Below are 190,131 nucleotides of genomic sequence, written 5' to 3'. Positions count from 1 at the left end.
TGGTGGCTGAACCGGCCGAATGAGCTGGAGGGCTGAACCGGCTGGTGGGTTGGCCTGGCTGGACGGGCCGGACCGGCCGGACCGGCGGAATAAGTCTGTGGCCGCGTGCCGGACTTCGGTACTGCAGACCGGCCCCCGCCCCTCCAAGCTGATCGGTACCGACCTGAGGTGGTTTCGATATGAGGAAGCGCCACCCGATCCGCCGCGGAAGACCGCCGGCAGATACCCGTTGGCCGTGTGGTCCGGGGTCGGCTGCTCGACATAGGTGCTCGCCGGACTCCGGGGCGGAGCCGCCCTCGAACAGCCGGAATCTCGGTGATCCGCTCCCGGCAGGATCCGCGAGATACCACGAAGTGGGTTCAGGAGCCCGCGAAGAAGGCGGTCCGACTGCGTCTTCGTCTTCGAGTGCCTCATATCGCCGTCCCGGCAGGGCGCAGCTCGACATGCCGGAAACGAGTGTGTACGTGGACTCGTGCGCAGCGCGACGTTTACGCTGTCCAGCGGATCCGTTCAGCAGTGCCCGAAGGCGGATCGGGAGGTGAGCGTGCACACCGCTACCAGCGCGGACACTCGATGAGCCCGGTACCGGACGTGGCCGGGGAACCGGGCGCCGACGAGACACCTGAACCGGTAGGGGCGCCGATCGATTACCGGTTCACCCTCGCCAACGAGCGCACCTTCCTGTCATGGATTCGTACGGCACTCGGGTTGCTCGCCGGTGGTGTCGCCGTGCACACCGTGGTGGTGGAGCAGTGGCCCTCGGAATTCCGTTCGGCGCTGGCGGTGAGCTGCCTGCTGCTGTCGCTGGTGGTGGCGGTCGGTGCCTTCCTGCACTGGCGGCGCATCCGGTCGGCCATGGACGAGGGCCGGCCCTTGCCCGGCACGGTGCTCGTCCCGGTACTTTCCGCCGGTACGGCATTCGTGGCGGTCCTCGCCTGCGTAGCAATACTGCTGCACTGAGGTGCACTGATGCCCGATTCCACCGAGATCCGATTGGCTGCGGAACGCACCGCGCTGTCGTGGCGGCGAACCTGCCTGGGCACGCTGGCCGTTGCGCTGCTGCTGCTCCGCGCGGTGTTGCAGGCCGGCTGGGATACTGCCGCGCTGGCGCCCGGTATTGCCGGCTTGGTCCTGCTCGTCGTCGCCGGTGCGGGTTACCGCCGAAATCTCCGGCTGCACCGAGGTGCGGGCGGCTCCGGCTCGACGACCATCCGGTGGACGACTGTGGCAGTCGTGGTCGCTGTCGTCGTCACCGTCGGTTTCACGCTGGCCACCCCTGCGGCCGGCTAGCGAATCCGGCGAGTCAGCGCGGACCGAACCGCATTGCTTCCTACCCGGCCATGCCGAATCCGTCGATACGGCGCCCGCCGTGCCGGCAGCGGGCCGCGTGGGGGCTGCCGGGGCCGACGTCGCGGGAAAGACTCGCGAGGCTGCCGATGCAGTTTTCGTGACCGGTTACCCACCTGGGTGTACAGGTTTCAGACGGATAGGGGATAGACGCAGCAGGCCGAGCGGATCCAGATACTCCCGCTTCGCCCGGCCGCTCTGCTCGCGGCGCACGCCCCAATGCAGACAAGTCGTCGCACATCCCGCATGCCCCGCCTCGAGGACGCCGATTGCGGTATCGCGGGTGACCCGCCTGCCCACCGTGACCTTCGCCGTCACCGGTTCATAGGTCGTCCGCAGGTCTCCTTCGTGGCGTATCGATACCACCGGTCTCCCGGCCACGTCGCCGGCGAAGACAACCACTCCCGGGCCGGCCGCGTACACCGGCTGTCCCGATGTCCCGGCGAGATCGACACCGCGATGCCCGGGCAGCCAATCCTGCTCCGGTGGGTCGAAGGCTCGTTCGACGGTGGGTCGTGGCCGCAGGGGCCAGGTGAACGGTTTGTCCGGGCTCGCTGTGGCGATGCCGGAGGAGACCAGTGTTATCAGCAGAACCGAGAGCCCGGAGACCGGGCCCATACCGGGCCGGGCGTACCCCCTCCATACGCCCGGCCCGGCGGCGCTCCTATTTCCGGCCATTCGGGCACGGACAGGGCGGAGCGATCTTCGGCGCGAGCCGGATCAGGGTGCGGACCAGTTCACCCAACGCCGGAACGACTGTGCAAGCCGACCCGGAGGCAGAACCGGCCGCCGAGTCCGCGGATCCGGACCAGGGCATGGAACCGGAAGCGGATCCCGACGCGGCGCATGCGGCGACCGCAGCCGGTATGGCGGTGCTGTCGCCGGAGAAGGCCGGCGGTTTCGGTCTCTGCCCCGTCCGGTCGAGAGGTGGGTGAGTCGCCGACACGGTAGGTCTGCGCGGCGCCGCTGCCTCGTGAGAGACGGAGAGATCTCGAGCAACCACATCGACCACAACATCGGGTCCGTCTTCATCGGCTGATTCGGTGATCGGCGCCGTGCGTGCCGGCCCACCGTCTGCCGAGGAGCCCGGAGGCACCGAATTCGCACCCGGCGCCCCCGTCGAACCGCGGCCGTCGGCGGTATCACCGGTGTACGACTGGGCAAGCACCATCGGCCCGCCGGAATAGGCGGCGGCTGTGGCCCCCGGACCCAGCGGAAACGCGACGAGCACCGTGGTGAATGCGGCACCGAGCAGCACGTCCCACCGCCGGCGCCCCACTACGGAGCGCCGGTGCCGCGCCCGCACCGAAACCGAACGGGTGACCAGCTGTTTGTCTCCGACGGGCACGAACCGGATCACCGGACGTCGCCCGCCACCGCCCGATCGCGCACCCGGCGCAGGAAAATCCGCCACGGGAACTCGTCGTTGCGAAGCCTGCGGTATCGCCGAGTGGAATCGCGCATAGCCGGCCTTTCGCCATGCGTGGAACTGCGCCCCGCCGCAGATTGCGGGAGCGCGCCCCGTCGACGGGGGTTGCGGCGGCCTTGCGGTTATGCCCACTCCCCCCGGGCTTCGGTACCGGAACGATCGGCTCCGTATGCCGGTGTGGTCTTCCGGGGCGGCACGCCGGATCGGGTTCCGGACCGGAGCGCGCCGGTATCGCCGGCCGGGTGTGCTGCGTAACGGTGTTCCCGAGGGCAGCGGTGAGCCGTCCGGCGGTACCGCCGGGGACCGGCGCCCGGGATCTGCACGCTGTGATCCGGCGGTGTCGAGCAGGACGGGGACACGGTCGTGGTCCGTGGGACCGGCACAGTGGGCCATCCGGCGTTCGTATCGCCGGGCACGCCGTTCGATATCGCCGGGCCCCGTGGTGGCCGCCGAATTCCCGGCTCCGATCATCTGCGTCGCGGCGCCCCTCCCGGTGGCGGAGGCCGCGGGAACCACGCCCCTGACCGGACGATTCCGGCCGGACACCGTGGTTTCGCTCCCGCCACGATCATCGGACTGTCCGGCCCGAACAGCTCGTATTGCCGGTATGCCGCGGTGCCCTGCACGAACGCGTACCGGAACGAAAGGAGGCGCAGAGTGTGCAGTGGTACACGGCTCGGCCTCATATATCGGTCGCTCCGACCCACTACCGTTCATACCGGTGCCGGACAGCGTCGGCGCGACAACAAGCCGGTCGGCGTCCGCCGTCCGGTGGTTCTCGGCGCACCACAGATGGCGTGCACATCGCGGGCCGCGGCCGTGCCGGGTGCGCGCGGTGTGGCCGGGCACGCCGGTGCGGCGCCGCAGCTCCCCGCGCCGTCGGGTGCTCGCCGCCGGCGGTTCCTGCGATCTTCGTGGCCACGGTGACAACGGCTCGCCGCTGTGTGTGCCTCGTGCGGAGATCGGCTGATCACGTAGTGCGATATAAGGCCAGCTGCGCGGCGCGGGTGGGAGGCCGGCGGGTGAAGCAGAAGTGTGGTCGGCGGTGTCGTGACGGCTCATATGCTCAGCGTGCCCGCGGCGGGTTCGTGCCGGAACCCGCAATTCCGGTACCTGTGGATAACCTGCACCTGTGAACAAAATACGTTTCAAAAGGCCCGTCCGAATCTCCCCGCAGGTGCCCGTACGACCGGCCGATTTCCGATTCGCGCAGCGCACGCCGTAAACTGGCCGAGCGGTCTGTGTTCGCAGGTTTCTGTGTGGCACCGGCCGACTTCGCGCACCACCGTTCTTGTTCATCACGGCGCTGCCCACCACACGCTCCCCGGGAGCCGACGGCCGGCGGCGCGATTCCGGAACAGGGGACGTCTCGGCTGGTCCCGATCCACGATCGGGTCCGAGTGTTCTGTGGTGCCAGGGCAGCAGGCCGCCGGCTTGCTGCGACAACCGGCAACGAAAGAGAGATACGGGAGCAATGGCTGTCGTAACAATGAAGCAGCTGCTCGACAGCGGCGCGCATTTCGGGCACCAGACTCGTCGCTGGAACCCGAAGATGAAGCGGTTCATCTTCACCGACCGCAACGGCATCTACATCATCGATCTGCAGCAGACGCTGACCTACATCGACAAGGCCTACGAATTCGTCAAGGAGACCGTCGCTCACGGCGGTACCGTCCTGTTCGTCGGCACCAAGAAGCAGGCCCAGGAGTCCATCGCGGCCGAGGCCACCCGGGTCGGGATGCCCTATGTGAACCAGCGCTGGCTGGGCGGCATGCTCACCAACTTCTCCACCGTGCACAAGCGTCTGCAGCGCCTCAAGGAGCTCGAGGCCATGGAGCAGACCGGCGGCTTCGAGGGGCGCACCAAGAAGGAAATCCTCATGCTCACGCGTGAGATGAACAAGCTGGACCGCACCCTCGGCGGTATCCGCGATATGCAGAAGGTGCCCTCGGCCATCTGGGTCGTCGACACCAACAAGGAGCACATCGCCGTCGGCGAGGCCCGCAAGCTGAACATCCCGGTCATCGCGATCCTGGACACCAACTGCGATCCCGACCTCGTCGACTACCCGATCCCGGGTAACGATGACGCGATCCGTTCCGCCGCATTGCTCACCAAGGTCGTCGCCTCCGCGGTGGCCGAGGGAGTGCAGGCCCGGGCCGGCCGCTCCGGCGGCGACGACAAGCCCGAGGCCGGCGCGGAGCCGCTGCCGGAGTGGGAGCAGGAACTGCTGGCGCAGGCCGCGCCCGGCGCCGAGACCCCGGCGGAGGCCCCTGCGGCGCCCGCGGAGACTCCGGCCGAGGCCTGAGTCGTCACCTCGTCACCTCGTGTTCGGCCGGCGCTCACCGGCTACTGCTGAGATGAGCGCCGCCGGACCCGAATTTCCACAGCGGTGGTTACGGCTGGACCAGTCGTAACCACCGCTGACCGGTACCTGACTTTCTCGAAGGAGGCTCGCCCCCGATGGCGAACTACACCGCCGCTGACGTGAAGCGGCTGCGGGAGCTCACCGGCTCCGGAATGATGGACTGCAAGAACGCGCTGGTCGAAACCGATGGTGATTTCGACAAGGCCGTGGAATTGCTGCGCATCAAGGGCGCCAAGGATGTCGGCAAACGGGCCGAGCGCACCACCGCCGAAGGCCTGGTCATCGCCAAGGACGGCGTGATGGTCGAGATCAACTCCGAAACCGACTTCGTGGCCAAGAACGCGGAGTTCCAGGAGCTGGCCGATAAGATCGTCGCGGCTGCCGCGGCCGCCAAACCGGCCGATGTGGACGCTCTGAAGGCCGTGGCCCTCGACGGCTCGACCGTCGACGAGGCACTGCAGGCGCTGGCCGCCAAGATCGGCGAGAAGCTGGAGCTGCGTCGCGTCGTCTCGCTGGACGGCCCGGTCGCCACCTACCTGCACAAGCGGGCGTCGGACCTGCCGCCGGCCGTCGGCGTGCTCGTGGAGTACACCGGTTCCGGCGACGCTGCTGCGGAGGCCGCTCGCGGTGCCGCCATGCAGGTCGCCGCGCTCAAGGCCAAGTACGTCACCCGCGACGAGGTCCCCGCCGATCTCGTCGAGAACGAGCGCCGGATCGCGGAGCAGACCGCCCGTGAAGAAGGTAAGCCCGAGGCTGCGCTGCCCAAGATCACCGAGGGGCGCGTGAACGGTTTCTTCAAAGACGTCGTGTTGCTCGAGCAGCCGTCGGTCACCGATAACAAGAAGACCGTGAAGGCTCTGCTGGACGAAGCCGGCGTCACCGTCACCCGGTTCGCCCGGTTCGAGGTCGGCCAGGCCTGATCCGTTTCGCACGAACCCCCGTCGCATGCGCTGCGGCGGGGGTTTGCTGTGAGCGGGCACTTTCCGGCGGCGCCCGCCCCGTCGTACGGTCGCCCAGCGGCGTAGGGCAGGATAGAGGCCGCCCTGTGTTGGCCATTGCCACGTAGCCACGCGCCGCGCCCCGGGCCAGTCGGAAGCGGGCGGCACCGGTTCCCCGGCGGCCCCGCACCATGAACACCATCTACCGAGCACCGCCGATCGCCGAAGGAGACGCCAGCCGATGACGCACCCCGGGACCGACCGCCCAGGATATCGCCGGGTATTGCTGAAATTGGGTGGTGAGATGTTCGGTGGTGGCACGGTAGGGCTGGATCCCGATATGGTGCAGACCGTCGCGGAGCAGATCGCCGAGGTTGTTTCCACCGGGGTGCAGATGGCGGTGGTGATCGGCGGCGGGAACTTCTTCCGCGGCGCCGAACTCGAAGAGCGTGGTCTCGAACGCGCGCGTTCCGACTACATGGGCATGCTCGGCACGGTGATGAACAGTCTGGCGCTGCAGGATTTCCTGCAGAAGCAGGGCATCGACACCAGGGTGCAGACCGCCATCACCATGGGGCAGGTCGCCGAGCCCTATCTGCCGTTGCGTGCCAAGCGGCATCTGGAGAAGGGACGTGTGGTGATTTTCGGCGCCGGGATGGGGATGCCCTACTTCTCGACCGATACCACTGCCGCCCAGCGGGCGCTGGAGATCGGCGCCGAGGTGGTGCTGATGGCCAAGGCCGTCGACGGAGTCTTCGACGCCGATCCACGGCTGGATCCGGACGCCAGCATGTTCCACGAGATCACGCACAAGGAAGCCATCGAACGTGACCTGAAGGTCGCCGATTCTACGGCTTTCAGTTTGTGTATGGACAACCAGATGCCGATGCTGGTGTTCAATTTGTTGACCAAGGGCAATATTGCCAGGGCGGTGGCCGGTGAGAAGATCGGCACATTGGTTCGATCCTGATACCGCGGGCCCGCGGGTCATGACGATGACGACGCAGTGGAGGAACGGTCGTGATTGAAGAAGCGCTCTTCGACGCCGAGGAGAAGATGGAGAAGGCTGTCTCGGTGGCGAAGGACGATCTAGGCGGCATCCGGACCGGGCGCGCGAACCCGGGGATGTTCTCCCGGATCGTGGTCGACTACTACGGATCGCCGACCCCGATCACCCAGATGTCGAGTATCACTGTCCCGGAGCCGCGGATGGTGGTGGTGAAACCGTACGAGCAGGCGCAGCTGGGGCCGATCGAGACCGCGATCCGCAATTCCGATCTGGGCGTGAACCCGACCAACAACGGCGATATCCTGCGGATCTCGATCCCGCAGCTGACCGAGGAGCGGCGCCGCGAATTGGTCAAACAGGCCAAGCAGAAGGGCGAGGACGCCAAGGTCTCGATCCGGAACGTGCGTCGTAAGGCCATGGACGAACTGGGCCGGATCCAGAAGGACGGCGAGGCCGGTGAGGACGAGGTCGGCCGGGCCGAGAAGGAACTGGACAAGACCACGGCCAGATATGTCGGTCAGATCGACGAGTTGGTGAAACACAAGGAATCCGAACTGCTCGAGGTCTGATCCGGCGTTCTCGGTGTATTCCCCCCGCGGCGGTGGTGTAGTTTGCGCAGGCGTATCGGGTGACGTGGGTCGCGTACTGTCCCTGCCCGGCACGAGCGGTGGGTGACGTGCCCGAGCAGTGCGGTATCGGCGCCGCCACGGCGGGCCGATGGCCCGGGGATTGACGCACAATGAGAACAGCGGAGTGGCGACGCCTGCTTCGGGTGGGAACGAACGGAACGACGACGAGTTGAGCGACGGGACAATCGTGGCCGAGAAAGCCGCCGCGACCGGTGCGGCCCGACCGCAGCCGCCGGCCGAGGGCATATCCGAATCGACACCGGCGCCCGCCGGTGCGTCCGCAGACGCCCCGGCGGCCGGTGCGCCGTCAGGTGCCGTGGCCCCCGATATGCCTGCCGGTGGTGCCGTACCGGCTACCCCCGGAGGTTCCGGGTCGCCCGGTGCGTCGTCGGACGCTGGAACTACCGTGGCGCCTTCCGGTGCTGTCCCGGCAGGTGCACCTGCCGGGACCGGCGCCGCGGGCGGCGGCCCTGCAGACCCGGCACCGCGGCGATCCCGGGCCGGCCGCAATCTCCCGGCAGCGCTCGCCGTCGGTCTGACCCTCGGTATCTCGTGCATAGCGGTATTGCTGTTCGTCCCCAAGGCATTCATCGGCGTGGTCGGCGTCGCGGTCGGTATCGCCACCTGGGAGGTGGCCAAACGGCTCCGCGAAGCGGATGTGCTGGTACCGCGTACGCCGCTGATCGCCGGTGGTCAAGCGGTGTTCTGGCTCGGCTGGCCGTTCGGGGCGAGCGGTGTGGCCGGGGCCTTCGCGGCGACGGTTCTGATCTGTATGGTGTGGCGCCTGTTCGACCACGGCCTGAACACCGCGCCACGCAATTTCCTGCGCGATACCGCGATCACGGTGTTCACGCTGGCGTGGATTCCGCTGCTGGCCTCGTTCGCGGTCCTGCTGCTCCTGGAGGATCCCGCCGGCAATCTGCGGGTGCTGACCTTCATGATCCTGGTGGTGTGCTCCGACGTGGGCGGTTACGTGGCGGGCGTGCTGTTCGGCCGCCATCCCATGGTGCCCTCGATCAGTCCCAAGAAGTCCTGGGAGGGATTCTGCGGGTCGCTCGTGTTCGCCATCATCGGCGGTCTGCTCACCGTGACCCTGCTGCTGGAAGCCAACTCGATGATCGGGGTGGTGCTCGGTGTGGGTCTGGTGGTCGTCGCGACCCTGGGCGATCTGATCGAATCGCAGATCAAACGAGAACTGGGCATCAAGGATATGGGCACCATGCTGCCCGGGCACGGCGGAATCATGGACCGGCTCGATTCCATGTTGCCGTCGGCTTTCGTGTCCTGGCTGGTGCTCAGTACCCTGCTCTGAGGCCGCGCCGGCCGGTTACTTCTTGTGTACCGCGCGGCGCAACTGCATGATGCGGACGCCGCCCACCAGTGCCATCACCAGGGCGCCGGCGATCACCGAGAGCAGAATCGTCACGCCCAGCGGGAGCGAGAAATTCCAGAAGAGCATTTCGACATTCGCGCTCTCCGAATTCTGGATGATGAAGATGAGCAGGATGATGCCGAGGATCGCCGCGATGATCAGGGCGATCCAGGCATTGCCCACTCGGGAACTATCCGTGCTCTTGCGGCGGGAGGTCTTACCGGCGGACTTCCGGCCGGTGGTGGCCGGTGCCGTCTTACCGCCGAGGGGCTCGGTCATCCCGGGCGGAGGCTGCCCGCCGGGTACTGCGCCGGTCTCGGGAATTCGGTCGTCTGAGGTTGCCATATGTCGATGATTGCCGACAGCTATCGCCGACGCAGGGATTTCCGGTCGGTTGGTCGACCGTGCCGTATTGCGTCGGCCGGTACCCGGCGGCCACACCACGGGCCCCGTCCCTCCAAGGGCATCGGCCTCCGAGGGCGGCTTGTCGCTGGTCACATCGAGCGAGATGCCACACTGGTAGAACTATGACCGCCCCCTTGCCCTTGGTTTTCGACGCACCCCGCCGCGGGATGCCGCCCCGTCACCTCGCCGATCTCGACGCCGAGGGGCGCCGTGCCGCCATGGCGGAATTGGGTCTGCCGAAGTTCCGGGCCGACCAGATCGCCCGCCAGTACTACGGCCGGCTCCAAGCCGACCCCGCCGCCATGACGGACCTACCCGCCGCGGTGCGGGATACGATCGCCGGTGCGCTCTTCCCGCCGCTGCTGACCCCGGTCCGGCATATCACCTGCGACTCCGGGGAGACCCGTAAAACGCTGTGGCGCGCCGGTGACGGCACATTGCTGGAAAGTGTGCTCATGCGCTACCCGGACCGCGCCACCCTGTGTATTTCCAGCCAGGCCGGTTGCGGTATGGCCTGTCCGTTCTGTGCCACGGGCCAGGGTGGGCTGGATCGCAATCTGTCCACCGCCGAGATCGTCGACCAGGTCCGCTCCGCCGCGGCCGATCTGCGCGACGGCACGGTACCGGGCGGGGCCGGGCGCCTGTCCAATATCGTGTTCATGGGTATGGGGGAGCCGCTGGCGAACTACAAGCGGGTGGTGAACGCCGTCCGGCGGATCACCTCGCCCGCGCCGGACGGCCTCGGCATCTCGCAGCGCAACGTCGTGGTCTCGACGGTGGGCCTGGCCCCGGCGATCCGCAAACTCGCCGACGAGGGCCTCTCGGTGACGCTCGCCGTCTCCCTGCACACTCCCGACGACGAACTCCGTGACACCCTCGTTCCGGTGAACAACAGGTGGCCGGTGTCGGAGGTTCTCGATGCTGCCCGCTACTACGCCGACAAGACGGGCCGCCGTATATCGGTGGAGTACGCGCTGATCCGCGATATCAACGATCACCCCTGGCGGGCGGATATGCTCGGCGCGAAACTGCACAAGGCGCTCGGGTCGCGCGTGCATGTGAACGTCATCCCGCTCAACCCGACACCGGGCAGTAAATGGGATGCCAGCCCGAAACCGGTCGAACGCGAGTTCGTGCGCCGGGTCGAGGCGCAGGGCGTTCCGTGCACGGTGCGCGATACCCGCGGCCAGGAAATCGCCGCCGCCTGCGGGCAGCTGGCCGCCGAAGGCTGAGGACCGGGCGGTTGTCCCAGGTGGCCGAGCCCGGCGTTGTGGCGGTCCGGTCCGCCGCAGCCCTGCGTTCGGCCACCTGACGGACTTACGGGAACTGGGAGTACCTGGTATGGCCGACCGAATGGTCGTTGTGGTCGGTGCGGGGATTGTGGGTTTGGCGGTGGCCAGGGAAATCGGTCGCCGGCGCCCCGGGGACCGGGTTGTGGTGCTGGAGAAGGAAGACCGGGTGGCGGCACACCAGACCGGACACAACTCGGGGGTGGTGCACGCCGGGATCTACTACCAGCCGGGGAGTCTGAAGGCTGTACTGTGCGCACGGGGCCGGGCTATGCTGCGCGACTACTGTGCGGAGCGGGGGTTGCCGTACGAGGAATGCGGCAAGCTCGTCATCGCCGTGGATGACGCGGAACTGGCTCGCCTCGATGACCTGGAGGTGCGGGCAGGACATAACGCGGTGCCCGGGCTGCACCGCGTCGATGCCGCCGGTATTCGCGATATCGAGCCGTTCGCGGAGGGTATCGCGGCGCTGTATTCACCGCATACCGCGATCACCGATTTCCGCCGCGTGGCCGAGGCTTTCGCGACAGACATAGTGGCGGCCGGCGGCGAGGTCAGGACTTCCTGCCCGGTGGACCGCATCACCCGGACCTCTTCGGGTATCGAGGTCGCGGTGGGGGAGCAGGTGCTGCCGGCAGACCGGGTTGTTCTCTGTGCTGGATTGCAGGCGGATACGGTGGCTGCTCTGGCCGGTGCCGCCGCCGGCCCTCGCATTGTCCCTTTCCGGGGCGAGTACATGGAGGTGATGCCGGAAAAGCGGGATCTGGTGCGCGGACTCGTCTATCCGGTCCCGGATCCGCGGTATCCGTTTCTGGGCGTGCATTTCACGCGGCGCATATCAGGAACCGTCGAGGTCGGTCCGAACGCGGTCCTGGCCTTCGCGCGGGAGGGGTACCGGCGTACCCGGCTCGTCCCCCGGGATATGGCGAAAACGCTGGCTTGGCCGGGTTTCCGGCGGATGGTTCGGCAGCATTGGCGCACGGGGCTCGAAGAAATGTACGGCTCGGTCTCCATCGCCGCGTATATGCGTAAGGCACAGCGCTACATTCCCGCGATCGGGACCGCGGATGTGGTGCGCGCAGGAGCGGGTGTTCGCGCCCAGGCGCTCGATGCCGATGGCGCCCTCGTCGACGATTTCCGGATCGACCGTCTGGGCCCGGTCACCGCTGTCCGCAACGCGCCGTCGCCGGCTGCGACCTCGTCGCTGGCGATCGCCGAATACGTTGTGGACGTGATCGACGGGAAGGGCGAACACACACTGAGCTGATACGCAGCGCCGAACTGATATGCCACGGGCAAGGACGCGGCATTGCGTTGTGGTATGGATCTTGCCGGAGCGGACGCGCCTCGCGTGCGGAACGATCAGATGGCGGGAGCGGGGACGCTCACCGGTGGCCCCGCTCACTGTTCCTCGAGCAAGTACCGCAGATAGTGCTGCGGCCTGGCACGGAACTCGCGGGTGACGGCGACCGGGGCGGCCTGATCGAAATCAACGGTATCGATGGAACCGCCCTCGTCGTACTGGTAAATCGTCGCGCCCGGTACCGCCAGCAGAATTGGGGAGTGGGTCGCCACCACGAACTGGCATCCGCCGGACACCAATTCGGAAATCCGCGCCAGCACAGTCATACAGCCGCGGGCGGACAGCGCGGCTTCGGGTTCGTCCATGAGATAGAGGCCGCCGGGAAAGAAGCGATACCGGATGGCCGACCAGGAACGTCACCCCGGCGGCAGCGACAACCCGCCGGATCGTGCGAGATAGCGCACCGCGGGCAGATCGAACGGGTAGCCGGTCGCTTCGGCGGTGGAATCGAGCCGGACGGCCCGGAGGTAGTGCCCGGGCCCGGATGCAGGCCGCATGCGGCGATGCTAGCCGAGCCGCGGGGCCGAACCGGCGGTCAGGGGAAGAGGTTGATCGGGTTGATGATGTCGGCGGCCAGGGTGAGCAGCATGTATGCCCCACCGATGACGACGGCGACGTAGGTCAGTGGTAGCAGTTTCAGGTAGTCGACGGGAGCGCCGGGGGCGAGGCCCTTCCAGCCGCGGAAGGTGTTGCGGATCTTCTCGTACAACACCACCGCGATATGGCCGCCGTCGAGCGGTAGCAGCGGCAGGATGTTGAAGGCGCCGAGGAAGAAGTTCAGGCTCGCCAGGACGAGGATGAACATATTCCAGTAGCCGCGTTCGGCGGTTTCGCCGCCGATCTTGCTGGCGCCGTACACACTGACCGGGGTATCCGCATCGCGTTCTCCACCGGTCACCGCGTCCCACAGCGAGGCCACCTTCGCCGGCATCTGGGCCAGCGATTGGAAGGTACGGATGAACATATCCCCGGTGAACGCGGCCGACGCCGGAATCGCACCGAGAATGTCGTACTGGACCGGTTCGTAGAATTCCTGGCCGACCCCGACCACACCGACTTCCCGGCCCGGACCCCCCTCGCTGGGGTAGCGCATTGTCTGCTCGGGCACGACCTCGATTTCCATCGTCTGCCCGCCGCGCTCGAGGGTGTAGGTGAACGGGCCGTCCTGTTGCTGGGTGAGGGTCTGGAATTCTTTCCACGTGTCGACGGGTTCGCCGTCGACCGCGGTCACCACATCGCCGCGTTGCAGGCCGGCGCGCTGGGCGGGGCCCTCGCCGGTACAGGTGCCGACGGTGCCGTCGGGGTTCTGCGGCGCGACGCAGCTCATATCACCCAGGGCGGTTTCGGGCGGCTGGTTCAGGTTGGGCAGTCCCCAGCCGACCGCGAGCACCACGATGAGGATGAACCCGAGCAGGAAGTTCATCGCGATTCCGCCGGACATCACGACGAGGCGTTTCCACGCGGGCTGCCGGTACATGGCCCGCTCGACTTCCTCGGGTTCGAGCTCGTCGAGCGCGGTCATTCCGGCGATATCACAGAAACCGCCGAGCGGAAGCCATTTGACCCCGTATTCGGTTTCCCCGCGCCGGAAGGAGAATATTTTCGGACCGAAACCGATGTAATACCGGCGGACCTTCATACCGGTCGCCTGCGCGGTCCACATATGCCCGCATTCGTGCAATGCGATCGAAATCGTGATGCCGAGGGCGAACAGCACGAACCCCAACACGAACAGCATGTGGTCTACAGCCCTCCTGCAGTGCGCAGATCATTTCTCCCGGCCCGCACGGAGACCGGAGCGGCCGCGAGCACGTGTCCACAGTAACCGCCCGCGTGCCGGGCCTCGACCATCTGGGACATGGATTACCGGTGTACCAGTGTGCGGGCGCGGTCACGAGCCCATTCGTCGGCCGCCAGGACCTCGGCGAGTTCGCTCGGTTCGGCGCGCCACTGTCCGGCATCGCCGACCACCCGAGCCACGGTGCGCACAATATCCGGGAACCGGATCAGCCCGTCGAGGAATGCCTGTACCGCGACCTCGTTGGCCGCGTTGTAGACCGCGGTGACGCAACCGCCGGCGGTCCCGGCTTCGCGGGCCAGTTCCACGGCCGGGAACACCGCATCGTCGACGGGTTCGAACGTCCAGGTGGCGGCCGTACCGAAATCGCAAGCGGTAGCCGCGCCGGGGACCCGGTCCGGCCAGCCCAGCGCCAGCGCGATGGGCAGTTTCATATCCGGTGGGCTGGCCTGAGCCAGGGTGGACCCGTCGGTGAAGGTGACCATGGAATGCACGATCGACTGCGGGTGCACGGTGACCTCGATCCGGTCGTAGGGGACCCCGAACAGCAGATGCGTTTCGATCAACTCCAGGCCCTTGTTCACCAGTGAGGCCGAGTTCAACGTGTTCATCGGGCCCATGGACCAGGTGGGATGGGTTTTTGCCTCGGCAGGGTTCACGCCGTCCAGCATTTCGGTGGTCCAGCCCCGGAACGGGCCACCGGAGGCGGTGAGCACCAATTTGTCGACTTCTTCGGCGCGTCCGCCGCGCAGGCACTGGGCCAGTGCGGAATGCTCCGAATCGACCGGCACGATCTGGCCGGGCCGGGCCGCGCGGGTAACCAGCGAGCCGCCTGCCACCAGCGATTCTTTGTTCGCCAGCGCGAGCGTGGCCCCCGATTCCAGCGTCGCCAGGGTCGGTCCCAGGCCGAGTGAACCGACCAGCGCGTTGAGTACGACATCGGCCTCGGTGCTGCGGACGAGTTCGGTCGCCGCCGCCGCGCCCGCGAAGGGCACCCCGAGCCGGTCTGCGGCCGCCGGGTCGGCGACGGCCACATTGGTGGTGCCGGTGGCGGCCATCTGCGCGGCCAGCAGTTCGGTGTTCCCGCCGCCCGCGGCCAGGCCGACGATTTCGAATCTGCCGGGGTTGGCGGCGATCACCTCGAGCGCCTGGGTACCGATGGAGCCGGTGCTGCCGAGCAGGAGAACTCTGCGGAGATCTGACACCCGCCCATTGTCACCGACCCGGCCCCTGCTGGCTACGACGGGCAGTCGTATGCCACGATAGCGGGCAGTATCCGTTCTCTCGAGGAGGAGCGATCGTGGCCGCCACGGACGTCGAACTCACCACAGACCAGCACGTCACCACGGTGGACCCTGCTGAGGTTCCGTCGGCGGCATTCGGTTGGAGCGGCGAATCGCGCACCACCTTCCGGGTGGCCGCGGTGGTCGTGATCATCATCCTGCTCGGCATGCTGATCGGCAATCACTCGGGTCAGGTCGAGAACCTGTACCTGGTCGGCTTCGCGGCCGCGTTGGCCGGGATTCTCATCTATGACGTGATCTATCGCCGCAAACCGCGCTGAACTGCGGTTTCGCCTACGCCATCGACTGTGCCGAGTGTCGCCTCGGTGACATCCGGGTGACGCCGCGGTGCCGGTTGCCGGTGTAGTCCATGTCTCGGCGGCGTGCCCCCGCGGCGAGACTAGACTCGGCACCGACCGGCCGGACCAGGACGAAAGTAGGCAGCCGAAAGTGACCAGCACAGTCGGATTGGGGATGCCGACCGCACCGGTAGCGGTGCTCGCGCCGCGGCGCAAGACCCGTCAGCTCATGGTGGGTGGTGTCGGTGTGGGCAGTGACCACCCGATCTCCGTGCAGTCGATGACGACGACCAAAACGCACGATGTGAACGCGACCTTGCAGCAGATCGCCGAACTCACGGCATCGGGCTGCGATATCGTGCGGGTGGCGTGCCCGCGGCAGGAAGATGCCGACGCACTGCCCATCATCGCGAAGAAATCCCAGATCCCGGTGATCGCCGATATCCACTTCCAGCCGCGCTATATCTTCGCCGCGATCGATGCGGGGTGCGCGGCGGTAAGGGTGAACCCGGGCAACATCAAGGAATTCGACGGGCGCGTCAAAGAGGTCGCCAAAGCGGCCGGGGATGCGGGTATCCCGATCCGTATCGGTGTGAACGCCGGATCTCTCGACAAGCGGATGATGGACAAATACGGCAAGGCCACCCCGGAGGCGCTGGTGGAGTCGGCGCTGTGGGAAGCGGGCCTGTTCGAGGAGTACGGGTTCGGCGATATCAAGATCTCGGTCAAGCACAACGATCCCGTGGTGATGGTCGAGGCCTACCGGCAGCTGGCCGCGCAGAGCGATTATCCGCTGCATCTCGGTGTCACCGAGGCGGGCCCGGCCTTCCAGGGCACCGTGAAATCCGCTGTCGCGTTCGGCGCGCTGCTGAGCGAGGGGATCGGCGACACCATCCGGGTCTCGCTGTCCGCGCCACCGGCCGAGGAGGTCAAGGTCGGCGGGCAGATCCTGCAATCGCTGAACCTGCGCCCCCGCAAACTGGAGATCGTGTCCTGCCCGTCGTGTGGGCGCGCGCAGGTCGACGTGTACACCCTCGCCAACGAGGTCACCGCCGGACTCGACGGCCTGGAGGTCCCGCTGCGGGTCGCGGTCATGGGCTGTGTGGTCAACGGTCCCGGCGAGGCCCGGGAAGCCGACCTGGGCGTGGCCTCGGGTAACGGTAAGGGGCAGATCTTCGTCAAGGGTGAGGTCATCAAGACCGTGCCCGAGGCACAGATCGTCGAAACCCTCATCGAGGAGGCCATGCGGATCGCCGAGGAGATGGGTGCGGACGCCGGCACCGGTGAACCGGTCGTCAGCGTGGGCTGATCTGCCCGCTGTCCCGGCTCGCCGGCCTGGCGAGCCGGGACGTGCTGCCCTGTCGGCACCGCTACGGCGCGCGCTTTCGAGATATCCGTATCGCATCGCGGCACTTCATGGCAGGCTGTACTAGGTGCGGAGTCTGCTGGAGCCGGCCCGGCGCGCGAAGTATGTTCCCGCGCGTCAGCTCGCCGAGCGGGACCTGGGACAGGTACTCAGGGTGCTCGACGAGGACCCGGTGGCGGCCTGTATGGTCGCCGCCCGGCTACAGGAATACGGTCTGGACAACCGGTACGGTCAGGGCGAATTGTGGAGCCACGGCGGACCGGCGGAATCGCTGTGTTTCTCCGGCGTCAACCTGGTGCCGTTACGTGGTGACCGCGCCGCCCTCCGCGCCTTCGCCGACCGCGCCCTGCGCTGGCCCCGAATGTGTTCTTCGGTGGTGGGGCGCCGGGAACTCGCGCTACCACTGTGGGAGATGCTCGCCGATCACTGGGGTCCCGCGCGGGAGCTGCGTGCCGACCAGCCGCTACTCGCGCTCACCGGCACCGCACTTGCGTCCGCCGACCCGGAGGTCCGGCAGGTACGCCCCGACGAACTGGACCGCTATCTGGCGGCCGCCATCGCCATGTTCATCGAAGAGGTGGGGGTGGACCCACGGGCCGGTGACGGCGGCCGCGGCTACCGGCGCCGGGTCGCCGGGCTGATCGCGGCCGGCCGGGCCTGGGCCCGGTTCGTCGACGGCGAGGTCGCCTACAAGGCCGAGGTGGGGGCGATGTCCCGGCGTACCGGGCAGATCCAGGGCGTATGGGTCCATCCGGAGCACCGCGGGCAGGGGCTCGGTACGGCCGGAACGGCGGCAGTGGCGAATGCGGTGGTCGCCACCGGCCGGACGGCGAGCCTGTATGTCAACGACTACAACGAGATCGCCCGCCGGGCCTATCGCGCGGTCGGGTTCCGGCAGATCGCGACCTTCGCCACGGTGCTGCTGGACTGAGCCCGGACAGGATCCGGTGCGCCGCAAGTGAACACCGGGCCCGGGTCGCTACGATCGGGTTCGATGACGATCCGTCCGGTACTCGTATTCGCGGTCGCGGTGCTCGCTTTCGCCACGACCGCCTGCCTCGGGGGGTCCTCGGGACCGATCACCGCGGCCGACGGTTTCCTGGAGGCCTTCGCGGCTCAGGACCTCGACGAAGCCGCCGCGCGCACGACCCGGCCTGAGAAAGCCGGGCCCGCACTCGTTTCCGCCTGGGAGGAACTGGGTGCCGAGGAACTGTATGCCCGGTCCGGCGCGGCCCGGATCTCCGGTGATACCGCCACCGTCGACTACATCTACGAGTGGCGGCTGGCCGGTGGCCGCAGCTGGTCCTATACCGGGCAGCTTCCGCTGGTGCGTAGTGGTGGCGGCTGGACGGTGCGGTGGAGTGGTTCTGCCTTGCACCCCCGGCTCGGTGACACTCAGACCATGGCGTTGTCGGTGCGCCAGGCGCCGGGCGCCCGGGTGAACGAGCAGTCCGGAAGCGATGTGCTGATACCGGGCACGGTTTCACGAGTGACCTTCGACGCCGCCGAAAGCGCCGAACCGCAGAAGGCGGCGGCGGCGGTCTCCCGGGCGCTGATCGATATCGACGACCGGCTGACCCCGCAGCGCATCCTGGATTCCGCCCGCGCTGCCGACGGCGTCTACACGGTGATCGTGTTGAACGAAACCGAGTTCGGCCGGGCCGGGCCGCGGCTCATCGGCCTGCCCGGGGTGCGGGTCACCCAGGAATGGGACCTGACTCCGGCCGATCGGAAGTTCGCTCCGGACCTGATGACACAGGTCCGGCAGGCGGTGATCGACGATGTGCACGGCCGGGCCGGTTGGCGCGTGGTGGCCCGGAACGAGGGCGGTGCGGAAACCGGCGTGTTGCACGAGGTGGCGGCGCAGCCGGTGCCGTCGTTCACGTTGAGCGTGGACCGGCGGGTGCAGAACGCCGCCCAGCGGGCGGTCGACGGGCGGCGGGAACAGACCATGATGGTGGTGATCGAACCCTCCACCGGTGGCATCCTCGCAGTTGCGCAGAACGCTGCCGCCGATCGGGACGGCCCGGTGGCCACCATCGGTCAGTATCCGCCCGGGTCGGTGTTCAAAACCGTGACCGCCGCGGCCGCGATCTCCGGTGGCCTGGCCACTCCGGATACCGTTGTGGCGTGCCCGAGTGCAATCACCATCGGTGAGCGCCTGATTCCGAACTACAACGGTTTCACGGTCGGTAATGTCGCATTGTCGACCGCATATGCGCGCTCCTGCAATACATCGTTCGCGAAATTGGCCAGTGAATTGCCTGCCGCCGCGCTTTCGGAGGCAGCGGCAACTTTCGGGATCGGCCCGGATTACGTGATTCCCGGATTGCCGACCTATTCCGGTTCTGTACCCGTTTCCGAAGACCGCACACAGCGCACCGAGGACGGAATCGGTCAGGGCCGGGTGGTGGTCAGTCCTTTCGGTATGGCGATGCTGGCCGCGACGATCGCCCACGGCAGCGCGCAGACCCCGTATCTGATCGCCGGCCGTGAGACCGTCGTCGACGGGCCGCGGCCGGTACCGGATCCGGCGGTCGTGCGCGGTCTGCGGGAAATGATGCGTGAGGTGGTCCTGACCGGGACCGCAGACCGGATAGCCGACCAGGGCGAGGTGTTCGGCAAAACCGGTGAAGCGGAGGTGGCCGGCGGTTCACATTCGTGGTTCGTCGGTTACCGCGGTGACCTCGCGTTCGCGACGTTGCTGGTCAAGGGTGGTAGTTCCGATAACGCCGTCGGGGTGACCCGCGATATGCTGGCGGCCCTCCCCGGCGGCTACCGATGAGCCGGCCTGACCCGATCACGGCCCGGTGGCGACGGCGCCGGTGCCGGTTGCGTAACGGTGACCGGTATCGGTATCGACCGGATCGCTGACCCGTGCGGGCGCGACAACCGAAACGGCCCGGTCGGAGACCGGGGCCGACGCGGCGGTATCGGTGCCGAGGATTTCGACCACCCCGGTGCCGCCGAGAATCAGTCCGGCGGTAATGAGAGCAACGGTGGAACGCTTCATAATCCGGCTCCCTCCGATTCAGAGGTTCGACTGCTGGCGAGCTCGGGTGTGCCTACGCGACCCAGCCCCGCATAAGAGTTTTCTGAAGATTTGCTGCTCCGGTCAACCTAAGCCGCAATGCCGCATCGAGACAAGATGGAAAGCTGCGGAAAATCGGCGATGGGCAAATCGTGACCCCCGGCCGGAAATCCGTGACGTTTTCGTTATGCCCAGGTCAGATCTTCTGCAAACTCGCGGCGAGATGATCCTGTAGAGGAAGACCCACCGCGCCCATCTGCAAGGTGTAGTCGATGACACCGCCGTGCATATGTATGGTCCGGCTCAGTGCGGTCACCGATTTCGCGGTACTGCTCAGGCCGATCGCGGTCGACTCGAGCTCCAGGCGGATCTCCGCGTCGGCAAGGGTGAGCTTGCCCTCGCAGATCTCGGTGATACCGGTGGGGTGCGAGAGGATGAGTTCCACCCGGTCCGGGCCCGGACAGCGCAGGTAGCCGGTCTCCACATGAAGGGGGCGGTTGTCGTCGGCATGCCGGGTGCGCTGCCGAAAGGTCAGGAAGGGGCGGCCGAGATGGCCGAAGGTGATCTCCTCCAGATAGCCGAACGGCTCGATGGTGGGATAGTCACCCTGTCCGGAGCCGCGCCAGGTCCCGAGGAGGCCGGCCAGCGGCGCAATTGCGGGATGCGGGGCGGCGGGTGTCTGCGGTTCGGCCACGGCGCACAAGAATAGACCCTCGCCGTCCGATCGGATACATCCGACCGGCTCCTGCGCGTGCCGCGCTTAAGTTGCGCGGGTCGGCGTTACTTGCTCTTGCGTCGGCCGAAGGGCCAGAACGAGCGGGTGCGGCGCCTCGGCAGCGCCGCGTAGACCATGGTCATCTCGGCGAATACGCCCGCCTCCCGTTCCCGGTCGTCGCCGAAATCGTCGCGGCCGAGGATCTGGGTGATCGATCCGGGGGCAATGGTCGCCAGCGCGTCCAGCAATGCCGGGTTGAGGGCGCTGATCGAGATGCGGGTGATGTCGGCGTCCTCGGAGCCCGGACCGCCGTGGCCGAGCAGCATATGGCCGATGGCGTGCAGCACGATATGGTCGGCATTGCGGCCGGACGCCGAGGCGTCGTAGACGATGATGTCGTCGTGTTTACGCGCGATCCACAGCCCGTTGCCGTTGCACCCCAGTTCGGCCAGCGCCGAGCGGTGTGCCGGCTGCAACGAGATCGGCCGCTTGCGATATGCGGCCACATCGGCGAGGTAGGTGTTGAGATCCCACGGGCTGGGGAGGGGCACCGACCCAGCCGCATCGCCGAATCTGGCGTCCATGCTTGTCATCGGCGAATACGTTACCGATCGCACGCGCGCTCGTCACTTCAGCGATTTCCGGCCGCTATTGCCTCGCCCGCCGGGAGAGGTTACCGGATATCGACCTCTGGCCCCACGGGTTTCACGTTGTGCGGTTTGTTCCACAACGCGGTCAGTGCCCAGAGCACCACACCCACCGCCAGCAGGATCCCGGCGATCACATACTGCTGAGGATTGCGATCGGTGAACGGCGTGGCCAGATAGGCGCAGCAGACCGCGCCGAGCACCGGTAGCGGCGTCGGAGTGCGGAAATGCCGGTGGCCTACCCGGTCGCGGCGCAGCACCAGGACCGCGACGTTGACGATGGTGAAGACCACCAGCAACAGCAGCGCGGTGGTACCGCCGAGTTCCGGTACTTCGCCGACGAACAGCAGCAGCCCGAGTGCCACCAGGGTGGTGAAGACGATCGCGATATGGGGAGTCCGTCGGGTCGGATGCACCCGGCCCAGCGAGCGGGGTACGACCTTGTGCTTGGCCATGCCGTAGAGCAAGCGGCTGGCCATGAGCATGTTGATCAGAGCCGAATTGGCGACGGCGAACATGGTGATGAAGGCGAAGATCTGGGTGGGGAATCCGGGGGCACCGATCTCCACCACCTGCAGCAGCGGCGTATTGCCTTCGGCGAGTTTGTCGGGCGGTACCAGGGCCACCGCGGTGATCGAAACCAGTACGTAGATGGCGCCGGTGATCAACAGGCCGGTGAGCAGGATCTTCGGGAAGATCCGGCTGGGCTCCTCGGTCTCCTCGGCCATATTGACCGAATCCTCGAAGCCGACCATGGCGTAGAAGGCGAGGGTCGTCGCGGCGATCACCCCACCGAACGCGGAGCGGTCACCGGTGTCGAATTCGACGATCCGCCCGAAGTCGCCGTTGCCGAACCCGAGTGCCCACAGTCCGATGCAGATCACGATCAGCAGCCCCGAGAGCTCCACACAGGTGAGCAGGACATTGGCCTTCACGCTCTCGCCGACCCCGCGCAGGTTGATCGCCGCGACCAGGGCCATGAAGGCGAGCGCGATGAGGGTGAGGACCAGACCGTCCGCGGTGTCGAATTCGAAGGCCTCGGCGAAATTCGCCGCGAACGCCTTGGCCGCGGTGGCAGCCGACGTGATACCGGAACTCATCACGGCGAAGGTCACCATGAAGGTCAGGAAATGGATGCCGAACGCCTTGTGCGTATACAGCGCGGCGCCCGCGGCCTGCGGATACTTGGTGACGAGTTCCAGATAACTGAATCCGGTGATCATGGCGACCCCGAAGGCGACCAGGAACGGTACCCAGACCGCGCCGCCGACCTCGCCGGCGACGCGGCCGGTCAGGGCATAGATACCGGTGCCGAGAATATCGCCCACAATGAACAGCAACAGCAGCCACGGGCCGATGACACGCTTCAGTTCGGGCTGCTGCTCCGGATCGGATCGGGCGGTGACGTCTGCCAAGGTCGCCTCGCTCCCCGCAGTGACCGGTAGGCACCGGTGATCGGACAGGTGCGCTTTGTATACCCGCTCACCCGGCTCGCGATGCCCGTACCGCGCCGATTCGCCCGAAAAGTCCGTTCAGCTCATGGATTCGGCGGCCTCGGCGATCAGTACCGCGGAATCCCGGGGGCTCAGTGCCATCGCGCGCAGTTGGTCGAACATGACGCCGAAGCGGCGGATCTCGGAATGGCCTTCGATCAGCTCGTCACCGGAAATGCGCTCGACATAGACCAATTCGGGGTCGGTGGGGTCCGGGAAATCGAGGATCGTGAAGGATCCGGCCATACCCGGGTGTGCACCCGCATCGAACGGCAGGATCTGCAGGATCACGTTCTTGCGTTTGGTCGCCTCGGAGAGCCGGCTGGTTCGTCCTTGGCCAGCACCGCTGCCCGGTCCATCCGGGCTCGCGCCCGGCGTTCCAGGTCGGAGGCCTCCAGTTTCGGCATGTAGGTATCGATCACCGCCATGGCGTACTGCTCGGTCTGTAGCAGTCCGGGGATGAACGAGGTCTGGTAATGCCGGGCCGACAGCGCCACCGATTCGAAATTGATGTAGGCGGCATAGACCTCGGAGAGGCTGGCCTCGTATGGCCGCGACATTCCCGGCTTCTGTGCGTCGGAGAGTAGTTCCAGTGCGTCCTGGCGCCGCTCTGCGTCGATACCGTAGAGGTCCAGCATCGTCATCAGTGTGCGGCGTTGCGGGCGGGCCTGGGCGGTTTCGATCCGGTACAGGGTGGTCACGTTGATCCCGGTGCGGGCGCTGACCTCCTCCTTGCTGAGTTCGGCGTCTTCGCGCATCTCCAGCAACAGCACCGAGAGCCGGCGCAACCCCGCCGTGAGTACGGTGCGTTTGCCTGCCATGTCATCCCTTTCGACCAGCGCCATATGCCATGGGCGGTGCCCCCGGTTCGCGGCGGCCGTATGCCCGGTGCTGCCACCATAACGAGCCGCCGGAACCGATGTGATCGGCAGTGCCCGACGGCGGGTGGGCCGGGCTCTTCACCGGCCGCTTTCGATTTGTGGTCACCGCCGGCCGGGGCCGGACCTGTTCGGCGGCCGACCGGTTGGTGGCGGTGGTTCGGCGGGGACGGTACCGGATGGCGGAATCCTACGAGAGCGGACAGCTTCCGGTGGATATGGCAAATATGTGGCAATTACCCATCCGGGTGTGCCGGTATCGCCGCGCGACTCGCCAACGCCGGACTGTGTATGCGTGAATCCGTCTGGGGCTGCTTGCGGTTCGCGAAGTCGTGTCGGCGGATGCCGCCGCTCGATGCCTGCTCGCGGGCACCATGAGAATGCGTATGGTGCCGGGAATGTGGGGCGGATAGGTATCGGCACGGTTGCGATGTGGTCGCGTAACGCGTTGTCCCGGCTGGTATCGCGGTGTCGGCGGGTATTGTTCGGCGCGCCGGAGAATCGCGCCTCCGGCGGGAACGAGCTTGGCGGGTAAGCGTTTTCGGTGGGACCGCGGTGAACTTCCGTGGAGAGGATCGTTAGGCTTGCGCACAACGCTGTTCGCAACATTGCATACCGAAGTCTTGTGTTCTTGCATCTGTAAGAGCATGATCCAGCTAGCCTTGTTGTGAACAACGATCCGATGTCCGGGAAAACCGAATCGAGAGTCGATCATGTTGGTACAGAGTGTGATGGTGCCGGGTGAGTCCCAGGGGTGCAGATGAGTGCGCCCACACTGGGGACCCTGCCGACAGCGCCACAGTTGCTGTGCGCCTTTCAAGGGCGGCGGGCCCAGGATCGGGTGCTGCTACGTTTCGCACATGCGCTGGTCGAACTACACAAGCGTCGGGCGCATGTCCGGGATCTGGCCGAAATCGCCGAAATCGACGGTCGCCGAGGCGAACTCGTGAACGATATCAACGACTGGATCGTCCGCAAGATGCCGCAGCATCGTCACGGCGCCTCGTTGCACACCGAAAGCCTGGGTGCGGTGATCGATCGCATGGCGCACAGCTGGGTCGCGGCGAATCAGGCCATCGAAGCCGACGGCGTGCGCAGTGACCGCACCCACCGGCACTGGTACCACCTGGCCGAACTCGTGGACGGGTACACGGATTTGATCGCCGAGGTGGCCGGTGGCCGCCGTCGGTTACCAGTGCAGTAGCAAGGCGCCGCGGACCGCCCGGCTGTCCAGTCCGATGAACGCGAAACCCCCTCGCGGTGGGTCCGGGAACCACCGCGAAATGTCGAATGGCCTAGACCCAACGGTGAGTCGGTGGCGAACACTCGGTTAACCGGGTGGTGTAGGTCAATTGGAGGTAGGTTCTGCCATGATTCACACGGAGGGCGTCGCAACCGTATCGGCGCCGGAAGACCTGCGTACCGAGGTGCGGATGCCCGGCGGCGTGGCACTGTCGAAGGTCTATCGGGTGCGCGCCGAAATCGACACGATGCTCGACGAGCTACGCCCCGGTGACCGGGTGCCCGCCGAACGCGAACTGGCGGGACGGTTCGGTGTCGCGCGCGAAACCGTCCGGCACGCTCTGCGCGACCTTGCCGTCGAAGGCCGTATCCGCAGGCAGGGGCGCGGAACGGTGCTGGCCCGGCCGAAGGTCGTCCGGCCGCTGGCCCCCGAAACCGCCGGTGAAGAGGCCGCCGGAGTGGTGCGCCGGTTGCTGTCGTGGGAGGACGGTGTCGCCGACGCCGAGGTCGCACGTGACCTCGACCTGGCGCCGCAGACCCCGATCATGACCCTCGAACGTCTCCTTTTCGCCGACGGCGACCCGATCGCGCTCGAACGTATCGATCTGTCGCTGGACCGGTTCGGCTGGTTGCGCGCGGCGTTCGACCCGTTGAGTTCGCTTGCGACGACCATCGGAGATTCGGGCGTGGAATACGCGGGCGCCACCGAGCGGATCGAAACGGTCCTCGCCGCGCCGCGGGAGGCCGGGTTGCTCCGGTGCCGGCCGGCGGTGCCGCTGTTCCGGGTGGTCCGGCGCGGTATCGACACCCAAGGCCGGCCGATCGAACGGGTGGCCGCGCTCTACCGCGGTGACCGGGTCGCCTTCGAGGTTCGTACGGGCGGCCGGGGGCGCTGAACCGAGGCTTCCGCGGCGGCGGTGCACGGCCGGGACCGTTCCCGGCGACCCGCCGCCCGGCGCCTACTACTCTTGAACCATGTCCGTGCGTACCCGACAGCCGCTGCTCCCCGGAACCCCCACCTCGATCCGCGAGGTTCCCCGCGCCATAGAACGGCCGGAGTACGTGTGGAAAGAAACGGCCCGCGAAGGCTCCGAACCGTGGGTGCAGACGCCCGAGACCATCGAGAAGATGCGTATCGCCGGCAAGATCGCGGCCCAGGCCCTGGCCGAGGCCGGTAAAGCGGTCGCGCCGGGGGTCACCACCGACGAACTGGACCGGATCGCACACGAGTACATGTGCGATCACGGGGCCTATCCCTCCACGCTCGGCTACAAGGGGTTCCCCAAATCGTGCTGCACCTCGCTCAACGAGGTGATCTGCCACGGAATCCCCGACAGCACCGTCGTCGAGGACGGCGATATCGTCAATATCGATGTCACTGCCTACATCCACGGCGTACACGGCGACACCAATGCGACCTTCCTCGCCGGCGATGTGGACGAGGAGGTGAAACTCCTGGTGGCGCGCACGGAAGAGGCCACGATGCGGGCGATCAAGGCGGTGCGGCCGGGCCGGGCGCTCAATGTGATCGGCCGGGTGATCGAGTCCTACGCCAACCGTTTCGGCTACGGCGTGGTCCGCGATTTCACCGGGCACGGGGTCGGTCCCACCTTCCACAGTGGGTTGGTGATCCTGCACTACGACCAGCCCGCCGTCGACTCCGTCATCGAACCCGGGATGACCTTCACCATCGAACCGATGATCAACCTGGGCGGTATCGACTACGATATCTGGGACGACGGCTGGACCGTCGTCACCAAGGACCGTAAATGGACGGCCCAGTTCGAGCACACACTCGTCGTCACCGATACCGGGGCCGAAATCCTGACGCTGCCGTGAGCGCCCACGGCGGGGCGCTGCTGGTCGCCGGGACCACTTCCGATGCCGGTAAGAGCGTGCTGGTCGCCGGAATCTGCCGGATGTTGCGGCGCCGCGGGGTGCGGGTGGCGCCGTTCAAGGCCCAGAACATGTCGAACAATTCCGTCGTCACCCTGGACGGCGGCGAGATCGGCCGGGCCCAGGCGCTACAGGCGCAGGCCTGCGGTCTCGAACCGAGCGTGCGGTTCAATCCGGTCCTGCTGAAACCCGGAAGCGACCGGCGGTCGCAACTGGTGGTACGCGGACAGGTCACCGATACCGTGAGTGCCGCCGACTACATCACCCATCGCGCCCGGCTGCGTGCGGTTGTGGCCGCCGAGCTCGCGGCGTTGCGCGCGGAGTTCGATGTAGTGATCTGCGAAGGAGCGGGGTCGCCGGCCGAGATCAATCTGCGGGCCACCGATCTGGCGAATATGGGTCTGGCGCGGGCGGGTGAGCTGCCGGTGCTGGTCGTCGGCGATATCGACCGCGGCGGGGTGCTGGCGCATCTGTTCGGAACCCTGGCCGTCCTCGATCCCGAGGATCAGCGGCTGATCGCCGGTTTCGTGATCAACAAGTTCCGCGGCGACGTGGATCTGCTGCGGCCCGGTCTGGACCAGTTGACCGCCCTGACCGGCCGGCCCACCTTCGGTGTGCTGCCGTATCGGGAGGATCTCTGGCTCGATGCCGAGGATTCGCTGGGCAGCGTCTCCGGGGCACAGATCGGTCGTCCCGGGCCGGCGGTCGGCAGTGAATGGCTCAGTGTGGCCGCAGTCCGGCTGCCCCGGATCTCCAACTCGACCGATGTGGAAGCACTGGCCTGCGAACCGGGAGTCGCGGTCCGCTGGGTGACCGACGTATCGCAGATCGTGGCCGCCGACCTGGTAGTAGTCCCCGGAAGCAAGGCCACCGTCGATGATCTGGACTGGTTGCGGCGCACCGGGATCGCCGAGGAACTGCGGCGGCGTGCGGCCGCCGGGCGTCCGGTACTCGGCATCTGCGGCGGATATCAGATGCTCGGGCACCGCATCATCGATCCGGTGGAATCCGGGGCGGGCCCGGTCACCGGGCTGGGGCTGCTCGATATGGAGATCGAGTTCGCGCCGGCAAAAGTACTGTGCCGGACCGCCGCGGTGGGTGCGCCGGTGCGACGAGAGGGGGAACCGGCCGGTACGGCAGGGCTGGCCGCGACCGGTTATGAGATCCATCACGGCCGTATCCGGCATACCGCCGAGACCCCGTGGCTGCACGTCACAGGCCGGACCGCCCCCGGCGACGCGGGCACCGAGCTCGCCGGCGAGCCGTCGGCCGAGGGCGCCGTGCGTGGCGCGGTATGGGGTACCCATCTGCACGGTCTCCTCGAATCCGACGAGTTCCGCCGGGACTGGCTGACCCAGGTCGCGCGGGCGGCCGGCCGTACCGGTTTCATCGTCGCGCCGGGAACGCGGGTGGCGGCGGTACGGGCCGCGCAGCTGGACCTCCTCGCCGACCTCGTCGCCGAGAACCTGGAGGTCTCCCGGCTGGAGCGACTCCTGGCCGAGGGGGTGCCGGCCGGTTTGCCGGTCGTCGAATCCACCGTGGGCGCGCTTTCGCGAATCGGCTGATTCCGGCCGGTATACGGCCCGAGGTCGCGGTGCGGTCACGCGTCACGATCCTCGCGCTCTTTGCGGGGAGTACTCCATCGGCGCCGGGCGGCGGTGTAGCGTCAAGCGTCATGGAATCTCGGCGCATCGCGGTCGGTGACCGGGAGTGGACGGTGCGGGTGGACGGCCCGGTGACCCAGCACAGTGTGCTGCTGTTTCCCGACTCCGGCGATCCGCCGGAAGTCTTCGACCGGGTGTGCGCCCGGCTGCACAGTTCCGATCTGCGGACCATCGTGTTCGAAACCGCCACCGGCCTGGACCTCACCGGCGTCTACGCGGTGCTGGACGAACTCGGGGTGCCCTGGGCGAATGTCGCAGGGCGCGGGGCGGGCGCCAGTGTGGCGTGGCAGGTCTGCGCGAAGGGCTTCGGACGGTTCGTGAGCCTGATCGTTGCCGATCGTGGACATCCGGCCGTACCGGACGAGTCCGGCGCGGTACTGGAGTCCGGGTGCCCGGCCGTCGAACTGCCGACCACCGTCCTGGTGACCAAAGGGCTACCGCGCTCGGTCGCCGACAGTTCCGGCCGCCACGTGTACGGTGAGTTCCGAGTGGTGGATCTCGATGTCGACAATGTGGCTGCCGAAGCGGACCAGGAATTCGCCACCGAGATCGTGCTGCGCACCAGTATGTGGTGAGGCCGGCGGGCGCTGATTTCCCCGGCAGCCCCGGACCGTCCTGATATCGGGCTGCGGGCTCTCGTGGTGCGGGCTCCCGGAGTTTCTACCGATACCGTCGCACCGCCGGAACCCGGCCGTCCCCTCGTGGTGAGGTCGATGTCCGCGGTGGTCGCGACGCGGATCGAGACGTGTGGTCACCCGTTCCGGGGACTCTCCGAGACCAGGGGCGTGCGGCGGGCGTACGGCAGCTACGCGGATGCGCCCGGGCGGTAGGTTGCGAGCCAGTCCAGCCAGCTGTCGAGTTCGCGGAAAGCCTCCGTACGCGGCGCTTCGGCGGACAGGAAGACATCGTGACGAGCCCCGTCGATCGGGACGATGGTGGTGCGATCACCCAGGCAGCCGGCCCACCGCTGGATCTGGGCCACGTCCAGCACCGCGTCGGCCACATCGACAGCGGGTCCGTATTCGCGGGCGAACTGCGTGAGCTTGGACCGCAACAGCAGGGCGGGCACCCCGATATCCAGGCCCCGGTGCAGCCGAGCCTGTCCCAGCCGGATCGCGCGTAACCAACCGGCCCGCACCGGAAAACCCTGCCGCGGCTTCCAGTCCAGGTCGTAGTCCCATTCACCGGCGATGCTGTGGTGCAGGCTGTCGCCGTAGGCACTGGATTTGCTCAGCGGCAGCGCCGACTTCGCCCGGAACCGGCCCACGGTATTGATGAGCTGTGTACCGACGGTGCGTACGTAGGCCGGTCCCTGCAGATCGAACCAGGGACTGTTCAGGACGAGTCCGCTGATTCCGGCCGCCGCCGTGCCGCCCGCGCGCTGTAGCCGATCCAGCCACAGCGCCGCCACCAAGCCGCCGGTCGAATGTCCCATGACCAGGACTTCGCCCTGCGTTTCCGCGGCGATCAGACGGAGCGATTCGTTCAGTTCGCGATCGTAGAGCGCGAGATCGCCGATGAAGTGCGGGGTCTGGTTCGTGCGCAGGGAGCGACCGCATTTGCGCAGATCCAGCGCGTAGAACCGGTGGCCGCGTGCGGTCAGATGCTCGGCTACATGGCGCTGGAAGAAGTAGTCTGTGAACCCGTGCAGGTACAGCACAGCCGCGGCCGTGCCGGTGGTGCCGGAATCGGCAGCGCCGGAGGTACCGGGCTCCGGCAGATGCCGTACCAGGGTGGCGACGACCTCGCCCTCGCCATCGGGATCGGTGCCCAGGTCCAGCGTGCGGTATTCGTATCCGTCTCCGAGTACATCCGGCTGCCAGGTATCGGCCGGTCCCAGCGTGCTGCCGGCGGCCGGGGATTCATTCGTCACGCGTCCAATCTAGGCGCACTTCTGCTGCCGCTCCGGTCGTGCGCGTCGATATTCCGGCACTCCGGCGTACTTCCGGCCGCGCCGCGCCGCTTCGGTATATCGGTTTCCGGCCCGCAGCTGTGCCCTGCTCGGGGCCGGAGTCAGGCGTGGTGTTCGGTGTATCCCCTGCGGTGCCGCACGGCTGGTTCGGGCGGGCTTCGCGGTTTGCTCCGCTGCGCCTGCGTGCGTCGATGTGGAGGTATCCGGTCCGCCGTCGTGCGAATCCGGACTCGGCGTACCTGCTGTTCGTTCCGGCTGCGCGCGTCGATTTACTCGGTCTGTGGCAGTCCGGTCGGCGACCTCGGGTCCGCGGAGGGCACCGCCCAGGGGGCCGGCGTACCTCGGCGAACGTTCCCGGCCGGGCGCGCTCGCGCATGGCCGTGCAGGACGGTGTTAATTGCGCCACTGGCTGCCGGTGACGGCGCCGCTCGAGGCCACGGGGAAGAGGAATCTAGGTCACAATCGCCGCCCTGGCTGCGGATTCCGCGCGTGTCGAGGTGCACAATTAGCAGTAGTGAACGGCGGGTAACCTACATTCGGCCGCGCCCGAACAGACTCGTCGCCGTCCGTGAACAACTGCATAATGCGCCCGTGCCCCAGCGGACCACATCCCGGTCGGGAATGTGTGCCCCGCGCACCAGGACAAGGAAGTCGAACACCCGTGCCGAACGTTGCCCAGACTGAAAAGACCGATGTAGTCCTCATCGGTGCCGGCATCATGAGCGCCACTCTCGGCGCGCTGCTGCGTCAGCTGCAGCCGGACTGGTCGATCACGGTGTTCGAACGGCTGGATGCTGCTGCGGCCGAGAGCAGCGACCCGTGGAACAACGCCGGCACCGGGCATTCCGCGCTGTGCGAACTCAACTACAGCCCGCAGAAACCGGATGGCTCCGTTGATATCGGCAAGGCCGTCGATATCAACGAGCGCTTCCAGGTATCGCGGCAGTTCTGGGCCTACGCGGTCGAGAACGGGATCCTCGGCGATCCGTCCCGGTTCATCAACCCCATCCCGCACGTGAGTTTCGTCCACGGCGCCGACGATGTCGAATACCTGCGCAAACGCTACGAGGCGCTGGCCCGGCATCCGTTGTTCGCCGGAATGGAGTACATCGACAGCCCGGACGAATTCGCGCGCCGCCTGCCGCTGATGGCCCGGGGACGCGATTTCTCCGATCCGATCGCCCTCAACTGGACCGACGGCGGCACCGATATCAACTTCGGTTCGCTGACCAAGGAGCTGCTGGCCCATATCGGTGCCACCGGCGGGGAGATCGCGTTCGGTAACGAAGTTCGGAATCTGAGCAAACAGCGCGACGGTAGCTGGAAAGTGTCGGTGCGCAATACCCGCACCGGCCGCCGTCGCACTCTGATCAGCAAATTCGTATTCGTCGGCGCGGGTGGCGGAGCGCTGCCCCTCCTGCAGAAATCGGGAATCAAGGAAATCAGCGGGTTCGCCGGATTCCCGGTCTCGGGCCAGTTCCTGCGTTGCACCAATCCCGGACTCGTCGGCAAACACGAAGCCAAGGTGTACGGCAAGGCCGCCGTCGGCGCACCGCCGATGTCGGTTCCGCACCTGGACACCCGTGTCATCAACGGCAAGCCCGGCCTGCTTTTCGGCCCCTATGCCGGCTGGACCCCGAAATTCCTCAAGGACGGCAGCAATGCCGATCTGTTCAAATCGATCAACCCGGGCAATCTGGCCCCGATGCTGGGTGTCGGTATCACCGAGCTGGGCCTGGTGAAGTACCTGGTCACCGAGCTGATGAAATCGCAGGCGGGCCGGGTGTACACGATGGAGGAGTTCATCCCGCGCGCCGAGGGCAGCGATTGGGAACTCATCACCGCCGGACAGCGGGTGCAGACGATCCGGCGTAAGGGCGCCGGCGGTGTGCTCGAACTCGGAACCGCCGTGATCGCCGCGCAGGACGGTTCCATCGCAGGTCTGCTGGGCGCCTCGCCGGGCGCCTCGACCTGTGTGACGGCGATGCTGGACGTGCTCGAGCGGTGCTTCCCGACGGAGTACGCATCCTGGACACCCAAGCTGAAAGAAATGGTTCCCTCGCTCGGCGTCAAGCTCTCGGAGAACCAGGCGCTCTTCGGTGAAGTCTGGGACTGGACCGGGAAAGCCCTGCAGCTCACCGGAAGTGGAGCGCACGCGGTGGTTTCCACCGGGGCCTGACCGGTTTGACCCGAGCATTCGCCACGGCCCACGGGATCCGATCTCGTGGGCCGTTCACGATGCGCTGTACGCCGGATTCGTCTGGACCGGGGCATTCGCGTGCATCTTGCGCCGAGGTGTGATAGCAAGGCGCGATGATGTCTACGGTTGCACTCCGACGGTCATGGGCGCAGGATCTCGATACCGCCACCCTGTACGAGCTGCTGAAGCTGCGTGTCGAAGTGTTCGTCGTCGAGCAGAAATGCGCATACCCGGAACTGGACGGCCAGGACCTGCTGCCGGAGACCCGGCACCTGTGGCTGGACGACGAGGGCGAGGTCATCGCGACCCTGCGGCTGCTCGAGGAGCACGACGACGGAGTGAAATCCTTCCGGATCGGACGTCTGTGCACGGCCGTGGAGGCCCGCGGGCACGGGTACACCACCCGGCTGCTGCAGGCCGCGCTCGCCGAGACCGGTTCGCATACGGTCCGGTTGAACGCCCAGACCTACCTGATCGACCTGTACACCAAGCACGGTTTCGAGGTCGCGGGCGAGGAGTTCATCGAGGACGGTGTAGCGCACGTACCGATGCGCCGCGGGTAGCGCCGGCTCGGCGCGGTCGGGATTGCCCGGTTCGGCGGACGGCCGGTAGGTCTCCGAATCGGGACCGCGCCACTCCGAGGCCGGTCGGCAAGGTGTGCTCCGGACGGTCGAACAACATGCCGTCGGCCATCGGCGCCCGCAGGGCCCGAGCGGGGGAGGCCGGGAGCGCTATCCGGCACGATTTAGAGTGGGGCCGTGTCGTCTACCGAAATCGCCCCGCCCGCAACCCGCACTCGCACACCTGCCGGTGGAGAGAGTGAGGCCGGGTTCCCGTTCTCGGCGGTGATCGGTCAGGAGCGACTGCAGCTCGCGCTGATCCTGTGCGCGGTGCACCCGGGCATCGGTGGTGTGCTGGTGCGCGGTGAGAAGGGAACCGCGAAGTCGACAGTGGTCCGGGCACTGGCTCGGCTGCTCCCGCCGGTCGTGGACGAATCGGGTGCGCGGGCCGCGCGGCTGGTGGAACTTCCGGTGGGCGCCACCGAGGACAGGGTGGTCGGATCGCTCGACCTGGAGCGGGTGCTGCGCGACGGCGAACAGGCGTTCCGCCCCGGCCTGCTGGCCGCCGCCCATCACGGCGTGCTGTATGTGGACGAGGTCAACCTGCTGCACGATCACCTGGTCGACGTGCTGCTCGATGCGGCGGCGATGGGCCGGGTGCATATCGAACGCGACGGGATCTCCCATTCCCATCCGGCCCGGTTCGTACTGGTCGGCACCATGAACCCGGAGGAGGGCGAGCTGCGTCCGCAGCTGCTGGACCGCTTCGGCCTCACCGTGGATGTGGCCGCCTCCCGTGACGTGGACGTCCGGATGTCGGTGGTGCGGCGGCGCCTGGACTACGAGGCCGATCCGGCCGCTTTCGCGGCCGCCTATGCGCCCGCGGACGCCGAGATCGCCGACCGGATCCTCACCGCGCGCGACCGGCTCCCCGGTATCGCGCTCGACGATGTGGAACTGCGCCGGATCGCGGCCGTATGCGCCTCCTTCGACGTAGACGGGATGCGCGGGGACCTGGTGGTCGCCCGCACTGCCACCGCCCACGCCGCCTGGTGCGGTCGCGACGCTGTGACCGCGGACGATGTGCGGATCGCGGCCGAATTGGCGCTACCGCATCGGCGTCGGCGGGATCCCTTCGACGAACCGGGGATTACGCCCGAACAACTGGACGAAGCGATGACCGAGGCCGCCGACCAGGCCGACCGGCCCGAATCCACCGAGGAACAGCGCGGTGAATCGGATGCCGGGTCGCCGGAAGACGGCCACGGCACCGGAGACCGGCCCGATGACGACCCGGAGGACGGTCCCGGCGGCGGTGCGGGGCAGCCGGAGGACGATCCCGACGGTCCCGGCGGCGGACAGCCGGCCACCGAATCCGGCGAGGATTCGCGGAAACCGGATCGCCCGGCAGGTTCCGGACAGGCCTCGCCCCCGGTCGCGGCGCCGGCACGGCCACCGCGCTGGGAAGTTCCCGGGATGGGGGAGGGCGCTCCCGGACGCCGCTCTCGCGCCCGCACCCGGCAGGGCCGCGTCGTCAATGCGATTCCCGAACTCACCGGCGGCCTGCATCTGCTCGGCACGCTGCAGGCCGCCGCGCCGCAGCAGTGGGCGCGCGGCCGCCGGACCGGACCGTTGCGGCTGGCCGCGCCCGATCTGCGCGGCGCCTATCGGGAAGGGCGGGAAGGCAATCTGGTGGTGTTCGTGGTGGACACCTCCGGTTCCATGGCCGCCCGGGACCGGCTGTCGGCGGTGACCGGGGCGGTCGTCACCCTGCTGCGTGACGCCTACCAGCGGCGTGACAAGGTCGCGGTGATCGCGGTGCGGGGTAGTGTTGCCGAACTCGTCCTGCCCCCGACCTCGTCGACCGATATCGCGGTACGCCGCCTCGCGGATCTGCGCACCGGTGGGAAAACGCCGCTCGCCGCGGGACTGCGGAAAGCCCATGAGGTGATGCGCCGGGAACGGGTGCGCGACCCGCGCCGCCGGGCGATGCTGGTACTGCTCACCGACGGCCGCGCCACCGGCGGAACCGACCCGGTGCCGCGGGCGCGGGCGAGCGCGGCCCGGCTCGCGCGCGACGGTATCGCTTCGATCGTCATCGACTGCGAGCGCGGCATGGTGCGGCTCGGTCTGGCAGCCGAACTGGCGGCGGTACTGCGGGGCACCGTTGTCCGATTGACCGAGCTGACCGGTTCGGCAGTCGCCGACACCGTCCGTGCCGGGACGTCCGGGACCGGTGCCCGAGCGGCGTGACCGCTACGCCCACCCACTGCGAAACCCGATGAGACCGAGGAGATCACATGCCCAAAGGTGTGCCGGAGAATGTGCCCGACGACGGGCTGACCACACGCCAGCGGCGTAATCAGCCGGTGCTCGCCGTCCACACCGGTCCGGGCAAGGGGAAATCCACCGCGGCGTTCGGGATGGCGTTGCGGGCCTGGAACCAGGGCTTCGATATCGCGGTCTTCCAGTTCGTGAAAAGCGCCAAATGGAAGGTCGGGGAAGAGGCGGTCTTCCGTGAGCTGGGCCGGTTGCACGAGGAGACCGGTGCCGGCGCGCCGGTGCAGTGGCACAAGATGGGCGAGGGCTGGTCGTGGAGTCGTAAGGCCGGGACCGAAACCGATCACGCCGCCGCCGCGCTGGCCGGGTGGCGTGAGATCGCGCGCCGGTTGCAGGCCGAGGAACACCGCTTCTATGTGCTGGACGAATTCACCTACCCGTTGAAATGGGGCTGGGTCGACGTGGACGAGGTCGTGGACACCCTGCGGCAGCGGTCCGGCCACCAGCATGTGGTGGTGACCGGGCGGGACGCCCCCGCGGCGTTGATCGAGGCCGCGGACCTGGTCACCGAGATGACGAAGGTGCGCCATCCGATGGACGCGGGGCGTAAGGGACAGCGAGGCATCGAATGGTGAGTTGCCCCCGCGGCCGGATGGCGCCGTTGCGCGCGGGTTCATCACGATGACCACCGGTGCCGCCGGAATCGTCCTCGCCGCACCGGCTTCCGGCAGCGGTAAGACCACCGTTGCGACCGGCCTCATCGGCGCGTTGCGCCGGGCCGGGCATCGGGTCGCGCCGTTCAAGGTCGGGCCGGACTATATCGATCCCGGCTACCACGGGCTGGCCGCCGGCCGGCCCGGCCGCAACCTCGACCCCGTGCTGGTCGGGCGCGACCGGATCGCGCCGCTGTACCGCCATGGTTCCCGCGACTGCGATCTCGCGGTCGTCGAGGGGGTGATGGGACTGTTCGACGGCCGGATCGACGACCGGTCCGCGGATCCGGTCGCGGAGGGCTCCACCGCGCAGGTCGCGAGCCTGCTCGGCCTGCCGGTGATCCTCGTCGTGGATGCCCGCGGGCACAGCCAGAGCCTGGCCGCGCTGCTGCACGGGTTCGCGACTTTCGACTCCGGGGTCCGGCTGGGCGGGGTGATCCTGAATCGAGTCGGCAGTGAGCGGCACGAGCAAGTTCTGCAGGCCGCCTGCGATCGGGTCGGGTTGCCGGTACTCGGTGCCCTGCCCAGGCTGGCCGAACTCGAGGTGCCGTCTCGGCATCTGGGCCTGATCCCCGCGGTCGAACACGGCAGCGCGGCCCTGCGCGCGGTGGATGCGATGACGGACCTGGTCGCCCGCCATATCGACTTGTCCGCTGTCGCCGCCCTCGCGGTTTCCCCGGGCCCGGGCACGATATGGGATCCGGTGCAGGCGGGCACAGGAGCGAACCCTGCGGAGACAGGTGCCCCTGATGAGTCGTCGCGGTTCATCGCGGCAGCAGATGCGGCCGGGGTGGCCGCCTCACCCGAGCCCGGGTCGGGCGCCGCGGCCGGTGTGGTCGGCGGAAGAGCTGCGATATCCGGTGCGACCGGATCGGCCCGGGCGCGGGGAGCCGGCTCCGATTCGGTAGTGACGGGCGCGGTAACAGCAGCGCCCGATGTGAGCGTCACGGTGCCCGGATCGAAACTCCCTGCGGGAGAGCGGATTCCGGTGATCGCGATGGCGGGTGGTCCGGCGTTCACATTCGGCTACGCCGAGCATCGGGAGCTGCTCACCGCCGCCGGAGCGGAGGTCGCGGTATTCGATCCGCTGTACGATCCGCTCCCCGCCGGCGCCGCCGCTCTGGTGCTCCCGGGTGGTTTCCCAGAGGAACATGCCGAAGCGCTCGCCGCCAACACCGTGCTCCGGACCGCGGTGGCCGAACAGGCCCGGCATGGGTTGCCGATCCATGCCGAATGCGCCGGTCTGCTCTACCTCGCCGCATCGTTGGACGGTCACCCGATGGCGGGGGTTCTCGACGCGGTCGCCGAGTTCGGTCCGCGCTTGACCCTGGGCTACCGAGAGGCGGTCGCGCTGGCCGATTCCCCGCTGTGGCGGGCGGGCGAGCGGGTGCTCGGCCACGAATTCCATCGGACCCGTCTCGTCGCCACCAGCACCCCGACGTCTGCTTGGGCTTGGCGCGCGGGCCGAGAACAGGTCAGGGAAGGGGCCCTTGTGCACCAGGTGCACGCCTCATATCTGCACACTCATCCAGCGGGGAACCCGGGCGCGGTACACCGGTTCGTTTCCGCGGCACGCGCTCACCGGGATGCGCGTGCCGCCGCGGCCACCCGGTGACCGTCCCGGGCACCCCCACGCCGGCACGTAGCCTGGCTGTCGGCCTGGGAGCGCGTCCCGGCAGGTCCGCCGATCACATCCTGGCGGCGTTGAGGACCGCAATACCCGGCGCGCGGATTGCCTGTCTCGCCACCATCGACCGGCGCGCCGGTGAACCGGGAGTGCGCTGGGCCGCCGAGATACTGGGGGTGCCGTTACACGGTTTCACCGCCGCTCAGCTCGCGGATGTCCCGGTGCCGAACTCGTCCGACAGGGTGGTGGCGGCATTCGGTATCCCCGGTGTCGCCGAAGCGGCCGCACTGCTGGCCGGTGCCGGATCACTGCTCGTGCCGCGGCGAGTGGTATCGGGTGTGGTGATCGCGGCCGCCGCGCACCGTGCGGAGGACATCACTGGTGCAACGGGTTGATCCATTCCGCCCCGGGGAACCGCGCGAAGTCGGTGCCGAACGAACACACAGCCAGACCGTGTTCGATCGCCAGGGCCGCCAGGTGTGCATCGGGCACCAGGTTCTCTGTCGCGTAGTGATCGTCGACGAGCCGACCGAGGACCCGGCGATGCCGGTCGGTCGGCAGCGGGATCCAGGCCATATCGTGATCCGGCCATTCGTCCACGTAGCCCCATGCTTCCCGGCCGGTCATCGGCGCGGTGAATATTTCGGGTGTGAGGCGCTACGGACGAAGGCAACGAGGCTGTGCCACCGGAATCCGACTCGAACATCACCGCTCATCGCGTCCTCGAACCAGGTAGGCGCCACCTGGTGGTGGAACTGCTCTCGTCGACCGCATACAGCAGTACGTCGACGTCGATGATCACGGTTGCCCGGGGTAGGGCTCGTCGAGCAGATCGAGGACTTCCGAGTTCCGGGGCAGGTCCACCCGGGCTCCCAGCGCTCGGGTCCGCTGCCGGAACGCGTGCGGGGACACAGTCGGCCGGTGATGGATTCCGGCTCGCACCAGTTCGTTGACCGCCTCACCGATGCCGCGTTCGCGGCGGAGGCGCTCCGCGGCGGCGAGTACATCGCTGTCGAGGCGGATAGTAGTGCGCATGGCGCCGAGTGACATCGCTGAGTCGCTACGTGTGAATCAGTGATGCAGGGCTTCTGCCGGTGCGTCGAGCCGGCCTGCCGGCCTCAGGGGGCAACCGATAGCAGGTCCGCGAAACCGGTCGGGTCGTGGCGGCCGACGCTGGCGTGTTCGAACAGGCCCCAGCCTTCGGCGTCGCCGCAGCGGGCGTGGGCGACGTGGTCGGTGACGCCCCACGGGATCCGGCCGGCGATCGCCGGGTCGGTGAGGTCGTAGCGGTTGGCCCATGACCAGTCGCGACCCTTCCACTGACCGTGCAGCCAGTCCGGATCGCCGCCGTAACCGCACCCGATGTGCAGGGGGATCCCGGTGACGGTGCGGATATCGATGGTCAGCGGTTTTCCGTCGGGGGTCCGCAGTTCCAGGGTCGCGGCCTCCGGGTGGCGAGTGCCGGATCGGTAGTCGATGGTGATGTGTGGCCAGCCCAGCTGTTCGACCGAACCGTCCGGGAACACCCGGATCGCGTCGTTGAGGGTGCGGTAGCCGTCCGGGTTCTCCTGCAGGATCACGACCACCGCGAAATCGTCGAACCGCAGCGGGACGTAGAGCCACCAGAATCCGCCGGTGCCTTCGGTGGCGGCGCGGCCCGGGGGTTCGGCCTCGCCGACCGGTCGGATACCCCACGACCGGTCGCGGGTGCCCATCCACAGGTCCGGGTCGACCGCGATATCTTCGCCGCGCAGCGAGATGGTGCCGGTCCAGGAGCCGACCTGTGCGAATCGGGAGGCGTCCAATGTCGGGCGGTTCCCGGCGAGCATCACATGGGGCTGCTCCTGGACGGCGGGGAACGAGCCCGTCCAGGTGAGGTCCAGGCCGAGTTCGTCGTGGTCGCAGAGCACCCGGATCGTGTGCAGCGGTTCGACCACTTCGATCCGGTACCCGCCGACCGTCAGGTCCAGGCTGCGGTCGCTACGGGCGTCGGAGAAGCGCACGGAGGTGATTTCGTCACCGCGGCGCACCGCCGCATAGGCGTCGACGACGCCCAGATTGGGGTAGACGCCGAAGCCGGTGACCAGCATGGTCGCACCGTCCCGGTTGTGTGCGTTGAAATAGCTGCGATCGTAGAAGTTGCGGTCGCTGGTGGCGGCGCGGGCGATCGGCAGCGGGGTCTGGTGGATCGGGTATTCGTCCAGCGGGCCCGGGGCCGAAGCGGGTGTGCGGGCGATGTTCTCGCTCATATCAATCCCATCCGTAGGTGCCGTCGAGCATGGCCTCCAGGGTGGCCCGATGCATGATGTAGTCGTCGCGGTCGGCAGGGGCGGTGTCCTCGCCCATATGGATCATCCGGCGTTTGATGCGGGCCATCACGATTGCGTGCCGCAGCGCGGCATAGGTGAGATGGAAATCCAGGTCACGTACGGTGTGGCCGGTCAGCTTCTCGTACTGCGCGACCACTTCGCCGCGGCGCAGGAAATCGGGCAACCCGGGCATATCGAAGCCGGTGGCGATATCCTGGAAAAACCTGTGCAGGAAGATCATCCAGGCCAGATCCATTTCCCGCGGGCCCAGTGCCGCCATTTCCCAGTCCAGCACCGCGATCGGTGTGCAACCGTCGTAGATGATGTTACCGGGACGGGCATCGCCCCAGCTCAGGACATCCGGTCCCGGATCGTCCGGGAAATTGTCTTCCAGCCAGTCGAAGGCCCGCTCGATCAATGGGATCGCGAAACCGTCGTCCACCAGCGCCCATCGGTACCAGTCCCGCTGTGCGGCGAGGTGGCGGCGCAGCGCCGGTCCGGGCCCGTCCAGTTCCGGGAAACGCCGGGCCGGTTCGGTGATCGCGTGGATCCGGGCGAGGACCTCGAGGGTATTGCGGGTCAGTTCGGCGCGCTCGGCGGGTGTGGCATCGTGCAACCAGCCCGCGAACACGTACGGCGGGTTGTCGCCGGGGATACGGCCGTCGACGCGGTCCATGACGAAGAACGGTGCGCCGCAGACGGTATCGTCGGTTTCCAGCCAGCGCAGCGGAGGTACCGGTACATCGGTGTGGGCGGCGATCTCGCCGATGATCCGGTACTGGAGCGGCAGGTCGTAATCCCGGAACACCGGGAACGCGCCTGCTTCCGGCACCATCCGCGCGACGTAGGATCCTTCCCGCGGCTCACCCGCGGATGTCCACCGGGCGTCGAACAACACCGACGCGCTGGACAGCCCACCGGAAAGTGGCCGGTGCAGCGATTCGATCACCGGCGGTTCGTCGGCGGCTACCCGTGCCTGTAACCAGCCGGTGAGCTGGGCGGCGAGGCTGTCCAGATCGCGTTCACTGGTGGTGAGCTGCAGATGCTCGGTGGGGTCTATCTCATCGGGCATCATCGTCCTCCTGACGCCATCGGCCACGGTGCGCGGACAGGCTCGGATCGGCACTCGAGCGCTGGTGGCGTCGGGGATTCCGGCCGCCCGCGTGCCGCAGACTGTAACGCGTTTCAGTCCGGCGCGGAGACGATTCGTAACGATCGCCCAGCGGCAGGATCACCGGTATCGCCGCGCCCGCGGGCCGCGCCGACCATAATCCCCGGCACGGTCGGAAAATACGCAGGCCGGTCCGTGCTGGAGGTGGTGTATGACCGAGACGACCCGACGTCTGCGTGAGGCCACCGCCTATTCCATTGCGGCCGTGCTACTGCTGGTCCTCGGTGCAGCGATACGGCCACTGTTCCTCGACGATCCCGCGACTCCTGAAATGCTGTCGGCCGTCGAACTGGGATTCGTGCAGGATATGGCCACGCACCACCACCAGGCATTGATCATGGTGCAGCGGCTCGACCCCGGAGCCGATCCCGCTGTCCGGGGGGTGGCCCAGCAGATCGACGATACCCAGCGAGCCGAAATCGGCATGCTGCTCGGATGGTTGCGAATGGCCGGGGCACCGGCGGCCAACCCCGATCCGATGGGCTGGATGCCCGACGAGTCGCACGACAGCCACAGCGGGCACGACGGGAACCGCACGCATAACGGCCACAGCGGGGACGACCGGAACAGCGGGCACGCAACGTCCATGCCCGGTATGGCCGGCCAGGAGCAACTCGACTCCCTGTCCGCGGCGCGCGGCCGCGCCGCCTCGGTGTTGTTCCTGCAGCTCATGCAGGCCCACCACGACGGTGGTATCGCCATGGCGCGGGTCGCCGACGCGATACTCGCCGACGGCGTGGTGAAACAGGTCGCCCGGGAAATGATCAGCGGCCAGACCCAGGAGTCCGGCTTGATCGCCCTGCTGCTGAACCGACTCGAGGCCGCACCGCCCGGCTGATCCGGAATGATCGTGGGGCGAAAGCGGTTACTCGTGGCTATGAGCGCATTTCCGTTGCCGGATACCTTGAAGAAGCATATCGACGAGAACCGGTTGTTCGTCACCGTGGCCACCGTCGGCCGGGACGGACATCCTCATCTCACCGTCACCTGGCTGATCCGCGACGGCGATGATCTGCTCTACTCCACCACCACCGATCGCGTGCAGGGCAAGAACCTCGCCCGCGACCCGCGGATCTCGGTGCTGATCACCGCGCCGGACAACCCGTACCTCTACGCCGAGGTCAAAGGCACCGCATCCCTGACGCCCGATCCCGAATTGCTTGTCGGCAACCGGATCTCCCGGAAATACACCGGTAAGGACTATGCCGATTTCAACCCCGATGCCGTGAACGACGGCCCCCGAGTGGTAGTCCGCATCACGCCGAACAAGATCACCGGACGTCTGTAGAACGGAAAGCGGCAGTGCTGTGCCGCTCCCGCTCCGTCCAGGAGAGGACAGACATGGGTCCGACGGGAGCGGAATGCGCCGGATCAGGAAGCTTGGGCTTCGTCCTGGGCGTGCTGAGCGCGGGCCACTTCCGCGGCGGTGTAGCGCAAGGTCAGCGCGATCAGTCCGACGAGCAGCGCACCGCAGGCGGCCACGAACATCGCCAGCGTGTACCCGTTGCCGAGGGCGGTGATCTCGGCGGGCGTCATATGGGCGGGTTTGCCGGTGGTTCCGCCCTCGGAGAGGGTCCGGGAGGCGGCGAGCGGAGTCAGGACACCGATCGCGATGGGGGTGCCGAGATTCAGGAACATCTGGCCGATCGCCGAGAGCGGCCCGATCTCGTCCGGCGGCACCCCCACCAGGACGCACAGCGGGATGAGCACCATCGCGATACCGATACCGAAACCGATCACCAGGAACAACGGCAGCAAAGTGGTCCAGTAGCCGACGCCGCCGTCCAGTGTCGACCCGTAGCCCAGCCCGGCCACCAGCACCACGGCGGCGGCGACCAGTAGCCACCGCGGCGAGATATGCAGTGCCAGCTTGGTGGCGATCGCGCTGCCGGCACCGACACCGAGGGTGAACGGGATGAACGAGATGCCCGCCACCAGGGGGCTGTACCCGACCACGTTCTGCACGAACAACCCGGCGAAGTAGGTGGTGGCGCCGAGCACGCCGCTGGCCAGCAGGATCACCACGAACGTGGCGACCCGGTCGCGACTGTCGAACAGCGACCACGGCAGCAGCGGGTTGTCGACATAGCGTTCCGCGAAGACGAACAGCGGCAGCAGGACCGCCCCGGCGATCAGCGCACCGTAGACATAGGGGCTGTCCCAGCCGAGTTCCGGTCCTTCGGTGGCGCCGAAAACGATCAGGGCGCAGGCCAGTGTGCCGAGGAACGCGCCCCGCACATCGAGTGTCAGCCGCTGATGGCCGGTATCCCGCAGGGCCACCAGCGCGCCGATGACGATCAACGCGCCGATCGGCACATTGATGAGGAAGATCCAGCGCCAGCTGGCCTGGGTGAGCGCACCGCCGATCACCAGCCCGCCGACCGAGCCCAGTGCCACCATGGACCCGAAGATCGCGAAGGCCTGGTTGCGCACCTTGCCCGGTGCGAAAGTGCTGGCGACCAGTGCGAATGCGGTGGGTGCAGCCAGGGCGGCGCCGGTGCCCTGGATTGCGCGCGCGATGATCAGCCACAGTTCGTTCTGCGCCAGGCCGCACAGCAGCGAGGCGAGCGTGAACAGGCCGACACCGGCGATGAACATGCGCCGGCGGCCGAACGAATCACCGATCCGGCCACCGAGCAGCATCAAACCCGCGAACGGCAGGCCGTAGGCGGTGATGGTCCAGGCACTGCCCGAACTGGACAGGCCCATCTCCTCCTGGAGTCGCGGCAGGGCCAGAATCACGACCGTGCCGTCCAGCACCACCATCAGCTGCAAACCGCTCAGGACGAGGATGGCGAGACCAAACGCTCGCTTCGTCACCGGGTACTTCGCGGCTGGGGGGTTATCGAGCACAGTGGGTCACTGTAACCGACCGGTAGCATCGGCGATCGGGGCGGCGCTGAACCCGGCGGTGGGCCCGATCACAATGATCGCCGGTGGCCGGATCTCCTCCGACCGGACCCGTTCGGCCACATTCGCGAGCGTCGCACGCAGTACCCGCTGGCCCCGCAGCGTGCCCTCCTGGATCACGGTGGCGGGGGTATCGGCCGGCCGGCCGCCGTCGCGCAGGACCGTGGCGAACTGCTCGATCCGTTCCACCGCCATCATCAGCACGAGCGTGCCGCGCAGGCGGGCCAGCGCCGGCCAGTCCACCAGGGAATCGGGGTGGTCCGGCGGGATATGGCCGCTCACCACCACGAACTCATGCGTTACGCCCCGATGGGTGACCGGGATACCGGCCGCCGCCGGGACCGAGATGGGACTGGTTACGCCCGGGACCACCGTTACCGGAACGCCCGCGTCGACACAGGCCTCGAGCTCTTCGTAGCCGCGTCCGAAGACATAGGGGTCACCGCCTTTGAGCCGGACCACGAACTTGCCCGCCCGCGCGCCCTCGACCAGCGCCGCATTGATCGCGTCCTGCGCCATCGCCCGCCCGTAGGGGATCTTGGCGGCGTCCACGACCTCGACGTCGGGCCCGAGTTCGGCGAGCAGTTCGGGCGGCGCGAGCCGGTCGGCGACGACCAGATCGGCGCGCGCCAGCAGGCGCCGGCCGCGGACGGTGATCAGGTCCGGATCACCGGGTCCGCCGCCGACCAGCGCGACCCCCGGCGTCATCGGTGTCGCATCGTCGGTCACCACACCGGATTGCAGGGCCTCCAGCACTGCGGTCCGTACCGCCGCCGAACGCCGGTGCCGGCCGCCGGCGAGAACCCCCAGGGTCATCCCCTCGTAGCGGGCGGTGGCGGGGGTGACCGCCGTACCGGATTGGGCGTGATCGGCGCGCACACAGAAGATCCGCCGCCGTGTCGCCTCCGCGACGACCGCGGCATTGGTCGCCGGTTCATCGGTGCAGGCGATCGCGTACCAGGCGCCGTCGAGGTCACCGTCGGCGTAATCGCGCAGGGTGAGCGTGATCCGGCCGCCGGTCGCCATACCCTCCACCGCGGGCGTGGCCTCCCGGGAGATCACTTCCACCACGGCGCCGGAGGCGATGAGCAGGCCCAGCCGGCGCTGTGCCACGGTGCCGCCGCCGACGACGACGACCCGCCGTCCGTTCAGATCGAGCCCCACCAGGTAGTTCGAATCCCCGGAGGCAAGGTGGTCGGTATCGGCTGACGTATTCGGCACAAGGTGCGAGCCTACTTCCGGGTGCCCGGCCCGCCGCAGCCACCCGGCGGCCTCCTTCACTGCCGTGGCGACCGATCTGCACCTGACCATGCTTCGGGACAGTGGGCAATCAGTCCGCTCCTGCGTCGGCCGAGGCTCGGTACCGTCCTGGCCGTCACGGGGGGAAACCGGGGGATGCATTCCGGACCCCAGCGCTGCGATGTTCATGATTTCCGCTGTATGCGTACGGCCACCGAACCGGTCTGCGGTGCAGGCGTCGCATCGGCCTGCCCGTACAGGACACAGGCGGTGCCGGTGGTCCGGGTGCTGCCGCCGGAGTCGTGCGGGGAACCTCAGAACGCCTCCGGAAAATGGAGCCGATGCCGTGGAGCCGACACTGAACGCCATGGTCACGACCTCGCGGGTGCCGGTGTGCTTCGGTTCAGGCGCAGACGACGGCGCGGCGACACCTTCTCCCGCACGTCGCGGGTGGCTGCCCCGGCGCGGCTCCGGAGCCCTGGACCGGGTGCTGCGGAACGATCGCAGTGATCACCGAGTCCGGTGCCGACCCACTGCGTCAGGTGAGGACGATCAGCTCGGTATCCGAGGCCACCTCGATACGCAGGCCCGCCTTCCGGGCGACTCGGCCCAGTCCCTGGACATCGGTCGGCTCGGCGCGGGTCAGGACCAGCGCGCGAGCCAGCAGACCCTTGTGATGTTTGTTGAAATGGCTGACGACCGTGCGTGAGCCGTCCTCGTGTTCGGTGAGCACCGTGGCCGTGACGGCTCCGGGGACGCGGCCGAGCTGCTGGTAGGTGCCCGACCGCAGGTCGACCATCAACTCGTCGGCCGCAGTGTCGCGCAGTGCCGGTCCGAGATGATCGCGCCAGACCGCCGACAGCGTCGGGCGGCCGGGAAGTTTGGATCCACCGGACAGCCGGTAGGCCGGGATCGGGTCGCCCGCGCGGATCGCGCCGAACAGCGCCGAACCGATGGCGAGCCGGGTGTAAGCCTTGGCGCGCTGGGCCTTGGTGAATGTTGCGGCGTCCAGCGCGTCGTACAGGACACCCGTGTAGCGCTCCAGCGCCGGCCGGGTGGGTGAGCTGCGCAGCGCGGCATTGCGCGCGAGTTCCGCGTCGGCGTTCTTGCCCAGCCCCAGCGCGACCCGGGCAGCATCCGGATCACCGGCCAGTTTCACGAGGTCGTCGATCAATCCGTCGCGAACCTCGGTCAGCGTGTCGAAGGCCAGCGCGCTCAGATCGAGCGGTCCGCCGGTACCGCCGTCGGATTTCGTCTCGGAAGGAGGTAGGAGCACCAGCACGAGCGGTTACGGTACCGGTCGTGCCGACCGACCCCGGACTTGCCGCCGGTGTACACGGCCTGCGCCCGGCTCGGCGGCTCAGCGCACGGCTTTGAGGAACTCCCGGGTGCGGTCGTTCTCGGGTGTGTTGAAGATCTGCTCGGGCGTTCCTTCCTCGATGATCCGGCCGTGGTCGAACATCAGCACCCGGTCGGAGACATCGCGAGCGAAACCCATCTCGTGGGTGACGATGAGCATGGTGATATCGGTGCTCTCCGCGAGTTCGCGCAGTACGTCGAGGACCCCGCCGACGAGTTCGGGGTCGAGCGCGGAGGTCACCTCGTCCAGCAGCATGACCTTCGGGTCCATGGCGCAGCAGCGTGCGATCGCCACCCGCTGCTGCTGTCCGCCGGACAGCTGGGACGGGTGCGCGGTCGCCTTGTCCGACAGCCCGACCAGTTCGAGGAGATCGAGGGCACGTTTGCGCGCCTCGTCCCGCGATTTGCCGAGCACATGGATCGGCGCCTCGGTGATGTTCTCCAGAACGTTCATGTTGGGGAACAGGTTGAACTGCTGGAACACCATCCCGACCTTCTTGCGCACCTCCCGCAGATGTTTCTCCCGGGCGGGCACGAGTTTGCCGCCACGCTGTTCGTGGGACAGCAGTTCCCCGTCGACCCGGATGGTTCCGCTGCTCACCGCCTCCAATGTCATGAGCAGCCGGAGGATGGTGGTTTTCCCGGACCCGGAGGGCCCGATCAGCGTGACCTTCTCTCCGCGCCGGACGGTGAAATCGAGCTGGTCGAGCACCACCAGATCGCCGAAGCGTTTGACCACGCCGTCGAATTCGATCATCGGCTGCGTTTCGGCCGCGCCGCCGGCCGAGGTGCCGGAGACCGGTTCAGTAGTAGGCAAGTCGTTTCTCCAGTCGTCTGATCAGCACCGAGGTCGGGTAACTGGCCACCAGGAAGAACACACCGGCCAGGGTCATCGCCTCGAGATATGCATAGTGACGGGCCCCGAACTGCTGTGCGGCCGTCACCAGTTCGACGACGGTGATGGCGAACAGGAACGGGGTGTCCTTGAACATCGACACCGCATTGGTGCCGAGGGCGGGCACACTGGCCCGGATGGCCTGAGGCAGGATCACGGCCCGCCAGGTGCGCACCGGTGGCAGCGACAGTGCCCGCGCCGCCTCCCACTGGCCCGGCGGAACCGATTCGATTCCCGCTCGGTACACCTCCGCCAGATACCCGGCGTAATGGATACCGAGCACCACGATCCCGATCTGCAGGGCCGAGAACTGCGGTAGCAGGGTGTATGCGAACAGCAGTTGCACCACCAGCGGGGTGAACCGGATGAACTCGCTTAGTGCGTGCACCGGCCACGCGATCCAGCGGGGGAGGGAACGCCGGGTGATCGCGATGACCAACCCGAGCGCAGCGGCGATCGCGAACCCGAGCACCGTCGCCAGCAGGGTGATCGTGAACCCGTCCCACAGCACGGGTAATGCGTCGGCGGCGCGTTCCCAACTCCAGTCGACGGTCATAGCGCCTCCTTCCCGGCGGATACAGGCAGTCCGCAGAGGCCGGAGTGCCGGCGGCGGTAGCGCATCACGGCGTCACCTTCTTCCGGGCCGGCGTGGTGCCGGAGACCGAGTCCAGCGAAGTGTCGGGCGCGAGGCGCAGCACATCACGCAGCGAAGGTCCGCGGCCGAGTTTGTGTTTGGCCCGTGCTTCCAGCAGGTTCATCCCCAGGCTGAGCAGATAGGCGATCACGAAGTAGATCAGCAGGCCGATGCCGTAGGCGAACAGGGTGTCGCCGGTGCTGTCCCGCAGCTTTTCGATCTCGAAGGTCAGATCCTGGAGGGTGATGTAGGAGGCGACCGCAGTGCCTTTCAACAGGTGCACCAGCAGGTTGGCCAGCGGCGGGATCATCAGCGCCCACGCCTGTGGGAACAGTACCCGGCGTAGCCGCTGCCACGGGCTGAATCCCAGCGCTACCGAGGCTTCGACCTGCGCTTTCGGTACCGAGTTCAAGGCGCCCCGAACGACTTCCGCACCGTAGGCGCCGTAATTGAGGCCCAGCGCGAGGATTCCGCAGAATACCGGATCGAGCTGATATCCCAGCAGCGGCAGCACGTAGTAGAACCAGAACAGCTGTACCAGCAGTGAGGTGCCGCGGAAGAACTCGATCGAGATCCGGGCGGGGCCGCGCACCAGGATGCTGCGGGCCCGGGCCGTCGTTCCCAGCGTGAGGGCCAGGACGAAGGCCAGTGCCGCCCCGCCGACCGTCAGCTGGAGGGTGATCAGTATGCCTTCACCGATACGCGGCAGCGCATCGGTGAAGGCGTGGAAATTGTTCACCGGCCACCTCTCCCTTCCGGGCCCGGCGGGCCGGAGCGGGGGCGTGCCGGTGTGTAGTTGTCGACCGGCACGATCAGATATCGCCCGTGCACAGTTTGGCGGTGGTCAGTTCGGGATCGGGCAGTTCGGCTTCGGTGAACCCGAATTCGCCGACGATCGACAGGTACTTGTCCTTGTCCGAGGTGATCTTGCGCAGTTCCGTGTTGTAGGCGTCGAGCAGCTCCCGGTTATCGGTGCGGAAGACCGTACCGCCCGCACCGACCTGGGGTTTGCCGTCGATTTCGGCGACGAACGACTCGGTGACCTCGACCGGTGCGTCCGGGTTGTGGTCGGCCAGCCAATTCAGCGAGATCGCGGTGAGCGCGAAAACGTCCGAGCGGCCCGAGGTCACCGCGTCCATACCGTCCTGTGGTCTCCCGACCTGGGTGGCGTCGATCCCCAGCGAGGTGGCGTAGTCGGATTCGATGGCGCCCGTCATCACGGCCATCTTGGCGCCCTTGTCCTTGATCGACGGCATATCGGTGAGCCCGAGCGGGTTGCCCTCCTTCACCATGAGCGCCGTCGTGTACATGAACTCTGGCTCACTGAACGCGGCCTGTTCACAACGTTCGGGCAGGATCGACATCCCCGCGCTCACCGCGTCGAAGCGCTGCGCCTGCAACCCCGGGATCAGGGCGCCGAAATCGGTTTGCACGCCGTCGACCGTCTCGATGCCGAGATTCCGGAAGATCTCGCGGTGCAGGGCCACCGTCGCCCCGGTGAGCTGACCGTTCTCCTCGAACGAATACGGTGCCTCGCCGGCGAACCCGACTGTGACGGTGCCCTTGTCCTTCAGGGACTGCAGGAGGTCACCACCGGCCGCCGTATCGGTCTTGGTGCATCCCGACAGCGTCGCCGCCGTCAGTACCGCACCCGCGACGAGTGCGATTGCGCGCGCCCTTGATTTCTTGGTTCCCATCACGGCCGACCTTTCCACGGGGCGCTGACGCAGGCTTTCCGATATCCATATGCGGGGCATACAGGTCAGCGACCATTTTTCAGTTTGTGCGGAACATTTCACCGAAATCCCGGTGGAACGAACCCTAGCGGCGTCCGGTTCCGACTCTCGGCGCCGCAATGAATCTGCAAAGAAAAGTTCAAAATATGTATATCACAAAGTTATTCAAAAGTGTTTCAAATGTTATTTGCCGAGTGGATTCGGTAGTTCGGAAACCCGCCCCGACCGGCACAGACCCGCCCGGGCGCGCTCCCGGCCGAGCAGCGGGGAATAGGGTGTCGGCCGGGATCGGGCAGGGTCTACGCTGAGCAACCGTGATCACCCGCCTCTCCCGACTCTTCCTCCGTACGTTGCGCGACGACCCCGCCGACGCCGAGGTGCCCAGCCACAAGCTGCTGGTGCGCGCCGGCTATGTGCGCCGGGTTGCGCCGGGTGTGTACTCGTGGCTGCCGCTCGGCCTGCGGGTACTGCACAAGGTCGAGGAGGTGGTGCGCGAGGAGATGAACGCCATCGGCGGGCAGGAGATCTCACTACCCGCGCTGTTGCCGCGTGATCCCTACGAGGCCACCAATCGCTGGACCGAATACGGAGACAGCCTGTTCCGGCTGCGCGACCGCAAGGGCGCCGACTACCTGCTCGGTCCCACCCACGAGGAGCTGTTCACGCTCACCGTGAAGGGTGAGTACAACTCCTACAAGGATCTGCCCGTCACCCTGTATCAGATCCAGGCCAAGTATCGCGACGAGGAACGTCCCCGCGCCGGCATTCTGCGCGGTCGCGAATTCATCATGAAGGACTCCTACTCCTTCGACCTCGACGAGGCCGGCCTGAAGGCGAGCTACAACGCGCACCGCGAGGCTTATCAGCGGATCTTCGAACGCCTCGGGGTCGAGTACGTGATCGTCGCCGCTACCTCGGGCGCGATGGGCGGAAGCGCCTCCGAGGAGTTCCTCGCCGACAGTCCCGTCGGCGAGGACACCTACGTCGTCTGCCGGGAATCGGGTTACGCCGCGAACGTCGAGGCCGTGGTCACTCCCGCGCCCGAGCCGCTGTCGCTCGAGGGGCAGCCGGAGGCCGTCGTCCACGACACCCCCGACACCCCCACCATCGCCACTCTCGTCGACTGGGCCAATGCGGCCGGTATCGGTGAGCGCCTCGGCCGGCCGGTCACGGCCGCCGACACCCTCAAGAACGTGATGGTGAAACTCCGGCATCCGGACGGTAAAACCGAGATCGTCGGCATCGGTGTCCCGGGCGACCGCGAGGTCGACGACAAACGGCTCGGCGCCTCGGTGGAACCCGCCGAGGTGGAACTGCTCACCGACGCCGATTTCGCCGCCAACCCCTTCCTGGTCAAGGGGTATATCGGTCCGAGGGGGCTGCAGGCCAACGGTATCCGTTACCTGGTCGATCCGCGAGTGGTCACCGGAACATCCTGGATCACCGGTGCGGACGCACCCGGTGAACATGTGGTCGGCCTGGTCGCCGGTCGTGACTTCACCCCCGACGGCACCATCGAGGCGGCGCAGGTGCGCGACGGCGATCCGTCGCCCGACGGCCGCGGCACCCTGGTCTCGGCCCGCGGTATCGAGATCGGCCATATCTTCCAGCTCGGCTACAAATACACCGACGCCTTCGAGGTCGACGTCCTCGGTGAGAACGGCAAACCGGTACGGCTCGTCATGGGGTCCTACGGTATCGGGGTTTCGCGGCTGGTGGCGGTTATCGCCGAACAGCAGCACGACGGCAAGGGCCTGCGCTGGCCGAGCGAGGTTGCGCCCTACGACGTGCACGTGGTGATCGCGAACAAGGACGATGCGGCACGTGCGGGCGCCGAACAAGTGGTGGCCGAACTGAACACCCAGGGAGTGGACGTTCTCTTCGACGATCGCACCGCTTCACCCGGTGTGAAGTTCAAGGACGCCGAACTGCTCGGTATGCCCTATGTCCTGGTGATCGGCCGCGGCTGGGCCGAGGGCAAGGTGGAACTGCGCGACCGGTTCACCGGTGAAACCCTCGATATCCCGGCGGATTCCGCGGTCTCTGCCGTACTGGAGCGCATCCGGAGCTGATCCCGGATCGCGTCGGGGCGTTCGTTCCCGGGCCGAGAGGAATTCACCTGCTCCGCCACAGCACTCGCCATGAAGGGGTGTGGTGTGCGGTCCGGCCCAGCGTGGGTCTCACCGGGTGGTCGCGGCGCGTGTCAACTGTTCCGCGGCCGTGCGCACGGCTGCGGCGGCATCGCGCCGCTCGGTGATGGAATAGCTGATGATGGCGCCCTCGTGCAGGCTCAGGAGTTGCACCGCGACGGTTTCGTGGCCGGCGGCCCCGGCTTCGGCGAGTAGCCGATCGAACAGTTCGTACAGCCATGTCTTCTCGGCGACGATCACCTGCCGGCCCGGATGGTCGGGTTCGGGGAGTTCGGCGAAGGCATTGATGAAACTGCAGCCCCGGGTGTTGTCCGGGAGCCATTCGGGCAGGACGTCGAACGGTGTCAGGACGCGTTCGACGGGGTCGGTGTGGTCGGCGAGGCGGGTCTCGATCAAGGCGCGCCAGCGGCGGTCGCGCTGTTCGAGGTAGGTGACCAGCAGGCCGTCCTTCGAGCCGAAACGGTCGTAGAGGGTTCGTTTGGTGACGCCTGATTCGGCGGCAATGGTGTCGACCCCGACCGCGTGGATACCGCGTGTGTAGAAGAGCTCGGCGGCCGTATCGAGTATCCGTTGTGCCGCCGGCGTCAGTGTCGTGTTCGCGATGTGCGCGGATGTGGACATATCCCAACCCCTTGCATTCACAGGTCTGTGAACCTAGTCTATCGGTAACAGCAACTTCACAGATCTGTGTAGTGGAGGTAGGTATGAGACGAGCAGTGCAGACGGTGACGCGTGCGTTGCGGGATTTCGCCCTCGGGATTCATCTCGCCAACGGCATCCGGCACGGCGTACCGCGGAGTATCGAGAGGCCGGGCTGCCCCGTGTCGCCGCGGCAGTCCGGCGCCGATCGGGCGGCCCCGGATGAGCCGGTAACGCCCGTGTTCACTCAGTCGTTCGCCTGCCCGGCCGTGGCGAGGAGTTCCCGGGTGTGATCCCGCAGACGCCGGGCCGCCTCGGGGTCGAACGCCACGCCCTCGGTGTCGACGGCGTTGTCCTGCATATACGCCGACAGTGGCACCTCCGGTGGGTTGTCCAGATGGCGCATGATGCGCGCGACCGCGGCCTCGGCCGGCTGGCCCCTCCGGCGCATATCGTCGACGAGGGCCCGGTCGGTGGCGGAGTAGTCGCCCGTGAAAGCGGTGGCGGTGAGTCCGGGGTGTAGCAGTAGGTAGCGGATATTGCTGTGTGAATGGTCCTCGGTGAAGGCGACGGCCAGTAGGTCGCTCAGTTTGCCGCACTGGTGCATTACCGCGTCGGGATCGTAGGCTTTCGCGAATTGCAAGTCGTCCCAGCGGATTCGGGAGAGATCGCCACCCGGGCCGGACAGATCCAGGATTACCGGAGTCTCCGCCCGTTCCAAGCTCCCGGCCGAGCCGTAGGTCAGCAGGTGGCGGCTCAGATAGAACAGTGCAAAGGATGCTTCGAATCCTTCCGGTGTCACGCTCCGGGCGGACCGGTAGAAGCGAGCGCCGAGGACGAGGATGTCGATGACGGGGTAAGCGGTGCGCAGTCGTTCGAGAATGCGATGGTTCTCGCTCACCGACGCGAGGTCGGCGCGGAGGAATTCGATGCGGTCGGCGGCCCCGAGCCGGGCCGCCGCGTCGATGATCGTGCGCGCCTTGCCCGTGCTCCGCCCGATGATCACCACCTTGTCGCCGCGTTCGAGATAGGTGAGGGCGAGAGATCGGCCTATACCGTCCGTTCCGCCGGTAATTACCACTGTCTTCATGCAGACTCCCTGGGTGATATGGCACTACTGATTCGACTCGTTTTCTGGACTCATGAGTCTAGTTCGACGGGTGGTGATTGCACCAGGGGGTCTGGAAAACCAGCCAGATGGGTCTAGTATCGGCCCGTGACTTCGGCCGGAATTCCCGCGCGCCCACGTGGCCGCGTCGACAAACAGCAGGCGATCCTGGCGGCGGCGTTCACGGTTTTTGCGCGCACCGGCTACACCCAAACCCGGATGGATCAGATCGCCGCCGAGGCCGGGGTGGCCAAAGCGACCGTATACAGCCACTTCGGTGACAAGGAACAGGTATTCCGGCATGCGGTGCGGGCACTGTCGGAGGCGGCGCGGCAGGCGAATCTGGCTGTCGTCGAGCGTATTGCCGAGCCCGGTGCGGATATCGCGGCGACTCTCCGCGCCGCCGGGGGTGACCTGGTCCGGTGCTATTGCAGTCCCGAATCGCGCGCGCTGCGGCGCCTGGTGTGTGCCGAGGCCGGGCAATTCCCGGAACTCACCGGAAACGTCGACGAGGTGTCCGGTCAGGTTCTGCGCGCGCTGGCCGACCGATTCGCCCGTCTCGCGCTGGCCGGCGTGCTACGGCTCGACGATCCGGATCTGGCGGCTGGGCAGTGGACCGCCCTGCTCACCGGCGCGCTTCCGGCGCGGTATCAGTTCGGTGTCGAACCGCTGCCCGAAAGCGAAGTGGACGCCGTCGCTGTCGCGGCGACGACAACATTCTTGGCAGCTTTCGGTGACTGAGCGCCCGGCCGGCTGCCGGCAGGACCTGACACTCGGTCCGCCTGCTCGGCCTGGGATCCGGCATGCACCACAATCCCGGCGCTGGATGGTGGCCTCGGCGACAGGATGAAGGTGGCGACCTCGGACGAATCCGCAGGGCGGCCCAGCGGGATCGTGACCAGATCGTCGGGGATGCCCTCGGTCATCGGGGTGCGGATCAGGCCGAGGTGTCCCGAGTTGACCCGGATATTGTCGCGCCCCGCGCAAGCAGGGACTTCGTACCGGGTGGAGCTCACCGGGGAGCCCTCCTACGCCGTCGATATCAGTCCGTCGAGCCGCCGGGGTGATCACAACTACGCCGCGATCCTGGCCGGAGTGGGCCGGGTGGTCAATGCCATACCTGCCGCCGTGGCAGCCGAGCCGGGCATTCGGACCACCGGTGACCTGCCGATGTACACCGGACCAGGTCTCACCCCGCCCGCCTGACGCGGTAGGCCCGGCCGGCGGATTCGGCAGCGATGCACCGTCGCGCCTAAGCTCGAATACCTGGGGCGAGCCGGTGGCTCGTCGCCGACACCAGGAAGGTTGCGCTGAATGTATGAGCCCGACCGGTCCGGCCCGCGTGAGCCGAACCTGTCCGAACTGCGGGAGCGCGCCGCGCACGGTGATTCCGACGCCGTCGCACAGTTGCTCGATATCGGGGACGAACGTACCGATGCCGTCGACCTGAGCGAATACGATATCGATGTGGAAGAACTCGGGGTGGAAACCGCCGAGGACGTCGGCACCGACCGGTAACCCGGTGGACCGGCCCGCCCGCGGGCCGGTCCGCTTGTAGGGTGGGGCGCCATGGGAAGCGCTCCGGCTGTCGTACCGCAGCGACCCCCTGCTCCGGATACCTCTCCGGTATCCGTGCGCTTCGGCCGGATACGGGGGGATATGCGGCGGTGGATATCGTCGCCCGGGAACAAGGTGCTCGGTGCGGCATTCTGCCTGATCGCACTGCAGTTCGTCGTCCGCGGCGCGGTCCTCGCGCACAGCTATTTCTACTGGGACGATCTCATCCTCACCGGCCGGGCCGGTACCTATTCGTTGTGGTCGGCCGAACTACTGCTGCACGACCACGACGGCCATTTCATGCCGCTGGCCTTCGCCGTTTCGTGGCTGGTCACCGCACTGGCGCCACTGAACTGGACGGCCGCCGCCGCGGTATCGCTGCTACTGCAGACAGCCGCCGCGGGCGCGGTACTGCGGCTGCTGCTGGTACTGCTCGGCCGGCGCCCGGCGCTGTTGATCCCGCTGGCCTTCTATCTGTTCGGCCCGCTCACCCTGCCCGCGTTCGCCTGGTGGTCGGCCGCGCTCAACGCACTGCCGTTGCAGTTCGCGCTCGCCTGGGTCGCTGCGGACGCGGTCCTGCTGGATCGCACGGGGCGGCGCAGGTACGCGATATCCGGGGTAGTCGTGGCGGCGGTAGCGCTGCTGTTCTTCGAGAAAGCGGTCGTTGTCCCGTTCGTCGCTTTCGCGGTGGTGGTCCTGCGCCGATATGTCGACGGCCGGGAGTTCGCCTTCGGCATGGTCCTGCGCCGGGGCGGCGCCCTGTGGGCCGGTGCCGCGACAGTCCTGCTGCTCTGGGGCCTGGTGTACTTCGCGGTGGCGGGGATGTCGGCCGGTGAGGCCGGATCCGCCGATATGGCCCAGATGCTGCCCCGGGTCGCATGGGCCGGGGTGGTGACGGCTCTGCTCGGCGGTCCGTGGGGCTGGGAACGCTGGATACCATCCGCGCCCTGGGCGGTGGCGCCCGACTGGGCGGTCTGGACGGCGGTGGTTCTACTGGTGGTGGCGGTGATCGCGACGATCCGGGCCCGTCCTCGCGTCTGGCCGGTCTGGGGGGCGGCGGTGGTGTACCTCCCGGCGGTGCAGATACCGGTGGTACTGATGCGGGCCGGACCCAATACCGTCGACGAACTCATGATGTCGCTGCGCTACCTGGCCGACGCCGCGGTGGTGCTCACGATTGCCGGCGCACTGCTGCTGCGCGCCTTCACCCGCAGCCGGCAACGGACTGCCGAGGCCAACCGTGACCGGCGCCGAGCCCGGTGGCGTGGGACTGTCCCGGCGACAGCTGCAGTCATCGTGTTCGCGGCGAGCAGCCTGTGGTCGACGTACACGTTCACTCGAAGCTGGTCGGAGGGGCCGACGGAAAGCTATGTGACGACCGCGAAACAGGAGTTCGCCGAGTGGGACGGGATACCCCTGCTGGAGCAGGAAGTCCCCTGGAGCGTGCTGAACCCGACCGCCTATCCGCAGAACGAGGCGAGCCGGGTGCTGTCGCCGATCGCCCCGCCCGGTGCCTTCGCCGCCGCCACCGAGCACCTGCGCATGATCACCGATACCGGCGAGTTCGCCGATGCGCGAGTCTGGTGGAACCGCGGCGTCGTACCCGGTCCGGTGCCCGGGTGCGGCCACCGCATCGACGACCGTATGCCCGTCCGGGTGCCGCTGGACGGCCCCATGATCGCCCATGAGTGGACCGCCCAGCTCAACTACTTCGCCGACCGCGCCGCAACGATCACGGTGGGCTTCGAAGCCGGGAAGAAGACCGAGGTCCCGGTGCGGGCCGGAATGCACACCGTCTACGTACGCATTGTCGGTCAAGGATCGGCGCTGCTGGTGCAGAGCCGGACCCCGGGCCTGGCGCTGTGCCTCGGTACCGGACCGGTCGGGGTGGCGTCCTACACATGATGTTCCCAGCTGCGGCAATACCCGTGGGCGCCGCATGAGTATGGCATGCCACGGTGGTGGGTGGCGTCCGGGCACCTACGGCGGGCCGGACGCGCACCGAGACGAGCGCTGAAGGGGAACCGATGACCGAGGGCAGCGGTCACGGTACCGACGGCGCCTCCGTCGATTCGGTCACCGGCGAACTGGCCAACCGGCTCGGCGCGGTGGGGGAATCCGCAGGCAAGGTGATGCGCCGGGATGTCCGCACCGCAGCCGGTGGTGCGGAGTCGATCGCGCTGTTGATACAGGCCGATACCGACGGTGCCGGCCGGCTCTCGGCACAGCTTCCCGAGGCATTCGGGCATATCGCCGGCAGTACCGATATCGCCCCGAGGCCGGACCCTTCCGCAGGGCCGCAGCGGATTTCATCGGACCGGCTTGCGGCCGGAGGCGATCCGCCCGTGCCGCCGCGGCCGTCCGGTCCGGACGTTTCTTCCGGCACATCGCCTGCCGGGCCCCCGGATACCCGGCAGGCACCGGCGGGGGACGACGGTGCGCACGAGAGCGAGGCCGGGACGATCGGGCCCGGCCCGGTTGCCGGTCCGGAGTCCGAATCGTCCGGAAAAACGCCGGCCGGGACGGCGGGCACGCAATCTGTACCGGAGCACGAAGCACCCGTCGGGACTGCTGCGGCGGATCCGGCGCAACAGCCCGGGGTCCCGCCCGCTGATCCTGGCGAGGCACCACCACCTTCCGGCACACCGAGCCAGACGCCGTGGACCTCCGGCAACTCCGGCAGCAGTCCCGAGGCGAGCCGCAACGAGACGCCCGGAACCACCCCATGCAATTCCGGGACCCCTCAGGCGATGTCTCATATGCCAGGCATGCCCGGCGGTCTGCCCAGTCTGCCGACTCCGCAGGAAAGATCACCGCGAGGCAATCCGCCCTGGTCACGGGGACGTGGTGACGGAACTGTCTTCCCGCGGGCCCGCCCGGATCGGCATCTGCCGGGCCGAGGGGACCGACCGGACAGGGCCGCCTGGTACGGGCCCGATCGCCGGTAGCTCAGGGCCGGCCCGGGAACGCGGTGGTGGCCGGATCCGCGCCGCGGACGGATTGCCAGACCGCGAGCCGGCCGGCGCTCTCGGTGAGCGCCTCGATCGCGATCCGGCGGGTGATTTCGGTTCCGGCCTGCTCTACGACCGCCCGCCACGCCACGGCCGTATCGGTTTCGACGACGATCGCCAGCTGGGCCGCGGTATCGGGATCGGATACCGCGAGCGGCATCGTGTAGGCCGCCTCGGGCGCCGGTACAATGCCCCGCCGGCCCGACAGGATGTCGACTGTCGCATCCCGGCGGGCCCGGTGCGCCGCGGTGTACTGCGCAACCGTTCGCTGCTGGCCTGCGCCCGCGTGGGACGCGATCATCCCGTAGGCATAGACCGCGGCGTACTCGGCGCCGAGCGCATCGGCCAGCGCCTGCTGTTCGGTCCCGCTCATCCCAGCAGAACCCCCACCTGCACAGCGCACGCGGCGCTGATCGAGGCCAGTAGCCCCGCGCGGTAGCCGGACTGGGTGACCGCCAGGTCGGCGGCCGCGCGCTGGGAGGCGCCGAGCTGGTCGCGAAGCGTTTCGATACTCGGCGGCGTTGCGGGCGCCGGCGTGGTCGTCGGAGCCGGGGTCTGTACGGCGGGCGTGGTGCCGTCGCCGTATACACCGATTGCCCGGTCGATCTCGGTGCGCAGGGCATCGGCGTGGGCGGTGCGCTCATTGGCGATGGTGGTCAGCGCCGCCGTGCGCGCGGGGTCGATCGCGATGGCGGCGGTGGCGGCGGCCGCATCGGTGCGAGCCGAGAACTCCTGGGCGGCCAGTACATCCGGTTCGGTGATCGGATCCTCGGCGCACGAAACGAGCGCGGGCACGATCAACAGACCGGCCGTGCCACCACCGGCAACTCGCAGTGCGGCCCGGCGACTGAAACGACGGGATGCGCTGAAGTCCCGGGGATTCGCAGGTCCGCGAGGAAACCCGGCCGCGGGCCGGTCGGTCACACGCTCGGTCACCGGACCATCGTGCCAGATTCGCGCCCGGCCTCCGAATGGACTCATCCGCCGCATTCCCGTCGTGCTCCGGCTGCCCGGTGTACGAACGCGAGTCGTTGGGCATTGTGGTGAACGAGTCGCCCGGCAGTGCTCGATGACACCACCGGCCCGCCCGGCCCGCGGGCCCGGGGCGCAGGAAGTCGTGCCGATCGATCAGCGCCTGCGCGGGGCACGCGAATCCCGCCTTCGTACCGGACGTGCGGCCGCGGCACGCGCTCCTCGCCGGCCGTGGCTGTAGCCGCGCCGCGCACGTGTGCCGAGCCGCGGGCAGCCCTCCGGCGGCGGACTTACCGCCGACCGCTGGTCCTTTACCTTCTCGCGGCGCGTTACGCTAGGTCACCGGCACAGACTTTCCGTCCGCGTAACAACTGAACCAGGAGCTGCCCATATGCCGATGCCGACCGAGGAAGGGGTGAGCCGGCTCGTAGCCGGACTCGTCGCCGGTCGAGGATTCGATCTCGAGGGAGTCGAGGTTTCCACCGCGGCGGGACAGACCCGGGTGCGGGTGATCGTGGACAGCGACGAAACCGCGGACCTGGACAGTATCGCCGAACTCAGCTCCGAGGTTTCGGCGCGGCTGGACGAAGCGGACGACGAATTCGGTGCCGTCCGGTACCTGCTCGAGGTGACGACGCCGGGTGTGGACCGCCCGCTCACCGCCGACCGGCACTGGCGCCGGGCGCGGGGGCGCAAGGTCAGGATCCGGCTGCGGCCGGGGGTGACACCGCCGGAGCCCGGCCTGCCGACGACGTTCGAGGCCAGAGCCGGTGCCCTCGAAAGTGACCGCATCGCGCTGGTGCTGGGGAGTAAGCGCGCGCCGCGCCTGGTCACCGTCGGACTGGGGGATATCGAACACGCTGTGGTGGAGGTCGAGTTCTCCCCGCCCAGCGCACGTGAACTGGAACTCACCGGAGGTGTCGCCTCCGGTCGTCCACCCGCGGGAGCGGACGCCGCGGAGCACACCGCCACCACCGTCGACGCGTCCGATTCGACCGAAGGGACCATGGAATGAATATCGAAATCGAAGCCCTGCGCGCCATCGTCGCGGATAAGGGGATCTCGATCGAAACCGTGATCTCCGCGATCGAATCCGCATTGCTGACCGCCTACAAGCATACCGAGGGCCATCAGTCCAACGCCCGGGTCGAAATCGATCAGCGCACCGGTCTGGTCCGGGTGCTGGCCACCGAACTCGACGCCGACGGGCAGGTGATCTCCGAATGGGACGACACCCCCGAAGGTTTCGGCCGTATCGCCGCGACCACCGCCCGTCAGGTCGTACTGCAGCGGTTACGCGATGCGGAGAACGAGAAATCCTTCGGCGAATTCTCCACCCACGAGGGCGATATCGTCGGCGGTGTGGTGCAGCGTGATGCGCGTGCCAACGCCCGCGGCACCGTGGTCGTGCGGATCGGCAGCGAGTTGCACGGCACCGAGGGGCTGATCCCGTCCGCGGAGCAGGTGCCGGGGGAGACCTACGAGCACGGCGACCGGATCAAGTGCTATGTGGTCGGCGTGTCCCGTGGGCCGCGCGGGCCACAGATCACCCTCTCGCGGACCCACCCCAATCTCGTGCGGCGCCTGTTCGCGCTCGAGGTGCCCGAGATCGCGGACGGATCGGTGGAGATCGTGGCGGTCGCCCGCGAGGCCGGGCACCGGTCCAAGATCGCGGTCCGGTCCACGGTGTCCGGAGTCAACGCCAAAGGTGCCTGTATCGGCCCGATGGGGCAGCGGGTGCGCAATGTGATGAGCGAACTGGCCGGCGAGAAGATCGACATCATCGACTACGCCGACGATCCGGCAACCTTCGTGGGCAACGCGCTGTCGCCGTCGAAGGTGGTTTCGGTCACAGTTGTCGATCCCGATGCCCGCGCGGCGCGGGTGATCGTGCCCGATTTCCAGCTGTCGCTGGCCATCGGCAAGGAGGGGCAGAACGCGCGGCTCGCCGCCCGGCTCACCGGGTGGCGTATCGATATTCGCAGTGATGCGGCACCGGATTCGGGTGGTTCGGTGCGGACGGAGGCCCAGCGCCGTTGACCACTACCCCGCGCCCGGCGCGCCCCTTGTCCGCCGGTTCACCGGACCGGCGGACAAGCCGCGCCGACCTGCCCGCGGTGCCGTCGCCGGGGGCGGGGTTGGAGAGTGCCGACCGGTCAGCGGTAGAGTGGTGTCAGGTTCGGTCCGAGTCTTCGGTTCCCGCCCACGAACGTGGTGAATCCGCGGCGCCCCGGCGCCCGGAGTATCCGGTGCGTACGTGTGTCGGATGCCGGAAACGCGAACCGGCTGCCGGACTGCTGCGGATCGTGGCGCGTGGGCTCGGCACCGGAAACGGTGCGGAGGCCGTCGTGATCGTTCCCGACCCGCAGCGCAGACTTTCCGGACGGGGTGCCTGGCTGCACCCCTTTTCGTCTTGTCTGCGCACCGCGGTCCGGCGCCGAGCGATCGGCAGAGCACTACGAGTGTCCGGAAATCTGGATATCTCAGCCCTGGAGCAACACCTCGAGAACAGGCACGAGCACTCATGAGCACACCGTGAAGTACCAACGATGAACGTCCATCGGAGTTAACCCGAGGTCGTGCGGGGCCCCGCCAGCAGGCGGGCGGCGCTGCTCGACCTCTCAGTGAGGAGAGCAGTGGCAGGCAAGGCCCGCGTGCACGAGTTGGCAAAAGAACTCGGTGTCACGAGTAAAGAACTACTCGCGAAGCTCAAGGAGCAAGGCGAGTTCGTGAAGTCGGCTTCGTCGACGGTGGAGGCACCCGTCGCGCGCCGGCTGCGCGAATCGTTCGCGGCGAAATCCGCGCCGGCGAAATCCGACAGGTCGAACGGATCCAAACCGTCGTCGGCCCGTCCCGGTCCTGCGACCGGCGCCAAACCCGCGGCTCCCGGTCCGCGGCCAGGTCCGCGCACCCCGGCCCCCACGGGGCAGCAGGGGCCCGCCGAATCCGCACCGGCTGCCGAGGCCACACCGGCCCCGGCCGCCGACAGTGGGCCCAAGCCGGCCGCCGCTCCGCGGCCCGGCCCGGCGGTGAAGCCGGGCCCCGCGCCCGCGCCCAGCCGGGAAGCGGCGCAGGCTCCGGCGGCCAAACCGGCCACCCCCGCCGCTCGCCCGGGTGCCCAGCAGCGTCCGGCCGCGCCCGGCCCGAGCCCGGCCCGGCCCGGCCCGAAACCCGGTCCGAAACCGCCTCGGGTCGGCAACAATCCGTATTCTTCGGCGCCCGAACGTGAGCGTCCGACACCGCGTCCGCAGCCGGGCCCCCGCCCGACACCGGGGCAGGGTGGCCCGCGTCCGGGGCCCGCCCAGGGCGGTCCGCGTCCGGGCCAGGGTGGTCCCCGTCCCGGTCAGAACGCTCCGCGCCCCGGCCCCGGTGGCCAGCGGCCCGCAGCTGCCCAGGGTGGCCCACGTCCCGGCGGCCCGCGGCCGAGCCCGGCCTCCATGCCTCCCCGCCCGACCCCCGGTGCGATGCCTCAGCGTTCGGCACGCCCCGGCCCCGCGGCCGGTGGCCGTCCGGGTCGTCCCGGCGCCGGTGGCGGCGGTCGTCCCGGTGGTGGCGGCGGTTACCGCGGTGGCGGCGGCGCGCCCGCCGGTACCGGTGCACCCGCCGGTGGTGGCGGCTTCCGTGGTCGTCCCGGTGGTGGCCGTCCGGGTGGCCCCGGTGGTCGCGGTGGCGCGGCTGGTGCCTTCGGCCGTCCCGGTGGCGCGCCGCGGCGTGGTCGCAAGTCGAAGCGGCAGAAGCGCCAGGAATACGATTCGATGCAGGCTCCGTCGGTCGGCGGGGTGCGGCTGCCGCGCGGTAACGGTGAGGTCATCCGCCTCGCTCGCGGCGCGTCGCTGTCCGATTTCGCGGAGAAGATCGACGCCAACCCGGCCGCCTTGGTCCAGGCGCTGTTCAACCTCGGCGAAATGGTCACCGCGACCCAGTCGGTGAACGACGAGACCCTGGAACTGCTCGGCAGCGAGATGAACTACGTCGTGCACGTGGTCAGCCCCGAAGACGAGGACCGCGAGCTGCTGGAATCCTTCGACCTCACCTACGGCGAGGACGAAGGCGGCGAGGAAGACCTCGAGCAGCGGCCGCCGGTGGTCACCGTGATGGGCCACGTCGACCACGGTAAGACCCGGCTGCTGGATACCATCCGTAAGGCCAACGTCCGCGAGGGCGAGGCCGGCGGTATCACCCAGCACATCGGCGCCTACCAGGTGATGACCCATCTCGGCGAGGAAGACCGGCTGATCACCTTCATCGACACCCCGGGTCACGAGGCGTTCACCGCCATGCGTGCCCGTGGTGCGAAGGCCACCGATATCGCGATTCTGGTGGTCGCCGCCGATGACGGTGTGATGCCGCAGACGGTGGAGGCGATCAACCACGCGCAAGCGGCCGATGTGCCGATCGTGGTGGCGGTCAACAAGATCGACAAGGAAGGCGCGAACCCGGAGAAGATCCGGCAGCAGCTGACCGAATACAACCTGGTGGCCGAGGAATACGGCGGCGAAACCATGTTCGTCGACATCTCCGCCCGGGAGAACATCAATATCGACGCGTTGCTCGAAGCAGTGCTGCTCACCGCAGACGCCGCCCTGGACCTGCGGGCCAACCCGGAACAGGACGCCCAGGGTGTGGCCATCGAAGCGCATCTGGACCGCGGTCGCGGCCCGGTCGCCACGGTGCTCATCCAGCGCGGCACGCTACGGGTCGGCGATTCGATCGTGGCGGGCGACGCCTACGGCCGTGTCCGGCGCATGGTCGACGAGCACGGGGCCGATGTCGAGGCGGCGCTGCCGTCGCGACCGGTCCAGGTCGTCGGCTTCACCTCGGTACCGGGCGCGGGCGACAACCTGCTCGTCGTCGACGAGGACCGGATCGCCCGGCAGATCGCCGACCGGCGCAATGCGCGTAAGCGCAACGCACTGGCCGCACGGAGCCGTAAGCGGATCAGCCTCGAGGATCTGGATGCCGCGCTGAAGGAAACCAGCGAGCTGAACCTGATCCTGAAGGGCGACAACTCCGGTACCGTCGAGGCGCTGGAAGAGGCCCTGCTCGGGATCGAGATCGACGACGAGGTGCGCTTGCGGGTCATCGACCGCGGTGTCGGTGGTGTCACCGAAACCAACGTCAACCTGGCGTCCGCGTCGAACGCGATCATCATCGGGTTCAACGTCCGGGCGGAGGGCAAGGCCACCGAACTGGCCAACCGCGAAGGCGTGGATATCCGGTACTACTCGGTGATCTACCAGGCCATCGACGAGATCGAGAGTGCGCTCAAGGGCATGCTCAAGCCGGTCTACGAAGAGGTCGAACTGGGCCGCGCCGAAATCCGGGCGATCTTCCGGTCGTCCAAGATCGGTCTCATCGCCGGCTGCATGGTCACCTCGGGCGCCGTGAAGCGCAATGCCAAGGCTCGTCTGCTCCGCGACAACATGGTGGTCGCCGAATCCACGACGATCAGCTCGTTGCGCCGCGAGAAGGACGACGCCATGGAGGTCCGCGAAGGCTTCGAATGCGGTATGACGCTGACGTACTCCGATATCAAGGAGGGCGACATCATCGAGGCCTACGAGTTGCGCGAGAAGCCGCGCGACTGACTGTGATACGGGCCCGGACTCCGCTTGTCCGGGCCCGGTCATCGATATCGGCACGACAGGCCCCGGGACTCGCCGCGCTGCGGGCCCCGGTGCCGCGTCGTCGCTATAACTGGGAGGTTGCGTGTACCTCGGTGCACTCGAGTTCGACATCCTGCTGGGTGATGTGCACTCTCTGAAGGAGAAGCGTTCGGTGGTGCGGCCGCTCCTGGCCGAGCTCCAGCGTTTCGGGGTCAGTACCGCCGAGGCCGGGGAACACGACCGCTACCGGCGCACATTGCTCGCCGTGGCGATGGTGGCGGCCGGTATGGATCATCTGACGGCCGTGCTCGACAAATGCGAACGCCATGTCGCGGCCCGTCCGGAGTTACAGTTGCTGGCAGTACGCCGCCGCGTCTTCGGACCCGAGGACTGAAGGGAAAGGAGCGGCCATGGTGGATCAAGCCAGGGCACGCCGGCTCGCCAAACGGATCTCCGCGATCGTGGCCACCGCGATCGAATACGAGATCAAGGACCCGCGGCTGCGTTTCATCACCGTCACCGACGCCAAGGTCACCGGCGATCTCCGCGAAGCGACCATCTATTACACCGTGATGGGTGAAACCGTCGACGCCGAACCCGACTACACCGCCGCCGCGGCCGGGCTGGAGAAGGCCAAGGGCGTGCTGCGGTCGAAAGTGGGTGCTGGTACCGGCGTGAAATTCACCCCCACCTTGGCCTTCGTGCTCGACACCGTGCCCGACGCGGCCCGGCAGATGGAGGATCTGCTGGCCCGGGCGCGCGCGGCCGACGACGAGGTAGCCCGGGTGGCGGCCGAGGCGAAACCCGCCGGTGATGCGGACCCGTACAAAACACCCCGCGACGACGACTGAGCCGCCATGACCACAACCGGTGCCGCCGTGGACTACGCGGCCGCCGTACGGGTGCTCGATACCGCGCGTTCGGTCACCGTCCTCTGTCATATCCAGCCCGATGCCGACACCCTCGGCAGCGGGCTGGCCCTTGCCCAGGTCCTGGACCGGCGGGGTGTGCCGGTGCGGGTGTCGTTCGCCGAACCCACCGAGCTGCCGTACGCGCTGCGCACGCTGCCGGGATCGCGGTTCCTGGTCCCGCCGGCCGAGGTACCGGCCGAGGTGGACGTGCTGGTGACCGTCGACTGCGGTAGCGCGGGACGGTTGGGAGCGCTGGCCGATCGGCTGGCGGGCGCCCGGACCACGCTGGTGATCGATCATCACCGGTCGAACACCCGGTTCGGTGCGGTCAATCTGATCGACCCGGATGCCGTGTCCACGGCGAGTGTCCTCACTGCGCTGCTGGATCGGTGGCAGGAGCCGATCGACGCCGAGATCGCCCACTGCCTGTTCGCGGGGTTGGCCACCGACAGTGGCTCGTTCCGCTGGGTGACGCCGGGCACACATGCCTTGGCCGAACGGTTGCTGGCCACCGGGATAGACGGTGGCGCCATCACCCGAACCCTGATGGACACCCATCCGTTCGCCTGGTTGCAGATGCTGTCCACGGTGCTCGCCTCCGCGCGGCTCGAGCCCGAAGCCCACGGCGGTACGGGTCTGGTTGCCGCGTTCGTGCTGGCCACCGATCTCGAAGGTGTTCGCCAGGAAGAGGCGGAAAGCGTCGTCGATATCGTGCGAGCGACCGCCGAGGCCGGGATCGCCGCGGTGTTCAAAGAAGCCCGGCCCGTCGACGACCGTCGGCGCTGGACGGTATCGCTGCGTTCCAAGGACAGCGGTCCCGGAACCGACGACGGCGCCGATGTCGCGGCCATCGCCACGAGGCTCGGCGGCGGTGGGCATCGCTACGCGGCCGGTTACACGACCTACGGGGAACCCGAAGAAATCCTCGCCCAGTTGCGCACCGCACTGGACTGAGGTGCCCGGCAGACCGCTCGGCCGTGTCGGCACCTGCCGAGCCGTCGACGCGTCGCGCAGGGCTGCCGCGGGACGTAGCACGCCGTGCGGCCCGACGGGTGGTGCCGAGCGGCTGAGATGTCCCGGGCGCCGCGACCGTTCGGGCGGTGAGGCCGGCGCAACCCGGTCGCTGCGTGGGGCCGCCGACGCACCACCTCGAAATCGGCCTTGGCCGGAGCTGACGCAACTGCAGGCCGTGTATTGTCTGCCGGTCGGTGGCAGTGCGGTTCGTCGGCTGCAGGGCGGGGACGGTGGGTGTGGGGCGGCGTCCGTACGCAGGTTCCGCGCGGTCGGATCGGGAGGCGGCCAGGTGTCGGAGCGTTCCGCTAGCGTGCACGGCGGTCGGACGCGTACGGCGGGGGCCGTAGATTTTCTGCGGGCAAAGTGAGGATGGGCAGGGAGTGACGTGCAGGCGGAGGTGACTGCTTCGTCCGCCGAGGTATCCGTCGGGCCCCGGCGGATACTGGGGCTGGCGCTGCCGACTCTCGGCGTTCTGGTGGCCGAACCGATCTATCTGCTGTTCGACCTCGCGGTGGTGGGCCGGCTCGGTGCGTTGGCGCTGGCCGGCCTCGCGGTCGGCGGCCTGATTCTCACTCAGGTGAGTTCCCAGCTGACCTTTCTCGCCTACGGTACGACCGCGCGTTCGGCGCGCCGGCACGGTGCCGGTGACGAACCCGGTGCGGTCGCGGAGGGCGTGCAGGCCAGCTGGCTGGCGGGCGGGATCGGAGTGCTGATCCTGCTGGTGGTTCAGGTCGCGGCCGTCCCCGTCGCGGAGGTGATCGCCGGTGATGCCGAGATCGCGGCGGAGGCGCTGGCCTGGATGCGGATCGCGCTGTTCGGGGTACCGCTGATCCTGCTGTCCATGGCCGGGAACGGGTGGATGCGCGGCGTTCAGCAGACTCGGCGGCCGCTCACCTACGTGGTGGCGGGGCTCGCGCTGTCGGCGGTGCTCTGCCCGCTGCTGGTGCACGGACTGGCCGGGCTGCCGCGGCTGGGCCTGCCCGGTTCGGCGGTGGCCAATGTGATCGGCCAGCTGGTTACGGCGGTACTTTTCGTAGGCGCTCTGGTCCGGGCCCGAGTGCCGCTTGCGCCGCGGTTGCCGGTGATGAAAGCCCAGCTCGTCATGGGACGCGATCTCATCGCGCGCAGCCTGGCGTTCCAAGCGTGCTTCGTTTCCGCCGCGGCGGTGGCATCCCGGTTCGGCGCACCCTCGGTGGCGGCGCATCAACTGGTGTTGCAGCTGTGGAATTTCCTCGCACTCACCCTCGACTCATTGGCCATCGCTGCGCAGACACTGGTCGGTTCGGCTCTGGGTGCACGCAACGCGGCGGGTGCGCGGTCGGTGGCCCGCCGGGTCACCGCGTGGTCGACAGTGTTCGCGGTGGGCCTGGCCGCGGTGTTCGCCGTGAGCGCCGCCTGGATACCGCCGCTGTTCACCGCCGACGCCGCGGTCCTGGACCGGACCGGCGTGGTGTGGTGGTTCTTCGTGGTGATGATCCCGGTGGCCGGTGTGGTGTTCGCGCTGGACGGGGTGCTGCTCGGCGCCGGCGACGCGGCCTACCTGCGGACCACCACGCTGGGCGCGGCACTGCTCGGTTTCCTGCCGGCGATCTGGCTGTCGCCGGCGTTCGACTGGGGGATCGGCGGAATCTGGTGCGGGCTGATCGCGTTCATGTTGTTGAGGCTGGTCGCTGTGAGTACGCGGTGGCTGTCGGGCCGGTGGGTCCGGGTCGGGGCCGAAATCCCGGCCTGAGCGAGTCGGACCCGGAGGCGGTGGTGCGATCACCTTCGCCGGCGCTCGGGCCTCCGCCTCGGCAGGTGGACCGAGCGCTGGTCTCGCTCATGCCAATGGACACAGCGTGATCGCCGCCCGCGATCGGTAGGTGCGCCGGCTCGGGCCGGCGGTATGCGAAGGTAGGTGTGGTGATACCCAAGTTGATGGCGGTGAGCGATATCCATGTCGGTCACCAGGGCAACAAACCGGTCGTCGAGGACATCCGGCCCGATTCGTCCGAGGATTGGCTGATCGTCGCCGGTGACGTCGCCGAACGCAGCGACGATATCCGCTGGGCCCTGAAATTGCTGCGCGAACGCTTCGCGAAGGTGATCTGGGTACCCGGTAACCACGAACTGTGGACGACTGCCAAAGACCCGGTGCAGATGCACGGGGCCGCCCGCTACGACTATCTGGTCGCCATGTGCCGGGACCTCGATGTACTCACTCCGGAGGATCCGTTTCCGGTGTGGACCGGCGCCGGTGCCGAGGCCTACGGCGGCGCGGTGACGCTGGCTCCGCTGTTCCTGCTCTACGACTACAGCTTCCGGCCCGAAGGCGCGCGTACGAAGGCCGAGGGGCTGGCCATCGCCCGGGAACGCAATGTGGTGGCCACCGACGAATTCCTGCTCACCCCGGACCCGTACCTCACCCGGGACGCCTGGTGCGAAGCCAGGGTCCGTGCCACCCGCCGCAAACTGGACAATCTGCCCGACGCCACACCTCTGGTGCTGATCAACCACTTCCCACTGGTCCGCGAACCCACCGATATGCTCTGGTATCCCGAATTCGCCCTGTGGTGCGGTACCGAGCACACCGCGGACTGGCACACCCACTACAACGTGGTCTGCGCCGTATACGGTCACCTGCACATTCCGCGCACCACCTACTACGACGGTGTCCGGTTCGAGGAGGTCTCGCTCGGTTACCCGAGGGAATGGCAGAAGCGCGGGAAACCCGAGAAACTTCTCCGACAGATCCTGCCCGACCCCAGGTACGGGCCCGGCGACCTGAACGAATGGGGTGGCCACTTCAAGGTGACGCCGGAGATGGCTGCCGCGGCCGCCGAGATGCGGGACAAGGCCCAGCGCCGCCGCGGGCTCGCCTGAACCGGCGACCGGCGACACCCAGTAGGCTCACCGACGATGATCGAGACAATCCTGCCCGCCGATATCGCCTCCGCCGAGTTGCTGGACTATCCGGAGGATCTGAAAGCGCACCCCGCCGAGGAACCGCTGATCGCGAAATCGGTGGAGAAGCGGCGCCGCGATTTCATCGGCGCGCGGCACTGCGCCCGCCAGGCACTCGCGCAGTTGGGGGAGCCACCGGTGGCGATCGGTAAAGGCGAGCGCGGTGCGCCGGTATGGCCGCGCGGGATCGTCGGCAGCCTCACGCACTGTGACGGTTTCCGGGGCGCGGCGCTGGCCCACACATTGCGGTATCGCTCGATCGGGATCGACGCCGAACCTCACGAAACCCTGCCCGAGGGCGTACTGGATTCGGTGAGCCTGCCCGCGGAACGGGAGTGGTTGCGCCTCGCCGGTTCCGGGCTGCATCTGGATCGGCTGCTGTTCTGCGCGAAGGAGGCCACGTACAAGGCGTGGTTCCCGCTCACCACTCGCTGGTTGGGTTTCGAGGACGCGCACATCACCTTCACCGTCGAGGAGCAGGGCGCCGGAACCGGGGCGGGTACGTTCCGGTCGGAACTGCTGGTGCCCGGGCAGACCGGCGACGGCGGTGCGCCCCTCACCTCGTTCGACGGCCGCTGGCTGATCACCGGCGGATTCATCCTGACGGCGATCGCGCACAGCTGATGGCCGATATCCTGGGCGGTCTGCTGATCGTCGACAAACCCACCGGCCCGACCAGCCACGATATCGTGGCCCGGTCCCGGAAGCTGTTGCACACGAAGAAGGTCGGCCACGCCGGCACGCTCGATCCGATGGCTACAGGGGTACTGGTACTCGGCGTGGAGCGCGCCACGAAACTACTGGGTCTGCTCACCCTCACCACCAAGGCCTACACCGCGACGATCCGGCTGGGCTGCGCCACGACCACCGACGACGCCGAGGGGGAGGTACTGACCACCGCGGCGGCCGGGCATATCACCGATGCCGATATCGCCGGGGAGGTCGCCGCGCTCACGGGTGATATCCAGCAGGTGCCGGCGACGGTGAGTGCCATCAAGGTCGGCGGCGAACGCGCTTATGCCCGGCACCGCGCCGGTGAAGAGGTGAAGCTCGCCGCCCGGCCGGTGACGGTCTCCCGATTCGACGTACTCGGCCGCCGCGATATCGCCGAGCCCGATGTGGTGGATCTCGATGTGGTCGTCGAATGCTCGTCCGGCACCTACATCCGCGCGCTGGCACGCGATCTGGGGGCCGCGCTGGGAGTGGGCGGTCACCTGACCGCGTTGCGCCGCACCAGGGTCGGCCCGTTCACTCTCGAACATGCCCGCACCCTCGAACAGTTGGCAGAGGATCCCGTTCCGAGTCTCGATATCGACGCCGCCGTCCGGTTGTCTTTCCCGCACCGCGTGATCGGCGCGGATGATGTCGAGAAACTACGGGACGGCCGCTGGCTCGACCCGATCGGTATCACCGGCGTCCATGCCGCACTCACCGAGGACGGACGGGCGATCGCGCTGCTCCAGGAGGAGGGTAAACGCGCCGCACCCGTCCTGGTGGTGCGCCCGAGGGGCTTGATCGACTGAACGACCACGGGTTTCCGGTACCGCCCGGCGCAACCGAGGACCACAGGTCCGGTAGACCGGCCTTGCCGGGTGTCGGAGGTCGGCCGTCGGCCCGGCGCTTCCGTAACCCGTCCGGCTGAGTGATCGGCCCCTGTCCGAGCCGCCCCTCGCTGCTGTGGACTCGGTCGTAGAGGAGCAGTGCACAAGCCGGTCGGCTGCCCGCGGATCCGGCGAAATCCGTTCGGTCTTCTGCCCGGCGGCGCCGGCGCTGTGCTTTACGGCGTCGAACCGGCGGCATCGGCCGTCGGGTCGGTGCTGTCACAGATACCCCGGCGCCGGTCGGGCGCGGGCGTCCTGTCGTCGCCTTGCCGGGGCCGGCTCGGCAGGGCGACGGGCGAAGACCTCGTGCGAGCGTACGGTGCGCATCCGGGGGTTCACCCCGGGATGGGTTCTTCGGCGTATTGGTCGCGCAGGCGCTGGACGGCGTCGTCCATATGGTCGCGCAGCAGACGGTGCGCGCGTGCCGGGGATGCGGCGCCGATCGCCTCCCGTAGTGCCACGTGCTCGTCGGCCTGCTCGCGCAGGTCGGGGTAGGTGGTCTGTAGTTTGCCCAGGCACATCCGGGTTTCGATCAGTAGGGTGCGGGCCGCCCGGACGAGTCGCGTGCTGTCCGCCGCCGCGACGAGGGCCTCGTGGAATTGCTGGTCGGCGTCGGAGACCCCCGCGGCGTCGCCGGCTGCGGCCTGTTCGAGCATGGCCTGGACGCTCGGTGCAAGTGCCTCGTAGGCGCTGTCGCGGCGGCCGTCGAGGATCAGCGCGAGCGCACCTCCTTCGATCGCGGTGCGCGACCGGTAGATGTCGACGACATCGGCGAGGGTGAGTTCGATGACGAATATTCCGCGGTTGCGGATACTGTGCAGCAGCCCCTCCGAAACCAGCCGCTGCATCGCTTCCCGGACCGGTCCGCGAGAGACCCCGAACTGCGCCGCAAGATCCGCCTCACCCAGCTGCGCGCCCGGTTCCAGAGCGCCGCGCATGATCGCCTCCCGGAGGCGGTCGGCGATCATCTCCGCGGTGGAGCGCTGATTGACGGGTTCGAAATCAATGACCGACATATGCGGGCCTTTCCGCGAACAACGCGCCCAGTGCCGGGACGATCCGGGTCGCGCCGGCGAGTCGCAACCCCTCCCAGATGGTGACCTGGTTGGCGGTGAGTACCGGTTTCCCCAGTGCCGCCTCCAAGCGGGGCAGCACCTCGAGGGTATGCATGGCGGTATCGGGGATCAGCAGGGCCTCGGCCTCCGGATGATCATTTGCCCGCGCCAGCGCCAGTACCTGCTCCGGTTCGAGCGTGCCTACTTCGGCAGCGGTTTCGATACCCGCGCTCGCAGATGCGGCCACGGTGATCCCGGCATCGGCCAGGAAATCGGCGAACAGCCCGGCTACATCCGCCGGGTAGCTCGCCGCGACCGCCACCCGCCGGATACCCAGTGCCTGCGCGGCCGCCACGAACGCGAAACTGGTGCTGGAAGCCGGAACGCCCGCGGCTTCGGCCAGTCCCCGGACCTGTTCGCGGGCGCCGTCCGGGCCGTAGACGAAACTGCCCGAGGTGCAGGCCCAGACAACAGCGTCCGGCCGGTGCGCCGCGAGCCGGGCGGCGCCGTCGCGGAGTTTGCCCGGGCTGCCCAGATCCAGCAGTTCGGGTACGGCGTGCAGATCGGTGCCGTAGATATGGGCCACCGGCAACCGTGCGTCCAGCAGGGTCTCCGCTCGTGGGTAATCGTCCTCGGCGGCATGGTCCGGGTAGATGAATCCGATGGTCGGCGCCGGCATGGGCCCTCCGTTTCCGAGCTGGGTTACGTTCGGGGACATCATCTTTCAGAACACCTCCAGCAGCCAGCGGCCCGGACCCATCATCGGCAGTTTCATCCGCCCGAGACAGGCCCACATGGTGAGCTGGTTGGCCGTGAGAATCGGTTTGCCCAGAACCTTCTCCAGCGGTTCGATGATGTCGTAGGTGGGCAGGTTCGTGCAGCTGACGAAAATCGCCTCGGCGCGCGGATCGTCGGCGCCCAGGATTCGTTCGGCAATGGTGCGGTAGTTGACCTTCCAGATCCCGCCGCCCAGGCCGAGGTGGTCGGAGCGGACCACCGCGCACCCCGCTTCGGCGAGGAAGTCGCGCAGTTTGCCGGTGAGGACCTCGTCGTAGGGGGTCATGATCGACAGATTCGTGATGCCGAGATGGCCGATCGCCTCGAGAAGTGCTCCGGAGGTCGTGACCGCGTTGGCCGCGCCCGCCCGGCAGATCGTTTCCCGCAGTGAGCGTTCGTATTCGATGCCCTTGATGAAACTACCGGAGGTGCACAGATAGGCGACGACTTCGGGTTCCACGTGCAGAACGTTGCGGGTCGCGGCGGTCAGATGGGTCGCGTCGGAGACCAGTTCGGCCATGGCCAGCGATACCGGGACCGGTTCGTAGGGTGTGCGGGCCAGGTGCAGGCTCACTTCCAGTGGTGCCCAGCGCCAGAGTTCACGCTCCAGGGCGAGGTCGAACGGTGCGATGACACCGATGCCCCGTTGCGCGACCGGGCCCTCGATATCGGGAAAATCGAACTCCACTGCGGCCCCTCTCGCACTCAGCCGGGAAGACCTCCGAGAACGATCGGATTGTTGACAATCATACGATGTGACCATACTGTGTCAATATGAAATCGGGCCCCATCGTCACGATTGTGCACAGTGACCAGCAGCCCGATCCGGCGCTGATGGCACCGGTCGATGCGCGGGCCACGGTGCGCTACACGGATTCGGCCGGGCTGGCCGCCGCGCTGCCCGGTACCGATGTGCTGTTCATCTACGACTTCCAGTCCCACGCCCTGCCCGATGCCTGGCCGGCGGCCGACAGGCTGAGCTGGCTGCATATCGGCGCCACCGGCGTCGATACGGTGATGTTCGACGAACTGCGCGACAGCGATGTGGTCGTCACCAACACCCGCGGAGTCTTCGATACCGCGATCGCCGAATACGTGCTCGGCCAGATTCTCGATTTCGCCAAAGATCTCTCGGGGTCGAAGCGGCTGCAGCGCCAGGAGATCTGGCAACATCGCGAATCCGAGCGGATAGCCGGAGCCACCGCGCTCGTCGTCGGCACCGGATCGATCGGGCGCGCTGTCGCCGGATTGCTGCGGGCCGCCGGTATGCGGATCCGCGCGGTGGGGCGCCGCGCCCGCACCGGCGACCCCGATTTCGGCACCGTCGCCACCGATCTGATCGCCGAACTCCCCGCCGCCGACTATGTCGTTGCCATCGCCCCGCTGACCGACGACACCCGGCATATGTTCGACGCCCGGGCATTCGGTGCCATGAAACCGCATGCCCGCTTCGTCAATGTCGGGCGTGGTGAACTGGTGGTCACCGACGATCTGGTCGCCGCGTTGGAGACCGGCGCGATCGCCGGCGCCGCGCTGGATGTGGTGGACCCGGAACCGCTGCCACCCGGGCATCCTTTGTGGCAGTTGCCCAATGCGCATATCACCCCGCACAATTCCGGTGATTTCGCCGGCTGGCGCACGGAGATCGTCACCGTGTTCACCGAGAATTTCGAGCACTGGCTGGCGGGACGCCCACTGGACAACGTCGTCGACAAGACGCTGGGGTATGTGCCCGGCTGAAGGGAAGGCCGCAGATGAACCAGCCCGAGGTGCCCCGACCGACCGATCCCGTCGGCATGACCGCGGTCGAACTGGTCTCCGCCTACGCCGCCGGGGCATTGTCCCCGGTGGAGGCGACCGAGGCCGTACTTGCCGCAATCACCGCCCGGGATACCGAGATCAACGCCTACTGCCTCGTCGATCCCGACCGCGCGCTGGTACAAGCCAAGGATTCCGAGGCACGCTGGCAATCCGGGCACGTCCGCGGACTGCTCGACGGTGTGCCGATCTCGATCAAGGACATCTTCCTGACCGAGGACTGGCCGACCCGCCGCGGCTCGCTGAGCATCGGCCCGGAAGGCCCCTGGCCGGTGGACAGTCCCGTCGCCGCCCGGGTGCGTGAGGACGGGATGGTGATGGTGGGTAAGACCACCACACCCGAGATCGCCTGGAAAGGCGTGACGGACAGCCCGCTGACCGGTATCACCCGCAACCCCGTCGACCCTTCTACGACCGCCGGCGGCTCCTCCGGCGGTAGTGCCGCGGCGGTTGCGGCCGGGATGGGCCCGGTCTCGGTGGGCACAGACGGTGGCGGCAGCGTCCGGATTCCGGCCGCGTTCTGCGGCATCGTCGGCTTCAAACCCACGCACGGCCGCATTCCGCTGTACCCGGCCAGCCCGTTCGGTCCGCTCGCCCATGCCGGACCGCTGACCCGCACGGTCGAGGACGCGGCGCTGCTACTGGATATTCTCGCCCTGCCGGACCCGCGCGACCCCACCGCACTGGCGCCCACTCTCACCACCTTCCGCGGCCAGATCCAGCGTGACGTCCGCGGCGTGACGGCCGCCTACTCGCCGACGCTGGGCTATGTGCACCCCGATCCCGAGGTAGAGGCGATCGTCTCCGGGGCGGTCACCGCACTGGAGGCCGCGGGTCTGCGCGTTTCGGCCGCCGATCCCGGGTTCTCCGATCCACGCGAAGCCTTCGACGTGATGTGGGCGGCGGGAGCCGCGGCCATGCTGGCGAACTTCCCGCCGGGCGCCCGCGAGAACGCCGATCCCGGTCTGCGCCGGGTGTGGGAGCACGGCGAAACCCTCTCCGCCACCGACTATCTCGACGCCCGTGCGGTCGCCGCCCAAGTGGCGATCGCCATGGGCACCTTCCACACCGTGTACGACCTGCTCCTCACGCCCACGGTGCCGATCACCGCCTTCGCGGCGGGTCACGATGTCCCACCGGGCAGCGGGATGTCGGACTGGCCGGACTGGACGCCCTACACCTATCCGTTCAACTTGACCCAGCAGCCTGCGCTGAGTATTCCCGCCGGGCGGACGACCGAGGGACTGCCGGTGGGCCTGCAGATCGTCGGCCCCCGCCATTCCGACGATCTCGTGCTGGCGGTCGGCCGGTTCGCGGAGGCGGTACTGGACGCGCGCTGACCGCGGTATCGCCCGGCCTCGGATCGGTCAGTGGTCCGGGAAACCCGCCCGGCGCGGCATACGGCGGGAGCGAACCGCTTGTGGCCTCCCCGAATCCCCTCGGGCCGTCGTTCGACCGGCTTCGGTGCGGCCCTCCCGCTCGGCATCGTGCCACCAGGTACGCCGATCGCCCCGGACGTCGACGTACGCCGCCCGGTTCGAGATCCGCTACGCCGCTCGACTCGACCGCCAGGTGAAGAACGTCCTTCGGTTGCCGGCGGGAGCCGTGACGATTCGATCGCAGTCGCCGGCGTGACGCGGGCGTCGGGATCCGCCTCCGCCCCGGTGCTGCGCTGGGCCACGTTGCGACCGCCTTCTCCGCAGATGTTCGGATGCGGGGATATCGGTGCGTAGCGGTCTGGCCGTGTACGGAAATGTTCGTCCGCCCCGCTGGAACGGCGCCCAGGACACGTGCGGCACGAGACCGCCGATGAGCGCGCAGTGCTTCGCCAGTGCCGGGAACCCCAGGACGTCGCCGGCAGGCCGTCCCTGGTCCCGGTACGTGGAGGCGAGAACTCCGGCCTGGCCCGCAGGGTGCAGACAACTCCAGCAAATGCGGGTCAGACCGTTTTCGGTGGGATCGAGGTTCCGGGCATCGGCCGGGGTTGCCTGCGCAGCTTCGGGCTCGAGGGAGACAGGATTTTTCAGGCGCGAGCGAAGGCGAGGGTTTCGCCGGCGGCACCGTGCAGCCATAGGGTGTTGCAGGCGGCGGCGAGTTCGTCGAGGCCGTCTTCGATGGTGGCGAAGACATTGCCGGGGACCCAGCCGAGGTCGCCGTTGATGAGCAGGTTGTTGCGGCCGTAGAACAGTGCGAGATCGGTGGCGCCCTGGGCGTGATGGGCGGCCGTTCCCGGTTCGTAGCCGTAGGCCGGGTTGCCGATTTCCCAGGGTTCGAAATCGAACAGACAGACGTCGCCGGGAATGGGGGTGACCGTGGGGTTCTCGCGGCGCGGGGCGTCCTGGATGCGAGGGACCAGGGTGTAGACCTCGTTACGGGCGTATTTGGCGTGGAAGGCATCGCCTTCCTGGGGGAGGACCTCCCATACCGCGGCGCAGGTGCGCGGAGCCTGCTCGTCGAGTAGCCGGGCACGGCAGGTGATTCCGGCTTTGGTGAGGGTGATCGTGAGATAGCGCGCCATGTATTTCGTCCTGGTGCTCATGCGGGGAGACCGGCCGTGGGGCCGTTCTCCCCGCGAGGTGGGATCAGTGGCCGAGTTCGCCGAGTACCGCGGACCAGATGTCGAGCGCGTCGGTGATCTGGGTTTCGGCGACCACGAGGGGCGGGATCATCCGCACCACGTTCATATGCGCTCCGCAGGTCAGCAGGAGCAAGCCCTTCGCGGCCGCGAGTTGCTGGGCGGTGGTGGCGGTTTCCCGGTCCGGGGCGCCGTCGGCGGTGGTGAACTCCGCGCCGACGAGCAGGCCCAGCCCGCGGACGTCACCGATGGCCTTGGACTCGGCCGCCCGCACCCCGGTCAGCAACTGTTCGCCGCGGACCCGTGCGTTCTCGACCAGGTTCTCCGATTCGATCACCTCGAGAGTGGCGAGCGCGGCGGCGCAGGCCACGGCATTACCGCCGTAGGTGCCGCCTTGCGATCCGGGCCAGGCGGCGCTCATCAGTTCGGCCGAGGCGGCGATTCCGGAGATGGGGAAGCCGCTGGCCAAACCCTTGGCCATGGTGATGACATCCGGCCGGACCCCGAAATGCTGGTGGCCGAAGAACTTTCCGGTCCGGCCGAAACCGGTCTGGATCTCGTCGAAGATCAGCAGGATGCCGTGCCGGTCGGCGCGTTCACGCAAACCTTCGAAGAACACCCGGTTTCCGGGGATGTACCCGCCCTCGCCGAGAACGGGTTCGACCACGAAGGCCGCGGTTTCGGCCGGGGAGGTGAGGGTGGCGAACACGTAGTCGAGTTCGCGCAGGGCGAAGGAGGTGGCTTCCTCCTCGCTCCAGCCGTAGCGGTAGGCGGTGGGGAAGGGGGCGACGTGCACACCGGACATGAGCGGGCTGAAACCGGCGGAGAATCGGGTGCCGGAGGTGGTCATGGTCGCGGCGGCCACGGTGCGGCCGTGGAAGCCGCCGTGGAAAACGATCACATTCGGGCGCCCGGTGGCCTGGCGGGCCAGCCGCAATGCCGCTTCGATCGCTTCACTGCCCGAATTGGAGTAGAACACCGAATCCAATCCCGCGGGAAGCACCGCGCCGAGGCGTTCGGTGAGTTCGAGCAGCGGCCGATGCATCACCGTCGTGTATTGGCCGTGGATCAGTTTCGCGACCTGGGCCTGTGCCGCCGCCACCACGTGCGGATGGCAGTGGCCGGTGCTCGTGACGCCGATTCCGGCCGTGAAATCGAGATATCGGCGACCGTCGATGTCGTAGAGGTAGCAGCCCTCGCCGTGGTCGACGGTGACCGGAGTGGCCTGTTTCAGGATCGGGGACAGTTCGGCCATGGTGGCGCCTCCCGGGACGGTCGGTGCGGCGGTCCGGACCGACGGGTATACGAAATCGTGAATGGCGATTGTCGGATTGTTGACAATATGGATATCACGGCAGGCCTACGCCGGGCAATGCCCTCGAATCACCCGGGGTTCGCCCGGGCGTGTCGGAACTGTTCCGCGGTCAGTCCCGCAGCCAGATCGCTTCCGCGGCGATACTGCCCAGATCCGTGAGATTCTCGTCCCGCCCGATCCGCACCGCGATTGTTCCCGCGAAATCTCGCCGTTCCACCACCACGATCACGGTATCCAGCGCGATCCCGACCGAATCGAAATAGCGCAGCATGTCCGGGTCCGAGTCGGAGATACGGGCCACGCGGCCGGTTTCTCCCGCCTCGAAATCGATCAAACGGCGGGCCGGCGGTGTCGGCACCGCGCCGTCCACCGACGGGATCGGATCGCCGTGCGGATCCCGGTCCGGGAACCCGAGTTTCGCGTCGATGCGGGCCATCAGCAGTTCCGATACCGCATGCTCGAGGATCTCCGCCTCGTCGTGGACCTCGTCCCAGCCGTAACCGAGCTCGCTCACCAGGAACGTCTCGATCAGCCGGTGCCGGCGCACCATTGCGATCGCGGCCAGCCGGCCCTCTTCGGTCAGTGTGATCGCGCCGTACCGGGCGTGTTCGACCAAACCCTGGTCCGACAGTTTGCGCACCGCCTCCGAGACGGTCGACGCCGAGACCCCGATCCGCTCCGCGAGCAGTTTCGTGCTCACCCGTTCCTGCGACCACTCCTGGGTTGTCCAGATGACTTTCAAGTAATCCTGTGCCACCGACGACAGGCCCGGAGCGGCCGATTCCCCGGCGTCGGCGAGTTCCCGTCGGGTGGCGATATCTCGTTTTCCGGGCACAACCACGAGCTTAAGCATTCGCGGTGCGATACACATATCCCGCCACCTCCGCGAAACCCCGCGTTTGCGCCCGCGTCGCCGGCGCCCGGCAAGCGTCCCCACCCGAATACGGTGCGGCCGCTTGTTTGCGTAGGCTTGGCGTCTGTGCAGAGGTGGCGAAGTCTCGACGACGTACCCGCGGACTGGGGGCGGTGCGTGCTCACAATCGGCGTGTTCGACGGTGTTCATCGCGGTCACGCGCAGTTGATCAGCCGGGCGGTGAAGTCGGCTGCCGCGCGCGGCGTCCCGGCCGTATTGATGACCTTCGATCCGCACCCGATGGAGGTGATCCGGCCCGGTTCCCATCCCGCGCAACTCACCACGCTCACCCGGCGGGCGGAACTCGCCGAAGAACTCGGCGTCGACGTCTTCTGTGTGATGCCGTTCACCCATGACTTCATGAAACTCACCCCGGCCGAATACGTGCACGATCTGCTCGTGGAACGGCTGCATGTCGCCGAGGTCGTGGTCGGCGACAATTTCACTTTCGGCAAGAAGGCCGCCGGTACGGTCGCCACCATGCGTGACCTGGGCGACCGGTTCGGTTTCGCGGTCGACGGGGTGACTCTGCTGGGCGAACACGCGGTGACTTTCTCCTCCACCTATATCCGCGCCTGTGTGGACGCCGGGGATATGGCCGCCGCCGCGGACGCGCTGGGCCGGCCGCACCGGGTCGAAGGGGTGGTGGTGCGCGGTGACGGCCGCGGCAAGAGCCTGGGGTTCCCGACCGCCAACGTCGCGCCGCCCATGCATGCCGCGATCCCCGCCGACGGTGTCTATGCGGGCTGGTTCACGGTGCTGGGCCCGGGGCCGACGATCGGCACGGTGACGCCGGGACAGCCCGCCATGGCGGCGGTCTCGGTGGGCACCAACCCCACCTTCTCCGGTCGTGCCCGCACCGTCGAGGCCTACGTCCTCGACCGCGAGGCCGATCTCTACGGACAGCATGTGGCCGTGGATTTCGTGGACCATCTGCGCGGGATGCGCAAATTCGAATCGGTCGACGAACTCGTTGCCGCCATGGGCCGCGATGTCGACACCGCCCGTAAGGTCCTCGGAGCCGGGAACTAGCCGGCCTACCCGCCGGGCCGGGGCCGGGACGGCTCCGGTAAGGTGACTCGCCGGGTCTGCTGCGGTCCGCGGCGGCGCCCATCCCGGATACGACGACCGGTGAGCCGTTCACCTGCAGAGGTGGATGATTCCCGGCCCGTCCGGGCACCTTACGCGCGGAACTGAGAAACAGGAGTGGATGCCCCATGGCGTTGACCACCGAGAAGAAGAAGGCGATTCTCGCCGAGTACGGTCTGCACGAGACGGACACCGGTTCCCCGGAGGCGCAGATCGCGCTGCTGTCCAAGCGGATCTCCGAGATCACCGAGCACCTCAAGGTGCACAAGCACGATCACCACACCCGGCACGGCCTGATGGCACTGATCGGCCGCCGTAAGCGGCTGTCGAAGTACCTGGCCGCCAAGGACATCAACCGGTACCGCAGCCTGATCGAACGCCTGGGCCTGCGGCGCTGATATTGCGTGAACACGCCCGGTTCCACGAGCCGGGCGTTACGTATGCCGACGGGGCGCATACAATCGCCTCGTCGGCATTTTCGTGTGCGGGGGATCTCCCGTGTACGAGGACGACAGAACCAGCCGTCACACCCGCGCTCGTGGCGTCGGTCTTCGGTAGTGGCTTTTCGGCCCGGGGTCGATACGCCGGAGAGCTTCGATCGTTGACCGCCTCCGCGTCGCCGTATCCAAGGGGATCCGGCCGGGTGTACGCGCCGCAGCTCGCTATACGGCGGCCGCTGACCTCGACGGTCACCGCGGTTACGCCGTCGCGCCGCGTCCGAACCTGGTACGGCTGACACAGCCGGATCGCGCCATACCGGCGCTGTATCCGGCGAGACGAGAGGTTGAGAACAGAGATATGCCAGAAACCACCGAACGCTCGAAGAACTCGGCCGTCGAGGTCGAACCGGGTGTTTTCGAATCCGTTGCGCTGATCGACAACGGCATCTTCGGCACCCGCACCGTACGTTTCGAAACGGGCCGCCTGGCCAAGCAGGCCGCCGGTTCGGTCGTCGCCTACCTGGACGACGAGACCATGCTGCTGTCGGCGACCACCGCGGGTAAGCACCCGAAGGACCAATTCGACTTCTTCCCGCTGACCGTCGATGTCGAAGAGCGGATGTACGCGGCGGGCCGGATCCCCGGATCCTTCTTCCGCCGTGAGGGCCGCCCCTCCACCGACGCGATCCTGACCTGCCGCCTCATCGACCGGCCGCTGCGCCCCTCCTTCGTGGACGGCCTGCGCAACGAGATCCAGGTCGTGGTGACGGTGCTGAGCCTGGATCCGAAGGATCTCTACGACGTGGTCGCCATCAACGCGGCCTCGGCGTCCACCCAGATCGCGGGCCTGCCGTTCTCCGGCCCGGTCGGCGGCGTGCGGGTCGCGCTGATCAACGATGCCGCGGCCGGCACCCCGGCCGGTGGCCAGTGGGTCGCCTTCCCGACCAACGAACAGCTGGAGAAGGCCGTATTCGATATGGTCGTGGCCGGGCGGGTCACCGATACCGGTGATGTCGCGATCATGATGGTCGAGGCGGAAGCCACCGAGAACGTGATCGAATTGGTCGAGGGCGGGGCGCAGGCGCCGACCGAAACCGTGGTCGCCGAGGGCCTGGAGGCCGCCAAACCGTTCATCGCCCGCCTCTGCCGGGCCCAGCAGGACATGGCCGAGCTCGCGGCCAAGCCCACCGAGGATTTCCCGCTGTTCCCGCCGTACGCCGATGACGCCTACGCCGCCGTCGAGGACGCCGCCAAGGCGCCGCTGTCGGACGCGCTGGGGATCGCCGGCAAGCAGGAGCGCGAGGAGAAGATCGACGAGATCAAACTCGAGGTGCTCTCGCGGCTGGGTGAGTCGTTCGAAGGCCGCGAGAAGGAACTCGGCGCCGCCTTCCGTTCGGTGACCAAGAAACTGGTCCGCCAGCGCATCCTCACCGACGGTTTCCGCATCGACGGCCGCGGTCTGGCCGATATCCGGGAACTGTCCGCGGAGGTCGCCGTGGTGCCGCGGGCGCACGGCTCGGCGCTGTTCGAGCGCGGTGAAACCCAGATCATGGGCGTTACCACCCTCGATATGGTCAAGATGGCGCAGCAGGTCGATTCGCTCGGCCCGGAAACCTCCAAGCGTTATATGCACCATTACAACTTCCCGCCGTACTCGACCGGTGAAACCGGTCGTGTGGGCTCGCCCAAGCGGCGCGAGATCGGCCACGGCGCGCTGGCCGAGCGGGCCCTGATGCCGGTACTGCCGAGCCAGGACGAGTTCCCGTACGCCATCCGCCAGGTCTCCGAGGCGCTGGGGTCCAACGGCTCCACCTCGATGGGGTCGGTGTGTGCCTCGACTCTGTCGCTGCTCAACGCCGGTGTGCCGCTGAGGGCGCCGGTCGCGGGTATCGCCATGGGCCTGGTGTCGGACACCGTCACCAACGAGGCCGGTGCCGCCGAGGTCCGGTACGTGGCGCTGACCGATATCCTCGGCGCCGAGGACGCGTTCGGCGATATGGACTTCAAAGTCGCCGGAACCCGTGATTTCGTCACCGCTCTGCAGTTGGACACCAAACTCGACGGCATCCCCTCGCAGGTGCTGGCCGGTGCACTGGGTCAGGCGCACGACGCCCGCACCACCATCCTGGACGTGATGGCCGAGGCCATCGCCACCCCGGACGAGATGAGCCCGTACGCGCCGCGCGTCACCGCGATCAAGATCCCGGTCGACAAGATCGGCGAGGTGATCGGGCCCAAGGGCAAGATGATCAACCAGATCACCGACGACACCGGCGCCAATATCTCCATCGAGGACGACGGCACCGTGTTCGTCGGCGCCACCGACGGCCCGTCCGCGCAGGCCGCGATCGATGCCATCAACGCCATCGCGAACCCGCAGCTGCCCAAGGTCGGCGAACGGTTCCTCGGCACCGTGGTCAAGACCACCGCCTTCGGCGCGTTCGTCTCGCTGCTGCCGGGCCGCGACGGCCTGGTGCATATCTCCAAGCTCGGCAACGGTAAGCGCGTGGCCAAGGTCGAAGATGTGGTCAACGTCGGCGACAAGCTGCGTGTGGAGATCGCCGATATCGACAACCGCGGCAAGATCTCGCTGGTGCCCGTCGACGAGAACGCCGAGCAGGCGCCTGCCGAGGCTCCCGCCGATGCGGATACCGCGGCGACCGAGTAGTACTGGTCGTGTGACGGAGCAGAAAACAGAGGCCCCCCTGCGCCCGAGTGGGCAGGGGGGTTCGTCATCGACGTGGCGGATCGGCGAAACCGTCGAAATCGACAACGGCGTGCGGCGTACCGTCCTGCCGGGTGGTCTGCGGGTGGTGACCGAGCACGTCCCCGGAGTCCGCTCGGCCTCCGTGGGAGTCTGGGTGGGCGTCGGTTCGCGCGATGAGGGACCCACCGTCGCCGGTGCCGCGCATTTCCTGGAGCATCTGCTGTTCAAGGCCACTCCGACCCGGTCGGCGCTCGATATCGCCGAGGCCATGGACGCGGTCGGCGGTGAACTCAATGCCTTCACTGCCAAGGAGCAGACCTGCTACTACGCCCATGTCGTGGACGAGGATCTGCCGCTGGCGGTGGATCTGGTCAGCGATGTGGTGCTCAACGGGCTGTGCCGGGCCGTGGACGTGGATGTGGAACGGCAGGTGGTCCTGGAGGAGATCGCCATGCGCGACGACGATCCCGAGGATCTCGTCGGCGACGCGTTCCTCACGGCCCTGTTCGGTGATCATCCGATCGGGCGGCCGGTCATCGGATCCATCGAATCGATCGAGGGTATGCGGGCGGGCCAGCTGCGCTCTTTCCACCAGCGCCGGTACACGCCGGACCGGATGGTGGTGGCGGTGGCCGGCAATATCGACCATGAGCACACGGTGGAACTGGTGCACCGGGCGGTCGCCGGGCGACTGGATCCGGCGGCGGCCCCCGCGCCGCGGCGTGAGGGACATTTCCGGACCCGCTCCGCACCGGGGCTGAGCTGGAGTCTCCGTGACAGCGAACAGGCGCATCTGGTGTTCGGGGTGCGCGCCTACGGCCGGCACGAGGGACCGCGGCGGTGGCCGCTCTCGGTACTGAACACCGTGATCGGCGGCGGCTTGAGTTCCCGCCTCTTCCAGCGGATCCGGGAAGAGCGCGGGCTGGCGTACTCGGTGTACTCGAGCGTGGACACCTTCGCCGATACCGGCGCCTTCTCGGTGTATCTCGGCTGCCAGCCGGAAAACCTGAACGAGGTGGCGGCGCTGGCTCGCGGGGTGCTCGACGAGGTGGCGGCCGACGGGATCACCGATGCCGAATGTGCCCGGGCCAAAGGGTCGTTACGTGGTGGGCTGGTGCTCGGGCTGGAGGATTCGGCGTCCCGGATGAACCGGATCGGGCGTAGTGAACTCAGCTACGGCAATCACCGCACCGTCTCCGAAACGCTGGCGCGGATCGATGCCGTGACCACCGAGGAAGTCGGAGATATCGCTCGTTCGCTGCTGGCCCGGCCGTTCGCTGCCGCGGTCGCCGGACCGTACCGCCGCAAACGAGATCTGCCCACGGCGGTTACCCGGTTGGTCGGCTGAGGTATCGGCCGGAGGCGATCCGCGGCGCTGTTCGCGCTCAGGGAGCATACAACCGGCTGGGTGCGGATCTCGCGTACGACCTCGGACCGGTCGATATCCACGCCGAGCCGGCCGGTGGGGGTCGGCCCTGTTCCGGCCGGCGCAGTTCGTGCCTTTGTGTGGACTGCTCGGCGGGATCCTCGTGGGTTCGAGAGCGGTCGTACTCGGCGATCGGCCCGATGGGGCGAGTGGAGCTATTCCGGCCGGGCGTGGTTGGCGGCGTCGACGACGGCCGCCAGGAGGCCGGGCAATGCCGCGTCGAGCGCTTCGGTACGCAACTGCTGGTAGGTGTTGCCGTCGACGACGAGCCGTTCGGTGATGCCGGCCTCGCGCAGGATCTTGAAATGGTGGGTGGCGGTCGACTTGTTGATGCCGTCGTAGAGGGATGCGCAGCGCAGAGCGGTGCCTGCGTTGCTCAGTCGGCGGATCATTTCGAGGCGTACTGGATCCTGTAGCGCACCGAGCACGGTGGGGAGCGGTGCCACGGAGTATGTCGCGGAGAGGGTGTCGGTCAATGGTCCGCCTCGGTCGGTTTGATGATCGTCGTACCGTACGTTACTGTCGATCAAGTTCGATAATCTTCAAACTTACCTGATCGGGGATTCGATGGCGGCGACAATCGCGGCACCGGCAGCGGATCGAGCGGTGCAACCCTGGGCCTACGCGCTGGTATTGGGTGCCACGGGCGTTGCGCTCGGCGTATCCGGGGTACCGGCCCCCTTGTACGGCATCTACGAGCAGGAATGGCATCTCTCGCCACTGGCGACCACCATCGTGTTCGCGGCATACGCGGTGGCCGCTCTGCTGGCTGTCCTAGTATCCGGGCGTATCTCCGATGTGGTCGGCCGCAAACCGGTGCTGCTCGGCGCCTTCGGGGCCATGATCGCCGGACTCGTCGTTTTCGTCCTCGCCGACACTGTGGCAATGCTCGTGCTGGCCCGGGTTCTGCACGGGCTGGCGGTCGGCGCCACGGTTGTGGCCGGAGCCGCGGCACTGCTCGACCTGCGGCCGCACCGCGGCGCCCGGTCCGGCCAGCTCAGCGGTGTCGCCTTCAACGTCGGTATGGCGGTGGCCATCATGGGCTCGGCACTGCTCGCACAGTACGCGCCGAATCCATTGCGCACGCCGTACGTCGTCATCAGCGTTATCTGCCTGATCGTGGCCGCGGGGGTTCTCGCCCTGCGCGAACCACACGCCGCCCGGGTCGTGGGCCGGATCCGGATAGCGCGCCCGGCGGTACCACCGGAGATCCGCGCGGATTTCTGGTTCTCGGCACTGGGGGTGATGGCGGCATGGTCGGTGCTCGGTGTGCTGCTGTCGCTGTATCCGTCATTGGCCGCGGAACGCACAGGCATCCACAACCTGGTCTTCGGCGGCGTAGTGGTCGCCTCGACGGCCTTGGCGGCCGCGCTCGTGCAACTGTTCGCGACCCGGGTACCGGCCCGGCGGGCCGCTGTCATCGGCGATATCGGTATGGCGATCACCCTCCTGCTGACCATTCCGGCCCTCGGTACCCACCAGTGGACGGCTGTGGTCGGTATCGGGTTGGTCCTCGGCGCCACGTTCGGTCTGGGCTTCGGCGGTTCGCTACGCCACCTGTCCGATGTGGTGCCGGAGCACAAGCGCGGCGAAACCATGTCCGCGTACTACCTACTGGCCTATACGGCCATGGCGCTGCCGACGGTACTGGCGGGCTGGGCCGCCACCGCTTGGGGACTGGACAGGGTGTTCCCGTGGTTCGTCGCGGCAGTGGCGCTGGCCTGCCTCGGCGCGGCAATACTCGGGATGCGGCGCGGGCGGCCCGTGCCGGTCGCGGAGTGAACGCGGCGGTCCGGGTGGCGATAAGCCACCCGGACGCCTCGTGTTACGTCGGCCAACCCCCGTACGGGACTGTGATCAGCTCCAGGTAGTGGCCGCTGGGGTCCAGAAAATACACCCCGCGTCCGCCGTAGTTGTGGTTGATCTCGCCGGGCGTGTGCTGATGTGGATCGGCCCAGTGCTCTAGGCCGTAGCGCCGGATCTTGGCGTATGCGGCGTCGAATTCCGTCTCCGAGATCAGGAATGCGTAGTGCTGGCCCTGGATCTCGGTGATATGCGGCGGAACGTTCGCGAAATCGAACGTGACCCCGTTCGCCGCGGGTAAGGGAATGAACGGGCCCCATTCGGGGCTCAGCTCCAGCCCCAGGATATCGGCCCAGAATTCGGCCGATACGCGGTGGTCACGGCAGCCGACGATCGTGTGGTTGAACTGTACGGTCAAAGGAAATCTCCTCGGATTGTGACGATCCCGACCCCGGGCTCGGTGCAAGGCGGCCAACGGGAGCACCGTCACGGCGAATAAGGATAGTCCGGCTCGGATCATGAGCAAACCCCTGCCACGGCCTACCGTGGTCCCATGAGAATTCGTGGGGCAGTCCTGGAACGTATCGGCGCACCCGGACCGTACGCCGAGTCGGTACCGATCTCCGTCGGCGAACTCGATCTCGCCGGCCCCGGCCCCGGCGAATTGCTGGTGCGGATCGAAGCGGCCGGAATCTGCCATTCGGACCTCTCCGTCGTCGACGGCAACAGGGTGCGGCCGGTGCCCATGCTGCTCGGTCACGAGGCCGCGGGAAAGATCGAAGCCGCCGGTCCGGACGCCGGCCTGCCGGTCGGGCAGCGAGTGGTGATGACGTTCCTGCCTCGTTGCGGCGAATGCGCCGGCTGCGCCTCGAACGGCCGGACCCCGTGCGTTCCCGGCAGCGCCGCCAACAATGCCGGGGAACTCCTGTCCGGTGGTCGCCGGCTGCACCGTGACGGCACCGACGTCCACCACCACCTCGGCGTCTCCGGATTCGCCACCTATGCGGTGGTGGACCGCCGATCGGTGGTCCCGGTCGACGACGATGTGCCGCCGGACGTAGCGGCGGTTCTGGGCTGCGCCGTTCTCACCGGCGGTGGGGCACTGCTGAACTCGGCGAAACCGGCCCCCTCCGACCGCGTGATGGTGGTCGGGCTCGGCGGTGTGGGGATGGCGGCCGTACTGGTGGCGGTGTCGCTCGGTGTCCGCGAGGTGATCGCGGTCGATACCGTTCCGGAGAAACTGGCACTGGCCCGCGATCTGGGTGCCACCGGCGCCTATACACCGGCCGAGGTCGCCGACCGGGAGATCCGGGCCGAAGTGGTGGTCGAGGCGGTCGGGTCGGCCCGGGCCTTCGAGAGTGCGGTCGCGGCGACGGCGCCGGGCGGTACCACGGTGACGGTGGGTCTTCCGTCCCCCGAAGCCCGAGCCAGTATTTCGCCGCTGGGGTTGGTCGCGCAGGGGCGTTCGATCGTCGGCAGCTATCTGGGGTCGGCGGTCCCGTCCCGGGATATCCCCGAGTACGTCCGCATGTGGCGGGCGGGCCGGTTGCCGGTGGAAAAACTGATCTCCGCCCGGATCGAGCTGCACGAGATCAACCGGGCGATGGACGAATTGGCTGCGGGACATGCTCTACGTCAAGTGATCGTCTTCTGACGCTGCGCGGCGCGCGCCCGGTGCCGGGCGACGTTCACCCGGTTGGCGCACCGATCGGAGCAGAAGCGCCGACGCCCGTTTCGTGAGGTGTCGACGAACACCAGGGCGCATTCCGGACGCGCGCACCGGCCCATCCGGTCCGGTGCCGCGCAGAACAGTTCGGCCAGCCCGGCGGCGGTGTATGCCTTCACCCTTTCGTCGATCGGGGCCGTCTCCGCGGCGTAGTGCAGATGTGGCGCGCGACCGTCGTGGGTCGAGATATAGGGCCGGCTCGTCGTCTCTGCCAGCAGTGCGTTGAGCACTTCGACACCGGGCGCGCGAAAGACCTCGTCGAGCCGGCGGGTCCAGCGCCGGAGAGTGGCGGCCTGCCGCGGGCTCACCGTGCCGATCGGCTTGTACCCGGCCTCGGCCAGCAGCAGCGCGAGATCCTCGCCGGGAGCCGCGTTGACCAGACGCGCGGCGAGTTGGGCTGCCGCGCCACCGTAAGGGTTGAAATGCATAGAACCATTACATCAGGCTGACGGTATGACGATCACCTGCTCCGCCTGCGACTGGCCCGCGCCCACCCTGCTGTCCGAACACGGCGCGGTGCGCTATTGGCGTTGTGTCTGCGGGCAATGGCTGGTGAGCGAGGCGGATACGGTCACGGCCGCACCGGGAAACAGTGATTTCGCGGTGGTGCAGGCAAGGTGACGGCGTGGGTTCGGCACCGTCCGTCCAGAACCGGGCTCGGCCGGCAGTCGCGGACCACGGCGACCACACCTGCGGTGCCTATCGCCGAGGTGGGCCCGCACGCGGGCCGGCGGACCGGGAATCCGGCGCGCGGCTTCGCCGCCTCGCGTCGCACAGCAGAATGCCGAGGGGGCCGGTATCGCGACTGCGGGCGCGCCATAGACTCGGTGGATCCGACTAGCAGGTAGGAGTGGTGAGGTGACGGCACCGATTCGTGTGGGTGTTCTGGGGGCGCAGGGCAAGGTCGGCAAGGCCATCTGCGCCGCCGTCGAGGCGGCCGGCGATCTCGAACTGGTCGCCGCCGTGGACAAGGACGATCCACTGACGCGGTTCACCGAGACCGGTACCCAGGTGGTGGTGGATTTCACCCATCCCGACGTCGTGATGGGCAACCTGCGCTTCCTGGTGGACAACGGTATCCACGCCGTCGTCGGCACCACCGGATTCGACAGTGCCCGGCTCGACGAGGTGCGCGGCCGGCTGTCCGGCCGGCCCGACGTGGGCGTACTGATCGCCCCGAACTTCGCGATCGGCGCGGTGCTGTCGATGCGGTTCGCCGAACAGGCGGCGCGGTTCTTCGAATCGGTCGAGGTGATCGAACTGCATCACCCGAACAAGGCCGATGCCCCGTCCGGTACCGCCTATCGGACCGCGGGAATCATCGCCGAAGCCCGTAAACAAGCCGGTTCCGCACCCGTTCCGGACGCAACGACCACCGAACTCGACGGTGCGCGGGGCGCCGAGGTGGACGGGGTGCGGGTGCATTCGGTGCGGCTGGCCGGGCTCGTCGCCCATCAGGAGGTGCTGTTCGGCACCCAGGGCGAGACCCTGACCATCCGGCACGATTCCATCGATCGCTCGTCGTTCGCCCCGGGGGTGCTACTGGGGGTCCGGCAGATCGGCGGGCGGCCGGGCCTCACCGTCGGGCTCGACCCGTTCCTCGATCTGTGAGCGAGACCGGCGGCGCCACCGGCGATTCCGGCCCGGATCGCGCGGTACCGAAGATCCTTGCCATGGTGGCCTTCTTGGTGGTGGCGCTGATCTTCTACTTCCTGTGGCTCGGCCGAATCGCCGTGGAACTATTGATCTCCGGTGATATCGCGGCCATGGGCCTGGGTATCGGGGTTCTCATCCTGCCGTTGCTCGGCGTGTGGATGGTCGTGTCCACGATCCGGTCCGCGCTGGATCATCAGCGCCTGGCCCGCCGCATCCACGACGAGGGGCTGGAACTGGCGGTCGACGATCTCCCGCGCCGCCCCTCCGGGCGGATCGAACGAGCGGCCGCCGACGAATTGTTCCTCACGGTGAAACGGGAATGGGAGGCCGACCCCGACAACTGGCGGGTCTCCTACCGGCTGGCCCGCGCCTACGACTATGCCGGGGACCGGGCCCGGGCGCGTAGCACCATGCGCCGGGCGGTGGAACTGGAACGGCACGAACGAGACTAGGCTCGCCGGTGTGCCGACGTTGCTGATCATCCATCACACACCGTCGCCGTTCATGCAGGCGATGTTCGAGGCCGTGGTCTCGGGGGCGACCGATCCGGAAATCGAGGGTGTAGAGGTGGTGCGCCGGGCAGCGCTGGCCGTATCACCCGCGGATGTGCTGGCGGCGGACGGATACCTGCTCGGCACCCCGGCCAACCTCGGGTACATGAGCGGCGCCCTCAAGCACGCCTTCGATGTCATCTATTACCCCTGCCTCGATTCGACGCGGGGTCGGCCGTTCGGCCTCTATCTGCACGGTAACGAGGGGACCGAGGGAGCCGAGCGCGGTGTCACCTCCATCACGACCGGTTTGGGGTGGGCGAAGGCCGCCGACTATGTGGTGGTGTCGGGCAAGCCGGGCAAGAGCGACCTCGAAACATGCTGGGAACTCGGCGCAACCGTGGCGGCACAGCTGATGGCGTAGGCCCGGTCGGCCGCAGCGCTCCGGTGGTTCCCCTGAAATCGGGGGCTGACCTCGCCGCGCGCGCAACGCCATACTGCTCTGGACGGGGGCGTGCCTGATGGGAGTTGTGTAGTGACGGACAGCGTCGGAGACCGGAGCGGGCCACGCCGGATCGGTTTGGTCGAGGACCACGAATCGGTGGCGATCGGCCTGGTGGCGATGCTCGAACCCGAGCCGGACCTGGAATTGGTGGTGACCGCGGGCACTGTCGCCGGATTGCTCGCCGAACCGGCGTGCCGGATCGACGGCGTACCGGAGCTGGATCTGGTGGTGCTGGATCTGCGTCTCGCCGATGATTCCACGCCCGAGGACAATGTGGCGACCTTGCGCGAGCACGGCCTCGAAGTACTGGTGTTCACCGGTGCCGACAATCCGTTTCTGGTGCGTTCGGCAGCTCGCGCCGGAGTCCTGGGTGTGGTCCGGAAATCCGAGGATGTGGCGACTGTGGTCGGCGCGGTGCGCCGTGCCGCGTCCGGGGAGCAGGTGGTGACCACCGATTGGGCCGCCGCCATCGACGGCGATCCGCAGTTGTCCAGCGTCGGATTGAGTCCGCGCCAGGAGGAAGTGCTCACCCTGTACGCGTCGGGGGAGAAAGCGTCGCGGGTGGCGCGCCTGACCGGCCTCTCCGAACAGACCGTGAACGACTACCTGGGCCGGATCCGGCAGAAGTACGCCGACGCGGGCCGGCCTGCGCCCACCAAAACAGACCTCTACAAGCGGGCGGTCGAGGACGGCTGGTTGCCGGTTCCCGAACATCGCCCATCATGAGCGCGACCACCCCCGCCGCCGTGCCGCGGCGCCCGGCATTGTGGCTGCGGCGGCCGCGGGAGCTGTGGTCGGTGGCGGTATCGCTGGTCCGAATGCGTAATGCCACTCCCGAACTGGCCGCTGACCGGGTGGTCCGGCGGTTCGGCCTGGTGATCGGGCTGGTCGGGACGATCGCCGCGGTACTCGAGCTGCCCGAGATCATCGTGCAGCATCGCGCGGTTCCGTTGATCTGGACCACGATCACCTTCGCGGTCGCATTCGGCATGCTGCCGGTGCTCGCGGTGGTCTCGCTGGTCGCGGGGGCGCGGCTGGTACGGGCGGTGGCCGGGGCCGCCGCACTGGGCTATCTCGCCGGGATGGCGCTGGTGATGCCCTACTACTACGAGATTGCGGAAGCGCCGGGGCTGATCTGGGCGCATCGGCTGGTCATGATCGGTGTGCTGGCGGCGGCCGTGGCCTGGCGGTCGTGGCTTTCGGTCGGATATCTGGTGGTGACCGCGGCGACGCCCGGCGTCGCGCTGTATGTGATGTTCGACGACACCACGGTGCTGTCCGTCGTGGAGAACATCACGCGCAACGCCGGGTTGTGCCTGCTGTTCCTGTGGTGTGTGGTGCATGCGCGCGCGGCCGGTGCGCGGGTGGACCGGGAATCGGTGGTCGCCGGCGACCGCGCGGCGGCTGTCGCGGGGACGGTGGCCAGGGAGCGGGAACGCGCCCGTTTCGCCGTGCTGATCCACGATGCGGTGTTGTCCACGCTGCTGGATGCCTCCCGCTCCGGTTCCACCGGCACGTCCGCGGTCCTTCGGCAGCAGGCGCGCCGCACCCTCGACCAGCTGGACGCCACCCGGCTCTTCGGCGCCGATACCGGATTGCTGGATGCGAGTTCGGCCGTCGGTTTCCTGCGTGCCGCGGTACACGAGGTCAATGCCGGTATCGAGTTCACGGTGCATCGCGGCGGTAACGACAGCGAACTGCGCATGCCGTTGTCCGCGGCCGGCCCGCTGGCCGCGGCACTGGCCGAGGCGGTGCGCAACAGTCTGCGGCACGCCGGAGTTCCCGGTCGGCGGGTACGCCGCGAGGTCACTGCGACCGTCGGTGCGGGCGGGCTACTGCTGGTGTTCCAGGACGACGGTGCGGGTTTCGACCGGTCGGCCGTGCCCGCCGATCGGCTCGGTATCTCGGCAAGCATTCTGGGCCGGATGCGGCAACTGCCCGGCGGCGCCGGCTTCGTCGAATCGGAACCGGGGCAGGGAACAACGGTCACCCTGATGTGGGCTAATGCAGGAAGCGTCGACGATGACCGAGAAAAGTAGCGAATACGACCGGCCGTACACCGGGGTTCCCGGCCGGGAGGGCCCCGGCGAGCGAGACGTGGATTTCGAACTGCGGTCCCTGCTGGGCATGCGCGGCCGGTCCGGCTGGGTGTTCCGGATAGGTCTCGCCGCGACCATCACGCTGTACATGACTCCGTCGTTGAACGATGTCCCGCTCGCGCAGTTCGTCGTCGCGATCGTGGTGATGCTGGGTGCGGGAGCGATTCTGGTGCTGTTGCCCGGCGACCCGCTGCCGTGGCCCGCCACTGTTGCGGTGATCGTGGCGGGGCCGGTGGCGGTGCTGGCGACGCATCTGAACTTCGCCGAGGGCGCCGTGCGCCAGCCGTGGGCGGCCTTCGCCGCGTCCTATGTGCTGGCGGTGCTGGCGGTGCGCGGCCGGATCGCCGCGGCCTGGGCAGGAGCGGTCGCGGTGGCGGCGGCGGTCGGCTTCGTGGATATCGTGCTGGATATTTCCGTCGGTTCCCTGTTCATATCGATCCTTGCGCTGGCCTGTCTGGCGGGGGCCACGGTGTGTGCGCTGATCCTGCGGCCGACGCAGCGTTCGCTGCGTCTGCTGCACGATGACGTCGCCATGCGGGCGGCGGCCGAGGCGACCATGGCGGCCGAACATTCCGAACGGACCCGCCAGCTGAGCCGGTTGGACGAGCTGGCCAGGCCGATGCTGGAGCGTATCGCCCGCGGGGGGGAACTGACATCGGCCGATCGGGAGGTGTGTCGCCTGCTGGAGGCCGAACTGCGTGACGGTCTGCGCGCTCCGCAACTGGTCACCGATCAGCTCAATGCCGCGGCACGTGGTGCGCGCTCGCGCGGGGTGGAGGTGCTCCTGCTCGACGACGGTGGGTTTGCCGGCGTGCCGGCATCGCTGCGCGCGCGGGTGCTCGAACTCGCTGCGCGGGAGCTGGACGCGGCCAATGCCGGGTCGGTCACCATCCGGGTCCTTCCGGCCGGGCGGCGAAATCTGGCGACCATCCTGGCGAGCGCACCCGGCGGCGACCGGCGTACGGAGATCGGCAGTACCGGTGAGATCCTGGTCTCGACCTGATCAGGGTGTGGTGTCGTCGCGCTTTGTGGTGCCGTAGCCGCCGCGCATCTGATCGCGCAACGCGCCGGACACCACACCGGCCATCCAGGAGTTCAGGGATTGCCCGCTCTGCGCGGCGGCTTCTTCGGCCCGGGATTTCACCTGTTCGACCAGTCGCAGGGTCACCCGGCTGATATCGCCGGTCATTTCTTCGAAGCTGGGGTTGTCGCCCGCCGGGGCGCGGCCCACCTCGACTGTGGCTTCGTCGTCGTGCAGTGAAACACGTACCGTGCGGTCTCCCAGCTCGGTCGAGACGGTATCGGCGAGTTCGGTGAGCGCCGCGAGCAGGGCGAGCCGAGCCGAGTTCTCCACCGCTTTGGCGAGCGCCTCGGCCGTGGCCTGCGTTTTTTCGTCGCCGAGGGCGGCCGCGGCGATCAGGTCGTCGCGAATTCGGGCGGTGTATCGGGTCAGATCCATGACATCAGTGTGACGCCTATTTTGATGTCACACAATCCCCGGTGCGACACCATGGGGATGCCGCAATGGTGTCACCCAATGCTCCGGCGGCCCAGAACACAGACGAGGGTGTCGAGGCCTACCCGGTGACCGGGTAGCCTTTCTGACCATGACGAACGGTGAATCGACGCCTCCGGTGTTGAGCGCGTCCGGCACGGTAGGTGTCGCGATGGTGACCCCCTTCAGCGCCGAGGGCAAGCTCGACATAGACACCGGCGTCATCCTTGCGCACCGTCTGGTCGAGCGGGGCGTCGACCTGCTCGCGATCTCCGGTACCACCGGCGAATCGCCGACCACCACCGAATCGGAGAAGGCGGATCTGCTGCGGGCGGTGGTGGACGCGGTCGGTAACCGGGCCACCGTCATCGCCGGTGCCGGAACCTACGACACCGCGCATTCGATCGAACTCGCCCGCAATGCCCAGCGCGCGGGCGCCCACGGCCTACTGGTCGTGACCCCCTACTATTCGCGGCCGACCCAGGAGGGGTTGTTCGCGCATTTCACCGCCGTCGCCGATGCCACCGACCTCCCGGTGACCCTCTACGACATTCCGCCCAGATCGGTGGTACCGATCGCCTCGGATACCATCCGCCGGCTCGCCGAACATCCACGCATTGTCGCGGTCAAGGACGCCAAGGGTGACCTGAACGCCGGCGCGGCGCTCATCGCCGAAACCGATCTCGCCTTCTATTCGGGCGACGATATGTTGAACCTGCCGTGGCTGGCGATGGGCGCGGTCGGTTTCATCAGTGTGATCGGACATCTGGTTCCGGAACGCCTGCGTGAGATGGTGGACGCGTTCGCCGCCGGCGATGTGGTTCGCGCCCGGGATATCAACACCAGCCTCCTCTGGCTCAACGCCGCCATGGCGCGGCTCGGCGGAGTGGCTATGACGAAAGGTGGACTCCGATTGCTCGGCGTGGACGTGGGCGAACCCCGGCTGCCGCAGATCATGCCGAGCCCGGAACAGCTCGAGGATCTGGCCGCAGACCTGCGGGCCGCCGGGGTGCTCGAATGACCGATCCCGCCGCCCGCCGTCCCCGGCGCACCGCCCGCCGCAGCGCGGGCCCCGCGGCGCCGGCTCCGCAGCCCGAACCCGCGCGCGTTCCACAGCCGGCGCAACCCGCGGCACCACCGGCCGCCTCCGAACCCGGGACTCCGGCCGCACGGGAACCCGAGACCGCTGCGCGGGCGCCGGAAACCCCGGCGGCACGCGCGGAGACGACACCGGAGGCCCGTTCCGCGCGGGACAAACCGCGCCGGGGCAAAGGCCGCCAATCCGGGCGCGGCCGCGGTGATTCCGCCCGCCCGGTTCCGGCGGTACCTCCGGAAACCGCCGCCCAGGACCGCCTTCCGTTGCCGCCGAAGCTGCCACGTAATGGGCTGCGAGTGTTCGCGCTCGGCGGTATCGGCGAAATCGGCCGCAATATGACCGTTTTCGAATACGGCGGCAAACTGCTCATCGTGGACTGTGGCGTGCTGTTCCCCGAGGACCAGCAGCCGGGTGTGGACCTCATCCTGCCCGATTTCCGGCCGATCGAGGACCGGATGGACGATGTGGCCGCCGTGGTGCTCACCCACGGGCACGAGGACCATATCGGCGCCGTACCGTTCCTGCTGCGCCTGCGGCCCGATATCCCGGTGGTGGGCTCGAAGTTCACGCTCGCCCTGGTCGCCGCGAAATGCCGGGAACATCGGTTGCATCCGCGGCTCGTCGAGGTCACCGAGGGGGAGCGGACCGAGCACGGCCCGTTCGAGTGCGAGTACTTCGCGGTCAACCATTCCATCCCGGATGCGCTCGCAGTCGCGATCCGGACCCCCGCCGGGACGATCCTGCACACCGGTGACATCAAGCTCGACCAGCTTCCGCTCGACGGCCGGCTCACCGACCTCGCCGGTTTCTCCCGCCTGGGCGACGAGGGTGTGGATCTGTTCCTGGTCGACTCCACCAATGCCGAAGTCCCCGGATTCGTCACCCCCGAACGGGAGATCGGCGGTGTCCTGGACACCGTGATCGGCAAGGCGCGCAGCCGGGTCATCGTGGCCTCCTTCGCCAGCCATGTGCACCGGATCCAGCAGGTCGTGGACGTGGCCCAGAAGTACGGCCGCCGCATATGCTTCGTCGGCCGGTCGATGGTGCGCAATATGCAGATCGCGCAGGACCTCGGCTATCTCACGGTGCCGGACGGCCTGGTCGTCGATCTCGACCAGGCCGCCACCCTGCCGCCCGGCAAATTGGTCCTGATCTCCACCGGTTCCCAGGGCGAACCGCTTTCGGCGCTGTCACGGATGGCGCGCGGCGATCACCGTCAGATCCATATCCGCGCCGACGATCTGGTGGTGCTGGCGTCCTCGCTCATCCCCGGGAACGAGAACTCGGTGTTCACCGTGGTCAACGGGCTGGCCCGGCTGGGCGCGACGGTGATCACCCAGCAGAACGCGAAAGTGCATGTCTCCGGGCATGCTTCGGCCGGTGAACTGCTGTACCTGTACAACGCGGTACGCCCGACCAACGCCATGCCGGTGCACGGCGAATGGCGGCATCTGCGCGCCAACGCCGCGCTCGCGGTCGCTACGGGAGTTCCCGAGGACCGGGTGGTACTCGCCGAGGACGGTGTGGTCGTTGATCTGGTCGACGGGATCGCCTCCATCGTCGGCCGGGTGCCGGTGGGCCATGTCTACGTCGACGGTCTGTCGGTGGGCGATGTCGGTGAATCGACCCTGTCGGACCGGTTGGTCCTCGGCGAGGGCGGTTTCATCGCCATCACGGTCGCCGTCGACGCGACCACCGGTAAGGCGGTGAGCACGCCCGAGGTGAGCGGCCGCGGTTTCTCCGACGATCCCGGCGCGCTCGCCGAAGCCGCCGAACTGGTGGAGGCCGAACTCCTGCGCCTGGCCGGCGAAGGTGTCACCGACACCCATCGCATCGCGCAGAGTGTGCGCCGCGTCGTCGGGCGCTGGGTTGCCGATACCTACCGCCGACGCCCGATGATCGTGCCGACCGTACTCGGCGTCTGATACCGGCTCGCCGGCGGCGAATCGCCGGCGATTACAGCGCGGAAAACCGCCGGAGGGCAATGCCTCCGGCGGTTCTCCTCTGTCCGGTACCGGTCGTGCGGATCAGGCTTCGGGCTGGCAGGCCGCCGAATCGAGCTCCGCGGACTTCACGATATTGCACGCGAAATCGTGCGCGATCTTCCACTGATCGCCCTCGGCGACGAAATCGACCGAAGCGTTCTCGACCGGGCTGCCGGCGATGGTGACCTCGGCATCCGCCTTCAGCTTGCCCTCGGCGGGCTCGCCGACGTTGGTGATCTTCACCGTTACTTCGTTCTTCTTCGCCGCCGTGACGAGCTTGTCGACCAGCTGCGGATCCTGTTCGGCATCCTCGATGAAGGCCAGCTTCTCGTCTTCACTCACCGCCCCGTCGAGCGCCCGGGTGAGCTTGTCGTTGAGTTCCTCGACCGTGGGTTTGGGCAGGTTCGGAGCCGCCGTGGTGGTCGGCGCCTTGCCTTCCTCCCGGCCGTCCTGGGATTTACCCGATTCGAACTCGGCGGCGGCTTCGGTACTGGTGGCAGCCGCCTCCGTCGAGGATTCCTCGGTGGACGAGCAAGCGGTGAAGGTGAGGGCGGCGGCGGTCATCGTTACGGCGGCCACGACCCGGAATGGACGGATTTTCACAGTTCTGTTTCCCCTACGCAGGTGATCGGCGAATTCGGCGCCGGCCGGAAAAGGTGGTCGGTACGAACTCACAGGCCGTAGCCCGAAGTGCAGTTCCAGTGCTCGATGTGGGCGTTACCAGGGTTGTTGGCCAGTGCTTCGGACCGCGCCGCGGCCCGGGACGAACCGGATCCGTAGCTCAGCCAGTTGTTCGACACTGCGAGTGCACCGCAACCGTTGCGCCAGGAGATCTTGGCGACGCAATCGGCGGCGCCGCAGCGGTCCTCGGCAGCCGCTTCTGCTTCGGAGTAGCTGTCGTAGTCGTAAGACCATCCGTAGTTACCGGTGGACAGCGAGACGGCGATGGCGCCGTAGTTACTGCCGTACCGCGCGTGCGCGGGTGCCTCGGATGCGGCGAACATCGAACCGACGGTCGCCACCAGAACGGCGGCAACGGTGAGAATCTTCTTCAAAGGTGTTCCCATTCTGTGTGTATCGGTCCACGACCCTATGGACCGAATGACAAGGTACAGAGCATCTCTGCTGCGTAGCAACCGGATCGGTTCTCATCTCCTCCCCGATGGCTGGGTCTCGGCTAGATTCATCGTGTGAACTTCGCTCAGCGTGAACGCCGTGCAATGGTCGAAACGATGGACGAGGCCGGGCCGGACGCGCCGACTTTATGCGGAGACTGGACGGTGCGCGACCTCGCGGCACATCTGGTCGTCCGGGAACGCCGTCCCGACGCCGCACCGGGGATCATGTTGCGCCCCTTCGCCGGGTATCTGCAGCGGCGGCAGGACGAGGCCGCGCAGCGTCCGTTCCCGGAACTGCTGGAAAAGGTCCGCACCGGCCCGCCGTGGTGGTCGCCTTTGCGTCCGGTCGATGCGATCGCCAATGTCAGCGAAATGTTCGTCCATCACGAGGATGTCCGGCGGGCACGGCCGGGCTGGGAGCCGCGGGAGCTACCCGAAGCGGATCAGCAGCGGCTGTGGTCGGTGCTGCGGCGGATGGGCAAGATGGCCTACCGAAAATCCCCCGTGGCGGTGGAACTCTCGACGCCTGCGGGGGATCGCGCCCGAGTGGTGGACAAGCCCGGCCCCGTGGTGGTCCTGTCCGGTGCGCCCGCCGAACTGCTGCTGCACGCATTCGGGCGAGAGCAGGTCCGGATCGAATCGGACGGGGAACCGGAGGCTGTCCGGCAGGTGCTCGAACTCGACCGTTCGATCTGACCGCTGCCGGTCGCCGCAGAGGCGGCAGGTATCTGTTCGGCGGCCCGCGGGGCAGGGCGACGTGTGGCCGGGTGCCGGCCCGCTCCGGGGCCTTCGGCGCAGTGGAAAACAGCCGCGCCCAGGCGTCGGCCCACCGGTGGGCGGCGAGAATCACCGCCGTCGCGCAGCCCGGTACCAGTGTTGCGGATGGTCCGGATGGGGTTGTTGCGGCTAGCCTGAGCCCATGGCAGGTAAGTCCCGCGGCACAACCACACCGGGTGCGCGGGCGGGATCGGCTCGGGGGCGGACCACCGCGGCCCGTTCTCGTTCGGGCACGCGTCGATCGGACGGCGCCACACGGGCCCAGGGCCCGGCGCGGAAAACCGCACAGCAGGGCGGCGCGCGCAAGGCGTCCGCCGCCCGTGCCCGGCGCACCACACGCCGTCCCGCCCCACCACGGCGTTCGGATACCGCCCCGCTGGCGGTGTTCACCCGGTTGGTCGGCGGCGGATGGACCATGGCGGCCCGCGGGGTCGGCGCCACCACACGCGCGATCAGCCGCGCCGGGGAGATCGAACACGGGCATCGGCGCGACGGGGCTGCGCTGGGGTTGATCGCCCTCAGCGCCGTGATCGCGGCGGCAGTGTGGCTGTCGGCCGGCGGTCCGATCGGGCGCTGGGTGGAAGGCCTCATCCGTGCGGTCACCGGTTCGGCCTCCTCGGTCCTGCCGTTCGTTGCCGCCGGTATCGCCGTCGTACTCATGCGCACCGAACCGCGACCGGAGATCCGTCCGCGCCTGGTGCTGGGTGGGTTGCTGATCGGGTTGCCGTTCCTCGGGCTGTGGCATATAGCCGACGGTGGGCCGGCCGACGCCGCGGGGCGCGCCGAGGCCGCCGGCTTCGCCGGTTTCGTCATCGGTGGCCCGCTCACCGACGGGCTCACCGCGTGGCTTTCGGTGCCGATCCTGTTGCTGGCCATGGTGTTCGGTGTGCTTCTGGTCACCGGGACGACGGTGCGCGAAGCGCCGCAGCGGTTGCGGGAATTCTTCGGCGCGCCGGGGTACGAGGACGACTATCGCGACGGATACGACCCGATCGACGAATACGAGCCGGCCGAACCGGCAGGGCGGTCTCGCCGCCGCGGCCGTAGCCCGGCCGACAGTTACCCGGCCGACGAGTTCAGCGGGCCGCCGGTCGGCCCGGACGGCGTCGCCGAACCTCCGCTGCGCGATGCCAAACCGATCGCACCGGCCGGCGAGGAGAAACCGGCCGGTCGCAAGAAGCGAAAACCGGCCGCGGCGGCACCGGTCGACCAGACTCCGCCGCCGGATCCGGAACCCGAATTCGTCGCCGACCGGGTCGCCGAGGGCGATTACACGCTGCCGCCGATGAATTTGCTGGTCGACGGAGACCCGCCGCGCCGCCGCAGCGCCGCCAACGAGTCGATGATCGAGGCGATCACCGAGGTGCTGGTGCAGTTCAAGATCGATGCGGCCGTCACCGGGTTCGTCCGCGGACCGACGGTCACCCGCTATGAGGTAGAACTCGGGCCGGGGGTGAAGGTCGAGAAGATCACCGCGCTGACCCGCAATATCGCCTACGCCGTGGCCACCGAGAACGTGCGCCTGCTCGCCCCGATCCCGGGGAAATCCGCCGTCGGTATCGAGGTGCCCAATGCCGACCGGGAACTGGTGCGACTGGCCGATGTGCTGAAGGCGCCGTCCACCCGCAACGACCACCATCCGCTGGTGATCGGCCTGGGCAAGAACATCGAGGGTGAATTCCTCGCGGCGAACCTGGCCAAGATGCCGCATCTGCTGGTGGCGGGCTCCACCGGTTCCGGTAAATCCAGTTTTGTCAATTCGATGCTGGTATCGCTGCTGCAGCGGGCCACTCCGGACGAGGTCCGGATGATCCTGATCGACCCGAAGATGGTGGAGCTCACCCCGTACGAGGGCATTCCGCATCTGATCACGCCCATCATCACCCAGCCGAAGAAGGCCGCCGCGGCGCTGGCCTGGCTGGTGGAGGAGATGGAACAGCGCTATCAGGATATGCAGGCCAGCAAGGTCCGCCATATCGACGATTTCAACCGGAAGGTGAAATCCGGCGCCATCACCACACCGCTGGGCAGCGAACGCGTGTACCGGCCGTACCCGTACATCCTGGCCATCGTCGACGAACTCGCCGATCTCATGATGACTGCGCCGCGCGATGTCGAGGACGCCATCGTGCGCATCACTCAGAAGGCCCGGGCCGCGGGTATCCACCTCGTCCTGGCCACCCAGCGTCCGTCGGTCGACGTGGTGACCGGTCTCATCAAGACCAATGTGCCCTCACGGCTGGCCTTCGCGACCTCCTCGCTCACCGATTCGCGCGTGATCCTCGACCAGCCCGGCGCCGAAAAGCTCATCGGTATGGGCGACGGACTGTTCCTGCCGATGGGCGCCGGGAAACCGACCCGCCTACAGGGTGCCTTCATCAGCGATGAAGAAATCCAGGGGGTCGTCGAGTTCACCAAGAACCAGGCCGAGCCGGAGTACACCGAGGGCGTCACCGCCGCCAAGGCGGGGGAGAAGAAGGATGTCGATCCCGATATCGGCGATGACCTCGATGTACTTTTGCAGGCCGTGGAGCTGGTGGTGACCTCCCAGTTCGGTTCCACCTCGATGCTGCAGCGTAAATTACGGGTCGGGTTCGCCAAGGCGGGGCGGTTGATGGACCTCATGGAGACCCGCGGTGTGGTCGGGCCGAGCGAGGGCTCCAAGGCGCGTGATGTGCTGGTGAAACCGGACGAGCTCGATGGTCTGCTGTGGTCGATCCGCGGCGGCGGGGACGAGGCCCCGGAACCGGGCGATCAGTGACGGAAACGTGCCGTGCCCTCGGGAGTCGGCGCGGCGGGTGTGCAAGGATAACCGGCAATCACCCCGCAACACGCCTGAATCGGGCATATCGGGCATGATTGTGGTCATGACTCGTACTGCTGAACGGATCACCGCATGCAGGTAAGCGCTCTCGTGTGGGGGGTCACCATCGTGGTGATCCTCGGCCTGTTCGTTTTCGACTTCTTCGCCCATGTGCGCACGCCGCACGAACCGACCTTCCGTGAATCGGCGTTCTGGTCGGCCGTGTACATCGGCCTGGCACTCGCCTTCGGCGGTGTGATCGCCTGGCAATGGGGTGGTACCTACTCCGGCGAGTACTACGCGGGTTTCGTCACCGAGAAGGCGCTCTCGGTGGACAACCTGTTCGTGTTCCTGATCATCATGTCCACCTTCGCCGTGCCGCGGATGTATCAGCAGAAGGTGCTGCTGATCGGCATCGTGGTCGCACTGGTGATGCGCGGTGGGTTCATCGCCGTCGGTGCCGCGGCGATCAGTGCGTTCAGCTGGGTTTTCTACCTGTTCGGCCTGTTCCTGGTCTACACCGCGGTCAAACTGCTGCGGGAGAGCGGGCACGAGGTCGAGGAGGAACAGAAACGCGACAGCCGGATCGTCGCCCTGACCAAACGGCTGGTGCCCACTACCGAGAACTACGACGGCGACAAACTGATCACCCGGATCGACGGCCGGAAGGTGGTCACCCCGATGCTGCTGGCGTTGCTGGCCATCGGTTTCGCCGATCTGCTGTTCGCCCTCGACTCGATCCCGGCGATCTACGGTCTCACCGAAGAGCCCTACATCGTGTTCACCGCGAACGCGTTCGCGCTGATGGGTCTGCGCCAGCTGTACTTCCTGATCGGCGGCCTGCTCGACCGGTTGGTGTATCTGTCCTACGGACTGTCGGCGATCCTGGCCTTCATCGGCGTCAAACTGGTCCTGCACGCCCTGCACGAGAACACCCTGTGGTTCGTCAACGGCGGCGAGCATGTGAGTGTGCCGGAGATTTCCACCGGGCTGTCGCTGTCGGTGATCCTCGGGGTCCTGGTGGTTGCCACGGTGGCCAGTCTGCTGCGTACGCGAGGCAAGGCGCAGCCGCAGCCGGCGGAGCCGAAGGACTAGTTCATACCGCGTACCGGCCGCACCACACCGGCCGGTACGCGGTAACGACGGCCGGTTGCGGTATCCGTCAGCCGGCGAAGGCGCCTAGGACGGGCTGCCATTCGGTCGCCCGTACCTCGTCGATCAAGCCCGCCTGCGCGAACGGGTCGGCGGTCAGCAGTTGCCCGAGCGCTGTCGAATCCGCGGCGCGGAACACCAGCAGCGCACCCGAGCCGTCCGGATAGGGCCCGCTGCTGAGCAGGGTTTCCGCCGCGAGGTGCTCGGCGAGCCACGCCCGATGGCGCGGGCGTTGCGTATCACGTTCGGCGGCTGTGGCATCGGAGTACGTGTACTGGACGGCGAAGATCGGCACGGCACGACTCTAATGCGCGACCCCCGCGAGCCGGTGGGCTCGTCCGAACCGGACCCACGTCAGAGCGTGCGTAACATCCGCGTGTTGCCCAGCGTGTTCGGTTTCACATAGCTGAGATCGAGGAACTCCGCGACGCCCGTGTCGTAGGACCGGCACATCTCCGCGTAGACCTCGGCCGTGACCGGAGTGCCGTCGATCTCGGCGAACCCGTGCCGGGCGAAGAACTCCACCTCGAAGGTGAGCACGAACAAGCGGCTCAGTTCGAGCTCCCGGGCCACCTCGATGAGCTGATCCACGATGAGTTTGCCCACACCGTGACCCTTCACATCGGGTGCCACCGCCACCGTGCGCACCTCGCCCAGATCCGCCCACAGCACGTGCAGCGCCCCACAGCCGACCACGCGATCACCGAGATCGGCGACCCAGAACTCCTGCACGGATTCGTACAGGTTGACGAGGTTCTTCTCCAGCAGGATCCGGCCCGCGTACACATCGACCAGCGATTTGATCGCCGCGACATCGGATGTGCGGGCGCGACGCACTCGCACGGAGGCGGTCTGCGTACCCGGCGCATCGCCGGTCGCGCTGCCCAGAGGTCCCCGTGAGGTCATGGGGTGCACAGTAGTCGGCGGCCGTACCGATAGTCTGAGTGTGTGCCGCAGACTCCGCCCGCCCGCTCCATCCCGCGCCGGTGCTCCGGCACGCCGGAGCGGGTGGCAGTGCCGCGGCGCGCGCGGGTGGCCGCGCCAGGGCTGTCAGGACGACGCGGCGCAGCAGCGCAGCGGCGACGGGGCGCGTACCCGCAGGGACGGCTATGAGCGTGCATCCCGAAGAGATGGACCGGCGGCTTACTGCCCCCGCGCGGCCGCGCGGGGAACGTGCTCCGGCTCCCGCCGAATCGGCGGTTCCGCTGCTGAACATCGCCAATATCCTCACCATGGCGCGTATCGCGCTGGTCCCGTTGTTCGTTCTGGCCTTGTTCGCCGGCGGCGGGCACCACACGGGGTGGCGGATCACCGCGACCCTGCTCTTTGCGCTCGCCGCGATCACCGACCGCTTCGACGGCCAGCTGGCCCGCAAATACGGTCTCGTCACCGATTTCGGCAAACTGGCCGACCCCATCGCCGACAAAGCCCTCATCGGCTCCGCGTTGATCGGCCTGTCCATCCTCGGCGACCTGCCGTGGTGGATGACCGTGGTGATCTGTGCCCGCGAGATCGGGATCACGCTGCTGCGGCTGGCGGTGGCGCATCGCGGTGTCATACCGGCAGGCCGCGGCGGCAAACTCAAAACCCTGATCCAGTCGCTGGCGATCGGTGTCCTGGTGTTGCCGCTCGCCGGTGGGTTCGCGACCGCGGGAATGGTGCTGATGTGGATCGCGTTGGTGCTGACGGTGGTGACGGGACTGGACTACGTCGGCCAGGCCGTGCGGCTGTGGCTGGCCGGACCGCACCGCAGCCGCCGATGACCCCGGCGGACCCGCTCGCCGGGGAAACCGCGGCCGCGGAACTCGTCGCCGCTCTGCGAGACAGCGGGCATACGGTCGCCACCGCTGAATCGCTCACCGCGGGCCTCGTCGCCGCCACGATCGCCGGGGTGCCCGGCGCCAGTGCCGTATTGCGTGGCGGGCTCGTGGTGTACGCCACCGATCTGAAACATCACCTCGCCGGGGTCGACGAGCAGGTATTGGCCGGTGAGGGGCCGGTGGCGGCGAGCACCGCCGAACAGCTCGCGGTCGGCGCCAGGACCAGATGCGCCGCCGACTGGGGCATGGCCCTGACCGGGGTCGCCGGGCCCGACCCGCAGAACGGAATCGAGGTCGGCACCGTCTATCTCGGTCTCGCCGGACCCGGGCATACCGAGGTGATGCGGTTGAAACTGACCGGCGACCGGTGGAATATCAGGTTCACAGCGACGCGCGCCGCGGTACAGGAACTGCTGCGGTGCGTGCGGGGTGCTCCACCCACCGGGTGAGCGATTCCGTGTCCGGTCCGGGAACCTCCGGGACCGGTTCCGACGTTGTGCCAGGAGAGAACCGCGTGCGTGCCGTGGGCTGCGGCATCAGAGGCGACGAGCCTACCGGGAGAAGGAGAACTCGATGACGCTGCTGCGAGAAGCGATCGGGGACAGTCTGCGGCGTGCGCGCCTCGCCCAGAGCCGGACCCTACGTGAAGTATCCACCTCGGCGCGGGTGAGCTTGGGCTACCTGTCCGAAGTGGAACGGGGTCGTAAGGAGGCCTCCAGCGAATTGCTGGCGGCGATCTGCGAAGCCCTCGACGTACCGCTCGCCCGGGTCCTGTGGGATGTGAGCACCACCATCGCCGGCGAAGAGCTCCCCGTGGCCGCCGCGCCCGGGCGCGGGGCCGCCGAACCGGCCACCGTCGAGCCGGCTGCCGAACCTGCCGCGTCCGAACCCGCTCCGGCCGGTGCCGCCGCGTCGATGTCGGCCGGATCCGCCCGGCCGCAGGTCGACGGCGATACCCGGATCGTCATTCCGGCACCCAGCAACGGTCCGCTGGTACTGGTCGAAGCGGCCTGAATCGGTCATAGCACCGGTATATCCGATCGTGACAATGCGCGTAAAGCACCGGAGCAGATAGATTCGTAGGAGGCGTCCGCGGGCCGCCCGCGGCGTGACGCGGCCTTTCGGTAGCCGGTACCGGACGCCGCATGGTGGAGGATAGGTACCGAGGAGTGCGTGACGGTCGCGCACTGGCGAGTCGCCCCAGGCGGCACAGTAGATGGAGGCGGGATCAACCGATGGCTAATCCGTTCACGAAGGCCTGGAAGTATCTGATGGCCCTCTTCGACTCCAAGATCGAGGAGCACGCGGATCCGAAGGTCCAGATTCAGCAGGCTATCGAAGAAGCGCAACGCCAGCACCAGGCACTGTCCCAGCAGGCCGCCTCGGTGATCGGGAACCAGCGGCAGCTCGAGATGAAGCTGAACCGCCAGCTCGACGAGGTGGAGAAGCTCAACGCCAACGCCCGGCAGGCGGTTTCGCTGGCCGATCAGGCCAATGCCGCCGGAGATACCGAGAAGGCGATCCAGTACACCAACGCGGCCGAGGCGTTCGCCGCGCAGCTGGTCACCGCGGAACAGTCGGTCGAAGACCTCAAGGTGCTACACGATCAGTCGTTGCAGGCCGCCGCACAGGCCAAGAAGGCGGTCGAGCAGAACGCGATGCTGCTCCAGCAGAAGGTCGCCGAGCGCACCAAACTGCTCAGCCAGCTCGAACAGGCGAAAATGCAGGAGCAGGTCAGCGCCTCCCTGCAGCAGATGGACAGCACCCTGTCGGCCCCCGGTAGCGTTCCCAGCCTCGATGCGGTGCGCGACAAGATCGAGCGTCGGTACGCCAACGCTCTCGGGTCCGCCGAACTCGCCCAGAACACCGTCCAGGGCCGGATGGTCGAGGTCCAGCAGGCCAGCATCCAGATGGCGGGCCACAGCCGTTTGGAACAGATCCGGGCATCCATGCGCGGTGACGCCCTGCCCGCCGGCGACGCCAACGCCGCGATCGATCCGGGCAAATCCGCTGCCGAGCCGGCCCAGCCCCAACCGCAGATGAACAAAGGCCAGACCGCTCAGCAGTAGCGGGACGAGTTCGGCGAGGACAGCATATGAAGTCTGATCGACCCCGGTACCCCGCCGGGGCCCCGGCGTTCGAGCCTGCCCGCCCGGACCTCCCGCAGCAGGCCGTCTCCGTCGCCGAGTCTCTCCGGACGGCCGGAGAGAATGCCCTCGTCGCCGTCCGGCGCTGGGCGGACCCACGTGAACGTGAACTGCGGCGCCGGCGGCGTGCCCGGCGCCGCAGTATCGGCCTGAGCACCGCGTCCGGTCTGACCACCGCCGGAACGGTCGGCCTCGTCATCCTGTCCGCTCCCGCCTGGGCTGTGCTCGTCCTGGGCGGTGGCGCTATCGCCCTGGTCACCGGCGCGGCGCTGAGTACTCGGCGCTACCTGCAGTTGCGTCGCGCGCCGCTGCCGCTCGCGGGGTACGTCCCGCGAAAACTCCCGTCCGCTCGCTCCGCGGCCCGGCCGGCGATATCGCGGCTGGCCCGCGCCGAACGGGTTCTGCACGATGTGGCCGGCCGGATCGCACGCACCCGCCGCCTACCCGCCGGCGAACTGGACGATCTGGTGGCCACCGCAGCTTCCGGTGCCGCCGCCCTGACTGCGCTCGCCACCGATATCGCCACCATGGAGGGCGCCGTACGCACCCTCGGCAACGGCGGCGGCGCCGCCCTCGCCGATGCGGCCGATCTCGAGCGCCTGAACGAGACCGTGCAATCGATCGCCACCCGGCTCGATACCGGTGTCACCGAATACGAGCAGGTCGTGGCCGCGGCCACGAGAGTCGTGGCCGTGGACGAAACAGGCGCACTGCGCTACGAATTCGACGGTATTGTCGCCGACCTCCGCCAGGCCGCCGACCGGATGGACGGATGGGCCCAGGCCCTCACCGAACTTGCCGACCGAGCGCCCGATCCGCTGCTTCCGCCCGCCGCGCCGAGTATGCCTGCGCCTGCCGCCGAGCCTGTACGCCACACCGGCCACCGCTGAAATTCCCCTCAGGGACAACCCTGATCTTCCCCCTATATTGCCTTTCACCTGGTGATTTCCCGTTCCCGCGGTGCCATGCTCGATGTAAGGAGACAATCGCTGGGAGGCAAAATGTTGTGGAAGATCATCGGTGTGGTCGCCGTCGTCTGGATCGCGCTGGCAGTGATCGGCGCGCTGATCGAGGGGCTGTTCCCGATCCTGGTGATCAGCGCCGTGGTGTTCGGGCTGTATCTGCTCTACAAGGCGATTTCGGGGTCGGACGACCACAACACCGTAACCAAGGTCTGAACGGCCGTAACGGGGAGAGGTCCGGAGCAGGACGGTTTCCGTCGCGCGCAGGATGTGGATCGACCAGGATGGCCCTATGACAACCGTTCCCCCGCTCCCCGAAGACTGGCAGCGTGCACTGGTCATCGTCGCGCACCCCGACGATATCGAGTACGGGGTTGCTGCGGCCGTGGCCCGCTGGACCGGCCAGGGCAAGGATGTCCGATATCTACTGGCTACGTCCGGAGAAGCCGGAATCGCCGGACTGCCGCCCGCGCAGTCCGGTCCGCTCCGGGAAGCCGAGGAGCGCGCCTCGGCGGCCGTGGTCGGAGTGCAGGCGGTCGAATTCCTCGGCCATCCCGACGGCCGCCTCGAGGCGAACCCGGCACTACGCCGAGATCTGGCCGCCGCGATCCGGCGATATCGTCCGGAACTCGTGGTCCTCGGGCATTTCGGTCCGACCTGGGCGCCGGGGTTCGTCAACAGTGCCGACCATCGGGCGGTGGGACGGGCCGGCCTCGATGCGGTATCGGATGCGGGGAACGAATGGATCTTTCCCGAAATCGCCGATCTCGCGCCGTGGAACGCGCGCTGGGCGGCTGTCGCGGTTCCCAGCGGCGCTACCCATGCGGTGGACGTCACCGCCACCGTCGAGGCAGCCGAGGCTTCGCTGGCGGAACACCGCCGCTATCTCGAAGTCTTGAATCCGGAGCAGCCCGTGGCCGAGCAGGCGAGGGCCGTGGTGACCATGACTACCGGGCCTATCACGGGTTTCCCGGCCACCCGCGCGGTCGGTTTCGAACTGTTCACTTTCTGAGCTGTGTGGCCCGAACGACGTTGCGCCGACCTCGAACCCCCGCGCACCCCGGGGGAACCGGCCATGGCAGGCTGAGCGAATGCGAGTAGCTGTTGTCGCCGGCCCCGATCCGGGCCATGCGTTTCCCGCTATCGCGATATGCCTGCGTTTCCGGGAAGCGGGTGACGAACCCGTGCTCTTCACCGGTCCGCGGTGGTTCGACGCCGCCCGGGAAGCCGGGATCGGGGTACGCCGGTTGAAGGGGCTGGCGCCCCGCCCGGATGACGACGATGCCGATGCCGGTGCGCGGATTCATCAACGGGCGGCCCATATCTCGACCGAGATCCTGCCCGAACTCAGCGCCATGCTGCCTGAACTGGTCGTATCGGATGTGCTGACGGCCGGTGGCGGGATGGCGGCCGAGCGGCTGCGGGTCCCGTGGGTGGAGCTTTCCCCGCATCCCCTGTACCTCCCGTCGAAGGGGCTGCCGCCCATCGGCAGCGGTCTCGCCCCGGGGACCGGGTTGCGTGGTCGCGCCCGTGACGCGGTACTGCGGAAATTCACCGATCGTGCCGTTCGCACCGGTACGCGCCAACGAGAGCTGGCACGAGCCGGGGTGGGGCTACCGGTCGCCGACCCCGGCCCGGCTGCCCGGTTGATCGCCACCCTGCCCGCACTCGAAGTGCCGCGACCGGATTGGCCGGAGAATGCGCATCTCATCGGACCACTGTTCTGGGAGCCCACCGACCGGATCCTCGAACCCCCACCCGGTGACGAGCCGCTGGTGATGGTCGCTCCGTCCACGGCACATACCGGTGTGGACGGAATGGCCGATACCGTCCTGGCAGCGCTGGACGGAGCGGGAGTGCGGGTGGTGATCTCCACGCTGGACGAGCCGCGGCCCGATCTGCCTTCCTGGGCACGGGCCGGGTTGGGACGGCAGGACGAATTGCTGTCCCGGGCGTCGGTGGTGATCGGCGGCGGCGGGCACGGGTTGCTGGCCAAGGCCTTGTCCGCCGGAGTTCCCGTGGTCACGATTCCGGGGGGCGGAGATCAGTGGGAACTGGCGAATCGCGCCGTGCGGCAGGGGAGTTCGTTGCTGATCCGGCCGTTGTCCGCGGATTCGGTACGGGAGGCGGTCCGCCGGATCCTGGACGACCCCGGTTTCACGGCCGCGGCCCGCACCGCCGCTGCGGGAGCCGATGACGTCGCGGACCCGGTGGATATCTGTCGCCGGGTGGCGGGCGGGGTCCGGGCGGGTTGATCCGCGGACCGCACAGGGGGTGCGGACAGGTATGTTCGGGCACGTGCGGTTGACGGAATTCCAAGAACTCTTGCACACCGAATTCGGCGAGACCCGGGGTGACACCTTGCTCAACGATCACGTCATCCTCGCGCTGGGTGGCCGGACCGGCTCGGCCGCGATCGAAGCCGGTGTGGATCCGCGCGAGGTGTGGCGCGCATTGTGCGCCGAATTCGACGTTCCACGCTCGAAGTGGTGAACCGGAGCGCCGGATCCACGGCCCCGGCCGGATAGCGATATGACGCCGGCGTGGCACCGGTGACGGGGTGGGCGGCGACTCGCGGATCCGGAGCTTGACTCGAACATCTGTTCGTCTAGGCTGAGCCCCGGAACTTGTCGGTGCCGCCCTCTACCGTGGGCACCAACCACACCACCTACCTACCAACCAACCGGTGAAAAGGGGAGTCACGATGGCGCCACAGGCCTACGACCGCGACAAGGCGCTGGAGCTCGCACTCGCACAGGTCGAGAAGAGTTTCGGCAAGGGCGCGGTGATGCGCCTCGGGGAGGAGGCCCGTCAGCCCGTCTCGGTCATCCCGACCGGTTCCATCGCACTGGATGTCGCGCTGGGTATCGGGGGGCTGCCGCGCGGCCGGATCGTGGAGGTCTACGGTCCGGAATCCTCCGGTAAGACCACCGTCGCACTGCATGCCGTCGCCAACGCGCAGGCCCTCGGTGGGGTCGCTGCCTTCATCGACGCCGAGCACGCCCTCGATCCCGATTACGCCGCCAAACTCGGCGTCGATACCGACGCCCTGCTGGTGTCCCAGCCCGACACCGGTGAACAGGCGTTGGAAATCGCCGATATGCTGGTCCGCTCCGGCGCCATCGATATCATCGTCATCGACTCGGTTGCCGCGCTGGTACCGCGCGCCGAAATCGAGGGCGAAATGGGCGATAGCCACGTCGGCCTCCAAGCCCGCCTCATGAGTCAGGCTCTGCGCAAGATGACCAGTGCCCTGAACAATTCCGGTACCACCGCGATTTTCATCAACCAGCTGCGCGAGAAAATCGGAGTCATGTTCGGTTCCCCCGAAACCACGACCGGTGGTAAGGCGTTGAAGTTCTACGCGTCGGTGCGCCTGGATGTCCGGCGTATCGAAACGCTGAAGGACGGTAGCGACGCGGTGGGCAACCGGACCCGGGTGAAGGTTGTGAAGAACAAGGTGAGCCCGCCGTTCAAACAGGCCGAATTCGATATTCTGTACGGTCACGGGATTTCGAAGGAGGGGTCGCTGATCGATATGGGAGTGGAGCACGGGTTCATCCGTAAATCCGGCTCCTGGTACACCTACGAGGGCGATCAGCTCGGGCAGGGTAAAGAGAACGCCCGCAAGTTCCTCCTGGACAACACCGATATCCGCGACGAGGTCGAGAAGAAGATCAAGGAAAAGCTGGGCATCGGCGCGGATGTGACCGTTACGGAGGAGACTCCGGCCGATTTCTGATCCGATGAATCAGCGCCCCGTATCCGATGGCCCGGGCCTGACCGATCCGGTGGCGGAGGTCCGGCGGCAGTTGGACGAAATTCTCGCGGTCGGCGGCCGGTCCGCCGGCTCCGGCCGGGGACACCGGGCGGACGGGTCGGATCCGCAGCGGACCCGTCCGCCCGGTCCCGGCGCCGCACGGCGGCACCAGGACGTCGGCGGTGCCGAAGGCAGCCCGCCGGGAGGATCGCTGGAACAAGCCAAAGAAGCGTGCCTGCGCCTGCTCGCGGTTCGCGCGCGTAGCCGTGCCGAACTCGCGCAGCGATTATCCGCCAAGGGGTTCGCCGCCGAGGTGATCGAGCGGTCTCTCGACCGACTGGCCGAGGTGGGGCTGGTCGACGATGCCGAATTCGCGCGGCAGTGGGTGCGGCAGCGGCACAGCTTCTCCGGAAAAGGCCGGCAAGCGCTGGCCCAAGAGTTGCGCCGCAAGGGCGTGGCACCCGAGGAGGCAACGGCCGCGCTCGACGACATCACCGTCGACGACGAACACGAGCGAGCCACCGAACTGGTGCGTCGCAAATTGCGCACGCTGCCCGCAGATCTGGATCGCGAGAAGGCCATCCGGCGGCTGGTCGGAATGCTCGCCCGCCGCGGTTACGGCCACTCCGTGGCGTACACGGTGGTCAAGGCCGAATGGGAGGCGAGCCGAGGGGATACCGACCTCGGCGAACCCGATGCGCCACTCGGCTGACTGCACCGGTTCACCGCGGCTGCGGCAGTTCATGCATGGCCGCAACGTGCGGGCTGTAGGTCCGTGCCGGCGGGCCCCGGCGACAACACGGAGAATGCGGTGATGCTGCTGACTCGACTCGACCGGTTCAACCGCCGCCATCCGTGGAGTCACAACGAGCACTACAGCCGGTGGGTCGAGCGCCGGGTCATGGCCGCCGGCGCCCGTGATGTGCTCGATATCGGATGTGGGACGGGTAATCTCATCGCTCGGCTCCGCGGCCGGATCCCTCGGATCACCGGGCTCGAACCCGACGTCCTATCCGCCCGGGCGGCGGCGGAGCGTTTCGCCGGCGACTCTGCTGTGCAGATCGTCCAGGACGATTTTGCCGGACGTGAACCGCAGCGGCGCTGGGATGCTGTCACCCTTGTCGCCGTCCTGCATCATCTGCCGTTGGCCCCGGCCATGCGTGAACTACGCGAGTGTCTGTGTCCGGGCGGGCGGCTCGTGATCGTCGGTTGCTACCGTATGGCCGGCCCCCTCGATATGCTCGTCGCCTTACCTGCCGTTGTTCTCAACCCGATCGTCGGAATGATCAAGCATCCGGCACGAGCTACGGCACTGCCCGCACATATGCGGGCACCCACGGCCGAGCCACAGGAGAGTCTGGCAGAGATCCGGGCGGCGGCCGGGCGGGAACTTCCGGGGGCGCGGATTCGGCGGCGCCTGTTCTGGCGATACACGCTGGTCTACGACGCGCCCGCCGGACAGGGCGTCGCCTAGGGGCCTGAGGTCCGGCCCCCGTACAGCTGCGGCGACGTCGAGGTGCTTCGTGCCGACTCGGTATCGCGCCGCAGTTCGGTCGGGTTCCCTGCGGGGCCGGGCCGCTCAGGGGCGGTCATGGCCGCCGAGTGCCGACAGCAAGGCGGCGGGGAAAGCGTATTCGCGCTCACCCGCCGCCCGGCATAGACATGTTTACTTGGTGATGTCCACTCCGGGAGCGGCATCGGTGATCACGGTGTCGGCGGCGACCACCGCGCCGCCCCGTTTGCGACGCCCGGAACGGAGACGCTTCTCGAGCCGGGTGGCGATGGTGGAGAGCAGGACGTTCAGCAGGATCATGATGATCGCGACAACGATCAGTGCCGGGATGGTGTTCGATTCCGCGGCGCCGAGTTGCTGGGCGCTACGAACTACTTCCTCGTAGGTGATCACATAGCCCAGAGCGGAATCCTTCAGCGCCACCACCATCTGCGATACCAGCGCGGGCAGCATGGCGGTGATCGCCTGTGGCAGCAGGATCAGGCGCATCAGCTGGCCCTTGCGCAGCCCCAGTGCGACCCCGGCCTCGGTCTGGCCTTTGGGCAGGGACAGTATTCCGGCGCGCACGATTTCGGCGATCACCGACCCGTTGTAGATGGTCAGCGCGGTCACCACGGCGCCCAGCGCCAGGTACTCGGAATCGAAGAGGTCGTATTCGGAGTACAGGGCGAAGAGGAAGATCATCAGGATCAGTACCGGGATGGCACGGGCGATCTCGACGATCGTGCCCGCAGTCCAGCGCACCCACCGGTGATCGGAGAGGCGGGCGATCCCGAAGATCATGCCGAGCACGAGGGCGAACACGATCGACAGCGCCGCGGCGACCACGGTGCCCTCCAGGCCCGGCAGGATGTAGGTGGTCCATACCGCGCCGTCGAGGAACGGCTCCCATTTATCGGCCGTGAACTGGCCTTGATCCGCGAAACCGCGGTAGACGTACCAGCCTGCGACCAGTACCGCCGCCAGGACGACGAGCGAGTAGAGGATATTGCGGACTCGGGCGACGGGGCCCGGTGCGTCGTAGAGAACGGATGCCTTGCCGGTCATCGGGCCACCTCGAATCGTTTGGCCAGATGCCCGAACAGCAGGCCGGCCGGCAGCGTAAGGATCACGAAGCCGAGCGTGAAGATGAGGCCGATGGTGATCAGCGCCGCCTCGGTTTCGATCATGTTCTTCATCAGGAACGAGGCCTCGGCCACGCTGATCGCGGAGGCGACTGTCGTGTTCTTGGTGAGGGCGATGAACACACTGCCCAGCGGTGCGATCACCGACCGGAAAGCCTGCGGCAGCACGATGATCCGCAAGTTCTGCAGAAAGCTGAGACCGAGGGAACGTCCGGCCTCCGACTGGCCCAGCGGCACCGTATTGATTCCGGCTCGCAGCGATTCGCAGACGAACGCGGCGGTGTACACGCTCAAGCCGATTACCGCCCAGCGGAAATTGTTGTCGGCCAGTGAGGTCGGGCCGTCGGCAGCCAGGTTCATCCCGAGCGTGGAGTACAGGCCCAGCGAGCAGAACACCAGGATGAGGGTGAGCGGCGTATTACGGAAAATGGTCACGTACATGGTGCCGACCCAGCGGGCCACCGGGACGGGGGAGACCCGCATACCGGCTATGAGGGTGCCCAGTACCAGCGAACCGACAGCGGACAGCACAGTCAGTTTGATGGTCATCCAGAATGCGTCGAGCAGCTGGGTGTCGTATTCCGAGATCAAATCGAACACGGTGGTTGCGCGCCTCCGATCGGCGGGAAGGGCCGGGATCGGCGAGCCGCGCCGTTACCGGCCCGGCCCGCCGATGCAGTGATCAGTACCGGTCCACCTGCGGTGCCTCCGGGGTTTCGTAGCTGGCGGCCTTGCCGACCGACTCCTGGAACGCGGCATCCCAGGCGCCCGAGCTGATCATTTCCTCGATCGCGTCGTTGATCTTGTCGCGGGTCTCCTTATCACCCTTCTTCACACCGATCCCGTAGTTCTCGGTGGTGAACTTCTCGCCCACGACCTTGTACTTACCGGGCGCCTGCGAGGCGTAACCGGCCAGGATGATGTCGTCGGTGGTCATTGCCGCCACCGCGCCGCTGTTCAGGCCTTCCAGGCAAAGCGAGTACGTGTCATAGGTCTGCAGCTGGGTATCGGGGAACTTCTTCTGGATGTTCTGCGCCGGCGTGGAACCGGTCACCGAGCACACGGTCTTTCCGGCGATACTCTCCGGGCCGGTGATCTCGTTGTTGTCCGCGCGCACCAGCAGGCTCTGTCCGGCCACGTAGTAGGGGCCGGCGAAATCGACCTTCTCCTTACGGGCGTCGGTGATCGAATAGGTGGCGACCACGAAATCGACCTGACCGTTCTCGATCAGCGTCTCACGCTGCGCGGACGGTGCCTCCTTGAAGGTGATGGCGTCCGGCTGTACACCGAGTTTGGAGGCCACGTACTTGGCCACCTCGACGTCGAAACCGCTGTAGGTGCCGTCGGTGTTGCGCAAGCCGAGACCGGGCTGGTCGTACTTGATGCCGATGGTGAGCTCGCCCTCCTGGGCGTTCTCCAGCGCGGTCTTATCGCTGCCGCCACCGCAGGCGGCGGTGGTGGCAGTGGTCACGGCCACGGCGACCGCTCCGACTGCGAGGCGGAATGCTCGGTTGATCCTCATCGGGTTTTCCTTCCCTCATCTTCTCGATGGTGCTGTCTGCCGCGCCGATCGCGCCGGCTGCCACGCTGTTCGCGGAGCCGGGCCGGCCTGCGTGCTGTCAGTGGCTGAGTATCTTGCCCAGGAAGTCCTTGGCGCGCTCGGACTCGGGTGCACTGAAGAAGGTCTCCGGGTCGGTGTCCTCCACGACCTGGCCGTCGGCCATGAACAGCACGCGGTCGCCGGCGCGGCGGGCGAATCCCATCTCGTGGGTGACCACCAGCATGGTCATCCCCTCTTTTGCGAGCGAGACCATCACATCGAGAACTTCGTTGACCATCTCGGGGTCCAGTGCCGAGGTGGGTTCGTCGAACAGCATCACCTTCGGGCTCATCGCGAGGGCGCGTGCGATCGCGACCCGCTGCTGCTGGCCACCGGACAGCTGCGCCGGATACTTATCCGCCTGATCGGCGATACCGACGCGTTTCAGCAGTTCCATCGCCCGTGTGCGGGCCTCTTCTTTCTTGGCCTTGCGCACCTTCATCGGCGCGAGCATGACGTTGTCGATGATCGTCTTGTGCGCGAACAAGTTGAAGGACTGGAAGACCATGCCGACATCGGCGCGCAGAGCGGCCAGACCCCGGCCCTCCGCGGGCAACGGCACACCGTCGACCCGGATCTCACCGGAGTCGATCGGTTCCAGCCGGTTGATGGTGCGGCACAGTGTCGACTTTCCGGAACCCGAGGGGCCGAGCACGATCACCACTTGCCCGCGGGGCACCTCGAGGTTGATATCGCGCAGAACGTGCAGGGCGCCGAAGTGCTTGTCGACAGCGCGTAGGGAGATCATCGGCGGCGTGGCGGTATCGCCCGCCGCACCTGGCGCGTCGGCGTCGGTGGCGTCGGTCATGCAGATGACCTTAAGCCGAATTTCCGGATTTGCGCGCCTTTCGGCGACACACCCGGCCGCCACACCGTCCCGACATTCCGGATTAACCGGACGGCAATCCACCGTAATCCGTTCGCTCGTCGGTGATTTGCCGCGCGATCCACCGGTGGCACGCCCGCGCGCGACCAGTGTGCCTGATAACAGCCGCGGTCCGGACTCGGAGTGGATCGCCGGCGCCACCGGACTCCGGCCGGCTCCTCGCCCGGTCGACGGTCGCCGAGCGATCCAGCCGTGCCCCTGCGCAGCTCCACCACCTTGTATCGCGCCTCAATCGATGGTCGGCCCTCCCTGAGTGGGCCCCGGTTCCGGAGCGACGGAGCGGGGAGCGAAGCGCAGGAACGCAGGACTGAAGAACCGGGCCCGCCCTCGAGCCGCGGAGCGGCTCCGAAATTACAGCCTGCCCCTTCAACGGTTGGTATGGCCTTTGGTCCGGCCTGAGGTCCGTGGTCAACGGTTGGTCGGCCCCAGCTCCGAAATCAGCAGATGGTCTGCCCGTAGACCCATGGTCATCAGGCCATCCCACACCGCGGGAGCCGCCACCATGACACAGCGATGAGCGAACCGGACGAGTGCAGGTGTCGGCAACGCTTCGACCCTTCGACGCCGGAAGCGCCGCCGAAATGACAGCCCGTACCCTGGACGGGTGGATTCGATCGGACAGGTAACGCTTCCTACCAGGGGCGAGGCGGCCGGAACGCGTAGTTACGAGGTCCGCACCTTCGGTTGCCAGATGAACGTGCACGATTCCGAACGCTTGTCCGGCCTGCTCGAGGATGCGGGCTACACCAGGGCCGCGCCCGGCGCGACCCCCGACCTCGTCGTGTTCAATACCTGCGCGGTGCGGGAAAACGCAGATAACAAGCTGTATGGCACGCTCGGCCACCTCGCGCCGGTCAAGGCGTCGCGGCCGGGTATGCAGATCGCTGTCGGCGGCTGTCTGGCCCAGAAGGATCGCGATACGGTGGTGCGCAAGGCGCCCTGGGTCGATGTGGTGTTCGGCACGCACAATCTCGGTTCGCTGCCCGTGCTGCTCGAGCGTGCCCGGCACAACGACGCGGCCGAGGTGGAGATTCTGGAATCGCTGGAGGCCTTTCCGTCGACGCTGCCTGCGCGGCGGGAATCGGCGTACGCGGGATGGGTCTCGATCTCCGTCGGCTGTAACAACACCTGCACGTTCTGCATCGTGCCGTCGCTGCGCGGCAAGGAGGTCGATCGCCGCCCGGGCGATGTGCTGGCCGAAGTGCAGGCACTGGTGGACCAGGGGGTTCTCGAAGTGACGCTGCTCGGACAGAACGTCAATTCCTACGGAGCATCCTTCGCCGACCCCGACCAGCCTCGCGATCGTGGTGCGTTTGCGAAACTGCTGCGCGCGTGCGGCGGTATCGAGGGGCTGGAGCGGGTGCGTTTCACCTCGCCGCATCCGGCCGAGTTCACCGACGATGTGATCGAAGCGATGGCCGAGACACCGAACGTGTGTCCGCAACTGCATATGCCGCTGCAATCGGGATCGGACCGGGTGCTGAAGTCGATGCGGCGCTCGTACCGGCAGGCCCGCTTCCTCGGCATCATCGACAAGGTGCGGGCGGTGATGCCACATGCCGCGATCACCACCGATATCATCGTCGGTTTCCCGGGGGAGACCGAGCAAGATTTCCAGCAGACCCTCGAGGTCGTGCGGAAGGCTCGGTTCACCAGCGCTTTCACCTTCCAGTATTCGCCGCGTCCGGGAACTCCGGCGGCGGAAATGGCCGATCAGGTCCCCAAACAAGTGGTCCAGGAGCGCTACGACCGGCTCATCGCGCTGCAGGATCAGGTCTGCCTGGAAGCCAATCAGGAGCTGGTCGGGACCGAGGTGGAGCTGCTGGTCGCCGACGGCGCCGGGAAGAAGAACGCCGCGACCGCCCGGATGAGCGGGCGCGCTCGCGACGGCCGGCTGGTGCATTTCCGGCCCGAGGGCGCGACCGAGCCGATCCGTCCGGGCGATGTGGTCACCGTGACGGTGACGGGCGCGGCTCCCCATCATCTCGTCGCCGACAGCGGGGTCCGCACGCATCGGCGTACCCGTGCCGGTGATGCGCACGAGGCCGGAACCACGCCCAAGACCGCACCCATCGGGGTGGGCCTCGGTCTGCCCCGGATCGGTGCGCCGGAGCCGGAACCGGTCGGCTCGGGATGCTCCACCGGGTGCGGAGTATGACTCTGCCGGGTGACGACGATCGGGAGCGGGCGGACGAATCCGGCGCTTCCGGCCCGGTGCGGCCGCCGGCCGGCGACCCGGCGGCAGGACACGACGAATCAGCGGATGGAAACGAGGACGCAGTGAACCCGGCCGAGACGACCGAGAAGTTCGAGGAGTACCGCGACGATCTGGACGCGGTGGAACGCCGGATCGCCGGGGAGATCGACCCCGGGGCGCGTGCCATGGTGGTGGCCGGTGCGGTCTTCGTCCTGCTGGTATCGCTGGTGCTGCCGCATGCCGGGGGTGCGCGCGGATTCGATGTGCTGCTCGGTTCGGAGGTGGCCGGTGCCGAGCACATCGGGTTGCCGTCGCGGATCTTCGTCTGGTTCGTGCTGGTGTTCGGGATCGGGTTCTCGCTGCTGGCGCTGATGACCCGGCGCTGGGCACTCGCATGGCTGGCGGTGGCCGGGTCGGCGATCGCCAGTGCGTTCGGTGTTTTCTCGATCTGGCATCGGCAGACGCCGGGGATCAACAACTACGTGGGGGCGGGCCCGGGGTTCGGGCTGATTCTGGGCACGATCGCGATCATGGTGCTGACCTTCCACTGGGTGAGGGTCGTATGGAGCCGCACCGCCCTGCAGTTGGCCGCGGAGGAACAGCGTCGGATCGCCGCGGCCCGCGACGAAGAGCGGGAGTGGCGCCGGCGGCTCGGTGAGGACTGATTCCCGGCGCGAGGTGCGCCGGGAAACGCCGGCCACTGCTCAGAGGTTGCTTACCGCGCCCTCCGCGGCTTCGGCCCATTCGCGCCACTGGCGGGCCTGTTCGAGTGCCTTCTCCGCATCGCGGGTCTTACCCGCGGCCTCGGCCTTCGCGGCCTGCTCTTCGAACTGCGCCACCCGTTCGCGGAATTGCGCTGCCCGGGCGAGCGCTTCGGGATCGGTCCGGCGCCACTGGGCGTCGGCTGCCTGGCGTACCCGCTTCTCCAGTGCCCGCAGCCGGCCTTCCAGGTCGTGCATCCGCTCGCGGGGCACCTTACCGACTGCATCCCAGCGTTCCTGCAGGTCACGCAGTGCCGTCCGGGCGCCTTCGAGATCGGAGTCGGGGTCTATCAGCGGCTCGTAACCGGCGAGCAGCTCTTCCTTCGCGGTCGCGTTATCGGCGAATTCGGCGTCGCGTTCGGAGGCCGCGGCATTGCGGGCGGCGAAGAATACATCCTGGGCGCTCTTGAACCGCCGCCACAGTGCCTCGTCCGCCTCCCGGGGAGCCCGGCCGGCGTTCTTCCATTCGACGAGAAGCTCCCGGAACACCGCGGCTGTCGCCGGCCAATCGGTGGAACCGGACAGCTCCTCGGCGCGTACGCACAGTTCTTCCTTGCGGGTCTTGGCAGCGGCGCGTTCCCGGTCGAGTTCGGCGAAATGGGCGCCGCGGCGGCGGTTGAACGCCTCACGCGCCTTCGAGTACCGCCGCCAGAGCGCATCGTCGACCTTGCGGTCGACTCCGCGTATGGTTTTCCACTCGTCCAGGATTTCGCGTAGCCGATCACCGGCGGCCTTCCACTGGGTGGATTCCGCGGCGATCTGCTCGGCCTCGGCGGCGAGCGCCTCTTTGCGTTCGGTGTGCTCGTGCCGGGTGCGCTCTTTCTCCTCCTTGGCGTGCGCCGCCGCTTCCTCGGAGTGTTCGGCGATGGCGCGCAGACGGGCCGCCAGCCCCTCGATATCGCCGATGACGGCGGCCGTGGGCAGCGTTTCGGCCAGCGCCAGGGCGGCGGTCTTGGTCTTGCGGGCGTCGGTGCCGGCAGCGAGGCGGGCCTCGAGCAGGGCGACCTCGGTGGCGAGATCGTCGAACCGGCGGCCGAAATGCGCGAGCCCTTCGGCGGCGTTACCGGCCTGCCAGGAGCCGACGATCCGTTCCCCGTCGGAGGTCTTCACCCATGCGGTGCCGTCGTCGTCCACCCGGCCCCACTTACTCGGATCCGTGGTGGTGGGCACGACGACCGGATGCGGGTGTTCGGTCGTGGAACCTGCCGATTTCATCGCCGCGGGCGACGGATGCGGCTCGCCGGGTTTGGGACGGTTACCGGGCTTGGGAGCGGGCGACGGGCGACCGGCGGTGCCGGGGCCGGGTTTGGCGGTTCCGTTGCTGTGGGTCATTGCTCCTCGTCCCTGCCGCGCGTCACGGCTGCCTGGTTTACGCGCTGCGCATTATGGCTATGCTCTGCTCATTCTGGCTACGCCCGCTCGATCTGGCCACATCCACCGCTCGGTACGGCCCGCACGGGCGGGATGCCGGTCGGCCGCCCGCCTGTTGTGCGCGCTCCGGGCCGCTGCTGCGCCGAACCGGCGCATACGGCCCGACCTGCGGATCCGGACCGACCGGTACCACTTCCGGATACCTCGCACCCTAGCAATTGCCACCAGGTTTCCGGGAGAGACACTCATACCCGTTCGCCGGGCACGGTCGTGCCGCAGCCACCGAGCGCAGCCCCGCTGTACGGGCACGGGCTACGGTTGACGTCGTGTTCTGTCTTGCGGCTCTCATCCCCTCGCCGCCGGTGCTGGTTCCCGAACTGTGCGGCGGCGCGGCGCCCGCAGGTGCCGCGGCTGCGGTGCCCCCGGAAGAACCTGCCGTGACCGCATTGCGGACCGCCGTTCTCGCCCTCGGGCGGGAACTGGCCGGGGTGGCGTCGCAGTGGACCGTGCTGGGGGCCGGCGCCACCGATCAGGAGTACGACTCCGGCGCCACAGGCAGCTTCCGGGGTTTCGGCCCCGCGGTGACGGTATCGCTGGGCGGCCCGCCCGAGATATCCGGGGCGAATCCCGATCTGCCGCTGGCGGTGCTCATCGCCGGCTGGTTGCGCGGTGCGGTCGCCCCGGATGTGCTGGTCCGGGCGCAGTTGCTGGCGGCCGGTAGCTCGCCGGCGCGCTGTGCCGAGGCCGGAGCCAAATTGCGGGCCGAACTCGATTCGATGGACGAACCCCGGGCCGTCCTGGTCGTCGCGGACGGCGCCGCGACCTTGTCGACGGCCGCCCCCGGCTATTTCGACCCCCGTGCGGAGGCTGTGCAGACCGAATTGGAGCGGGCGCTGGCTGCGGGTGACCGGGCCGCGCTACTCGCGCTGGATCCCGCGCTGTGCGCCGAGCTGATGCTATCCGGACGGGTCGCCTACCAGGCACTGGCGGGGCTGTTCGCCGGGGATCCCGAACCGCCTGTGGCTGCCGAACGCTACCGGGATGCGCCCTATGGTGTCGGCTACTACGCCGGGCTGTGGCGGCCGGGCGGGGTGGACCGGTGACCGAGCCCGTGCGCCCGGTCGCGGTGGTCGGCCCGACCGCCACCGGGAAATCGGATCTCGCACTCGAGCTGGCCGAACGGCTCGGCGGCGAAATCGTCAATATCGACGCCATGCAGCTGTACCGGGGGATGGATATCGGCACCGCGAAACTTCCGCCGGAGCAGCGCCGCGGTATCCCGCATCACCAGCTCGACGTGCTGGAGGTGACCGAAACCGCGACGGTCGCCGCCTACCAGGCGGCGGCATCGGCCGATATCGAAGCAATTATGGCGCGCAGGCGAGTGCCGATCATCGTCGGTGGTTCGATGATGTACGTACAGGCACTGCTGGACCAGTGGGAGTTTCCGGCCACCGATCCGCAGGTGCGGGCCAAATGGGAGGCATTGCTGGCGGAGGGGGGTGTTACCGCGGTGCACGCGGCGTTGCGGCAGGCGGACCCGGCCGCGGCGGCCACCATTCTGCCCACCGACGGCCGCCGGATGGTCCGCGCGCTGGAGGTCGTCGAACTGACCGGTCGACCCTTCGCGGCGTCTGCGCCGGCGGTCGGGGAACCGCGCTGGGATACCCGGATCCTGGGCGTGGACCGAGACACCACCGAGCTGGACGAGCGGATTGCCCAGCGTACGGCGACGATGTTCGGAACGGGGCTGGTCGAGGAGGTACGTGGGCTGATCGGCCGCGGTTTGCGGGAGGGGCAGACCGCGCGCCGGGCGATCGGGTACGCCCAGGTGCTGGCATTCCTCGATCAGGAGTACGACCTCGATATGGCCCGGGAGCGTACCTTCATCGGCACCCGTCGGTACGTGCGGCGACAGCGCTCCTGGTTCCGCCGCGATCACCGGGTGCGCTGGGTGGACGCGGCGAACCCGGCCGCCACCGAGACAGCGCTGTCGCTGCTGGAGGATCCGGCGGGCCCCGATACGGTGCGCCCCGGCGTAGTCTCCGGTGCCCGTGCCGGCACGGTGTCCGATGCGCGCCCCGCCCCGGTTTCCGGAACGCCGGGGAACGCAGCGTCCGCTGTCCGGTGGCCCGGCTTGTCGTCGGCGCACGATCCCGCGGCATCGCCGACGCAGGATTCTGGTCCCTCGGTGTCGTTCGATCCCGCCGGCCCGCCGGTACCCGACTCGAACGAGCCGGCGATGCACGACTCCACAGCATCTCCGGTGGAGGAACCCACAACGAAGGAGCCGACCCGGCCGTGACCCGGCAGATACACAGCCGCAATGCCGCCGTCCAGGTGTGGACGGCCTATCTGGACAACCGGACCACCCGGAATCGGGACGGCCGGTTCCTTGTACACGGGGTCCGGCCGATCACGCAGGCACTGGACTGCGACTGGCCGCTGGAAACCCTGCTGTACCGGCTCGGAGACGATCCCGGACTGTCCTCCTGGGCGCGCGGCATCCTCGACAGCAGTCCGGTGCCGGCCGTCGGGCTGGCCCCGGAACTGATGGCGGAACTGGGGGAGAAGAGCGCAGGCGCCCCCGAACTGGTCGCGGTCGCCGAGCAGGTCCCCGCCGACCTGGCCGGCTACGAGGCCGGCGACCCCGGTGAAGCTCCCGTTGTCGTTGTGTTCGATCGGCCGAACTCGCCGGGCAATCTGGGTACCCTCATCCGGTCCGCCGATGCGTTCGGTGCCTCGGCGGTGGTGGTCAGCGGGCACGGTGCCGACCAGTACGACCCGCGGTGTGTCCGCGCATCCACCGGTTCGCTGTTCTCGATGCCGGTGTTCCGGGTGGCGGGCCCGGCGGATGTGCTCGCCTTCCGGGACCGGCAGGTCGAGCGGGGAATACCCACGCGGATCGTCGGTACCGACGAGCGCGGCGACCGCGCCGTCTTCGATCAGGATCTGATCGATGCCACGATCCTGGTCCTCGGCAACGAGACCGGCGGAATGAGCGCTGCGTGGTTCGCGGCCTGCGACGATACGGTCACCATCCCGATGGGCGGTACCGCCAGCTCCCTGGGTGCGCCATCGGCCGCGGCGGTGGCGCTGTACGAAATTTCCCGGCAGCGCCGGACGTTTGCCAAGTGATGACCGCGACCGAGGAGAACCGACCGACGTGCACGGAGGCGAAGACGTGAGCACCCGCGACGGGCAATCCGTCGAATTCACCAAGGGGCACGGGACCCAGAACGATTTCGTGGTGCTGCCCGACCCACAGGTGCGGTTGGCTCTCACCCCGGCCCGGGTGGCCGCGCTGTGCGACCGGCGTCGTGGGCTGGGCGCCGACGGTGTGCTGCGGGTCGCGACCGCCGGCCGGCTGCACGCCGCGGGTGTACTGGCGGAACTCCCCGCCGGGGTGGGGCCCGACGATTGGTTCATGGATTACCGCAACGCCGACGGTTCGGTCGCCGAAATGTGCGGTAACGGGGTACGTGTTTTCGCCCACTATCTGGCGTGCCGCGGGCTGGCCGGAAGCGACCGGTTCGTGGTGGGCAGCCGGGCGGGCGCGCGCCCGGTCGTCGTGCATTCCGCCGGTGCGGTACTCGGCGAGGTGACCGTGGATATGGGCCCGCTGCGAGTTCTCGGGGAATCGACGGCCACGCTGACCGGGTGGGGTTACGGTGGCCTGGGCGTGGATGTCGGTAATCCGCACCTCGCCTGCGTCGACAGCTCTCTCACGGCCGAATCGCTGGCGAAACTGGATCTCACCGCACCCCCCGGATACGACCCGGATATGTTCCCGCGCGGAGTCAATATCGAGATCCTGACCGGGCTCGATGCCAACGGTGGCGTCGATATGCGGGTGTACGAGCGGGGTGTCGGCGAAACCCGGTCCTGCGGGACCGGCACGGTCGCGGCGGCGGCCGCCGCGCTGGCAGCCGGCGGCTTCGATCTGGCCACGGGCAGCGGCGAGGCCACCGTCCGGGTTCCCGGCGGACAGGTTCGAGTTGGTCTGCGTGCGGGTGCGGCGTGGCTGCGTGGCCCGTCCGAACTCGTGGCGAGCGGCGAGCTGGCCGCGGACTGGTGGGATGCGCAGTAAGCCCCCTACCGGGAAATTCGAATGCGCCGACCAGCGCATGGTGGCAGCATGGAAGGTGTATGAAAAGCACTGACACGTCCGGGACCGGCGAATGGTCCCATGCAGCGTTCGACGCGGAATCGTCCGGATATGATCCGGACGATTCCGGGGATGCTGCCGATATCAGCGTCGCGGGTCGCGACGGCGGTGGCGCGCCCGGTCGCCGGGGCGGCTGGACAGCCGATCCCACCACCGGTGAACTCCAACTCCAGGATCGCAGCGCGCTACGGCGTATTGCCGGTCTGTCCACCGAGCTCACCGATATCACCGAGGTCGAATACCGGCAGCTGCGCCTGGAGCGCGTGGTACTGGTCGGAGTGTGGACCGAGGGCAGCGCCGCAAGCGCGGATGCGAGTATGGCCGAACTGGCCCGGCTCGCCGAAACCGCGGGATCCGAGGTCCTCGAGGCGCTCATCCAGCGCCGTGACCGCCCCGATCCGGCCACCTACATCGGTTCCGGTAAGGCGGAGGAACTACGCGCGGTGGTGTTGTCCACCGGCGCGGATACCGTTATCTGCGACGGTGAGCTCACACCCGCCCAGCTGACCGCGCTGGAGAAGGTCGTCAAGGTCAAGGTGGTCGATCGGACCGCGCTGATTCTCGATATCTTCGCTCAGCACGCCACCTCACGCGAAGGTAAGGCGCAGGTCGCCCTGGCCCAGATGGAGTACATGCTGCCGCGGCTGCGCGGCTGGGGTGAGTCGATGTCCCGGCAGGCCGGCGGCCGGGCCGGTAGTAACGGCGGTGTGGGTCTGCGAGGTCCCGGTGAGACCAAGATCGAGACCGATCGCCGCCGGATCCGGGAGCGGATGGCCAAACTGCGCCGCGAGATCCGCGAGATGAAAACCGCCCGTGACACCAAACGCGCGCGCCGCACATCGAGTGGTGTGCCGGCCGTGGCGATCGTGGGCTACACCAACGCCGGTAAATCGAGCTTGATGAACGCGCTGACCGGTTCCGGAGTACTGGTGCAGGACGCGCTGTTCGCCACGCTGGATCCGACCACCCGCCGGGCGCAGCTCGAGGACGGCCGCGAGGTGGTGTTCACCGACACCGTCGGGTTCGTCCGGCATCTGCCGACCCAGCTGGTCGAGGCATTCCGCTCGACGCTGGAGGAGGTCACCGGCGCCGATCTGCTGTTGCACGTGGTGGACGGGTCCGATGCGCTGCCGGTCGAGCAGATCAAGGCGGTACGCGAGGTCGTTACCGATGTGGTGCGCGAATCGGGTCTGCCGGCGCCACCGGAGCTGCTCGTGGTCAACAAGATCGACGAGATCGATCCGGTGGAGCTGACACGGCTGCGTGGGCTGCTGCCCGGTGCCGAATTCGTCTCGGTGCACAAAGATCTCGGGATCGATCGGCTGCGGACCAGGCTGGGCGAAGTGCTCGGCGGACTGGATATGGAAGTGAGCGTATTGCTTCCGTACAGCCGCGGCGATCTACTGGCTCGGATACACGCCGACGGCCGGATCTCGCAGTCCGAGCACACCGAGCACGGCACCCGGGTGCAGGCGCGGGTACCGCGCGCACTCGCGGCCGCGCTGTCCGATTACGCGCATGCGGGGGCCGCCGGAACGTGACGGTTACCGGCGTGCGTCGGTAACGCTGCTTTCGGCCGGCGGAGTGTGGGACTTCGCATACCGGGTGTGAATACCGCTGATGTCGATTCACAATCAATATCGATCGACTTCAGGAGGGATTCATGGGGAACACGGGCGCACGCTCCACGGCCGGCCGGGACCGGCAGCACGCCGATGCGGTACTGCCGCGGCTCAGCGACGGGGCGCCGCTGTCGGTCGACCTCGGCGCCGCCGACCTCCGGTTTCTGGAGGCACTACTGGCGCCGGTGCGGGCATGGAGCGACCCCCGGTTCTTCGGATTGTCGAATATCCCCGATTCCGGCCCCGTGCTGCTGGTTGCGAACCACAATCTGCTCGGCATGATCGACGCTCCGCTGCTGCTACCGGAGGTGCTGCGGCGACGGGGCAGGCTGATCCGCGGGCTCGCCGAGAATGTGCTGATCGGCGTTCCGGGCGTGCGGCATCTGCTGCATCATTACGGTTCGGTCCGCGGCACCCGGAAGAATTGCCGGACGCTGCTCGAACACGGTGAAGCGGTGATCGTTTTTCCCGGCGGCGGCCGCGAGGCGATCCGCCGTAAGGGGGAGAAATACACGCTGCGCTGGGAGGGTCGCACCGGTTTCGCCCGGATGGCGATCGAATGCGGGGCGCCGATCGTGCCGGTGGCGATGATCGGGATCGATGATGCCTACGACATCCTCGCCGATAAGGACGATCTGCTGTTGCGCCCGCTGCGGCGGGTGGTCGAGGCGCTCGGGATCCACGCCGAGCTGACCCCGCCGTTGGTGCGCGGGCTGGGGCCGACCGCCATCCCGCGCCCCGAACGCTTCTATTTCTCGGTCGGTACCCCGATCGATCCGCAGCCGTGGCGGGAGGCCCACGATCTCGACGAAGCCGCGCAGCAATTGTCGCTCATGGTGCAGAAGGCCGTACGCGAGGAATTGACCTTCCTGCTCGGTGAACGCGACCGTGACCGCGGCCGCACGCTCGCCGGGCGGCTGCGCGAGCTGCTACCGGTCTGAGCGACGCCGCCGCGGCGTGAATGGTACGGCGGAGCGGAGATCGATCCCAGAGCAGGAGCACCAGCGAATTCCAGGCGTGAAGTAAACAACCATTCGCACTCCGGGTACGGTGGATCACAGCGACGGGCCGGTGCGGCCCCGTCGGAGTGTTCACTAGGAGGTAGGTGTGGAGCGCACACTGTTCGAACCCGAGCACGACCTGTTCCGGGAGTCGTACCGCAAGTTTCTCGAGACGCATGTGGCGCCGTTCCACGACCAGTGGGCGGAACAGGGCGCCGTGGACCGTTCGGTCTGGCTCGAAGCCGGTAAGCAGGGCTTTCTCGGTATGGCGATGCCGGAGGAGTACGGCGGCGGCGGGGTGAAGGATTTCCGCTACAACTCGATCATCACCGAGGAGACGGTACGCGGACAGTACTCCGGCCTCGGCTTCTCGCTGCACAACGACGTCATCGCGCCGTATCTGCTGGAACTCGCCAACGAGGAGCAGAAAAAGCGCTGGTTGCCCAAGTTCTGTTCCGGTGAGCTCATCACCGCCATTGCCATGACCGAACCGGGTACCGGCTCGGACCTGCAGGGCATCAAGACCCGTGCGGTCCGCGACGGTGACGATTGGGTGCTCAACGGAGCGAAAACCTTCATCACCAACGGCATCAACTCCGATATCGTCATCGTGGTCGCGCAAACCGACCCGGAGAAGGGCGCCCAGGGCTTCAGCCTGCTGGTGGTCGAGCGCGGTATGCCGGGCTTCGAACGCGGCCGCAACCTCGACAAGCTGGGCCTGAAGGCACAGGACACCGCCGAACTCAGCTTCACCGATGTCCGGGTGCCCGCCGCGAATCTGCTGGGTCAGGAGGGGATGGGCTTCATCCACCTGATGCAGAACCTGCCGCAGGAGCGGCTCTCCATCGCGGTCATGGCGGCCGCGGCGATGGAAGCCTGCCTGGATATGACCTGCCAGTACGTCCGTGACCGCAAGGCCTTCGGTAAACCGATCGGCGCGCTGCAGAACACCCGCTTCGTGCTGGCCGAGCTGGCCACCAAGACCACCGCGGTGCGGGTGCTGGTGGACCGCTGCATCACGGAACTGAACGCGGGCACTCTGTCGGTCGAAGATGCGGCCATGGCCAAGTGGTGGAGCACCGAGGAACAGGTCGCGCTGATCGATCGCTGCCTGCAGTTGCACGGCGGGTACGGCTATATGCGCGAGTACCCGATCGCCCAGGCCTACCTGGATGCGCGCGTGCAGACCATCTACGGCGGCACCACCGAGATCATGAAAGAGATCGTCGGGCGCAGCCTGAAACTCTCCTGATCGGTTCCGGGCAACGCGCCGCGTTTCGGGACGAATACACACACCGAGGGGCAAGGTATCCGCGGATACCTTGCCCCTCGCCGTATCGTCAGCGCCGGGCGCCGTGCCGGGTCACGCTGCGCACCGGCTCATTTCGCTTCGGCACGGATATCCAGGCTTTGCTTGCGATCGAAATAGGCCTTGGTCTCTCGGTACACCAGTGGGGACAGAATCAGCAGGCCGACGAGGTTCGGCAATGCCATCAGTCCGTTGGCGACATCGGAGAACAGCCAGACGGTCTCCAGTTCCCTCGTGGCGCCGACAAAGACCACGACGATGAACACGATCCGGTACGGGAGCACCAGCGCATTGCCGAACAAGAACTCGATGCAGCGGTCACCGTAATAGGACCAGCCGAGGATGGTGGAGAACGCGAAGAAGACGATGCTGACCGTCACGATCACGCTGCCCCAGGTCCCGGGCAGCGCATCGGCGAATGCATTGGCGGTGAAGGTCGCAGGCGAGGCGTCGGTCTTCCAGACTCCGGTCACCACGATCACCAATCCGGTGAAGGAAACCACGACCAGCGTGTCGATGAAGGTCTGGGTCATCGACACCAGGGCCTGGCGCACCGGATGGGTGGTCGTGGCCGCGGCCGCGGCGATACCGCCGGTGCCGAGCCCGGACTCGTTGGAGAAAATGCCCCGGGCCACGCCGTACTGGATGGCCGCGGCCACACCGGCGCCGACGAAACCGCCGGTCGCGGCGGTGCCGGTGAAGGCATCGGTGACGATCTGACCGATCGCGGCGGGAAGCTCCTCTATGCGGAAGATCAGTACGGCGAGGGCGCCCAGGATGTAGAGCACGATCATGACCGGTACGAAAATGCTGGCGACCCGGCCGATCCCTTTGATCCCGCCGAGGATCACCGCGCCGGCCAGGACGGTGATGATCAGCCCGGTGATCCAGGGCGCCAGGCCCCATTCCGACTCGACATTCGCCGCGACCGTATTGGCCTGCGTCATATTGCCGATGCCGAACGAGGCCAGCACTCCGGCCACCGCGAAGAATCCGCCGAGGAAGATACCCACGGGACCCTTGATGCCTTGTTTCAGGTAGTGCATCGGGCCACCGGCTTGTTTACCGGCGGCGTCCGTGCGCCGGAAACGGACACCCAGGAATGCTTCGCTGTATTTGGTGGCCATGCCGACCAGTCCGGTCAACCACATCCACAGGACTGCGCCCGGACCGCCGAGTGAGATCGCGGTGGCGACACCGGCGATATTGCCGACGCCCACCGTGGCCGCCAAGGCGGTCGACAAGGCCTGATAGTGGGAGATATCGCCTTCGGCGCCGGTATCGGTACGTTCGACGAAGCCGAGACGGAACGCGAGCGCGAACCGGCGGAACTGTACTCCGCGCAGCAGCACGGTCAGATACAGGCCCGTCAGCAGGAGCAGGGGAATCAGCAACCAGGGGCCCCAGATGAAGCCACTCGCGTTGTCGAGGAACTCTTCCATACGGAAAACAACCGCCTCATGGTACGGACCGCGGCCGGCGCGGCCCTCTCGTCACCGGGTCACCGCTCGCCGGTGACATTCCGGATCGCATTCAACCACTCCGAGCCGGTCGGGGTGCGACGAGAGTCCGAGTGGGTGGAACGCGAGTAGCGGTACCCGGTATACCGAAGCACCAGCTGGCCCGGCGCGGAGGCCGGGCGCACCCGGAGCAACCGACGATGTGTCAATGGGAGTTGCCCCGGTGGGTGAGTATGCCGCCTGCGTCATGCCTCACCCACCGTGCGGTCCGAATCATGAACTGGGGGCGCTCTTTTCCCGGCCGGGACCCGTGACCAGGGGAAGATCCAGGGTGGTGCGGATACCCGGTGCCGCCGCCACTACCGCGGGAATGGCATTGACCACGCGCATCGCCGTGGCCACCAGCCCGGCGTGATTGTGGTCGCCGTGATCGCTGGCCAGGCAGATATCCATGCTGTAATGCGGTTCACCGGTGATCTCCACCCGGTAGGACCCGCCCTCCTGCGCCGGCTGCGGCCAGTCGGGGGCCAGGTCGGCGCGCAGCCTGGTGACGTGTTCGAGCACCGTGACCGCCTCGTCGCCGACCATCCCGCGGACCTCGAATCGCAGTCCGGCGGTGGTGCCGGCCGCGATCGCGCCCGCGGCGACAGTGAAATCCTCCGGCGCGGGAATCCTTTCATGGGTTTCGGTGACACTGTCCAACTCCACCCCGAGCCCGGCCGCCAACTGCCGCACCACACTGCCCCAGGCCAGCGACAACACCCCGGGCTGGAGCAGCATGGGGGTTTCGTCCAGGGGCTTTCCGAAGCCCATGATGTCGAACATCACGGCCACATTGTCGTAGGTGGCGTAGTCGACGATCTCCATGCAGCGGATCCGGTCGACCCGGCGGCAGGTACCCGCGAGCGCCAGGGGCAGGAGATCGTTCGCGAACCCCGGATCGATACCGTTGACGAACAGCGAGGCGCCGCCCGCCGCCGCGGCCTCCTCGACGGGGCGCAGCAGGTCGTCCGGGAGGACTTTCCACGGATACTGTAGGAACACCGGTGCGCTGGCCACAATATCGATTCCCGCCGACAGAATCGTCCGCAGATCACCGAGAGCCTCCATGAGCCGGTTATCGGTCATGGCGGTGTAGACCACCACATCGGGTTTTGTGGCGAGCAGCGCCGCCGTATCGGTGGTCGCCGATATACCCGTCCGGATCTCCAGGCCGGCGAGCTCACCGGCGTCGCGACCCTCCTTTTCGCTGCTGGACACTCGGACGCCGACGAGCTCGAGTCGCGGGTCGCCGATGATGCCGGCCAGGGCGTGTCTGCCGACATTGCCGGTGCCCCAGTGCACGACGCGATAGGTCATGATGTCACCTCACAGATCCGGGATCGGCATATCGAGATTCGGGGCGATCAGTCCGCCGTCGGTTTCGATCACCTTGCCGGTCAGGTAGCCGCCCGCCGGGGAGGCCAGGAACAGGGCAGTGGCAGCGATATCCGCCGGATCGCCGATCCGGCCCAGCGGGGTCGCTTTCTCCAGTGCGCCGCGCAGGTTGTCGTCGTCGGCGACCACTTTCAACGAGGACGTCGCGATGGAGCCGGGGGCGATGGCGTTGACCCGGATACGCGGGCACAGATCCATTGCGGACAGCCGGGTGTAGTGCGCGAGCGCGGCCTTCGCGGTGCCGTAGGCGGCGAAGGCCCGGCCGGGCAGGCGGCCCATGGTCGAGGTGATATTGATGATCGACCCGCCGTCGGCGGTATCCAGCATGACCGGTACGGCGGCCCGGATCAGGGCGTGGGCATTGGCGACATTGAACTCGAATGCCTCGGTCATGGTTTCCGGGGAAGTCTCGAGCAGGGGTTTCGGCATGGCCCCGCCGACATTGTTCACCACGATATCGAGCCGGCCGAATTCCGCCGCGGCGGTGCCGGCCAATGCGGCGCAGGCGTCGGCATCGGAGAGGTCGGCCACCACGGTGTGGGCTCGTCGGCCCAGGTCGCGGATCTGGCCGGCGACCGCGTCGAGATCGGTTTCGGTACGGGCGGCGATCACTACGTCCGCACCGGCCTCGGCGAAGCCCAGCGCGATCGCGGCGCCGAGGCCGCGTCCGGCGCCGGTGACTATGGCGACTCGGTCGTCGAGCCGGAACCTGTCCAGAATCATTGGGCTCCTCCTGAAGGTCTACTACGCTGATGACGAATATTCGACAAATTGATACCGAATAGTCGATGCAGTGTAGGGCCCCTCCGGGCCTGCGACAAGGGAGCAGATCGAGATGACGGCTTCGGGATCCCCGCCCACCCGGCGGGTGGTGGCGGTGGTCGAACTGCTCGCGGAGTCACCGCGCGCGCTCACGGTGACCGAGATCGTGGACCAGCTCTCGCTGGCGCGGGCCACGGTGACGGCCGTACTCGCCGAACTGTGCGCCGCGCAGTGGGTGACCCGCGATGCGAGCTTGGCCTACCGCCCGGGGCCGGCCCTGTCCCGGCTGGCCGGCACCGAAGCCGTCGAGGCGGGCGGGGCAGTCGGCGCCGAACTCGCCGCTCTGGCGGAGGCGGCCGGATGCGGGGCGACAGTGAGCCGGATCGCCGGCGATCGGCTCACCATCGTCGCGAAACATTATGCGGGCGAGACGATCGTGCCGGGCCTGTCGGTGGGGCAGTCGATTCCGCTCGCATACCCGGCCGGGGCGGCGGTGATGCCGTGGCGGCCGGCCGGTGAACGGGAACGGTGGTTGCGTTCGGCGGCCGGTCGTGAAGGCGCGCGAGATCTCCTCTATTTCGTCACCACACACGGATTCGCGATGTTCCGCCCGAAGGATGACGATGCCGGGCTGGTCGATGTTCTCACCGAACTGTTCGGCGCGCTCGGTGCCGAACTCCTGCAGCCGGCCCTGCGCGCGAAACTGCTGCGCCAGCTCTCCCGCCTGACCTCGCGGGCCTATACCACAGCCGATATCGCGACCCCCCGATCGCTTCCGGTCAGCTACGTCTCCGCTCCGGTGTTCCGCGGCGACGAGGTGCCGTACGAAGTTCAGTTCGGCCCGCTGCGAGCCGAGGTCGGTCCGGCCGACCGGGAGCGCTATGCCCAGCTGATCAAGGTAGGAGCGCAGGCGATCTCGGTGGCGCTGGAAGCGCGCGAGCAAACGAGCCCCCGGTCTTGACCGGTCACCGCGAGAAGGCCCCCAGGCCACGCTGGGAGGTGTCGCCATCGCCGCAGGAGAAGAGCCTTCCCAGAACGAGGCCGGCGGACAGCAGCCGGCCGAAGTGCAGACGCGCACTCGTCGTTCCACGTCTGCGCGGGCCTCGCGGTGGCAGGCAGCACCCGCCGGCCCGGTCAGTCGTCGCGAAGTAGTTCGGCAACCGTGCGCGGGGTCCAATACCCCGCCGCGCCCGGGCGGGTGGCGAGATAGACGGCCGTATCGGTATCGGACCAGCGGTGCGCCGCACGCAGGCCGATCGCGATCCGGCGTAGATAAGCCGGTGCCGGCGGGTTACCGGGGAGGTCGCGCCAGCGCCGGTCGGCGGTGCACGTCACGATCGGCACACCCTCGTGAGAACCGGGGCACACCAGGGTTTCGTAGCGGCCGGGGCCGAACCGTGATCGGCCGGTACGGAGTGCCTCGGTGAGGTCCAGATCGGTGCCGGGCGGCCGATACATCTCCTGCGCGGCGATATCGCTGAACTGGGCGCGGGTGAGCAGGTAGGCGCGAGCGGGTGTTTCGGCCCGCGTTGCGGGATCGTAGAAGGCTCGGCCGCCGGTCCAGATCGCCGATTCGGTGGCGAAATAGAGCACTCCGGGCAGAACGATTCCGATCGACCGGGCCGGCGGTGTCCGGTCCCGGCAACCGCGAATCGGCGGTCGGCCGGGACCATCCGCACCCGATACAGTGCCGGGCGCAGCTGTCGCGCCCTCCGGGGTATCGCCGAGGAGATAACAGGTCAGGCGGTCCGGGTCCGCGTTCGACCCGTAGGCCGCGTACCACACCAACTCCGGCGGTCCGATGTCCTCGGTGCTGCGGTGTGGGCGCGCGAAAGGAACGCTGTGGCAGGCCATACGAGTTCACCTCGTTCCGTTGCCGCCGCACCCGGTGCTCCGTCTACCGGGCCGGCGAGCCCTGCGAGCGGTCCCGTCGCGGGCCGGCCGTGCCACCCGAACGGGAAGGTTTCCGGTGCCGGCGACCACATCCCTCCGGGTGCTTCACCGTGACCTCGCAGGGATGTGGGCGCTCAGATCTTGCGGATCACCGTGACGACCTTGCCGAGGATGCGTGCGTCGTTACCCGGGATCGGTTCGAACAGTGGGTTGTGCGGCATCAGCCAGACATCCTCACCGCTGCGTTTGAACGTTTTCACCGTGGCCTCGCCGTCGAGCATCGCGGCGACGATATCGCCGTTGTCGGCCACGTTCTGCTGGCGCACCACCACCCAGTCGCCGTCGCAGATCGCGGCGTCGACCATGGACTCGCCGACCACCCGCAACAGGAACAGCGAGCCGTCGCCGACCAGTTCGCGGGGTAGCGGGAACACGTCCTCCACCGCCTGTTCGGCCAGGATAGGGCCACCAGCGGCGATCCGTCCGAGTACCGGTACGTAGGTGGGGACGGGCTGATCGGCGTTGCTGTCCTCGGTGGCCGGTGCCGCACCCACGGTATCGGCAGGTGCCAAGGTGGTGACAGAACGGACGGCTTCGTCCATACCGCGTACATCCACTGCGCGCGGTCGATTGGGATCGCGGCGCAGATAACCCTTGCGTTCCAGGGTGCGCAACTGGTGGGCGACCGAGGAGGTGGAGTTCAACCCCACGGCGTCACCGATCTCGCGGATGCTGGGCGGGTAGCCACGCAGGCTCACCGAGGACCGGATCACGTCGAGCACTTTGCGCTGACGCACGGTGAGATCCGCCCCGGTAGCCGCCGGCTCGGGGCCGGGGCCGGTCTCGGCCCCGTCACCCGTGTCTGATTGGCTCACCACAACCGCCCTTTCTCGTCGGTCTCCGCGCCCGGTGGACCCGTGCCCGGCGGGCGGATCCGCTCCGGACGTACCCGAAGTTCATACCGTGCAGTGAATCTAGTCCGGCCGCTGCGATCTATCAAACATCTGTTCGAGGTATGTCCGGCGTTGCTACTGACATCATCCCCCTTCGCGTGGTAGAAATCGAACACCAGTTCGTCGAACATTTGATCGAATACCGCCCGAGGTTCCGCGAGCGACCAGCACGGAGGTCCATCCGATGAACACTGCGATCAGCGTGACCGGCACCGGTGCGTGGGAAGACGTCACCAGCCGGACGGCACCCGATCCCCGCACGCCGGGGAACACCGGAATGCGCCGTCCGGGTGGGGGCGAGTCGCCGGTGCGGCTCCCGCACCCCGGCCGTACATCCCGGCCCTGTGCCGCGATCGCGCGGCCGGGGTCCGGCAGCCGCGCGCCCGCCGCCCTGCGAATCGGACCCGCTGTCCGGGGCCGGGCCGTCGCGCCGGAACCCGCCGAACTCGTCCAGCGTGCCCGTGCCGGCTTTGCGGCGACGGCGGTGACGGCCCTGCTCACCGCCGTGGTCGTGGCAGGCTTCCTGGCGCTCGCCCATCTGCGCGCCCCCGAGCCGCCGCCCGCTCCGGAACTGCCCGGAATTCCGGTTGTGGCGGTGCCTGCGGCACCCGGCGGCGCGGCCGGAGTCCGGTAGGTCGTGTACCCGTCCGCGCGCCGTCCCGGGGTGAGGGAAAGCGCAGTACACCCCGTGCCGGTATCCTCGACGTGTTATGCAGATGAGCCGGTGCCTGGCGCCGGTTCTCCCGGTACCGGGCAGCCACCCGGTGCCAGCGCTCGCCGGACCCGCGACCGCCGCCGGTTCGGCCGCGAGCGTTCGCAGCGACGAAGGACCCCGGATGCACTGCCCGTACTGCCGACACCCCGACTCCCGGGTCGTCGACTCGCGACTGGCCGACGAGGGCGCCGCCATTCGCCGCAGACGCGCATGCCCGGAATGTGGCCGCCGCTTCACCACCGTGGAAACGGCGATTCTCTCCGTGGTCAAACGCAGCGGAGTCACCGAACCCTTCAGCCGGGAAAAGGTGATTCGCGGTGTGCGCCGTGCGTGTCAGGGCCGCGAGGTCGACGACGATGCACTGAACCTGCTGGCCCAGCAGGTGGAGGACGCCGTCCGGGCCAAGGGGTCGCCCGAGGTGCCGAGCCATGAGGTCGGGCTGGCGATACTCGGGCCGCTACGCGAACTGGACGAGGTGGCGTATCTGCGCTTCGCCTCGGTGTATCGATCGTTCACCTCGGCCGACGATTTCGAACGTGAGATCCGGGAGATACGCCGGGCGCGTGCGGCGGTCGCCGCGAACGACTGAGCCGGTGTGGTCGCACACCACCGCCCGAGCTTCCCGGTCGGGAAGAGTCAGGCCACGGTGATCCGGCTCGCGGCCCGTCGGCGGGGGATCGTGCCCGAGCCGGTCGATGGGGACGTCACCTGACTGCGGGCCGGGATCTCGGCCCCGCGCCGACCACCGCCGATGGAGGGCGCGCGGGAAAGAGCCCCATATCGATCGATCGGCGACGTGCCGTGCGCAGGGGCCGGATCCGGCGGGGGAACGATATACGTCCACTCGTGGTGCGGCGGTGGTCGCCTTCAGCGCCGCGCGGTGTCCGCTGCTTTCTGGATCCGTTTCACCGATACCGGATATGGGGTGCCGAGTTTCTGCGCGAACAGACTCACCCGCAATTCCTGGAGCATCCACCAGACTTCGGCGACCGCGGGCGTCCGGCGCCGTGATTCCGGCGCACCGGCGATCAGGCGGTCGTAGACAGCGGCCGCCGCATCGAGTTCCGCCATGGCGCGGCGGTCGCGATCGGCCGAACCGGGCAGCGCCGCGAGCCGGGCCGCGGCGCCCCGCAGGTAGCGGGGGAGTTCCCGCAACCGCGCCGGGCCCCACTCCGAAACGAAACCGTCGAAAACCAGTTCCGCCAGCTGATCTCGCACATCGTCGGCGATATCGGATTCCCGTACCTTCGGCAGGGCGGCCGAAACCTCGTGCGCCGCGGCGAGTACCGGGACCACCAGGCGGACTATGCGGCCCACCACCTCGTTGAACTTCGGCCGGATCTCCGTTACGAGCCGGTCGAACCGATCCGGGTCGCGGACCGGTCCACCGGCGGCGGCGATGAGCTGATCGGCGGCCGCTGCGCGGCAATCCTCCACCAGCGCGTCCACCGACCCGTACGGGTTCTGGCTCAGCACCAACCGGTCCGCCGGCGACAGGCCGGCGGTCACCGCACGCGCGGAGGTCGGGATCGCGGCCAGGACCAGTGCCCGCGTTCCCGCGCGCATGGCCCGGGCTTGTTCGCCCGGTGTCTTGAGTACCCGGACCGCGACGCCGCCGGCTTCCGGGACCAGGGCGGGGTAGCCGGTGATCGGCTGACCGGCGACCTCCCGGCGCACCGTCGCGGGCAGGGTGCCCAGCGATTCCGACGTCCACACCGTGGCGGCGGCCCGTTCGGCTCCGGCCGTCGCCGCCGCGACCGACGCCGAAACCTGATCGGACAGCCGGGTTCTGAGCTCGGCCAGGCTCTTGCTGGTATCCAGAATACGGCCATCGGTGTCGACGGCGGCGAAGGTCATGCGCAGATGGTCGGGCAGCGCGGCGGGGTTCAGATCGGCCGCGGTGATGGGGATTCCGGCCAGGCGGGTGAGTTCCCTGGCCAGTCCGGTACGCAACGGTTCGGCGCGGGCGGTGAGTGCGGCCAGCGCGGCGGTGGCGAAATCCGGGGCGGGCACCACTGTCCGCCGTAACTGTTTGGGCAGGGTCTTGATGAGCGCCGCGGCCAGCTCCGCTCGCAGTCCGGGCACCAGCCAGTCGAATCCGACCGCCCGGACATGGGCCAGCTGCGCGACCGGAATCCGCACCGTGACACCGTCGTCGGCCTGCCCCGGCTCGAACTGGTATGTCAGTGGGAACGACAACTCGCCCTGCCGCCAAGTGTCCGGAAAAGCCGCCGGGTCCAGCCGGTCGGCGCCCTTGTTGACCACGGCATCGGTGGTGAAATCGAGTTGGTGCGGGTCGCTGCGCCGGGCGGTTTTCCACCATGTATCGAAATGCCGGACCGAGACGATATCTGCCGGGATCCGCTGATCGTAGAAATCGAACAGCACCTCGTCGTCGACGAGGATGTCGCGACGGCGGGCCCGGTGCTCCAAGTCGGCGATATCGTCCAGAAGGGCGCGGTTGCGGTGGAAGAACTCGTGCCGGGTCTCCCATTCGCCCTGGACCAGCGCGTGACGCAGGAACAGCTCCCGGGTGGTCTCGGGGTCGATCCGGCCGTAGTCGACGAGCCGGCCGGTGACCAGCGGAACCCCGTAGAGCGTCACACGTTCGTAGGCACGGGCGGTGCCGCGCCGCGACGACCAGTGCGGTTCGGAGTAGTGGCGTTTCACCAGCTCCCCGGCGAGGCGTTCGGCCCACTCGGGTTCGATCCGGGCCGCCATCCGGCCCCACAGCCGGGAGGTTTCCACCAGTTCCGCCGCCATCACCCAGCGCGGCGGTTTCTTGGCCAGCCCGGACCCGGGGAAGATCATGAACTTGGCATTGCGCGCGCCCAGGAACTCACGGGATTCGGCCTCGCGAACGCCGATATGCGACAGCATGCCCGCGAGCAGCGCCTGATGGATTGCCGTCGAGTCCCAGGGATCGGTATCCGGTGTCATCTCGTCGAGCGGCCGCGGGCCGGAGGGGTGGGGGCGAGCGCCGGCGGTATCACGGCCGCCCTCTGCGCGCTCCGGTTTCCTGGTATGGCGGCCCCGGCGCCGGGAATTGCCGGCCCTGTCGGAGGTTTCTCCGGCGGCGGTGCCCTGCGCCGGCGCGGAATCGGCCGAGCCGTCGTGTAGCGACCAGCCCATCCCCTTGGTGATGGTGCGCAACTGGCCGTAGAGATCCTGCCATTCCCGGATCCGCAGGTAGTGCAGGAACTCCTCCCGGCACATCCGCCGGAACCGGTTGGCGGACAGGCTCCGGCGCTGACCGTTGAGGTATTCCCACAGCCGCAGATAGGCCAGGAAGTCCGAGTTCGGCACACTGAACCGGGCGTGTGCGGTATCGGCGGCCTGCTGCTGATCGGCCGGCCGTTCGCGGACGTCCTGGATCGACAACGCGGCCACGATCACCAGCACATCGGCCAGGCAGCCGGTGCGGTGCGCCTCGACGAGCATGCGGCCCATCCGGGGATCCACCGGCAGCCGGGCCATTTCGCGCCCGGTCGCGGTGAGCGTATGCCCCTGCGCCGAGCTGCCGGCCTGTGTGGTGCGCCGGCCCGGGCGGGATCCTGCGGGGTCCGCTTCCGGAGCAGCGGTCCTGGACGGTTCTTCACAGGAAACGGTGGCGGACCGGGTGCCGATGCCCGGTTGGCCGGTGGCGCCCGGCTCGGTGGAGCCCGCACGACACGTTTCCGCGTCGTCCCGGGTGCGGTGATACGGCGTACCGGCCTGTCCGCCGGCCCGCGGTGCTGCCGGCCGGCGGGTCAGCGCGCCGAGCTCCTCGAGCAGCGCGACACCGTCGCGGACCGCTCTGCTGTCGGGTGCCTCGACGAACGGAAATCGTTCGATATCGCCGAGGCCGAGCGAGGTCATCTGCAGGATGACCGCGGCGAGATTGGTGCGCAGGATCTCCGGGTCCGTGAACGCCGGGCGCGCGTCGAAATCGTCCTCGGAGTACAGGCGGATACAGATACCGTCGGCCACTCGGCCGCAACGGCCCGATCGCTGCCGCGCCGAGGCCTGGGAAATCGGTTCGATCGGCAGCCGCTGTACCTTGGTCCGCATCGAGTACCGGGAGATTCGCGCGGTCCCGGGATCGACGACGTAGCGGATCCCCGGGACCGTCAACGAGGTTTCGGCGACATTCGTCGCCAGGACCACCCGGCGTCCGGTATGCGGTGCGAAGACACGGTGCTGTTCGGCTGCCGACAGCCGCGCGTACAGCGGCAGGATCTCGGTACGGGGGAGTTTCAGATCGGTGAGGGCATCGGCGGTATCGCGGATCTCCCGTTCGCCGGACAGGAATACCAGCACATCGCCGTCGCCCTCGGCGAACAGCTCGACCACGGCATCGCAGATCGCATCGACCGGATCACGATCCACCGCGCGGTCCTCGTCGTCGTCGGTAGCCGCCGCAACCGGCAGTGCCAGCGGGCGATACCGGAGCTCGACGGGATACGAGCGGCCCGACACCTCGACGATCGGCGCCGGATTACCCGCCTCGTCCGCGAAATGCCGGGCGAACAACTCCGGGTCGATGGTGGCCGAGGTGATGATGATCTTCAGGTCCGGCCGGCGCGGTAGCAGCTGCTTCAGATAACCGAGCAGGAAGTCGATATTGAGGCTGCGCTCATGGGCCTCGTCGATGATGATCGTGTCGTAGGCCCACAACATGCGGTCGCGCTGGATCTCCGCGAGCAGGATTCCGTCGGTCATCAGTTTGACCAATGTGTGCTCGGCGGCCTGATCGGTGAACCGCACGGTATAGCCGACCGCGTCACCCAGTTCGGTGCCCAGTTCCGTGGCGATCCGCTCCGCGACCGTACGGGCCGCCAGCCGGCGCGGCTGGGTGTGCCCGATCGCCCCGCGGATACCCCGGCCCGATTCGAGGCAGATCTTCGGGAGCTGTGTGGTCTTACCGGAGCCGGTCTCCCCGGCGACGACCACCACCTGGTTGGCGGCGATGGCGGCGGCGATATCGGCGCGCCGCGCCGTCACCGGGAGTTGCTCCGGGTAGGTGATCGCGGGAAGCGCCGCGCGCCGCGCCGCGACGCGTTGTTCGGCGGTACCGATCTCGGATTCGATCCGGGCGAGATCGCCGCCGCGTACCCGGTCCAGCTGTTTGCGCAGCCGGTGTTGGTCGCGGAGGGTGAGTGAGGCCAACCGGGTACGAAGCTCCCGGTGAGTGACTGAAGTCCTGGTCATTGCGACAACCAGCGTAACGAAACCCCGGGCAGCCACCGGCGGCGGTCGCAGCGGGTCGCCACGCGATCGACGGCCGGGAGGCTGCGCCACCGTGCCACGGGCGAATCGGGCACGTCGGGCAGCCGAGCGGAGGTGCGGCGTGCCGGTCGAATCCGTTCCGATCGAACTCGTGCCCTCGCACGGGATGCCGTGCGACGATGTTTGCAGGTGCTATCTTCGCGAAAGGCAATGCGGCATGGTCGAATTCGGTCTCGATCAGACGGCGGTGCGGGTGTGTGCCGCACTCGCTTTCGCCGCCGCGGCCGCCGTTGTGCTGGTCCGGGTGATGCCCAGGCCGGCGCGCGCGGGTCGGCCGGCCCCGGCCGGCGCGGGCTGCGGAAGTACGGACGGCGACCACGAATCGGATGCGGCGCACCTGTTGATGTGCGCTGTGATGTCGGTCATGGTGCTGTTTCCCGCCCAGGTGCACGCTCACGCATTGCACGGAGTGCTGCTCGCCATGACGCTGGTATTCGGTTTGCTGTCGGCGGCACGGATCGTGCGGGATCGCGCAGCCGGCGCGGGCCGGGCCGGCGCGCTCGGTTATCACCTCGCCGCGGCCGGGGTGATGCTGGCGACCATGTCCGGACATTCCGCGGCCGGGCACGGCGGCGGTCCGGGGGTGGTGCCGGTGACCGTCCTCGCGCTGTTGTTCCTGGGCGATGCGGTCGCGGTAGCGGTGACGGCGCTGCGCGGAGGCCGTGTGTGGTGGGCGGCGCATCCGGCCTCGCCGGGGCGCGGTTTCCCCCTCGGAGTACTACCGCACGTGATCATGGACCTCGGGATGGCCTACATGCTCGCTGCCTCCGCGACCGGCTGAGCCGACCGATCCCGGCAGTGCTCGGCCGGTAGTGCCCAGGACGGGCTCGCCGATGCATCCGGCTGTCGGGTGACCGGCTCGCCGCGCACCCACCGTGGCCCTCGGTGAATCGAACCGGGAGTGGAAGCCTGTCACCGGTACGGGACAAGCCTGTGCCCACCGACGCGGGCCGGGACCGATCGACGCGGCCGCCGGCCGGGGCGGGCGAAGGCGCCTATGGCCGGGACAGACGGCACGGTCGGCGAATCATCCGCCGATGCCTCCGGCCCCGTCCCGGTCGCGCACAGGTGCTCGGCCGCGCCGTACTGTGGAAATCTGCACCCTGCGCGGGGACAATGCGGCGCGCAGGTACTCGGCGACGGCTTCGGCGCTGTCAGCGGAGGTACCGCAGGTGAAGACATCGACGAAGATATCGCCGCTCTCCGGGTATGTATGCAGGGAAGCATGTGATTCGGCCAGCAACGCCAGCACGGTGACCCCGTGCGGTTCGAACTGCTTGCTCACCATTTCGCAGATGGTGACGCCCGCGGTGGTCAGCGCCGCGTGCAGGGCTGCCGTGAGCCGGTCGAGATCGTCGCACAGCGTACCGTCGACCCCGCCGAATTCGGCCAGCACATGCCGGCCGGTGAATTCCGCCGTCACGACGCCTCGACCTCGCTCATCCGTTCTCGGCGGTCACCCGGACACCACCGTGACCTCGTCGAACACCACATCGCCCGCGGCATCGGATTCGGCCAGGTCCACGGCGGCGACAATCGCCCAGCCGTGATCACCGGCCGGGTCGTCGATGATCTGCCGTACCTGCCAGAAACCGGGGCGTGTCTCGATCCGGAAAAGCTGCGGACCGCGGGCGTCCGGGCCGGTGCCGATACCGTCGTATTCGGCGAAATAGGGTTCGAGATCGGCCGCCCAGTCCGGGCCCGGGGACAGATCCGTCAGTTCGGACCAGCGGCGGCGGGCCGCCAGTTCGACCCGGCGGAACATCGCATTGCGCACCATCACCTTGAAGGCGCGTTCGTTGGCCGTGATGGGACGGACGGTTTCGGCACCGAACGCGAGCTGCCCGGCATCGGTTTCGGCGCCCGCACCCGTCAGCTGCTCCCATTCGTCGAGCAGGCTCGAATCCACCTGACGCACCAGTTCGCCCAGCCATTCGGTGAGATCGTCCAATTCCTCGGTCCGGGCCGCCTCCGGCACGGTGCGCCGCAACGCCCGATAGGCGTCGGCGAGATACCGCAGGACGACACCTTCCGACCGGGCCAACTCGTAATAGGAGATCAGCTCGGTGAAGGTCATCGCCCGTTCGACCATATCGCGGACCACCGATTTCGGAGACGGTGCGAACTCCGACAGCCAAGGGTGCCCGGCCCGGTAGGTCTCGTAGGCGGCTTCGATCAGTTCCGCCAGCGGTTTCGGCCAGGTGATCTCCTCGAGCAGTTCCATCCGCTCGTCGTAGTCGATCCCGTCGGCCTTCATCTCGGCCACCGCCTCACCCCGGGCCTTGTGCTGCTGGGCCATCAGCAGTTGGCGCGGATCCTCGAGCGTGGCCTCGACCAGCGAGACCATATCCAGCGCATAACTCGGCGAATCCCGGTCGAGTAGTTCGAACGCCGCCAGCGCGAACGGCGACAGCGGCTGGTCCAAGGCGAAATCGCGCTGTAGATCCACGGTGAGACGGGCATAACGGCCCTGCGCGTCGGGTTCCGGCAGCTGTTGCACCACTCCCGCGTCTCGCAGTGCCCGATACAACCGCACGGCCCGCAGAATATGGCGCCGCTGCGCCGGCCGCGGTTCGTGATTGTCCTCCAGCAGGTGGCGCATCGCCTCGAAACAGTTGCCCGGGCGGGCGATCACATTCAGCAGCATGGCGTTGGTTACCGCGAACCGCGACACCATGGGTTCGGGCGCGGCGGTGACCAGACGCTGGAAGGTTTCCTCGCTCCACGACACGAAACCCTCGGGCGGCTTGCGGCGCTGCACCTTACGCATTTTCTTCGGATCGTTACCGGCTTTCGCCAGCAGCCGGGCGTTCTCGACCTCGTGCTCGGGTGCCTGCACCACCACGGTGCCCATCGTGTCGTAACCCGCCCGCCCGGCGCGGCCGGCGATCTGATGGAACTCGCGGGCCTTGAGCCGCCGGGTCCGGACACCGTCGAACTTGGTGAGCCCGGTCAGCAACACCGTACGGATCGGCACGTTGATGCCCACTCCGAGAGTGTCGGTACCGCAGACGACTTTCAACAGTCCGTCCTGCGCGAGACGTTCGACCAGACGCCGGTACTTGGGCAGCATTCCCGCATGGTGCACACCGATCCCGTGCCGGATCAGTCGCGACAGTGTCCGGCCGAAGCCGGAGGAGAACCGGAACTCCCCGAGCGCCTCGGCGATCGCATCCTTTTCGGCCCGGCTGGCGAAGTTCGCACTGGTCAGCGCTTGCGCGCGTTCCAGCGCGGCGGCCTGGGTGAAATGGACGACATAGACCGGTGCCTGGTGGGTGGTCACCAGTTCGGTGAGGGTTTCGGTGATCGGTGTACGGGCGTAGGAGAAGCTCAGCGGCACCGGGCGTTCGGTCCCGGCCACCACCGCAGCATTGCGGCCGGTACGCCGTTCGAGGTCGGTCGCGAAGAAATCGACCTCGCCGAGCGTCGCGGACATCAGCAGGAACTGGGCGTGTGGTAGTTCCAGTAGCGGTACCTGCCAGGCCCAGCCCCGGTCGGGGTCGGCGTAGAAATGGAATTCGTCCATCACCACCTGGCCGATATCGGCGCTCGCGCCTTCGCGCAGCGCGAGGTTGGCCAGGATTTCGGCGGTGGCGCAGATGATCGGTGCGGTCGGGTTGACCGCCGCGTCGCCGGTCACCATACCCACCCGTTCGGCGCCGAACACCTCGCACAGCGCGAAGAATTTCTCGCTCACCAGCGCCTTGATGGGTGCGGTGTAATAGGTACGCCGGCCGCCCGCCAGGGCGAACAGGTGCGCGCCGACGGCGACCAGTGATTTACCCGAACCGGTCGGGGTGGAGAGGATGACATGGGAACCGGACGCCAGTTCCATCAGCGCCTCGTCCTGCGCCGGATACAGCGGTGTGCCCTGATCGGCTGCCCATATCGCGAACGACTCGTACAGTGCGTCGGCGTCGGTTCCCGGTATCTCCAGCAGCTCGGTCAGATCCACCCGGGACACCCTACGTCGTGCCCGGTCCCGGACACCGGCACGGTGGTCGTGTGCCGGTGATCGGCTCGCTCAGTTCTGCTCGTCGTCGGAGTAGCCACCCTGTTCGGCGAGGAAGCGTTCGAACTCGGCACCCAGTTCCTCCCCGCTGGGCAGTTCACCCTCACCGACCAGCAAACTGGACTGGCGTTCCTGAGCGGTGACGAAGGTGTCGTACTGGCGCTCCAGCGCTTGGACGACCGTCTCCACCTCGGCATTGCCGGAGATATGTTCGTTGACCTGCTCACGGACACGCGCCGCGGCCTCTCCGAGGGCCGCCAGCGGGAATTGCAGCCCGGAGTTCTCGCCGAGATGTTCGAGCAAGGTCTGCGCGGCCTCGGGGTAGGACGTCTGCGCCAGATAGTGCGGGACGTGCACCGAGAACCCCAGCGATTCGTGGCCGTGCTGGGCCATCCGGTACTCCAGCAGGGTGGAGGCGCTGGCCGGAACCTGTAGTTCACCGGGCCAACGCTGGTTGTCCGGGATGAGGTCGCGGTTGGAGGAGTGCGCCGTCACCCCCAGCGGACGGGTATGCGGGATCGCCATCGGAATGGCACTGAGGCCGATACTGCGGCTCACCCCGAGCTGTTCGGCCAGCAGCCGCACCGCGGTGGTGAACTTCTCCCAGCGCAGGTCGGGTTCCATCCCGGCGAGGAGCAGGAACGGTGTGCCCGCGGTATCGCGCACGGCCCAAAGATTGAGCTCGGGTTCGGCGTAATCGGCGAAATGATCGGTTTTGAAGGTCATCAGCGGGCGTCGCGACCGGTAGTCGAGCAGTTCGTCGACATCGAACGACGCGACCAGTTCGCTTTCGAGGCTTTCCCGCAGATGGGTGGTCGCAAGCCGGACGGCGTGGCCGGCGTCGGAGTACCCCTCGAGGCCGTGCACCAGAACCGGCCCGGAGCCGTCGTCGGATGACAGCTGCGGAGCGGGGAACTCCAGTTCGTACATTCGCGACTCGTAATCCATCGCGTACTCCTTCCTGCGCGATCCGTCGGCGGCCGGTCGGGCAACTGCTGTGTCCGCTGCCGCATCGCGAGCCGCGAATCACACTTTATTGTCCCCCATGACGATGAACGACCACGCGGGGCCGTGCATCGGCTCTCTGCGGTGACAACAGCCGCCGCCGCCGGTGAATTCCCGGCCCCGAGCGGCCTCGATTCCGGATCGGGGTGGTGGGCGGCCGGTGAACGAAGGGAGTGTGGCACAGCCCTCGCACGGACGTACTGTTTTCGGCCCCGAGGGTTTCTCAGAACCGCATACCCGGTCCCCGGACAGCCGAATCCGTACACAAACCAGAAGTTATCCACAGACTTGTCTGGTTGCCGCATCGTCCCAGCTCGCGGCGGCGAGCAGGGAGAACTCCCGCTGCATGATCGGCTCATGACACCCGCAGCGACCTCCGTCTCACAATCTCCCGCCGCCCCGATCGACGCACCCGATCATTCGCGGCCGGCCCCCGCGGGCAGGGCAGCCACCGGAACCGGCACAGGTGGCCGTTGCCCGACCGCCCGGGCGCTGGCCGCTCGGCCGGCCGCGCCGACAGAAGCCGAGCCCGGGCGGCCACCTGTCCGGGCCGGCAATCCGGCCGGGTCCTCACTGCTCCGCTGCGCCGAGGGAACGACCGGTGAATACGAACGGTTGACCCGGCCTGCTCCGGCCCGGCTCGACGATCCGGGCGATCTCATCGCGGCGATTCCCGCCATGCTCGGTTTCCGTCCCGAACGTTCGCTCGTGCTGGCTGTGCTGTGTGCTGTACCCGGTGCACCGGACAGCGCAGTCATCGACCTCGTGGTCCGGTGCGATCTCCGGCAGCCCGACACCGGGCGGGCGTCCGATGAAGGCACCGTTGCCGCGGCGGTATCGCGGGTATGCGGCCGGCCCGGTGTGGTGGGAGTGCTCGTCGTCCTCGTCGACGAAGAATTGCCGGACCCGGAAGCGTCGCCGGCGCAACCGGTCCCGGTCCTCATTGCACTGCAGCGCCGGATGGCGGCCGCCGCCGTCCCGGTACGGGCCGTATGGGCGGTCAACTCGATCGGTGGCGGCCGGCCCTGGTGGAGTCTCACCGAGCCGGGCAGGCGCGGGCTGATCGCCGATCCGGTGGCCTCCCGAGTGACGCTGAATCGGGTCCTGGACGGCCGGCCGATCCGGCGGTGCCGTGGCGAACTCACCGCGCTGATCGCACCGGATCCCGCATTGTGTGCCCAGGTTTCGGCCGAGCTGGGTGCGGCGCAGGCCCGGGCCAAGGATCGGTACGCCGCGGCCGCCCGCCGGGAGGACCCGATCGGATTCCTGCGCGGCGAACTCGTCACCGTGCTCTGGTTGATCTCGAACACCGAATCCGGTGCCGATCTCGCGGCGCGCGAACTCGCCGATCTCGCGGTGGCATTACGCGACAGGGGGCTACGCGACTGCATGTTCGCGCTCGCCGCCACCGTGCACGCCGAGGCCGCCGAGCAGGTGTGGTCCCGGCTGGCGCGGGCGCTCGGCGGCGCCGACCGTGCCGAAACAGCCATGCTCCTCGGCTATTTCGCCTACGCCCGCGGCGACGGTCCACTCGCCGGGATCGCCTTGGACGCCGCCCTCGACGCGGACCCGCACCATTCCATGGCTACCCTCCTGCACACCGCGCTGGAGGCCGGGATGCGCCCGGAGCGCCTCCGCGACCTGGCGCGGTGCGGCAAGGACTGTGCCGCCACGCTCGGCGTGGATATGGACGCCGCACAGTGGTGAACGGTGTACCGGGATCAGCGGGCGCTGTGCGCCCGAGAGCCGAGGCTCTGCAGATATGCCCACGCGGCGGAAACGATCTCGTCGAGATCGTTGTGCTCGGGTTGCCAGCCGAGCTCGTCGACCGCCCGCTGACTGGAGGCGATGAGCACCGCCGGATCACCCGCGCGGCGGGGCGCGTCCACCGCGGTGATCGGCCGGCCGGTGACCCGCCGGCATGCCGAAATCACCTCGCGCACCGAGAACCCGGTACCGCTGCCGAGGTTGAACACCCGGTGGGTGCCCGCGGTAGCGGTTTCCAGGGCCAGCAGATGCGCCTGCGCCAGATCCAGAATGTGGATGTAATCGCGCACCGCCGTGCCATCCGGCGTGGGCCAATCGGTTCCGAACACCGAGATGGAATCCCGATGGCCCGCCGCGACCTGCAACACCAGCGGGATCAGATGGGTTTCCACCACCCGGTTCTCGCCGAGGCCGCCGTAGGCACCGGCCACGTTGAAATAGCGCAAACTCGTGGCGGCCAAGCCGTGCGCCACCGAATACGACGTGATCGCGTGATCGATGGCGAGTTTGGACGCACCGTAGGGATTGGTCGGCCGAGTGGGGGAATCTTCGGTGATCGGGACCTGCTCCGGTTCGCCGTACACCGCCGCGGTCGAGGAGAACACGAGCCGCGGAGTTCCGGTCTCCCGGATGGCCTCGAGCAGTGTGAGGGTTTTGACCACGTTGCCGTGCCAGTACTTCTCCGGCTGCTGCACCGATTCACCGACCAGCGATTGCGCCGCGAAATGCAGAACACCGTCGAAGCGCCGGGTGCGCAGCAGATCCGGCGCGATCTGCGCCATATCACCTTCGACGAATTCGACCCCCGCCGGCACCCCGTCCGCATTACCGGTCGACAGATCGTCCACCACGACCACGTCGTGTCCCTGCTCCCGCAGGACGAGCGCGCACACCCCACCCACATAACCGGCACCGCCGGTGACCAGAAGCTTCATGGATCAGACCAGCTTCACCTGGACGGCGTGGGCCATTTCATCGGGAAGTTCGAAACCCCCGTGTCCCGGAACGGTGATCACCACGGCCCCCGGCTTGCTCTCGACCGTTACGCGGGCATCGGGTACGACACCGGCCTCCCGCAGCCGGCCGATCACTTCCGGATCGGTCTGGATATGTTCGGCCAGCCGCCGCACCACGACGGCGTGAGTACGGCCCTGTGGCAGCTCGGAGAGCCGCTTCAGCGGTTCCTCGAGCAGATCGGCGGCATTGATACCGAGTTCGTCCAGACCGGGGATGGGGTTGCCGTACGGAGAGGTGGTGGGGTGATTGAGCACCTCGACCAGCCGCCGCTCGACATCCTCGCTCATCACATGTTCCCAGCGGCAGGCCTCGGCGTGCACGTTCTGCCAGTCGAGACCGATGATATCGACGAGCAGCCGTTCGGCCAGCCGGTGTTTGCGCATCACGGCGACCGCCATGCTGCGCCCCTTGTCGGTCAGCTCGAGATGCCGGTCACCCGCGACCAGGAGCAGCCCGTCGCGCTCCATCCGTGCCACGGTCTGGCTCACGGTCGGCCCGCTCTGCTCGAGGCGCTCCGCGATCCGGGCGCGCAGGGGTACTACGCCCTCCTCCTCGAGGTCGTAGATGGTACGGAGATACATCTCCGTGGTGTCGACCAGATCCTTCACTGTTGCCCCTTCGTCGGCACGAATTCTACCTGCGCACCAGCGACCCCGGTCGGACGGAGCGGGTCGCGTGACGCGATGGGAAAACCGGCGGCGCGCGGTTCGGCACCGCTGTCGCACATACATGTATTTCTACTGCATGACAACGTCGGATGGGGTCCCGCCCTTCCCGATACGGTTGCGATCATGGCCACTTCAGCACCGCAGGCACGATGCGACGACCCGCATGCGGCGACCGTCGTGTGGACCGACAGGTTTCTCGAGTACTCCTGGACGCCCGAGCACCCGATGAAACCGGCCCGGCTGCGGTACACCATGACGCTGGCGCATGCGCTCGGTGTACTGGACGGTATCGAAACGCTGGAGCCGGCCGCGGCCGATACCGGCGAGCTGCTCCGCGTGCACACCGGGGACTACATCGAGGCGGTACGCCGGGCAGTGCCCGCAGCGGCACCCGGCGAGGAACCGGTGGACCCGCCCTACGGTCTCGGATCCACCGACAACCCGGTATTCCCCAGGATGCACGAGGCCTCGTCGGTGATCGTGGGCGGCACGCTGGCCGCAGCCAGGGCGATCGCGGCGGGAACCACCCGGCGTGCGGTGAGTATCGGCGGCGGAATGCACCATGCCATGCCGGGGCGGGCGGCCGGCTTCTGCGTCTACAACGACGTCGCGGTGGCGATCTCCTGGCTGCTCGACCACGGTTTCGACCGGATCGCCTACCTCGACGTGGACGTCCACCACGGCGACGGCGTCCAGCACGCGTTCTACCGGGATCCGCGCGTACTCACTGTCTCGATCCACCAGCACCCCGCGACGCTGTGGCCGAATACGGGGTGGCCGGAGGAAACGGGCAGCGGATCCGGTGACGGCACTGCGATCAACCTTCCGCTGTTACCGGGCACCCGCGACCCGCAATGGTTACGCGCCTTCCATGCGGTCGTACCCGGTGCGATAGCGGCGTTCCGTCCGCAGCTGATCGTCAGCCAGTGCGGAGTCGACACCCACCGGGAGGATCCGCTGGCCGATCTCGAACTCGGTATCGAGGGACAGGTAGCCGCCTTTGCCGCCATGCGGGATCTGGCCGATCGGTATGCCGAGGGCCGCTGGCTGGCGGTCGGTGGCGGCGGGTACGGCTTGGTTCGAGTGGTGCCGCGGGCGTGGACCCAGCTCCTGGCACTCGCTCTGGACCGTCCGGTGGACCCGGCGACCGCGATACCGCAGGATTGGATCGATCTCGTGCACACCGAAAGGCCGCGGATATCGCCGCCCCGCACGATGGGCGACGGTGTGGATATCGCGTTCCAGCGCTGGGACGGTCCAGGGGGGACCGCGGAAACCGGGGACGCCCGGATCGATCGCGCACAGCGTGCGGTCGATACCGCCGTCCTCGCCACCCGCCGCGCGTGCTTCGGCCCGCTCGGCCTGGATCCGGAGGACCCGCGTGACTGAATCGGAAACCGTTCCCGACGACCCGGCCCCCGCGCCGCAGCACTGGCACGCCGACGTCCTGGCCTCCGACGGCGGTGTGGTGCGATTGCGTCCGATCACTCCCGCGGACGCCGACGAACTGCAGCGGTTCCACACCGCACTTTCCGAACGCACCCGATATCTCCGCTACTTCGGGCCCTACCCCCGGATCTCCCCGAAGGACCTGTACCGCACTACCCATGTCGACTATCGCGATCGGGTCGGTCTGGTGGTCGTGCTCGGGGATTCGATCATCGCTGTGGGCCGGTACGAACTGCTCGACCGTTCAGGCAAGCGTTCCGCGGAGGTGGCCTTCGTCGTGGCGGACGGTCACCAGGGCCGCGGCCTCGGTTCGATTCTGCTGGAGCATCTGGCGGGGGCGGCCGCGGAGAACGGGATCGAAACCTTCGTCGCGGAGGTACTCGCGGAGAACACGGTAATGGTCACCGTGTTCCGGGAAGCCGGTTACCAGGTGGAACGCAGCCGTGACGGATCGGTACTGCACCTCGAATTCGCCATCGATCCCACCGAGGCGCTGCGTTCGGTCCGGAACGCGCGCGAACGGGCCTCGGAGGCCCGCAGCGTCGGCAATCTACTCGCGCCGCGTTCGGTGGCGGTTATCGGTGCCACCCCCAGTACGGGGCGGGTCGGTGGGGTGGTCTTGGCGAATCTGCTCGACGGTTCGTACCACGGTGCCGTATATCCCGTGAATCCCGGCCGCCGTTCGGTGCGTGGGGTGCACGCCTATCCGACGGTGCGGGATATCCCCGAGGAGGTGGATCTGGCGGTGGTGGCGGTGCCGGCGGCCGAGATCGGTTCGGTGCTCGACGACTGTATGGCCAAGGGCGTCAAGGGTCTGCTGGTGTTGTCGGCCGGATTCAGTGAAACGGGGGAACAGGGCCGCGGGCCCGAAGCGGGGCTGGTCGCGGCTGCCCGTGGCCACGGGATGCGGGTGGTCGGTCCCAGCGCTCTCGGTATCGCCAACACAGATCCCGCGATCGGCCTCAACGCAACCTTGGCCTCGGTGTTACCCGGTCGCGGGCGAATCGGCTTCTTCTGCCAGTCGGGCCCTTTGGGCGTGGCGATCCTGGCCGAGGCAGCGACCCGGAACCTGGGCCTGTCCACCTTTGTATCCGCCGGTAATCGCGCCGACGTCTCCGGTAACGACCTCCTGCAGTATTGGGATACCGATGCCGATACCGATGTGATCCTGCTGTACCTGGAAAGTTTCGGTAACCCGCGGAAGTTCTCCCGGATCGCACGCCGGGTCGCGCGGAACAAGCCGATCGTGGCCGTGAGTCCGAGCCGGCTGGCGGCACGCGGGGATTCGGGCGGAGAACTGGACCGCGCCGTAGTCCGTGACCTGTTCGCACAGTCCGGTGTCGTTCAGGCGGAGTCGATCTCGGAGATGTTCGACTGCGCGGCGCTTCTGGGCTACCAACCGCTACCGCGCGGTCCACGCCCGGCGATCGTGGGAAATAGCACGGCCCTCAACTGGCTCACCGCCGACGCCGCACGTAGCGAGGGTCTGAGTGCCGCGGAACCGGTGGACCTCGGGCCGCAGGCAACGCCCGAGGATTACCTCACCGCCGTCACCGCGGCCTTGCGCGCGGACGAAACCGACGCGGTGATCGTTATTTTCGCGCCCCCGATCCCGGTGCCGCAGACGGGTTACGCGGAAGCGATCCGCACCGCGGTGGCCACCGTATCCGGTGATAAGCCGGTACTCACCACCTTCGCCGGCGGGGACGGCATTCCCGATCTGCTCGCGGTGCGTGGCCCCGGGGCTGCGGCCATCCGCGGCTCCATCCCGTCGTTCCCGGATCCGGCGCGTGCGGTGCGGGCACTGGCCCGGGTACAGCGTTATGCGCGCTGGCGCGATCGCCCGGTAACTCCGGGGCACGACGGCACCACGCGGCCGGAAGCCGATCTGTGCCGGCCGGCCGGGATCGACAGCGAACGTGCGGTCGCGTTGATGGCTCGCTGGATGGGCGATTCCGGTGGCGGCCGCCGGCTGGCCGACGACGAGACAGTCGCACTCCTTGCCTGCTACGGAATCTCCGTCGTCGACTTCCGCGCGGTCCGCGATGCCGATTCGGCGGTGGCCGCCGCCGGCGAACTCGGGTTTCCGGTGGCCGCAAAGGCGACGAACGAGAGCTGGCGGCGGCGGCCCGATATGAGTTGGGTGCGATTGGACTTGTGGCGGCCGGAAGCGGTCCGTCAGGCCTACCGTGACTTGGTGGAATTGTGCGGCGACCCGCTCCTGCATATCCAGCGGATGGCCCCCAAAGGGGTCGGCTGCGTGCTGCGGGTACAGGACGATCCGGCGTTCGGCTCGGTCATCGAATTCGGGCTGTCGGGCCCGATCATCGAACTGCTGGGTGATCGGGCCTATCGCGCGCTGCCACTGTCGGCAGAGGAGGCCGCCGCCCTGATCGACGCCCCCCGGGCCGCGCCGCTGCTGAACGGCACACCGGCCAGTCCCCGGGTCGACAAGGCCGCCCTGATCGACCTGACCCGGCGTATATCGGCGCTGTTCGACGACCTCCCGGAGATGCGGGAACTGTCGTGTGAGCCGGTCTTGGCCAGCCCGGAATCGGCCGCGATCCTGTACGCCCGAGCCCGGATCGGTCCGCAGCCGAGCCGTTTCGACACGGGTCCTCGTCGGCTGGGCTGAAGCTCGTTATCGATCCCGACCGGGAGAAATATCGACCGCGTTCAGCCTGCGGGCTGTGGCGCCACCCGCAGCGGGCCACTGCCCGCGGTCCGTGGCCGCAGCGGGTGCCGGACCAGCGCGCAGGACGCAGCCGATGCTCACCGAACGATCGATGACCGGCCGGGAGGCCGGTCATCGCTGGTTTTCTCTCGAGTGTCCGGTACTCAGCTGGCGTAGGCGCGCAGCCGGTCGGCTCGTTCGCCCTTGCGGAGTTTCGACATGACCTCACGCTCGATCTGGCGAACCCGTTCGCGGGACAGACCGAACAGTTTGCCGATCTGATCGAGGGTGCGCGGCTGCCCGTCGTCCAACCCGAACCGCAATCGGATGACCTGCTGTTCGCGTTCGTCGAGGGTATTCAGCACGCTGCGGACATCGTGGTGCAGCAGGCCGGCGATCACGGCGTTTTCGGCCGATGTCGCCTCGGAATCCTCGATGAAATCGCCCAGCGGGGCTTCCTCGTCGTTGCCGACCGGCATATCCAGGCTCACCGGATCGCGGCTGTGGTCGAGTAGATCGGAGATCTTCTCCACCGCGATACCCGATTCGGCGGCCAGTTCGGCGTCGGTGGCTTCCCGGCCGAGCTGCTGATGCAGTTCGCGCTTGATCCGGGCGAGCTTGTTGACCTGTTCCACGAGATGAACCGGGAGTCGGATGGTGCGGCTCTGATCGGCCATACCGCGGGTGATGGCCTGCCGGATCCACCAGGTGGCATAGGTCGAGAACTTGAAGCCCTTGGCGTAGTCGAACTTCTCCATCGCGCGGATCAGGCCGAGATTGCCCTCCTGGATCAGGTCCAGTAGTGGCATCCCGCGGCCGGTGTACCGCTTCGCGAGCGAGACGACCAGTCTCAGGTTGGCTTCCAGCAGGTGCGACCGTGCCGCTTGTCCCTCCCGGACGACGATCGCCAGATCACGCTTGCGGGTCGCCGACAAACGCTTGCCGGTCTCCAGCAGGTGCTGGGCATAGAGACCCGCCTCGATACGCTTGGCCAGTTCTACTTCGTCGGCGGCGGTGAGCAGCGCGGTCCGGCCGATCCCGTTCAGGTACACGCGTACCAGGTCGGCGGCGGGGCTCTGGGCGTCGAGGTCCATATCACTGGGGCGCACACGAGTGGTGGCGGGGCTTGTCATGACTTGCCTCCTGTCGGTGGTGTCTCACTCCGAACAACGGACCCGACATAGGGAAAGTTCCCTCGCCAGGCGCGGATAAACCGCTCTGAACTGCGGTTTTCAGCGTTGCGTTCTGAGAAGTTCCTGAGAACGGAACGGTCCGGGACACCGGAACGGCCACTGCCGCTGGATGAGCGTCTAGACCGGGTGCACCAGTCCGTGCCGCACCAAGCTCATGACCACTCCCAGCGCCGCCGCCGCAAATTCCGGGTCCACCTCGTGGAATCCCTGGGACAATGCCAGCAGTTCGATCAGTTCGTACAACGGCAGACCGTCGGATCGCATTCCCGCCAGCAGGGAGACAGTGATCTCGTCGACCTCGTGTTGCCAGCGCGGCCCGTCGCCGCGGTGCAGGCGGGTCACCTGCCGGTCCCAGCCGTTGTCGCCGGGCAGATAGACCCGTTCCAGCGCCGTCGCCGGATCGACCCGGTAGCGGGATTTCCACGCGCGGGCCGGCTCGGCTGCTACCTCACGCAACCACGCCGACCGTTCGAAATGAGCGAGCGCCTCCGCGCCGAGCGGGTCCTCGAAACCGTGGGTCAGATCCTCGGCCAGGATCTCTGTCGGCCCGTCGAACGCACGCAGGTAGACGAACCCGAACCCGATCCCGGTCACGCCGGCCGCGTCGAGGGCGGCGAGCCATTCCTCGGCGCGTTCCTGGGCCGCCGGGCTCCGCGGATCCAGGCCGGCGTCGCGTAGCCAGGTGCCGACGTAGAGCGCCGGGTCGGCAATATCACGCTGGACGACCCATGCGTCGATACCCTGGGCGGGCAGCCAGCCGGAAACGCGCTGCCGCCAATCCTCCTCCTCGGTGTGGACCCAGGCAGCGAGTACGGCCGCAGTCCCGCCGGGCACGAGCAGGTCCGGGATACGGGAGAGCACCAGTTCGCTGGCCCCGTCGAGGGCGAGCCCGGAATCCCGGTAGGTGTGCTCGATCCGCGCCGGACCGACGACGAACGGGGGATTGGCGACCACCTGATCGAACGTGCGCCCGGCCACCGGCTCGAACCAGGATCCGGGGAGGAGTTCGAGATCGAGTTCGTTCAGCGCGGCGGTGGCTTCGGCCAGCCACAGCGCGCGCGGATTGATATCGGTGGCGGTCACCGAGCGGGCGTATCCGGCGGCGTGCACCGCCTGAACGCCACAGCCGGTACCGAGATCCAGCACCGAGCCGACGGGGGCGGTCGGTGTCGCCCGCAGCAACGACAACGAGGCGTGACCGACGCCGAGTACGTGGTCCTCGGTCAGCGTCCGGCGATGCATCGAATCGTCGAGGTCGGACAGAACCCACCGGTTACCCGCACCGGTATCGAGTGGGCGCAGGTCGAGGGCCGCGCGCACGAGATCGCCCTCGGTGGACAGGAGGCCGGCTGCGACGGCGTCGGCGACCACGACCGGTGCCAGTGCCGCGGCAACTTCGGCTTCCGGGACCGCATCGCCGAGCAGCAGCAGCCGCACCAGCGTGCCCAGATCGCCCGCGGTACGGGCGACGCGCCGCACGGGTACCGGCTCACCGCGACCGAGGGCGCTGTGTACCTCGGGACCCAGGACCTCGAGTAGCGTGTCGGCGTCGTAGCCCACACGGATCAGGGCCGCGCGCAGGTCCGGGCACAGTGCGGTCAGCGGTGAGATGGCGGGCGATCCGTGTATGGGCACAGCAGTACTCTGCCACTCGCGTGCGGCGCTGCCGGTGTCCGGACGCGGCAGTTATCCGTCGATCGCGTCGTGGCGGCGTTCCTCGAGCGCGGTGCGCGGTGGGTCCCAGCGGCTGGGCTCGTTCTTGTCCCGGGGCGGGCGATCGTTGGCGATGAGCACCGCCACCCACGGCAGGGGGACGGATGCCGCCATGATCAGGATCGCGATCAAAGCGTTCCCGAACACCGAGTAGGAGATACCGGCCAGGATCAGTGCGGGGATCCGGAACGCCATGATGATCGTGTAGCGGCGTACCCGGGCGCGATGCTGGTCCTGGAACGACGGCGCCGCCTCGGTGATCAGGGCCGCGTGTTTCGCGTCGTCACCGGGAAAGTATCCGGACGAACGGGTGGGACGGGCCGGCCGCGGTGCGCCGATGTCTTCACCGAGACCGCTCGCACCGGCGTCGATATGCTCCGAGCCGCGCCCGGAGTCTTCGCCGTGCTGCTGCATACCTTCGAGTCTTGCACTACCGCGGCGTGGGCGTAACCCCGGTGGGTACCCGGCGGTGCGTGAGGACGGCCGCGCGGTACGGCATCATGGAGTGCGTGAGTACCGATACTCTGGTTCGCCCCGATACGACCACCGACGAAACCACCGGTGACGACACCCCGAAATTCTTCCACTACGTGAAGAAGGACCGGATCGCCGAGAGTGCCGTGATGGGCACGATGGTGGTCGCGCTGTGCGGTGAGGTCTTCCCGGTGACACGCTCGGCGAAGCCCGGCTCGCCGGTCTGCCCCGAATGCAAGAAGGTCTACGAGCAGCTGCGTAAGGGCGACTGAACGCCGGATCAGCGCATGGTCGACGGCGCCGGTTTGCCACCGGTGCCGTTGTGGCGTGTCTGCCCGCGTCGCTGCGGCGGGATCCGGTGCGAACCCGGTTCCGGCGGCTCATGGTCCTCCCCCGGCGGTGTATCGCGTCGCTTGGCCAGCCAAGCCCTGAACTGTTCGATCCGGGTCGCCCGCGCCGGCCAGAACTCCTGTACGGCGGCATTGAACTCGGCGCCGAGGATCACCGCGAAACCGAGGAAGAACGTGAACAGCAGAAAGGCGATCGGGGTGGCCAGCGCGCCGTAGGTGACACCGGTGCGGGTGACCAGCGTCAGGTATCGGCGCAGCACTTCGCTGGCCGCCATGAAGAACACCCCGGCCAGCAGCGCGCCCCAGAACAGCCGGTGATACGGCAGTGAACTGTGCAGAGCGAATTTGTACAGCGTGGCCAGGCCGACGATGAGCAGTAGGCCCACCGCGGGGTAGTAGAAGGAATCGATCAGTCGCAGCCCGGGTTCGCGCCAGGTATCGGGCAGGATCCGGCCGATCAGTACCGGCCCCAGGGCGACCAGCGGCAGGATGAACACCGCCGCGATCAGGAACTGGACGTACAACAGCAGGGCGAAGATACGCTGCCAGACAGGATGGCGCGCGTCCTGCTGGCCGTGTGCTTCCACGATCGCGTCGACGAAGGTCGCCATCGCCGACGAGCCCGCCCAGAGCGAGAGCACGAAGCCGACCGAGACGAACGCGGCACGGCCCTGCCCCAGGACATCGCGGACCGTCGGTTCGATGAGATCGGTGACGACGCTGGGGTTGAACAGATCACGGCTGAAGGTCAGGATTTTCGATTCGACGATCTCGACGGTGTCGGGTCCGAACAGGCCGCTGACGTACCCCAGGCCGCCCAGCAACCCGAACAACAGCGGGACCAGCGATAACGTCTGCCAGAAGGCCGCGGCGGCGGATTTGGCGAAGATCGAATCGTTCCACGACTTCACCGCCACCCGGACGATCAGCCGCCGGGTCTGGACGAGGGCATGCCGCAGCCACGAGGTATCGCGCGGGCTCCCGTGTCCGTTCCCGTAGCTGTGCATGATCAGTCCAGCATCTCTCACCCGCGCACCCTGTGGCGTGGCGCACGGTGAACGTGTCGGCGGGCGGCAGGTGAATCACCGGTTACCCGATGCGATGGGATCGAGGTGTGACACCCGTCGCGACGGCCGCGCCGGTTTGGCGCCATGGCGGCGACGGCCGCTAGTGTTTGTCTCCGTGACCGATACGAGCGGCGCCACGGCGACGGCAGTTCCGGGCGCATCCCTGCGTGCCTGGCAGCGGCGCGCCCTGACCCGTTATCTGGCCACCAAACCCCGTGATTTCCTTGCTGTTGCGACCCCGGGCGCCGGTAAGACCACGTTCGCGCTGCGGGTGGCCGCCGAACTGCTGGCCGATCGAACGGTCGACCAGATCACCGTGGTCGCGCCGACCGAGCATCTCAAACACCAGTGGGCCGCCTCGGCGGCGCGATCGGGGATCGCGCTGGATTCGAATTTCTCCAATACGACCGGCGCCACTTCGGGGGACTATCACGGCGTGGTCGTCACCTACGCCCAGGTGGCGGCGCATCCGTTCAAGCATCGGGTGCGCACGGAGAACCGTCGCACGTTGGTGATCCTGGACGAGATCCATCACGCGGGCGACGCCAAGAGCTGGGGTGACGCGGTGGCCGAGGCCTTCGGCGACGCCACCCGGCGGCTGGCGCTGACCGGTACCCCGTTCCGCAGTGACGACAGCCAGATCCCGTTCGTCACCTACGAACCCGACGAAGCCGGTCTGCCGCGGTCGCGGGCGGATCATTCCTACGGTTATTCGGAGGCGCTGGCCGACGGTGTCGTGCGCCCGGTGGTTTTCCTCGCGTATTCGGGTGAGGCGCATTGGCGCGACAGCGCGGGCGAGGAGTACACGGCCCGGCTCGGCGAACCGCTGAACGCCGAGCAGACCGCCCGGGCGTGGCGCACCGCGCTCGACCCCGCGGGCGACTGGATCTACGCCGTCCTGCGCGCCGCGGATATGCGGCTCGCGCAACTGCGCGAGGGCGGTATGTCCGATGCGGGCGGTCTGGTGATCGCCTCCGACCAGGAACGCGCCCGGTTGTATGCCGAACTCCTGGAACATCTCACGGGTAACAAACCGGTACTGGTGCTGTCCGACGACCCGACGTCCTCGGCCCGGATCGGTGAGTTCGCCACCGGTAATCAGCCGTGGATGGTCGCGGTGCGCATGGTGTCCGAAGGGGTGGACGTCCCGCGGCTGGCGGTCGGGGTGTACGCCACCAGTGCCTCCACACCCTTGTATTTCGCGCAGGCCATCGGCCGTTTCGTGCGTGCCCGCCGGAGTGGTGAGACGGCCAGTGTGTTCCTGCCCTCGGTGCCCGTTCTGCTGGATCTGGCCGCGCAACTGGAGGTACAGCGCGACCATGTGATCGGGAAACCGCATCGGGAGAAGGACGGTCTCGACGACGAGCTGCTGACCGAGGCGAACAAGCAGCGCGACGAACCCGGTGAGGAAGAGAAACGGTTCGTCCCGTTGGCCGCCGACGCCGAACTCGACCAGGTGATCTACGACGGGTCTTCGTTCGGCACGGCAACGTTCTCCGGTAGTGCCGAAGAGGCGGATTACCTGGGTATTCCGGGTTTGCTCGACGCCGAGCAGATGCGTGCACTCCTGCGGGAACGTCAGGCGCGTCAGGTCGCCGAGCGGTCCAAGCCCGAACCGGTTTCCACCACACCGGTTCCCGACCCCGCCGGTGGGGCCGCCGCCGGTAATGCCGCCGAGCGGGTGGCGACCGCCGACAAACTGGGTGAACTGCGTCGCGAACTGAACAGTCTGGTCGCGATGCATCACCACCGCACAGGTAAACCGCACGGAGTCATCCACGGCGAACTGCGCCGCCAGTGCGGTGGCCCGCCGACAGCGCTCGCCACGGCAGATCAGCTGACCGAACGTATTGCCGCGTTGCGACGGATGTGATGATCTGGCCGGCGGGCCAGGCTGTCGCGGCGCGGGTAAGAGCGTCGTAACCGGCGCCGTCGCGTGCGCGGAGGAACGGGCCGTACAGGACCGTCGTATAGAACCCGGCGAGTCCTGCGGTATCGGTATCTGCGGATAATTCGCCGTCGAAGACGCCGCGGCGAGTAGTGCGCGGACCATGGTGCCGGCTTCCCGGTGGGGAACGTCGCGACGTCTGCTGTTCGGGTGGTGTGCACGCCCCTCAGGACGACCACGCAGCCGTGGGATCGGTGCCCCGGCCATGGGCGACTCCCAAGGGCCTCGTTCCGAGGGCCAGGCCGGCCGCGCTGCGCTCGGACGCTACGGTGCTGCCGACGATATCGCCGCCGCTCGCGTTCCTCGGCGGTCCGGCCGGCTCAGCATCACGGTGACCTTCGTCATGGTCGACAGCGGCGCGAATGCGTGACCGGTACCGGGCCGAGAGTGTGTGGCCGGCGGAAGCCGGACCGGGCATGGTTGTCTAGCGCTTCCTTTCCGAGCGTGCCCGGGCGCGGCCGTGCGCGGTCGCGAGCAGTTCCTGAACGGCCTCGGCGGTACGTGCTCCTGGGTCTACGACCGCCAGCCAGCCTGCGGTGCCGTACACGGGGTGGGCGACCACGGTGTCGCGGGCGCTCGGGTCGTCCTGGACGGAATTCGCGTCGCGTGGCGTATGGCCGGTCCATTTGCGGAAGGCATCCGGTCCGGCGCTGATATTCAGGCGAAAACTGCCCGGGCGGTCGAGCTGTGAGAGTTCGTCGCCCGGATAGTTCTTGGTCACGATGGTGGCGAACGGCTGCGTCCGGGCGGGGACCGCACCGCCGGGTGCGTAGTAGAAGAACGAATCGCCCCAGGAGAGCTCGGGAGACCCGTCGCCAGGGCCCGGCCGCAGCGTCAGCACGCCCTCGAACGCGGCGAGGTAATCGATGATCTCGTCGATGGTCATGAGTTCAAGCGTTACATTGAAGTGCTTGTGGAGACTTTCGGTCATATATCGGCAGGTAGTTGTTTCGAAATCCGCAACTCGGATGGTCTACGTACTGCGGAGGTCGCGCGGCGGACCGGGTACTCCGTTCAGCAGTTACGCAATCTGGAGCGTGACGGTGCGCTGCCCGCGGCGCCCCGGACCGCGGCCGGTTACCGCGTATACGGCGAGGCCCACGTCTGGTCGGCGCGCGCGTACCGTGCGCTCACCGCGGGGGCCGATCCGGGTTCAGCGAAAACGATCCTGCGCGCGGTGCACAGACGAGATCTGCGGAACATGTTCGCGCTGCTCGACACCGCGCACGCCCGACTCGACCGCGAACGCCGGGACCTCGACGCGGCGCGGACTGCGGCCCGTGCCATAGCGGACGAGCCCGTTGCCGGAATTCACCCGGCCGACGCCATGAATGTGTCCGAACTCGCCCGGGCACTGGGCGTGCGCCCCTCGACGCTGCGGCACTGGGACGCCGCCGGTGTGGTGGTGCCGCACCGTACCGGCCCCCGGGAAGCCCGCGTGTACACACCCGACGATGTCCGGGCCGCGCGGCTGGTGCACCAGCTCCGCCTCGCCGGCTACGGGATCGAATCCCTGCGGCAGTTGGTCCCCGAACTCCGCGGGTGGCGCCGCTGGGACGATCTGGCGGCGGCGCTGACGGCGCGCGACGCCCGGCTCGACTCTCGTGCGAATGCCCTGTTGGATGCTGCTGCCGCGCTGAGCGCGCTACTCGGCCTCTCCAGGGAAGGGTGACCGCCCGACACGTTCTGTTGCGCCCACTGCCGAGGGATCATGATCGGTCACCCGTGATCGAGAGCTACGCAGGGCAGCTCCTGCGGGCCGGCCCCGCACGGGCTGCCCTGCGTGACACATCACCGAGTCGGCCCGATAAGCGGCCGCGCAGCGCGGTTCGCAACGCTCACCGCACTGCTGGGCCTCCCGGTCGAGGTTCGTGCCTGTCGCGGCCCGAACCCGCAAACCGTCCTCGTCGTCGCGCGGACGCGACGTGGAGATAGTTCGTGATCTGTGGCCCCGAGCCGGTGGATCGGGTACCGCCGGCGGGCGCGCCGGCGGTACCCGGCAGCAACTGCCCGCAGGGACAGCGACGAGGTACCCGTCCTGGATCGGACCGTCGAGCGATGATGCCCGCCGGGGAATCCCCGGTGTCGAACACATTGTTCACACGTCGAAATACGTTGTGGGATCGACGGTGTTGAGCGGTATCCAGCGTGGAGATTCGGCGGGGGCCGCGGTATCGTCCGGCCCCGGATCATGACCGTAGCCCTGTAGGTCCAGTCCGAATCGGGGGTTCTCGTCCACTTGGCGCGCCACTGCGTAAAAGGTCGCCAGAACATGCACACATCGTTCGGTACGGGCGGTACAGGAGCAGTCGATCGCCGCCGGAACCGGAGCCACCGGCAGGCCCGCATCGGCCGCGGCGGCATACATCTCGTCGGTCGGCACCGTCGGTGCGATTCCCACAATCGGGGCCAGCGCGGTCACGACAGGCCGGGGGAGCGGTGTGAGTTCGATATGGGTGACCGATGCCTGACCGCCGCGGTGGATATGCCCCCGGACGATCCGGCCCTCGGCCTCGGTGCGGACGCCGTTGTTGCGGGCGATACTGCGCGCGCGGGGCAGCAGCGGATCCGGGCGGGTCTGGCGCAGTGGTTCGGCCAAGCGCACCCAGTCCATTCCCCAGCGGGTGTAACCGAATTCGTTGTCCGCCATCAGTTGCCTCGCTTCCGTCGCAGGATCTCGACCAGCCGGTCGTCGTCGAGCCGGGCCAGTTCGGCGATACCGGTACCGGCGCCGAAATCGGTCAGCGCGGATTTCCGCCGCTGCATATCCGCGATATGTTCTTCCACGGTGGTCGACGAGGTGAGGGTCGTGACGGTCACGGTGCGGGTCTGGCCGATGCGGTGCACCCGGTCGGAGGCCTGGGATTCGACCGCGGGATTCCACCAGCGGTCGAAATGGATCACATCGGCGGCTCGGGTCAGAGTGAGCCCGGTACCGGCTGCCCGCAGGCTCAGCACCAGTACCGGCGGGCCCTCGGGGGATTGGAAATCGTCGACGAGGGTGGCACGTTCGGTCTGTGAAAGCCCGCCGTGGAAGAAGGGCGCGGTGATCGCGAACTGTTCGTGCAGATGCCGGACCAGTAGCTCACCGGTGTCGCGGTACTGGGTGAAGATCAGTGTCGGCGCGGCATTGTCGAGATTGCCGGCGACGATATCGGTGCACAGGTCGAGCTTGCCGGATCGCCCGGCGAGTTCGGTTGTTTCGCCGCTGATGAGCCCGGGATGGTTGCACACCTGTTTCAAGGCGGTCAGTGCCGCCAGGATCCGGGTCTGCCGACCGGCGCCGGTGCCGAACCCCTCGTCCACGGCCCGGTCGAGCAGACTGTCGTACAGCCGTTCCTGCTCGAGGGTCAGATCGCACAGCAGATCCGAGTGGATCTTGGCGGGCAGTGAGGCAGCGACCTGATCCTTGCGGCGCGCCAGCAGAACGGGTTCGATCGCATCCCGCAGCCGCGCGGCAGCGTCGGACGAACCCTGTTCGATGGGTTTTACGAACCGGCGCCGGAACTGGGTGCGGTGCCCGAAGATTCCCGGTGCGACCAGATGCAGGAGCGCCCACAGTTCGTCGAGGTGATTTTCGACAGGCGTTCCGGTGAGGGCGACGACCGCGCCGGCGGACAGCGCCCGCGCCGCCTTCGCCACCTGGGTTCGCGGATTCTTCAGCGCTTGGGCCTCGTCGTAGGCGATCGTTGCCCACCCGGTGCCGGTGAGCCCGCTGCCGTGCAGGCGCAGCACGGGATAGCCGGTGACGACGACGGTTCCGGGTCCGGTTTCCACCGGCCCTCCCCGCCAGGGCACCGGCCGCAGACTCGGTGCGAATCGGTTGATCTCGTGCACCCAGTTGCCGACCAGGGAGGTCGGGCACACCACCAGTTGAGTGCCCTGCTCGGCGCGTTCGGTGAGTAGACCGATGGTTTGCAAGGTTTTGCCCAAACCCATCTCGTCGGCCAGGACCGCGCCACCGTGGCGTGTGACGGTGTCCCGCAGCCAGGCGATCCCCCGCACCTGATAGGGGCGCAGGTCGGCCTTCAACCGGGTCCGCATCCGATCGGCTGCCTCGGCGGTATCGCGAAGAACCGCGAGGGCGTGCTCGGCGTCCACGATCGCGGTGCCCTGGGCGTTGGGGACGGCGTGTGCGGCCACCGGAAGCTGCGCCGCGGCACCGGTCAGAGTCGATTGCCAGGCGCATGTCGAGTTTCCGGGACGGTCGACCGGGAGAGCAGCGAATCGTTCGGGATCCACCAGAGCGCAGTGGACCTGCGCGACCTGGAGGTGGGCGCTGCCCGCGCGGAGCTGCGCGGTGGTTCCGCCGGGAACGATCAGCGGCAGAGTCGCGGAATCGCCGAGCCCCGGGGGCGGCGGTCCGGTATCGCGACCCGTCCATGTCCACAGTGCGAACATGTGCCGATCGGGCAGGTAGGTGGTTTCGACGGTAGGCAGGGGGACCCCCAATATCAGCGTATTGCGTACGGAGTAATATTCGGAACGCGTACGGCACCGGATTTGTTCCGGGCGCCGCCGCACGGGCGGCGCCCGCACCGAGAACAGGGAGAACTATGGGCGGCTACCCGCATCGGCCGACCGCCGGAGCCATCATCCGGTGCACCGCTGGGCAGCGGTGCACGAACAAGCCCGCCGTACCCCGTGCGGTATCGCCGCGGCCGGCGAGGAGTTGGGCGGCGGTGCCCCGGCCGATTTCGGAGGCGCCGCCGATGCCGGCGATGGGCGCGCCCCGGGACCGGAGCCGACCGGGGCCCGGCGTGCACATCTCCGGCGGGGAGAGAGCAGGAAAGACTCATACGAAGGAGGTCTCGCTCATGACCCGTGGATACCATGTGAGCGAGCCGGGTCGGGTGGTGGTGGCCGCCGAGCGCCACTGTCCAGGGCTTCGCTCCTGTCGGGTGGGCCCAGCGTGAGCGAGTCGGCACCGAATGCGGCTGACCACGGCCAGGTAGAAGCCTCGGCCGGGAGTCGGAAAGATGGCACGAAGCGAGCCGGCGACCCGGCACGAACCCTGCTGGAGCTCTTGTGGCGGCACAGTCTGCCGCCGCGGACGGGTGGACGCGGCCCCCGGCAGACCGTCAGCGTCGACGATGTCGTCACCGCGGCGATCGGCCTGGCCGACCGGGAGGGCTACGAGAAAGTGTCCATCCGCGCCGTTGCCGCCGAACTGGGGTTGCGGCCCATGAGCCTGTACACCTATGTGCCCAGCAAGGAGGCGCTCACGGTGTTGATGGTCGATGCGGTCGCCGCTGCCGGCGCGCCGTTGCCCACCGATGTACCGGCCCGGGAGCGGCTGTCCGCGGTCGCCCGGCAGATCCGCGACGAATACCTGGCACATCCGTGGCTGTTCGAGGTGCCGTCGTGGCGGATGGTGCTGGGGCCGGGCCGGACGCGGCGCTACGAGCAACAGTTGGCCGCAGTGGACGGTATCGGTCTCGACGATCCCGGGATGGACCGGGTGATCTCTGTCCTCACCCAGTTCGCCACCGGGAACGCGCGCACCGCGCTCGCCGCAGCCCGCAGCAGTCGGGAGCAATCCGACGCCGACTGGTGGGAGACCTACGGGCCCCTGCTGACCGAGGTCATGCCCGCCGCCGAATACCCGTTGTCGACCAGGGTGGGGGCCGCGGTCGGCGAGCTGTATCAGGCACCGGGCGATCCGGCCGGAGATTTCGCATACGGGCTCGCGCGGTTGATCGAGGCGATCCTGCCCGGATGAGATGTGGCGGGCGACCGGAGGGTCGCCCGCCACGAATAAGCGGTGTTCTGTTGTTCGATGCTGTTGTGTCGGACGCGCGGACGGTCAGAGGGCGGGAGCGGACTCCGTGTCGATCACGGCGTCCAGCTCACGCAGTCGTTCCATATGTTCGTTCGCGTGATGCTGGCAGAAGAGCAACTCGCCACCTGCGGGCAGAACGGCACGCACACGGGCCGCCGCCCCGCAGCGATCGCAGCGATCGACCGCGGTCAGTGGGGTGCTAGTCAGGGTTCCTGGCATGACTCCTCCGTCCTGGCTTCCGGCACAGAGACCGTTCACCTGGTGTGAGGCCCGTGGTCACTCCGCGGGCTCGCTTCCGCTACTTCCCAGCAGTGGTATGACTACTCTGTCAGACGTTCCGGGCATTGGGTTTGTTCCCTGTGGGGAACGACTGTGTTTTCCCTAACACGACCAGCGGTTTCCGCCTGTGGCGAACACCTCCGGCCGGGCGTGGAAATTACGGTGTCCCGCTGCCCGGTACGACTGTCGAGTTGTGTATCGGAGGTTACCCGTGCCCTGTGACACTCACACCCTTGTTCACCTCTGTTCTCCCGGTGAGTGGGCCACCGCGCGGCAATGGGGTGGGCATCGGCCGGCCTCCCTGGCCACCGAGGGCTTCGTGCACCTGTCGGCGCCGCACCAGGTGCACCTGCCGGCGAACCGGCTTTTCGCCGGCCGGTCCGATATGCTGCTGCTCCGGCTCGATCCCGCGCGACTGGACGCCCCGGTGCGGTGGGAACCAGGCGTTCCCGGCGACGATCCCGCGCTACGTTTCCCGCACCTGTACGGTCCGATTCCGGTGTCAGCCGTGATCGGCGTGGAACCGTATCGGCCCGGCCCGGACGGGATGTACCTTCCACTGACCGGCTGACCGGCTGACCGGCTGACCGGCTGACCGGCCGACCGGCCGACCGGACCGGCTGCGCGCGTCCTCGTGCAAGGGCCGAGGGATGATGAGCGGCCGGCCCGGACAACGGCGAAGATCGCGGCCACAACCTGTTCCGGGTGCCCGGACGCGCAGCAGATCGGCGCCGGCACTACAGCCGAACGCTCGATTCACCCTCCGGTTCCGTGGCCAGTTCCCGGGCGAGGATCGCGGCCTGCACGCGGGACCGCAGTCCGAGCTTGGCCAATACCCGCGATACATGCGTTTTCACCGTCGTCTCCCCGATGAACAGCCGGGCGGCGATCTGCGCGTTGGACAACCCGGCGCCCAGGCAGTCCAGGACTTCGCGTTCCCGGCCGGTGAGATCGGCCACACTCGGGGAGGCTCCGGCCGGGGCGTGGAGTCCGTACCGGCGAAGGCCTGGATCACCGCGCGGGTCACCTCCGGGGCGAGAACACCGTCCCCGGCAGCGATCGCCCGGACCGCTTCGATCAGTGCCGGACCCGAGGCAGACTTCAGTCCTCGGTCATCGCCAGCACCACGCCCGCGGACAACGTCAGCCACGCCACCACCGCCCCCTGCATTTGGCGGTGGGTGCCGTAGACGACCGCCGCATAGATCAGATCGGAGTAGAAGAGCCATACCGGCAGCGTCGGCCCGAGCATCAGATCGAACGCCAGCGGGATCAGGCCCACCACCATGGCGATGATCGGCGCTCGCCGCCGCACCAGCAGTACCGCGCACACCATCGCCAGCAACGCGAAACGTGGTGCCAGTGGTGTGGACGGGCCGTCGGCGGAGACGAACAGCAGATGGAAGCCGGCCAGATACATCAGCGAGCCGAACGCGAACAAGACGATCGCGATGACGAGGTCCTTGCCCGTCGCCGATAATGCCGACCACCGTTGCATTCCTCGATCTCAGCACACCGCTCGCCGCGGGGAGTCCATCGAAATAACGATCCGCCGTCGTACTGAACACACCCCCGCATCGCTCGGTATCGTTCATGGTCACGGCATATTTCGGCCGTATGCGTTCTCGGCCCGCAGTGCCGGCCCGCAGCGGCCCGGACGGACGGGACCGGCGGATGACTGTCTACACCCAGCAGTTGGGCGGTACGAGTTATCGATTCGACGGTCTGGTGGAGGTGCTGGCCAAGGCCACTCCGCGCCGCAGTGGTGACGAACTGGCCGGATGCGCCGCGACCACGGACGCCGAACGGGCCGCGGCCCAGTGGGTGCTGGCAGATCTCCCGCTGGCCGAGTTCCTCGATCAGCCGGTGGTGCCGTACGAGACCGACGAGGTGACCCGGCTGATCATGGATACCCACGACCGGATCGCGTTCGCGCCGATCGCCTCGTGCACGGTCGGGGATCTGCGCGACCGGCTGCTGAGTATCGCGGCCGGTGAAGGGATCTCGGATCCCGCCGCGACGCTGCGTGATCTGGCGCCCGGTCTCACCCCGGAGATGGCCGCGGCGGTCGCCAAGATCATGCGGAACCAGGATCTCATCGCGGTGGCACGGGCGGTTCGGGTGCGGTCGGCCTTCCGGACGACCATCGGGCTGCCCGGTACGCTCGCCACCCGATTACAACCCAATCATCCGACCGATGATCCGCGCGGTATCGCGGCCGCCGTGCTGGACGGGCTGCTGCTCGGCTGCGGTGACGCGGTGATCGGGATCAATCCCGCTACCGATTCCCCGCGGGCGGCGGCCGATCTGCTGGCGCTGCTCGACGATATCCGCACCCGTTTCGACATCCCCGCTCAGTCCTGCGTCCTGGCCCATGTCACGACCACCATCGATCTGATCGCCGCGGGGGCACCGGTGGATCTGGTCTTCCAATCGGTGGCGGGAACGCAGGCCGCGAACGCCGCGTTCGGGGTGGATCTGGCGCTGCTGCGGGAAGCCGAGGACGCGGGGCGATCGCTGCGCCGCGGTACCGTCGGCGACAACGTCATGTATTTCGAAACCGGCCAGGGATCGGCATTGTCGGCGGGCGCGCATCTGGGTACGGGCGGGAAACCGGTGGATCAGCAGACGCTGGAGGCGCGGGCTTACGCGGTGGCCCGCGAACTGCGACCTCTTCTGGTGAACACCGTGGTCGGATTCATCGGCCCGGAGTACCTGTACGACGGCAAACAGATCGTCCGCGCGGGGCTGGAGGACCATTTCTGCGGCAAACTGCTGGGTCTGCCGATGGGAGTGGACGTCTGCTACACCAACCACGCCGAAGCCGACCAGGACGATATGGACACCCTGCTCACCTTGCTGGGTGCCGCGGGCTGTGCCTTCGTCATCGCGGTGCCCGGTGCCGACGATGTGATGCTCGGCTACCAGAGCCTGAGTTTCCACGACGCGCTCTATGCTCGCCGGGTGCTCGGACTGCGCCCGGCCCCCGAGTTCGCGGGCTGGCTGGACCGGCTCGGAATGCTTGACGATACCGGCCGGGTGCGGGCGATACCGCCGTCCGCCTCACCGCTGCGCGCCCTGGTATAGACGCCGCAAGCCGAACCGTTCGCTCCCCGCAGCGGTTCCCGACTCCCGCTCCGAGGGGCGGAACGCATCCTGTAGGCGTATGTACTCGCCGCCGGGCCGGTGCAACCGGTTACGGCGCAGAAGGGTTCGGGGATGATCGATCCGGGCGGAAAGGGTATGGACCATGGGGATCGGTAGCGACGGTTATCGGACGGGGACCGGCGCCGGCCATACGTTCTGGGCCGGATTACGCACGCTCACCCAGGCGCGGATCGGTCTGGGCCGGGCCGGTGATGCATTGCCGACCCGGCGGGTGCTCGAATTCGCCGCGGCGCATGCCCGTGCCCGCGATGCGGTACGCACTGCACTGGACGTGACCGCCTTCTCGGCGCGGATCGCGGCCCTCGGGCTCGGCGAACCGGTCCACGTAGCGAGCCGGGCACGCGACCGTGCCGAATACCTGCGCCGTCCCGATCTGGGCCGGCTACCGGCCGAGGGGCCGATTCCACTCGGCCCGATTCCGTCCGGCGCCGGAAACAGGCCGTCCATCGGCGTGGTTCTCGCGGACGGTCTTTCGGCCCGGGCTCTCACCGAGCACGGTCCGCTCCTGCTCGGGGCAATCGCGGAACTGTTGCGGCCGCGCTATTCGGTTGCCGTGCCCGTGGTGGCCACCCAGGCCCGGGTTGCGCTCGGTGACCATATCGGTGCCGCGCTCGGAGTGGCGACGGTTCTCGTACTGATCGGGGAGCGTCCCGGCTTATCGGTCGCGGACAGTCTCGGCGTCTATCTCACCCACCGGCCGCGTCCGGGTGCCACCGATGCGGACCGTAACTGCATTTCCAATATCCACCCGCCGGAGGGCCTGGATTACCGGCGGGCCGCGGAAGTGACGGCGGGCCTGGTCGACGGCGCGCACCGGCTCGGTCGCTCCGGTGTCGAGCTGAAGGATAGGTCCGGGGATCCGGTGTTGCCGGGGCCCGCGGCAGCCATCGACGAGAGCGAACGGTGACCCGGGGACCGGCACGCCACGGCCCCTGAGCATCGCGGGAACCGGTGGTTCCGACGTGTTCAGGGGCCGTGGCGCGGAGCAGAGGCCCGGTATGTCTCAGTCGAGGTAATCCCGCAGGACCTGGGAGCGGCTGGGATGACGCAGCTTGCTCATGGTCTTGGATTCGATCTGCCGGATGCGTTCACGGGTGACCCCGTACACCTGGCCGATCTCGTCGAGGGTCCGCGGCTGGCCGTCGGTGAGACCGAACCGCAGCCGGACCACACCCGCCTCGCGTTCGGACAGGGTTTCCAGCACCGACTGCAGCTGATCCTGTAGCAGGGTGAAGCTGACCGCGTCCACCGCGACCACGGCCTCGGAATCCTCGATGAAATCACCGAGCTGGCTGTCGCCCTCGTCGCCGATGGTCTGATCCAGCGAAATGGGTTCCCGGGCGTACTGCTGGATCTCCAGCACCTTCTCCGGGGTGATATCCATTTCCTTGGCCAGTTCCTCCGGGGTGGGTTCGCGACCCAGATCCTGGAGCAGCTCGCGCTGGATACGGCCCAGCTTGTTGATGACCTCGACCATATGCACCGGGATACGGATGGTGCGGGCCTGATCGGCCATGGCGCGGGTGATGGCCTGCCTGATCCACCAGGTGGCGTACGTGGAGAACTTGTAGCCCTTGGTGTAGTCGAACTTCTCCACCGCGCGGATGAGACCCAGGTTGCCTTCCTGGATCAGGTCCAGGAAGGCCATACCGCGGCCGGTGTAGCGCTTCGCGAGCGATACCACCAAACGCAGGTTCGCCTCGAGGAGATGGTTCTTGGCGCGGTTGCCGTCGCGGATGATCCAATTGAAATCGCGGCGGATCGCGACCGGCGGCTTCTCCCCGGCCTCGGTGAACTCGCGCATCTTCTCGGCCGCGTAGAGGCCGGCCTCGATCCGCTTCGCGAGTTCGACCTCCTCCTCGGCGTTGAGTAGTGCGACCTTACCGATCTGCTTGAGGTAGGCGCGTACCGAATCCGCGGATGCGGTGAGTTCGGCATCCTTGCGGGCCTGGCGCAGCGCCTCGGATTCTTCCTCGTCCCAGACGAAATCACCGGAGGCCTTATCGGCCGCGGTGGGTTCGGCGGTCTCGGCCTCGGGTTCCTCACCGGCGACCTCGGCCACCAGTTCGTCGCCCTCGTCGGTGAGGTCGTCCTCGGAGACCTCGAGATCTCCGAGATCGGCCACATCGAGCGATTCGTCGTCCGGCTGCTCCTCACCCGGGCCGGGCGCGCCTGCGCTACCGGCCTTCTTCGCAGGGGCCTTCTTGGCCGCGCCCTTCTTGGCGGCCGCCTTTTTCGCGGGAGCCTTCTTGGCGGCGGCTTTCTTGGCCGGGGCCTTTTTGGCCACGGCCTTGCGGGCCGGGCGTGCCGCGGGAACTTCCGGGGCCTCGGCGTCGGCCGATTCGGCTGTCTGACGGGTATTCGTGGCTACCACGTACGCCCTTTCGTGACGGTCTCGTGCGGCGTCACGCCAGAGTAGTATTCCGGCGGAGCGGTCTGTCGGGTTTACCGGCTAAAACGCCGGTCGGGTGTCCGGCTCACCGCCGGGGTCCTTCCATTGTAACGATCGACCAGTGTGCCCTTGCCTGTGCGGCGGACATCTTCAGGGGGTGATTCCGGCATCGACAGCCATGGCCGCGCCTACGATACCCGCTGTGTTGCGCAGATCGGCGGGCACCACCCGGGTGCGGTTGGTGAGCAGGGGAATCCACTGGTCGGCGTCGCGGCTTATCCCACCGCCGGCGACGAAAACCGCCGGCCAGAAGAGGTCTTCCAGCCCGCGCAGCACGGTGCTGACCCGGGTCGCCCACTCCGGGTAGCTCAGATCTTCGCGTTCCTTCACCGAGGCCGCGGCCCGGTGTTCGGTTTCCATGCCGCCGATCTCGAGATGGCCGAGTTCGGTGTTCGGCACGAGGGTTCCGTTGTTGAGCAGTGCCGACCCGATTCCGGTGCCGAAGGTCAGCAGCAGGACCAGGCCGTCGATATCGCGGGCGGCACCGAAACGGTCCTCGGCCAGCCCCGCGGCATCGGCATCGTTGAGGACCGTGACCTCCCGGCCGCCGAGGGCGTCGGAGAACAAGGTCCGGGCATCGGTACCGATCCAGGATTTGTCGACATTGGCGGCGGTGTGAGCGATGCCGTCGAGGACGACACACGGCAGCGTCAGCCCCACCGGTCCGTCCCAGTCCGCCTGCGCGATGAGTTGCGCCACGGCCGTGGCGACCGCGTCCGGAGTGGACGGTTGCGGGGTGGCGGTCTTGATGCGTTCGTGCCGGAGTTCCCCGGTTTCGAGGTCGACCGCGGCGCCCTTGACGCCGCTGCCGCCGATATCGATCCCGAACGCGTGCCGTCGAGCGGACATGCGGGTTTCCCTCGTTCCCTGTGCTGGCTGCTGCCGTTCGGCGCCGGGGGGACGCGCGAGTACCCGAACGGCGCTGATCCGCCACTCGGCCCCGCGCTCGCCGCCCCCGTACCGACTCGGGCCGGTGTGGTGTGCACGACAAGAGTAATGTGCGCGCCCGGATGCCCGGCCTGCAGGATCTGTGCTGCGATGGTGAGCGTGCCGGAATCGACTTGGTCTCTGACCGCTGCCACCGAACCCGCTCCCGCCGACGCCGCGTTGCTGCGCCGGATCGCGACCCATCTCGCCGGTATCGCGGCCGCCCATGTCCGGGCACGCCGGCCCGAGGTATTCGGGCCCACCGGCATGTCGGATGCCGCCGTCCGCACCAAGAGCACTCCGACCGACCCGGTGACCGTCGTCGATATCGAAACCGAACAGCTGATCCGCGACGAACTGGCCCGGCTGCGCCCCGGCGATCACATCCTCGGTGAGGAAGGCGGTGGCGATCTGGCCGCGGCCGGTGACGACGACGTGGTCTGGGTGGTCGACCCGATCGACGGCACGGTCAACTTCCTGTACGGGATCCCTGCGTACGCGGTTTCCGTGGCCGCCGTACGCGCCGGCCGCCCGGTGGCCGGCGCGGTGGCCGATATTGCCGCCTCGACGGTGTACGCCGCCGGATCGGGCCTCGGAGCCGACCGGATCGGCCCGGGCGGAAACACGACCGCATTGCGCTGTAATCCGGTGCGCTCGGCGCGGCTGGCGCTGGTAGCCACCGGCTTCGGCTACGGCGTGGCACGGCGGACCCGGCAGGCTGCCTACGTCGCCGAACTGCTGCCCCATGTGCGTGATATCCGTCGCATCGGTGCGGCCGCGCTGGATCTGTGCATGGTCGCCGAGGGGCGGGTCGACGCCCATTACGAGCACGGGCTCAACCCGTGGGACTGGGCGGCCGGTGGGCTGATCGCCGCCGAGGCCGGAGCGGTGCTGCGCTTACCGCCGTTGGCGACGGCGGGTTCCGCGGGGGCGCTGGTGGTGGCCGCCGCGCCCGGGATCAGCGACGAACTGTTCGCATTGCTGGACCGGCTGGCGCTGTCCGCGCCGATTCCGGACCTCTGAGCGCGTTCAGCAGCGTGCGGTCCGGGCCGCCTCGAGCATCTCGGGGTCGATTTCCGGGCTCTCGCCGCTCACTGGGTTCTTCAGTGAGCGCAGCACTTCTTCGGCGTCGTTGTTGGGTTGCAGATCACCGCCGAATACGGAGCCCAGGACCAGGTCGACGCTGGTGTCGGCGCGCTTGTCCTCGATGAGTTCGGCACAGGGCACGGCCAGCTGGACGGCGGCCGCGACCGGACGCCCGCTCTCGCCGAACCGGATCTGCCCGGTGCATTCGAGATCACCGTTGGCGTATATCGGATCGTTACCGTACGGGTCGCCGGACACGCTGCGGAAGCCGAGATCGCCGAGTTGTGCCGCCACGTGCGCGGCCTGCCCGCGCTGGCCGTTCGCGTTGAGGACGCGCACCTTCGTCTCCGCCATCGGAGCGGGTTCCACATCGGCCAGCGAGTCCGCGCTCAGCCGCTGCCCGGGCAACGGCTGCGGGGCCGCCTTGGGATCGGTTGCCGGACTCGGCGAATTACAGGCCATCGGTGTGTAGTCGTCGTCCTTGGTGGTCAGCGCACTGGTCCACAGAGCTGCGCAGATCAGCGTGAGCACAACGACCAGAATGAGCCAGGGGCGCATCCGCCGGCGCGGGTAGGGACGGCCTTTGGCATCCGTCGAACTGCCTTCGGTGATCAGTGAAACCACGTCGATACTGTACGTACCCGAGTCCGGGGCCCACGCATTACCCGGTCGTCGGCGGGCGTGCCGGGCCGGCGCCTCTCACGCGGCCGTGACCCCGGCGTATCGATTGCCCGGCGGTTTCGACACAGCTGGGTTTCGATTGCGACAATTTCCGCACGGTCCGCTATTGTCTGCCCGCCCAGACCGAAACATCGGTGAGTAAATCGGCGATCGGTCGCGGGAACAACCAGGGCAACTCACGCGTTGTCCGGACGCTATCGGCGGTGTGTCCACGGATTCACCCTGATAGGAGACCGGTACGCATGTGAAGTGCACCACCGGCGGGGCGGCTGCCGCGGTCGAAACCGATGGCGTACGCCGATCCGGATATACGGAGTAAGGACGAGGGGAAGACGACATGGCAACCGACTATGACGCACCGAGGCGCACCGAAACCGACGATGTTTCGGAGGATTCGCTCGAGGAGCTGAAGGCGCGTCGCAACGAAGCCCAGTCCGCCGTCGTGGATGTCGACGAATCCGATACCGCGGAGTCGTTCGAGCTCCCCGGCGCGGACCTGTCCGAGGAAGTGCTGACAGTTCGGGTGGTTCCGAAACAGGCGGACGAGTTCACCTGTTCGAGCTGTTTCCTGGTGCATCACCGCAGCCGCCTGGCCAGTGAGGCCGGCGGTCAGCTGATCTGCATGGATTGCGCGGCCTGACGGCGGCGCGAGGTCATTCCGCGCTCGGAATTCCGAGCGCGGTCAGCACCTCTTCGGGTCGGCGCGTACTGACCAGCCAGTACGGCGTCGGGTCGTCCGGATCGTCGAGCACCAGCAGCACCATGGTGCCGATCCACGGGCGATGCTGGACATAGGCGGCCGGGTCGAGCTGGCGGCCCAGGGCGGCGGTCTTGGCGCTGCGGGGCACCACCGTCGCGCGGGACACGAAAGAGACCGGCAGGTGCGCACGGTCGACGCGCAGTTCCGGTGTTCCGCTGCTGTCGGCGGCAACCTCGACCCGATGCCGGCTGAACCAGAGCAGAACCCAGACCGGGATCGGGAGCAGCAGCACATACGGCAGCCAGGCCCGCAGGCCGGGCGCTCCCATATGGACTTCCGCGGCGAGCAGGGCGGCGAGTGCGAAGCCCACCGGCCACCACCACAGCGGTACCCAGAGGCGTTCGCGATGGACAGGTGGCGCCGGCCGTGCCGGGTGGCCGGTTTCGGTGAGTCGAGGCTGGTCGGACACGACTCAACACTAAGCGACATGCCCGCCGACTCTGCGCGTAGGCTGGTCGGACGTGAACGCACTCTCACCGATACCACTGCTCCGGCTGGATCCGGGGATTCCCATGCCCGGTCGCGCCCATGACGGCGATGCGGGCGTGGACCTGTGCACCGCCGAGGATGTCGTCCTGGAGCCGGGAGAGCGGGTGCTGGTCGGCACCGGTATCGCGATCGCGCTTCCGGTGGGCACGGTCGGGCTCATTCATCCCCGGTCCGGCCTGGCCGCCAAAACAGGCCTGTCCGTGGTGAACACACCGGGAACGATCGACGCCGGATACCGCGGCGAGATCAAGGTGTGCCTGATCAACCACGATCCACGGACACCCATCGAATTGCGCCGGGGCGACCGGATCGCGCAGTTGCTGGTGCAACGCGTGGAACTGGTCGATTTCGTGGCGGTGGACCGGCTCGACGATTCCGTGCGCGGTGCGGGTGGGTACGGGTCCAGCGGGGGACACGCGAGTTTGATCCCGAACGGTGCCGACGGCGCCCAGGGCAAGGAGGCCTGACATGTTCGGACGACGGAAATCGGGCGGACGCAGATCCGAGGACGAACGGTACGACACCGGCGAATACCGCACCGGCGAATACCGCACCGGCGAGTACCAGGGCGAGTACGACGAGTACGACGACGGCGGATATCACCGCGCCGCCGACGATCGGTACCCCGGTGACCACGACGACAGCTACGACGACGGGTACGGCGGCGCCGCCTACAGCGACGCCTACGACGCCGCGATCGACGATCCCGATACCGAGCCGCACCGGCGCGGTCCCTACGACTACGACGATGTCGCCGAGGTGCTGGCGGAATTCACCGATACCCGGCTCGATCTCGGGTCGGTGATCCTGCCGGTGCCGCCGGGCGGGCAGCTGCAGGTCGAGATGACCCCGCAGGGCACTCCGCAGGCTGTGCATCTGGCCACCGAACACGGACGGATCACGGTCGCGGCCTATGCCGCACCCAAGTCCAAGGGGCAGTGGCGCACGGTGGCGGCCGACCTCGCGGAATCGCTGCGCAAGGACGGCGCCCGGGTTTCGGTGGAGAAGGGGCCGTGGGGCCGTGAACTGGTTGCCGTTACCGAGGGGGCCGATCTGCGGTTCATCGGTGTGGACGGCTATCGATGGATGATCCGCCTGGTGGCGGCCGGTCCGTCGGGGTCCACGGCGGTCGGCAGCCCGCTGGTGGCCGCGGCCCGGGCAGTGCTCAGCGAAACGATCATCCGCCGCGGCACCGATGCGCTCCCGGTGCGGGAACCGCTGCCGGTGGTGCTCCCGCAACAGCTCGCCGAGCAGCTCACCGCAGCCCATCAGCAGCAGCAACAGCAGCAGGCTCAGCAGGCCCAGCAGGCTGCTGCCGTGCAGCAGACCGCCCCGCGGCCGGCGCAGACCGGTTCGGTGCTACCTCCGCAGCAGCCACCGCAGCCGCGCCGGGGGGCCGAGGGTTCGGCGATGCAGCAGCTCGGCCGCGGCTGACGACCTCGTCCTCCGCCGTCCGGTCGAAGGGGCCGCGTTCGGTCAGCGGGCGTACCGCAGGCCGAGCCGGCCCACCACCGCGGGGTCGGCGCCGAGCTCGTCGAGGGTGACCTCGGTGATCACCGAGCGTGGCGCGCGGCGTGCCCATTCCCGGCCGACGGCGACCGGATGCACCGGATCGTCCGCGGCGGCGATCACCGCCAGCGGGACCGCCAAAGTGTCCAGCAGCACCGTCTCCGGCCATTTGTACTGGGCGGCTTCTTCCAATGCGTCCGGGAGTCCGGGCCACTGTGAGCGCCAGGAACGGGTGAGTGCGTCGGCGAGCCAGCGCGGGCTGCTCGCCCGCATCCGAGTGACGACCGGTTCGAGACCCTCCGCGCGTAATTGTGCGGCGGTGACCGAGGCGCTGAGAGCAGCGGGGCAATGCGCCGTATCGGGGCCGGTCCAGGCCGGCAGTGCGGCGATAACGCCCGACACATCCCCGGCCGCACGGCGGCCCGCCCATTCCAGCGCTACCGCCGCCCCCAGGGAGATGCCCGCGGCCAGGACCGGGCCACGGGCGGCAGCGGTATCCAGGGCGGCGAGGTAGCCGGCGATCACCGCGCCCGGTTCGGGATCGACTGCTATCAGCTCGAGCCCGCGTGCAGTGCAGGCGGGCGCGAAGGCGCGACGGGCGAAATGCGCATCGGAGCCGGTGCCGGGGAGCGCGACCACGACTGCCGGACGTGGGGAATCGAACACCGGACCGAGCGTAGCGGTGCCGCCGGTACCCATCTACAGTGGCGGGTACGGCCACAGCCGGGCCGTAGCAGAGAATCTCGGATGACGTGCGACCCACGCCGTCCGCGCACAGGAGAGCAAGCGATGTCTTCCTCGGCCGGAAGAAAGGCGGGCGCCAAGTCCGCTACCGGATATTTTCGCAGGCTCGGCCGCAGGTTGACCGAGGATCTCGATCAGCTCGACGCCGAGGAGCTGGCGGAGTCGGCGGACGCTTCGGGCGCCTGCCGGGTCTCGGAGTGCCGGCGTGGCGAGGAGGCGACGATGCTGGGCAGATTGCGCAGCGTCGATTCGTGTCCGCAGGCCACCGGGGCGAATGTGCAGGCGGAGTTCTACGACGGTACCGATGCCATCACACTGGTGTGGATCGGGCGGCGCCGGATACCCGGTATCGAATCGGGCCGGCGCATCATGGTGCGCGGCCGTATCGGAGAACGCGAGGGCCGCAAGGTGATCTACAACCCCTACTACGAATTGCGCGGAAACAGCTGACGCATGGCATCGAGCGACGAGTACGCCACCACGCCGCTACCGCGGACCATCCCCGCACCGGAACCGTCCGCGGACGATGGACCGGATGAGGAGCGGGCCGGGCCCGCGCAGCAGACTTTGCTCGAACAGCTGGGCGGTTTCGCCGGGCTGATCTACTCCACCTTGCCGGTGCTGGTGTTCGTTCCGATGAACGCGTTGCTCGGCCTCACCGTGGCGATCTGGGCGGCACTGGGTGTGGCGGGTGCCGTGCTGGTCTGGCGGCTGGTACGCCGGGAGCCGATCCAACCGGCTATCTCCGGGTTCCTGGGCGTCGGGATCTGCGCGTTGATCGCCTGGCGGGTGGGGGAGGCCAAGGGGTTCTTCCTGTTCGGCATCTACACCAGCCTCGTCTACGGGTCCGCGTTCCTGATCTCGATATTGGTCCGCAGGCCACTCGTCGGCGTGGTGTGGGGCGTACTCAACGGCCACGGCGTCGCCTGGCGCAGCGATTCCCGCGTGGTACGGCTCTACGATGTGGCGACCGCCGCCTGGGTGCTCGTTTTCGGCGCCCGCTATCTGGTGCAGCACCATCTGTACGCGGCCGACAGCACGGGCTGGCTCGCCGCCGCCCGGATCGCGATGGGGTGGCCGCTCACCGCGCTCGCCCTCGTAGTGACCGTCTGGGCGGTACGCCGGGCCGGTCATCTTCCGGCCTCCTCGGCTCGGCACGCCGCCTGACCCGAAAATTCGCGGCACGCACCCGAATCGCCAGGGTGGCGGATGACCCACCCTTTGGTGTCTATCCCGACAGCGCCGTTCAACGGACGATCGTTGGAGAAGACGATCTGCCGAGAGGACTGGCGAATGCGTACCGAGCAGCACACGATCACACGTCCGGAGCGGGGGCGTGAGCATCCGGTGCGGTCACAGAGCCGCCTGGTTTCCGCCGAACTCGACCTCCTGGTCGAACCCGCGGCAGGCGGTGACCGCCGCGCGGTGGCCGAGATCCTGCGGCTGGTGCAACCACTGGTACAGCGTTACTGCCGTACCCGGCTGGGAAACCCGGCACATCTGCATGTGACGGCCGACGATGTAACGCAGGAAGTCCTCATGGCCACCGTCGCCGCGATCCCCCGCTACCGGGACCAGGGAAAATCGTTCCTTGCCTTCGTCTACGGAATCGCGGCGAACAAGGTGTCCGACGCCTTTCGCGGTGCACAGGTCCACCCGGTCTACCCCGTGGCGGAAATTCCCGATCTGGCTTCGACGGCGGCGGGTCCGGAGGAGTGGGCGCTGGCGGCCGAACGGGGCGCGGTGGCCCGCGAACTCATGCAGCAGCTGAATCCGGTGCACCAGAAGGTACTGGTGATGCGGATCGTGCTCGGCTTGAGTGCGGCCGAAACCGCGGCAGAACTGGGCACCAGCGCCGGGGTGGTCCGGGTCCTGCAGTACCGCGCCCTGAACAAGCTGCGGGCCCGGGCCGAGCGGCCCGTTGCCGCCTGACTGTCATTGTGGAGCCGCTCTCGGACCCGAGCTGCTGGGTGGGCCATCATGAAGGCGCGGGATGTCATTGTGGAGACGCTCCGCGTCTCGAGGGCGGGATCCTATCAACCCGGTTCTTCACTCCCGCCGGTCGGTCGCTGCGCTCTCTCCCTCGCTCCAGAACCGGGCGGGCCCTGCCCATGAGTGACCGGGGATGGTGGTCAGTATTCGGCGTCCTGCGAGGGGGTCAACTCCGCCGCGCCGGCCGGTGTTTCGGCGGTGCCGATCGGTGCCAGTACCGAGCGCAGTTCCTCCTCGGCCTCGGCAGAGGCGACGAACAGCAGTTCGTCGTCGCCTTCGAAGGGATCGTCGGGCTGCGGCACGATCACCCGCCCGCCGCGAAGGATGGTGACGAGGGCCGAATCACGCGGCAGGCGCAGGCTGCGAACCGGTTTGCCGGCCAGGGTGGTATCGGGCGGCAGGGTGAGTTCGACGAGGTTCGCCTGACCTTGCCGCAGAGTCATCAACCGGACCAGATCGCCCACCGTGACCGCTTCCTCCACCAGCGATGCCAGCAGCCGTGGGGTCGAAACCGCGACATCGACCCCCCACGCCTCGTCGAAGAGCCACTCGTTGCGGGGATCGTTGACCCGCGCCACCACCCGGCGTACCCCGAACTCGGTTTTGGCCAGCAGGCTGTGCACCAGGTTGGCCTTGTCGTCGCCGGTGGCGGCGATGACGACCTCGTAGTCCTGTAGGCCCGCGTCCTCGAGCAGTTGCAGTTCGCAGGCGTCGGCGTGCACCCAGACCGCGTCGCGCACCGAATCCCGGTCGATATGGTCGAGCTGGCGTTCGAGCAGCATGACAGTGTGCCCCGACCGCAGCAGTTCGCGCGCGATGGAGCGGCCGACGGCCCCGGCTCCGGCAATGGCCACCTTCATGATCAGTCCTTGTTCGCTGGGGGTTTCGCGGCCAGCGCGACCGCTTCACCGGCGGAACCGGAGGTCGCGGCCACGTACACGGTGTCGTCGGCCTGGACGACGGTTTTGGCGTCGGGCAGGACGCCCTGCCCGAAGCGGATGATGAACGCGACCCGGGCGCCGGTGGCACTCTCCAGATCACGCACAGTGCGCCCGTACCAGTCCTCGTGCAGGACCAGTTGGGCCACGGCGACCGTACCGGTGGGGTCGCGCCAGGTGGTGGTGCCCGCATCGCCCAGCAGGTTGTGCAGGAAACGATCGGTGGTCCAGGGCACGGTCGCGATGGTCGGGATGCCGAGCCGCTCGTAGACGGCAGCGCGTTTGGCGTCGTAGATCCGTGCCACCACGCGGTCGATACCGAACATCTCGCGCGCCACCCGGGCGGAGATGATGTTGGAGTTGTCGCCGGAGGAGACCGCTGCGAACGCGCCGGCTCGTTCGATACCCGCCCGGCGCAGCACATCGCGATCGAAACCGACCCCGGTGACCCGTTCGCCCGGGAAATCGTCGCCCAGTCGCCGGAACGCCTCCGGATTCCGGTCGATCACGGCGACCTCATGCCCTATCCGGACCAGAGCACGGGCCAGTGAGGCCCCCACCCGTCCGCATCCCATGATCACCACGTACACCGTGAATCCCGCTCCTGACTCCGTACTGCCGACGGCCGCGCCCGATCGTGCGGCACAGCCCCGCGGCCGGTGTTCCCGCGTAGCCACGCGGTTGCCGCGAAACGAACCGTACTCGCCGGTTCGCGCCCTCTGCCAGATTCCCCCTGCCGAACCCGGGCAAACCGGTAATCCGGTAATGCCTGGCGGCGACGGGCGGTGCGGGGGCTTATGCTCCGTCCAGTGTCGAAGTTGACGACCGCCACCAAACGCTTGGTGCTGGGGCGGCCATTCCGTAGTGACGCCCTGGGTCACACCCTGCTGCCGAAACGAATCGCGCTGCCGGTATTCGCCTCGGACGCGATGTCCTCGGTCGCCTATGCGCCCGAGGAGATCTTCCTCGTTCTGTCGGTATCCGGACTCGCCGGTTATGCCTACGCCCCGTGGCTCGGACTCGCCGTCGCGGTCGTGATGATCATCGTGGTAGCCAGCTATCGGCAGAACGTGCACGCCTATCCGTCCGGCGGCGGCGACTTCGAGGTCGTCACCACCAATCTCGGTCCCACTGCGGGCTTGGCGGTCGGCAGCGCGCTGCTGGTGGACTATGTGCTGACGGTCGCGGTCTCGATATCCTCGGCTGCCTCCACCATCGGATCGGCCATCCCGTTCGTGGCCACCCACAAAGTGTTGTTCGCGGTGGCCGCCATCGCCCTGCTCACCGCGATGAACCTGCGCGGAGTGCGCGAATCCGGGCGGACGTTCGCACTGCTGTCGTACGCGTTCCTGATCGGTATGTTCGCGATGCTCGGCTGGGGCCTGGTTCGCATCTTCGTCCTCGGCGACGAAGTGCGAGCCGAATCGGCCGCGTTCGAACTGCGGGCCGAGGAAGAGTATCTGGCGGGCGTGGCGCTGGTGTTCATGCTCGCCCGCGCCTTTTCCTCTGGGAGTGCCGCACTGACCGGTGTCGAGGCGATCAGCAACGGCGTCCCGGCATTCCGCAAACCGAAATCGCGTAATGCCGCGACTACGCTGCTGATGCTCGGCGGTATCTCCATAGCCTTGTTTCTCGGCATCATCGTGCTCGCCCGCGAAGCGCATGTGGTTTTCGCCGAGAACACGGCGCATCTGATCGGTGCCCCGGCGGACTACCAGCAGAAAACGCTGGTCACGCAGATCGCGCACGCGGTGTTCGACACATTCACGCCCGGTTTCTACTTCGTGGCGGTGGTGACGGCGGTGATCCTGGTTCTGGCGGCCAATACCGCCTACAACGGGTTCCCGGTGCTCGGCTCGGTCCTGGCCCAGGCCCGGTTCCTGCCCCGGCAGCTGCACACCCGCGGCGACCGGCTGGCCTTCAGCAACGGCATCCTGTTCCTGGCGGTGGGGGCGATCGGGTTCGTGGTGGCGTTCGACGCGGAAGTCACCAAACTCATCCAGCTCTACATCATCGGCGTGTTCGTTTCGTTCACCCTGAGCCAGACCGGCATGCTGCGGCATTGGACCCGGTTGCTGCGCCGGGAAACCGATCCGGCGCAGCGGTCGCGGATGCGGCGGTCGCGGGCCATCAACGCGCTCGGGCTGGTGGCCACCGGTGCGGTGCTCGTAGTGGTGCTGGTCACGAAGTTCTTCGCCGGCGCCTGGATCGCGATCGTGACGATGGCAGTGATCTTCGTGGTGATGAAGATGATCCACCACCACTACGATTCGGTGGCCCGCGAACTCGAGGAACACGAATGGGATGGGGTTCTGCCCAGCCGGACCCATTCGATCGTGCTGGTGTCGCGGCTGCATCTGCCGACCCGGCGCGCGCTGGCCTATGCCCGTGCCGGCCGCCCGGACACGCTCGAGGCGATCACGGTGAACGTCGACGAGGAGGATACCCGCGCACTCGTGCGGGACTGGGAGAACAGCGATACCCCGGTACCGTTGAAAGTCGTGGAGTCGCCTTACCGCGAGATCACCAAACCCGTTCTCGACTACGTGAAACGAGTACGCAAGGACGCGCCTCGCGATGTGGTGACGGTGTTCATCCCCGAATACGTCGTCGGTCACTGGTGGGAGCAGGTGCTGCACAACCAGAGCGCGCTGCGGCTGAAGGGCCGTCTGCTGTTCGAACCGGGAGTGATGGTGACCAGCGTGCCGTGGCAGCTGAGTTCCTCGGCGCGGGCGCGTGCGGGGGGCGAGCATGCGGCGCCGGGGTCGGTGCGCCGCGGGTACGGCGACAATGGGTGAGTTCGCGGCGAGTGCCCGGGCAGACAGCATTCAACGCGGACAGGGAGAAACGGTTCGATGAGTTCCTGGCGCGATCGCATGCTCGAGGTGCGGCTGGGCCCGCCCGGGCACGGCGGGTTCTGTGTGGCCCGGTACGAGGGGCGAGTGGTGTTCGTCCGGCACGGCCTGCCGGACGAACTGGTCGCGGCGCGGGTCACCGAGGATCGGGGCGGAGCGTTCTGCCGAGCCGATGCGGTGGACATCCTGGAGCCCTCACCGGACCGGGTGCCGCGAACCTGCCCGGTATCGGGCCCGGGCGGCGCGGGGTGTTGTGATTTCGCGCATGCGACTCCGTCCGCGCAGCGGGCGTTGAAGTCGATGGTCGTCGCGGAACAACTGCGCCGGATCGCCGGGATGGAACGGGAACCGGTGGTCGAGCCGATTCCCGGACCGCCCGATTCGGCCGGTGGCTGGCGAACCCGGATCCGGCTCGTGGTGGACGCCGCCGGGAGGGCGGGCGTGCACCGGTACCGGAGTGCCGATGTGCTCCCGGACCTGCGATGTCCGCAACCGGTTCCCGCCGCGCTCGACGGGATCGCCGGGCGACGCTGGACACCCGGCGCGGATCTGGTGGTTGCGGTCGACGACGAAGGGCATCGGCATATCGTCGAGCTCGCCCCGGCGCCGCAGCCGGGAGAGTTTCGCGGTGCGGTCCCGCGGGACGCTCGCCGCGGCCCGGGGGACCGGCGGCGGAGTGCACCGCGGAAACCCGAACGCCGGGCGGGGCCCGGCGAATCGCTGCCCGACACCCCGAACGGGCAGCGGCGTCGCGCCGTGGCCCGTCGCGCCGCCGCGCATACCGCGCGCGACGAATGGGTGGCCGAGGGCACCGGCCGTGCCGTCCAGTACGTGGCGGGCCGCCGCTGGGACGTCTCGGCCGCCGGTTTCTGGCAGGCGCACCGCGGCGCCGCCGAACGCTATTCCGACCTCGTCGCCGAATGGGCCGATCCGGCACCGGGAGCGACCGCCTGGGACCTCTACAGCGGTGTGGGCGTGTTCGCGGCTCGGCTGGCGGCGCAGACCGGGTCCGCAGGCACGGTGTACGCGGTCGAATCCGCGCCCGGGGCGGTCGCCGACGGCAACGATGCGCTCGGCGACCTACCGTGGCTGACCTTGCAGACCGGCCGGGTCGAGCGGTGGGTCGCGGACCGCTCGGAGTCGAGGCCGCAGGTGGTTGTGCTCGATCCGCCGCGTGCCGGGGCCGGTAAACCGGTGATCTCCGCGGTGACCGCGGCCGCGCCGGATCGCATCGTGCATATCGGCTGCGATCCAGCGTCCTTCGCCCGCGATCTCCGGTTGTACCTGGACGCCGGTTACCGGCTCGGCGCGCTGCGCGCCTTCGATGCGTTCCCCGCGACCCACCACGTGGAATGCCTCGCGTTGCTGGAACGCTGAGAGGCGAGCCGAGGACCGGGACGGCATACCGGATGTCGTGGCCGGAGGTATGCCGGCAGGGTGCAGCCGCGGCCCCGGTCCGGGAGCGCCGGCCCACGCTCCGGAGCAGCCGACGGCCGGGTAACGAAGGATCTCGGTCGGTGCGACCCGAGTTGCCATCTGGGTGGGCGCGCCGGTACCGGGCCCGCCGGACGTCATCCGGATACTATCTGTCGCGCTTTCCGGCATTACTGCACGTTCGTCGCCGGCGCCGGGCGCACCGAGACCGCTCGGGCGGGCAGCCGGCATGGGGATGTGCGCGTATTGCGGCCAGGGGCCGGTCATCCTCAGCAGTTCGGTGAGTACCCGGCGCTGCCGCGCGGTATCCCGGGTCGGGGTGCTGTTGTCGGCCTCCCTCGGCTCCGACGCCAGGCAAGACCGCGGAACGATCCGCCGGCCCGTCCGCCGCCGACCAGCGAACTCCACGCCCTCGAGCGCGGGTACACGGCGATGGTGCGCGTGGCTGTGGGCCGGCACCGGCGCCCGCAGGAGGCGCGGCCCCCCTCTTCCTGGAGGTTCGCTCGCAGGAGTGACCCCGTGGCGGGAAAGTCGCCGTACCCGGGAATTCCGCAGGCCGGGGCAACCGATATCAGCCCAGCTGCCAGGTGACTCGTAGGACCGTGGAGATCTCCTGTTCCCCGGGTTCCACCGGAACCGAGGACTGGCTCGTCGCGGCGACCATGCGCACGGCACCGGACTCCTGCGGTGCGCGGGGCGCCGGGGCCGTGGTGTCCTCGGTGATCTCGAGCACCGGCCCCAGGTCGCGGGCCGCCCGGCGTGCGTAATGGCGGGCGCGGTCCAGCGCATCATCCCAGGCTGCATCCCGGGCACGCGTCAGGAGCCGGGTTCGATCGGCGAAGGCGTGCTGCAGGCCGCCCAGTCGCGCGTCGTCACCGCCGGCAGCCACGGCGTGTGCGATAACGCCTGCGGGATCGGTGCCCGTCGTACCGGATCCGGGCTGACTCAGGGTGATGCGCAGGCCGCCGGTGGCGATATATCCCGTGATCCTGGATACACCGTCCTGCCAGGCGATATCCGAACGGACCGATAGCACTCCGGTGGCGATATCGCGGCCGGGTACCTCGTCCTCGCGTAGCGCGGTGGTGATGGCAGTCAGCCGTCGGCCGGCCTGTTCGTAGGCCAGGCCCACGGTGCTCGCGCGGCATTCCACCCCGATACCGACGACGATCAGATCCGGTACCGCATGTACCGTGCCCTGCCCGAATACGGTGACGGTTCCGGTCTGCGGATGGTCCATCCGGCCTCCTCGTATCGGGTCTGGGTCCTCGTGCGGCGCGGCGCGGCCACAAGTGCACGCGGTTCGCGCGGCATACGTCGTTCACCTTAGGCTGGACGGATACGCCGGACCGCGGATCCGGCCCGGTGCGGCGGTGCGCAGCCTTCGTCGTCGGGTGAGTACAGTACTCGGCCGCGGCTCCTAGACTGGTCGGATCAACTGCGCTATCCGGAGGGAGCGAATCAGGTGGGAGTGCTTTCCCGGGTCGATACGCCCGAAGACGTGCGTCGGCTGTCGGTACCGCAACTGCGGGAGCTGGCGGCCGAGATCCGTGAGTTCCTGGTACACAAGGTCGCCGTCACCGGCGGGCATCTGGGCCCGAACCTCGGGGTGGTGGAACTCACGCTCGCACTGCACCGGGTGTTCGATTCGCCCGCCGACCCGTTGATCTTCGACACCGGCCACCAGGCCTATGTGCACAAGATCGTGACCGGCCGCAAGGACGGCTTCGATACCCTCCGCCGTAAGGACGGGTTGTCGGGTTACCCGAGTCGCGCGGAGAGCGAACACGACTGGGTCGAGTCTTCCCATGCGTCGGCCTCGCTGTCCTACGCCGACGGCCTGGCCAAGGCGTTCGCGCTCACCGGGCAGGACCGTCATGTGGTCGCGGTGGTCGGCGACGGGGCGCTCACCGGAGGCATGTGCTGGGAGGCGCTGAACAATATCGCCGGTGCGCCGGACCGGCCGGTGGTGATCGTGGTCAACGACAACGGCCGGTCCTATGCGCCGACCATCGGCGGATTGGCCGAACGGCTGACCGCGTTGCGTACTCAGCCGGTGTACGAACATATGCTCGACACGGGTCGTCGTTTCCTGAAAAGCATCCCGGGCGTGGGGGATTCCGCGTATTCGATGGTGCATGCGGTGAAAGCCGGGATCAAGGACGCGGTGAGCCCGCAGGAGCTGTTCGGCGATCTCGGAATCAAGTATGTGGGCCCGGTGGACGGCCACGATATCGTCGCGCTGGAATCGGCGCTGCGCCATGCCAAGGAATTCGGCGGCCCCGTGGTGGTGCACGCCGTCACCCAGAAGGGGCACGGGTACGAACCGGCCGAGAACCATGTGGCCGATCAGATGCATGCTTGCGGCCCCATCGATCCGCTTACCGGCGAAGCGGTGAGCAAGGGTGGGGCGGCCAGCTGGACGTCGGTGTTCTCCAAGGAACTCATCGCGCACGCCGAACGCCGCGAGGATATCGTCGCGATCACCGCGGCCATGCCCGGCCCGACCGGCCTGTCCGCGTTCGGGGAACGCTTCCCGGATCGCCTCTTCGATGTGGGTATCGCCGAACAGCACGCACTTGCCTCGGCATCGGGGCTCGCGCTGGGCGGCCTGCATCCGGTGGTGGCGAT

183 protein-coding genes and 4 pseudogenes (1 of these 187 cut by a window edge) are annotated in these 190,131 nt (G+C 68.0%); 109 read left to right on the top strand and 78 right to left on the bottom strand.

The features are described from left to right. Nucleotides 1-573: 573 nt before the first annotated feature. Both NFL01S_RS12460 and NFL01S_RS12455 read left to right on the top strand, forming a co-directional pair. On the top strand, nucleotides 574-960 hold the full coding sequence (locus tag NFL01S_RS12460) for a YidH family protein (RefSeq protein ID WP_062974556.1): 387 nt from the start codon (nucleotides 574-576) through the stop codon (nucleotides 958-960). A 9-nt stretch (nucleotides 961-969) separates the two neighbouring features. Then, nucleotides 970-1,290 carry a DUF202 domain-containing protein gene (locus NFL01S_RS12455; protein ID WP_062974554.1) on the top strand — a complete coding sequence of 107 codons (321 nt, stop codon included), beginning with the start codon at nucleotides 970-972 and terminating at the stop codon, nucleotides 1,288-1,290. A 165-nt stretch (nucleotides 1,291-1,455) separates the two neighbouring features. Here NFL01S_RS12455 and NFL01S_RS12450 read toward each other — a convergent pair whose 3' ends face one another. Then, on the bottom strand, nucleotides 1,456-1,965 hold the full coding sequence (locus NFL01S_RS12450; RefSeq protein WP_062974552.1) for a M23 family metallopeptidase: 510 nt from the start codon (nucleotides 1,963-1,965) through the stop codon (nucleotides 1,456-1,458). Between the two features lie 140 nt (nucleotides 1,966-2,105). On the opposite strand from NFL01S_RS12450, the gene NFL01S_RS35380 reads away from it, so the two are divergent. The 6 genes from NFL01S_RS35380 (at nucleotide 2,106) to NFL01S_RS12415 (ending at nucleotide 9,032) form a co-directional block, all read left to right on the top strand. Beyond that, a complete protein-coding gene (locus NFL01S_RS35380) occupies nucleotides 2,106-2,282 on the top strand; it encodes a hypothetical protein (protein ID WP_157116481.1) in 177 nt (58 codons plus the stop codon). Between the two features lie 1,968 nt (nucleotides 2,283-4,250). Continuing rightward, nucleotides 4,251-5,084 carry a 30S ribosomal protein S2 gene (gene rpsB, locus NFL01S_RS12435; RefSeq protein ID WP_062974544.1) on the top strand — a complete coding sequence of 278 codons (834 nt, stop codon included), beginning with the start codon at nucleotides 4,251-4,253 and terminating at the stop codon, nucleotides 5,082-5,084. 155 nt (nucleotides 5,085-5,239) lie between these two features. Further along, nucleotides 5,240-6,064 (top strand): translation elongation factor Ts, encoded by an 825-nt coding sequence (gene tsf / locus NFL01S_RS12430; protein ID WP_062974542.1) that lies wholly within the window; start codon nucleotides 5,240-5,242, stop codon nucleotides 6,062-6,064. 259 nt (nucleotides 6,065-6,323) lie between these two features. Beyond that, entirely contained in the window at nucleotides 6,324-7,052 is a 729-nt protein-coding gene (gene pyrH / locus NFL01S_RS12425) for a UMP kinase (protein ID WP_033241386.1), read from the top strand. A gap of 50 nt (nucleotides 7,053-7,102) precedes the next feature. Further along, nucleotides 7,103-7,660: a ribosome recycling factor gene (gene frr / locus NFL01S_RS12420; RefSeq protein ID WP_033241387.1), complete on the top strand. Its 558-nt coding sequence runs from the start codon at nucleotides 7,103-7,105 to the stop codon at nucleotides 7,658-7,660. 388 nt (nucleotides 7,661-8,048) lie between these two features. Next, nucleotides 8,049-9,032: a phosphatidate cytidylyltransferase gene (locus NFL01S_RS12415; RefSeq protein WP_084492628.1), complete on the top strand. Its 984-nt coding sequence runs from the start codon at nucleotides 8,049-8,051 to the stop codon at nucleotides 9,030-9,032. 15 nt (nucleotides 9,033-9,047) lie between these two features. Here the strand turns inward: NFL01S_RS12415 and NFL01S_RS12410 are convergent, their stop codons facing one another. After that, entirely contained in the window at nucleotides 9,048-9,437 is a 390-nt protein-coding gene (locus NFL01S_RS12410) for a LapA family protein (RefSeq protein WP_062974540.1), read from the bottom strand. A 182-nt stretch (nucleotides 9,438-9,619) separates the two neighbouring features. Between NFL01S_RS12410 and rlmN the strand changes: the two genes are divergently transcribed. Together rlmN and lhgD are read left to right on the top strand one after the other, a co-directional pair. Further along, nucleotides 9,620-10,729, top strand: a complete 1,110-nt coding sequence (rlmN, locus tag NFL01S_RS12405) for a dual-specificity RNA methyltransferase RlmN (RefSeq protein WP_062974538.1) — start codon at nucleotides 9,620-9,622, stop codon at nucleotides 10,727-10,729. Nucleotides 10,730-10,838: 109 nt separating this feature from the next. Then, nucleotides 10,839-12,053, top strand: coding sequence for an L-2-hydroxyglutarate dehydrogenase (gene lhgD / locus NFL01S_RS12400; RefSeq protein WP_062974536.1), 1,215 nt, complete (start codon nucleotides 10,839-10,841; stop codon nucleotides 12,051-12,053). A gap of 134 nt (nucleotides 12,054-12,187) precedes the next feature. On the opposite strand, the gene NFL01S_RS35375 is transcribed toward lhgD, so the two are convergent. The 4 genes from NFL01S_RS35375 to dxr form a co-directional block, all read right to left on the bottom strand. After that, nucleotides 12,188-12,454, bottom strand: a complete 267-nt coding sequence (locus tag NFL01S_RS35375; RefSeq protein ID WP_062974534.1) for a hypothetical protein — start codon at nucleotides 12,452-12,454, stop codon at nucleotides 12,188-12,190. 51 nt (nucleotides 12,455-12,505) lie between these two features. Beyond that, a complete protein-coding gene (locus NFL01S_RS35370) occupies nucleotides 12,506-12,646 on the bottom strand; it encodes a hypothetical protein (RefSeq protein WP_157116476.1) in 141 nt (46 codons plus the stop codon). A 38-nt stretch (nucleotides 12,647-12,684) separates the two neighbouring features. After that, a complete protein-coding gene (locus tag NFL01S_RS12390) occupies nucleotides 12,685-13,887 on the bottom strand; it encodes a M50 family metallopeptidase (protein ID WP_062974532.1) in 1,203 nt (400 codons plus the stop codon). 125 nt (nucleotides 13,888-14,012) lie between these two features. Further along, entirely contained in the window at nucleotides 14,013-15,152 is a 1,140-nt protein-coding gene (dxr, locus tag NFL01S_RS12385; protein WP_062974529.1) for a 1-deoxy-D-xylulose-5-phosphate reductoisomerase, read from the bottom strand. A 95-nt stretch (nucleotides 15,153-15,247) separates the two neighbouring features. On the opposite strand from dxr, the gene NFL01S_RS12380 reads away from it, so the two are divergent. From NFL01S_RS12380 to NFL01S_RS12365, 4 genes are all read left to right on the top strand, one after another. Next, entirely contained in the window at nucleotides 15,248-15,511 is a 264-nt protein-coding gene (locus NFL01S_RS12380; protein WP_062974527.1) for a DUF2631 domain-containing protein, read from the top strand. 169 nt (nucleotides 15,512-15,680) lie between these two features. Further along, a complete protein-coding gene (gene ispG / locus NFL01S_RS12375) occupies nucleotides 15,681-16,838 on the top strand; it encodes a flavodoxin-dependent (E)-4-hydroxy-3-methylbut-2-enyl-diphosphate synthase (protein ID WP_062974525.1) in 1,158 nt (385 codons plus the stop codon). A gap of 124 nt (nucleotides 16,839-16,962) precedes the next feature. Beyond that, a complete protein-coding gene (locus NFL01S_RS12370; protein WP_084492623.1) occupies nucleotides 16,963-17,826 on the top strand; it encodes a GNAT family N-acetyltransferase in 864 nt (287 codons plus the stop codon). A 63-nt stretch (nucleotides 17,827-17,889) separates the two neighbouring features. Beyond that, nucleotides 17,890-19,680, top strand: coding sequence for a penicillin-binding transpeptidase domain-containing protein (locus NFL01S_RS12365; RefSeq protein ID WP_062974523.1), 1,791 nt, complete (start codon nucleotides 17,890-17,892; stop codon nucleotides 19,678-19,680). Nucleotides 19,681-19,695: 15 nt separating this feature from the next. Here NFL01S_RS12365 and NFL01S_RS12360 read toward each other — a convergent pair whose 3' ends face one another. From NFL01S_RS12360 to NFL01S_RS37305, 6 genes are all read right to left on the bottom strand, one after another. Beyond that, the gene (locus NFL01S_RS12360) at nucleotides 19,696-19,908 is read right to left on the bottom strand and encodes a hypothetical protein (protein WP_062974521.1); all 213 of its coding nucleotides are present in this window, start codon (nucleotides 19,906-19,908) and stop codon (nucleotides 19,696-19,698) included. A 214-nt stretch (nucleotides 19,909-20,122) separates the two neighbouring features. Further along, complete coding sequence (locus NFL01S_RS12355; protein WP_062974519.1) at nucleotides 20,123-20,620, bottom strand: peroxynitrite isomerase; 498 nt, start codon at nucleotides 20,618-20,620, stop codon at nucleotides 20,123-20,125. An 86-nt stretch (nucleotides 20,621-20,706) separates the two neighbouring features. After that, on the bottom strand, nucleotides 20,707-21,234 hold the full coding sequence (locus tag NFL01S_RS12350; RefSeq protein ID WP_063915924.1) for a hypothetical protein: 528 nt from the start codon (nucleotides 21,232-21,234) through the stop codon (nucleotides 20,707-20,709). Nucleotides 21,235-21,314: 80 nt separating this feature from the next. Further along, complete coding sequence (locus NFL01S_RS12345) at nucleotides 21,315-22,703, bottom strand: APC family permease (protein ID WP_062974515.1); 1,389 nt, start codon at nucleotides 22,701-22,703, stop codon at nucleotides 21,315-21,317. 117 nt (nucleotides 22,704-22,820) lie between these two features. Next, nucleotides 22,821-23,072, bottom strand: coding sequence for a Scr1 family TA system antitoxin-like transcriptional regulator (locus tag NFL01S_RS37310; RefSeq protein WP_281181517.1), 252 nt, complete (start codon nucleotides 23,070-23,072; stop codon nucleotides 22,821-22,823). After that, nucleotides 23,069-23,602, bottom strand: a complete 534-nt coding sequence (locus NFL01S_RS37305) for a Scr1 family TA system antitoxin-like transcriptional regulator (RefSeq protein ID WP_281181516.1) — start codon at nucleotides 23,600-23,602, stop codon at nucleotides 23,069-23,071. The genes NFL01S_RS37310 and NFL01S_RS37305 overlap by 4 nt, the downstream gene beginning before the upstream one ends. Nucleotides 23,603-24,503: 901 nt before the next feature. Between NFL01S_RS37305 and NFL01S_RS12330 the strand changes: the two genes are divergently transcribed. From NFL01S_RS12330 to NFL01S_RS12310, 5 genes are all read left to right on the top strand, one after another. Beyond that, complete coding sequence (locus NFL01S_RS12330) at nucleotides 24,504-24,863, top strand: DUF4254 domain-containing protein (RefSeq protein ID WP_062974674.1); 360 nt, start codon at nucleotides 24,504-24,506, stop codon at nucleotides 24,861-24,863. A 229-nt stretch (nucleotides 24,864-25,092) separates the two neighbouring features. Next, nucleotides 25,093-25,797, top strand: a complete 705-nt coding sequence (locus tag NFL01S_RS12325) for a GntR family transcriptional regulator (protein WP_062974672.1) — start codon at nucleotides 25,093-25,095, stop codon at nucleotides 25,795-25,797. 79 nt (nucleotides 25,798-25,876) lie between these two features. Next, entirely contained in the window at nucleotides 25,877-26,740 is an 864-nt protein-coding gene (gene map / locus NFL01S_RS12320; RefSeq protein ID WP_062974510.1) for a type I methionyl aminopeptidase, read from the top strand. Beyond that, the gene (locus NFL01S_RS12315) at nucleotides 26,737-28,362 is read left to right on the top strand and encodes a cobyric acid synthase (protein WP_062974508.1); all 1,626 of its coding nucleotides are present in this window, start codon (nucleotides 26,737-26,739) and stop codon (nucleotides 28,360-28,362) included. The genes map and NFL01S_RS12315 overlap by 4 nt, the downstream gene beginning before the upstream one ends. A gap of 110 nt (nucleotides 28,363-28,472) precedes the next feature. Then, nucleotides 28,473-29,036 carry a hypothetical protein gene (locus tag NFL01S_RS12310; protein WP_062974506.1) on the top strand — a complete coding sequence of 188 codons (564 nt, stop codon included), beginning with the start codon at nucleotides 28,473-28,475 and terminating at the stop codon, nucleotides 29,034-29,036. A 230-nt stretch (nucleotides 29,037-29,266) separates the two neighbouring features. Here the strand turns inward: NFL01S_RS12310 and NFL01S_RS12305 are convergent, their stop codons facing one another. After that, nucleotides 29,267-30,334 carry an alpha/beta hydrolase gene (locus tag NFL01S_RS12305; RefSeq protein ID WP_084492621.1) on the bottom strand — a complete coding sequence of 356 codons (1,068 nt, stop codon included), beginning with the start codon at nucleotides 30,332-30,334 and terminating at the stop codon, nucleotides 29,267-29,269. A 700-nt stretch (nucleotides 30,335-31,034) separates the two neighbouring features. Here NFL01S_RS12305 and mqo point away from each other — a divergent pair. The 6 genes from mqo to NFL01S_RS12275 all read left to right on the top strand — a co-directional run bounded on the left by mqo (nucleotide 31,035) and on the right by NFL01S_RS12275 (nucleotide 38,148). Then, nucleotides 31,035-32,552, top strand: coding sequence for a malate dehydrogenase (quinone) (mqo, locus tag NFL01S_RS12300; protein ID WP_280508532.1), 1,518 nt, complete (start codon nucleotides 31,035-31,037; stop codon nucleotides 32,550-32,552). 134 nt (nucleotides 32,553-32,686) lie between these two features. After that, complete coding sequence (locus NFL01S_RS12295; RefSeq protein WP_033241405.1) at nucleotides 32,687-33,136, top strand: GNAT family N-acetyltransferase; 450 nt, start codon at nucleotides 32,687-32,689, stop codon at nucleotides 33,134-33,136. A gap of 210 nt (nucleotides 33,137-33,346) precedes the next feature. Then, nucleotides 33,347-35,386 carry a VWA domain-containing protein gene (locus tag NFL01S_RS12290; protein ID WP_062974666.1) on the top strand — a complete coding sequence of 680 codons (2,040 nt, stop codon included), beginning with the start codon at nucleotides 33,347-33,349 and terminating at the stop codon, nucleotides 35,384-35,386. A 47-nt stretch (nucleotides 35,387-35,433) separates the two neighbouring features. Further along, complete coding sequence (cobO, locus tag NFL01S_RS12285; RefSeq protein ID WP_062974504.1) at nucleotides 35,434-36,048, top strand: cob(I)yrinic acid a,c-diamide adenosyltransferase; 615 nt, start codon at nucleotides 35,434-35,436, stop codon at nucleotides 36,046-36,048. Nucleotides 36,049-36,094: 46 nt separating this feature from the next. Beyond that, nucleotides 36,095-37,741, top strand: a complete 1,647-nt coding sequence (locus tag NFL01S_RS12280; protein WP_062974664.1) for a cobyrinic acid a,c-diamide synthase CobB — start codon at nucleotides 36,095-36,097, stop codon at nucleotides 37,739-37,741. Further along, nucleotides 37,738-38,148 carry a cobalamin biosynthesis protein gene (locus tag NFL01S_RS12275; protein WP_280508533.1) on the top strand — a complete coding sequence of 137 codons (411 nt, stop codon included), beginning with the start codon at nucleotides 37,738-37,740 and terminating at the stop codon, nucleotides 38,146-38,148. Before NFL01S_RS12280 ends, NFL01S_RS12275 begins: the two co-directional genes overlap by 4 nt. On the opposite strand, the gene NFL01S_RS36445 is transcribed toward NFL01S_RS12275, so the two are convergent. From NFL01S_RS36445 to NFL01S_RS12255, 4 genes are all read right to left on the bottom strand, one after another. Then, nucleotides 38,129-38,380, bottom strand: a complete 252-nt coding sequence (locus tag NFL01S_RS36445; protein WP_062974502.1) for a PIN domain-containing protein — start codon at nucleotides 38,378-38,380, stop codon at nucleotides 38,129-38,131. The genes NFL01S_RS12275 and NFL01S_RS36445 overlap by 20 nt on opposite strands. A gap of 171 nt (nucleotides 38,381-38,551) precedes the next feature. Further along, entirely contained in the window at nucleotides 38,552-38,788 is a 237-nt protein-coding gene (locus NFL01S_RS12265) for a hypothetical protein (protein WP_062974660.1), read from the bottom strand. A gap of 83 nt (nucleotides 38,789-38,871) precedes the next feature. Then, nucleotides 38,872-40,002 carry an Rv3169 family protein gene (locus NFL01S_RS12260; RefSeq protein ID WP_062974500.1) on the bottom strand — a complete coding sequence of 377 codons (1,131 nt, stop codon included), beginning with the start codon at nucleotides 40,000-40,002 and terminating at the stop codon, nucleotides 38,872-38,874. Between the two features lies 1 nt (nucleotide 40,003). Next, nucleotides 40,004-41,134: a phosphotransferase family protein gene (locus NFL01S_RS12255; protein WP_062974658.1), complete on the bottom strand. Its 1,131-nt coding sequence runs from the start codon at nucleotides 41,132-41,134 to the stop codon at nucleotides 40,004-40,006. 250 nt (nucleotides 41,135-41,384) lie between these two features. On the opposite strand from NFL01S_RS12255, the gene NFL01S_RS12250 reads away from it, so the two are divergent. Both NFL01S_RS12250 and NFL01S_RS12245 read left to right on the top strand, forming a co-directional pair. Beyond that, on the top strand, nucleotides 41,385-42,071 hold the full coding sequence (locus NFL01S_RS12250; RefSeq protein ID WP_062974498.1) for a DUF305 domain-containing protein: 687 nt from the start codon (nucleotides 41,385-41,387) through the stop codon (nucleotides 42,069-42,071). A 39-nt stretch (nucleotides 42,072-42,110) separates the two neighbouring features. Then, nucleotides 42,111-42,521, top strand: a complete 411-nt coding sequence (locus NFL01S_RS12245; RefSeq protein ID WP_062974496.1) for a PPOX class F420-dependent oxidoreductase — start codon at nucleotides 42,111-42,113, stop codon at nucleotides 42,519-42,521. A gap of 83 nt (nucleotides 42,522-42,604) precedes the next feature. Here the strand turns inward: NFL01S_RS12245 and NFL01S_RS12240 are convergent, their stop codons facing one another. The 7 genes from NFL01S_RS12240 to ehuB form a co-directional block, all read right to left on the bottom strand. Then, nucleotides 42,605-44,086 (bottom strand): MFS transporter, encoded by a 1,482-nt coding sequence (locus tag NFL01S_RS12240; RefSeq protein ID WP_062974494.1) that lies wholly within the window; start codon nucleotides 44,084-44,086, stop codon nucleotides 42,605-42,607. 6 nt (nucleotides 44,087-44,092) lie between these two features. After that, the gene (gene cobA, locus NFL01S_RS12235; RefSeq protein ID WP_062974656.1) at nucleotides 44,093-45,364 is read right to left on the bottom strand and encodes a uroporphyrinogen-III C-methyltransferase; all 1,272 of its coding nucleotides are present in this window, start codon (nucleotides 45,362-45,364) and stop codon (nucleotides 44,093-44,095) included. 556 nt (nucleotides 45,365-45,920) lie between these two features. Next, the gene (gene yaaA, locus NFL01S_RS12230; protein ID WP_062974491.1) at nucleotides 45,921-46,664 is read right to left on the bottom strand and encodes a peroxide stress protein YaaA; all 744 of its coding nucleotides are present in this window, start codon (nucleotides 46,662-46,664) and stop codon (nucleotides 45,921-45,923) included. Between the two features lie 78 nt (nucleotides 46,665-46,742). Beyond that, nucleotides 46,743-47,498, bottom strand: a complete 756-nt coding sequence (ehuA, locus tag NFL01S_RS12225) for an ectoine/hydroxyectoine ABC transporter ATP-binding protein EhuA (protein ID WP_062974489.1) — start codon at nucleotides 47,496-47,498, stop codon at nucleotides 46,743-46,745. Between the two features lie 46 nt (nucleotides 47,499-47,544). Beyond that, nucleotides 47,545-48,192, bottom strand: coding sequence for an ectoine/hydroxyectoine ABC transporter permease subunit EhuD (ehuD, locus tag NFL01S_RS12220; RefSeq protein ID WP_062974488.1), 648 nt, complete (start codon nucleotides 48,190-48,192; stop codon nucleotides 47,545-47,547). 64 nt (nucleotides 48,193-48,256) lie between these two features. Next, complete coding sequence (gene ehuC / locus NFL01S_RS12215; RefSeq protein ID WP_062974485.1) at nucleotides 48,257-49,009, bottom strand: ectoine/hydroxyectoine ABC transporter permease subunit EhuC; 753 nt, start codon at nucleotides 49,007-49,009, stop codon at nucleotides 48,257-48,259. Nucleotides 49,010-49,082: 73 nt separating this feature from the next. Further along, nucleotides 49,083-49,967, bottom strand: a complete 885-nt coding sequence (ehuB, locus tag NFL01S_RS12210) for an ectoine/hydroxyectoine ABC transporter substrate-binding protein EhuB (RefSeq protein ID WP_062974654.1) — start codon at nucleotides 49,965-49,967, stop codon at nucleotides 49,083-49,085. 353 nt (nucleotides 49,968-50,320) lie between these two features. Here ehuB and NFL01S_RS12205 point away from each other — a divergent pair, with 353 nt between their 5' ends. Then, entirely contained in the window at nucleotides 50,321-52,078 is a 1,758-nt protein-coding gene (locus NFL01S_RS12205; protein ID WP_062974483.1) for a proline--tRNA ligase, read from the top strand. A 108-nt stretch (nucleotides 52,079-52,186) separates the two neighbouring features. On the opposite strand, the gene NFL01S_RS12200 is transcribed toward NFL01S_RS12205, so the two are convergent. Together NFL01S_RS12200 and NFL01S_RS12195 are read right to left on the bottom strand one after the other, a co-directional pair. Next, on the bottom strand, nucleotides 52,187-52,777 hold the full coding sequence (locus NFL01S_RS12200) for a TetR/AcrR family transcriptional regulator (RefSeq protein WP_062974481.1): 591 nt from the start codon (nucleotides 52,775-52,777) through the stop codon (nucleotides 52,187-52,189). A 265-nt stretch (nucleotides 52,778-53,042) separates the two neighbouring features. Continuing rightward, nucleotides 53,043-53,885 (bottom strand): SDR family NAD(P)-dependent oxidoreductase, encoded by an 843-nt coding sequence (locus NFL01S_RS12195; RefSeq protein WP_062974479.1) that lies wholly within the window; start codon nucleotides 53,883-53,885, stop codon nucleotides 53,043-53,045. A 126-nt stretch (nucleotides 53,886-54,011) separates the two neighbouring features. On the opposite strand from NFL01S_RS12195, the gene NFL01S_RS12190 reads away from it, so the two are divergent. Next, nucleotides 54,012-54,644 (top strand): TetR/AcrR family transcriptional regulator, encoded by a 633-nt coding sequence (locus tag NFL01S_RS12190; RefSeq protein ID WP_062974477.1) that lies wholly within the window; start codon nucleotides 54,012-54,014, stop codon nucleotides 54,642-54,644. Nucleotides 54,645-54,745: 101 nt separating this feature from the next. Here the strand turns inward: NFL01S_RS12190 and NFL01S_RS36875 are convergent. Beyond that, nucleotides 54,746-54,874, bottom strand: a pseudogene (locus NFL01S_RS36875) (3-alpha-hydroxysteroid dehydrogenase); the annotation flags it as partial. A gap of 16 nt (nucleotides 54,875-54,890) precedes the next feature. Between NFL01S_RS36875 and NFL01S_RS12185 the strand changes: the two are divergent. The 3 genes and pseudogenes from NFL01S_RS12185 to NFL01S_RS12175 all read left to right on the top strand — a co-directional run. Beyond that, nucleotides 54,891-55,109: pseudogene (locus tag NFL01S_RS12185) on the top strand (diacylglycerol kinase); the annotation flags it as partial. A 108-nt stretch (nucleotides 55,110-55,217) separates the two neighbouring features. After that, on the top strand, nucleotides 55,218-55,421 hold the full coding sequence (locus NFL01S_RS12180; protein ID WP_062974472.1) for a hypothetical protein: 204 nt from the start codon (nucleotides 55,218-55,220) through the stop codon (nucleotides 55,419-55,421). 51 nt (nucleotides 55,422-55,472) lie between these two features. Next, nucleotides 55,473-57,365 carry a hypothetical protein gene (locus NFL01S_RS12175; RefSeq protein ID WP_245670642.1) on the top strand — a complete coding sequence of 631 codons (1,893 nt, stop codon included), beginning with the start codon at nucleotides 55,473-55,475 and terminating at the stop codon, nucleotides 57,363-57,365. Nucleotides 57,366-58,409: 1,044 nt separating this feature from the next. Here NFL01S_RS12175 and NFL01S_RS12165 read toward each other — a convergent pair. Together NFL01S_RS12165 and NFL01S_RS12160 are read right to left on the bottom strand one after the other, a co-directional pair. Next, nucleotides 58,410-58,844: a ferritin-like domain-containing protein gene (locus tag NFL01S_RS12165; RefSeq protein WP_062974468.1), complete on the bottom strand. Its 435-nt coding sequence runs from the start codon at nucleotides 58,842-58,844 to the stop codon at nucleotides 58,410-58,412. Next, complete coding sequence (locus NFL01S_RS12160; RefSeq protein WP_245670640.1) at nucleotides 58,841-59,407, bottom strand: hypothetical protein; 567 nt, start codon at nucleotides 59,405-59,407, stop codon at nucleotides 58,841-58,843. Before NFL01S_RS12160 ends, NFL01S_RS12165 begins: the two co-directional genes overlap by 4 nt. 427 nt (nucleotides 59,408-59,834) lie before the next feature. Between NFL01S_RS12160 and rimP the strand changes: the two genes are divergently transcribed. From rimP to truB, 11 genes are all read left to right on the top strand, one after another. Continuing rightward, nucleotides 59,835-60,458, top strand: coding sequence for a ribosome maturation factor RimP (rimP, locus tag NFL01S_RS12155; protein WP_062974466.1), 624 nt, complete (start codon nucleotides 59,835-59,837; stop codon nucleotides 60,456-60,458). Continuing rightward, a complete protein-coding gene (gene nusA / locus NFL01S_RS12150; RefSeq protein WP_062974464.1) occupies nucleotides 60,455-61,483 on the top strand; it encodes a transcription termination factor NusA in 1,029 nt (342 codons plus the stop codon). The genes rimP and nusA overlap by 4 nt, the downstream gene beginning before the upstream one ends. A 77-nt stretch (nucleotides 61,484-61,560) precedes the next feature. Beyond that, complete coding sequence (locus tag NFL01S_RS37455; RefSeq protein ID WP_307615130.1) at nucleotides 61,561-61,971, top strand: YlxR family protein; 411 nt, start codon at nucleotides 61,561-61,563, stop codon at nucleotides 61,969-61,971. Nucleotides 61,972-62,079: 108 nt separating this feature from the next. Continuing rightward, nucleotides 62,080-65,031 carry a translation initiation factor IF-2 gene (gene infB / locus NFL01S_RS34350; RefSeq protein WP_084492617.1) on the top strand — a complete coding sequence of 984 codons (2,952 nt, stop codon included), beginning with the start codon at nucleotides 62,080-62,082 and terminating at the stop codon, nucleotides 65,029-65,031. Nucleotides 65,032-65,152: 121 nt separating this feature from the next. Next, complete coding sequence (locus tag NFL01S_RS12130; RefSeq protein WP_062974456.1) at nucleotides 65,153-65,443, top strand: DUF503 domain-containing protein; 291 nt, start codon at nucleotides 65,153-65,155, stop codon at nucleotides 65,441-65,443. A 16-nt stretch (nucleotides 65,444-65,459) separates the two neighbouring features. Continuing rightward, a complete protein-coding gene (gene rbfA / locus NFL01S_RS12125) occupies nucleotides 65,460-65,900 on the top strand; it encodes a 30S ribosome-binding factor RbfA (protein ID WP_062974454.1) in 441 nt (146 codons plus the stop codon). Nucleotides 65,901-65,906: 6 nt separating this feature from the next. Next, complete coding sequence (locus NFL01S_RS12120) at nucleotides 65,907-66,914, top strand: DHH family phosphoesterase (protein ID WP_062974452.1); 1,008 nt, start codon at nucleotides 65,907-65,909, stop codon at nucleotides 66,912-66,914. 457 nt (nucleotides 66,915-67,371) lie between these two features. Beyond that, nucleotides 67,372-68,706, top strand: coding sequence for an MATE family efflux transporter (locus NFL01S_RS12115; protein ID WP_245670638.1), 1,335 nt, complete (start codon nucleotides 67,372-67,374; stop codon nucleotides 68,704-68,706). A 170-nt stretch (nucleotides 68,707-68,876) separates the two neighbouring features. After that, on the top strand, nucleotides 68,877-69,836 hold the full coding sequence (locus NFL01S_RS12110; RefSeq protein WP_157116493.1) for a metallophosphoesterase family protein: 960 nt from the start codon (nucleotides 68,877-68,879) through the stop codon (nucleotides 69,834-69,836). Between the two features lie 36 nt (nucleotides 69,837-69,872). Then, nucleotides 69,873-70,541, top strand: a complete 669-nt coding sequence (gene npt / locus NFL01S_RS12105) for a 4'-phosphopantetheinyl transferase Npt (protein ID WP_062974448.1) — start codon at nucleotides 69,873-69,875, stop codon at nucleotides 70,539-70,541. Further along, on the top strand, nucleotides 70,541-71,440 hold the full coding sequence (gene truB / locus NFL01S_RS12100; protein ID WP_062974446.1) for a tRNA pseudouridine(55) synthase TruB: 900 nt from the start codon (nucleotides 70,541-70,543) through the stop codon (nucleotides 71,438-71,440). Before npt ends, truB begins: the two co-directional genes overlap by 1 nt. A 413-nt stretch (nucleotides 71,441-71,853) precedes the next feature. Here the strand turns inward: truB and NFL01S_RS12095 are convergent, their stop codons facing one another. Genes NFL01S_RS12095 through NFL01S_RS12085 form a run of 3 tightly spaced genes read right to left on the bottom strand, consistent with a single transcriptional unit; the run spans nucleotide 71,854 to nucleotide 74,038 of the window. Further along, nucleotides 71,854-72,534, bottom strand: a complete 681-nt coding sequence (locus NFL01S_RS12095; protein ID WP_062974445.1) for a GntR family transcriptional regulator — start codon at nucleotides 72,532-72,534, stop codon at nucleotides 71,854-71,856. Then, nucleotides 72,521-73,252: a maleate cis-trans isomerase family protein gene (locus tag NFL01S_RS12090; RefSeq protein ID WP_062974444.1), complete on the bottom strand. Its 732-nt coding sequence runs from the start codon at nucleotides 73,250-73,252 to the stop codon at nucleotides 72,521-72,523. The genes NFL01S_RS12095 and NFL01S_RS12090 overlap by 14 nt, the downstream gene beginning before the upstream one ends. 45 nt (nucleotides 73,253-73,297) lie before the next feature. Then, complete coding sequence (locus NFL01S_RS12085) at nucleotides 73,298-74,038, bottom strand: maleate cis-trans isomerase family protein (RefSeq protein WP_062974442.1); 741 nt, start codon at nucleotides 74,036-74,038, stop codon at nucleotides 73,298-73,300. 86 nt (nucleotides 74,039-74,124) lie between these two features. On the opposite strand from NFL01S_RS12085, the gene NFL01S_RS12080 reads away from it, so the two are divergent. Together NFL01S_RS12080 and NFL01S_RS12075 are read left to right on the top strand one after the other, a co-directional pair. Then, a complete protein-coding gene (locus NFL01S_RS12080) occupies nucleotides 74,125-75,090 on the top strand; it encodes a D-2-hydroxyacid dehydrogenase (RefSeq protein ID WP_062974440.1) in 966 nt (321 codons plus the stop codon). 29 nt (nucleotides 75,091-75,119) lie between these two features. Next, nucleotides 75,120-76,508, top strand: coding sequence for an amidase (locus tag NFL01S_RS12075; protein WP_218019605.1), 1,389 nt, complete (start codon nucleotides 75,120-75,122; stop codon nucleotides 76,506-76,508). A gap of 683 nt (nucleotides 76,509-77,191) precedes the next feature. Here the strand turns inward: NFL01S_RS12075 and NFL01S_RS12070 are convergent. The 3 genes from NFL01S_RS12070 to NFL01S_RS12060 form a co-directional block, all read right to left on the bottom strand. After that, complete coding sequence (locus NFL01S_RS12070; RefSeq protein WP_062974438.1) at nucleotides 77,192-77,686, bottom strand: DUF3830 family protein; 495 nt, start codon at nucleotides 77,684-77,686, stop codon at nucleotides 77,192-77,194. A 64-nt stretch (nucleotides 77,687-77,750) separates the two neighbouring features. Next, nucleotides 77,751-78,998: an aspartate aminotransferase family protein gene (locus NFL01S_RS12065; RefSeq protein WP_062974436.1), complete on the bottom strand. Its 1,248-nt coding sequence runs from the start codon at nucleotides 78,996-78,998 to the stop codon at nucleotides 77,751-77,753. 169 nt (nucleotides 78,999-79,167) lie between these two features. Further along, nucleotides 79,168-79,911, bottom strand: coding sequence for a metal-dependent transcriptional regulator (locus NFL01S_RS12060; protein WP_062974434.1), 744 nt, complete (start codon nucleotides 79,909-79,911; stop codon nucleotides 79,168-79,170). A 126-nt stretch (nucleotides 79,912-80,037) separates the two neighbouring features. Here NFL01S_RS12060 and NFL01S_RS12055 point away from each other — a divergent pair, with 126 nt between their 5' ends. From NFL01S_RS12055 to NFL01S_RS12040, 4 genes are all read left to right on the top strand, one after another. Then, a complete protein-coding gene (locus tag NFL01S_RS12055; RefSeq protein WP_084492615.1) occupies nucleotides 80,038-81,003 on the top strand; it encodes a bifunctional riboflavin kinase/FAD synthetase in 966 nt (321 codons plus the stop codon). Between the two features lie 185 nt (nucleotides 81,004-81,188). After that, nucleotides 81,189-81,458 carry a 30S ribosomal protein S15 gene (gene rpsO, locus NFL01S_RS12050; RefSeq protein ID WP_062974430.1) on the top strand — a complete coding sequence of 90 codons (270 nt, stop codon included), beginning with the start codon at nucleotides 81,189-81,191 and terminating at the stop codon, nucleotides 81,456-81,458. A 400-nt stretch (nucleotides 81,459-81,858) separates the two neighbouring features. Continuing rightward, complete coding sequence (locus tag NFL01S_RS12045) at nucleotides 81,859-84,168, top strand: polyribonucleotide nucleotidyltransferase (protein ID WP_062974429.1); 2,310 nt, start codon at nucleotides 81,859-81,861, stop codon at nucleotides 84,166-84,168. Then, a complete protein-coding gene (locus tag NFL01S_RS12040) occupies nucleotides 84,143-85,555 on the top strand; it encodes a M16 family metallopeptidase (RefSeq protein ID WP_210745124.1) in 1,413 nt (470 codons plus the stop codon). Before NFL01S_RS12045 ends, NFL01S_RS12040 begins: the two co-directional genes overlap by 26 nt. 233 nt (nucleotides 85,556-85,788) lie before the next feature. On the opposite strand, the gene NFL01S_RS12035 is transcribed toward NFL01S_RS12040, so the two are convergent. Then, the gene (locus NFL01S_RS12035) at nucleotides 85,789-86,109 is read right to left on the bottom strand and encodes an ArsR/SmtB family transcription factor (RefSeq protein WP_062974642.1); all 321 of its coding nucleotides are present in this window, start codon (nucleotides 86,107-86,109) and stop codon (nucleotides 85,789-85,791) included. A 91-nt stretch (nucleotides 86,110-86,200) separates the two neighbouring features. Here NFL01S_RS12035 and NFL01S_RS12030 point away from each other — a divergent pair, with 91 nt between their 5' ends. Continuing rightward, on the top strand, nucleotides 86,201-87,415 hold the full coding sequence (locus NFL01S_RS12030) for an MFS transporter (RefSeq protein ID WP_062974427.1): 1,215 nt from the start codon (nucleotides 86,201-86,203) through the stop codon (nucleotides 87,413-87,415). A gap of 43 nt (nucleotides 87,416-87,458) precedes the next feature. On the opposite strand, the gene NFL01S_RS12025 is transcribed toward NFL01S_RS12030, so the two are convergent. Beyond that, nucleotides 87,459-87,854 carry a VOC family protein gene (locus tag NFL01S_RS12025; RefSeq protein WP_062974425.1) on the bottom strand — a complete coding sequence of 132 codons (396 nt, stop codon included), beginning with the start codon at nucleotides 87,852-87,854 and terminating at the stop codon, nucleotides 87,459-87,461. Between the two features lie 135 nt (nucleotides 87,855-87,989). Between NFL01S_RS12025 and NFL01S_RS12020 the strand changes: the two genes are divergently transcribed. After that, nucleotides 87,990-89,090 (top strand): alcohol dehydrogenase catalytic domain-containing protein, encoded by a 1,101-nt coding sequence (locus tag NFL01S_RS12020; protein WP_062974423.1) that lies wholly within the window; start codon nucleotides 87,990-87,992, stop codon nucleotides 89,088-89,090. Here the strand turns inward: NFL01S_RS12020 and NFL01S_RS12015 are convergent. Beyond that, entirely contained in the window at nucleotides 89,072-89,590 is a 519-nt protein-coding gene (locus NFL01S_RS12015; protein WP_062974421.1) for a CGNR zinc finger domain-containing protein, read from the bottom strand. The genes NFL01S_RS12020 and NFL01S_RS12015 overlap by 19 nt on opposite strands. Nucleotides 89,591-89,615: 25 nt before the next feature. Here NFL01S_RS12015 and NFL01S_RS12010 point away from each other — a divergent pair, with 25 nt between their 5' ends. The 7 genes from NFL01S_RS12010 to NFL01S_RS11980 all read left to right on the top strand — a co-directional run bounded on the left by NFL01S_RS12010 (nucleotide 89,616) and on the right by NFL01S_RS11980 (nucleotide 94,916). Beyond that, nucleotides 89,616-89,783, top strand: coding sequence for a hypothetical protein (locus NFL01S_RS12010; RefSeq protein ID WP_245670636.1), 168 nt, complete (start codon nucleotides 89,616-89,618; stop codon nucleotides 89,781-89,783). 237 nt (nucleotides 89,784-90,020) lie between these two features. Continuing rightward, the gene (dapB, locus tag NFL01S_RS12005) at nucleotides 90,021-90,773 is read left to right on the top strand and encodes a 4-hydroxy-tetrahydrodipicolinate reductase (RefSeq protein ID WP_174555677.1); all 753 of its coding nucleotides are present in this window, start codon (nucleotides 90,021-90,023) and stop codon (nucleotides 90,771-90,773) included. A 62-nt stretch (nucleotides 90,774-90,835) separates the two neighbouring features. After that, a complete protein-coding gene (locus tag NFL01S_RS12000) occupies nucleotides 90,836-91,270 on the top strand; it encodes a hypothetical protein (RefSeq protein WP_062974640.1) in 435 nt (144 codons plus the stop codon). A 10-nt stretch (nucleotides 91,271-91,280) separates the two neighbouring features. After that, on the top strand, nucleotides 91,281-91,733 hold the full coding sequence (locus NFL01S_RS11995; RefSeq protein ID WP_174555676.1) for a flavodoxin family protein: 453 nt from the start codon (nucleotides 91,281-91,283) through the stop codon (nucleotides 91,731-91,733). Nucleotides 91,734-91,844: 111 nt separating this feature from the next. After that, on the top strand, nucleotides 91,845-92,540 hold the full coding sequence (locus tag NFL01S_RS11990) for a helix-turn-helix transcriptional regulator (RefSeq protein WP_062974415.1): 696 nt from the start codon (nucleotides 91,845-91,847) through the stop codon (nucleotides 92,538-92,540). Continuing rightward, nucleotides 92,537-93,853 carry a sensor histidine kinase gene (locus tag NFL01S_RS11985; RefSeq protein WP_062974413.1) on the top strand — a complete coding sequence of 439 codons (1,317 nt, stop codon included), beginning with the start codon at nucleotides 92,537-92,539 and terminating at the stop codon, nucleotides 93,851-93,853. Before NFL01S_RS11990 ends, NFL01S_RS11985 begins: the two co-directional genes overlap by 4 nt. Then, entirely contained in the window at nucleotides 93,837-94,916 is a 1,080-nt protein-coding gene (locus NFL01S_RS11980; protein WP_084492612.1) for a DUF8320 family protein, read from the top strand. The genes NFL01S_RS11985 and NFL01S_RS11980 overlap by 17 nt, the downstream gene beginning before the upstream one ends. Here the strand turns inward: NFL01S_RS11980 and NFL01S_RS11975 are convergent, their stop codons facing one another. Next, complete coding sequence (locus NFL01S_RS11975; protein WP_062974411.1) at nucleotides 94,917-95,372, bottom strand: hypothetical protein; 456 nt, start codon at nucleotides 95,370-95,372, stop codon at nucleotides 94,917-94,919. 148 nt (nucleotides 95,373-95,520) lie between these two features. On the opposite strand from NFL01S_RS11975, the gene dapA reads away from it, so the two are divergent. Together dapA and NFL01S_RS11965 are read left to right on the top strand one after the other, a co-directional pair. Beyond that, nucleotides 95,521-96,429, top strand: coding sequence for a 4-hydroxy-tetrahydrodipicolinate synthase (gene dapA, locus NFL01S_RS11970; protein ID WP_062974409.1), 909 nt, complete (start codon nucleotides 95,521-95,523; stop codon nucleotides 96,427-96,429). Further along, nucleotides 96,426-98,429 (top strand): ribonuclease J, encoded by a 2,004-nt coding sequence (locus NFL01S_RS11965; protein WP_062974407.1) that lies wholly within the window; start codon nucleotides 96,426-96,428, stop codon nucleotides 98,427-98,429. The genes dapA and NFL01S_RS11965 overlap by 4 nt, the downstream gene beginning before the upstream one ends. A gap of 102 nt (nucleotides 98,430-98,531) precedes the next feature. Here the strand turns inward: NFL01S_RS11965 and NFL01S_RS11960 are convergent, their stop codons facing one another. Beyond that, nucleotides 98,532-99,092, bottom strand: coding sequence for a WKL family lipoprotein (locus NFL01S_RS11960; RefSeq protein ID WP_062974405.1), 561 nt, complete (start codon nucleotides 99,090-99,092; stop codon nucleotides 98,532-98,534). A gap of 68 nt (nucleotides 99,093-99,160) precedes the next feature. Continuing rightward, nucleotides 99,161-99,556, bottom strand: coding sequence for a DUF4189 domain-containing protein (locus NFL01S_RS11955; protein WP_063915922.1), 396 nt, complete (start codon nucleotides 99,554-99,556; stop codon nucleotides 99,161-99,163). 123 nt (nucleotides 99,557-99,679) lie between these two features. On the opposite strand from NFL01S_RS11955, the gene NFL01S_RS11950 reads away from it, so the two are divergent. The 3 genes from NFL01S_RS11950 (at nucleotide 99,680) to NFL01S_RS11940 (ending at nucleotide 104,282) form a co-directional block, all read left to right on the top strand. Further along, nucleotides 99,680-100,303: a TIGR03085 family metal-binding protein gene (locus NFL01S_RS11950; protein ID WP_062974400.1), complete on the top strand. Its 624-nt coding sequence runs from the start codon at nucleotides 99,680-99,682 to the stop codon at nucleotides 100,301-100,303. A gap of 223 nt (nucleotides 100,304-100,526) precedes the next feature. Further along, a complete protein-coding gene (locus tag NFL01S_RS11945; RefSeq protein ID WP_062974398.1) occupies nucleotides 100,527-103,145 on the top strand; it encodes a DNA translocase FtsK in 2,619 nt (872 codons plus the stop codon). A 135-nt stretch (nucleotides 103,146-103,280) separates the two neighbouring features. Then, complete coding sequence (locus NFL01S_RS11940) at nucleotides 103,281-104,282, top strand: TerC family protein (RefSeq protein WP_062974396.1); 1,002 nt, start codon at nucleotides 103,281-103,283, stop codon at nucleotides 104,280-104,282. A 67-nt stretch (nucleotides 104,283-104,349) separates the two neighbouring features. Here the strand turns inward: NFL01S_RS11940 and NFL01S_RS11935 are convergent, their stop codons facing one another. Continuing rightward, nucleotides 104,350-104,634 carry a YciI family protein gene (locus NFL01S_RS11935; RefSeq protein ID WP_062974394.1) on the bottom strand — a complete coding sequence of 95 codons (285 nt, stop codon included), beginning with the start codon at nucleotides 104,632-104,634 and terminating at the stop codon, nucleotides 104,350-104,352. A gap of 59 nt (nucleotides 104,635-104,693) precedes the next feature. Further along, nucleotides 104,694-105,245 (bottom strand): amino-acid N-acetyltransferase, encoded by a 552-nt coding sequence (locus tag NFL01S_RS11930; protein WP_033241462.1) that lies wholly within the window; start codon nucleotides 105,243-105,245, stop codon nucleotides 104,694-104,696. 203 nt (nucleotides 105,246-105,448) lie between these two features. Between NFL01S_RS11930 and pgsA the strand changes: the two genes are divergently transcribed. The 12 genes from pgsA to NFL01S_RS11875 all read left to right on the top strand — a co-directional run bounded on the left by pgsA (nucleotide 105,449) and on the right by NFL01S_RS11875 (nucleotide 114,502). Then, nucleotides 105,449-106,102 carry a CDP-diacylglycerol--glycerol-3-phosphate 3-phosphatidyltransferase gene (gene pgsA / locus NFL01S_RS11925; protein ID WP_084492611.1) on the top strand — a complete coding sequence of 218 codons (654 nt, stop codon included), beginning with the start codon at nucleotides 105,449-105,451 and terminating at the stop codon, nucleotides 106,100-106,102. Then, nucleotides 106,099-106,608, top strand: coding sequence for a CinA family protein (locus NFL01S_RS11920; protein ID WP_062974634.1), 510 nt, complete (start codon nucleotides 106,099-106,101; stop codon nucleotides 106,606-106,608). The genes pgsA and NFL01S_RS11920 overlap by 4 nt, the downstream gene beginning before the upstream one ends. A 124-nt stretch (nucleotides 106,609-106,732) precedes the next feature. After that, nucleotides 106,733-107,173, top strand: coding sequence for a helix-turn-helix domain-containing protein (locus tag NFL01S_RS11915; RefSeq protein ID WP_062974390.1), 441 nt, complete (start codon nucleotides 106,733-106,735; stop codon nucleotides 107,171-107,173). Between the two features lie 221 nt (nucleotides 107,174-107,394). Next, nucleotides 107,395-108,228, top strand: coding sequence for a phage shock protein PspA (pspA, locus tag NFL01S_RS11910; RefSeq protein ID WP_033241464.1), 834 nt, complete (start codon nucleotides 107,395-107,397; stop codon nucleotides 108,226-108,228). Nucleotides 108,229-108,254: 26 nt separating this feature from the next. After that, nucleotides 108,255-109,196 (top strand): phage shock envelope stress response protein PspM, encoded by a 942-nt coding sequence (gene pspM, locus NFL01S_RS11905; protein WP_063915921.1) that lies wholly within the window; start codon nucleotides 108,255-108,257, stop codon nucleotides 109,194-109,196. 51 nt (nucleotides 109,197-109,247) lie between these two features. Then, nucleotides 109,248-109,484 carry a hypothetical protein gene (locus NFL01S_RS35365; RefSeq protein WP_157116474.1) on the top strand — a complete coding sequence of 79 codons (237 nt, stop codon included), beginning with the start codon at nucleotides 109,248-109,250 and terminating at the stop codon, nucleotides 109,482-109,484. Nucleotides 109,485-109,560: 76 nt separating this feature from the next. Beyond that, entirely contained in the window at nucleotides 109,561-110,280 is a 720-nt protein-coding gene (locus NFL01S_RS11900) for a PIG-L deacetylase family protein (RefSeq protein WP_062974389.1), read from the top strand. Between the two features lie 79 nt (nucleotides 110,281-110,359). Then, a complete protein-coding gene (locus NFL01S_RS11895; RefSeq protein ID WP_062974386.1) occupies nucleotides 110,360-111,523 on the top strand; it encodes a glycosyltransferase in 1,164 nt (387 codons plus the stop codon). 43 nt (nucleotides 111,524-111,566) lie between these two features. After that, nucleotides 111,567-111,761, top strand: a complete 195-nt coding sequence (locus tag NFL01S_RS11890; protein ID WP_062974632.1) for a DUF3046 domain-containing protein — start codon at nucleotides 111,567-111,569, stop codon at nucleotides 111,759-111,761. A 211-nt stretch (nucleotides 111,762-111,972) separates the two neighbouring features. Then, a complete protein-coding gene (gene recA / locus NFL01S_RS11885) occupies nucleotides 111,973-113,010 on the top strand; it encodes a recombinase RecA (protein WP_062974384.1) in 1,038 nt (345 codons plus the stop codon). A 229-nt stretch (nucleotides 113,011-113,239) separates the two neighbouring features. After that, nucleotides 113,240-113,740 (top strand): recombination regulator RecX, encoded by a 501-nt coding sequence (gene recX, locus NFL01S_RS11880; protein ID WP_062974630.1) that lies wholly within the window; start codon nucleotides 113,240-113,242, stop codon nucleotides 113,738-113,740. Nucleotides 113,741-113,842: 102 nt separating this feature from the next. Then, nucleotides 113,843-114,502 carry a class I SAM-dependent methyltransferase gene (locus NFL01S_RS11875; RefSeq protein WP_210745126.1) on the top strand — a complete coding sequence of 220 codons (660 nt, stop codon included), beginning with the start codon at nucleotides 113,843-113,845 and terminating at the stop codon, nucleotides 114,500-114,502. A 192-nt stretch (nucleotides 114,503-114,694) separates the two neighbouring features. On the opposite strand, the gene NFL01S_RS11870 is transcribed toward NFL01S_RS11875, so the two are convergent. The 5 genes from NFL01S_RS11870 to NFL01S_RS35360 form a co-directional block, all read right to left on the bottom strand. Beyond that, nucleotides 114,695-115,588 carry an amino acid ABC transporter permease gene (locus NFL01S_RS11870; RefSeq protein WP_062974382.1) on the bottom strand — a complete coding sequence of 298 codons (894 nt, stop codon included), beginning with the start codon at nucleotides 115,586-115,588 and terminating at the stop codon, nucleotides 114,695-114,697. Beyond that, nucleotides 115,585-116,265 carry an amino acid ABC transporter permease gene (locus NFL01S_RS11865; RefSeq protein WP_084492609.1) on the bottom strand — a complete coding sequence of 227 codons (681 nt, stop codon included), beginning with the start codon at nucleotides 116,263-116,265 and terminating at the stop codon, nucleotides 115,585-115,587. The genes NFL01S_RS11870 and NFL01S_RS11865 overlap by 4 nt, the downstream gene beginning before the upstream one ends. Before the next feature lie 82 nt (nucleotides 116,266-116,347). Beyond that, nucleotides 116,348-117,187 carry a glutamate ABC transporter substrate-binding protein gene (locus NFL01S_RS11860; protein WP_062974380.1) on the bottom strand — a complete coding sequence of 280 codons (840 nt, stop codon included), beginning with the start codon at nucleotides 117,185-117,187 and terminating at the stop codon, nucleotides 116,348-116,350. Nucleotides 117,188-117,284: 97 nt separating this feature from the next. After that, on the bottom strand, nucleotides 117,285-118,013 hold the full coding sequence (locus tag NFL01S_RS11855) for an amino acid ABC transporter ATP-binding protein (RefSeq protein ID WP_157116491.1): 729 nt from the start codon (nucleotides 118,011-118,013) through the stop codon (nucleotides 117,285-117,287). 546 nt (nucleotides 118,014-118,559) lie between these two features. Next, nucleotides 118,560-118,697, bottom strand: coding sequence for a hypothetical protein (locus tag NFL01S_RS35360; RefSeq protein WP_157116472.1), 138 nt, complete (start codon nucleotides 118,695-118,697; stop codon nucleotides 118,560-118,562). Nucleotides 118,698-118,755: 58 nt separating this feature from the next. On the opposite strand from NFL01S_RS35360, the gene miaB reads away from it, so the two are divergent. Further along, entirely contained in the window at nucleotides 118,756-120,309 is a 1,554-nt protein-coding gene (gene miaB / locus NFL01S_RS11850; RefSeq protein ID WP_062974376.1) for a tRNA (N6-isopentenyl adenosine(37)-C2)-methylthiotransferase MiaB, read from the top strand. Beyond that, a complete protein-coding gene (locus NFL01S_RS11845) occupies nucleotides 120,306-121,013 on the top strand; it encodes an Rv2732c family membrane protein (RefSeq protein WP_210745127.1) in 708 nt (235 codons plus the stop codon). The genes miaB and NFL01S_RS11845 overlap by 4 nt, the downstream gene beginning before the upstream one ends. Nucleotides 121,014-121,052: 39 nt before the next feature. Here NFL01S_RS11845 and NFL01S_RS11840 read toward each other — a convergent pair whose 3' ends face one another. Further along, nucleotides 121,053-122,441 (bottom strand): DUF349 domain-containing protein, encoded by a 1,389-nt coding sequence (locus tag NFL01S_RS11840; protein WP_062974374.1) that lies wholly within the window; start codon nucleotides 122,439-122,441, stop codon nucleotides 121,053-121,055. 365 nt (nucleotides 122,442-122,806) lie between these two features. Between NFL01S_RS11840 and NFL01S_RS11835 the strand changes: the two genes are divergently transcribed. The 7 genes and pseudogenes from NFL01S_RS11835 to NFL01S_RS11805 all read left to right on the top strand — a co-directional run bounded on the left by NFL01S_RS11835 (nucleotide 122,807) and on the right by NFL01S_RS11805 (nucleotide 130,523). Further along, the gene (locus NFL01S_RS11835) at nucleotides 122,807-123,583 is read left to right on the top strand and encodes a class III extradiol ring-cleavage dioxygenase family protein (RefSeq protein ID WP_062974373.1); all 777 of its coding nucleotides are present in this window, start codon (nucleotides 122,807-122,809) and stop codon (nucleotides 123,581-123,583) included. Then, nucleotides 123,580-124,482 (top strand): annotated as a pseudogene (miaA, locus tag NFL01S_RS11830) (tRNA (adenosine(37)-N6)-dimethylallyltransferase MiaA); the annotation flags it as partial. The gene NFL01S_RS11835 and the pseudogene miaA, both read left to right, overlap by 4 nt. 299 nt (nucleotides 124,483-124,781) lie before the next feature. Continuing rightward, a complete protein-coding gene (locus NFL01S_RS11825) occupies nucleotides 124,782-125,618 on the top strand; it encodes a TrmH family RNA methyltransferase (protein WP_084492608.1) in 837 nt (278 codons plus the stop codon). A gap of 46 nt (nucleotides 125,619-125,664) precedes the next feature. Next, nucleotides 125,665-126,570 carry a diaminopimelate epimerase gene (dapF, locus tag NFL01S_RS11820; RefSeq protein WP_062974371.1) on the top strand — a complete coding sequence of 302 codons (906 nt, stop codon included), beginning with the start codon at nucleotides 125,665-125,667 and terminating at the stop codon, nucleotides 126,568-126,570. Between the two features lie 59 nt (nucleotides 126,571-126,629). Next, nucleotides 126,630-128,189: a GTPase HflX gene (hflX, locus tag NFL01S_RS11815; RefSeq protein ID WP_157116470.1), complete on the top strand. Its 1,560-nt coding sequence runs from the start codon at nucleotides 126,630-126,632 to the stop codon at nucleotides 128,187-128,189. A 122-nt stretch (nucleotides 128,190-128,311) separates the two neighbouring features. Further along, nucleotides 128,312-129,211 carry a lysophospholipid acyltransferase family protein gene (locus NFL01S_RS11810; protein WP_062974369.1) on the top strand — a complete coding sequence of 300 codons (900 nt, stop codon included), beginning with the start codon at nucleotides 128,312-128,314 and terminating at the stop codon, nucleotides 129,209-129,211. 166 nt (nucleotides 129,212-129,377) lie between these two features. Beyond that, nucleotides 129,378-130,523 (top strand): acyl-CoA dehydrogenase family protein, encoded by a 1,146-nt coding sequence (locus NFL01S_RS11805; RefSeq protein WP_062974367.1) that lies wholly within the window; start codon nucleotides 129,378-129,380, stop codon nucleotides 130,521-130,523. Nucleotides 130,524-130,651: 128 nt separating this feature from the next. Here the strand turns inward: NFL01S_RS11805 and NFL01S_RS11800 are convergent, their stop codons facing one another. The 3 genes from NFL01S_RS11800 to NFL01S_RS11790 all read right to left on the bottom strand — a co-directional run bounded on the left by NFL01S_RS11800 (nucleotide 130,652) and on the right by NFL01S_RS11790 (nucleotide 134,200). Next, the gene (locus tag NFL01S_RS11800; protein ID WP_062974365.1) at nucleotides 130,652-132,022 is read right to left on the bottom strand and encodes an alanine/glycine:cation symporter family protein; all 1,371 of its coding nucleotides are present in this window, start codon (nucleotides 132,020-132,022) and stop codon (nucleotides 130,652-130,654) included. A gap of 291 nt (nucleotides 132,023-132,313) precedes the next feature. Then, on the bottom strand, nucleotides 132,314-133,399 hold the full coding sequence (locus tag NFL01S_RS11795) for an NAD(P)H-dependent amine dehydrogenase family protein (protein WP_062974363.1): 1,086 nt from the start codon (nucleotides 133,397-133,399) through the stop codon (nucleotides 132,314-132,316). Between the two features lie 9 nt (nucleotides 133,400-133,408). Further along, nucleotides 133,409-134,200: an SDR family oxidoreductase gene (locus tag NFL01S_RS11790; RefSeq protein WP_062974361.1), complete on the bottom strand. Its 792-nt coding sequence runs from the start codon at nucleotides 134,198-134,200 to the stop codon at nucleotides 133,409-133,411. A gap of 112 nt (nucleotides 134,201-134,312) precedes the next feature. Between NFL01S_RS11790 and NFL01S_RS11785 the strand changes: the two genes are divergently transcribed. Continuing rightward, nucleotides 134,313-135,200 carry a helix-turn-helix domain-containing protein gene (locus NFL01S_RS11785; protein WP_062974359.1) on the top strand — a complete coding sequence of 296 codons (888 nt, stop codon included), beginning with the start codon at nucleotides 134,313-134,315 and terminating at the stop codon, nucleotides 135,198-135,200. A gap of 173 nt (nucleotides 135,201-135,373) precedes the next feature. On the opposite strand, the gene NFL01S_RS11780 is transcribed toward NFL01S_RS11785, so the two are convergent. Together NFL01S_RS11780 and lexA are read right to left on the bottom strand one after the other, a co-directional pair. Then, entirely contained in the window at nucleotides 135,374-136,093 is a 720-nt protein-coding gene (locus NFL01S_RS11780) for a hypothetical protein (protein ID WP_062974357.1), read from the bottom strand. 173 nt (nucleotides 136,094-136,266) lie between these two features. After that, the gene (gene lexA, locus NFL01S_RS11775) at nucleotides 136,267-137,010 is read right to left on the bottom strand and encodes a transcriptional repressor LexA (RefSeq protein ID WP_084492606.1); all 744 of its coding nucleotides are present in this window, start codon (nucleotides 137,008-137,010) and stop codon (nucleotides 136,267-136,269) included. Between the two features lie 259 nt (nucleotides 137,011-137,269). Between lexA and NFL01S_RS11765 the strand changes: the two genes are divergently transcribed. Beyond that, on the top strand, nucleotides 137,270-137,719 hold the full coding sequence (locus NFL01S_RS11765; RefSeq protein WP_062974353.1) for a hypothetical protein: 450 nt from the start codon (nucleotides 137,270-137,272) through the stop codon (nucleotides 137,717-137,719). A gap of 202 nt (nucleotides 137,720-137,921) precedes the next feature. Beyond that, complete coding sequence (gene nrdR, locus NFL01S_RS11760; RefSeq protein WP_033242242.1) at nucleotides 137,922-138,389, top strand: transcriptional regulator NrdR; 468 nt, start codon at nucleotides 137,922-137,924, stop codon at nucleotides 138,387-138,389. Nucleotides 138,390-138,667: 278 nt separating this feature from the next. Here the strand turns inward: nrdR and hrpA are convergent, their stop codons facing one another. Continuing rightward, nucleotides 138,668-142,990 (bottom strand): ATP-dependent RNA helicase HrpA, encoded by a 4,323-nt coding sequence (gene hrpA / locus NFL01S_RS11755; protein WP_063915920.1) that lies wholly within the window; start codon nucleotides 142,988-142,990, stop codon nucleotides 138,668-138,670. A 235-nt stretch (nucleotides 142,991-143,225) separates the two neighbouring features. Here hrpA and NFL01S_RS11750 point away from each other — a divergent pair, with 235 nt between their 5' ends. Then, on the top strand, nucleotides 143,226-143,849 hold the full coding sequence (locus NFL01S_RS11750; protein WP_168433947.1) for a DUF5134 domain-containing protein: 624 nt from the start codon (nucleotides 143,226-143,228) through the stop codon (nucleotides 143,847-143,849). Nucleotides 143,850-144,095: 246 nt separating this feature from the next. Here NFL01S_RS11750 and speD read toward each other — a convergent pair whose 3' ends face one another. The 3 genes from speD to NFL01S_RS11735 all read right to left on the bottom strand — a co-directional run bounded on the left by speD (nucleotide 144,096) and on the right by NFL01S_RS11735 (nucleotide 148,028). After that, complete coding sequence (gene speD / locus NFL01S_RS11745) at nucleotides 144,096-144,491, bottom strand: adenosylmethionine decarboxylase (protein WP_062974347.1); 396 nt, start codon at nucleotides 144,489-144,491, stop codon at nucleotides 144,096-144,098. Between the two features lie 33 nt (nucleotides 144,492-144,524). Next, nucleotides 144,525-146,999 carry a DEAD/DEAH box helicase gene (locus NFL01S_RS11740; protein ID WP_371851819.1) on the bottom strand — a complete coding sequence of 825 codons (2,475 nt, stop codon included), beginning with the start codon at nucleotides 146,997-146,999 and terminating at the stop codon, nucleotides 144,525-144,527. Nucleotides 147,000-147,092: 93 nt separating this feature from the next. Beyond that, nucleotides 147,093-148,028: a PAC2 family protein gene (locus NFL01S_RS11735; RefSeq protein ID WP_062974343.1), complete on the bottom strand. Its 936-nt coding sequence runs from the start codon at nucleotides 148,026-148,028 to the stop codon at nucleotides 147,093-147,095. Between the two features lie 414 nt (nucleotides 148,029-148,442). On the opposite strand from NFL01S_RS11735, the gene NFL01S_RS11730 reads away from it, so the two are divergent. Beyond that, a complete protein-coding gene (locus NFL01S_RS11730) occupies nucleotides 148,443-149,792 on the top strand; it encodes a DUF4192 domain-containing protein (protein ID WP_062974341.1) in 1,350 nt (449 codons plus the stop codon). Between the two features lie 14 nt (nucleotides 149,793-149,806). Here NFL01S_RS11730 and galE read toward each other — a convergent pair whose 3' ends face one another. Together galE and NFL01S_RS11720 are read right to left on the bottom strand one after the other, a co-directional pair. Next, nucleotides 149,807-150,787 (bottom strand): UDP-glucose 4-epimerase GalE, encoded by a 981-nt coding sequence (gene galE, locus NFL01S_RS11725; protein WP_062974339.1) that lies wholly within the window; start codon nucleotides 150,785-150,787, stop codon nucleotides 149,807-149,809. A gap of 3 nt (nucleotides 150,788-150,790) precedes the next feature. Then, nucleotides 150,791-151,477 carry an iron-dependent transcriptional repressor DtxR gene (locus NFL01S_RS11720; protein ID WP_033241493.1) on the bottom strand — a complete coding sequence of 229 codons (687 nt, stop codon included), beginning with the start codon at nucleotides 151,475-151,477 and terminating at the stop codon, nucleotides 150,791-150,793. A 183-nt stretch (nucleotides 151,478-151,660) separates the two neighbouring features. Between NFL01S_RS11720 and NFL01S_RS11715 the strand changes: the two genes are divergently transcribed. Both NFL01S_RS11715 and NFL01S_RS11710 read left to right on the top strand, forming a co-directional pair. Next, on the top strand, nucleotides 151,661-152,926 hold the full coding sequence (locus NFL01S_RS11715; protein ID WP_062974610.1) for an acetoin utilization protein AcuC: 1,266 nt from the start codon (nucleotides 151,661-151,663) through the stop codon (nucleotides 152,924-152,926). Continuing rightward, nucleotides 152,919-155,621, top strand: a complete 2,703-nt coding sequence (locus tag NFL01S_RS11710) for a bifunctional acetate--CoA ligase family protein/GNAT family N-acetyltransferase (RefSeq protein ID WP_062974612.1) — start codon at nucleotides 152,919-152,921, stop codon at nucleotides 155,619-155,621. Before NFL01S_RS11715 ends, NFL01S_RS11710 begins: the two co-directional genes overlap by 8 nt. Nucleotides 155,622-155,824: 203 nt before the next feature. Here the strand turns inward: NFL01S_RS11710 and NFL01S_RS11705 are convergent, their stop codons facing one another. The 3 genes from NFL01S_RS11705 to NFL01S_RS11695 all read right to left on the bottom strand — a co-directional run bounded on the left by NFL01S_RS11705 (nucleotide 155,825) and on the right by NFL01S_RS11695 (nucleotide 158,980). Further along, nucleotides 155,825-156,793: a sigma-70 family RNA polymerase sigma factor gene (locus NFL01S_RS11705; RefSeq protein WP_062974337.1), complete on the bottom strand. Its 969-nt coding sequence runs from the start codon at nucleotides 156,791-156,793 to the stop codon at nucleotides 155,825-155,827. Between the two features lie 177 nt (nucleotides 156,794-156,970). Then, nucleotides 156,971-158,488, bottom strand: a complete 1,518-nt coding sequence (locus NFL01S_RS11700) for a DUF7782 domain-containing protein (protein WP_084492605.1) — start codon at nucleotides 158,486-158,488, stop codon at nucleotides 156,971-156,973. Nucleotides 158,489-158,539: 51 nt separating this feature from the next. Beyond that, on the bottom strand, nucleotides 158,540-158,980 hold the full coding sequence (locus NFL01S_RS11695; RefSeq protein ID WP_084492604.1) for a DUF3099 domain-containing protein: 441 nt from the start codon (nucleotides 158,978-158,980) through the stop codon (nucleotides 158,540-158,542). A 95-nt stretch (nucleotides 158,981-159,075) separates the two neighbouring features. On the opposite strand from NFL01S_RS11695, the gene NFL01S_RS11690 reads away from it, so the two are divergent. After that, nucleotides 159,076-159,312, top strand: a complete 237-nt coding sequence (locus NFL01S_RS11690; protein WP_033242248.1) for a DUF3039 domain-containing protein — start codon at nucleotides 159,076-159,078, stop codon at nucleotides 159,310-159,312. An 8-nt stretch (nucleotides 159,313-159,320) separates the two neighbouring features. On the opposite strand, the gene NFL01S_RS11685 is transcribed toward NFL01S_RS11690, so the two are convergent. Further along, the gene (locus NFL01S_RS11685; RefSeq protein ID WP_084492603.1) at nucleotides 159,321-160,397 is read right to left on the bottom strand and encodes a YihY/virulence factor BrkB family protein; all 1,077 of its coding nucleotides are present in this window, start codon (nucleotides 160,395-160,397) and stop codon (nucleotides 159,321-159,323) included. Nucleotides 160,398-160,572: 175 nt separating this feature from the next. Between NFL01S_RS11685 and NFL01S_RS11680 the strand changes: the two genes are divergently transcribed. Further along, a complete protein-coding gene (locus NFL01S_RS11680) occupies nucleotides 160,573-162,330 on the top strand; it encodes a DEAD/DEAH box helicase (RefSeq protein ID WP_062974604.1) in 1,758 nt (585 codons plus the stop codon). 280 nt (nucleotides 162,331-162,610) lie between these two features. Then, nucleotides 162,611-162,775, top strand: coding sequence for a hypothetical protein (locus NFL01S_RS35355; RefSeq protein WP_157116468.1), 165 nt, complete (start codon nucleotides 162,611-162,613; stop codon nucleotides 162,773-162,775). Nucleotides 162,776-162,829: 54 nt separating this feature from the next. Here NFL01S_RS35355 and NFL01S_RS11675 read toward each other — a convergent pair whose 3' ends face one another. Next, nucleotides 162,830-163,291: a DUF6194 family protein gene (locus tag NFL01S_RS11675; RefSeq protein WP_062974602.1), complete on the bottom strand. Its 462-nt coding sequence runs from the start codon at nucleotides 163,289-163,291 to the stop codon at nucleotides 162,830-162,832. Between the two features lie 21 nt (nucleotides 163,292-163,312). Here NFL01S_RS11675 and NFL01S_RS11670 point away from each other — a divergent pair, with 21 nt between their 5' ends. After that, nucleotides 163,313-164,077, top strand: coding sequence for a MerR family transcriptional regulator (locus tag NFL01S_RS11670; RefSeq protein ID WP_307615089.1), 765 nt, complete (start codon nucleotides 163,313-163,315; stop codon nucleotides 164,075-164,077). Nucleotides 164,078-164,503: 426 nt separating this feature from the next. On the opposite strand, the gene NFL01S_RS11665 is transcribed toward NFL01S_RS11670, so the two are convergent. Both NFL01S_RS11665 and NFL01S_RS11660 read right to left on the bottom strand, forming a co-directional pair. Further along, on the bottom strand, nucleotides 164,504-165,055 hold the full coding sequence (locus tag NFL01S_RS11665) for a hypothetical protein (RefSeq protein ID WP_062974336.1): 552 nt from the start codon (nucleotides 165,053-165,055) through the stop codon (nucleotides 164,504-164,506). Next, nucleotides 165,055-166,806 carry a DEAD/DEAH box helicase gene (locus NFL01S_RS11660; RefSeq protein WP_062974598.1) on the bottom strand — a complete coding sequence of 584 codons (1,752 nt, stop codon included), beginning with the start codon at nucleotides 166,804-166,806 and terminating at the stop codon, nucleotides 165,055-165,057. The genes NFL01S_RS11665 and NFL01S_RS11660 overlap by 1 nt, the downstream gene beginning before the upstream one ends. Nucleotides 166,807-167,317: 511 nt before the next feature. Between NFL01S_RS11660 and NFL01S_RS11650 the strand changes: the two genes are divergently transcribed. Further along, nucleotides 167,318-168,127 (top strand): TetR/AcrR family transcriptional regulator, encoded by an 810-nt coding sequence (locus tag NFL01S_RS11650; protein WP_307615087.1) that lies wholly within the window; start codon nucleotides 167,318-167,320, stop codon nucleotides 168,125-168,127. A gap of 84 nt (nucleotides 168,128-168,211) precedes the next feature. On the opposite strand, the gene NFL01S_RS11645 is transcribed toward NFL01S_RS11650, so the two are convergent. Beyond that, the gene (locus tag NFL01S_RS11645) at nucleotides 168,212-168,406 is read right to left on the bottom strand and encodes a DUF7455 domain-containing protein (protein WP_030521621.1); all 195 of its coding nucleotides are present in this window, start codon (nucleotides 168,404-168,406) and stop codon (nucleotides 168,212-168,214) included. Nucleotides 168,407-168,677: 271 nt separating this feature from the next. On the opposite strand from NFL01S_RS11645, the gene NFL01S_RS11640 reads away from it, so the two are divergent. After that, on the top strand, nucleotides 168,678-169,037 hold the full coding sequence (locus NFL01S_RS11640; RefSeq protein ID WP_062974333.1) for a DUF952 domain-containing protein: 360 nt from the start codon (nucleotides 168,678-168,680) through the stop codon (nucleotides 169,035-169,037). Nucleotides 169,038-169,203: 166 nt separating this feature from the next. Here the strand turns inward: NFL01S_RS11640 and NFL01S_RS37765 are convergent. Both NFL01S_RS37765 and NFL01S_RS36070 read right to left on the bottom strand, forming a co-directional pair. Then, a pseudogene (locus tag NFL01S_RS37765) lies at nucleotides 169,204-169,571 on the bottom strand (response regulator transcription factor); the annotation flags it as partial. Further along, on the bottom strand, nucleotides 169,568-169,963 hold the full coding sequence (locus tag NFL01S_RS36070) for a hypothetical protein (RefSeq protein ID WP_062974331.1): 396 nt from the start codon (nucleotides 169,961-169,963) through the stop codon (nucleotides 169,568-169,570). The gene NFL01S_RS36070 and the pseudogene NFL01S_RS37765, both read right to left, overlap by 4 nt. Before the next feature lie 176 nt (nucleotides 169,964-170,139). Between NFL01S_RS36070 and NFL01S_RS11625 the strand changes: the two genes are divergently transcribed. Both NFL01S_RS11625 and eutC read left to right on the top strand, forming a co-directional pair. After that, nucleotides 170,140-171,552, top strand: coding sequence for an ethanolamine ammonia-lyase subunit EutB (locus NFL01S_RS11625; RefSeq protein WP_062974594.1), 1,413 nt, complete (start codon nucleotides 170,140-170,142; stop codon nucleotides 171,550-171,552). A gap of 163 nt (nucleotides 171,553-171,715) precedes the next feature. Then, nucleotides 171,716-172,540: an ethanolamine ammonia-lyase subunit EutC gene (gene eutC / locus NFL01S_RS11620; RefSeq protein ID WP_062974329.1), complete on the top strand. Its 825-nt coding sequence runs from the start codon at nucleotides 171,716-171,718 to the stop codon at nucleotides 172,538-172,540. A 96-nt stretch (nucleotides 172,541-172,636) separates the two neighbouring features. Here eutC and NFL01S_RS11615 read toward each other — a convergent pair whose 3' ends face one another. Both NFL01S_RS11615 and ppgK read right to left on the bottom strand, forming a co-directional pair. Next, complete coding sequence (locus NFL01S_RS11615; protein ID WP_062974327.1) at nucleotides 172,637-174,007, bottom strand: RNA polymerase sigma factor; 1,371 nt, start codon at nucleotides 174,005-174,007, stop codon at nucleotides 172,637-172,639. 168 nt (nucleotides 174,008-174,175) lie between these two features. Beyond that, a complete protein-coding gene (gene ppgK / locus NFL01S_RS11610; protein WP_062974325.1) occupies nucleotides 174,176-174,934 on the bottom strand; it encodes a polyphosphate--glucose phosphotransferase in 759 nt (252 codons plus the stop codon). 189 nt (nucleotides 174,935-175,123) lie between these two features. Here ppgK and NFL01S_RS11605 point away from each other — a divergent pair, with 189 nt between their 5' ends. Beyond that, entirely contained in the window at nucleotides 175,124-176,035 is a 912-nt protein-coding gene (locus NFL01S_RS11605; protein WP_062974323.1) for an inositol monophosphatase family protein, read from the top strand. 6 nt (nucleotides 176,036-176,041) lie between these two features. Here the strand turns inward: NFL01S_RS11605 and cei are convergent, their stop codons facing one another. Continuing rightward, nucleotides 176,042-176,722 carry an envelope integrity protein Cei gene (gene cei, locus NFL01S_RS11600; protein ID WP_062974321.1) on the bottom strand — a complete coding sequence of 227 codons (681 nt, stop codon included), beginning with the start codon at nucleotides 176,720-176,722 and terminating at the stop codon, nucleotides 176,042-176,044. Nucleotides 176,723-177,116: 394 nt separating this feature from the next. Here cei and NFL01S_RS11595 point away from each other — a divergent pair, with 394 nt between their 5' ends. Further along, nucleotides 177,117-177,419: a DUF4193 domain-containing protein gene (locus NFL01S_RS11595; RefSeq protein WP_062974319.1), complete on the top strand. Its 303-nt coding sequence runs from the start codon at nucleotides 177,117-177,119 to the stop codon at nucleotides 177,417-177,419. A 13-nt stretch (nucleotides 177,420-177,432) separates the two neighbouring features. Here NFL01S_RS11595 and NFL01S_RS11590 read toward each other — a convergent pair whose 3' ends face one another. Beyond that, nucleotides 177,433-177,948 carry a DUF3093 domain-containing protein gene (locus NFL01S_RS11590; protein WP_062974317.1) on the bottom strand — a complete coding sequence of 172 codons (516 nt, stop codon included), beginning with the start codon at nucleotides 177,946-177,948 and terminating at the stop codon, nucleotides 177,433-177,435. A gap of 52 nt (nucleotides 177,949-178,000) precedes the next feature. On the opposite strand from NFL01S_RS11590, the gene dut reads away from it, so the two are divergent. After that, nucleotides 178,001-178,495 (top strand): dUTP diphosphatase, encoded by a 495-nt coding sequence (gene dut / locus NFL01S_RS11585; RefSeq protein ID WP_084492602.1) that lies wholly within the window; start codon nucleotides 178,001-178,003, stop codon nucleotides 178,493-178,495. Nucleotide 178,496: 1 nt separating this feature from the next. After that, nucleotides 178,497-179,462, top strand: coding sequence for a DUF3710 domain-containing protein (locus NFL01S_RS11580; protein WP_062974315.1), 966 nt, complete (start codon nucleotides 178,497-178,499; stop codon nucleotides 179,460-179,462). Between the two features lie 42 nt (nucleotides 179,463-179,504). Here the strand turns inward: NFL01S_RS11580 and NFL01S_RS11575 are convergent, their stop codons facing one another. Continuing rightward, nucleotides 179,505-180,236, bottom strand: coding sequence for an alpha/beta fold hydrolase (locus NFL01S_RS11575; protein ID WP_062974313.1), 732 nt, complete (start codon nucleotides 180,234-180,236; stop codon nucleotides 179,505-179,507). A gap of 90 nt (nucleotides 180,237-180,326) precedes the next feature. Here NFL01S_RS11575 and NFL01S_RS11570 point away from each other — a divergent pair, with 90 nt between their 5' ends. From NFL01S_RS11570 to shbA, 3 genes are all read left to right on the top strand, one after another. Beyond that, nucleotides 180,327-180,731 carry an OB-fold nucleic acid binding domain-containing protein gene (locus tag NFL01S_RS11570; RefSeq protein ID WP_062974311.1) on the top strand — a complete coding sequence of 135 codons (405 nt, stop codon included), beginning with the start codon at nucleotides 180,327-180,329 and terminating at the stop codon, nucleotides 180,729-180,731. Nucleotides 180,732-180,734: 3 nt separating this feature from the next. Next, nucleotides 180,735-181,448, top strand: a complete 714-nt coding sequence (locus NFL01S_RS11565) for a DUF3159 domain-containing protein (protein WP_063915919.1) — start codon at nucleotides 180,735-180,737, stop codon at nucleotides 181,446-181,448. Nucleotides 181,449-181,574: 126 nt separating this feature from the next. Next, nucleotides 181,575-182,213 carry an RNA polymerase sigma factor ShbA gene (shbA, locus tag NFL01S_RS11560; protein WP_062974309.1) on the top strand — a complete coding sequence of 213 codons (639 nt, stop codon included), beginning with the start codon at nucleotides 181,575-181,577 and terminating at the stop codon, nucleotides 182,211-182,213. A 200-nt stretch (nucleotides 182,214-182,413) separates the two neighbouring features. Here shbA and NFL01S_RS11555 read toward each other — a convergent pair whose 3' ends face one another. Further along, a complete protein-coding gene (locus tag NFL01S_RS11555) occupies nucleotides 182,414-183,133 on the bottom strand; it encodes a potassium channel family protein (RefSeq protein WP_062974307.1) in 720 nt (239 codons plus the stop codon). Between the two features lie 2 nt (nucleotides 183,134-183,135). Then, complete coding sequence (locus NFL01S_RS11550; RefSeq protein WP_062974305.1) at nucleotides 183,136-183,801, bottom strand: potassium channel family protein; 666 nt, start codon at nucleotides 183,799-183,801, stop codon at nucleotides 183,136-183,138. 219 nt (nucleotides 183,802-184,020) lie between these two features. On the opposite strand from NFL01S_RS11550, the gene NFL01S_RS11545 reads away from it, so the two are divergent. Continuing rightward, nucleotides 184,021-186,009 carry an APC family permease gene (locus NFL01S_RS11545; protein ID WP_062974589.1) on the top strand — a complete coding sequence of 663 codons (1,989 nt, stop codon included), beginning with the start codon at nucleotides 184,021-184,023 and terminating at the stop codon, nucleotides 186,007-186,009. 57 nt (nucleotides 186,010-186,066) lie between these two features. Then, nucleotides 186,067-187,443 (top strand): class I SAM-dependent RNA methyltransferase, encoded by a 1,377-nt coding sequence (locus NFL01S_RS11540; protein ID WP_062974304.1) that lies wholly within the window; start codon nucleotides 186,067-186,069, stop codon nucleotides 187,441-187,443. Nucleotides 187,444-188,071: 628 nt separating this feature from the next. Here NFL01S_RS11540 and NFL01S_RS11535 read toward each other — a convergent pair. Beyond that, nucleotides 188,072-188,740, bottom strand: a complete 669-nt coding sequence (locus NFL01S_RS11535) for an SIMPL domain-containing protein (protein ID WP_062974303.1) — start codon at nucleotides 188,738-188,740, stop codon at nucleotides 188,072-188,074. 225 nt (nucleotides 188,741-188,965) lie between these two features. Between NFL01S_RS11535 and dxs the strand changes: the two genes are divergently transcribed. Continuing rightward, nucleotides 188,966-190,131 carry the 5' portion of a 1-deoxy-D-xylulose-5-phosphate synthase gene (gene dxs, locus NFL01S_RS11530; RefSeq protein ID WP_062974301.1) on the top strand. It continues 733 nt past the right edge of the window, so the window shows 1,166 of its 1,899 coding nt (coding positions 1-1,166); it begins with the start codon at nucleotides 188,966-188,968; the stop codon falls past the right edge of the window.

Source organism: Nocardia flavorosea NBRC 108225, assembly GCF_001613385.1.
Taxonomy (GTDB): domain Bacteria; phylum Actinomycetota; class Actinomycetes; order Mycobacteriales; family Mycobacteriaceae; genus Nocardia; species Nocardia flavorosea.
Note: the sequence above shows the minus strand (reverse complement) of the source record. Positions and strands in the feature narration are given on the sequence as shown.

Bases quoted from the DNA above. Each gene is read 5' to 3' on its own strand.
- NFL01S_RS11645 (WP_030521621.1), bottom strand. From the start codon at position 168,406: ATGCCAGGAACCCTGACTAGCACCCCACTGACCGCGGTCGATCGCTGC.
- NFL01S_RS11955 (WP_063915922.1), bottom strand. From the start codon at position 99,556: ATGGGAACACCTTTGAAGAAGATTCTCACCGTTGCCGCCGTTCTGGTG.
- NFL01S_RS11535 (WP_062974303.1), bottom strand. From the start codon at position 188,740: ATGGACCATCCGCAGACCGGAACCGTCACCGTATTCGGGCAGGGCACG.
- NFL01S_RS12020 (WP_062974423.1), top strand. From the start codon at position 87,990: ATGAGAATTCGTGGGGCAGTCCTGGAACGTATCGGCGCACCCGGACCG.
- NFL01S_RS11915 (WP_062974390.1), top strand. From the start codon at position 106,733: ATGACGCTGCTGCGAGAAGCGATCGGGGACAGTCTGCGGCGTGCGCGC.
- npt (WP_062974448.1), top strand. From the start codon at position 69,873: ATGATCGAGACAATCCTGCCCGCCGATATCGCCTCCGCCGAGTTGCTG.
- NFL01S_RS12245 (WP_062974496.1), top strand. From the start codon at position 42,111: ATGAGCGCATTTCCGTTGCCGGATACCTTGAAGAAGCATATCGACGAG.
- shbA (WP_062974309.1), top strand. From the start codon at position 181,575: ATGCGTACCGAGCAGCACACGATCACACGTCCGGAGCGGGGGCGTGAG.
- NFL01S_RS12295 (WP_033241405.1), top strand. From the start codon at position 32,687: ATGATGTCTACGGTTGCACTCCGACGGTCATGGGCGCAGGATCTCGAT.
- NFL01S_RS12030 (WP_062974427.1), top strand. From the start codon at position 86,201: ATGGCGGCGACAATCGCGGCACCGGCAGCGGATCGAGCGGTGCAACCC.
- recA (WP_062974384.1), top strand. From the start codon at position 111,973: ATGGCGCCACAGGCCTACGACCGCGACAAGGCGCTGGAGCTCGCACTC.
- NFL01S_RS11790 (WP_062974361.1), bottom strand. From the start codon at position 134,200: ATGATTCTGGACAGGTTCCGGCTCGACGACCGAGTCGCCATAGTCACC.
- NFL01S_RS36070 (WP_062974331.1), bottom strand. From the start codon at position 169,963: ATGCAACGGTGGTCGGCATTATCGGCGACGGGCAAGGACCTCGTCATC.
- NFL01S_RS11920 (WP_062974634.1), top strand. From the start codon at position 106,099: ATGACCCCGGCGGACCCGCTCGCCGGGGAAACCGCGGCCGCGGAACTC.
- NFL01S_RS11780 (WP_062974357.1), bottom strand. From the start codon at position 136,093: ATGGCCTGCCACAGCGTTCCTTTCGCGCGCCCACACCGCAGCACCGAG.
- NFL01S_RS11945 (WP_062974398.1), top strand. From the start codon at position 100,527: ATGGCAGGTAAGTCCCGCGGCACAACCACACCGGGTGCGCGGGCGGGA.
- NFL01S_RS12095 (WP_062974445.1), bottom strand. From the start codon at position 72,534: ATGTCGGTCATTGATTTCGAACCCGTCAATCAGCGCTCCACCGCGGAG.
- NFL01S_RS11940 (WP_062974396.1), top strand. From the start codon at position 103,281: ATGCAGGTAAGCGCTCTCGTGTGGGGGGTCACCATCGTGGTGATCCTC.
- NFL01S_RS12045 (WP_062974429.1), top strand. From the start codon at position 81,859: ATGCCAGAAACCACCGAACGCTCGAAGAACTCGGCCGTCGAGGTCGAA.
- lhgD (WP_062974536.1), top strand. From the start codon at position 10,839: ATGGCCGACCGAATGGTCGTTGTGGTCGGTGCGGGGATTGTGGGTTTG.
- pspM (WP_063915921.1), top strand. From the start codon at position 108,255: ATGAAGTCTGATCGACCCCGGTACCCCGCCGGGGCCCCGGCGTTCGAG.
- NFL01S_RS11555 (WP_062974307.1), bottom strand. From the start codon at position 183,133: ATGAAGGTGGCCATTGCCGGAGCCGGGGCCGTCGGCCGCTCCATCGCG.
- ehuB (WP_062974654.1), bottom strand. From the start codon at position 49,967: ATGGGAACCAAGAAATCAAGGGCGCGCGCAATCGCACTCGTCGCGGGT.
- NFL01S_RS11605 (WP_062974323.1), top strand. From the start codon at position 175,124: ATGGTGAGCGTGCCGGAATCGACTTGGTCTCTGACCGCTGCCACCGAA.
- NFL01S_RS11750 (WP_168433947.1), top strand. From the start codon at position 143,226: ATGGTCGAATTCGGTCTCGATCAGACGGCGGTGCGGGTGTGTGCCGCA.
- NFL01S_RS12065 (WP_062974436.1), bottom strand. From the start codon at position 78,998: ATGGCCGAACTGTCCCCGATCCTGAAACAGGCCACTCCGGTCACCGTC.
- ehuD (WP_062974488.1), bottom strand. From the start codon at position 48,192: ATGACCGTCGACTGGAGTTGGGAACGCGCCGCCGACGCATTACCCGTG.
- NFL01S_RS12015 (WP_062974421.1), bottom strand. From the start codon at position 89,590: ATGCATTTCAACCCTTACGGTGGCGCGGCAGCCCAACTCGCCGCGCGT.
- NFL01S_RS36445 (WP_062974502.1), bottom strand. From the start codon at position 38,380: ATGACCGGCCGGGAAGCATGGGGCTACGTGGACGAATGGCCGGATCAC.
- cobO (WP_062974504.1), top strand. From the start codon at position 35,434: ATGCCCAAAGGTGTGCCGGAGAATGTGCCCGACGACGGGCTGACCACA.
- NFL01S_RS12265 (WP_062974660.1), bottom strand. From the start codon at position 38,788: ATGCGCACTACTATCCGCCTCGACAGCGATGTACTCGCCGCCGCGGAG.
- NFL01S_RS11840 (WP_062974374.1), bottom strand. From the start codon at position 122,441: ATGACCCACAGCAACGGAACCGCCAAACCCGGCCCCGGCACCGCCGGT.
- NFL01S_RS11900 (WP_062974389.1), top strand. From the start codon at position 109,561: ATGACAACCGTTCCCCCGCTCCCCGAAGACTGGCAGCGTGCACTGGTC.
- NFL01S_RS12450 (WP_062974552.1), bottom strand. From the start codon at position 1,965: ATGGGCCCGGTCTCCGGGCTCTCGGTTCTGCTGATAACACTGGTCTCC.
- NFL01S_RS12010 (WP_245670636.1), top strand. From the start codon at position 89,616: ATGACGATCACCTGCTCCGCCTGCGACTGGCCCGCGCCCACCCTGCTG.
- NFL01S_RS12350 (WP_063915924.1), bottom strand. From the start codon at position 21,234: ATGACAAGCATGGACGCCAGATTCGGCGATGCGGCTGGGTCGGTGCCC.
- NFL01S_RS35355 (WP_157116468.1), top strand. From the start codon at position 162,611: ATGGGCGACTCCCAAGGGCCTCGTTCCGAGGGCCAGGCCGGCCGCGCT.
- NFL01S_RS11675 (WP_062974602.1), bottom strand. From the start codon at position 163,291: ATGACCATCGACGAGATCATCGATTACCTCGCCGCGTTCGAGGGCGTG.
- NFL01S_RS11975 (WP_062974411.1), bottom strand. From the start codon at position 95,372: ATGGATCTGACCCGATACACCGCCCGAATTCGCGACGACCTGATCGCC.
- NFL01S_RS12060 (WP_062974434.1), bottom strand. From the start codon at position 79,911: ATGCTTAAGCTCGTGGTTGTGCCCGGAAAACGAGATATCGCCACCCGA.
- NFL01S_RS12200 (WP_062974481.1), bottom strand. From the start codon at position 52,777: ATGTCCACATCCGCGCACATCGCGAACACGACACTGACGCCGGCGGCA.
- NFL01S_RS12410 (WP_062974540.1), bottom strand. From the start codon at position 9,437: ATGGCAACCTCAGACGACCGAATTCCCGAGACCGGCGCAGTACCCGGC.
- NFL01S_RS11980 (WP_084492612.1), top strand. From the start codon at position 93,837: ATGACCGAGAAAAGTAGCGAATACGACCGGCCGTACACCGGGGTTCCC.
- nrdR (WP_033242242.1), top strand. From the start codon at position 137,922: ATGCACTGCCCGTACTGCCGACACCCCGACTCCCGGGTCGTCGACTCG.
- NFL01S_RS11845 (WP_210745127.1), top strand. From the start codon at position 120,306: ATGACTCTGCCGGGTGACGACGATCGGGAGCGGGCGGACGAATCCGGC.
- NFL01S_RS11540 (WP_062974304.1), top strand. From the start codon at position 186,067: ATGAGTTCCTGGCGCGATCGCATGCTCGAGGTGCGGCTGGGCCCGCCC.
- truB (WP_062974446.1), top strand. From the start codon at position 70,541: ATGGCCGATATCCTGGGCGGTCTGCTGATCGTCGACAAACCCACCGGC.
- NFL01S_RS12325 (WP_062974672.1), top strand. From the start codon at position 25,093: ATGCCCGGCGGCGTGGCACTGTCGAAGGTCTATCGGGTGCGCGCCGAA.
- NFL01S_RS11800 (WP_062974365.1), bottom strand. From the start codon at position 132,022: ATGGAAGAGTTCCTCGACAACGCGAGTGGCTTCATCTGGGGCCCCTGG.
- NFL01S_RS11595 (WP_062974319.1), top strand. From the start codon at position 177,117: ATGGCAACCGACTATGACGCACCGAGGCGCACCGAAACCGACGATGTT.
- NFL01S_RS11855 (WP_157116491.1), bottom strand. From the start codon at position 118,013: ATGATCTCCCTACGCGCTGTCGACAAGCACTTCGGCGCCCTGCACGTT.
- NFL01S_RS11985 (WP_062974413.1), top strand. From the start codon at position 92,537: ATGAGCGCGACCACCCCCGCCGCCGTGCCGCGGCGCCCGGCATTGTGG.
- rpsB (WP_062974544.1), top strand. From the start codon at position 4,251: ATGGCTGTCGTAACAATGAAGCAGCTGCTCGACAGCGGCGCGCATTTC.
- NFL01S_RS11785 (WP_062974359.1), top strand. From the start codon at position 134,313: ATGACGGCTTCGGGATCCCCGCCCACCCGGCGGGTGGTGGCGGTGGTC.
- eutC (WP_062974329.1), top strand. From the start codon at position 171,716: ATGGGGATCGGTAGCGACGGTTATCGGACGGGGACCGGCGCCGGCCAT.
- NFL01S_RS37305 (WP_281181516.1), bottom strand. From the start codon at position 23,602: ATGGCAGGCAAACGCACCGTACTCACGGCGGGGTTGCGCCGGCTCTCG.
- NFL01S_RS11735 (WP_062974343.1), bottom strand. From the start codon at position 148,028: ATGGATTACGAGTCGCGAATGTACGAACTGGAGTTCCCCGCTCCGCAG.
- NFL01S_RS11730 (WP_062974341.1), top strand. From the start codon at position 148,443: ATGACACCCGCAGCGACCTCCGTCTCACAATCTCCCGCCGCCCCGATC.
- pyrH (WP_033241386.1), top strand. From the start codon at position 6,324: ATGACGCACCCCGGGACCGACCGCCCAGGATATCGCCGGGTATTGCTG.
- NFL01S_RS11575 (WP_062974313.1), bottom strand. From the start codon at position 180,236: ATGGGTACCGGCGGCACCGCTACGCTCGGTCCGGTGTTCGATTCCCCA.
- NFL01S_RS12390 (WP_062974532.1), bottom strand. From the start codon at position 13,887: ATGCTGTTCGTGTTGGGGTTCGTGCTGTTCGCCCTCGGCATCACGATT.
- NFL01S_RS12040 (WP_210745124.1), top strand. From the start codon at position 84,143: ATGCGGATACCGCGGCGACCGAGTAGTACTGGTCGTGTGACGGAGCAG.
- rlmN (WP_062974538.1), top strand. From the start codon at position 9,620: ATGACCGCCCCCTTGCCCTTGGTTTTCGACGCACCCCGCCGCGGGATG.
- NFL01S_RS35375 (WP_062974534.1), bottom strand. From the start codon at position 12,454: ATGGACGAACCCGAAGCCGCGCTGTCCGCCCGCGGCTGTATGACTGTG.
- NFL01S_RS11715 (WP_062974610.1), top strand. From the start codon at position 151,661: ATGGCCACTTCAGCACCGCAGGCACGATGCGACGACCCGCATGCGGCG.
- NFL01S_RS12070 (WP_062974438.1), bottom strand. From the start codon at position 77,686: ATGGCGCGCTATCTCACGATCACCCTCACCAAAGCCGGAATCACCTGC.
- NFL01S_RS11765 (WP_062974353.1), top strand. From the start codon at position 137,270: ATGAACACTGCGATCAGCGTGACCGGCACCGGTGCGTGGGAAGACGTC.
- NFL01S_RS12120 (WP_062974452.1), top strand. From the start codon at position 65,907: ATGACCACAACCGGTGCCGCCGTGGACTACGCGGCCGCCGTACGGGTG.
- NFL01S_RS11870 (WP_062974382.1), bottom strand. From the start codon at position 115,588: ATGACCGGCAAGGCATCCGTTCTCTACGACGCACCGGGCCCCGTCGCC.
- NFL01S_RS11860 (WP_062974380.1), bottom strand. From the start codon at position 117,187: ATGAGGATCAACCGAGCATTCCGCCTCGCAGTCGGAGCGGTCGCCGTG.
- hrpA (WP_063915920.1), bottom strand. From the start codon at position 142,990: ATGACCAGGACTTCAGTCACTCACCGGGAGCTTCGTACCCGGTTGGCC.
- NFL01S_RS12180 (WP_062974472.1), top strand. From the start codon at position 55,218: ATGTATGAGCCCGACCGGTCCGGCCCGCGTGAGCCGAACCTGTCCGAA.
- NFL01S_RS12310 (WP_062974506.1), top strand. From the start codon at position 28,473: ATGGAATCTCGGCGCATCGCGGTCGGTGACCGGGAGTGGACGGTGCGG.
- NFL01S_RS12365 (WP_062974523.1), top strand. From the start codon at position 17,890: ATGACGATCCGTCCGGTACTCGTATTCGCGGTCGCGGTGCTCGCTTTC.
- NFL01S_RS12280 (WP_062974664.1), top strand. From the start codon at position 36,095: ATGACCACCGGTGCCGCCGGAATCGTCCTCGCCGCACCGGCTTCCGGC.
- NFL01S_RS12415 (WP_084492628.1), top strand. From the start codon at position 8,049: ATGCCTGCCGGTGGTGCCGTACCGGCTACCCCCGGAGGTTCCGGGTCG.
- hflX (WP_157116470.1), top strand. From the start codon at position 126,630: ATGAAAAGCACTGACACGTCCGGGACCGGCGAATGGTCCCATGCAGCG.
- map (WP_062974510.1), top strand. From the start codon at position 25,877: ATGTCCGTGCGTACCCGACAGCCGCTGCTCCCCGGAACCCCCACCTCG.
- NFL01S_RS11810 (WP_062974369.1), top strand. From the start codon at position 128,312: ATGGGGAACACGGGCGCACGCTCCACGGCCGGCCGGGACCGGCAGCAC.
- NFL01S_RS11965 (WP_062974407.1), top strand. From the start codon at position 96,426: ATGACCGATCCCGCCGCCCGCCGTCCCCGGCGCACCGCCCGCCGCAGC.
- NFL01S_RS11895 (WP_062974386.1), top strand. From the start codon at position 110,360: ATGCGAGTAGCTGTTGTCGCCGGCCCCGATCCGGGCCATGCGTTTCCC.
- NFL01S_RS12360 (WP_062974521.1), bottom strand. From the start codon at position 19,908: ATGAAGCGTTCCACCGTTGCTCTCATTACCGCCGGACTGATTCTCGGC.
- NFL01S_RS12165 (WP_062974468.1), bottom strand. From the start codon at position 58,844: ATGAGCGGGACCGAACAGCAGGCGCTGGCCGATGCGCTCGGCGCCGAG.
- NFL01S_RS12195 (WP_062974479.1), bottom strand. From the start codon at position 53,885: ATGAAGACAGTGGTAATTACCGGCGGAACGGACGGTATAGGCCGATCT.
- ehuA (WP_062974489.1), bottom strand. From the start codon at position 47,498: ATGATCGAATTCGACGGCGTGGTCAAACGCTTCGGCGATCTGGTGGTG.
- NFL01S_RS35370 (WP_157116476.1), bottom strand. From the start codon at position 12,646: ATGCGGCCTGCATCCGGGCCCGGGCACTACCTCCGGGCCGTCCGGCTC.
- NFL01S_RS11565 (WP_063915919.1), top strand. From the start codon at position 180,735: ATGGCATCGAGCGACGAGTACGCCACCACGCCGCTACCGCGGACCATC.
- NFL01S_RS12250 (WP_062974498.1), top strand. From the start codon at position 41,385: ATGACCGAGACGACCCGACGTCTGCGTGAGGCCACCGCCTATTCCATT.
- NFL01S_RS11685 (WP_084492603.1), bottom strand. From the start codon at position 160,397: ATGCACAGCTACGGGAACGGACACGGGAGCCCGCGCGATACCTCGTGG.
- NFL01S_RS11580 (WP_062974315.1), top strand. From the start codon at position 178,497: ATGTTCGGACGACGGAAATCGGGCGGACGCAGATCCGAGGACGAACGG.
- NFL01S_RS11705 (WP_062974337.1), bottom strand. From the start codon at position 156,793: ATGACAAGCCCCGCCACCACTCGTGTGCGCCCCAGTGATATGGACCTC.
- NFL01S_RS11795 (WP_062974363.1), bottom strand. From the start codon at position 133,399: ATGACCTATCGCGTCGTGCACTGGGGCACCGGCAATGTCGGCAGACAC.
- galE (WP_062974339.1), bottom strand. From the start codon at position 150,787: ATGAAGCTTCTGGTCACCGGCGGTGCCGGTTATGTGGGTGGGGTGTGC.
- NFL01S_RS11570 (WP_062974311.1), top strand. From the start codon at position 180,327: ATGTCTTCCTCGGCCGGAAGAAAGGCGGGCGCCAAGTCCGCTACCGGA.
- dapA (WP_062974409.1), top strand. From the start codon at position 95,521: ATGACGAACGGTGAATCGACGCCTCCGGTGTTGAGCGCGTCCGGCACG.
- NFL01S_RS11665 (WP_062974336.1), bottom strand. From the start codon at position 165,055: ATGGCGGACAACGAATTCGGTTACACCCGCTGGGGAATGGACTGGGTG.
- NFL01S_RS11625 (WP_062974594.1), top strand. From the start codon at position 170,140: ATGACTGTCTACACCCAGCAGTTGGGCGGTACGAGTTATCGATTCGAC.
- pspA (WP_033241464.1), top strand. From the start codon at position 107,395: ATGGCTAATCCGTTCACGAAGGCCTGGAAGTATCTGATGGCCCTCTTC.
- ppgK (WP_062974325.1), bottom strand. From the start codon at position 174,934: ATGTCCGCTCGACGGCACGCGTTCGGGATCGATATCGGCGGCAGCGGC.
- NFL01S_RS11660 (WP_062974598.1), bottom strand. From the start codon at position 166,806: ATGTTCGCACTGTGGACATGGACGGGTCGCGATACCGGACCGCCGCCC.
- NFL01S_RS12090 (WP_062974444.1), bottom strand. From the start codon at position 73,252: ATGCCGGCGCCGACCATCGGATTCATCTACCCGGACCATGCCGCCGAG.
- NFL01S_RS12175 (WP_245670642.1), top strand. From the start codon at position 55,473: ATGGGAAGCGCTCCGGCTGTCGTACCGCAGCGACCCCCTGCTCCGGAT.
- NFL01S_RS11875 (WP_210745126.1), top strand. From the start codon at position 113,843: ATGCTGCTGACTCGACTCGACCGGTTCAACCGCCGCCATCCGTGGAGT.
- NFL01S_RS12080 (WP_062974440.1), top strand. From the start codon at position 74,125: ATGAAATCGGGCCCCATCGTCACGATTGTGCACAGTGACCAGCAGCCC.
- NFL01S_RS11695 (WP_084492604.1), bottom strand. From the start codon at position 158,980: ATGCAGCAGCACGGCGAAGACTCCGGGCGCGGCTCGGAGCATATCGAC.
- rpsO (WP_062974430.1), top strand. From the start codon at position 81,189: ATGGCGTTGACCACCGAGAAGAAGAAGGCGATTCTCGCCGAGTACGGT.
- NFL01S_RS12455 (WP_062974554.1), top strand. From the start codon at position 970: ATGCCCGATTCCACCGAGATCCGATTGGCTGCGGAACGCACCGCGCTG.
- pgsA (WP_084492611.1), top strand. From the start codon at position 105,449: ATGAGCGTGCATCCCGAAGAGATGGACCGGCGGCTTACTGCCCCCGCG.
- NFL01S_RS12260 (WP_062974500.1), bottom strand. From the start codon at position 40,002: ATGAGCGAGAACATCGCCCGCACACCCGCTTCGGCCCCGGGCCCGCTG.
- nusA (WP_062974464.1), top strand. From the start codon at position 60,455: ATGAATATCGAAATCGAAGCCCTGCGCGCCATCGTCGCGGATAAGGGG.
- NFL01S_RS11930 (WP_033241462.1), bottom strand. From the start codon at position 105,245: ATGACCTCACGGGGACCTCTGGGCAGCGCGACCGGCGATGCGCCGGGT.
- NFL01S_RS12255 (WP_062974658.1), bottom strand. From the start codon at position 41,134: ATGCCCGATGAGATAGACCCCACCGAGCATCTGCAGCTCACCACCAGT.
- NFL01S_RS12000 (WP_062974640.1), top strand. From the start codon at position 90,836: ATGGTGGCCTTCTTGGTGGTGGCGCTGATCTTCTACTTCCTGTGGCTC.
- rimP (WP_062974466.1), top strand. From the start codon at position 59,835: ATGCCGATGCCGACCGAGGAAGGGGTGAGCCGGCTCGTAGCCGGACTC.
- tsf (WP_062974542.1), top strand. From the start codon at position 5,240: ATGGCGAACTACACCGCCGCTGACGTGAAGCGGCTGCGGGAGCTCACC.
- NFL01S_RS12460 (WP_062974556.1), top strand. From the start codon at position 574: ATGAGCCCGGTACCGGACGTGGCCGGGGAACCGGGCGCCGACGAGACA.
- rbfA (WP_062974454.1), top strand. From the start codon at position 65,460: ATGGTGGATCAAGCCAGGGCACGCCGGCTCGCCAAACGGATCTCCGCG.